Genomic DNA, 230,686 nt, shown 5'->3' with positions numbered 1-230,686 from the left:
GATGAAGATTGCCAATGATATCCGGTTCCTTGCTTCTGGGCCGCGTTCCGGGCTTGGAGAGCTTACTCTGCCCGCCAACGAGCCAGGTTCCTCAATTATGCCTGGCAAGGTGAACCCGACTCAATGTGAAGCGGTGACAATGGTGTGCGCTCAGGTGATGGGCAATCAGACGGCTATCAGTGTGGCGGGCGCAACCGGACACTTTGAACTGAACGTGTTTAAGCCGGTTATAGCCAATAGCCTGCTGCAATCTATTGAGCTTCTGGCGGATTGTATGGTGAGTTTTGCAGATCGCTGCGTTGTTGGCATTGAGCCGAACACGGATCGTATTGAAGACTTGATGGAGCGCTCGTTGATGCTGGTGACTGCACTTGCGCCAACCATTGGGTATGACAAGGCGACTGAAATTGCGAAGGCAGCTCATAAGAACGGAACGACCTTGAAAGAAGAGGCGTTGCGGCTTGGCTATGTGACGCTTGAGGAGTTTGACAAGGCCGTTCGCCCCGAAAATATGGTCAGGCCGGGCTAGGGCATGTGCGTGTAGCCTGACATTTATTGCCTATGTCCGGCATGTCGCCGCTTGAATGCTTTTGCTGCTCGAACACAGTGTGAGTTGTGTAGCTTACCGACTGCGCGTGGTTAATTATGCGCCAATCAAGAGCACGTTGACATTTTGTGCGTTGTGCTTTTATTGTTTCAAATGGTCGGCAGTTCCCAAGGCGTTGCTGCCCCGAAAGGGGAGCTAAACCTGCCACTTCACTTCAGAAGCAATCGACATTCATGCCCGATGCCGCTTCGTAAGCCAGCAACCACGAAATTTGATGCGGCCAAAAGGATTTTTCAATGTCGAGAGTCCCGGTTCCTTTTAGTTCGCCTGATATTTCTCAGTTTGCGCGCAGTATTGCCCGCCAGATGAAATCCCACGGCGCAGCTCCATCTCATCTGGAGCTGATGAACATGCTTGCCAAATCTTCAGGATTTAAGAATTTCCAACATTTAAAGGCGGCTCATGTTGCTTATCCTCGAGTTGATAACCCGGCTATTGAAGAGAAGATTGATCATCGTCTTTTAGAGAGAGCACTCAACCAATTTGATGAGGTTGGGCAACTGGTGAAATGGCCTGGCCGAAGGCAAGTGCAAGTTCTTTGCCTATGGCAGATGTGGTCTGTGATCCCAGCGGGAACATCGCTCAGTGAAAAGGAAGTCAACGCCCTGCTGAACGGAGCTCATTGTTTTGGAGATCCTGCGCTGTTGCGAAGGGAGTTGTTTGGTCTAGGAATGTTGCAGCGTAATCGAGACGGTTCCGATTATAGGCGGCAGGAGCAGCGGCCTCCGCTGGAAGCGCTTGATTTGATCGGGCGCTTGAAGGCCCGGCGTCTGGCGAGCAATCCTACTCGCGCTGCTCTTTCCTTCATTGTACGGCCTGACACTTAATCTGGAGCACCATGACGCTAGAAAGAAGGCATCCCGATTTGTTGATCGGGATGCTTGTGTCATGTTGAGTGGCTTATGGCCACTTTACCACTGGTGGCATGGAAGACAGGATAGAAGAGACGTTGCCACCTGTTTTCAGGCCAAAGATGGTTCCGCGATCATAGAGCAGGTTGAACTCTACATAGCGGCCACGGCGCACGAGTTGTTCTTCGCGTTGTTCCACTGTCCAAGGCGTCAAAAAGTTTTTCCGCACCAGTTTCGGGTAGATGTCGAGGAAGGCGTTGCCGACGGACTTGGTTAAATCCAGGTCCGCATTCCAGTCACCGGTGTTGTGACGGTCATAAAAGATGCCGCCAACTCCGCGGTGTTCTTTGCGATGTGGCAGATAGAAGTAGTCATCGCACCATTTTCTAAAGTGGTCGTAGTCAGCACCGGGGTGGTTTTCGCATGCTGCTTTCATCGCAGCGTGGAACTCAACGGTGTCCGGGTCTTCATGGGTGCGGCGTGCGCCCAAGACAGGGGTCAGATCTGCTCCGCCACCGAACCACTGTTTCGTTGTAACAACCATACGCGTGTTCATGTGAACAGCTGGGACGTTGGGGTTGTGCATGTGGGCAATCAAGGAGATTCCTGAGGCCCAAAACCTAGGGTCTTCGCTTGCGCCGGGGATTTGGTCTCTAAATTCAGGAGAGAATTCGCCATGCACGCTCGATACGTGGACGCCGACCTTTTCAAAAACGCGGCCATGCATCAAAGACATAACACCGCCGCCGCCATGGCCGCCGGTGTGGTCTGTGCGTTCCCAGGGGGTGCGCTCAAAGCGGCCAGCTGGCTGTTCTGAAAGTGGGCCATCCTGTTCGCCTACTTCTTCTTCCAGCTTCTCAAAAGCTGCGCAAATGTTGTCACGAAGCTGGCTGAACCACGCTGCCGCTTCTTTCTTCTTATCTTCCAGATCAGCTGGAAGTGCATTTATTTGCTCGCTCATCATCCCTCCTGAAGCGCAAAGCCATATTTGGTGCTCTATGTACTGGACGGCCTTGGAGATGTACAGTTATGCGTGCTGCTCGTTCGTCAATTCCCCGCTTTGAAAATGACGGGGTACTCTTCAGGCTTCATGTAGTTTCCATCGCAATTGGGTTTGGAGCGGAACTCGATGAGATGAGGGTAGCCGTCCGGAGTAAACCGGTGAACTTCGTAGGTGCCACAATCCCCTAGAGGATGCCCTTTTGTAAAACTTGTCAGGTCTCCGGTTTTGATGTGCCAGACCCCATTGAAAACGATTTTTGGATCACCGTTGTTTTCGCCGCTGGGGCGCTCAAACGTTAACAGCTGTGCGCTGTCCGGGTTTTTCTCATCTACACGGACGAAGAGGTGGGCGCTATTATAAGGGATGATGGTGCAAGAAAAATCCAGTACCTGCACATCTACGCCAAACTTCATTCGGTAATTGCCATAATCGTCATGGGTTGCCGTCCAATCGCAGGGGTAGGCGGCATTCAACAGCGGGAGGTAGCGGTTCAGATTCTGTCGGCCCATTTCTTTTTGAGGTTGCTTTGCGTCAGCTTGGGCTTGGGATGCAAGAAGAACGGACGACAGGCAGGCGACCAGTATGCTGCGGAATGCTGATGTATCTCTCAATACGGTTTTGAACACGGAAGCCATCCTCTTTGTAACTGCAAACTCTGATTGAGGTTACAAGAGAATAGCCTTTTGCCTCTTACGGTAGGCTGAAAGCTTTTGGTTTACAGGAAGTGATTGTTGGACTGAGAATGACAAAAGGCGGGTAAACGCTCAATCCTCTGCATAATAGATAAGCTGGTAATTGGTCGGCTCTTGGAACTTCCCATCACAGGTGCGCTTCGCGCGATATTCTTGGAGCTTTAGTTGGCCATCCGCTGTAAAGCGGTGCACCTCAAAAGACCCGCAATCGGACAGGCCACGATCAACGGTAAAGCTGGTCAGCGCATTGCGCGAAAAGTCCCAGAAACTGTTGTAGAGGATGTAAGGGCTGATGACGGGCTGACCTTTAGGTCGATGAATTAAAATTGGCTTTATGGCTTCGTCTGTGCCGTTGACCTGACGGATATAAATGCTTGCAAGGTTGTGTAGCCCTACAGTGCAGGAGAATTCCAACACCTGTATATCATTCCCGATATGGTAGAGATTATACCCGCTGCGTTTATGCGCATCATGCCAGTCGCAGGGGTATATTTCGTTGAGTTGGCTTACATATTGGTCCAACTGTGCTTCATCACGCAAATTGGGAGAGAGCACGGGTTCAAGTGGTGCTCCTGCAAGGGCTGTGTGAGGAAGCAAAAGCACGAGTGTCATGCAAAACAGATGAGTAAGATTCTTCAGATGACACTCGAACATTGCAAAATAAACCTAAACTGTGCGAGGCACCGTATTTAACAATGCGCCTAGCCTAGGTTGTACTTGTGTCAAAAGCAATCTGTTTGACGTAGGGCCTCACCCAGAACCATGCCCGTAGATACCGCCATGTTTAAAGAACGCATGCCGTTCTTCATTGGGATCAGTAATCGTGCATCTGCAACTTGATGAACGTCCTCTGGCACCCCTGAGCTTTCTCGCCCCATCAAGATTAGATCGTCTTTTTTGAACGCGAATTGAGTATAGCTCCGCGCTCCTTTTGTGGTCATGAGGATAAGTCTGCGCTTTTCTGCTAGCTGCCAAGCACGAAAGCTCTCCCAGTCAAGATGGCGCTGAAGCTTCGCGCGCTCGATGTAGTCCATACCTGCCCGCTTGAGTGCATGATCTGAAAGAGGAAAGCCTGCAGGCTCGATCAAGTGGACCGTTACATCCATACATGCAGCCAACCTTAGCAGCGTCCCTGTGTTCTGCGGGATGTCGGGTTGGTAAAGAGCGATATCTGGCATATCTGAGGGTGCTCGCTGCTGGTCGTGTTCAGGTTCGTTTATGGAAGCATCACTCGGGCATCTAGAGGAACCCGGTGAAAATCGCCAGAAAAAATGCATAGTTTCTTGAAATATGAGGGGGCGTTATGGGCGAAACCTATTTGGAAACAAGAGGCATGCGTAAACTAGGTGATATATGTTGCGAAAAAGATACACTGCAATCCAAAGTCATTTTCTGGAATATTAGGGGCTAGGCAGCTTTGTTCCTTTATGGGTATAAGCATCTCGCACCGGCTGAGAGCCCTATTCATCTTTGAATATAACTCTCCGAGTTGCTGATCGCCCGATCAGCTGTTTTTAACATTGGACCGAGGGAGACACGCATGAATACTGTATTTGTAGTTATGAACGAACATGTTCTCCCAACTGTTGGCGCATGCAAGACGCATCCCACCAATAGTTCTCGTTGCAATGTTTTCGCTTAAAAAGCGTTTTTCCAACACTCTCATCTAACTCGTATTTTCTCAATGTAACCCTTCAAAGACGAATTGCGTCTGTGGTTGCATGCATATGTTGTCGGAGTATTTCCAATGATTACCTCGTTTATCTGGGCGCAAGTCGCGTCCCGTGACGGCTTTGCAGCTCAAATTCCGGTCGATAACCGCAGTTATTTGCGTTCGGCCCGTCCTGAAAAAAGACTTCTCTCTCAAAGCCTGAAGCATGCTTTCTGGTTCTTGCTGATTAGTGCAGGAGTTGCATTTTTTGCAATTGTTCCAGCACTTTACGCCGAATTGGGCGCTGTAGAGCTTGTTGAATCAAATGGAGTGCGTGAAAACGGCTCTCTATTGAAGGAACGTTTTATCGATACGTTGGTTGGTGCTTTTGCTGTTGGAGTTGGGTTTGCAAGTGTCATCTGGACATTTTCAGGCCCATCGAAAGACAGCAGAGATCCTTACGAAAGAGATGAGTGGTTGCAGTAAGCAACCGCCATTGTTTCCCCGTGTTGATATCGTAGCGTATCCAGTAAAATAAACATCTTACTTAGGATTTGTCATGTTCTCTTATCTTGAGAAAATTATTGACCCATTTAAGATCGAAGAGGTTGAGACTCCACCAAGTAATTTCTGGGGTTTCGTTTGGTACTATACTAAGCCAGTCTCATTTTTGCTTTTGATTGTCGCAGTTTTTGCCGCTGCAATTGCTATTGTTGAAGTTATTATCTTCACATTCATGGGTGATCTGGTTAATTGGCTGAGTACTGAAGACCCTGAGACCTTTTTTGCCGATAACTGGGGGAGCCTCGTATGGATGGGCGTTGTTCTTCTGGTGATCGCTCCGGCTGTTAATATAATTTGGGAGCTATTCTTCCATCAGGGTCTGGTAGGCAACTACCCAATGCTAATTAGGTGGAAGGGCCACCGGCAGTTGCTACGGCAAAGCTTGTCATTTTTTAGTAATGACTTTGCAGGACGTGTCGCCAACAAGTTAATGCAGACATCTCTCGCCGTTAGGGAGGTGATTACTCGTATTGTTGACATATTTGTCTATGTGGTCGTGTATTTTCTGGCTGCACTTGTCGTGCTTGCAGGTGCCGACTGGAGGCTTGCGCTACCTATGGTCGGGTGGTTGGCCTCCTATTTCCTGGTCATGTACATCTTCGTGCCACGGCTTAAGCAAATATCGAAGAAGCAAGCGGATGCACGGTCTTTGATGACTGGTCATATTGTTGATGCTTATACGAATATCTCAACAGTGAAGCTGTTTTCTCATGCTGCGCGAGAAGAGGATTATGCCAAGGGCTCCATGAGTAAGTTCCTGGGTACAGTCCATCAGCAAATGCGCAATGTGACTAAGCTCAATGTTTGTCTGTCCTTCATTAACAACTTGCTGCTTCTGTCTCTTGGAGCAACCTCGATCTGGCTTTGGCAGGGTTCCTTGGTCACGACGGGCGATATCGCGCTGTCAATTGGCCTTGCTTTGCGTCTGCAGGGGATGTCTCAGTGGATCCTATGGGAAGTTGCAGGCCTCTTTGAGAATATTGGTACGGTTCAAGATGGGCTCGGCATGTTGTCCAAGCACACTGAAGTGGCTGATAAAGATGATGCCAAGGAGCTTGTGGTTTCCAAAGCGGAAATCTCATTTGAAGATGTGAAGTTCCATTATGGCAAGGGCAGTGGTGTGCTTGAACAGCTGACATTGTCGATCAAGTCTGGTGAGAAAATCGGGATCGTCGGCAGGTCAGGGGCTGGCAAGTCAACGCTGATGAATTTGTTGCTACGCTTTCATGATTTAGAAGGTGGTCACATCAAGATTGATGGACAGGACATTCGAGGCGTTACCCAGGAGAGCTTGCGTCAGCATATCGGCGTGGTGTCGCAAGATACCTCTTTGCTGCATCGGACCATTTTGGAAAACATTACCTATGGCAAAGATGGAGCTAGCTTTGAGCAGGCGCAGGAGGCAGCACGTCGTGCACATGCGTGGGAGTTCATCTCCGATCTGAAGGACCCAGAAGGGCGCACTGGCTTTAATACGCTGGTGGGTGAACGCGGTGTGAAGCTTTCTGGTGGTCAGCGCCAGCGTGTCGCCATTGCCCGTGTCCTCTTGAAGGATGCTCCGATCCTTGTGCTGGACGAAGCGACCTCTGCTTTGGATTCAGAAGTAGAAGCTGCCATCCAGGGAAGCCTGTTTGAATTGATGGAAGGTAAGACAGTTATTGCAATTGCCCACCGACTTTCCACAATTGCGGCAATGGATCGCCTTATTGTCATGGATCAAGGCAAAATTGTTGAAATGGGTACCCATGAGGAACTTGTTCAATCTCAGGGTATCTACGAGAACCTTTGGAACCACCAATCTGGCGGTTTTCTTGCCCAAGCTGCGGCTGAATAGTGGCCTTACTGGGGAATCAAGAGGGTAAAACTTAAGGTAGTTCGGGGCCAGTTTGCGTCTTTTGGTTCCCGAACTACCCTACTTTTGACTCATGTTTCGGGCTCCAACATGTTGTTGATCCACTGTTTTAGAGCTTATTCCCAAGTTGTCTGCGACAATAAGTCCGCAAAATTTTATGTGATCTGGACAAGTGCGACCTTTGGTGGCAGATAGCATCCATCAATATAAGTGCGTATTTAGCGCATTTTCACCTAAGGGCCTTAACGATCCGCAGATGAACGCCTGGTGTAAACCGGTTTCTGGCGCTGAGCGTGATGTCCGAATAGGTGTCTCTTTCAATAATGTTTCGAGAGGACGCGACCTTGGAACACACGGACACGGCAGAACCGACTCGCCGCGATTTTCTGTACATCGCGACCGGCGCCGTGGGCGCGGTCGGTGTGGGAGCTCTGGCTTGGCCCTTTATCCATCAGATGAATCCGGATGCATCTGCACTGGCATTGGCTTCAGTTGAAGTCGACGTTTCTGCAGTTGAAGTCGGACAATCTATCACAGTCACCTGGCGCGGTAAGCCGGTCTTTATTCGTCAACGTACGGAAAAAGAGATCGCTGAAGCCAACGCAGTGCCAATCTCTGATCTTCCAGACCAGTTTGCTCGTAACGCAAACCTGGAAGACGGTGCTGATGCAAGTGACGTAAACCGTTCTTCGACTGGCAAAGAAGCCTGGTTGGTGATGGTTGGAATTTGTACACACCTTGGCTGTGTGCCGCTTGGTGAAGCAGGTGATTTCGGCGGCTGGTTCTGCCCATGTCACGGCTCTCACTACGACACCGCAGGTCGTATCCGCAAAGGCCCGGCACCAGAAAACATGCTTGTGCCGCCTTATCAGTTTGCTGAAAACGATACGATCGTCGTCGGCTAACCAGACCCCCTCAGGAGGCAGCTATGGCTGGTCATTCTACATATGAACCGCAAAGCGCACCTGCAAAGTGGCTGGAGCGCCGTTTGCCGGTTATCTCGCTTATGCGCGGGAGTTTTGTTGATTTTCCTACCCCGAAGAACCTGAATTACTGGTGGACTTTCGGCGGGATCGCTTTCTTCGTTCTGGTTGTGCAGATCGTAACCGGCATTGTGCTGGTTATGCACTACACTCCAAACGATACTATGGCGTTTGCATCCGTTGAGCACATCATGCGTGATGTGAACTACGGCTGGTTGATGCGTTACTTGCACGCTAACGGCGCATCAATGTTCTTTATTGCGGTGTACATCCACATGTTCCGTGGCATGTACTACGGCTCCTACAAAGAGCCACGCGAAATTTCGTGGATTTTGGGCGTTCTGATCTTCCTGATCATGATGGCGACCGCATTCATGGGTTACGTTCTGCCATGGGGTCAGATGTCCTTGTGGGGCGCAACGGTTATTACTAACCTGTTCTCTGCTATTCCGCTGGTTGGTGAAAGCATCACAACCTGGCTTTGGGGTGGCTTCTCCGTTGGTAACCCAACACTGAACCGCTTCTTCTCCTTGCACTACCTGCTGCCATTTGTGTTGGTAGGTATCGTGATCTTGCACATTTGGGCTTTCCATACCACTGGCAACAACAACCCGGCTGGCGTTGATCCTAAGAGCGAAAAAGACACACTTCCTTTCCATCCGTACTACACGATGAAGGATTTGCTGGCGATCGTTGTCTTCATGATCTTCTTCTCCTGGTTTGTGTTCTACCTGCCAAACTACATGGGTCACCCAGACAACTACATCGAAGCTAACCCGATGGTTACGCCTGCACATATCGTTCCTGAATGGTACTTCCTGCCGTTCTACGCGATCCTGCGCGCTGTTCCAGACAAGCTCGGTGGCGTTATCGCAATGTTTGGTGCTATTGCAGTTCTCTTCGTGCTGCCTTGGCTCGACACATCTAAAGTTCGCTCAGCGACTTTCCGTCCAGTATTCAAAGTCTTCTTCTGGCTTTTCGCTTTCTACAGCGTGATGCTTGGTTGGCTTGGTGCAATGCCTGCAGAAGGTATCTACGTGATCCTTTCTCGCGTGTTCACTGTACTTTACTTCACGCACTTCCTGGTGATCCTGCCGGTTCTTGGCTTGATCGAAAAGACTAAGAAAGTGCCTGACTCAATCAACGATGCTGTGCTGGGTAAGACCGGCCACGCGGCTTAAGAGCGGGAGATTTTGGTATGATGAAAAATCTGATGTTCAAAAGCGCACGTGCTCTTGCAGTAGTTGCAGGGCTTGCTGTTGCCGGCCCAGCATTGGCTGCTGGTGATGGTCCTCATGTTGAAAAACAGCCTTGGTCTTTTGCTGGTCCATTCGGTCAGTTTGACAAGCCACAGGTTCAACGCGGCTTTCAGGTTTACAAGGAAGTTTGTTCTTCCTGTCATGGATTGAGCCTTGTCTCATTCCGTAACCTGGCTGAAGCCGGTGGTCCTGGCTTTTCTCCTGACGAAGTAAAAGCCCTTGCTGCTGAATACACCATTGAAGATGGTCCTGATGGCGAAGGTGAAATGTTCGAACGTGACGGTAAGCCGTTCGACAAGTTCCCGTCCCCATTCGCGAACGAACAGGCTGCTCGTGCGTCCAACAATGGCGCATACCCACCAGACCTGTCTTTGATGGCGAAGGCGCGTGCGGTAACTCGCGGTTTCCCTTGGTTCGTTCTGGACATCGCTACGATGTATCAGGAAAACGGTCCTGACTATCTGTACGGTCTTTTGACTGGTTACCACGAAGCACCTGAAGGTGTTGAGGTGCCAGAAGGCCAGTACTACAACCCGAACTTCATCTCCGGTACGACGCTTGCAATGGCGCCGCCACTGTTTGATGAGGCGGTTGAGTACACTGATGGTTCTCCAATGACTGTTGACCAGTACGCACGTGACGTTTCTGCATTCCTTATGTGGACTGCTGAGCCTCACCTTGAAGCACGTAAACAGATCGGTTTTGGCGTAATGGCGTTCCTGATCCTGTTTGCAGCTCTGCTGTACTTCACTAAGCGCAAGATCTGGAGCAAGGTGGATCACTAAGATCCAGCTGCAAAAATTTAAGAGGGGCCGCCTGATGGGTGGCCCTTTTTTTTGGGTTCAATTCATATCTGCGATATGAAAAATCAGTAATTTTGGCAGAACCTGATAGAATGTTAGAAAAGCGATCTGACGAACTGGGAGAGTACCATGAAGGCGGTTTTGGGCATTATCGGAGGCTCAGGCCTTTACAATATTCCTGGCTTTGAAAATGCGCTGTGGCAGCGTGTTGAAAGTCCATGGGGTGAGCCATCAGATGATCTTCTCATCGGAGAGATCGATGGTCTAAAAGTCGTTTTTCTTCCTCGTCATGGTCGCGGGCACGTTCATTCACCCAGTGCGATCAACTACCGTGCAAACATAGATGCGCTCAAGCGTGAGGGGGTTACCGATCTTATATCGGTCAGTGCATGCGGTTCGCTGAAAGAAGAATATAAGCCGGGAACGTTTGTGCTTGTTGATCAGTTTATTGACCGTACCATCGCGCGTGAGAAGAGCTTCTTCGGGACCGGGTGCGTTGCGCATGTGTCTATTGCCGACCCGATCTCACCCTTGCTGGTTGATGTGGTGGAAGCCTCATGTAAGGCGGCAGGTCTGGCGTATCACCGCGGCGGGACTTATCTGGCAATGGAGGGACCGCAGTTCTCCTCCAAGGCCGAAAGCCACCTCTACCGTTCTTGGGGCTGTGATGTGATCGGCATGACGAATATGCCAGAGGCAAAGCTGGCTCGTGAGGCGGAGATAAGTTATTCCACTATTGCCATGGTCACAGACTATGATAGTTGGCATGCTGATCATGGAAACGTGGACATCAATGCTATTCTCAAGGTCCTGCACGAGAATGTAGATACTGCGCAAAAGCTGGTTCTGTCTGTCGCAAAAAGCCTTCCCAGGGAGCATGAAGAGTGCCCGGTTGGTTCTAACTCTGCCCTTGAATACGCTATTCTTACGGCTGCGGATAAACGTGACCCAGAACTGCTGGCCAAGCTTGATGCCGTTGCAGGGCGTGTTTTACATAAGACCTAAATATGCCTGTGTTTTGTTGGCCTGCTGGCCGAAATCAAACGACTACGCGGAATAAAATATGACCGATACTACCAATGCGATCTCTGCTGAGCTGATCGAATCCATTCGCACCATTCCGAACTACCCAAAAGAGGGGGTTTTGTTTCGTGATATCACGACGCTATTGAGCAACCCTCGCGCTTTCCGTCGTGCAGTGGATGCGCTTGTGCAGCCATGGGCCGGATCCAAAATCGAACAGGTCGCTGGTATCGAAGCACGTGGATTTATTTTGGGCGGTGCTGTTGCTCACCAGTTGTCTGCTGGTTTCCTGCCTGTCCGCAAGAAAGGCAAGCTTCCGTTCAAGACGCTCCAGCAGGACTATCAGCTGGAATACGGAATGGATACCATTGAGATCCATTGTGATGCTGTGAAACAGGGTGAGAAAGTCATTGTGGTGGATGACCTCATCGCGACTGGCGGAACGGCCGAAGCTGCTGTCAAGTTGCTCAGAAGTGCTGGGGCAGATGTTGTTGCTGCGTGCTTCATTGTCGATTTGCCAGAACTGCAAGGACGTGCAAAACTGGAAGCACTTGATATTCCCGTCAGGACATTAGTGGAGTTTCCCGGTCATTGAATGACACATTTATTGATAGCGGCCCGCAATTTTCTGAGGCCTTTAATCACGATTTAGAACTGCTTTTGAAGTGGCGCAGAGATGTACGCCACTTCAAGCAAGACTCTATTGATCGCGAAACTTTGGATGAGCTTTTGCGGTTAACTGACCTTTCCCCCAGTGTTGGCAACAGCCAGCCTTGGCGTTTTATTGAGGTAAGCCTGCCTGAAAACAGAGAGGCAGTGTATCTCAACTTCCAAAAAGCAAACGCAGAAGCTCTTGAGGGCTACAAAGGCGCACAGGCTGAGAGCTACGCATCGCTTAAGCTGCAGGGTTTGACCGACGCCCCAGTGCAATTTGCTGTGTTTTGTGAGCTTGAACCCAAGCAGGGTTCCGGGTTGGGACGTAAGACCATGCCGGAAACACTCGCTTATTCTTGTGTGAGTGCAATTAACTGCCTCTGGCTTGCTGCCAGAGCTAAGGGCATTGGCGTTGGCTGGGTATCTATTTTGGACCCTGAGAGTATCGGCCCGCTCTTTGGGGCACCTGATAACTGGAAACTGGTTGCCTATCTTTGCGTGGGCTATCCGGTTGAAAATAACGAGCTGCCCGAACTTCACCGCACAGGTTGGCAGGCACGTACTGCCACTGAAACCAGAATGTTGAAAGATATTGATCTAGTTAGGCTTTCAGCCAAACAGGAGCCGTCTTCGTGTCAATCCAAGTAAGAACAATTGAACCAGAAGATAAAGAGCAAGTCATTGAGCTGCTCGTGAACCGGTGGACCAGCCCTGAGCAATTGCTTGATGGTGAGATGATAGATGCCTCCACGCTACCAGGCTTTTTGGCCTTAGATGATGGGCGTCTGGTTGGTATGATCACCCTGATTAAGCGGGAGCATGAATGGGAAATTCTGACGCTCGATTCACTTCAGCGCTGGGGTGGTGTTGGTACGGTGCTGCTCGACGGAGCAGTTGATGCTGCACGCCATGCTGGGATTAGCCGGATCATGGTGCGGACCTCTAATGACAATCTGGATGCCTTTCGGTTCTACCAAAGACGGGGATTTTGCCTGGAGAAGGTGGTGCAGGGCGTCATTGATGAAGAGCGTAAGCTAAAGCCTGAAATTCCAGTGACTGGCCTTCATGGTATCCCACTTCGTGATGAAGTGATTTTTGGGCGCGACATCGCAAGTCATCAACCTTAACCAATTTCCATTGGACTCCTGAGCGGTCATCGCTCTGCGGCACTGGTGCCCCGCGTTCCGCAGGCGCGACTGGTGTGGTGAAGTGCGCGTTTTTCATGACCCGATCTTGTTTTACGGTCGCCATCTATCTGCTTTATTGCATAGAGTGAGTGGAGAACCTGCGAGGGGAATAGATGAATCATTTTCATGTAAGTCAGATAAACTGTTTTGCGTATTGAACAGAGTGCAGAATTTAAATTGAAATCACTCCAGCATCGGTGTCCTTTTCACTAAATATATTATAAAATTTGAATTGAAATATAACGGAGTATCTGAAATATGCTATTTTTAGGTGATTTTTGAGGATACCTTGCTCCCAAACCTAATCCTATAGAATAGTTAAGCAATTTTAATTTTGTTTTCTCTAAAAGTGAATGCAAACTACGAGTGGAAGAGTATCTTAGATCTAGGCATTTTGGATGATTGATGACTTAATGGTGGATGTGCTGGCCAATTTGGTTAAGCGCCACAGACGTATTTCATTGACTGCCGCTTCCGATATTCTGGGTATGGACTTTGAAGAGCTCACGATCCTTGCGCATATGTTATCGGACCGCGATGAGTTTGAGCTTCTTGAAAACTCAATCTGTTTTCTCATGCCACGGGGCCAAGATGCCTATCGGGTCAGGCTGAGAAGCCACTACATCGAGAAATTCGCGATTGGCCGTTTGGCTGCGTCTTTCATTCTGCCCGGAGATCATGTTGTGACCGAAGCTGGAAGCACCATGACTATCTTTGCGCAACACCTTGCACAAATAAAGAACATCCGGGTTTCAACCAACTCGTACGCGGTTGCTTCGACGATTATCGGCGCAGAAACTGCAGCAGATATCCATGTGATCGGCGGGAACCTTTACTCCGAGGGGCAGGGTGCGCTGGGGCCTGTTGCTTTAGAAACCGTTGGGGAACTTAAGGCGGACTGGGGTGTTATATGCCCAGTGGGCGTATCGGTGACCGGTGAGCTCATGTACTACGTAGAGGAGGAAGCCAAGTTTGCACGAGCTGTGATTGCCTCATGCAAGCGGCTGATGGTTTTGTGCAACTCCAGTAAGATAGGCGTTCCCAGTCGCTTTGTAGCCGATCCTTGCGCGCGTGCAGATTTGCTTGTCGTCGATAGTGGTGTGGAGTCCAGTACTCTTAATAGCTTGGTCGCACAAGGTGTGAAAGACGTGCATGTTGCGGATGTGGAGGCCGAAGCTTCCACCGAGATTGTTTTGCTGGATCTGTAACTAGATTGCATTGTTGTGATAGCAAAAAAGGCACTCCAGAGAGTGCCTTTTTGTGATTTCACCTCTGTGCTCGGGCATGGAATTCTACGCGAGCGGAGATCTTTCTGACGATGGGCTTTTAGGTGTTGAACTTAAAGAGCAACACGTCGCCATCTTGAACAACGTATTCTTTACCTTCATCGCGTGCTTTACCTGCGTCTTTTGCAGGTCCTTCCCCACCCAGACCGATATAGTCTTCATAGGCGATGGTTTGTGCACGAATAAAGCCGCGTTCGAAGTCTGTATGGATCACGCCAGCTGCTTGTGGTGCTTTGGTGCCCTTACTGATCGTCCAGGCTCTGGTTTCTTTCGGTCCCGCTGTAAAGTAGGTAATCAGCTCAAGGAGTGAGTAGCCAGCACGGATAAGACGATCAAGACCGGGCTCATCCAGACCCATGTCGGACATATATTCACGCTGCTCTTCGTCGTCCAGTTGAGCAATTTCAGCTTCAATGGCTGCAGAGATAACAACGGCGGCAGCGCCTTGCTTTTCGGCCATTTCCTGAACCTTTGCTGACAGGCTGTTGCCTTTATCAGCAGATTCTTCTTCCACGTTACAAACATAAAGCACTGGCTTGGACGTCAAAAGGTTAAGCAGGTTCAGCTGCTTGATGTCGTCTGGGTCGGTCAGGGCAAGGGCGCGTACAGGTTTGCCATCCTGCAAAATCGCAAGAGCTTGTTCCATGATCGGAAGCGCTAGTTTTGCGTCTTTGTCGCCAGACTTTGCTTTCTTCGCCAGTGGCGCAATTCGCTTTTCGAGGCTTTCCATGTCAGAAACCATCAACTCGGTCTCGACAGTTTCAGCGTCTGCGATCGGGTCGATCTTGCCATCGACATGCGTGATGTCGTCGTCTTCGAAGCACCGCAGCACGTGTGCGATTGCATCAACCTCACGGATGTTCGCCAGGAACTGATTGCCCAGGCCTTCGCCTTTGGACGCACCGCGTACGAGGCCCGCGATGTCAACAAAGGTCAAGCGTGTTGGAATGATTTCTTTGGAGTTTGCAATCTCACGGATCTTGAGCTGACGTGGATCTGGTACTGCAACATCACCGGTGTTTGGTTCAATGGTACAGAAAGGGTAGTTTGCTGCCTGCGCTGCCGCTGTTTTTGTAAGCGCATTGAACAGGGTAGATTTGCCAACGTTAGGCAGGCCCACGATGCCGCACTGAAAACCCATTTAGTCTTGTCCTTTCGATCCAAGGAGCTGCTCAAGCGCTGCGGCGAGCGGTCCCTTTTTGTTAGCTTCTTTGTCCTGATAACCGACGGCTTTTGGCGCAGGCTTTTTTTCAGTCTCAGGTTTGGCCTTATCCTGCTGTTTCTTTGCAGCGGCCTCGCGAGAGCTGTCCTTTTTGTAAGGTTTTACCGCCCCGGACGGGCGCGTTGCCAGTGTGACTTTGTTTGCAAACTGGTTGTCGTTGTTTTGCGCCAGGAGTGGAGCGTTGTCAGCGATTGCCTCTAGAAGAGGGGACAGCCATTCCTGATCCACTTTTGCAAAATCACCCAGTACCCATTGGTGCACGCGGTCTTTGTGGCCAGGGTGGCCAATACCAAGTCGTAGACGGCGATACCCATCTGTGATGTGTGCTGTGATTGAGCGCAGGCCATTATGGCCACCATTGCCGCCGCCATTTTTCATGCGGAATTTTGCAGCAGGCAGGTCTAGCTCGTCATAGAGCACGACAACGTCTTGTGGGTCGATTTTGAAAAAACGGAGTGCTTCGCCTACTGAACGACCGGACTCGTTCACGTAAGTCATTGGCTTCATCAGCAGGACTTTTTCGCCTGCCAGATTGCCTTCAGAAACCTGAGCCTGAAAGCGTGCCCGCCACGGGCCGAAGGAGCTATGGCGGCGATGAATCTCATCCGCCGCCATGAACCCGATATTGTGACGATGTTTCTCGTATTTAGGGCCAGGATTACCGAGGCCGACTAACAGCTTCATGGGTATAGCTCCAATGCCCTAGATAATGAGAATTACTCTTCGCCTTCGCCTTCACCTTCTTCAGAAGCTTCGTCAGCTTCTTTCAGACCAGCTGGTGCAGCAATCGTAGAGATCGTGAAGTCACGGTCTGTGATTGTAGGTGCACAACCTGCTGGCAGTGTAACTGCAGAGATGTGCTGGGAAGAGCCGAGATCAGCTTCAGCCAGGTCAATCTCAAGAGCTTCTGGGATTGCGTTCGCTGGAACAGTCATTTCAACGGTGTGACGAACAACGTTGATAACGCCGCCGCGCTTCAGACCTGGGGAAGTTTCTTCGTTCAAGAACTTCACAGGAATGTCAACGGTCAGGGTAGCGTCAGCTGCAACACGAAGGAAATCGATGTGCATCAGCGTGTCTTTGACTGGGTGCAGCTGGAAATCTTTCGCGATTACAGAAGCTTTTTCGCCGTTCAGGTCGATTGTACCGACGTGAGACAGGAAACCGCCCTTATGCAGGGTCATTGTTACTTCTTTAATCGGCAGATTGATAGAAACTGCTGCTTTTTTGTCGCCGTAGATTACTGCTGGTACAAGACCTTCACGACGAGCCGCACGAGCGGCCCCCTTGCCGGCCCGTTCACGCACCGATGCTTTCAGCTCATAGCTGTTTGCCATGGTGGAATCTCCTAGTTAGATTATAAAAGTAAGGCCGTGGGAGCGACAGATTTGCACGCTCGACTACGGCCAACTTTGCACGTCTCCTCCAAGGGTGTCGACGTAACGGTGCTGCTATACCGGATGCGCATAAAAAGCGCAAGTGAAACTCAACTCTGTTGTTAGATTGTAACTCAAGAATATTACAACACTTGCGTAGATACAAAATGTGCCTTTAACGAGCTGCCTTTTTAACGTTATTTGGTCTAGTCTTCCGGTAAATTGTTTAGGTTTGGAGTGGTCATGGCCGATACAAATTATCTAGAGCTGCTCAGTTTGGCGGCAGCACTACTGGCGACTGGTGTTATTGCCGGGCTTGTCGCAGGGCTGTTGGGTGTTGGGGGCGGTATTGTTATTGTACCGGTCCTTTACTTCATGTTTGGTTTAGTGGGCGTTGCTCCTAGCGTCATTATGCATGCAGCGGTTGGTACGTCACTTGCTACAATTGTGGCCACTGGGTCATCCTCCACGTACTCACATTATAAACGCGGTGGGATTGACGTTGACTTACTGCGACAGTGGGGATTGCCCATTGTTGTGGGGGTTGTTTTAGGCTCTGTTCTGGCTGGAGTTGTCAGCGGAAAAATCCTCGTTGGCGTATTTGGGGTGATCGCGCTTTTGGTTGCCGCCAACATGTTACTTCGCAAAGAAGGGGCCGCGCTTGCTGATCATTTGCCAGGCACACCACTGCGGCAAATTATCGGTTTTCTAATCGGTGGGTTTTCGGTGATGATGGGCATTGGCGGTGGGACGTTGGGTGTGCCTACACTGACCTTTTTCAACTACCCCATACGCAAAGCGGTGGGCACGTCGGCGGCGATCGGGCTTATTATTGCTATTCCCGGAACCCTTGCAGCGATTTATTTTGGTTGGTCAGAGCCAGGGCGGCCAGCCTATTCTCTCGGGTTTGTCAATGTGATTGGGTTCTGCCTGATTATACCGGCCTCTGTATTACTGGCACCAGTTGGAGCAAAGCTTGCGCACACTATCAAACCTAAACTGCTTGATAGGCTGTTTGCATTGTTCCTGCTTATTACCGGAGTGAAAATGCTTTCAGACATTTTTGTTTGATGGAGCCATAAAAAAAGGCAGGTCCTTGCGGTCCCTGCCTTTTTTCGTGTATTTCTAATGGATCAATCGAACAGGCTGGAAACGGAGCGTTCCTGCGATGTACGGTTGATCGCTTCGCCCATGAGCGGGGCAATAGAAATAGTGCGGATGTTTGGAGCAGCCTGAACAGCAGCAGTTGGCTCGATGGAATCGGTGATTACCAGTTCCTTGAGCTTGGATGCTGAAACGCGCGCAACTGCACCACCTGAGAGAACTCCATGTGTGATGTAGGCCGTGACAGACTTAGCACCGGCAGCAAGAAGTGCATCAGCTGCGTTGCAAAGGGTTCCGCCAGAATCGACGATATCATCCACGAGGATACAATCATAGCCGCTCACATCACCGATGATGTTCATGACTTCGGATTCACCAGGCTTGTCGCGACGTTTGTCAACGATCGACAGAGGAGCTTCAATGCGCTTTGCAAGTGCACGCGCACGAACCACACCGCCAACATCTGGAGAAACAACCATAACGTTGGTTGTGTCATAGTGCTCTTTGATGTCACGAGTCATCACCGGCGCGCCGTAAAGGTTGTCGGTTGGGATGTCGAAGAAGCCCTGAATCTGCGCAGCATGCAGGTCGAGTGTAAGCACTCTGTCTGCACCAGCATTGGTGATAAGGTTGGAAACAAGTTTTGCAGAGATTGGCGTACGAGGCGCTGACTTACGGTCCTGACGGGCGTAGCCAAAGTATGGAACCACTGCGGTAATACGACGTGCTGAAGAACGGCGGAGTGCATCAATGATGATCAGCAGTTCCATGAGGTGGTCATTTGCCGGATAGCTTGTAGGCTGAATGACAAAGACGTCCTCACCGCGCACGTTCTCCTGGATTTCAACGTAGATTTCTTGGTCTGCAAAGCGGCGAACCTGGCACTTCGCCAATGGTACATCAAGATACTTTGAAATTTGCTCGGCCAGCGCGCGATTGGAGTTACCCGCGACGATTTTCATAACCCGCAAGTCCTTCTTGGGCTTTGATCTCACCTTGTGACATGTGTCGGTGGTGAGGTGGAAATTTGCGTCCCATGACGGAACCCGATTTCTTCTCGTAAGACGCCCAAACTGGTCGCCTTGGAGCGCCTTTTAGCAACCTCACCTTAAGCCGACAATAGCCAGAACGCACAGCGGCCCAGCTTTTTTGGGAAAGCTGAGCCGCGTAAATGCGTATCTACTTGATTTTACTGAGTCACTTGCTGTGTAACCATGCTTCTAAAGAAGCAATAGTTCTTGACGCAATTCTTTGCAGCGCATCGCTGGAAACGGAGTTCCATGGGTCGCCAGAGTTGCCGCCTGTTTGCTCCTGACCATCAATCCGGTGCACACGTGTTCCATTTGCATCAATAATATCAAATACATAGAAGACGGTGGTGGTGTATTGGTCACCTGCAGCAGTCAAGAATCCCTTGATACGGTAGGTCGCAGGCGCTCCAACGCGTCTGACAAGGTTAAGATTCGCTGCTGTTGCGCGATTCCCTAATTCTTCAGCCAGATCGTCGGCGATATTTCCTGGCAGTCCAGTCAGTTGTTCAAATGCAAATGTTGCTTTTGCCGGAGACACTGCAGGAGGGGCTGACTTGGTTTCAATCATATCCCCTATGCTGGAAGGAGGAATTGGGTTCGCTGCACAGCCCGCAAGAAATGCTAGGGCAGCTATGATTAATACCCGAGGTGAAAGTACGAGCTTCAGCATGTCAGTCCTTAAAGTCCAATCAAAGAATCAGTGTGGGGTGCCCCGAAAGATTCGAACATATCAATTATGCCTGTCTTTACCCTGCCTTCACAGGCAGGTCGAGAGAAAGCTGCGATAACGCTTCTGGCCCCTCTTCGTGCGTGATGTAGGTTTGGCCTAAAGTCATCGCGGTTTCGCTGTCAGAATCCATAATGATCATATGCATAAACAGCACCATGTTCTCCTGAATTTCATGTGCATTTTCTTTGAAGGCCATGTAAGGCGGTTCCATCCAGCTTGGGGTGAAACGGGCCCCTAGCGAATATCCGCAGGCATTCAGGCGATGTGGCATCAGGCCGCGATCATCCAGAACATTGGCATGAGCTGCAAAAAGGTCACCAAAAGTGTTGCCGACCTGCATGACTTTCTCGACAGCAAGCAGCGCATCTTTGGCCGCGCGGTGAAGCTCCAAATGACGCGGTGTCGGCTCACCAAGAATCACGGTTCTAATGGAAGCTGCATGATAATGGCGGTAGACGCCGGCCCATTCCAGCGTGATCTGATCTTGTGAAGAAAGAACTCTTCGACCTGATTTATAGCGACATAAAAGAGCATCTGGCCCAGAGCCAATTACAAATTCATTGGCTGGATAATCGCCACCCCCTTCAAAGATAGCGCTTTGCATCTTCGCAAGAATGCGGCCTTCGTCCGCGCCCGGGTTGATCTCGGCTATCGCTGCCTCAAAGGCATCATCGGCGAGCTTGCCTGCGATCCTTACATATTCCAGCTCAGCTGGGGACTTCACCAGACGCAGGGACTTTACGATGTCAGAGGCATCATTGACGTTGGCAAAGGAGTGAAGGGACTCGTCCAGCAAGCGCCCATTGGCTGCTGTGAGGCCATGGGTGTCGTATTCTACACCAATGTGCGTGCCGAGCAGGTCCAGATCGAACAGGAGCTCTTTGACCTGGCCGACGGGAGATTTTCCGGCCACATCCATCCAGAGGCGAATATCTTTTAGATTGGAGGTATTACGGGCCTGTCTCAAATCAGCAGATCGCGTGAGGAGGATTGGCTCTTCATAGGGGCGGTAGATCAGGCATTGGAAAAAGCAGTAGCCAAAGGTGTCAAAGCCAGTCAGCCAGTACATGCTTTCCTGTGCAAAGATGAGCAGGCAATCCAGATTGCGCTCTTTGAGCTTGGCATCCAGAGCAGCACGGCGCTCCGCAAATTCTTCCGATGAAAAGTGCAGGGCCATGTTCTTCTCCCATTTCATAGTTTGCGTCGCGATCTGAAACCGAACTTACTATTGCTCGTTTGTAAGCACAATCAGGCGGTCAACATGATAGTTGATATTTGGCGTCCGTAATCTGATTCTTTATTGTGTGTTGTTTCCAGAAGGTTGCTACGTTTGGCCTCTAGCTGCCTGCCTTTTTGAAAAAAAACTGCAACGCTCTGCCTCCACATAATGTTGGAACAAGCACTATGGCGCTGACAGAGACATGGAGGCAATCCGCTGTATTTCCGCTAATAAAAGTTTCGATAAAGGAGAAGTCAAAGTACTGTCAGGAGGCTTTTTGCTCATATTGCGCCCCTCTAACCGGGAACGGGGTTTTTCTATATATTTTCGAGCAAGCTTACCCGAAACGGCATTCATTTTTCAAAGCGGTGGTCCGGCTTCGATTTCCTGAGAACATCAAGTTTCTTTCAAAGTCAAAAATAGTCAACTTTTTTAAAGGATAATCTTGCCGCAACTACTTTGGAGTACCTTGAAGGCTGAAGGAGGCCTCTGCATGCCCCAATTTGAAATACCGTTTCTATTTATGCGGGGCGGCACTTCGCGCGGAGCGTATTTCCAGCGCAAGGACCTGCCAGAAGACGAGACCTTGTTGGAAAGCGCTCTCCTTAGCGTAATGGGAGCAGGTCACCCGCTAAACATTGATGGCATCGGGGGCGGAGCAGAGGTAACAACAAAAGTTGCAATACTCTCCCCTTCCACTGACCCTTCAACCGATGTTGACTATTTATTTGCGCAAATTGATGGCCACAAAAGGATTGTAGATTTCGGGCCCACCTGCGGCAATATACTCGCAGGCGTTGGCCCCGCCGCAATCGAAATGGGATTGGTAGAGGCACAAAACTACATAACCCACGTCAAGATTAGGGCCGTAAACACAGGGGCCCATATCACCGCAAAGGTCAAAACTCCTGATAAATGCGTTGAATACGAGGGAGCGACCCATATTGACGGGGTTCCAGGAACAGCTGCAAGTATTGTTATGGAGTTTCGGGAAGTCGCGGGATCAAGCACCGGAAAAATTTTACCGACAGGCCAACCAAGAACAATAATCGACGGATTGGAAGTAAGCTGCGTTGATGTAGCTATGCCACTGGTTCTCGTTCGCGCCAGCGATATCAATATCAGCGGATATGAAAGCGTAGATGAACTTGCCGCCAACAAAGAGTTAATGGCAAGACTTGCAAGTATACACATTAAGGCTGGCCAGCTAATGGGGTTGGGCGACACCAGCCGTCAGGTCATCCCCAAATTTGCAGCCCTTGCCATGGCACGGGAGGGAGGCGACATCACAGCACGTTATTTTACTCCATGGGCCCCTCACCCTTCCATGGCGTTAACAGGCGCCCAGTGCATTGCAACCTCTATGCTTTATGAGGGAACTATTGCAGTGGATTTTTACACTCCCCCTGTAAACCATAGTGACAATCAACCCATAGCTATTCAAATCGAGCACCCTTGCGGACACATAGACGTGGCAGTGCATTGCAAATATGATGGAGGAAAGTTTCAGCTCGTTTCGGCAAGCCTCATCAGAACTGCCCGCCTTTTGGCACGAGGTACGCTTTGCATACCCTCGAAGGTATGGAATGGATAATGACTGAGATATGATAGAATAGGTTATTACCGAAAAGCCAATTATGTACTTTCGAAGAAAACTACCTATAAATTTGGAGAATTATAGACTTTAAGTTTCTACCCAATGCATTTCACGGCTTTTGCCGTAAGAGGCATGTAGAAATCACTTAGCGAAATGGTACAGACGAGTGGATTTGAACCACCGACCTTCGGAGCCACAATCCGACGCTCTAACCAACTGAGCTACGTCTGCTCGCCAAGTTCGCGGAACATAGGTTTATTTTTTTCGTTTACAAGCACAATCAGGCGGTCAACATGATAGTTGATATTTGGCGTCCGTAATCCGATTCTTTATTATGTGTTGTTCTGCGGTAGGAAAAGAAGCTGTCCGCATCGCAGTACGTACAGCGGTTAACGTCGATGACTTGCTTGAGGCCAAAGCCATCCAATTGTGCCTTGATGAAAGCTGGCAGGTCAAACATGGCATGGTCTGCTTTGGCAGAGGGAATGAAAAAGCACTCATTTGCTGCGGAGCGATCAAGGAAGTGAGCCATAAACTCTGGTCCAACTTCATAAGCTTCTTGCGAAATCATCGGCCCCATGACGGCGGTGATGTGGGCTGGGTTTGCTCCAAGCTTTTGCATGGCTTCTATTGTGTTTGGTAAGATACCGTCGACCGCACCTTTCCACCCGGAATGCGCGGCCCCAATCACCCCGGTTGTTGGATCTGCAAAAAGGACGGGGCCACAGTCTGCCGTAAGAATGCCAATGGCCAGATCAGGTGTCTTGGTGACAAGGGCGTCGGCCCGTTTGTCGTCCTGTTCTGTGAATGGGGCAGATACACTGAGCACCTTTGCCGAGTGGACTTGATAGGGTGTAACCAGCTTTTCCGGAGTTGTGCCAAGTTTGTTGGCGACACGCCGACGGTTTTCAAGCACATGCTCGCGGTTGTCATCAGAGCCCAGACCAACATTCAAACCTTTGTAGATGCCTTCGGAGACACCGCCCTCGCGCGTGAAGAAGCCGTGCGAAATGCGCTGCATTGCTTCAAGCTCTGGCACTTTAATCATCGACGTCTCCCAGGGGTGCTTGCTTATGTTGTAAATGGAATTGTTGGTGTTGCGTGTGCAGTCAGGCAAAGAACTTTGAACAAAGTCCCCATTTGGTCATCGGCTGCGAGGCGTTCAACATCTTTGCGAATTTGCTCCTGATCGAGATTAGATCTGCCAGCGCCAAGCTGTCCTGCACGTTCCAGAAGGCCTAAGCCGAGCAGAAACTCTCCTTGTCCAAGTAGCCCGTGCGCGTGTGCACCCTCGGCTCTGGCAGCGTTGGCCAGTGCTTGAAAGTTGACGTGTGCGGTCAGGTCAGCCTCCCCACATTGTTCCAGCGTGGAGATGTATTCGTGTTTCTTGAGGGCTTGGAAGGTGTCACCAGTTGCCGTTCTTGCGTAGCCGTAATCGATCAGCAGAGCGGCCCCACCTTGTGTTTTGATGCGCTGACCGATTTGAGCTGCTATAGCGTTGGATGCTGGAGATATTTCGAGCGTATCTCCGATTTTTGCCTGAAGCTTTGCCTTGGCAATATCAGCGGGAGACAGTGTTCCCAGTCCAATCCCAAATGTGAGATTATTGTCGCTGTCCAGACCAACGCAGCGCTCACGCCAGCCAGATTCGGTCAATTGATATTGATGGATCGGCAGGGCGTCAAAGAGTTCGTTGGCCACGAAAAGGGTAGGGCCTTGCGGGACGCTGTGCAATGTGTCGTGCCATTTAATGGTATAGGCTTTGAGGCGTTTTCGCTGTTCCTTGCGCAAGGCGGGGCTGGTCTCCACCAGATGGATTTGCAGGTTTGCCAGCATTTGCGGGCGCAGGGAAATGACGCGCAGGATGTCTCTCATCAAAGTGCCACGGCCCGGACCAATTTCGACCAGGTGAACCGGTCCTTTAAGGTCCTGTGCAATCCACTGATGCAACAACCATGCGCCAATCAGCTCGCCAAACAACTGCGAGATTTCAGGTGCGGTGGTGAAATCGCCTTGTTTGCCGAAGGGTTGCTGGCACATGTAGTAACCATGCTCCGGGTCGGACAAACACATGCTCATATACTCGGCAATGGTCATGGGACCATGATCGGCAATGTGTTTTTTGATTTTTTCCTGAAGCGGCGTGGAAGCGGGACTGGTCATTTTACGTCTTTATTTTTCGGGGCGTTTCTTCGAAGGGACCAAACCACCAGAGCAGTTCCTAAAATCATCATTGGCAGGCTTAGCAGCATGCCCATGGTCAGGAAGCCGGAGAGGTAGCCGATATGCGCATCCGGGACGCGGTAGAACTCAACAAAGATACGGGCGCAGCCGTAACCAATGGCGAAACAACCGGTGAGTACTCCGGGTTTTTGCAGCAGGTGGAAGCGATGAGACAGGAGGCGCAGCAACAGGAATAGCAGCAAGCCCTCCAACGCAGCTTCATAAAGCTGGCTTGGGTGTCTTGGTTCCGGCCCGCCATTTGGGAAGATAACAGCCCATGCTACGTCTGTTGGTCGGCCCCAAAGCTCTGAGTTGATGAAGTTTGCAATACGCCCGAAGAAGAGGCCGATGGGTGCTGCAATTGCTGCCAGATCAAACATGGTCAGTGCGGACAGGCCTCTCACTCTGGAATAGAGGAAAAGCGCAACGACCATACCAAGCATGCCACCGTGAAAGGCCATGCCGCCTTCCCACACTGCGAGGATCTGCGATGGGTTATCCAGATAGTACGGCAGGTTATAGAACAGCACATACCCAAGGCGACCACCCAACACGATCCCAAGTGTTGCCCACATTACAAAGTCGTCGATGTCTGTTGTGTTTGGGTGAGGGGTTTTATTCCAAAGTGCTTTATTGCGGACACTTACGATCATATAGCGCCACGCCAGAAGGATTCCGGCGATATATGCCAAAGCATACCAACGAATGGCCAGTGGTCCGAAACTGATCAGAACCGGATCAATCGTCGGGAAAGGTATTGCTAGGAGCGGCATATGGCATCCTTCTGTTGGTAGAGCGTGCTGGCGCTCATCTGCATCCTCTCACGATGCTATAATCTTCTTCCTTGGGCGAATTCTGGCCGTATGATTTCAGCCAATCAAACGAAACGGCCCCCAGTTGCGCAAGCATTCCGATAAGTGAAGGTTTTGGTCAAGAGGTTTGTCATAGGTGTTCAACACAAGCTTTCGCCATTTTACTGACAGGTTCTTTAGGGTTGTACGTGCAAATCAGCTCTCAGAGCTTGAAACTGACGAGCCAGACCAATACTTGTTTGGTAGAGATAAATTTAATGAGGATGCTATGAGCCAGTCTCCAAATCGCATGTTTGACGAATTTGCAAAGCTGATGACCGATGCAGCCGGTGTTGCTCAAGGTGCAAAACGGGAAGTTGAAACAGCTTTCCGCGCACAGATGGAGCGTTTCATGTCGGATATGGATCTGGTGTCGCGCGATGAATTTGACGCGGTCAAAGACATGGCGATCAAAGCGCTTGATGAAGTTGATAAGTTGGAAGAGCGTCTCAGTGCTGTAGAAGAGCGCCTTGCTGCTCTGGATGAGACCGCAAAGTCTGACAGCTCAGAATAGGCCACGCAGGAAATTACATGTGTATATGCTGTGGGCGGCTTTGAGTCGTCCACACTTTTCGCGATGCTCTGTCTGTTTCCCCTATAGGGGAAAGCGCAAATCTATCGGTATATTGACAAAAAAGGGATTCGATGTCCTGCATCAATAGTTCCTCTGGGAACTTCCTTTGTAGTGCATGTTTCTATCAAAGAGCACGTAAGTGTCTGGTCCATGATCAATCAACCCGCGTCCGTTTGGTGTGGGTAGACAACCCATTCCTCAAACGGAAAGAGGACCGGAAATGAGCCTAATTGATTTCGGCACAGAGCGCCCCCTAAATCCGGTTGATACGATCGAAAACCTTGCAACCGGAAATGACTGGTCCTTTGAGCGACTTGGTGATGACGAGATTTCGATTTCGGTTACCGGATCTTGGTGCGACTACCATGTTACCTTTTCCTGGATGGAAGAGCTGGAAGCGTTGCACATGGCAAGCGCGTTTGACCTTAAAGTTCCTGCGCCCAGAAAAGATGAAATTGTCCGCCTCCTTGCGCTGATCAACGAACAGCAATGGATGGGGCACTTTGATATCTGGGGCCGTGAAGGTGTCGTTATTTTCCGCCAGTCGCTTTTGTTGGCGGGTGGTGCAGAAGCAAACTCATCTCAGATCGAAGTTCTGCTTTCCAATTCTCTGGATTCTTGTGAACGTTACTACCAGTCTTTCCAGTTTGTCGTCTGGGCTGGGAAAACCGCTCAAGAGGCGCTGGAAACTGTGATGTTTGAAACTGCTGGCGACGCATGAAATTAATGCATGTGTGCTGACTTGGTCTGGCCTGCGCTATTTCTAAGTTGCCGGGAACCGGGCGAAGTATATGGTGGTGTGACGTTGTTTGCGCCCTAAGTAGAAATTAAAATTGTAGGGAATTGAAGTAAAGCCTCGGTTACTAGCCTGAGGCTTTTTCTTTGTACCTGCGGGCTTCGTGTGTGTATGATTAGGTGTTGATGCTTAGATAGCATGTTGGTCATACAGGAGCGTGCGATGCCCACCGAGAAGACCCATCAGAAAGTCGTAGCAAGTTTTATCGAGTTACTGACAACGCACCGCATTGAAGAGATCACCTATACGGCGATTGCTGACCATGCGGGCGTGAAGATTGACGTGGTGCGGGCATGTTGCAATGGAAAACTAGAGCTTCTGGCCGCCTTTATGCGCGAAATCGACCAGAAGGTGCTTCGAGAACGCGATCCTGATTTGATGGAGGAAACGCCTCGCGACCGTCTTTTCGATGTTTTGATGTGCCGGCTTGATCTTTTGGGGCCTCATAAGGAATCCATACGTAATCTGTACAAAACTGTAGCAAAGGATCCAGCTCTTGCTCTGCATTTGCATAAGCAGGTGGCGCGTTCAATGAAATGGATGCTGGTTGCAGCTGGTATTGAAGAGTTTGGCCTGCGTAGCGTTGGTATGTCGAATGCGCTGGCTGTAGGTTTTAAGCGTGTGGTGCATGTTTGGCTGAATGATGATGCGCCGGGGCATCCTAAGGTCATGGTTGCCGTAGATGACATGTTAGCTGATGGTGAAAAGTGGATGGGGCGGGCCTGTCGTGTTGAGAAAGTGGCAGCACCTATCTTGGAAGGCTTGGGGCGTTTGTGCCGGCGGCCGAACCGATCAGGCAGCACATCTGCGTCGGATGGTACAGGCGGAGATGCTGAAGTAAGGCCGTAATTGAGATTATAGAGATAAGTATGGACCAGAGTGAAGATACGAAAACGATCACAATTGATGACTTTTTGAATGTGGACGTGCGAGTGGGGACCGTGATTGAGGCCTTTGATTTTCCTGAGGCTCGTAAACCGGCGTATAAGCTGAAGATTGACTTTGGTGATGAGATTGGCGTCAAAAAGACGTCAGCTCAGATTACAGCTCATTACACCGCGGAGGCTCTGCTTGGCCGCCAAGTGGTTGCGGTCGTGAATTTTCCGCCGCGACAGATCGGACCTTTTATGTCTGAGGTGCTGACGCTAGGGCTTTCGGACGACAATGGCGATATTGTTCTGCTGCAGCCCGATCAAAAAGTACCGAACGGCGGGCGGATGCATTAGGCGTTTGCCTCGCTTTGCGCATTGAGTAGACAGCAGGGCAGCTGCGTTTCTTGCTGAGACTTATCCTCCTGGCTGAAATCGCGTCTACACTACATCTTGTGCTCACGTATACGGGCAGCTGGCGGAGCGTCCGTCAGTGCAGCGTGGGCTGGGCGGGGCTACCGGAAGACCTAACGCATCTTTCGGCGGGTTCGTTGAAACACCCCTTGAAAGCCAACAGTGCAGAGGCCAAGCGGAAGCTGGTCAACCTGATGGGTGTCGGCACTGGCAGATGAGTGTCTTTGACGCTTATATGCTCACAATGCCTGTCGGGGATGACCTTGTTTCATACAAAAACGCCCGGGCAAGGTGAACAGCTGATGCCGAAGAAACTAATTTAACAAGTAGCGCAGGCATTGCCTGTATGCCTTGCCCACCCCCGTATCCTGGGGCTTTTCTGGAACACTGCACAGAAGACTGCGCGGTGATATTTGCACGTGTGTGCGCTGCTGTTTTAGCAGTTCTGCTTTAAATCGGAACGCGAATACGCACCCGCAAGCCACCCAAGGGGGATTGGCGCAGGAAGACTTCTCCTCCATGGCTTCTTACAATATCGCGTGCGATGGACAGACCGAGGCCAGAGCCGCCACTGTCCTGATTTCGCGCTGTATCAAGCCGGTGGAACGGACGGAAGACATTCTCACGCTCCTCGCGTGGGATGCCGGGGCCATCGTCATCAACGGTGATGATCAGCCAATCTGGTGTTCGATTGCCCTTGATGCGCAACGTGCGGCCATATCGAGCTGCATTGGAAATGACATTGAGCAGGCAGCGCCTAAATGCTCGGCCCTTGAGAATAACAAGTGGGTCGCCGTCAAAGGACGATGCCACATCCGCGCCAACAACCTCTGCCTCCACCTCCAGATCTTCAAGCATGAGCGCAATATCAACCGGAGCCGGGGGCTCATCTCCGTATCCTTTGGAAAAGGAGAGATAGTCCTCGAGCATCCGATTCATTTCGTCGACGTCCCTGCGGAGCGCATCTGACTCAGGTGATTGATCGAGCAGCGCAAGTTCCAAGCGGAAGCGCGTCAGGATGGTTCTCAGGTCGTGGCTGACACCGGCAAGCATGGTTGTTCGCTGGTCAACATGGCGCTCAATTCTTCGGCGCATGTCGATAAATGAGAGTGCAGCACGGCGGACCTCGCGGGCACCGTGGGGACGGAAATGGGAGACCTGCCTTCCCTTGCCGAATTCTTCTGCTGCATCGGCAAGTTTTTCGATAGGCCTGATCTGGTTTCTGAGGAAGAGCACGGAAATGATGATCAAAACGAGCGAGGTGGCAACCATCCAGACAATGAAAATATGGGAGTTGGAGGCATAGGTCTGGCTTCTGCGTGCGATAATGCGCAGCGTTTTGTCTTCCAGCTGGATGCGAATTTCGACGTATTTGGAGGCACCGGCCGTATCAATCCAGAACGGTCTGCCGATACGAGCTGCAATTTCGCGAGTCATGTATCGATCAACCAGATCAAACAGCGGCTTTGGCTTTGGTGCCGGCAAAGGTTCTTTAGGCAGAACAGATACGGAGAGGCCTAAAGCACTTGCACTGATGTTTTTGAGCGTTGCATAGTTGTCATCGTGCGCATAGTTCTGCGCCATGTCGACGACCGCTGCAATCTCTCTTACAACCGCTTCTGACAAACGCCGTGTGACCAGATCATAGTGACGTTCCATAAACACAAAAGCGAGCACGGACTGTAGAATCAGAAACGGGATGACGATGATGAGCAGCGAGCGGACATACAGCCCTTTGGGAAGGCGGTAATGTAGCCAGCTGGTGAACGCATAATAGGGCGCTAAAATCGTTCTGACCCATTTGGGGAGTTTGAAACGGTCTGATAAGCCCATTGTTCTCTCGCAGGCGGTCTATGTACTGCCAAATCGTATTTTCAATTAATCGGTTATAAGCCGATACCCTAATCCACGCACAGTTTGCAAGTACATTGGATTGCCAGGATCTTCCTCAATCTTTCGGCGCAAACGGTTCACCTGGACGTCGATGGTCCGCTCTCCAAGCGCCGCGTCGGTGCCCACTAGGTCGGTTCTTGCAACTGTTTTGCCTGGCCTTTCAGCGAAGGTGTTGAGAATCTGTTTTTCGCGATCGGTCAGGCGAACATATTCGTCGTTGCGTTTGAGTTCACCGCGTTCGGCATTGTATTGAAACGGGCCAAATGACAGAACTTCAAGTTTCATTTTTTGCTTGGGTCCACCACGGCGCAGGATCGCAGAAATCCTCAGTAATAATTCTCGGGGTTCAAATGGTTTGGATACATAATCATCAACCCCAGCCTCCAGACCTTCAATCCGGTCTTCAATATCAGAGCGAGCCGTGAGCATGAGAATAGGTACGGATTTCGAGCGGCGAAGATCTTTAGCAAGCTCGATCCCGCTTTCTCCCGGCATCATCACATCCAGAATAAGGAGATCAAACTCAAGGCCCGACATTCTGCGACGGGCTTCTTGCGCATCTTTTGCAACAGTAACGCGCAGACCATGTTCTCCGAGGAACCTTTGGAGAAGGTCACGGATACGGCTATCATCATCAATCAGAAGAATGTGAGGTGCATTATCTTCCAGAACAGCAGAGCGGGCCACGGTAATTCCTCAATCTGTTTGTTTGCTAATGAGGCGGGCAACTTCGCTGCGCTCGTTCTCATCAATCATAAGGTATAAAAACTGTCGGACAATCTCGTCGCTGCCATCGGGCATGAGTTCGATAGCCTTATTAATACGCTGGGACTGAAGCTTGGACAGTCGAGTACAAAAATCTGTCCCTTTTTCAGTGGTATAAAGAAGACGTTGTCGGCGGTCCAAAGCACCGGGCTCCTGACAAATGAAATCCTCGTCTACCAACTGTTTTAAAACGCGTCCCAAACTTTGCTTCGTAATTTTTAAAATCTCGAGCAGATCGGAAACTCTGATTCCCGGGTTTCGATGCACAAAATGAAGAACGCGGTGATGGGCGCGGCCAAAACCTAACTCGTCAAGAAGTACATCCGGATCGCCCGTAAAGTCGCGATACGCGAAGAAAAACAGTTCAATAAGGTCAAACCGTGGTGAAACGCTGTCTTTTTTGCTCATTTCCTGTTCCAGATAACTGCCTATTTTTTAATCTAACAAAAAATACGTCAGTCATGTTGACTTATTTGAGAATGAAAGTTACTAATTGGCCATCGTTGGAGAAAGGAAAGAACTAAACGTGACGTATTCGCGAAATAGTTGAAAACTCTTTCTTCACTCGTGTACATCGTGGATAATGGTTACGACCTACAGTTGCAATGCGGTTGTTCGTATCTCTTGTCCTTTTAAAACTCATTGATTTAGCTAGAACACACCTTGACTGGCAAGGCCTTGCTTTGCCTGCACCGTGAATTGTTCGCCATATGGAGAAGAGAAATGGCGGGTATACCCTTTGATCAACTGGAAGGCTCAATCTGGTTGGACGGAAAAATCATTCCTTGGTCAGAGGCCAAAGTGCATGTGCTGACCCACGGTTTGCACTATGGTAGCAGCGTGTTCGAGGGACAGCGTGCCTATGGCGGTGAAATCTTCAAACTGGAAGAACACACAAAGCGTTTGCATGCTTCTGCAGAAGTTTTGAACTTCACTATTCCCTGGAGCGAAGAGCAGATCAACGATGCCTGTAAGCAGATGTTGGTTGAGAACAAGTTGACGGATGCCTATCTGCGCCCCGTTGCGTGGCGTGGTAGCGAAATGATGGGCATTTCCGCTCAGAGCAATACAATTCACCTAGCGATTGCAGCATGGGAGTGGCCGAGCTACTTCTCTCCAGAAGAACGCTTAAAAGGTATTCGTCTGGATTTGGCTGAATACCGACGTCCAGACCCAGCAACTGCACCTTTTAAATCTAAGGCTGCTGGCCTGTACATGATCTGCACTATCTCTAAACACGCTGCTGAAGCGAAGGGCTATTCTGATGCACTTATGCTTGATTGGCAGGGCCGGGTTGCTGAGGCGACTGGTGCAAACGTGTTTTTTGTTAAAGACGGCGCACTCCATACACCAATCGCGGACTGTTTCCTTGATGGCCTGACACGTCGCACTGTTATTGCTCTGGCTCGTGCTCGCGGCATCGACGTGATTGAACGTCGCATTTTGCCAGAGGAAATGGAGAGCTTTGAAGAGTGCTTCCTGACCGGTTCCGCTGCTGAAGTAACACCGGTTTCCGAAATTGGGCCTTACAGGTTCACTCCTGGCGAAATCAGCAAGCTCATGATCGAAGATTATATGACAGCTGTGCAGCCAGTTAAACAAGAGTTGCTTGTTGCGAGCTAATTAAGCTTTTAGCGGACCAATTGGTTCTTTAAAGATGCTGAAGGCCAGCGCACTTGGCATGAAATAGAATTTAAATGCCCGCTACTTATCCTCAGTAGCGGGCATTGTTGTTATTATGAGGGAAGCTGCTCAGGCTCATGATGCGGTCTGAAAAGTTTACCGCTTTCGGTTATCAGCACGCAGATCAGTCCAAGGACTGAGAACAGGGCAATGCCATAGACAAGCGGCAGCTCGGTTCCGTTGTAGAGCTTGCCGATACCGGCTCCCAGAAGGGCGCCAATCAATGTTGTAACAAATCCGATCACGGCAGAGCCAGCACCTGCAACACGACCCAACGGTTCCATGGCCATAGTGTTAAAGTTTGGCCCAATAAATCCGAAAAAGAACATAGCCAGAGACTGGAGCGCAATGAATGGAACAATGGTAAGCGTTCCGCCCGTGGCAACTGCAGCTGTCAGCAATGTTGTCGCGGTGAAGCCAAGAAGGGCCATATGCGACATTTTTCTCAAGCCGTATCTCTCAACCATCTGCGAGTTGAGATAGGAGGAGAGAGCCATCGCGATAGAGATTGCTGCAAATACGATCGGAAACAGATCAGAGAGCTCGAACCGTTCCATGAAGACTTGCTGCGCGGAGTTGATAAAGGAAAACAGACAGGCAAAGATAAATGTCATTGCCATCATGTAGCCAACTGTCACACGTGTGGTGAGCGCGAGCTTATAGGCACTCAAGATGGAGCGAATTTCCAAAGGCCGTTGGTTTACAGGGGCAAGGCTTTCGGGAAGCCGCATATAGCACCAAGCCAGGAGCAGGACGCCAAAAAAAGTGAGGGCAGCAAAGACACCTTGCCATGGTGCAACCCACAAGACGATCTGGCCGAGGAAGGGCGCTATAACAGGTGCCACCTGAAAAGCGACCATAACCAAGGACATTACCTTGCCCATTTGACGCCCGCTGTACCAATCACGGATCATTGAGATGGATGCAACGCGTGGTGCGGCCGCGCCTATACCTTGCAGGACTCTCGCCGCCAGCATGTGCTCGTAGCTCAGGGCAAACGTGGAGTAGATGCCGCCAATGATGTAAAGGCTGAGGCCAATCAACAAAGTGGTGCGGCGGCCGATCGTATCTGAGAGCGGGCCGAAAAAGAGAGAAGCACAAGCGAGACCAATCATATAGGCTGTGATCACCAATTGGCGATCATTGTCAGCGACAGACAAAGCTTGGCTCATTGCAGGAAGAGCTGGAAGCATCATAGATGTCGCAACCGCGTTCAGCGCCATAAGCGCAGCAACGAGGCTGACAATTTCCAATAAGGAAAGCCCAGGATGAGGTGCTGGCTCATGCCGCAGATTAGATACTGCAGACATCAGAGACCTGTTTGTTGGGGTAAAACAAGGTAAGAGGCCGCTGTTGCGGCCAAATTAACTTAAACTATGCGCCATTTGAACTGACAAACATGGCTATGTCAAGGCAAGGGTCAGCTCGCCAATGTGCTTTGCATATTCTTGATATACAGGGTGTTACTTGCTTTTTGGCAATGTCCAGCGTGCTGCATCAGCATCGTCAAGCGCTTTGGCTTCGACCCATGTTCCATTTGAAACGTCTTTTAAATGTTCTTTTTTCCAGAAGGGAGCTTGTGTTTTCAAGAAGTCCATCAGGAAGTCAGCAGCTTCAAACGCAGCGCGCCGGTGTGCGCTGGTGGCGCTTACCAATACAATGTTCTCACCAGGAGGAATTTTGCCGTATCTATGTATGATTGTCAGACCACTTAGAGGCCAACGCTCGACTGCCTGTTGTGCAAACTTTGAAATTTGCGCTTCGGCCATTCCCGGGTAGTGCTCCAGTTCGAGTGCCTCTAGCATGCCACCCTCATCACGGCACAAACCCGTAAAAGTAACGATGGCTCCGATATCCTTGCGATCTTTGGTGAGGATATCGGTTTCGGCAGAAACTTCGAAATCTTCGGCTTGAACGCGAACTTTGAAGTCGATTGGGCTGCTAGTTGTCATGATCTTTGTAAGCTTTGCTTCCTACTGGAACTAACGTTGGCTTTTATCCGCCAGTCATTGGAGGGAAGAATGCGACTTCTTCAGTTCCAGACAAAACATAGTCAGCTTCAACGTGTTCTTGATCGACAGCGATGCGAATGGTGTCCGGTTGTTCGAACGCAAACGCATAGCCTTCATCGCGAGCGGCAAGCCAGCTCATGAGTTCGCCTGTGGTCTTTACAGTTTCCGGAAGAGCAATGGTTTCCTCGGAAGTGCCTGTGCGCTCACGCAGCCATGCAAAATAACGAATTTTCATCGGATACAGCCCCGGTATTATTGGGTTCCCTCACAGGAAACCTCGCCTTTCACAGGAATTAGTCTTCAATCAGATGACCAATTCCAGCGCGAAAGTAGTCATAGCCCGTATAGAGGGTCAAAATCGCTGCGACCCAAAGTAGCACCGTCCCAGTTAATGTCGTGTATGGGAAAATACTGTCGCCAGCTTGACCCGCCAATAGGAACCCTAATGAGACCAGCTGCACAGTGGTTTTCCATTTCGCCAACTGTGTGACGGGTACAGAAACGTTGAGCTCAGCAAGAAACTCTCTTAGTCCTGAAACCAGTATTTCTCTGCATAGGATAATGATTGCTGCAATCACCGACCATTCGCCGATGGTACCATCCCATGCCAGGAGCAACAGGCATACTGAGACAAGAAGTTTATCTGCAATCGGGTCAAGTATTCTGCCTAGTGCTGATTGTTGCTGCCAAGCTCTTGCAAGGTAGCCGTCAAAGAAATCAGTGATGGCCGCAGCAAGGAAAATACCTAGCGCAATCCAGCGTGCGGTGTTTCCTGGGAAATAGAAACATGCTGCCAACGCCGGAACAGCGGCGATGCGGCCATAAGTAAGAATATTTGGAAGCGAAAATATAAGCTTACGGGACATATGGACCTTCAAGTTTACGCGGCTAACGAGTACGGATACGCAGGGTGTGCACATCCAAGCGGGTGCTGTCAATTGTGGCACGCGTATTTGTGCAGGACTTTGGGGGAACAACTTGTATTAGGTAAACAGACCGTCACCTAATTCGTTGATGATCTGTTTTGCTTTTACAGAAGAAAACTCGATCGCCTCGCCCTCAGTCGCATGTGTATCTGCCCGGATGAACGCATGTTCTTTGGTCTCATCATCAAACTGCTTTGTGATGCGGCCTGCTGTTTGCCAAAGCCCGCCACGTGGGGTTGGCTCGGAATAAATCAGATAACCTAGGTATTCCTCTGCTTGGGCAGCAGGGGCAGGGGTATCATCCTTGTTGCCGCCAAACAGGCGTGAGAAGAGGCCCATGTTTGTTCTCCCAGACGAGATGGAGTTTCAGTCGTCTACAGGTTCGCACAGGATCTTGCTCTGTGCATCATTGTTTTCTGAGGTTGGCTCGCACAATCTGCGCATCGACCAGTGTTTTCTGCAAAGTGAGATGTAGGCTTCTTCGCCACCAATAACAACCTGATCGCCTTCTTCAACGATATCACCATTTTGGTCCAGCCGAGCGACCATTGTCGCTTTTGAACCGCACCAGCATATGGTTCTGATTTCGCGGAGGATGTCGGAAATAGCAAGCAGCGCAGCACTGCCAGGGAACATCTTGCCTTGAAAGTCTGTTCTAAGGCCATATGCCATAACTGGAACTTGCAAATGGTCAGCCACACGGGCGAGCTGCCACACCTGATCTTCAGTAAGAAACTGTGCTTCATCAATGAAGACGGCGTTGATTTTATGCTCAGCCACTTGTTGCTCGATGCAGGCGAACAGATTGAATTGAGTGTCATAGGTTAGGGCGTTTGATGTAAGGCCAATGCGGGACGAGATCTCTCCGACCTTGGTGCGGTTGTCGAGCGCAGCTGTAAATAGCAGGCTGCGCATACCGCGCTCCTCATAGTTATAGGAAGCCTGCAGTAGCGCTGTCGACTTACCAGCATTCATTGCGGAGAAATTAAAATATAGTTTTGCCATTGGCCCTTCGCGGCGCAAAGCGCCTCATCGCGTTCAATCTGAATAGATCTTCATACATGGATTCGTGAAGGAGGCCACAACCGTAGAAGGTTACTCACAAGGTTCAGTGACAAACTTTCAGCGGGAGGCGTATCCGGCTACCAAACTAGGTAATTCTCTCATGCATGCAATCGAGTGATCAGGCAAAACAGGGGAACCGTTATAATAATTAAGAGGGTTGAACCAGACTGATGTTGCTCCGACATTGTTTGCACCTGCGATGTCGTCTTCGAGCGAGTCGCCTACGTGGATCAGGTTGTCTGCGCTCAATCCAGCCATCGATAGCATCACCTTGAAGAGACGAGGGTCTGGTTTGCTGTAGGGGTATTCTTCCGCCATCACAACGAAATCGAAGAGATGAGCTATACCAGCGCTTTTTGGACAGGAGTTTCCATTTGTGATGAGAGCAGTCTTGTTTTGGCGTTTTAATGTCGCCAGTGTTTCTTTCACGAATGGGTAGAAATAAGGCTCCCCAAAGCGAACTTTCTTGAAAATCACTAATGCCTGCTCTGACAATTCCCTCGCATTGCTCAGTGGGTTGAGAGCTTGCTCGAAAGATGCCCGGCGAATTTCCAGCAAACCAATCGTTTTTGCGGGCATGTCATCAACTATGGAGTCGCGGATTTTTTGGAGGTACCTTGGAGTGATTGGCTTTTCAGAATAATGGCTCAGAAAACTGGCAGTCGTGATCAAAGCTTCTTCAAGAATACGTTCGAAGTCAAAAAGCGTTTGGTCTGCATCAAAAGATATGAGTAAATTTCTTGGCATGCCAGACGTTCCTCCAAATTATTTCTTACGAAGATATTATAGCCTTACTTTAGGGGGTTATGTGAAGTGTTGCGAAGATTGGAAAATGGCCTGAGCCAACATTTTCATCAATTATTAGGTCTTTAATGAATATTCCTCCAGAGGATGCAATGTGATCAACTTTTGATCCGAGTATTTTCGCTAGGGATGGATCTGAAAATATCGCGTTGTCTGCGGAATGAAGCTGGTGAGCGTTGTTTTTAACTGTAGATCTGAAAGTAAATCCTGGAACGTTTTGGACCAGATCGGAGTGTTCCAGTCTCCAAGGATCACGATTGGCACTTGTGTTTTTTGCGCTTTGATATGCTTTGAGAGAAAATCGAAATACTTACTTCTGCCTTCCAGACGGTTTGGTCCTCTCGGGCTGGCTGGGTGAACAGCATAAAGCTGAATGGGCGAACCATTTACGTCGACTTCAGCGCTCAGAAATTCCTTTGGTATGTGTGGTCCTTCTTTAAGGTCGGGAACAAAGATAAGTCCCGCGTTTGCTAGTGGGTATTTGCTGAAGAGTGTGATGTCTGTAGTTTGATTTTCGGGAGGTAGAACAGAGTATTGGTAGTGCTCAACCAGGAACGACTTCAGACGAGGCGTAGCGCTGGCTGTTTCCTGAAAACTGATGAGATCTGGTTGTCTCTTTTCGATCAGTTGCTGAATGCTTTTTTCTTCGAACCGCATATGCAACAGATTGAGGCTCATCACCTTAAGCTGTGGTGCATCAGTTGGAGTACCGGATATGGGGATTGATTGCGTGACTTGCTGAATGCTTGCCACCATCCAGTAGCTGGAAATACTCAGGCCGATAAAGCAGAGTAACTGGGCCCAGTGGAAAGCCCTCTCCGATGTGATCCAAAGCAGAAGCCCAGCAAAACCCGCTGCAAGTAGTTGAGGAATGAAGAAGGCGCTTGCTTCACTGAGCAAGTTTCCGGGAGTGAGAAACGTGAGTAAGAGCAAAGCAGTGATGGTGAATGATGCAACACGGGACAAACGAAGCAGAGATGAGGCATTCCGTTCTCTTTCAAAAAATGCCTTTAAAGAAACCACTTATTTTGCCTTCATATCTCGAAAGTGTAGGAAAATGGCCTTTGACGGCTTGGCTATCGGTGAAGAGAATTGGGCTTACTTAGTTACTCATGGAAATGATTATAAATCAGTTTTGCGATGCTCTCCGAGATTCCGGAAACGGCTGTTAAATCGTCAATACCCGCTTTCGATACTGCCTTCGCGGTACCAAAGTGGCGAAGCAGTGTGCGTTTTCTTGCAGGGCCAACACCTGCAATTTCATCTAATGGGTTGGCAACGATTGCTTTCTTTCGGCGGGCTCTGTGTGAGCCAATTGCAAAGCGGTGGGCTTCGTCTCGCATGCGTTGCACGAAATAAAGGACAGGATCGCGTTCTGGTAGCATGAAGCTTTGTTTGCCTGTGACGAAGAATTTCTCACGGCCTGCGTCACGGTCCGGACCCTTAGCAATGCCGACGAGCGGTATATCCGTGATGCCCATCTCCTCTAAGGTTTCGCGGACAGCGCTCAATTGGCCTTTTCCGCCGTCGATTAAAACGAGATCGGGCCATGAGGGAATATCTGAACCAGAAAGAGGTGCTTCTTGCCCTTCTTCTTCGCCAGCTTGCTTGGCGTCGGAAACCCCTGTGAAACGGGCAGCTTTCTTATAGCCCTCTGGATCTTCTTTCATGAGACGGGCAAAGCGCCGCGAAAGCACTTCGCGCATCATGCCGTAGTCATCGCCTGGTATCAAATCCTCTGATTTGATATTGAATTTTCTGTACTGGCCTTTGGCGAAACCCTCAGAACCTGCGACGATCATTCCGCCGACAGCATTTGTTCCTGATATGTGTGAGTTATCAAATACATCGATGCGGCGCGGGGTGCGATCAAGTCCAAAGGCCTCTGCAACGCCTTTTAAAAGCTTCAACTGGCTTGATGTTTCAGCAAGCCTGCGGCCAAGAGCGCCCTTGGCGTTTATGAGGGCATGTTCCACCAATTCGCGCTTCTCACCACGCTTTGGTGTCAAGACTTCAACCTTCCGATTGGCTCTTGCGGTGAGCGCCTCGGCAAGAAGCTCTTGTTCCTCCAACTCATGGGAAAGCAAGACCATGCGCGGGGGCGGCTTGTCCTCGTAGAACTGAGAGAGGAAGCTCTCAAGAACTTCAGCAGGTTCATAACTTTTATCTGCTTTAGGGAAGTAGGCCCGGTTGCCCCAGTTTTGCCCAGTACGGAAGAAGAAGACCTGCACGCATGTCTGTCCGCCTTCTTGGTATGTGGCGAACACATCTGCCTCTTCGATGCCCTGTGGGTTGATCCCTTGGTGGCTTTGCACATGGGAGAGGGCCGCTATGCGGTCGCGATAAACTGCAGCTTGTTCAAAATCGAGGTTCTCTGAGGCTTTTTCCATTGCCTCTGCCAGTTCCTTTTTGATGAGCTGGCTTTTGCCTGAAAGGAATGACTTTGCTTCTGTCACAAGGTCTTTGTAATCAGCGATGGAGATTTCGCCGGTGCACGGTGCTGCGCATCGCTTGATTTGATAGAGCAAGCAGGGCCGTGAGCGGTTGGCATAGTAACTGTTGGAGCAATTGCGAATGAGAAACGCTTTCTGCATAGCGTTGATGGTGTCGTTGACTGCACCTGCTGAAGCAAATGGCCCAAAGTAATCGCCCTTGCGAGCTCGTGCCCCCCGGTGCTTGATGAGTGCAGGAGCATCATGGTCGGCACTTATGAAGATGTATGGAAAAGACTTGTCGTCACGTAGCAGAACGTTGAAGCGTGGGCGCAATCTTTTGATCAAGTTTGCTTCCAACAACAAAGCTTCTGGCTCTGTGCGGGTTTCGACGAACTCCATGGCAACAGTAGCCATGATCATCCGCATGATCCGGTTGGATTGGCCTTGCAAGCGTGTGTAGCTGGTGACGCGTTTTTTTAGTGAGCGGGCTTTGCCCACATAGAGGACTTCGCCATCCTCATCGAACATTCGGTAAACGCCAGGGCCGAGTGGTAAGCGCTTAACAAAGTCTGCAATGACCTCAACGCCCTTTGCACCTGGATTTCTAGGGGATGCGTTGCTCTCAAAAACGATATCCGGCTTGGCTTCAGGCACATCGACATTTTCCTCTGCTTGGGCAGGCATGTCAGATGTGTCTTTTGCCATAGTGTATTTACTCGCGGTGTCGTCTGAAGTTCGATAGGAAACGCACCTTAACTGATTCAGCCGCGGGTGCGTTCACTGATCGCGTTTAAGCTGCTTAGTTTAAAGGAAATCCAGAGCAAATACGACGTAGATATAAGCGACGTAAGCCGCAGTAAGACAAATGCCCCAAACCTTACCAAGACACAGGCGCTTTGCTGCAATGATATAAAGCAGGAGGGCACAAGCGAGCATAACCCAGATATCATAGACAAGGATCTGCTCAGGAACGGGGATTGGGATTACGGTGACTGTAATGCCCATGATCGCAAGCAGGTTAAAGACATTGGACCCGATGACGTTGCCAAGCGCTACACCTGAGTGCTTACGAATTGCCGCCATAACGGTTGTCGCCAATTCCGGCAAGGATGTGCCAAGAGCAACGACTGTCAAGCCGATAACAGCATCCGAAACGCCCCAAGAGGAAGCGACATCGGTTGCGCCTGTAATTGTCAGCTGCGCACCAAGCGGTAACCCGATTAAGCCAAGGATAAGGAAGACTGCTGCAATAGCTTTATTTTCCGGAACAGATTCAACATCGAGCTCATCTTCTTCAGTTTCGTTGGCTTTACAGCCAGCCCTGTTTTCTTTTCTGTGCTTTTTTGTTGCTCTTACTGAATCTGCAAGGAAGATCAGGAGCAAGGCAAGGAGAGCAATACCAGCATAAAAGTTCAGGGTGCCCATGAAGCAGAGTGCTGTGAAAATGACTGAAACGACAAGCATGAACAGTGCATTTCGTTGAGCTCCGCTTTCGTTGCATGGAGTTGCAGCAATCAGGGCGGGCACTCCGAGCACCAAAAGGACATTTGCTATATTCGAGCCTACAACATTACCGATTGCAACGCCGCTTACACCGTCGAGGGCAGCTTTCAATGAAATGAAAAGCTCTGGTGCCGAAGTGCCGAAGGCAACGATGGTTAAGCCAATAACGAGAGTTGGAATTCCGAGTGCCTGAGCAATTGATACAGCGCCGCGCACAAGCAGGTCACCGGCAAAGATCAAAAGTGCGAGACCTCCGAGGAGGGCAGCATATGAAAAAAGCATAAGCTGAAATTCCAATTATGTAAGGTTGTTTGTCTGCATTAATGGGGCGTGCAGCTATCAGACCGGGTATATAGACAGGTTTTCGGCATTCTTGAAGTGTCTCAGATCACTTTTGATCGCAGTTCTTCGTAAAAGTTTCAGGTGATCGAATCGTTCAGGGCTTGAGTATAGTAAAATGGTCACGGAAATATTCTAAATTACCTATCGTAAACAATGACTTGCTAGGTTGCCATATTCTTTCCGTGGTTTGCCTTGAATTAATCGGAATTCATGTCAGATCCAGCCACAAAGTCAAATCATACCATTCTTCATCCAGGGGCGTTCTTATTTGATCGCCTCCCCCTAGCGGATACGTCCCAAGCGTTCCGCTCATATTTGTTGGAGAATGATAAATGCTGCGTATTGCATCTTGTACCGCCATTACTTTCGGCCTGATGGCAGGCACCTCACTTGCTGCTGACCTCCCTCAGCCAGTTCAGCCAATTCAGCCAGAAATTTCTTATGAAACACCAGCGACCTACGACTGGTCTGGTGGCTATGTTGGTGCCAATGCTGGTTGGGGTTTCCTCGGCGCTGATGGCAAAAATGGAGCGCCGGGTGCTCTTGATGAGAACCAGAACGGTGTGACTGGTGGCGTGCATGCTGGTTACAACTTCACGGTTGCTCCTAGCGTTGTGCTGGGTGCTGAAGCTGATATTCAGTACAATGACCTTGAAGAGCGTAAGGATGGTGTTGAGCTTAATTCCGACTGGAACGCATCTGTGCGCGGTCGTGCTGGTTACGCCTTCGATCGTACACTCGTGTACGGTACAGGTGGTGTTGCCTTTAAAAACCTGACTGCAAAGAGCAGTGCTGGCAAAGATGACAAGAATGTCGCTGGTTACGTCGTTGGTGCAGGTGTTGAACGTGCTGTGAGTGATACTCTGACAGCACGCGTTGAATACCTCTACCAGGACTTCGGTGACCAGAAGTTTGACTTTGCAGGAACAACCGAGAAAACTAAACTCGATGAAAACCTGATCCGTGCTGGCGTATCTATGAAGTTCTAAGTCGGCTGTTTGATTATCAAGGCGCATGCAATCAGCATGCGCCTTTTTTTTGGTCAGCTTTTTTCAAGCATCTCAGGTGCCAGCGTTTCGTTGTAGGCTGGAACTTGCTCGATAAAGGCAGCATGCCAACGCACCAGTTCTGGGTGCTGGTGTCGCCAATCTCCGTTCGCGCGTAGATCTAGATAACCTAGTGCACACGCAAGTGCGATCTGAGCGCAATCCGGAATTCCATGGGTTTGGTCTGGCGTTGGCAACGGAGTGTCGTTGAACGCCTTCAAAGTGCGATCAACTTTTCCTTGTTGGCGTTCGATCCAGACATGGTTCTGGTGCTCTTCTGGGTGGTTCCTTGCCTCTACCTGAGCCTGTACCGCAGCATCAGTGATGCCATCTGCCATTGCCTGCCGTGTTAGAACAGAAATGCGTGTTTCATCTGATGGGATGAGTTTGCCGCCGCCAGCCAGAGTGTCCAACAGCTCAATGACGACACGGCTGTCGTAAACGGTTTCGCCGTCAGCCATTAGAAGCGTCGGCACTTTCGCAAGAGGGTTTTGTTCATACAAAGAGCCTTCGCTCGCCCTTGTATCTGCCCAGTCGACTTTCACCTGATCCTGAATGCCTAGAACCGCTGCTGCAATTCGAGCTTTCCGACCATACGGTGAGGTGGTTGATGTTCGGAGTATGTTCATAACTTCGCTTAGGCCACTAGTTCAGGTTTAGTCTTGTCAAATGCAGGAATGCTTGATGCGAAATCATCGAGCCATGCGACGAGTTTTGGGTAGGACTTGCGCCAAGCACCTGCGAACCTGAGGTCTAGATAACCCAGAGCACATGCAAGAGCGATCTGCGCTGCATCGGGTGAGTTGTGCTGAACTGGCGGTAGTGGCTTGCTTTCAAACGAGGCCAGTGCGCGATCAACTTTGCTTTGCTGATACTCAACCCACTCTGAGTGTTGCTTGTTCTCCGGGCGCATGCGGCTTTCGTAGACGATTTGGATTGCAGCATCACAAATACCATCTGCGAGTGCTTGCTTGGTCAAGATTTCAAACCGTTCTGCACCTGCGGGAATGAGTTTTTCTCCGCCAGCCAGATAATCAAGATACTCTGTGATGACGCGACTGTCATAGAGAACGTTGTCATCCTCAAGGATGAGGCAAGGGATTTTTCCAAGCGGGTTTTGTTTGCGGAGTGTGTCGTTTGGATCTAGCGTCTTCGCTTCTTTAACTTCTACTTTATCCGCAAGCCCCAGAACATAAAGCGCAATTTTGATTTTTCGACCAAACGGGGACGCGCTGGAAGAGCGAAGAATTTGCATAGCAGCCACCTGTAAACCAATAGAGTATTAATTTGGCCTGCACGATATCCGCGTTTCTTCCTATTTTGCAAGTGGCTTCGTACACTGGGGCAGGCTCTGATCTATGGGCTAAGACTGATCGCGAAATCCTGAACTGCGGTCCAATTTGTAAATTCAGTCGAGCGTTTGGGGTCGGTTGGGCCGTTTGTCATTTTCATGATGAGCTGGATCATTAAACGATCCCACGGCTTATAGTTTGGGTAATTTAGAGCTCCTGCAAACACTGCGGTGTGTTTCGGTTGAAACTTTGATTTGGTGAGGAATTTCCTCAAATACTCATTGTTTTCTGGAGTATCTTTGCCTGGCTTTCTTGCCGTTAGGTTGACTGAGAAGAACGAAGTTTGGGCATGGTTCAGGTCATCAAGATTACGTCTTATGAATACTCGTGCCGGGCGCAGGTGGAAGCCGTAGCGGATGGGTGCCCCGATGACTATTCTTGCTACGCTGAGGTCACGTGGAAGGGGTTCTTCGCCTGTAACAAGGGGCAGTAAGACAACATTATGCCCCTTGTGTTCAAGAGTATTTGCAATTTTGTCAATTATCTTCTGCGTCTGGCCATCGTGGCTGGCGTAGCCGAGGTAGTGCTTCATCTGCCAAAACCTGTAGGACTGATTTTTGACGAGATATAGAACCTTCGATCAATCAGTCCAACGAGGCATGATGTAGCAAGTGCTTTTTCGCGTTGAGCAAGGGGCGTTATCGCGGAATGATTTCTTGTTCTGGACGAACTGTTCTGCACTGGCCGTCATAAACTCTGAATTTGTCGAGACCATCGATGCAGGCTTTAACACTCCAAGAAATTCCGAGGAAACCATCATACTGGACAAGAGCATAGTAGATACGATGGCGTGTGTCGTCTGTGAGTATGGCAACGCCATTGCAATAGCGTCGTGCAACTGGGCTCGGTTGTCCGATTATGAACTCTGACTCATGGATGTCTTCCATAAGCTTGATTTTCCGACCATCGTAATAGCTTGGGACAGCACGTGCAATTTGGCGGGATACCGCCCTTTGGGCTTTGCGGGAGTCGCATTCTGGCAGGTAGGTGCCTGACCATCCAAAATAGACCTTTTCATCAGGGTTGATGATATCTTCGTCATCGATCTGAGCAGTGGGCTCCTCGTAGGTTCCCATATCAGCTGCGTACGTCGACCCGGTAGCAACACCCAATGCTGCTGTAACCAATATGGTGAGGATTGACTTTGTGCGCATAAACACTCTCCACGGAAAGACTGCTGGTTCTGAGCAGTAAAAGCTATGTGCGGGAGCTTGGATGCACCAGCCCACTAAATAGGAGTTGTGAGAAGGCACTAAATGCGCATGGCTTTAGTCTGCGCATTTAGCATTCAGTGATTTGCGGTTTCTGGTCAATTGAAGGTTCTGGGGGGTTATTCAGTGATGACCTGCTCGACAGACCATTTTGCGCCCTTACCTTGCGATAGTGTTTGGCAAAGCCATGGTAAGGCAGCATTCATGTCTTTTGTCAGAGTCCAAGGTGGGTTGATGACTAGCATTCCACTGGACTTCATCGGCTGGTCGCTGCTGACCTGACCTGCGGAAAGCTCTAGTTTAATTGTGTTGCGAATTCCCGCTTCTTTAAGTGTTGCAACAAGTTGGTCGACCGTGCGGTGGCTTTTGACGGGGTACCATATAGCGAAAATGCCAGTTTGCCATCTCTTCCAGCCACGGATGATACCATCAGCCAGTCGGTCGAATTCATCTTCAACTTCAAATGCAGGGTCAATAAGTACGACGCCGCGTCGCTCTTTTGGTGGAAGGAAACTGCCTAATGCAAGCCATGCATCCAGGGCAATTACCTTGACTTTTTTGTCCCCGCCGTAATTGTTTTTCAGTTCTTCAAAATCTTCTGGATGAAGCTCCGTTAGCGTTAAGCGGTCCTGCTTTCGCGCCAGCATGCAAGCAATTTCCGGGGAGCCGGGATAAAAGTGGACGCCACCTCCAGGGTTGAGGTTCTCGACGGTTTCCAGCCAGGGAACCAAAGCGTTCTTGACTGGACCAGGAGCAGCATCAAGGTTCTCTAGCACTTTGCCAACGCCTTGCTGCCATTCGCCGGTTTTCTGAGATTTCTCGGAGGTAAGGTCATACAGGCCGATGCCGGCATGAGTGTCCAGCACTCTATAGGCGGCGTCTTTCTTCTGAAGATACTTCAGTATGTTGGCAAGCACGATATGCTTCAGTACGTCGCCGATATTGCCTGCATGATAAATGTGCCGGTAGTTCATGATATGCGCCTGTTAGTCTTTATTATGCGCAGCTTGGAGGCGAAGTCTCTTGAGGCGCTTTTTATGAATGGGTGTTACTGGACTTATAGGCTGAGGGCGTTGTTAGAAACAAGAAGCAAACGTGTCTCTTTCTCCTAAAACTAAAGGCAGCGAATTGCTGCCTTTAGTTATTCAATGAAGGGGTCAGGAGGGCTAATCCTGACCTACGCTGTCAAGATCGTTGCTCATCTCTGGTTCAGCTTGTGACTCTTCTGAGGAGGCCGTTGGGCCATCTTCCAGACGTAGCTCAACCGCTTTTGGACCTTTGCCTCGACGATCCGGCTCCGTTTCGAACGAGATGCGTTGGCCACTGTCAAGTGTTGTTAAGCCGGAGCGTTCAACTGCTGAGATATGGACGAAGACATCAGCTTCGCCTACATCCGGCGTGATGAAGCCGAAGCCTTTGTCTAATTTGAAGAATTTAACGACGCCTAACTGACGAGGGCCACGTTCGACGGGTGGGTAACTGCGTCGTCCACCTCCGCCGCCGTTTGGTCCATCGCGAAAGTTTCCTCCGCCGCCTCCGCCTTCACGATTAGCATATCCCCCGCGGTCATTGTCGCCAGAACCACTTGCTTGATAGCTGTTATTGCGGTCGCCGCCATACCCTCCCGGATTGCGGTTACCATAGGGGCTCCTGCGCTCATTTTCCCTAGAAGGAGGCGCAAAGGCATCGCGCTCGGAATCATTTGGAAAATACACTGGTGCCCCAAACTCCGGGCCGAAATTCTGCGAATCCCCAAATTCGCGTTTGCCGCCGCGCTTGCTGCGTGGCCGACGACCCGAATTCCCATTATGCATTACAATATCGCCTTTCCTGCGGACTTAACCTGCCAGTATCCGCATGTACTCGCTTTATCAAAGCCAACTGCTCCTCCGAAAACACACAAAATATCAAATCGAATGTCTTAGTGGGTCGTTTGCTCAGAGCTTCTACCTGCCATATACTGTGAACACTCCAGAGTTGCTTGACCAAATGAGACTATTGGTCAGGTCAACAGAGACAGTCTTCACAAATCGCCCCGTATAATAGGGTTCAGTTTTGTAATAGAGCAAGCTTTTCCTAGGGAAGGTAGATGTAAATCCCTGTTAAATAGGGGATCTCGACATAAAATAGATGACGAGAATTAATTTCATAAAACATATCAATCCTATTGATTTTCAATATAGAAATAATTTTTCAGTTTAGACTGACTTTGCAATTATAAGGGGTAATTGTTATTATGTATGTTTAGAGTTGTTTTTGATGGGTGAGAATTGCTTAGTTTAACTGAGCAGACGTGTAGCCCGCCTAATGCGATTACTGTATGGTGCGCAGAGTTTGGAATTTGGAGATGAAGCGCATATGAGTGATGCCAGCAATAAAGCAGATTTGTCTGGGATACAGATTACTGTTGTTCCGGTAACGGCCTTCCAGCAAAACTGTAGCATCGTTTGGAATAAGGCTACGCGTAAAGCCGTTGTTGTTGACCCTGGCGGGGATGTGGACCAAATTCTTGCGGCGCTGAAGGAACTTGATGTTAGCGTTGAACATATTCTGATCACTCATGGACACATTGACCACATTGGCGGTGCTGCTGAATTGGCTGAGACGTTACGCGTCAAGGTCATTGGACCACATGTGGATGACCGCCCTCTGATTGATCGTGTTGAAGAGCAAGCGAAGCAGTTTGGTCTGGATTCAGTGAGGAAAGTCGAGCCTGATCAGTGGCTTGAAGAAGGGGATGTGGTTACTGCCGGAGGTGCTGAGTTTCAGGTGTTGCACTGCCCAGGTCACGCACCAGGGCATGTAGTGTTCTTCAACGCGGAACTGAAACTGGCAATCTCAGGGGATGTTCTGTTTGCTGGCTCAGTTGGGCGCACTGATTTGCCGGGTGGAAACCATGAGACGCTTATTTCTTCAATCAAAGACAAGCTTATCCCGCTTGGAGATGATGTTACATTTTTACCAGGCCATGGCCCTGCATCAACAATTGGCCATGAAAAGCTGAACAACCCGTATTTGAAATAGATAGATCTGAACTTAGCTGTGAGGCGGGGAGGTCTTACTCCCCGCTGGTTTTAACGAAGGACTGCTCTTAGCTCTTCAATGCGTGCATTGATAAGCCAACCGTAATAGTTTTCACGGGGAAGGTGAGAGGGTCTTATCCTGCGTTTGTTTCTATAAGAAATCGCACGTTCCCAAGGGTTGCCGAGATTATATAGTGTTGACGTGATGCCTGGGTTTTTGGAGATATCGACATTCGCTACTTTTTTGTAGGCGTTGATTGCATCCCTCAAGACTGCTGCGGTGTAATGGATTGATTTGTTGGGGTCCATTACTGTCTTATATAGACCGGATGCATCTTTTGAATTGAGCTTCGGGAGGCCGCTGATGCTGGTCACCATGTCGTTCATCTTCAATGCAGTAAGCGGTGTAATCTGGCCTAAGCCGAAACTCTGCCCTGCAAACATTGGTCTGAAAAATGCGCGGTGAAATGGCTGGCGCGGATAACGGACGCCGCCGACTGTCCTACCCATGAATGCAGTGTTCCAGACGAGCTCGTAGCATCTCCAACGGCTGTTGCTGGTCTCTTCTCTACGACATTTATTGAACTGCGGCCGTGTAACGAAACTCCAGACTTTTTCACCATCATATTGGAAAGAAATCGGGATTTTTGCATATTGGAGTGCCTTCATGTAGTACCCCTGTGCGCTGTCCATACTGTCGTAGTTGTATGTATGTTCGCCGACGATAGCCCCCAAAATATGAACAGGATCAATTGCATAAAGGTTGGCTACCTTTTTGATTTTTCTAATGAGTCGGTTTTCACGTTTTAAAACGGAGAGAATGCGCCGGAATTTCTTATCGTATGTGCGATTGAACGCTTGCGTGCGGGTGAGGGATGCGCTGGGAATATCAGGCTGAATCTTTAAGCGATTGCCAGCGGGGACGACAAGAGGGACATTTGCCTCTGCCGGCTCCGTTAATATTGAACTTGCAGGAAGTAACAGGGCTGTAACAAAGAGGGCAGCACTTATCTTATATAGCAGTATCATAGCAACCAAACTCTTGTTCTTAATTGTATTTAGTTTTGATTGCGTAATATATAGAGAAATTCTCCTAAAACTTTATTCAGACATGTTGGTGTTCTTCTCATTATATGTATCGTGATGTTTTTTACACTCATGTCCACGTAGGTATTGCTTGAGTTCTTCTGGTACGGATATGCGTACTTCTGTCAGGCCGCTTTTTAGAAAGCCAAGTTCCGCAGCTGCTGCCTTGGATAAGTCTATCAGGCGGTTTTTTACATAAGGGCCGCGGTCATTCACTGTTACTGTAAGTGTTTTGCCATTTTGCAGGTTGGTTACATGGATGTTTGTACCAATCGGCAGGGTTAGATGCGCCGCGGTGAGGCCGGTTGCGTCCATTAAATCCCCACTGGCGGTCCGGGATGTGAGTTTGTACCAAGAGGCTATGCCGCATTGTGAACTGGCGTTTCTTTCGGTGTCGTGGAGGCGCAAGACAAAGGCGATGAAGACAATCAGCAGGGCGGATATGAATAGGAAGACCGCTGAGATGTGACTGGCGCGTTGGGCCAAACCTTGGTTGTTCCAGGACATTGCGAAGCCTTTTGGCTATTTTTCTCCTAGATTTATACAGGGTTTCCTTCGAGTTAGGGACCGTAGAGATTTTCTGTCTTGGTAAGTTGGTTTATGTCTTTTGAACATATTCATCGAGTTTGTAGGGGGTTGTTCCCGCAAGGTTCTCGGGCAGATAGGGGGAAACCGTGCCGCAAAAGACGTTGTCTGACCGACTTATTCTCGCAGATTTTGCGCGTGGGTTAGCTTTGCTGGCAATGGCGATCTACCATCTATCCTGGGACTTGTCCTGGTTTGGGATTGTGGGATGGGATGTGGCTGGTGCGCCGGAGTGGAGGCACTTTGCGCAGATGATCGCGGGCAGTTTTATGTTTCTGGTCGGGTTCAGTTTGGTGCTTGCGCATAAAAACGGTATCCGCTGGAAGGGGTTTTGGAAGCGGGAAGCTCGTGTCGTGCTTGCAGCTCTTGCGGTTTCAGTGGTCACATATTTAATCTTTAAAGATCAGTGGGTTAAGTTTGGAATCTTGCATTCGATCGCTGTGTGTAGCTTGCTTGCGCTGCCGTTTGTCAGGCTTCCGTCGTTTTTTGCGTTGCTATGTGGTGCGGCGATCATTGCTCTATACCTTTGGCTGGGGGATTACGTGCTGCCCTATCCTGAGTTCTTTTGGTTGGGTTTGAATTCCTTGCACGAGGTTTCCGTTGATTATGTGCCACTTATTCCGTGGTTGGGACCCGTTCTACTCGGGGTTGGCTGCGGGGATATCTTCCAGCGCTACGGCCTTTTGAAGTACTTGCGCGGTTCTGCGTTGCCGAGCGTTGGTTTGCGTTTGTTTGCGTGGTTTGGCCGACATTCGCTGGCAACCTACCTTCTACACCAGCCAATCTTGTTTGGAGCGGTTTGGCTTGGTGTTACAGCTGGTGCGTTTGGAGATATTCAGCTCAGAAATTTTCAGCAATCCTGTTTGGAAGTTTGTAGTCAAAGTGTGGATGTTGAACAATGCAGGCAGGCTTGTAAATGTACTGCCCTGCAGATGAAGCGCGCAGCCGTTTGGGACGACCTCAATGCCAGGCCTGATGATCCCGATTTGCGGGAGATCACTCAGCAGATCTTCCAGGTGTGTTTGCGCCCCTAGTTTTAAGGGTCATACGAACTACGTCGAGCACAGTTGATGTGAGCACAGTTGATGTGAGTGCTGCGGATTCATTTTTAAAGAGCTTTTTAGAAGCCCCGCCCTCACATGGGCGGGCTTTTTTGTTGTGGCTCAATATGTGGAATGAGAACCTCTTACCTAAGCGTAACTCTCTGTAGGTAATGAATTTTCCGTAATTGTAGGCAGATTCGGTTTTGATGATGTATAAGTCATAAATTGCATGATCAATTTGAATTTAAGCTTAAGCTAAATAATAATTTGCCTATTACTACAATTAACAGGTATTGACCTGAATTAATCTTCAGATAATATTATCAGTGGTAAATATACGCATATTATATTGATGGGACGTCGTTGTTTTGTGTTGTGACTTTGGTGTTTATGAAAATGTAAAATAATATAATGTTTTAAACATCTAAGAATTCCTTAGGGGTAAATCTAGAAGCCTTCATGACATAACTGCGCGTTCCTTCAGATTAAGGGCCCGGCTTGGGGAAGTTTCCGAGGTCCGGTAATGTTGGGGGAAGATTATGCGGTTTTTGAAGAGTGCAACCCGGGGTGCGGTTGCAGGCTGTTTTGTGATGGCCGGTTCAGGTGCTGCCTTTGCTGGGGGCTGGGATACTATGGGGGTGGGGACTCTTGATCTGCTTTTTGCGCCAGAACGGTTTGTGGTTGAGGGTGGGGCGACCTATTTGGACCGCAATACTGACTACGATGTGACAAGTGCGAGCGACCAGTTGGGCCGGCAAACAACCTCTGGATCTACGAGTGAGCGGGTGACGCCTAACATCTGGAACTATCAGTTTGGTGTTAAGGGGAGAGTGCTGGAGAATGTAGACTGTCTTGGACGGGCTTATAACCCTTATGGCATCATCGAGTCGATGGACCCGACTTGGGCGGCGCGGTATGCAGGTTATGAGACCAATGCGACAACGCTGGGCCTTGATGCGACGTGCTCCTATACATTTCAGGCTGGTGAGGGGCGGTCTATTCGTGCGATCGCGGGTATACGCGGTTTAGATCTGACCTATCAGTCTGACAGTATGTTGCCTGGCGTTTTGGTTAACCCTGCTCTTACGGATGATTATGTGTCTGGTGCCGAGCTGAAGTCTAAAGGAATGTCATGGGGGTGGCGTGCTGGTGTTGCCTATGAAATTCCAGCGTATGCGCTGCGTGCGAGCCTTGTTTACGATTCTCAGATTGCGATGGATCTGGAGGGCGAAACGTATATTCGTGATGTGCCTGACGGGTTGGGAGGAACCACAACTATTACAGGCGATGCTTATTCGTCCATAACTGCGCCTCAATCCGTCGAATTGAATATTCAGTCAGGTATCGCACCAGGTTGGCTGGCAAGCTTTGGCGTTAAGTGGGTGGATTGGTCTGGTATTGATCGGCTTGTGGTGAAAGATGAGAGTGGTGACCTAAGCACTGACCGTGCCCTTAATTTTAAAGACGGCTGGACAGTTGAAGCTGGTGTTGGGCATCAGTTGAATGAAAAGCTGACTTTGGGCGGCTCTGTTCAGTGGGATCGCGGTGTCGGCGGCAGCTACTCAGACTCCTACTCCTTCGGTCTAGGGGGATCTTATGCCTTGAATGACAAGGTTAACATGATCATTGGTGGTGCAGCGGTTTATACGGCTGCTGGTGAAGCTGATGCAACCAATCATGCGCCTTACGGTGCGACGAATGAATATACTTATGACTCAGCTTGGCATTACGCGCTGAGTACAAAGTTGCGCATCGCCTTTTAGAAGGTGAAGTGCCCTAGAGTTAATAAAGGCCGGAGACTCGTCTCCGGCTTTTATCGTTTGTGGTTTGGTGGTGCTTGAGAAGGTACCTGGGTTATGTGTGTTTTATGCAAGAATCCGCCGATATGTGCCTAAATTGACACACGCCTGTGGAGAATAAGGCAAATTCCATCAAATTTATGACAAGTCTAATACCGCCAATTACTTCCGTATAGGTAAGGTTTGCGGCAGTAGGATGGTGGGTGATCGTTTAAGTTAACTGATCATGATTTGTAATTGTTACATTAAACTACTTATAATTATTTGGGTTTTTATAAGTATTGAAAATAATTACCTTGCGAAAATAATTGGTAATTATCCCAATGTGGGGGTGATTAATTGTCTAAAGTAGTTGAGGATATACTGATATATGGATCGATTTGCTCTGCAAATTGATGGGATTGCACGAGTAGGGGGTGCCTAGGTGTTTTTAAAGTTAAGGTTGATATTTTAACTCAATTTTCGAGTTTAGCCGCAGCTTTAAACGCTCAAGCACGTGCTCCCAACTGAATGGATTTGATCTGGCTTTGTATGTGTCAGATACAGCAATGTTAAAGGGGGAGGGCGCATGCGTGTTCTCAAGAGTATGGCCCGGACCACTATTCTGGGCTGCGTAGTATCAATGGTTCCGGTGGCCGCGTTCGCTGGTGGCTGGTCGACAGAAGGTATTGCGGGTTACGATCTATTATTTGCTGAAGAACGTTTTGGCTTTGAGTTCCAGTCGACTTACGGCATCCGTAATGTTGATTTTGAGAATGCGAGCACGACGATTGATCGCGGTGATGGTTCAGGTCCCGTTTCAACTGACTTGCTTCCTTTCGATACGGATGATTCAGCTGATAATGTTGCCGCAAATCTGTGGGTCGGGGCGGGATCAGTAAAGTTTGGACTGACTGATAATTTGGACTTCTTTGCGCGTGTGAGTGAGCCGTTTGAGGTGCGAGAGCTGCCAGGCTTAGATTGGAACGGACAGTTTGCGGTTGGGGAAACAAAAGCTGATTCTGTCGCGGTTGATGGGATGCTGAGTTACAAGCACGAAGTTTCTGACGGTAGGTTCTTTCGTGTCTTTGGTGGTGTGCGCGCGCTTCAGCTGAGTTATGGGCAGGCGGCTAATCAGCTTGTTGATCATCCACTATATGGCCCTACTCCGGTAGGGACATCGATTGATGCTGATTCTGAGTTGCAATTCGGTTACCGAATTGGGGCGGCCTATGAGATGCCGGAGATCGCATTGCGGGCTTTGGTTGCCTATGAATCCGCCATTGATGTGGAATTGGATGGGGTTCTCTCCGCTAATGGAGCTTCTCAGTTTGCGACGTATTCAAGCGCAACTCTGCCACAATCGATTGAAGCGAAAATCCAAAGCGGTGTCGCGCCAGGTTGGTTGGTTTCTCTTGGTGTGAAGTGGACCGACTGGAGCGTGCTTGATTCAATCTCCGTGGATGCGCTGAATCCCGTTACTGGCGATCTGTTACTCGGTGATGCGGTCGTACGTGACCTCAGCTACTCTGATGGTTGGATTGTCGAGGCGGGCGTTGCGCATCAGCTTTCTGATAAACTGGTTATTGGTGGCGCGGTGACCTGGGACAAAGGGATTGGTGGTCCTTACTCCGACTACTATGCGTTTGGGCTAGGTGGTACCTATGATATTGGTGAGCATGTGAAACTTTCTCTGGGTGGTAGAGCTATCTACAAGACAGCAGGTGAGGGAAACTACAATATTGTGAAGATTGATCGGTCTACTGGTGACTATAACACCGTCAACACTGACTACGAGTACGACTCCTCGTGGAACTTTGCGCTCAGTACGAAGCTGCGGTTTGCGTTTTAAGAACGACAACCTCTGATAAGTTTGTGAAGGCCGGGGACGATGTCTCCGGCTTTTTTTGTGTTGGCCTCCACATGGGGTCGGCGCATGTGTGAATAGATTGTGTAATTTGCATTCAGATGTGTGTTAAATTGACCACACGTAGCGATTAATACCGTTAATTTGCCTTACTTAAAGGTCACTCATAATTTCTATAGAACATGACGTTTAGGTAAGGGTAACTATTATACCGCTTTCCTCCTCTTCTTCTTATTGTTATATTTAACTAATAAATAATTATTTTATTACTTGATTTTACTGTAAGTAATACTGGTTTATTTAAGTAATTATTTGAAATCTCTCTAAGTAAATATGCAGCAAGGCACTGGTATATCACTGTGAGTAGTGGAGAATACAAACATAACTGAATCAGTTTGCTCTGCGAATTGGTGGGGTGCACCTGAGAAAGGCACGGAGATGCTTTTTAAGGCTGGGTTGTAAAAGTAGTTCGCTTTGAGCGAGGTGCTGCAACTCAGGTTGCTTGAGCGGGTGCTCCCAACTGAATGGACCTGATCTGGTTTCATGTGCGCCAGATACAGAAATTAGGGGGAGGGGGCATGCGTGTTCTCAAGTTAATGGCTCGGACAACGGTTCTGGGCTGTGCAGTATCTATGATTCCTGCCGCAGCATTTGCTGGCGGCTGGTCAACCGAAGGCATTGCAAGCTACGACTTGTTGTTTGCTGAAGAGCGTTTCGGCTTTGAATTCCAGTCCACATACGGCTTTCGTAATGTAGACTTTAAAAATGCGAGTACTACTCAAAGCAGTATCTTTGGCTCTTACCCTTTGCCTGGGGAGGATGGTGCAGACGATATCGCGGCAGATCTTTGGATAGGCTCGGCTGCAGTAAAGATGGGGTTGACCGATAACCTGGACTTTTTTGCCCGTGTCAGCGAGCCGTTTGAAGTGCGCGAGGCGCCAGGGTTTGATTGGAATGGCCAATATGCAATTGGCGAGACTATTGGTGACACTCTTAGTGTGGAGGGCATGCTAAGCTATAGACACGAAGTTTCCGACGGAAGGTTCTTCAGAGTCTTCGGCGGGGTCCGTACCATGCAAATGGATTTTTCTCAGCAGGCTGCATTGTACGGCACCCTTGCTGCGCCAACACTTGCGACGAGTAGTGACCTTGCATTTGGGTACCGTATTGGTGCTGCTTTTGAGGTGCCTGAAATCGCGTTGCGCGCATTGGTTTCATACGAGTCAGCTGTTGATTTGGATATGGAGGGAGCTCTGACGGATCAAGGCTTCCTTTTCACAAATGCGGTAGCGGAAACGACATTGCCTCAATCATTTGAGGTGAAGGTTCAAAGCGGGGTTGCCCCGGGCTGGTTGGTTTCTCTTGGTGTGAAATGGACAGACTGGAGTGTAATGCAAGAGGCGTCGGCTAACTTGATTGGGGGAGAAGGCGCGTTAATTCCCGTTCTTGATGGCTCAACAACGCGTGATTTGAGCTATTCCGATGGTTGGATTGTGGAAGCTGGTGTGGGGCATCAGCTGACAGACAAGCTGGCCTTGGGTAGTTCTGTAATCTGGGATAAGGGAATAGGTGGCCCGTATTCTGACTACTATGCGTTTACGCTCGGTGGTGCTTATGATCTTGGTGAGCACGTGACACTTTCTCTTGGGGGTACCGCAATTTATAAGACGGCGGACGAGGGGAACTATAATGTAGCTATTGACTTAGGTGGTGGTCCTAGTGTGACCAATACCGACTACGAGTACGACTCCTCATGGAACTTTGCGCTTAGCTCTAAGTTGCGGTTTACGTTCTAGGCACTGTCACTTTTGAAGAGTTTGTGAAGGCCGGGGGCGATGTCTCCGGCTTTTTTGTTTGGAGTGGCTATGGGGTGTGTTATCCGGTGGGTGTGAATGAATTGTGCAAGATACACGGGTTTTTGTGTCAGTTGAGCAACAGTTTTGTGGAGAAATGGGCATGTTCGATTGTTTTCAATGCTAGCCCAAAACTCTTAAGTAAATTACGTATAGGTAAGTTTGACTAAGGTCTAATAACTGCGAAATTCGGATCTATTGAAAATTAATATTTAAATCTAACAATATTTATACCAGAATTACTCTGGGTTATTTTTAAGTGTAAAATGTCATCCCATAGAAATTGGCTTAGTATTTATACTATGGGAGGGGTGAATAATTTTCTCAATGCGTTATGCATGCACTCAGAACTTTATCAGTTTGCTCTGTGAATTGATGGGATTGCACTGGCGAGCAGCACTTAGATGCTCTTTGAGGTGCGGGTTGCATGTTTGTCGCCAAGTGTGAAACGCGTGCAAATTCCGCTACTTAAGCAAGTGCTCCCAACCATATATACCCAACCTGGCTTTGTATTTGCCAAAGGGGTGACATTAAAGGGGAGAGGGCATGCGTGTTCTTAAAGTATTGACCCGGACCACTGTTCTGGGATGTGCCGTATCGATGATTCCTGCCGCTGCACTTGCGGGCGGCTGGTCGACCGAAGGTATTGCAGATTACGGCCTGATGTTTGAAGAAGGGCGTTTCATCGTTGAAGGCCAGGCCACATACGGCGCCCGTAACGTCGATTTCGAAAATGCTGAGACGACAATTGGCGGGGCGCCTCTGAGTGTGTTCGGTGTTGATATCGGAAGCGACAGTGCTGATGATATGGCTCCTGATTTATTCGTTGGATCGGGTTCTGTCAAAATCGGACTGACTGACAACATTGATTTCTTTGCTCGCATTAACGAGCCGTATTTCATCAGTGAACAGCCTGGTTTTGATTGGAATGGCCGCTTTGCCATTGCTGAGACTAATGCCGATTCTCTGGGCTTTGACGCGATGCTGAGCTACAAACACGAAATCTCGAAGGGTAATTTTATCCGCGTGTTTGGTGGTCCACGGGCCCTTACAGTCAACTATGAACAGCTGTCCAGAACTCTATATCCGACAGGTATTCCTGCGCTTCCTTACCTTGAGTTGGATGCTGGTATCGACGTTGAATCTGATCTTGAATACGGATATCGCATTGGTGCTTCTTTCGAAAAGCCTGAGATAGCTCTGCGTGCTATGATTGCTTATGAGTCTGCGATTGATATCGATTTGGATGGTGATTTTGCTGTCTCTTCTAGCGGTGTAGCAGTAACGGGTGCTCCCGCATCGGCCTCTGCGACCCTGCCCCAGTCTCTTGAAGCAAAAATTCAGAGCGGCGTTGCGCCGGGATGGATGGTCTCGCTCGGTGTGAAATGGACTGACTGGAGCGTGCTGGACAAGCTCAGCGTGAACTTGGAGGGCTCTGATGTTCAAATCGTTCGCGACCTTGGCTACTCTGATGGCTGGATTGTTGAAGCTGGTGTTGGCCATCAGCTGACAGAGAAGCTTAGCGTTGGCAGTACTGTGACCTGGGATAAAGGCATTGGTGGTCCTTATTCTGATTACTACGCCTTCGGCCTCGGTGGTTCCTATGACCTGACAGACAATTTGAAGTTCTCACTGGGTGGACGTGCAATTTATAAGACTGCAAGTGAAGGTGTCTATGACATTGCTCGAATAGACAGCAGCACTGGAGCTACTACCCGTACAGTCACAAATTACGACTACGATTCCTCTTGGAACTTTGCGCTTTCTTCAAAGATCCGTCTATCGTTCTAAAGAGCCTTACATACGAAATTTACAGGGCCGGGGATCTCTTTCCTCGGCCTTTTTATTTTGTCTCAGAGGCGATCAGGTGGCATTCGTAGTGGTTGCTTTCGCTGAAACGGATTTCGACGGATGGGTGCTCTAGCTTGTCGTTGACATGGAAGGTGACAGCTTGCGCACCTAAGCTGGCCAAATGTTGCGGGAGGTCGTTGCTAAAAAACTTGTAGCCCGATTGTGTTGGGTTGCGGGTCATTTTAACGGCTTCTCCGCCAATGGCGATTTCTGCAACGGCATAGTTTGATGTACTATCAACTTCATAATCGACAAAAATAGAAGTGCCTCTGAACTCTTCAAAAATGGTTTCACAGTGCTCTGTCATCTGGGGTGAGGCGAGCCCCTTGCTGACTGCTGTGCCATAGTGGGTGATGGGGAGTATGAGTTCCTTTGAGATGAGGACGGCGTGGGCAGGTCCGCTGGCTTCTATCAGCAGAACAGGGCTCAAAACCGCAGCTGTGAGGATGGCGCGGAACGCTGACATTCGGTTGTGCTGAGCGCAGGCTTGCATCTGCCCTATTGTCTTAGTTTAAAAGCTTCAGAGCTTATGAAGCATTTTTCCGCGGGCTTTTCGCCAGCAGCGATAATGTGGATCACATCATCATCGAAGTCGTCCTCCATCGTAAAGATTAAACGCTGATACCCTTTCTCCGCCAATGCTTTAGGTATTTTATCAGAGGCGAAAGAGTAGGTGTCTGGAATGCCGAGCGGGGTAAGGGGGACTTCGGTGTCTTGCACAAACGCAGTGGCTTTGTTTTGGACCGGGCTAATTTCGTATTTGACGAAAACATCTTCGTTCATGCTGGATTTGTACTTGAGCTCACAGGCAGCTACTGTGGCTTCGTCCAATGAGCCATCCTCTTTAAGACCCGTGATATAAGTGAGCTGTACCAGAACTTCACCGCTCACTTGCTTTGGAGAATTCGCGCTTGAAGAAACTGCCAGAAGGAGAGAGGCTGAGAGTGCTGATAGGATGCCAAGTCCAATTTTCTTAGTGTGCATTCTTGTTAGTTCCGCTCGGTCTTATGGGAAGAAAATATGAGTCAGCTGTTTTAAGTTGCTTGTTTGTGCATGTGGCCTAATGAAAGGGTGGTACACCCTTTAACGGAGCGCAGATGAGGCTCGCCCGACACCTTGCGGTAATCTGTGGGCTCTCTCAACCCAATGCAGTGAGGCTGGTTAAAAGAGGGAAACGTGTTCTTTTAAAAATGTGATCTAAAATTAAGAGGATGCTCACCACTGAGTGAGGGAACGAAGTAAGAACATACTTTCTTTTCTATATGACTCACGGCATAGTGTGCCCATGAGCAAGCGACCTATAAAATCCTCCAAGTCTTCTTCTTTGACCGAACCTGACGAGACCACTTCCGGGTTTGGCGAAGCTCCGCAACCGTCTTTATCTGGCAGTCCGCTTCCCGGTTCTGTTTCGGACTGGGCAGAACACATTGCAGAGGAGGACCTGTCGAGGCTGAAGGTTGCTAAGGAAGCTGAGGCGGCTGATGGCGGCAAGGCCGAGCCTAAGAAAAAAGTTGCAGCAAAGACAGTAAGCAAAAAGCCAGCCAGCAAAGCGAAGAAAACGCCCGCAAAGTCTGCACGCGGCACATCGATGGGGGCAACAAGTGATCCGCGAGAGCGAGCCAAAGGTGGTTTGAACCCGGTTGCAGGGCTCGATATCTCACTGGAAGATGCCGAAAAGCTGCTCGACACCCATGTGAAGGACACCAAGAAGAAGCGCAAAAAGGCTAAGGAAGACCCTTTCACTGGAGCAACAGCGACTGTACAGGCGCTGGCCCGGCTGATTGAACAAGGACGGTCTGATGAGTCTGGCGAAGATGCCTGGGTTCCACATCGCCCTGAACGTCCGTCAAAGTCTGAAGGCGGTGTTCCTATTGAGCTTCAATCGGAATTCGACCCAAAGGGTGATCAGCCCACCGCGATTGCCGATTTGAAGTCTGGCCTTGAGGACGGCGATAAAACGCAGGTTCTGCTTGGGGTGACGGGTTCAGGCAAGACTTTCTCTATGGCGCAAATTATAGCTCAAACACAACGTCCGGCGCTGATCCTTGCTCCCAACAAAACGCTGGCGGCGCAGTTGTACGGGGAGTTCAAATCGTTCTTTCCAAACAATGCTGTAGAGTATTTCGTCTCCTACTATGATTACTACCAGCCCGAAGCCTATGTGCCGCGCACTGATACGTTCATTGAAAAGGAAAGCTCGGTCAACGAACAGATTGACCGTATGCGACACTCTGCAACCCGTTCTTTGCTTGAGCGTGATGATGTAATCATTGTTGCCTCCGTTTCCTGTATCTACGGTATCGGGTCGGTCGAAACCTACACGGCAATGACCTTTCAGCTGGAGGTGGGCGAGAAGATTGAGCAGCGTCAGTTGCTGGCTGATTTGGTGGCTCTGCAATACAAGCGCAACGATGTTGCGTTCCAGCGTGGTACGTTCCGTGTTCGCGGCGATACGATAGAAGTGTTTCCGGCTCACTACGAAGACCGGGCGTGGCGTATTTCGCTTTGGGGCGATGAGATTGAAAACATCACCGAGTTTGATCCACTGACTGGTAAAAAATCCGGTGAGTTGAAATTGGTGAAGATCTACGCGAACTCACACTATGTGACGCCAAAGCCGACGCTGAATCAAGCGATCAAGTCCATTAAGACGGAGTTGAAGCACCGTCTTGAGGAGCTGAACAACCATGGGCGTTTGCTGGAAGCGCAGCGGCTGGACCAACGCTGTACGTTTGACCTGGAGATGATGGAAGCCACCGGTTCGTGCGCAAGTATCGAAAACTACTCGCGTTACCTGACGGGAAGAGCACCGGGTGAACCGCCGCCAACTCTGTTTGAATACCTGCCAGATAATGCGTTGGTCTTCATTGATGAGAGCCATGTGACGGTGCCGCAGATTGGCGCGATGTACCGAGGTGATTTTCGGCGTAAGGCAACGCTGGCGGAATATGGTTTCCGGCTGCCATCTTGTATGGACAACCGTCCTTTGCGGTTTGAAGAGTGGGACGCGATGCGTCCGCAAACTGTTGCCGTCTCGGCTACGCCGGGCAGTTGGGAGATGGATGAAAGCGGCGGTGTGTTTGCTGAACAGGTTATTCGTCCAACCGGCCTGACAGACCCAGATATCGAGATCCGCCCGGCAAAGACGCAGGTTGATGACTTGCTGGGTGAAGTGCGTGAGAAGGCAGCAGCTGGGTATCGTACGCTGGTTACCACGTTGACCAAGCGCATGGCAGAGGACCTGACTGAGTACCTGCATGAAAACGGGGTCCGGGTGCGGTACATGCACTCTGATATTGATACTCTGGAGCGCATTGAGATCCTGCGTGATTTGCGCCTTGGTGCGTTTGATGTGTTGATCGGGATTAACTTGCTGCGTGAGGGACTGGACATTCCTGAATGTGCGCTGGTTGCAATTCTGGATGCGGATAAGGAGGGCTTCTTGCGCTCTGAAACCTCGCTGATCCAGACGATTGGCCGTGCAGCGCGTAATGTGGATGGCAAGGTTATCTTGTATGCGGACCGGATCACAGGCTCCATGGAGCGTGCGATTGCAGAGACCAACCGTCGCCGTGCCAAGCAGGAAGCGTATAACGAAGAGCATGGCATTACACCTGAAAGTGTGAAGCGCTCCATTGGTGATATTCTGGAGAGTGTTTACGAACAGGACCACGTTTCTGTTGATGCTGGCTTTGCAGATGAAGGGGCCACGATTGGTCATAATCTAAAAGGCCACATTGAGGACCTTGAAAAACAGATGCGCGAAGCTGCGGCAGATCTTGAGTTTGAGACGGCGGCGCGCTTGCGCGATGAGGTCAAGCGTTTGCAGGAAACTGAGCTGGCGATCTCAGCGGACCCGTTGGCGCGGCAAGCTTCCGTTGAGCAGCAGACTGGCGGTTTTGGCGGGAAGAAGAAGTATGGCTCTGCTGGCAACCTGCCCAAGGCTGAGGCAGATAAGGCCGATGCTGGCAGTAAGGTGCATAAGCCACGACTGGGTGAAATGGGGCCGGGGACCGACTTGCCGACGCCCGCTGGGGCAAGCACTGAGAAGAAGGCGCGCCGGACAACGTCAAGCCGAAGTACTGGAGGGCGTCCGGGTACACGGACTTACCGAAAGAAGAACTAGGGCAGGCTTAATTGATGCTCGTTGAACCTTGGTTCGGCGAGCATTTGTTTTATATCGCCAGTGTTGCTCCAATCTGCGCAAGATTTTAGCGTTAGAGCTAAACGTTACCTAAAGGCCATCGCTTACCTTACACTCGCCTTTCAAAAAGGCTGATGTAATTGTGAGGAAAAACACATGGCCCCAGCGTCAATTGGACTCTCAAAACAGGCACGAGAACAGACTGCCAAGCATTTGAACAATCTGCTCGCGGATGAGTTTGTGTTATTGATGAAAACGTGGAGCTGTCACTGGAATCTCAAAGGCCCCAACTTCATTAGCCTGCATGAGCTGTTGGATGAGCAGTATCATGCGCTTGTTGATTTTGTTGATGATATCGCTGAGCGTGTTCGGGCGCTTGATTGCATAGCCTTGAGATCTCTGCATGATTGCCACGAGCATACACGGCTTAAAGAATTGCCTTCCGAAGGTGCTCTTCCAGATGAAATGGGTATGATTGCCGGTTTGTTGGATGATCATGAAACCATTATTCGGGAGCTGCGAACCAGTCATGACAATGTTGAAGAATACGAGCATGATGTGGGGAGTGTTAGTTTAATGGAAGACCTCATTATCAAACACGAAAAGATGGCTTGGTTCCTTAGAGCTCACCTTGAAAAATAGTGCTTCTGGCTTCTTGGAAACGCGTGATGGTGATGCCTACAGATTGACCGGCTAAGAGGCGTGCTCTTTCGCGCTGGCCTGCTTCGGATAAATCGTATAATTCTATGCAACGGTCTGAGTGTGTGCTGATAGCAGTCTCATTTGATCCGCTATTGTCGAATTTGTAGTAGGTGATTGGTATATATGGTAAAACACATTGTTTGGGACTGGAACGGGACGCTGTTGGATGACTTTGAAATCACGGCGCAATATGGCGTAGATTACTTTGCAAAGGCAGGTTTGAGCGGTGTGAGTTTCGACGATGTCCGGCAACATCATACGCGTCCCTTTGCTAATTACATCAAGGCTTTGTTGGGCCGTGATCCGACTGATACTGAGCTAGCTGATTTTCACAGTGGGTTTGGCAAGGTCTATGAGCCAGCAATGTATGATCTGCCGCTGGCAGCGGATGCGTTAGATGCTCTTGAGGTCATAAGCGGGGCAGGAAACAGCCAGTCGATTTTATCTATGGCACCGCATCAGGAGCTGGTCTCTCTGGTTCGCCACAATGGCATTTATGAGCGCTTTACGCGTGTTGATGGCGCACAGGACCAGAAAAAACACTTTAAAATTGATGCACTCCAAACGCATTGTGATGCGCTGGGTGTTGAGCCTGCCAATGTATGTCTGATTGGAGACAGCATTGATGATTTTGATGCTGCAAATGGTCTCGGGGCTTTTTCGGTTCTGGTTTCAACTGGCATGTACGCCCACGAGCGTTTGGCTGCAACAGGTGCTCCTGTTGCCACAAACCTTGTTGGCGCGGTTGCAGAAGCGTTGAAGTAGGTCAATGACGTTCCGACAGCCTTTCCTGGGTATGGTTTTTCTTTTTACGAGCTCGCTGCGTTAAATCAATGTAGTGAGCTCTTTCACGGCGCATATTGATAATAATTCCTAATTGCAAGAAAGCCGTGTTGCCATGAAAAGAATTTTGCCAGCGCTTCTTGTGAGTGCGCTCATGATGGGGGGCGCTCTTGCTGAAGAGATGAAGGTATTTACTGTTGATCAGGTGACGGATGCCAGTGCGTCTACGCCCGCTCACATGTTCCGCTTTGAACCTGATTTGTTGCAGGTGCCGTTAGGCGCGACAGTGTTGTTTGATAATTTTGATGGAGACCACACGGCTATCTCAGTCAAAAAAATGGCTCCGGACGGTGGCCCAACATTTAATTTTGGTAAACTGGATAAAGATCGTAGCGTGACCTTTGATACCCCCGGAATTTATGGCGTAACCTGCGGTTTGCATGGTCGCTTTGGCATGGCGATGCTGATTAAAGTTGGCGATGGCCCTGCGGATCTCACTGGGGCTAGAGCCGTGGTTCCTGGAGGGCGCAAAGGCGCTAAACTCTCGCAGTTGCTGGATCAGCTTGAGGCAAACTAGTTTTTGAGCGCAGGAAAAAAGGGCAGCTTAAGAGCTGCCTTTTTTGTGTTTTCGGGGTGCTGTTTCGTTACTGGGGAACTTTTTTTCGCCATGCGTTGATAAAATGAGGCCCCACTTCCACAAGAAGGATGCTTGCGAAGATCAGCATACAGCCCAGCAGGCCTGTTCCAGAAAGCCTCTCTCCAAGGAAGAATGCAGCTGCCAGCGCAGCAAACAGCGCTTCAGAAGACAACATGATGGCGGCGTCTGACGGCGCGGTCCATTGTTGCGCGAAGGCTTGAATCGTAAAGGCGACACCTCCGGAAAGGGCGCCTGCGAAGAAGATTTCAAACCATGCATCCTGAATGGCCTGCAACGTGTAGGTTTCGTAAAAGAACGAGATGATTACGGTGGTGACACCGATAAAGGTGAACTGCATGGCTGCAATTGTTATGGGTCGGCCTGAGCTTATCGCTGCTTTGCCCATGTAAATTACCTGAAACGACCAGAAAACGGCGCAGATCAACATGAGTGCGTCGCCCATGTTGAGTGCGGTTAAACCGCCGCCAAGCATGTAGATGCCTGCCAGAGTTAGCAGGCTTGCAGGCCAGACCAGAAAGTGAGGTTGTCCCTTAAAGAAAACCCTCACCAGCATTGGCGTCAGGATAACGTAGACCGCGGTGAGAAAGCCTGCGTTGGTGACGGAGGTGATCAGGATGCCCAGTTGCTGAAGCACTGTGCCGATTGTAAAGCAAACGCACACAATCAAGATCATAGGCCAGTGGGCCTTTTGGATCTTTTTCGTTGAGTGAATGCGTCGCTCTCGCAGTGCAAAGGGGAAAACGACGATTGCGGCCAGCAAAAAGCGCAGGCCCGTAAACTGCAAGGGGCCAAGGCTCTCCATTGCAGTCGATTGCGTTACAAATGCCATGCCCCATATGAAGCCGGCCATGAGAAGTAGAATGTTTGCAGATGCCCTAGTCATCCCACTGCTGTACTTCAAGCATATGTGGTCTGCAAGCGGGCTGTCAGCGGATTCGTTGAATTTGTCTCAACGTGTTTTTGAGCTTCCAAGCAATGTCAAAAAACAAAGCTGACCATGAGCAATATGGCCGCGAAGATTGCAATGACGGTGGCTGCAACAGGCCATGGTGACTGGACATGGTCTGCGTGTTCTTTGCGGTGGTATTCGCCTGACGAAGTTCTCATTGTGTCCCCCTGTGACACCCGTCAGTTGTTTCCCTGACTAGGGGTCGAATAACGCGGATAAGATCAAGTGAAGCAGATATATATTACTGGATTTTAGTGTGGTCGAGATACCACAGGTTGTTCGTGAGCATATCACTCAATTGTAAAACTGCTAGGACCCATATTTTTTTATAGGTTCAGTGCCTCAAGCCCAGCTTCCAGGTAGTCTGGCAAAAGAGGTAATCCCAGCAGGTATGATGCAACGGGTGAGGTTGCACGTTCTCGCGCTTCGGACAAGGCTACATGAAAGTCGGCCCGTTCGAAATCTCCACGCCCGATCCATGTGATGGCAACCAGCTCTGTTGCTTCGTCCACGTTGAGGTCGTCGATGATTTCTTTGAGCTCGGCGGCGGAGAAGTCGTCATGCTCTTCTTCTGCAAGTCCATCATGTTGGTGCGCGTTTTCCAACTTGTCGGAGTCAAAAGAGAGGTCACCTTCATGGCCGTCTTCATACGTGTCTGGCAGACTTTCTGAGACGGCGCGTGATTTTTGAACAATCATGCGAACAGTTTCTGCTGATAGTGCTAATTCTACGGCCATCTTCCGTCCCCGCTTTTTGCTGTAATAGAACGTTACTCCTGATCTGATTTGTTCTGCAAGTGGAAGTTAGGGCACATCTGCCTGCATTCCTTGATGCTTCTGAGAGAGTATGGCGGACGGATGGGTTATAGGTGGTTTAAGGGCCAGAAAAGAAACGGGAAATTGGTTAAACGGCCGTTAGACGGGTATTAGAATTTTCCCTAAGTAAGGCTACTTATGGTGCCCTGTTAGTTCTTTATGGTTAAAAAAAACAGTACATACCGCAGCGGCAGGGGTTGTTTGTGCGCCGCATCTGCGAGTAGCATTTGATTCAATGGAAAACCAATAATGACTTCCTAGAGAATTTATGGTGCTGGCGGACCTGAGTGCTCGGTGCTGACAGGGAAATTGTGCTCTGTCAGCACAACTTACTTATGCCGCAGAGGCTCATGCCTTGAAGGCGTAGACTTTCGAGAGCACGAAATTGAAAATCATCGAGACCAGAGTTGCCAGGATCACTGCCAGATAGGCGGAGAAACCATCCAAAAAGCCTATGAGCGCACTGTAGGTGCTGTAGTTGATGACAGCGCCGACGCTGTTCACGGCGACAAAGCGCAGGTATTCACTGAGTCGGCTTCCCTCAGACTTGAAGGTAAAGAGCCTGTTCCAGACCCAATTGTTTGTCATCGCAACCCAGATGGACAAGACGCGCCCAATAAATGGGTCCAGACCAACAATTTGTATAAGGACGGCAAGCGCGAGCAGGTCTACGAACAGGCCAGAAACGCCGACTAATCCGAAACGGATGAACTGGTTATTCAGAAGGCGGCGAATGACGTAATTCATGATTGTGATGGGGTGCCTGAATGAAGTTGCCCAAAGGTTTTGCCTGGATTTGAGCTGATCAAAAGTTGCTTGGGTGATTAGCGGGAAACGGCGGGGAAAACAAGAGACCTTACGTCACAAGTACTCCTGTTTGCGCATCTAACATTTTTTGGGGAGTAATATTTGAAATATTCTGCAGACTCCGACGAAATATAAGCAGGCTAAAAACTGTGTTTACCCTTGCCATTCAATGGGGAGAAGCTTAGGGTCCACCCGCTAAATTTTGCGCATTCCGCAGTGTTTCCATGGAGGGCAGTATGGGCTTTATCGCAGACGCACTTTCACGTGTAAAACCTTCTGCAACAATCGCAGTGACCAACAAGGCCCGTGAACTCAAGGCAGCAGGCCGTGATGTAATTGGACTTGGGGCTGGTGAGCCGGATTTCGATACACCAGACAACATCAAAGAAGCTGCAATCGCAGCGATTAACAGTGGCAAAACCAAATATACTGCTGTTGATGGTACGCCAGAGCTGAAGCAGGCAATCAGTGCTAAGTTTCTGCGCGACAATGGTTTGAAGTATGACGTAAGCCAGATTACCGTTGGTACTGGCGGCAAACAGGTGCTGTACAATGCGCTTGTTGCGACGATCAATCCAGGTGATGAAGTCCTGATTCCAACACCTTACTGGGTTTCATACCCGGATATGGTTCTGCTGGCTGGCGGTGAGCCTGTCACGATCGATGCGGATAAGAAGACCTTCAAGATTACGCCGGAAGCGCTGGAAGCTGCGATCACGCCTAAAACGAAGTGGCTGATTTTCAACTCGCCTTCAAACCCTTCAGGTGCTGGTTACACGCGTGACGAGCTGAAGGCTTTGACTGACGTCTTGTTGAAGCATCCGCATGTGTGGATCATGTCTGACGACATGTATGAGCACCTTATCTATGATGACTTTGAGTTCACCACTCCTGCACAGATTGAGCCAGCGCTTTATGAGCGTACGCTGACTGTGAATGGTGTTTCCAAAGCTTACTCCATGACAGGCTGGCGTATTGGTTATGCTGGTGGCCCGGCTCACCTGATCAAAGCGATGGCTAAAATCCAGTCTCAGTCCACGTCCAACCCATGCTCCATTTCTCAGGCAGCAGCTGTTGAAGCCCTGAACGGGACACAGGACTTTATTCCAGTGAACAATAAGGTCTTCCAGGACCGGCGTGATCTGGTTGTTTCCATGCTCAATCAGGCCTCTGGGCTTGAGTGTCCGCTTCCAGAGGGAGCGTTTTACGTGTTCCCATCCTGTGCTGGTGCCATTGGTAAGACAGCGCCGTCGGGCAAGGTGATTGAGACAGATCTGGACTTTGCAGGCGAGCTTTTGGAAACCGAAGGTGTTGCAGTTGTGCCGGGTTCTGCGTTTGGCCTTGGTCCAAACTTCCGCGTTTCTTACGCGACTTCAAACGAGGCTCTGCTCGAGGCTTGTACCCGTATTCAGCGTTTCTGCGGAAACCTGCGATAATCAGTTTAAAGCATTGGTGTCAGGAGCTTTTCTGGCATCTTGCATTAAATGCAAAAAAGGCGCTGCATGTTGCAGCGCCTTTTTTATATGCATTCCTGCCCGAAGTTTGAAAAACTTCATGGAAGGGTCAACTGCTTAATCTGGGAGGAGGGCGTCCAGAATGTAGCTGTTGTTGACGAAAGTGCTGCGACTTTCTTCAACCAACGTTTGGGCATCAGCAAAGGAGAAGCGCACGCCTGCCATGATGGAGGCGTTTTCAAGTTTCTCTGAGCGCAAGTCTGCAAACATTGTCATGCCGTTGGCGACGTCGCTGTCAGGCTTGAACTCCATACCCATTGCATAGATATGACTGTCGCGCAGATAGCGGTAGCCCGCGTAAAAACGTGCGTTTTCACTGGCGAAGTAAGAGGCCGTTGCCCCGCCCATGACAGAACCTGTATCGTCAATCATCTGAACGCCGATCAGACCGTCAACGGACAGGTTTTCAAAGTTCATTTGTGCTTCAGCACCAAGGTAGCCAACAGAGCCCGCGCTGCCGTTGATTTGTGCTGCAGACCCTACGATACCGAAGTAGTTAAAGTCCTGCGTGCGGAAACCCATGCGGCCAGTGCCAGCATAGAAACCGTAGTCTCTGGTTCCGCCCATGGCCACATCAAATTGAGACGCAAAGCCCGGACCTTGCCCGAAAGCGGCTGTGCCGCCCAATAGCCCCAGCATCTTACCTTCGAGAGCGCCGAAAGCAGTGGTAATGCGGGTGTTAACAGAGGCTGCTTGCGTGATCGCTGGAAGAGCGGCAATGGCTACTGCACCGGTTACGCTAAACAAGAGTGTCTTATATTTGGAGCGCATCGCTGATTCTCCGTACTTATTTTTCTGAGTGGACCCTTTCGCGTTTTATTTAAAACATTGTTTTGAAATGTCCCGAAATGGGACAAATAATTAGGCTTAATATCTATGGTTAATAAAGGGTTTCTAACCTTTAGGTAAATTTTAATGGCTTTACGCCTGATGGTTGTATTGAGCTATCCATCTCAATTTAAAAGCATTTTTAAATCAAGAGTCGAATATATTAATAAAGGCTTAGGGTTAATTACTCGGTGTGAAGGGGCTGTTCGAAGTGCCTACTTGAACGGATATGGTGAAAATCTGAAATGCAATTTCCTCGGGCTACTAATCGGTAAAAATGACAAGTGAAAGAAGCCGGGTGTTCACTTTGATCCGAGCAAAGCTTTGACAGTCTGCGTGGTTTGGTCTCCCATTGCTTAAAGACATGACTGTCAGAGCATTGGAGAACAACAATGAAAACGTGCCTTGCTTTTGCAGCTGTTGCTGTACTTTGTTTCAGCAGTTCTGCCTTCAGCGCCGATACGTCTAAAGCGACGGCGACGGAAACTCAAAGTGATCGGCCAAAACTCGAAATTGGAACGCTTAGGTGTGAATTGGGGGAAGGTACAAACTTTGTTGTCGGCTCCACTCACAAACTGGGCTGTCTGTTCAAATCAACAAATGGCAAACGTGTCGAAGCTTATACGGGCACGATCAAGAGTTATGGGATTGATATTGGGCCAGTGACCTCAGGCACGTTGGTCTGGGGCGTTTTCGCTCCAGCTGTGGACTTAAAACTAGGCTCACTGTCAGGCACATATGCCGGCGTATCTGCTGGCATCGCGCTGGGTGCCGGTGTGCAGGCCAACGCGTTGATCGGGGGCCTTAACAAGTCCATTGCGTTGCAGCCATTCAGCCTTCAGGGGCAAACTGGTGTGAACCTAACGGCCGGCGTGACCGGACTAACGCTTGTGCAGCGGTGACCCTTAAATGTTAGGGGGGTCGTGAATCCTAACCCGCTGATGCTTATAAGTTGCACCGGTTCATATTGTGCGGCGGACTGTCACGTCTCAGTCCGCTCGTATTTTGGTGCTTGCATATCACAGTGGTTCCGCGCGACCATACTTATCCGGATTCAAGTATTTATCTGGAAGGCGCGTGTGATTTTGCGCCGCCCGCGGCGCAAACGCCCGTGCCTGCTTCCCAAACCCAAACAGGGAGTATGGATCATGGGAGACAAGCATGTCGGAGTTGCCGGAGGCAGGGTTAGCAGCCCTCGTTCGGTTGCCATTATTGGGCCTTTCGCAAGTGGCAAGACCACATTGCTGGAAGCTCTTTTAGCGCGAACGGGGGCTATTGGGCGACAGGGGAGTGTAGACGCCAAAAGCTCACTGGGTGATAGCAGTGACGAAGCGCGCGACCACGCAATGAGCGTTGAAGCGAATATCGCGACCTGCACCTATAAAGGCGAGAACTTTACATTTATTGACTGCCCAGGATCCGTAGAATTTCTGCATGAAGGCAACAGCGCCTTAAATGGGGTCGACATTGCTGTTGTTGTTGCAGAGCCTGATGAAAAGAAGACAGCAGCTCTTCAACTTATTCTCAAAGCTTTGGAACAGCGAAATATTCCGCATGTTCTCTTCCTCAACAAAATTGATAAGGCTACCGGTAGTGTGCGGGCGATGCTTCAGGCATTGCAGCCAGCCTCGAGCGTTCCAATGGTGCTGCGTCAGATTCCGATCTGGGAGAATGGCACTGCGACAGGTTATATCGACCTGGCGCTGGAGCGAGCCTTTGTCTATCAGGAAGGGAAACCAAGCAAAACCATCGAAGTTCCAGATGATGAGCGTGCCCGAGAGGTAGAAGCTCGCTATGCGATGATGGAAATGCTGGCTGACCATGATGATGTTTTGATGGAGCAGCTGCTTGAGGACGAGGCGCCTGAAAACGACATTATTTTCGGTGACCTGGTGCAGGAAATGCGGCGCGGCGAAATCTGCCCTGTGTTTATTGGAAGTGCGATTAAAGGAAATGGTATCCGCCGCTTGCTTAAATGCTTGCGCCACGATGCACCCGATATTGTTGATACGCGAAAACGGCTTGGTTTGAAGGAAACCGACGCAGTGGTTCAGGTGCTGAAGACCTATCAGACATCGCATGGCGGCAAGCTCTCGGTAGCCCGCTTGTTTGGTGGTTCGCTGAAGGAAGGTGCGCTGCTCTATGATAGTCAGGGGCAAGAGTACCGTCCCTCTGGACTTGCGCAGATGCAGGGCTTGCAGCCCAAGAAGGTTACTGAAGCTGTTGCCGGAGACCTTGTGGCGCTTGGTAAACTGGATGGCATTGAAACCGGCATGACATTGTGTGTCGGAGCCAAGCCACCCAAGTTATTGTTCGTGCCTTCCAGCCCGGACCCTGTTCTTTCCAAGGGGATTTCGGCAACGGAGCGTAAGGATGAGGTCCGGCTTTCTACAGCTCTTGCTAAGTTGGTAGATGAGGACCCGTCACTCACGGTTACGCAGGTGCAAAGCACTGGTGAGACCGTTCTTGATGGGCAGGGAGAAATGCACTTGCGTGTGGCTCTTGAAAGGTTGACGGGGCGTTACGGCCTTGCGGTTAACAGCTTTGAGCCTCGCATCCCTTATAAGGAAACTATTCGTGGCTCCACCGAGCTGCGTGGTCGCCACAAAAAGCAAAGTGGTGGTCATGGTCAGTTTGGTGACGTGGTGCTTTCGATTCAACCAGTGCCGCGCGGAGAGGGCCATAGCTTCAATGATACGATCACCGGTGGTGTCGTGCCCAAGCAGTACATTCCATCCGTTCGTGAAGGTGTGAAGGAAGCGCTTGAAAAGGGACCGTTGGGCTTCCCCGTGGTGGATGTGGGGGTGACGCTCAAGGACGGTTCATATCATGCTGTCGACAGCTCTGATCAGGCTTTCCGTATGGCTGGTATTCTTGCAATGAAAGATGGATTGAAGGAGTGTAAACCGGTTTTACTAGAACCAGTCGACAAGGTCGTGGTTGCTTGTCCGTCAGAAACGACAGCGCGGATCAACGCCATTGTTTCTGGTCGCCGTGGTCAAATTCTAGGATTTGATGCGCGTGCAGATTGGGATGGCTGGGATGAAGTGGAAGCGATGATCCCAGAGAGCGAGCTGAGTGACCTTATTGTGGAGCTGCGTTCTGCAACAGCTGGTGTGGCGACGTTCTCTCGAAACTTCGACCATCTCGCCGAACTTTCCGGCAAGGCCGCAGACAAGGTGATTGAGAGTGCAACCGTACTTGCCTAAACGTTCACTGTGAGACAGAAAAAGAACCCGGGGCAACGCTCCGGGTTCTTCTTTGTTGGTACAACGTTTTTGGGTAGGGACGTGTGCTGGTGTGAGGCTAGAAAAGCCCGCCGTTTCAACGGTCTTCGAATAGAGCAGGCTCAGCGAGGTTTGTTGACACGGGCAACTTCGTTTTCAATTTGAGTAACCGCAACGCCCACTCCATCTTCGTTTTTTAAGTGTTGGGCAAGCGTGTGTGCATTTTGTTTCAGCAATGGATCGGTGACAGCAACTTGAATTGAGTTTGCCAGTCGCTCAGCCGTCAATGCTTTGCGCGGCACTGGCGTCGCGCCGACGCCAAGAGCAACGCTCTTTTGAGCCCAGAAGGGTTGATCTCCGAAAAATGGACAAAGAACGCAAGGGACTCCGGCACGAAACCCCTGCGCCGTGGTTCCCATGCCTCCGTGATGGACCACTGCTGCCATTTTGGGGAACAGCCACTCATGTGGGACATCTTTAATTGTCAGGATATTGTCGGAGTCGACTGTTTGGAAACCTGCCCAACCAGCAGAGATGACCCCTCGAACCTTAGCTTTTTGCAGTGCCTGTACGACCGTGGCTTGCAACGCTTGTGGGTTGGCTACTGTCATGCTGCCAAAGCCGATGTAAACGGGCGCCGGCCCAGCCTGCAGGAAGCGGGTTAGATTTGCAGGTGGCTTATAGCTTTCGTCAGACTTCAAGCTCCAGTAACCGCTCATTATCGCAGTATTTGGCCAGTCTTTTGGCTGTGGAGTTACCCATGGGCTGATCGCGTGTAGGGTTTTTATTGGAGTTAGAGTTGGGGGAAAAAGGACCTCGCTGCGGCGCTGAATTGGGGCAAGTTTAAGCGTTTGCGTGCGAAAGTGATTGGTGGACTTACGAAAGCCCGAGTATGAGAGTTTTATGAGCTCGTATCCCAGCCTGTTGTAACCGGGGAGAGGTAAGTTCGGTAGCCCCGCTGCTGGGAATTCGCTTGTTGGCACGATCATTGGCTGCAATAGCCCCATCACTGCCGGCAGTTTGAGTGCCTCTGCGATATGAGGCGCAGCTATCATTTTGGGGTGGTAAACAATTAGGTCGGGCGTGACGGCTTGTGCTGCATGCCATGCATCAATGTTGAGCGCGCTGTTCAAAGGCCCGGACTTGCGCGCCAGCCGAGCGCCTGCTGCAATTCGCTTAAAGAATCCAGATGAGCCTTCGATCGCTGCTTTGCCGTCTGGCGTGTCGATCAAGTCAATCGTGTCGTTGGACAGAGGCTGGAATGCCAGGTTAAATTCCTTGATCCAATCACCATACTTGGCCGCGGTGCTGATTGTAACTTCATGGCCACGCGCCGCGAGCCCGCATGCCAGAGCGATGAATGGTTCGACGTCTCCGCGTGAGCCGTAGGTAAAGATGAGAATTTTTGCATATTGCGACATGCCTGCAATTATAGGTTAATCGCGCTGATGCTCCAGACCTAATTGAACTGTGCCTGTGCCTGTGCCTGTGACCTTTGCGTTGAGTTGGTGCGCACAAAATAGCGCTCGTTGCTCAATCTAGTGTCTTGATGTTGCATCCTATTGGTTGCGATGTGATCCTAGGTGTCAGCCTTTCATCCCTAATGCTGCTCCATTTTAGGGGGCAGATCACGAGATGTATCACGCGGGGTTTACTTGCAGTTTATGGATATTCTCAGTTAACTCAGGGGCAAGATCGAAGGATACACTGGGTTCTTAGCCTGCTGGGAGATGACAGAATGAACGTTATTCATAGGCCTGAATGGATTATACCGGAAAGAGAGGCGACACCTGAAGGTGTATTCTTCAACCGGCGCAGGTTTATGAAAGGGCTAGGTGCCGTTGGTCTGGGACTGGCTGCTGGTGGCCCGGCTTTGATGGGCAATGCCTTTGCGCAGGATGGGCCGGACCCAACACTTGGCCTTTATCCAGCCAAACGCAACGAGGCCTTTACTCTTAAGCGAGCAATTACGCCGGAAAGTGTGACCTCTGTTTACAACAATTTCTATGAGTTTGGATCCCACAAACGTATTTCCCGTGCTGCTCAGGCTTTGAAGATCCGCCCGTGGGCGATCACCATTGATGGGATGGTGGATAACCCCCAGACCATTGATTTTGACGATTTGATCAAGAAGATGTCGCTTCAGGAACGGTTGTACCGTCACCGCTGTGTGGAAGCTTGGGCGATGGCTGTGCCATGGACCGGATTTCCGCTTTCTGAACTGGTGAAGTATGCCGGACCGAAGAATGGTGCCAAATACGTTCGTTTTGAAACCTTTGAAGATCCTGATGTTGCCAGTGGACAGAAGCAGTTCTGGTATCCATGGCCATATGTTGAAGGCGTGAGCATGGCTGAGGCGATGAATGACCTGGCCTTCGTTGCAACAGGGATCTACGGCAAGCCATTGCTGAAGCAATACGGCGCACCCATTCGCCTTGTGCTGCCGTGGAAATATGGCTTTAAGTCCATCAAATCCATTGTGAAGATCACCTTCACGGATCAGCGCCCTGTTGGATTTTGGGAAAAGATTGGTGCAAGTGAATACGGGTTCTGGGCGAATGTGAACCCGGAGGTGCCGCATCCGCGTTGGTCTCAGGCCACCGAGCGCTTGCTTGGAACCAATGAACGCGTTCCAACACAGCTTTATAACGGTTATGGGGCGCAAGTAGCGCAGCTTTACACCAACATGGATGGTCAGAACCTATTCAGGTAACCGCTCATCTCCAGGCCTGTGAGGCCTGCTGAGGGGGCATCTTCGTGTGTACGACACGAGGGACCCCTTGGGGCCGATGCGGGCAGGGACTTGTGAAACCCTCAAGAATGCTTAGCTGAATTCAATGACTGTAGATTTAGGCAGTGTTGAACAGGCGGGATAACCTTCAATCCACTGTGGAAAACCGATCACCGACCTTTCCTCGTCAAAAGCTGAAGAGGGAAACGGCCACGCCTATTTGGCTGGAATGTGCAGCGTGATTTGCATCCCTAAATGTTCTGCATCGTCAGCTTGATTTACGGCGTGAGATATTTCGCCATAAATTGCGAAAAGTGCGCAGACAATGAGTGTGCAGATCGCTTTTCTCAGGTCATTCACATCCAATACCTCGGATATCTGACAATGTTTATGATTCGATAAGTAAACGACCGAGAGGGCTTTGTAATTTCGTTGATTGATGATGGTCAAAAATGATTATTTGAAGAATTACCCATGATATTTGTAGTTAATTTTAGTCTATTTTGCAGGAACTGCTGATTTTGGGGTTTTGGAAATACGTCAATTCTGATGGGTTTTCTCATGCCTACTGGAAACAATAGCCTGATGAATCCGCATTCTTGGAGGTGGGGTTGTCACCGTCTCAATTTGCGTTTGCTGAAAATTTGGGCTTTCCCCGTTTTATTATGTGCAGCAAGATTTCGCTGTGTTGGACCGTCCTGATGTGATGTCGTGCCAACATCTTACGAGTTGCTTCGAAGTCGTTGAATAAGCTCAAAATTCTGCGTTTCTGATAGCGTGAACGCATCGTGTTTCTTCGAAGATAAAAGCTGGTTATGTCAGGGAGACGCTGGGTCACATCAGGTGTGAGGCCAAAAAAAAACCGGACCAAGCGGTCCGGTTTAAAAGTGATGAATGATAAAGCACCTAATGGGTGCAATAACCTTCCAGAGGGGAACAGTTGACTGAGTGTTGAAGTCACTGGGAGGAGAGGTGTGACTGCAACTGATCAACAGTTACTGTATATATGCAGTGCAATGCCAAAACAGCAATCCTCATTTTTTGCATTGCAGCTATGCATTTGTGCGATAGCCGAGGCGTTTCGGAGTTTCATTGCTGGATTTGACAATTATCGGAAAGATAACTCTGCGTAAGATCTTGTCAATTTGGGGTGGGACGCGGAAAACTCGCTCTCAACGGGGTCGAGAGCGCGTGTAAAGGAGCATAAGTCTCTGATATTTTGCGGTGCAAAACTCTAAGTGTTTCGGCGCAGCAGTGTTCCGACCAAATCAGTCCTTGCTGATATTAGTGCGTCCAACGTTCAGCGTAGGAAACAAGGAAGTCCCGGAAGGCTGTTACACGGGCTGTATTCTTAAGCTCTGACGGATAGGCAAAGTAGGTGTCAAAGCTGGGCAGCTCTTCTTGTGTCACCGACATGACGCGTTTGATACCTGCACCTGATTCAACCATATAGTCTGGCAAAATGGCAATGCCGACGCCGGTCTGGACTGCTTTCTTGATGCCTGACAGGTTATTAACGCGCAATGAAACGTCGCGCCGTTCTCCATTCGGCAAACCAGCTGTGGCAAGCCAGTTCATCGCCCTTAGATAGGAAGCCATGCTTTCGCCAATGGTGATGAGGCGATGATGGTCCAGGTCATCAATAGTGCTTGGGCTTCCATAGCGCTCGATGTATTTGGGTGACGCATACACGTGGAAGTGCACTGTAAAGAGTTTGCGCTGTATCAGGTCGGGCTGTGTTGGTTGGCGCAGGCGGATTGCTACATCTGCTTCACGCATTCCAAGGTCGAGCTCATCATCCTTACAGATGATATCCAGGCGCATGTCTGGATACAGGTCTACAAATTCGTTGACGCGAGCTGTAAGCCAAGTGGAGCCAAGGCCCACAGTCGTGGTCACGCGCAACGTGCCACTCGGCTTTTCTTTCGTGTCGGTCAGACGCGACTGGACTGTTTCCAGCTTCAACAGAACTTCACGGGCGGTTCTGTAGAGAAGCTCGCCCTGTTCTGTGGGAATTAACCCGCGTGCGTGCCGATGGAAGAGGGGGACACCCAACTCTGCTTCAAGGGCGCTGACCTGCCGACTGACAGCCGACTGGCTCATGTTGAGGGCCTCACCAGCGTGGGTAAAGCTGCCTGCCTGTACTGCTGCATGGAAAATTCGCAGCTTATCCCAATCTAAAGAGCGTCCCGGCATTTGCTTTACCCCAATCTTCCCGGTTTTTATTCTGCTGCTTCAGCCGTTGTTTCATTAGCTGCCAGGTAGCGTTCTGCTTCCAGTGCAGCCATGCAGCCCATTCCTGCTGCGGTAACAGCCTGACGGTACTGCTCATCAGTTACGTCGCCTGCTGCATATACACCTTCAATAGAAGTCTGCGTTGAATCAGCTTCTGTCCAGATGTAACCGGATGGCTTCATTTTCACTTGATCTTTTACAAGGTCAACTGCTGGTGCGTGACCAATTGCAATGAACACACCGTCTGTTGCGTGTTCGGAGGTTTCACCTGTCTTCCGGTTCTTCAGACGGATGCCAGTTACAACGGCAGGACTTTCGGTGCCAAGGATTTCTTCAACCTGACTGTCCCAGATTACGTCGATCTTTTCGTTCTTGAACAGGCGTTCTTGAAGAATCTTTTCAGAGCGCAGGGTGTCGCGGCGATGAACAAGGGTTACTTTGCTTGCAAGGTTGGCAAGGTAGAGTGCTTCTTCAACAGCTGTGTTGCCGCCGCCAATGACGAACACTTCTTTGCCACGGTAGAAGAAACCGTCACACGTTGCACATGCGGAGACGCCACCGGCCTGATACTTTTCTTCGGAAGGAAGGCCAAGCCATTTTGCTTGGGCACCGGTCGCGATCACGAGCGAATCTGCGGTGTAAATTGTGCCGCTGTCGCCCTTCAGTTCGAATGGGCGCTTGGACAGGTCAGCTTCCAAAATCGTATCATAGTCGATCTTGGTTCCCACGTTTTCTGCCTGCTTGCGCATTTCTTCCACGAGCCAAGGGCCCTGAATAGGATCGGCGAAACCTGGGTAGTTCTCAACATCAGTGGTGATGGTTAGCTGGCCACCTGTCTGCACACCTGTGACCAGGAGCGGTTCTAGCATTGCACGCGCACCGTAAATAGCGGCGGTATAGCCAGCAGGGCCGGATCCTACGATCAAGAGTTTGGTGTGCTTAACAGTCATTTCTTCAGAACCTCAAAATTTCATGCGCTGTTGGATAGTACCAATGCTGTGTTAGGGAGGGGTTCTATCCGTTCATATGCTTTTGTTCAATCGCTTTGGATATGGCATTTGCAATATCCGGTGTAGCGTCAATGGGTTCATAAGTAGTCGCTGACAGCTCTGCGGGGAAGGGATGAAGTACTCCCAAATCCTGCATTTTGGATAAAAAGAAATCAAACTTCCGGTTAGTGCCAGACGGGCGGAAGCCATAGATGGGTTTGCCTGTGGCTGCCGCTTCTCCCACCATGTTGGTGGAGTCTGTTGTAACCACAATGATTTCTGCGTTTGCCAAGTACTGGATGATGGGGTTTTCACCTTGCCCACTCCAGAAGAGGTTGCCCTTCGAATTGCCCAGATCACGCAGCTTGTTTGCTAGCTCGTGCGGGGTTCTGCGTGAACACGTGATCATGAGAGAATGGGTGTGAGCCAGCTCATTAAGGGCGGTAAGAAGCGTGTTGATATTTTCGGGGGTGAATGTGTGGTGCTGTGAATTACCGCCTATCAGTACTGCCGCCCGCTGTTTTGGCAGGGCAGTAATCTGCGGAAAGGGGTTTTTGCGCGCATCTTGCAGTTTTTGAGCTGAGAAGCGGTGCGGAGAGGTCAGCGTTGTAAGGATGTTTTCGCCAGAAATGCCATCATGTTCTGGTGCCCATACGAAATCAGCAAATTTACTGTTGATTTTGGGGTCCTTCAGGAAAACAGTAAAGGTCTTGCCCTTGGAAAGTCGCTTTAGTGCGCGTAAGTAGGGCACCGCTCTGCGCCCCGAAGCTATCGCCACTGTGGGATACGGGGGGGCAAGCGGGCTTTCTGGCTTTTTTGCTGCATCTTTGGGATCGATTGGTCCCCAAGGCATTGCGTAGGCAAAAAGCTTGCGGGGGGCAACTATCCGAATTTCGTAGGGCATGCCTAAGGCGTTAGCAACACCAATGCATTGTGTTACATCTCCGATTTTGCCATCTGTTAAAACCCACAGGTTTTGCGACATTTTGTTCCCCCATCTTTCGGGAAGTGTCTGCAAAATGCTATCTGTTGATATAGTCTGTCGCAAATAAGCAATAAACTAGCATTTTGCTTAGCTTCATGTTTTAGGCAGTGTTGTAAGGCAGGTTAACTGTTAATCCAATAGGACAAGCAAAGGAGACGAGCTTGAAAGCGCGTCTTGATTCGATCGACTGGCAAATTTTGAAGGAGCTGCAGGGAGACGGCCGCATCACGAATGTGGAGCTGGCACGCCGCGTAGGGATTTCTGCACCTCCATGTTTGCGCAGGGTTCGAGCCCTCGAAGAAGCGGGACTCATTCGTGGGTATCGCACTTTACTTGATGAAAAGCAGCTGGGCTACGAAGTTACCGCCTTTGTGATGGTAGGTTTGCATAACCAGACCGAGAATGATCTCGTAGCTTTTGAAACTCAGGTAAAAGAGTGGCCATTGGTCCGTGAAAGCTACATGGTGTCAGGTGAAGTTGACTTCATTATGCGCTGTACAGCTAGGGACTTGGAAACATTCCAGAATTTTATTATCCGTGATGTTACATCTACCAAGAATGTAGACCATGTACGCACTGCGTTGACTATTCGACGTATCAAGGATGAACCGAATGTGCCAATTGATAAGCCGGAATACTTTTAGGCTTATCAGCTCGCTCCCAACTATTTAAACGGCCTTCGCGTAGGAAGGCCGTTTTTGTTTGTGTTGCAATCTGCGGAAGTGACAGTGTCAAACACCGCGGATATTGGAGAAGAATTGGGAGATTTCTTCGGACATTGCCTCGCTGTGCTGGTTGAGCGCTGTTGCAGCTGATGTTGATGTTGCAACTGCTTGCTTTGAGGATTCTGTCGTTGCCAGAATATTGTTTAGTTGCCTTGAAATCCCACTTGCATTTTGGGAGGCAGACTGAATGCTCTGTGAGATTTCGTTGGTTGCAGCAGACTGCTGGTCAACAGCTTCTGCGATGGCTGTTGCTGTGGCACTTACTTCTTCGATCCGCTGTGAAATTGTAGAGATCTCGTCAACGCAACGACGGGTTTCGCTCTGAATTGCGTTGATTTTGGAGGCGATTTCATCGGTCGCCTGACCTGTCTGGCTGGCAAGGTCTTTCACTTCACTGGCAACAACTGCAAAGCCGCGGCCTGCATCCCCTGCACGCGCTGCCTCGATGGTTGCGTTCAATGCCAGCAAGTTTGTTTGCTCGGCGATGGCGCTGATCAGCTCTGTGACGGCTCCAATCTCGTTGGTTGCATTTTGAAGACCAAGGACTGTTTTATTGGTGCGTTCAGCATCTTCAGAAACGGTGCGCGCAGCTTCTGCTGAGCGGCTGACCTGAAGGCCGATTTCAGAAACGTTAGCAGACATCTCTTCAACAGCAGCAGCGCCAGATTGCACGTCAGAAGAGGTGCTGTCGGCTGCCTCGCTGGCAGCCTCCGCTGCCATTTTGCTCTGCTGTGAGGTCTCTTGGAGTGTGCGTGCTGAGTTTTCTACCTGCGTCCCAACGTCACCTGTAAGTTCCATTCGCTTGCTGATGGTCTGCTCAAAGCGATCAATTGCAGATTCAAGCTGACCTGTGCGAGCTGCACGTTCTTCTTCATAATGGCGCTCGTAGGCCGCCACTGCCTGTCCCATATCGAACAAGACAGCTTTTTGCAGTGCGACCAAGCTGCGGGCCAGCCGCGCTGGAGAAAAGCGCATTTTGCTGGTCAGGATCTTTGTCAGCTCTTCGAGGATGAATGAATAACCGCCGATATACCAATCTGGCTGAAGGTCGGTATATACATGAGCACGACCAATTTTATCGACACGTTCCACATAGTGCTCGTCGAAGCCGCTGGTAAAAAGCATCTCCCAATGGTTCGCTTGTGCCGCTTTCAGGTTTTCAACTTTGCCTGAAACCTTTGCTTTCAGCTTCGGGTCGCTCTGCACATGTGCGTAAAAACTACTTAAGATAGCAGGCAGCTGCTTTTCTACAGTTGACCAGAGATTTGAAAGCGTTGAAACGGTCTGACTGTCGATCTTATAAAAATCGAGCTGGCTTTTGATACCTGCAATAGAATCTGTAGTCATGCAATAAAGCTCCGAAGGATATGTCGTGTGTTCTTTGCAATTAGAATAGTTAAAAGAAAGTAGATGTGGAGGCCAAAGCGTGCTGGGGTATACTAAAGATTGCGATTTGTAGGTGATATGCTACTTTAAGATGTAATTGGAACTGCGGGCCTTTTTACAAAAAGGCGCATGTATTCCTTCGATTTTCTGAGGGTTTTTCAGATGCCGAATTTATGGCGCGCGCTTATTTGGACGCAAACTATTCTTTTGGGGGAGTAGGGTGCGATTTGTGTGGGTGACATAAAAAATGCCGCTCATGGCGGCATTCTTTGTTCTTTAAATCATTGATTGACGAGTGGCTTAAACGAATTCGACTTCGACAATCTCGTAGCCACGTGCGCCACCTGGTGCCGTAACTTCCACACTGTCACCTACGGATTTGCCGATAAGGGCGCGTGCGATCGGGGAGGAGATGGAGATGCGACCAAGTTTTACGTCAGCTTCAACATCACCAACGATCATGTATCGCTTTTCTTCCTCTGTATCTTCGTCAAGGAGAGATACAGTTGCACCGAATTTAACAGTGTCGCCGCTCAACTTTGAAAGGTCGATAATGTCTGCAAGTCCGAGGAGAGCTTCAAGTTCGTTGATCCGGCCCTCGTTTAGGCTCTGCTGTTCCTTCGCTGCGTGATATTCCGCATTCTCTGAAAGATCGCCGTGAGCACGGGCTTCGGAAATGGCTGCGATAATGCGCGGGCGTTCTTCGGTTGTGCGTTGCTTCAGCTCGTTTGTGAGCATCGCATAACCTGCGGCCGTCATAGGTACCTTTTCCATGGCGCGTACACCTTTCTAACGTTGTGGTGGTGTGCCCATCACAATAAAAAAAACTGACCGGGCTGAGTATCCCCAACCCGGACATCTTAAGCTATCTTAGCAGAAGTAAGATTGTAGGGACCTTACCTCTAGCGTTTTTGCTCGGAACGCTTCAATGCCCTGAGCTGCTGCTACGGCTCCTGCAATCGTTGTGTAGTAAGGAACCTTATTCATAAGCGCAGCCTGACGAAGCGGCCGACTATCGGAGAGGGCTTGTGCGCCTTCGGTTGTATTGAAGACGAGTTGCACTCCACCATTCTTGATAGCATCAACGATATTTGGGCGCCCTTCAAGCACCTTATTGACCTTTGCGCAAGGGATACCTTGGTTTTCCAAGTATCTTTGCGTTCCGTCGGTGGAAATTATGGAAAATCCTGATGCCACAAGTTTCTTAGCTGCTTCAAGGATTTTTGGCTTGTCAGCATCCTTGAGGGAGATGAAGACGGTGCCGCTTTGTGGGATGATCGTTCCGCCGCCCAGCTGGGATTTTGCAAAAGCGAAGGAGAAGTCTGTGTCCAGACCCATGACTTCACCGGTAGAACGCATCTCTGGGCCAAGGACCGTATCGACGCCAGGGAAGCGTGCAAACGGGAACACAGCTTCTTTAACGGCAACGTGATCAAGCTTCTTAGGCTGAAGGTTGAAGGTTGCCAGCTTTTCTCCCGCCATCACGCGAGCAGCGATTTTGGCAATCGGCTCACCAATGGTTTTTGCAACGAACGGTACTGTTCTTGACGCGCGAGGGTTCACTTCAAGCACGTAGATTTCGCCCTCTTTGATGGCGAACTGTACGTTCATGAGGCCGACAACATTGAGTTCCAGAGCGAGCTTGCGTCCCTGTTCCTCTAGCTTGGCAAGGGTTTCTTCGTCCAGCGTGTAGGCAGGAAGAGAACAAGCGCTGTCGCCAGAATGGATACCAGCTTCTTCGATGTGCTCCATGATGCCACAGATAAAGACGTCTTCACCATCACACAGGGCGTCAACATCCACTTCGATCGCTCCGTCAAGGTAGCGGTCAAACAGAAGTGGGTTGGTTCCCAGCAGAGTGTTGATCTGTCCTGTCTTATCGTTCGGGTATTTGGCGCGTACGTCGTGCGGTACTAGCTCTGGCAGTGTGCCAAGAAGGTAGTTGTTAAGTGCTTCTTCGTCGCGGATGATCTGCATTGCGCGGCCACCGAGAACGTAGGAAGGGCGCACCACAAGTGGCATGCCGAGTTCATTGGCGATCAGGCGGCCCTGCTCAACGGAATAGGCAATGCCGTTTTCAGGTTGCTTCAGGTCGATCCTGTGGAGTAGGCGCTGGAAGCGGTCGCGATCTTCTGCAAGGTCGATCATGTCTGGAGAGGTGCCGAGGATCGGGATACCTTCTTCAACAAGGGTTTGTGCCAGTTTCAAAGGTGTTTGACCACCGAATTGAACAATAACCCCCTTGAGGGTACCCTTGGAGTTTTCAAGGTGGAGGATTTCCAGCACGTCTTCAGGTGTGAGCGACTCAAAGTAGAGGCGGTCTGAGGTGTCGTAATCGGTGGATACTGTTTCCGGGTTACAGTTGATCATGATGGCCTCGTAGCCAGCATCTTTCAGTGCAAACGCAGCGTGACAGCAGCAGTAATCGAACTCGATACCCTGACCGATCCGGTTTGGACCACCGCCCAAGATGACAACCTTTTGTTTCTCGCTTGGGTTTGCTTCACATGAAGGAAGACCCGGAGTTGGTGTCTCGTAAGTGGAGTACATGTAGGCGGTTGGGGAGGTGAACTCTGCTGCACAGGTATCGATGCGCTTGTAAACCGGTTTTACGTCCAGTTTTGCCCGCAAAGCAGCGACCTTATCGGGCGTTGTCTTTGCAAGAACAGCCAGGCGGCTGTCAGAGAAGCCCATGGCTTTGACCATGCGCATGGCTTGCGCGTTGTCTGGAAGGCCGTGCTCGATGACCTTTTCTTCCATCTCCACGATCTCCTGCATCTGCTCCAGGAACCACGGATCAATCTTACAGATTTCGTTGATCTCTTTTGCAGAGGTGCCAAGGCGCATAGCCTGAGCGACATTCAGCAGGCGATCTGGAGTTGGAACAGCCAGAGCTTTGCGGATAGCAGTATAATCTTCGCCGTGGCCAAGGCCTTCAATTTCGATTGGATCCAAACCTGTCAGGCCAGTTTCCAAACCGCGCAGGGCTTTCTGGAGGCTTTCCTTGAAGGTACGGCCAATTGCCATGACTTCACCAACGGACTTCATTGCTGTTGTCAGAGTTGGCTCGGAGCCCGGGAACTTTTCAAACGCGAAACGTGGGATCTTGGTGACGACGTAATCGATTGTCGGCTCAAAGGAGGCCGGGGTTGCGCCACCGGTGATGTCGTTTTCCAACTCATCAAGGGTGTAGCCGACAGCCAGCTTTGCCGCGATCTTTGCGATTGGGAAACCTGTTGCCTTGGACGCCAGTGCAGAGGAACGGGATACGCGTGGGTTCATCTCGATCACCACGAGACGGCCGTCAGCCGGGTTCACCGCGAACTGAACGTTCGATCCGCCTGTTTCAACGCCAATCTCACGCAAAACTGCGATCGAGGCGTTGCGCATGATCTGGTATTCTTTGTCCGTCAGCGTCAGAGCAGGGGCGACAGTGATGGAGTCTCCGGTATGCACGCCCATCGGGTCGATGTTTTCGATGGAGCAAATGATGATGCAGTTATCCGCCCTATCGCGGACCACTTCCATCTCGTATTCTTTCCAGCCGAGCAAACTCTCATCGACGAGCACTTGGCCGTTTGGAGAGGCATCGATACCGGAGCGTACGATTTGTTCGTATTCTTCACGGTTGTATGCCACGCCGCCGCCGGTGCCACCAAGGGTGAATGCTGGGCGAATGATGGCTGGCAGTCCGATGGTATCGATCTGGCGCATGGCTTCAGCGTAGCCTGCTGCACGGTCGTATCCAGTGATGTTGCCGGCCTCATCGAGGATCGGAGGCGAAGAGGCGATCGCAGCGCGCGGGTTTTCAAGGCCAATGGTGTCCATGGCCGCACGGAACTTTTCGCGGTCTTCTGCTTTGTCGATCACATCAGCGCGGGCGCCAATCATTTCAACATTGTGTTTTTTCAGCACGCCCAGACGATCCAGCTCCAGCGCACAGTTCAGTGCTGTCTGGCCGCCCATAGTTGGCAGCAGGGCATCGGGCTTTTCTTTCGCGATGATCTTCTCAACGGCATCAGCTGTGATTGGCTCGATGTAGGTTGCGTCAGCCAAATCCGGGTCCGTCATAATGGTCGCCGGATTAGAGTTCACCAAGATAATTCGGTAGCCCTCATCTCGCAGTGCCTTACATGCCTGAGTTCCAGAATAGTCGAACTCGCAGGCTTGACCAATCACGATGGGTCCAGCCCCAATGATCATGATAGATTGGATGTCGGTGCGTTTAGGCATGGTGACTCACATATGCTCGCGTTAAAGCACCAGCGCACCCGAATGGTGCTCTGGTGTGCCTTCTATAGGAGTATGTCGGCTGAGCGCGCGTTATAAGAAATATTGGAGTAATGATAAACCCCTATACGCGACGATTTTCGAAATAATCCGTTTTTTTTCTCAAGACTTAAGGTGAGTTTGTTCAGCTAAAGCTCAAGTTTCAGTGGTTTCTCGCCATCAAAATCGGAAATTCCCTTGCTCAGGGCATAGCATGCCAGGCGAACAGATTTGGGAATCTCTACCGGTTTACCGTCTCGATCGCCCTTCTCATAATACTGAATCATTCGTTTTTTTAGGCCGAGGCGCTCTGCGGCCTCTTTTTGTTTGTAGCCCATCGACTTGCGCCAGGCCCGAAACTGAGATGGTTCCATGATATTAACCTAATGATTCCCAGACTGAAAACTCATTGTACAGACGGATGATTGATAGTCTGTATTGGTAGTATTTCATATCACAGAAAACGAGGGCCGCACATACCGGCCACGCATCTTCTGAAGTGCAGCATGTTTACGACTCAGGAAAACTCTGCTGGCTAATTCTGACTGGGCGGATTCGATGCGAGCTGTCAGTAGTTCCTCTTTCACATGCAGCGGCCAGAAACAGGTGGATCTGAACTCGTTTGGTTCCATGAAAGGCAGCGGTGTTACGTGCTTACTGGGGATGATGAGAGGGGACTAGGCGCTGTTCAAACTGCTTGGTCTCGGGCTGCACAAGTTGAAGTGACTTCAATCAATTAGATTTCGGGGATTGAAATTGTGCATTGCGTCTTAATTGACGTTTTTTTCAGGAGTATTTTTTGCAGACACCACCTTTGAGTGTGCGCAATTATCCCTCAACCCCTGTGGACGCTAGGTGAACTAAGAGTTTTGCAGTGCGATAAATACTGATCCTGTTCAAAAAATGTGCAGAGCGTATTTTTGGTCCACAAATTTGAATTTTTATCGTGAAGATTAAAATTGGAGCTGATTTGAAGAAGCTGAGTAGTTGAAAGTCATAGTTTTCACTTTCTCTATCTCTTGGTCATGTTCATATATTATTGATAATATGCAAATGAATTTATTATAGTATAAATGCCGAGATAACGCAGGAATATCTTCGCGAAATTCACGGTGTGTGTAGAATAAATTGGAGTTTTTGAAATGCACGGAGCTGATATTTTTCGGCAATACTTTAGCAGTATAAATACTTATGGTATTAAGTCTGACATTGGATATTGTATACGTTGATTTTGAGAAGTAAAAAATGCGAATGTGGGCTATATTTTATCAATTTCCTTGTGTAGATTACCAAATGTCTGAGATGGTTTATCATGAATTCCATTGAGGACATTGCAAGTGGGGTACTCATTTATCACCGAAAGTTGCTCAGGGTAATGTTCAAATGAACATAAGGGCAGCCTCTTGGATGTAAGTGAGCTACCGAATGCTACCGCATAAACTAGTAGAACAGTGGCGGGGTGCAAAAGTTATTAGGGGAATTCATCGAGGCACCGGGTGGGGAGCCGAAATGATTAGCTTTTGTAACTCTTCTTGAGTTTAACATACAAACCACCGGGCAAATTGAAATGAACAGTATTCCTAGTAAGCTAGATGTCGCTGCAGATATTGCTGGACCAATTCGTGAGGACGATGGGGATGGTCAGCTGCTTGCAATCTCTGAGATGTCAGAGTTGTTTAGCGTTACTCTGCGTACGCTCCGCTTTTATGAGGAGAAGGGGCTTCTTAACCCAGTACGTCGTGGCGCGCGCCGGTTCTATCGAGGCCGCGATGTAAGTCGTATGCGCGTTATTTTGCAGGCTAAGAAGATCGGACTGACGCTCGCAGAAGTTCGCCGTATTATCAAACTGGTTGAAGGCTTCAGCCCTCGCTCCGAACAGCTCAAATTGCTTCAGGAGATTTGTGGTGCACAGGAGCAGCTGCTTCATGAGCAGGAGCAGGCGCTTCAAGAGCAAATCTCAGAAGTTCGCGGTGTCTCTCAGGCACTGAGCAACATGCTGGAAACAGAAGCTGCATAATCGCTTCTTATTAGCAGATGCAGAACCCGGCTCCCTTGGTGCCGGGTTTTTTGCTGTTGCCATCTTTTAACGTGCAATGTGCAACGAAAAAGCAACGTGCAATGGGTAACAAAAAAAGCGGAGCCAGAGGCCCCGCTTTTAAATTTTGCCAAGAACTTTGATCTGCGTACTTTCTTCCCAAAAGCGCGCTTCAAAAACTACCCGCCGATTAAGCTGCAGCAGATGCCTTGTGGTTCTCAATCATCTCAATGAAGCGTGCGAACAGGTAATGGCTGTCCTGCGGACCTGGAGAAGCTTCCGGGTGGTGCTGGACTGAAAAGACAGGTGCATCCTTTACCCGCAGACCACAGTTGGTGCCATCAAACAGAGAAACGTGGGTTTCTTCCACATTGTCTGGCAGTGTGCCTGCAGAAACAGCAAAGCCGTGGTTCATGCTGGTGATCTCAACCTTGTTGGTTGTGTAGTCATGTACCGGATGGTTTGCGCCGTGGTGACCCTGATGCATCTTCTTTGTTGTGCCGCCAAGAGCAAGTGCGAGCATTTGGTGGCCGAGACAAATACCGAAGACTGGCAGGCCGGAGGCGACAAGTGCACGGATTGTCGGAACTGCATATTCGCCAGTCGCTGCTGGATCACCCGGTCCGTTGGACAGGAAAACACCATCTGGCTTGTGACCAAGAATTTCTTCAGCTGAGGTGTTTGCAGGAACGACTGTTACACGGCACCCGGCGTCTGCCAGAAGACGAAGGATGTTTCTCTTTACACCGAAGTCCAATGCCACAACATGGTAGGTTGGCTTGTCTTGCTTGCCAAAGCCGTTTTCCCATGCCCAGGTGGTTTCATTCCAGTTGTATGTCTTTGGTGTTGTAATCTCTTTTGCCAGATCCATGCCTTCCAGAGCCGGAAGGGCTGCAGCTTCTGCTTTAAGAGCTTCTACATCGAACCCACCGTTTGGATCATGCGCTATGACGGCGTTTTGCATGCCTTTTTCGCGGATCAAAGCGGTGAGGGCTCGGGTATCGATACCAGAGAGACCAACAATCTTGCGCGCCTTCAGCCATTCATCGAAGTGATTGCCGGAGCGGTAGTTGGAAGGTGTGGTGATGTCTGTGCGCAAAATCGCACCGCGTACACCGGCAGTCCCGTCCATATCTACAGTTTCGATATCATCTTCGTTGGTGCCGACATTGCCAACATGGGGGAAGGTAAAAGTGATGATCTGTCCTGCATAGGAAGGGTCTGTGAGAATCTCTTCATATCCGGTCATTGCCGTATTGAAGCAGACTTCGCCGGACGCTTTTCCAAGTGCTCCAACGCCTCGTCCTTCAATGACAGTGCCATCTGCTAGTACGAGGAGGGCGGTAGGTTTTGGCGCAGACCACGCGTCTTGAGCTTTCATCACTTGCTTTCTTGATACGGTTGATGACAATATGCGTCCATCTGAAACGCGGCCTAAGGACTTGACTTTGGCGCGTCACAGTCGCATCAAGGCCGAGACCATATGAGAACGGTTCTCTCTGGTCAATATCACTCGTGTAGAAATAATACTGCGAGAATTACAGGAAATTAGCCTAAATCAGAGGAAGAGGCAGATTATCCGGTTTTTGGACAGCCTCTTTTAAAGTTTCCGCGTCAGGGTTCCTAAAGTATGTTGCGAGATAAAATTGCCAATGCGCTCAAAGCCGCGCAAGAAACCAACAGCAAGAGACGTGCAGCGACACTGCGCCTTATTTCTGCGGCCATTATGGACCGCGATATAGCAGCACGTGAGCAAGGCCGTGATGGGTTGAGCGAAAAAGAGCTCATGGACCTTTTGCACACTATGCTTATTCAGCGTGAGCAAGAGGCCACGCATTGTGAGGCTAACGGTAAAATTGAACTTGCAGCGCAAGAGCGAGACGAAGTGGATATGATCCGCGAATTCTTGCCCTCGCAGCTCAGCGAGTATGAAATGAAGCTTGTTTGTCAAACAGTTGTAGAATGCGTTGAAGCTCGTGGCCTGCGCGATATGGGGCGCTGCATGGCTGAGTTGAAAGAGCGTTACCCCGGTCAGATGGACTTTGCAAAAGCCAGCTGCATGGTGAAACAAATGTTGCGCGCTCCACAATAGCAGGTGGATTTTGGAGTGCTTCTTCGACGCCGCGTCTTGTTAGGATGCGGCTTTTCTTTTTTCTGATGCTATACCGAAGCTAATCACTAAAAAATGGCGGTATTGCTGGCAATTGCGGCAGTGCGCAGCTAAATTCACAGCTCGGAAGCTTTCCGCCCAACTTGAAATACGGACTACCATGCGTTTCGACCAGTTATTCCTTGAAGACATCCGCAACCGCGTCTCCCTTTCGGACGTGGTGGGGCGGCGTGTGACGTGGGATCGGCGCAAATCTCAACCCGGAAAAGGCGACTATTGGGCCTGCTGTCCGTTCCATTCAGAGAAGTCGCCAAGCTTTCATGTTGATGAACGCCGGAACCGTTACAAGTGCTTTGGCTGTGGGGAAAGTGGAGATCATTTCAAGTTTCTGATGGAGACTGAGGGCCTAAGTTTTCCAGAGGCTGTTGAAGAATTAGCCAGTTCAGCGGGAATCGCGTTACCTGCACCTGACCCTCAAGCCGCCCGTAAAGCAGCAAAACGTAACTCTTTAACTGATGTTTGCGAGATGGCGGTGCGCTATTTCCAGCATGTATTTCAGTCATCGGCAGGTCGGTCTGCACAAGAATATGTGCAGCGCCGTGGTCTGAGAGCTGAAACCCTCAATGAGTTTCAATTCGGATTTGCACCAGCAGGTCGGGATAATTTGAAAAAAGCTTTGATGGCGAAGGATGTCAGTGAAGCTGAGCTTATTGAAGTGGGCTTGCTCATCAAGCCGGAGGACGGACGTCCCTCTTATGATCGGTTCCGCAATCGGCTCATGATCCCTATCCATGATGACCGGGGACGTGCTGTTGCCTTTGGTGGTCGGACAATGGACCCGGACGGTCAGCCCAAATACCTGAACTCTCCAGAAACACCGGTCTTCCACAAAGGGACTATGCTGTTTAATGCCCACCGCGCTCGTAAACCTGCATTCGATGCAGGACAGGCGATTGTGGTGGAAGGGTATATGGATGCCATTGCGCTGTGGCAGGTTGGAATTAAGGGAACAGTTGCTAGTCTTGGTACTGCGTTCACCGAAGACCAGATCATGCGGCTTTGGAAGTTTTCCGATGAGCCTGTTGTCTGCTTTGATGGCGATGTTGCAGGTATTTCGGCTGCGCATCGCGCTGTAGATCGTATCCTGCCTGTTCTGACCAGTGGTAAGTCTTTCCAGTTTGCGTTTTTGCCAGATGGGCAGGACCCCGATGATGTGATTAATGCTGGCGGTGTTACCGCTATGTATGGAGAGATTGAAAAAGCACTGCCGCTTTCTGAAGTGGTTTGGCAACGTGAAAGCAGCCAGGCTCGCATCGATACACCGGAACGGAAAGCCGCCCTTGAAAAAGCTGTTGAAGATTTGGTCGGCACCATCAAGGATGAGCGTGTTCAAAAACGCTACCGGATGGATTTGCGCCTTAAGCTCTCCAACCTGTTTTACGAGGAAAGTCGTCGCAATCGCGGTCCAGCAAAAGGTGGCAGCAGTGGCGGTGGTTGGCGTAACAAAAAACCGGGGGAAGAGGTTGACCGGGCTTCGTTTGCCCGTGTTGAAGCTCCCGATACGCCTGCTTATGGCGTGGAACGTAGTTTCTGTACGATGTGCTTGATGTATCCAGAGATGTTTGATCGCCACTTTGAGCGGATCTCGCAGCTGACATATTCCAATGAACTGCACTCCATGTTCATGTCCGCACTCGTTCGCATCACAACAGATCTGGCCGAGGGCGCTGTTACGCAAATTTACAACAAGCTGGATGAGCGGTTCTACCAAATCCTGCAGGAAGCTATTGTGAGTTCGGTGGAGCAAAGCGAAGACAGTAAGGCAAGCACGTTGCGCCGCTGGGATGCGTTGACCAACCGCTTGCAGATTTTGAAAGACGATCCGCCAGAAGACTTCGTGGAGATGTTGTTCCTGAATTATGCCGATATGCTGGAACTGAGAATGCTTGAGCTTGAACTTGAGCATGAAACCAGGGCTATGGAAGAAAATCTGACCGAAGAAACCTGGAGCCGTTTTCAGGCTCTAAAGCAAGACTTAGCGCGCCGTCAGGAAGAGTGTTTGCGCGATGAGCAAGAGCTGGCGGAGCGTGCAATAAAAATGCGAGCCAGTAAATCCTCCAGGCATGCGTAGCACAAAGGCGCAAAATTTTACGCCCTAACTGATTTATCGCGTGAATGGGGTCGGACTCTCCCAGACCTTGTTGGCGGCATTTTGAGGATGGTTTGTCTGAGAAGAATGCTTGTTTTTCAAAGTTATCCAGAAAAATGGGCAATGAACTGTCCAAAATCCCCTAGAATCAGATTGACCGGGCCGAATCGCTCTTGCGAATCACGAAAGGCGGGCTACATACACTAAGTCAGACAGCCGATGCGAGCGCCCGTAGACCTTAGATGTCTTTAAAGCGGCGAAATCATAATCGGACAATCAGCGCTGTCGATGCCTGGAATGTGCCGGATACGGCCTAAAACGGTAGGGATGCCGATGCGCAGTCCTGCCCGAATGTGTTTTGGGTTTTCAATTCCGTGAAAACATTTTGATACCAGGGTTAAGTCAGGTTTAAGGGACTTTGCGTTAAACCCCAAAGTCAAATGTGATTCAAAAGCCGCCTGTGTGGTCTAAACACGGGGGCGATTGATTGCGTAACGCGATAGTTCGCTGGAGCACGACCAGCGACTTTGGAGCAGAATATGGCGACGAAGGCGACACAAGCTGAAGATACGCAGGAACCGGCAGGCGCAGAAGGACAAGATGGTCCTCTCTTGGATTTGTCGGTCGCCGCCGTCAAGAAAATGATTAAATCCGCAAAAAAACGCGGATACATCACTTATGACGAACTAAATGAAGTTCTTCCACCTGATCAGGTGAGCTCTGAGCAGATTGAAGACACCATGTCGCTTCTTTCTGAAATGGGTATCAACGTTGTTGAGTCGGAAGATGCAGAAGAAGGTAAAGAGGAAGAGGAGGCTCCTCCCGCTGTAGATGGCGGTGAGTTGGTCGTTGCTTCTTCTACTGCTGTTACCAAGACTACAACTGCCAAAGAACCTACAGACCGTACCGATGATCCGGTTCGTATGTACTTGCGCGAGATGGGCTCGGTTGAGTTGCTTTCCCGCGAAGGCGAGATTGCGATTGCAAAGCGTATTGAGGCTGGCCGTGAGGCCATGATCTCTGGCCTTTGTGAAAGCCCGCTGACGTTCCAGGCGATTATCATCTGGGGTGAGGAACTGGCCGAAGGCAAAGTTCTTCTTCGCGATATTATTGACCTTGATGCGACATACGCTGGCCCTGACGGCAAGAACGGTCCATCTGATGATGACCTGTCTGAGCAGGAACAGGCTGGTGAGGGTGAAGTTCCTGAGGCTGTACGCCTTAAGGAAAAAGAAGAAGCCCGCAAGCGCAAAGAAGAAGAAGCCCGTAAGCCTAACGGTGCTGCTGCGCCTGCTGCTGGTGCTGCGCCTGCTGCTGCGCCTGCCGCTGCGCCCGCTGCTGCCGCGCCGGGTGAAGCACCTGCTGAGGGCGGTGAGACAACTGACGACGATGACGACGAGTACGAGGCAAGCGTTTCTCTTTCCGTGATGGAAGCTGAACTGAAGCCTATGGTTGTCGAAATCTTCGACAAAATCACTGAAGACTACAAAAAGCTGCGCAAGCTTCAGGATCAGCTGGTTGAAAATAAGCTGGCCAACAAAACACTGTCTCCGTCTCAGGAGCGTCGTTACAAGAAGCTTAAAGAAGATATTATTGTTGAAGTGAAGAGCCTGCACCTCAATAACAACCGTATTGAGACACTGGTTCAGCAGCTTTACAGCATCAACAAAATGCTGATGGGTTATGAAGGCCGCCTGCTGCGTCTTGCTGACAGCAACGGTGTGAACCGCTCAGACTTTATCAAACACTACCAGGGTTCTGAACTGGACCCGAACTGGATCCGCAAGGTTGCAAACCTTTCTGGCCGTGGCTGGAAGAAGTTTGTTACCAACGACGGTGACATGATCCGCGAACTGCGCGGCGAGATTCAGACGCTTGCGACTGAGACTGGCCTTGAGATCACCGAATTCCGTACCTTGGTTTCCATGGTGCAGAAGGGTGAGCGCGAAGCACGTATCGCAAAGAAGGAAATGGTGGAAGCGAACCTTCGTCTCGTTATCTCCATTGCCAAGAAATACACCAACCGTGGCCTGCAGTTCCTGGATCTTATTCAGGAAGGTAACATTGGCCTCATGAAGGCGGTAGACAAGTTCGAATACCGCCGTGGTTACAAGTTCTCCACCTATGCGACCTGGTGGATTCGTCAGGCGATCACCCGATCCATCGCGGATCAGGCACGCACCATCCGTATTCCGGTGCACATGATCGAGACGATCAACAAGATCGTTCGTACCTCTCGTCAGATGCTTCACGAGATTGGCCGTGAGCCAACCCCGGAAGAGCTTTCTGAAAAGCTGCAGATGCCGCTTGAGAAGGTCCGCAAGGTGCTGAAGATCGCTAAGGAGCCTATCTCCCTTGAAACACCGATTGGTGATGAGGAAGACAGCCATCTTGGTGACTTCATTGAGGATAAAAACGCTATCTTGCCGATTGATGCGGCAATTCAGGCGAACCTTCGTGAGACCACGACCCGCGTTCTGGCATCGCTGACACCTCGTGAAGAGCGTGTTCTGCGTATGCGCTTTGGTATCGGCATGAACACCGACCACACTTTGGAAGAGGTTGGGCAGCAGTTCTCCGTTACACGTGAGCGTATTCGTCAGATTGAAGCGAAAGCACTGCGCAAGCTGAAGCACCCAAGCCGCTCCCGCAAACTGCGGAGCTTCCTGGACAGCTAAGCTGCTACGGATTTGAGAAGATTAAGAAGCCGGTCTCTGAAAAGGGGCCGGCTTTTTGTATTTTGACTGTTCTACTGATGCGGCACCTAGCGCGCTAAGATGGTGAGGTTGACGTGCAGTGGGGAAAAGTGGGTATGATTTTAGTGCGATAAGCACGGTTTTGTTTGTTTAGATTCCTAGCCAATAGTGAAAGCAGGTGTTGCGGGGTTTCTGGAATACTCGGCTCATGTGTTGTGATGGAGCTGGACTATGAAACCGGAAGATATTCGCCGTGAGCTGGATAGTTTGAAGGAGGCCGTGCGGCATAAGCCAAGCCGGGGCTGGGTGATTGCCACCTCCATCATTACGACACTACTGGTCTTTGTGGTTATTGTTGTGATTATGATGTTTGCGATGATGAACCGTGTGCACCATGCGGGTTGGCGCGGTCATGGCCCTGATCGGTACCTTGATCAGCCGCTCAGGCGCACGCCTCCTCCTCCACCTGGACAACCGGTCCCGCGATCGTAATGCCTGAGCTGCGGCAGGAGGCGCCAGCTGTGGTCGTTCGTTAAGACATCCTCTTCGCCTAAGGGCTTGGTTCACTACCTTTGCTCTGGAGTTGCAATGGAAACCACCGAGCGCAAAACGGTTCAGCGATACATTGATGAAACGCCGTTCTGGGCCGATGGAACGCCTCTCAGTCATGCGCCAATGACGGGTATGCAATGGCGTATCTGGGCCGTTTCAGCTGCTGGGAAGTTTTTTGAAGGTGGCATTATCTTCATGACGGGGGTTGCGCTTCCGCTCATTGTCAAAACCTATAGTTTGACCTCGGTTGAAGCGGGGCTTGTTGCTTCTACGCCTTTGCTTGGCATCCTTGTTGGTGCAACTGGGTTTGGTCGTCTTGCCGATTTGTTGGGCAGGCGCTTTGTATTTATCACTGATATGGTGGTGCTGGTTGCTTTTTTGGTGCTTATGATTGTTGCGCCGAACTTTTCTATTGTGTTGCTGGCATTGTTTGGCATCGGCATAGCTTTAGGGGGCGATTATCCTACAGCACACCTGGTGATTTCAGAGTGTATTGCGGCGAGGCACCGGGGACGCATGGTGCTTGCAGCCTTTAGTTTTCAGGCTCTTGGGGCTTTGGTGGGCACGATTGCCAGCTACCTTGTTTTATCAGGAGATGAGACGACGCAGGTGTGGCGCTTGATGTACGCGACGGTTCTTGTTCCCGCCCTCCTGATTTTGATTGGCAGGCTGTTTATTATCGAGAGCCCGTTCTGGCTGATTGCCCACCATAAAACGGTAGAGGCAGAGTTTGCGCTCTACCGTTTGATGAAACGTACCCCGCAATACCCTAGGAAAATCGCACTGAAGCCTCATATGAAGCAGCGGCATGCCCACAGTTTGGGCTTGCTGGAGCTGCTGCGTTCGCCTGAGAGACGGCGCGAATTGGCGTTCACGTCTGTGCCATGGTTTTTTCAGGATATTGCGACCTACGGCATTGGTTTGTCCATGCCCCTGTTATTTTTGGAGGTGCTAGGCGAAAGCTCTGGTCCGGCCCGCAATGTGGTGGGCCATCTTGCGCAAAACGTCATGTCGGCCCGCATCACGGCGGTGTTGGATGTGTTCTTGGTTCTTGGGGTTGTGTGTGCTGTCTTGCTGGCTGATCGCGTGCGCCGAATCCCGCTTCAGATTTGGGGGTTTGTTGGCTGTGCAGTTGGGCTTGTTATTGCCTGTGTTGGTGTGATCAGCGATGGGGTTGTGGGGTTTTCCATGCTGTTTGCGGGGCTGATGGTGTTTAATTTTATGTGCAATGTGGGGCCCAATGCGCAGACCTATCTTTTGGCGGGGGAGGTGTTTCCGACACGGCTTCGGGCTTCCGGGGCTGGTTTGGCAGCGTCCTGCGGCAAGGTTGGTGCGGTTGGCTCTGCGTTTTTATTCCCAACGGTTTTGTTGGCTTTGGGGCTGGAGTTGTTCCTGCTGCTGCTGGTGGCAACGTCGCTTCTAGGTGCGTTCTTTACGTGGGTTTGGCGTATTGAGACAACCAATCGCACGTTTCAGGAGATTGATCAGGCCGCTGATAAGGCGGAGGACTAGAAGTCAGGACTATCAATTTCCACGGTGTGGTTTGGAAGTGAATTTTGAAAGCACCGGCAGATGCATAAAGATACGGCGGATCTCGCCCTGGGTTATCTCCACATTTACGGCACATATCATTTCATCCTTGGCATTTTAAAAGCAGCGAGGGTGGCGAGGCCGGCAATGGTAGCCATGAAGAGAAACACGAGCGGACCTGTTTGAGAGGCTGTTTGTGCTGTGATCAAATCCTTCGCGCCGGGGACTGAAAAGCCACTAAGACCTGCCAGTAGACCAGCGAATGCCGCACCGATGGTGATGCCAGCTGATTGAATTGGGCCAATAAAGCCAGAGGCTCTGTCACGCTCTTCTTCCGTTTCAGCATAGATGATTGCCCTCTTCAGGAACTGGCTGCTCATGCCAAATCCGAGGCCGACAAAGGCACAGGAGAGCAGGAAGATCCAAAGTGAGAGAAAGTGCAGGGAGGCTGCGGAGAGCAAAATTCCGGTGGTGATGCTCAAAGCACCCAAACGTATCAGGTTGGCTTGAGTGCCGGGCGTTTGAACCCTTGCAACTGTCCATGCAGCAATTGTCCATGTAAAGGCGGTGATCGCCATTGCATAGGAGGCTTGCGTTACAGTAAGGCCCCACAGAACCTGCCCCATGGCGGCGCCGTAAATACCGCGGGCAGCGCTGGAAATGGACAGAAGTAATGTGACCCACATGCCAAGCCCAAGTATGCCGGAAAACTTGAAGGCGCTGCGTGGGATAAACGGTATTGCGCTCTGCTTATCCCACCTGGCAACCACAAACAGCAGAAAGAGGCCGGAGAACAATGCTCCAGCAATATGACTAAGGCTTCGCAATTCTCCCACATACGCGATGAGCAAGATCGCTATCGCTAGCAGTCCTAGGCGGGGGAACATGCTCAACTTGTCTGAGGACCGTGCTGTTGCCTCTGTGTTCCGTGTGGTGGAGGGAATGACGGTTATCGCCAATATGAGCAAGATCAGTGCCAGTGGAATATTGGCATAAAACACGGCGCGCCACGACCAGCTTTGTGTCAACACTCCAGCTGTGAGCGGGCCGATGCCTGCGGAAACAGCCCATACACCTGACAAAAGGGCAAAAACTGAGGCAACGGCGTGTTTGGGATAAAGGTCCGAGATGAGCGTGTAGCACAAAGAAACGATCATCCCCTCGCCAAGGCCTTGCAGCATTCTGCCGAGCAGGAGGTACTCCAAAGAACTGGCCGCACCGCCAATGAAAGACCCTGCAAGAAATGAAAGGGCAGCGGCGATGAAAAGAGGACGTGCGCCAATTCTGGCCTTTAAAGTGCCAGTAACAGTGCCAGCTAAAACGGAACCGACCTGAAACAGGCTGAGCACCCAGAACGCGCGTTGCTGTCCGCCCAGATCCCTGATGATGTCCGGCATAATAGCGGAGGAGAGAAAGTTGTTCATGCTGGCGGAGCCGACACCCAGAACCATAATAAGGGAAGCCAGCCAGCGCCCGTCAGTGGTGAGCGTTTTAATGGGCGATAATGAAGCGGTGTTTGTTAAGGTAGATAACGTCATAAGTATCACCTATTTAGAAATGTATATTTTTTTTATTCTGCGTAACTGAATAAGTAAAGTATCTTCTTTCTTAATTAATATCGACTGAAAATGCCATAAATCGGCCCCGCATAAATTTGCGGATTGTTCCTTTTGTTTCGAAGGCTTAGCCTTTGACTTGCACGAGGGGGTCTTTTTTTAAAGAAACACGGGTTGTTGGGATATGCTTGCGTAATGCAGACAGATTGGCGGATCTGCGGGCTAATGCATGCATGATTCTTAAGTTCGAAACAGATCAGATAGAACTTCATTAAGCAAAAGTTGCAAGCTGCAATTGGAGGGCTGCATAAAAGAAAACCCCGCTTGGGGCGGGGTTTGGGAGTTTGGTTGGAGGCTCGTGTTACTGCACCAGCTCATATGTTATTGTCACGGATGAGGTGAGCTTTTCCTGGCCTGCTGCGATTGGTGGCGCGCCATCCATTTTTGGAGCACTCATCATTCTCATTTCTGGGTACGGAGCTGGATTATAACCTGCCTCTGAAATGTGTAGGACTTTGCCAAGGCTTACACCGGCCGCTTTGGCATAGGTTTCTGCTTTTGCCCGCGCATCTTTCACGGCATCCTTACGGGCTTCATCAATGTATTTTTCAGGGTTAGATACCCCAAACTGGATTTGCCCTAAATTATTGGAGCCGTTTTGCACGAGCATATCCAATGTCGTACCAAGCTTGGCAATGTCTTTCAGGTTGATATGGATGCCATTTTGAACGCGATACCCTACAATCTCAGGGACTTTGGGTTCGCCACTTTTGGGACGATGGTTGTCATAGACCGGGGAAATATTGAAGCCAGTGGTCTGTATGTTTTTTTTGTCGATGCCGGCCTTTTCAACGTCTGCCAGAATCGTACGCATGGTCTTTGAGTTTTTCTGGAGAGCAGTTTTGGCATCGTCGCCCTGTGTGACAACACGAGAGACCAGCGTCGCCGTATCAGGTGCAACGTTTACAGAACCTGACCCTGACATTGTGATCTTGGCAGGCTTTCCGTCAGCCTTGGCATTGACGCCGCTGGATACGACAAGGGCGACGGCGACAAGTCCGGTAACTGCAAGTGCGCTTATGCTTGGAAGACGCAATTTCTTCTGTTTAGTCTGCATTTAAGTATGTCTCCAGTATCAAAGTTGTTTCTGGCTGATACGTGATCAGTGTGGCGGACGGTTGATTTGATCAGCCGAATATCAAGAAATGCAATTTAAAGTTACAATTGCGGCGTCTCTCGGGCGTGATCATGTCAATTCACGGGTTTGAATCTGGTGATCCAGGTTTATTGGCTCGCCGACGTTGCCATCTCCCGACAAAAGAATTGCGATGGGGCGGGAAGAGGGGAACTGCGCGCATATAATAATAGTGAGCACCACGAGTGGTACACACAGGACCATTCCAAGAACGCCCCATAATGCGCCCCAAAAGCTCAAGGAGATCATAATAACCAGCGGAGAAATGTTTAGTTGTGTGCCCATCAGTCGCGGTTCTACCAAGTTCCCAAGCATGAACTGAACAGCCCCCAAACCAAGCGTGATGGCGATGAACGGGGTCAGGGTGTCGAAGTAGACCAGTGACAAAAGGCTTGGGAAGATCACTGCAATAAGTGACCCGATTGTCGGGATATAGTTGAGCAGAAACGCGATGAACCCGAACAAAGCTGCATAAGGAAGACCCGCCCAGGTTGTGATGCCAAAAGTCAGGAAGCCAGTGAGAATGCTCACGCCTGTTTTGATGCCCATGTAATGACGCATGCGGCGACCAACCTCATCACGGATGGCAAATGCAAGCTGCGCGCGGTCTGTGTCTTCAAAAAGAGCGGCCAGCTTTTTGTCAAAGGTTGCCGCCTCGAAAATCATGAAGAGCACATATATGAATACCAGCGAGCTTGAACCGGCAAGGCTGGTGAGAACGGAGGCGCCTGTACTTAGTGCTGCGCTCAGCGAGAAGTTGGGTAGGATATCGGAAAGTTGGATTGGCTTATCCATCTTCAGCTGAGTTGAGAGCTTTAACAGTAACTCATCCAAACGCCCCTGATAGGTGGGTGCATCAAACGCTAATTGCTGAAGGTTGACGGAGACAATATTGAACAGGATGCCAAGCACATAAAAAATCACAAGCAGCGCTAAGAGGATTGTTAGTGGGCGCGGCAGATAAGAGCCCACCACGGGCAAATGCTGTAGGGCAGTGGACATGGAGTTGATAATGTACCAAAGCACCAAAGCGATAATAAGAGGGATAATGAGCGAGCGCCCTATGAACAAAAGCCACCCAATAATAACCAGAAGGAAGAGTGAGGCGGTGAACTTTATGAGGGGTTGGCGCATCATGCACTCCAAGGGGTGGGCTGGCGTAAGTTCCTTAGCTATTCACATAGTCTCTTAAAGTCAGGTGTTTATAAAGTACTGTGGTGTAATCAGTGCAGATCTGGCGGGGAAAAGATGCATCCCCAAGTTTCAACAGGATCTGTGGATCTACATGCTTTAAACAATTTACTCTGGCGCATGTGTTGGTGTAGAAACTATCCTCGGTAAGGGCCTGTAGCTCAACTGGTTAGAGCCGTCCGCTCATAACGGACTGGTTGGGGGTTCAAGTCCCTCCGGGCCTACCACCTTCCCTCTCGTATTCTCTTTTCAAGACCTGTGTGCTTAGTCGCTGTGCTGGGTGTTTTCGCGTTGGGCTATTTCTAGCGCGCCGCGCAGGGCGTCGTTTTTGGCGGGTACGATCAACTGCTTTATGTCGGGGGGGAGGAATGCCTCATAGACTGGCTTTAAGTCTCCCAGCAGGGCGATAGGGAGTGTGCCCTCGTCGCTGAGAAGTCTGAGAGCGGAGGCGACGTAAGCGGTGCCTTCCTCCACGATGTCCAGGGCCAGGCTGCTTTGTTGCTGTGCATAGATAAGGATGACAGGCATGAACTGGGCAAAATCTTCTGGCATTGCTGCACGGGCAAATTCAGAGAGTTTTTGCGGATTGTCTTCAAACTGGCTCAGAATGTGTTCAGTGAGCGGACCCAATGAACGCAGACCGTCATGGGCGAGCAGGGCTTCTTTGAGCGCACGTTCCCCCATCTTCGCGCCGCTACCTTGATCACCACAATGAAAGCCCCATCCGCCGAGTGGGTACTGCTTGCCGCCTTTGCGCGCCATAAAGTTGGAACCAGTACCCAAAATAGCGACCACGCCATCGTCCGACCCATGAGCGCCTTCCAAGGCAATCAGGCTGTCTGAAACGATTTGCACTTCTGCAAAGGGAAGCTTTTGGGCGATGCCTTCTGGATTGGTGTAGGCATTCGCACCTGCCAGACCCAGGACGGCGAAGGTTTGTTGCAAGGCCTCTTCGGTCAGGTTTGCGTCCTCGCAGGCCTCTTTTGCGCAATAGAGTATGGAGTTGAGACACTGGGCGGGGTCGCTGTAAATATTGGCGGGCCCGGCTTTTGCATGGCCCAGCAAACGTCCGTCTGCTGTTGCGATTGCTGCGCGGCATGTGGAGCCTCCACCATCGACACCCAGAATATAGTCCATGAGGTTCGTCTCTCCTGTTTCTATCCTGCTGTTGTGTATGGCAGCATGTGTTTAAGGCATGGTTGAGACGAGTTTGTTTTCGCTAGGAATGAGGGCGCGTACGCTGCGCTGAAGGTGTGAGTGTAATCGGATGAAAACAGTTTGCTTCCACCCGATTACATTATGCTTGGCTACAAGATCATTTGAACAAAACTTAGTGTTTTGGCGCAGAGTCGACTTATTCGTCTTCCGTGGCGAAAGTGCTGGCCTGCTCTTCACTCAAAATATCGAGCAGGACTTTGCATGGGCGGCACAGGCGAGTGCCTTTCTCGGTAGTAACGATTGGGCGGTTCATGAGAATTGGGTGCTCCTGCATGAAATCGAGCAATTGTTCGTCAGTCCATTTTTCGTTTGCAAGGTCTAGCTCATTGTACAGCTTGTCTTTGTCGCGAAGGACCTCACGAACGCTTAAACCACTGTCTTTAATCAGTTTTTCTAGCGTCTGACGCGAGGGCGGGTTCTTGAGGTATTCTATGATCTGTGGCTCTGTACCAGCTTGCTCGAGCATAGCCAGCGTGTTGCGAGAGGTGCCGCATTTGGGGTTGTGGTAGATGGTCGGTTGCATGTGGATCACTCCGATGAAGTTGGTCAACGATTGGGAATTGGATTGAGGTTTTGACACAGGGCTGGATCGCCGTTGCAGCAATCCTGTGTCAGGAAGTGAAGCAGGCTGCGCATGGTTTGCGGGGCAATGGCATAGCGCACCACACGGCCGTGACGCTGCGCTGTGAGCAGGCCTGCACGTTCCAGCGTGGCGAGATGGAAAGACATCCGTGTGGGGGCAATAGCAAGATCCTTCGCGACCTGACCAGAGGGGAGGCCATTGGGCATCGCAGTCAAGATCAAGCGAAAGGCAGCAAGCCTGTCTTTGTGGGCTAAAGCGGAGAGCGCAGCAACGGCGTCGCCCTCTTGCAGCAGCGGCGCGTCCACTGTGTTGCTCATTTGCGTGTCAGTCATGAGAAGGTACTACAAATATACTTGTAGTATTGCAATAGGAGGTTTGGGGTGAAACGACGACAAAGAGGCATCTGGGAAAGATGCCTCTTTGTTTTCATATGGACGCAAGTTTGAAAAGTAAATGTGGTTTATGTGCTCTCATTATGGACGGTCAGAGAGGTGAAACACTATGATTTCTGCGCCTTTGGCGTTGTTCAGCACTAAGCTGCCACGTCCTTCGGCCTCAATTGCATCGCCGTCTTCCAAGGTCGCACCGTTGATCTGTAGTTCGCCTCTGGCCACATGCACATACACGGCGCGGTGGTCGTTCAGCTCAAAGTTGATCTCGTCTTTGCCGTCTAGTTTGCCGGAATAGACGTCGGCAGCTGCCTCGGTACGAATGGAGCCGTCCCGTCCATCATGAGACAGAAACAACTGCAATTTACCATCGCGTGCCGTGTCATCCAGATCCAGCATTTCATAGCGCGGCGTTGTGTTTTTGCGCGCTGGAATCAACCAGATTTGCAGCAGGTGAGAGGGGGCCTCTGGTGAGGGGTTGAACTCTGAATGCTGGACACCAGTGCCGGTGCTCATGAACTGAATGCCACCTTTGCGCACGGTGCTGCCGTTGCCCATGGTGTCTTTATGCTCCAGTTCACCTTCCAGCATGTATGAGAAAATTTCGAAGTTCTCATGAGGGTGCATTGGGAAGCCGCCATCGCCTGCGATCCAGTCGTCATTGATGACGCGCAGGTTATGGAAGTGCATGTTATTGCGGTCATAATAGTTGGCGAAGCTGAAAGAATGGGCGCTCTTCAACCAGCCAGCATTGGCATGGCCGCGTGCGCTGCCGGCGCGGACTTTTATTTTTAAATCAGATGCTGTGTTCAACATTGCAGGTCTCCAAATTATTAACGCTTTCAAACTTGCTGTCCTGGACCTAAAGATATTCCTATTCTCTGCGTGAACAAGTCGTGCTTTAGTGATCTTATTGTTCAATAATGATGAACGAAGGGATTCGGAGCGCCTTTGCGGAAACTGCGAAAAACAGGCAAGAATTTCTCAAAAATTTCGTTGGGTGAAGCCGAAACTCAGATTCCTGTGCGCTACCTGTGTCAAAGCCCTCAAATCTGTGGGTAGGCGCGGCCCTATAAAGACTTCAGTGTCCACCCTATGCCTAATTTGCGGATTGGTGAATGAGTGACTTCCGGGTCATGATACGGCGGTTGTCCAAATACCGCTGTTTTAGTCTTGGAGCGTGGAACAGGTAGTATGGCGTTGAAAATCCTGCATACAGCGGACTGGCATATTGGCCAGAGCCTAAACGGCTGGTCGCGTACCTATGAGCATCAACAATTTTTCAACGAGCTTGAAGAGTTGATTGACGCGCATGAGGTGGACGCGCTGGTTGTTGCAGGAGATGTTTTTGACAATCAGAACCCATCTGCTGAAGCTTCGCAGATGCTTTATGAAGCGCTGGCTCGCTTTCATGATAAACGCCCGCATTTGGTCACTGTCCTGACTGCTGGCAACCATGACCCCGCCGGGCGCGTAGAAGCGCCAGGTGTTTTGTTGCAAAAGATTGGTGTGCAAGCGGTTGGTATGGTGCGCAGGCAGGACGGTTCTTTGGATCTGTCCCATCACCTTGTTCCACTCAAAACCAGTGATGGCGAGGTCAAAGCCTATGCTTTGGCACTGCCTTTCCCACGCACGAGTGACCTTCCTGGATTGAGCTTTTCGACAACAGTCGAAGGCTCTCCTGTGGTGCGCGCTGTTGCAGAGCTTTACGAGGCCGCTGTTTCTCAGGTGAGGGCGGCAATCGGTGACCTGCCGTTGATTGCGACAGGGCATTTGCATGTTGCTGGTGGTTTGGAATCGGAAGGGGCGGAGCGGCGCATTCTCATTGGCGGCGAACACGCCATGCCTTGGGAGCAGTTTCCGGATGATCTTGCTTATGTCGCGCTTGGGCACCTGCACAAACCGCAGAAGGTGGGCAAGGAGACCATTCGCTATTCCGGTTCCCCTTTTCCTCTTTCCGTCACAGAGCAACATTACAAGCATGGTGTGAACCTGTTGAGCTTTTCAGATGCTGGTGTGCTTTCTATCGAACGCCTTGGACTTCACCGTCCGGTTGCGTTCCACCGCCTGAAAGGGGATGGCGGGTTGCTGCTGGAAGAGCTGGTGCCGGAGTTGGAGGCGCTGGGCCTCGACAGTGCATTACCAGTGGAGCAGCAGCCGTTTGTGCATGTGGATTTAAGGCCGCAGGTTTCTGCCAGCGGGTTGAAGGCAGAGGTGGATCAGATTCTTGCACAATATCCAGTGCGTAGTGCAGGTGTTTCCGTTTTGCGGCCCCAAACCCAAGCCCCGATTAGCGCAGAGGCTGAGAGCCTTATCCGCCTTTCTGAAGTTCAGCCAGATGAGTTGTTCAAGTCCGCTTTTGAGCGGGTGCACGGCATTGAACCTGATGCCAAACATCTGGACTGTTTTTATCGCGCTATCGCAGAAGCGGAGGTCGAGTAATGCGTATTCTAGCGGTGCGTGGCGAAAACCTTGCCAGTCTGGCAGCTCCTTTTGAAGTCAACCTTGAGCAGGAGCCGCTCAAAGGGGCTGGTTTGTTTGCCATTACCGGTGAGACCGGTGCAGGCAAATCCACGCTTTTGGATGGCTTGTGTCTTGCTTTGTTTGGTCAATGCCCGCGGCTGAGTGCGGCTGGCAGCAGTGACAATGTGCCAGATGTTGCCGGCTCTGATTTGAAAGAGACCAATCCCCGCACTGTGCTGACACGTGGCGCAGTCTCTGGTTTTGCTGAGGCGGACTTTGTTGGGGCTGATGGCGAAGGGTACCGTGCGCGCTGGACTGTGCGCCGTGCGCGCAACAAGGCATCGGGCAAGCTGCAAAATGTCGAGCGTTCTTTAGTTCGTATTCAGGACAATGCTGCTCTTGAAAGCGGTATCAAGCAGGTTGATGCAGCCGTTGAAGAGCGGCTTGGCTTAACTTACGAGCAGTTTAAACGGACAGTTTTGCTGGCTCAGGGCGATTTTGATGCCTTTTTGAAAGCCAACGATAATGAGCGGGCAGCCCTGCTTGAAAAGGTAACGGGCACCCAAAAGTACCGCGATATCTCCCGAAAGGTTTTCCAAAGTGCCTCTGAAGCAAAAGAGGCCGTTGCCAAACTGGAAGAAAAATCGGAGGTAGCCGGCCTGTTGGACGAAGGCGAGCGTACAGCTTTGCAGGAGCAACAGGCAGCTTTGGATGCTCAATCCAAGGCTTTGCAAAGCGACATGGACGCCATTGCCAAGTCGTTGACCCATTTGCAAAAGCTGGATGATACCAAAAAGCGTTTGGACACTGCCCAAGACGAGTTTGTTGCGCTAAAGGCGCGCTCGGAAGCTGCACAGACCAAGCGGGATTTGAAGGAGCAGTTTGAACGCATCAGGTCCTTGGAACCGATCAACCAGAAGGTTGTTGAGGCAACGAAGTCTGCTTCAGATGCGCGCTCTGTCTCACAAGACACCCAGATTATGCTGGATGGGGCAAAGAAGGACCTTGCTGCAAAAACCGACGTGGCAACGCAGGCCTCTGCTGTTTTCAATGAACTTGAAGCGGAGCTTGAAAAGCTGGCGCCGCAATGGAGTGCGGCCGAACAGCTGGATACCAAGCTGGTTGAGCTTGAAGCTGACGGAAAGCAGTTGCGCGAACGCTCTGATAGCGCTGCAAGTGAGGCCGCGCGTGCGCAAGAGGCTGTATCTGAGCACGATAAAGCATTGGACGAGCAGAAAGCTTTGCAAGCCACTGTGAAAGAGCAGATGGCGCGGCTGAGTGCGACCAAGGTTTTGAAAGATCGCCGCGAAACCCTTGATGCAGATTTGGATGATTTTGAGCGCATACAGCTTGCGCTCTCCCAAAATGCTGAACGGCTGGTTGAAACGCGCAAACGTGATACGGAACTTTGCGAAATTCAAAGCAAGCTGACCTCGAAGCTTGAGCAGTTTGTGAGTGAGCTGGAAGGCTGCGAGGCGGCACTGACTGCTAAAAAAGCTCGTGTTGCTGAGCTGGGCGGAAATACTGCGCGCAAAGGCATGGAGCAGCTTTCAGCATTCCGTCAACGTGCTGAGAAGCTGCAGGAAAACTCACGCCACTTCCTGCGGGCAAAGCGTAACAGAGACAGCGAGAAGGCCACATGGAAAAAGCTGGAAAGCCAAATGGCAGGCTTGAAGCAGGCCAAAGAGAAAGCTGCTGTTGAGCTTAGCTTTCGAGAAGAAGCTCTCGAAAAAGCAAGGGGCCTATCTACCGTTGCTGAAGCGGCGCAAGGAAACCAGGTAAAAGCCCTGCGCGCAGAGCTGGTTGATGACGCACCGTGCCCTGTGTGTGGCTCTGACCATCACCCTATTGATACACAGGAGGGCCGGGCTGCGTTGGATTCGCTGTTCGGCGACGTGTTTCTACAGCGCAAAGAAGCGGAAGAAGCTAGAGCAGTTGCACAGCAGAGCTTAGATAGGCTTAACCGCGATTTGGCGGCCTGTGAGGCTTCGCATACCAACGCCACTGCTCAAGCGGCCAAGTATGCGCAGGACGCAGACCAATTGCACGCAGGTCTTAAAGACGGTTGGGCTTTACTTGCTGCCCCGTTTGAGGTTGAGCTGACACTTGCTGCTGTTTTGGATGATCCCGATCTGCTCAACGGTGTTGTGGAACAGGCAGAAGAGAAGCTGACTGCGTTGCGCAGTGTCCTTGAAAAGGAGGAGGCCTTGCGAAAGGATATGGAGCAGGTGGAGACCAAGCTTCGCAGCCTTCGTGATGCACACCAGAAAACAGCAAAGGAACAACAGCAGAAAGCTGAAGCTGTTTCATCAACACGTATTGAGCTTTCAAAGGTTGAAGCACGCCAGAATGAGAATACAGAGGCGCGTTCCCGGCTTGAAGAACGTGTGCGGAAAACACTTCTGGATGGAGAGCTGACAATTGGCTCCCTCGGTGATGACATCGCAGGCTTAAAGGCGCACCTGCAAGAGCGTATCTCCACATGGGAACAACTGGAGCTGCAAGAGGGGATAACGTCTTCTGCGCTGCAATCCCTAGAGAAAGAGACCGGTGGTTTAAAGGCTCAGCGCGATGGGCTTGTGAAAACATCTGGTGAGCTGATGGGCAAGCTGGAGGAGCTGCGCAAATTGCATCATGAGCGCAAAGATGCGCGCAGTAAGTTGCTTGACGGGGAACCGACCAAAGAACACCGCCAAACTTTCCAAAACAAACATAGCAACGCAAAAGAACGCTCAACCAACGCAACCAACGCACAAAACAACGCAGACAAGGAATGGGCACGCCTGGAGGCTGGATTAGCTGTTGCGAAGACGGCTGAGGAAAAAGCTGTTTTAGTGCTAACACGCTGCAATGACGAGTTAAATATAAAGCTTTCGCAGCTTGGTTTGTCTCATGATGTCTATCAGGGGCTTAACGAGCGCAGCCATGCGGAGTGGGATGGGCTTGTTGCTGAGCTGAAAGCTCTCGATGATGGCCTGGCTGCCGCTCAAACCGCAGTTGCTACCTGGGCGAAAGAGCTTGATGACGTTCGAAGGCTCAAGATGCCGGATGAAGCAGGCGAGGAGTTATCCTCCCGGCTGGAGAGTAAGCGGCTTGCTCTTTCGGAGTTGCAGGTGAGCAAAGGCGTGGGCGCGGAGAAACTACGCGTGGACGCACAAGCTCTCCAAAAAGCACAGCAGATCATGGGGTTATTGCAGGAAGCCAGAGAAAATGCGCTGGTTTGGGGTGCTCTTTCTGAGGCGATTGGGTCTGCTGATGGCTCCAAATTCCAGAAGGTGGCCCAAGGTGTTACCCTCGATCTCCTGGTGGAGCTGGCAAACAAGCAGCTGCAGCAGCTTAAGCCACGCTACCAGTTGAAACGGGCGGATTTTGGTCTCGGTTTGTTTGTCGTTGACCGGGATATGGGCGACACACCGCGTTCCACACGCTCTTTAAGTGGCGGAGAACGCTTCCTTATTTCCCTCAGCCTTGCCCTAGCTCTCTCAGGTTTGGAGGGGCGGCAATCGTTTGTTGATACGCTGTTTATTGACGAGGGCTTTGGATCATTGGATGCGGAAAGCCTCGACCTTGCGATCGATGCACTGGAGATGTTGCAGGGGCAAGGAAGAAAAGTTGGCGTGATTAGCCATGTGGAAGCATTGAAGGACAGAATACCTGTTCAAGTTCAAGTGCTTAAACATGGCGCAGGACGGAGCCGTGTGACTGTCAACGCGCCGGTAGGCTGGTAAATACCCTCGTTTTCTATTCGATGTTTTGCATGCTGCGCTTGAATTAACATTAAAGTGGAGAGGAAATACGTGAGACTCATCAACTGTGAAAGTGATCTCTTTTCTCAAGCGCGTTTAGTTCATGTTTTATGTGCAATTGATATGCATTCTACGTCACCAAGTTTGCTTGAACAGCATCAAGGTGATCTTGACAGATGCAGTGGTCCAGCTTGTTTTTATACTCAGCCATAGCAGTTATGCAGCCAACCGGTGGAGAGCGGGATAATATTCTGCCGAGCTGGAACGAAGGTAAGCTCCGTCATGGGATCATCGAGAGCATTGAGCGGATGGGGCGCGGTGGCAGTCCGGAATATGTAAAGCTGGATGAGCGCGTTGCTGTACTGGTTGGTGATGGTGCTTTGTGGAGCGAGGTACTCGCTGAGGCCGATGGAAAGGTTGCTACGCCCAAAACGCCCAATGATCTGAGCCTCTTATCTGTCTACACAGAAGATGTGAGAGCCCTTTTGTCTTTGGAGGGACCTCAAGCTGTTGGTGCACGCTACCGAGAATTTGCGTACCAGCCCTTGATTGAGCTGGTCGGCTTTTTAAAGGAACGTCAGTTTCAAATATGGGTTTTGAGCTTTGGTGATCATGAGGTCGACCGCTCGATGGCGAAGCTGAACTATGGCGTGCCGCGCAATAGGGTCATCGAGATATCCAACAAGCCCAACGCGAATCAACCAAATGATTTGGCCAAAGCAATTTGGGAGAGAATTGGTTCAGAGCCCAAAGTGTTTCTTGGGCGCACGCATGGAGATCTGGGCCTGCTTGACCTTGCAAGCCAAGAGGAGGGTACTCTCAAACTCCAGATTGTAGAGGAGGGCAGTGTAGTTGGCGTCAGTCCCGATGCAACTTCAGGTACACAGGACCAGCGTTCAAGTTCATGGAACTTTGTGATCTCCCCAAGCGTGCATTGGCAAAGGAAGTTTTCATGGCAACCACCATCTGAAACAACTCTCACTAATAACCAGTAGGAAATTACAGAGGCTTCGGTTGAATTGTTTTTGGTTATATTTGAGTGGTTCTAGTTTAAATCGATTGAAAGTCTTCTTAGTCCTGTAAGTAAAAATAATATTCGAAGTTTACCAGATAATTTTATCTGGTTTGATGAAGATCAATGAAGACTTGGTGCCCTCTGATATCTCTGTGTTCAGCTTCGGCTGGCACTCGGATGGGGGAGTGTCAACTTTCTTAAAGGCGTGTACCACTGGGTGCACGCCTCTTTTTTTGCCTACACCTCAGGCTCGCTTTATCTGCCAGCAAATCTTAGGGTTGCAGCTTATCCAAAGTTATTCTTATTTCTGGTTGTGTATTGCCGCGTAATCTACGATATTCCGGCTGTTGGGTTCTATTGAAGCTAAGCTTCTTTGATGAAAAGGGAATGCGGTAGGGATGACCAAAGATGGGCCCAAGCCGCAGCTGCCCCCGCAACTGTTACGTGGTGCGTCTATCATAAAAGCCACTGGAGAGGGTCTCTGGGAAGGCGATGGATGCAGAAGCCATGAGCCAGGAAACCTGCCCAATGTTTGATATCAATCGCTCTTTTTTTAAGAGCTCTCGCACGGTGGGTGCGAATAGGAGACGAAATTATGCATGTAGAACCGGGATATGTTTCCGCGGCTAAAGTTATTGCTGCAAATGTGGGTGCTGTGGGCACATTGCTCTGGGCAGCAAAATTGCAAGCCTCTGAGTTTTTGAAAAATCCTCTGGTACCGTTCAAGACCCTTCTGGCCGCGGCGTTCTTCTCTGTATTTATGCAGAGCTTCCATATGTCCGTTGGACCGTCTGAGCTACACTTTGTTGGCGCAATGGCCATGTATCTGACACTTGGCTTTACGCCGGTTGTTCTGGGCTTTGGCCTTGGCCTTCTTTTCCAGGGACTGGTGTTTGATCCGCAAGATCTTTACCATCTTGGCGTGAACAGCCTTTCACTGATCCTGCCTTTGATTTCCGTTCACTATCTGTCTGGCAGCAAGCTGTTTAATCAAAAACTTGCCAAACGCGTGAGCTTTGCGCAGATTTTGAAGCTGGACGCTATGTACTACACTGGTGTTACCGGTATGGTCGGCTTCTGGTTGATGATTGGTGATGTGGCTACCCCGTTCGCTGCATGGGGCCAGTTTGCTTTGTCTTACCTTGCCATTGTTGCACTTGAGCCGGTTGTGACGTTTATCGCTGTTAAAGGCCTGAAAGCGTTTGAAGGCAACGTGATTGTTAAGAATTTGACTGTTGTGCCGCAGTTGAAACTTGTATGAGCTTAAACAGCTTATAAGCTGATTTAAGTTGTTAGATTTTGAAGAAGGGTGGCTGCGTAAGGCAGTTGCCCTTTTTTGTTGGCGGAAAATATCTAGAAAAACCAACAAAAATGGGCGGAATCAATCGCGCCAGAAACGTTATTGATTGCCCCTTGGCGCAGCTTCCATTATGAGTGCCCTCAGAGATTTCTTAAGTTTACTCAGATCAGGAGATGCAGGCACCCCATGGCGCGCCAGTTCATCTATCATATGCACGGGGTCTCCAAGGCCTACGGCAATAAAAAAGTTCTCGATAATATCCATCTGTCATTCTACCCAGATGCGAAAATCGGCATTTTGGGACCTAACGGTGCAGGTAAATCCACTCTTTTGAAGATCATGGCTGGTCTGGACAAAGAGTACACCGGTGAAGCTTGGGCAGCAGAAGGCGCTAAAGTGGGCTATCTGCCACAGGAGCCGAAGCTGAACGAGGACAAAACCGTTCTTGAAAACGTCATGGAAGGCGTTGCGCACAAACAGGCTCTTGTAGACCGCTACAACGAGTTGATGATGAACTACTCTGACGAGACCGCCGATGAAGGCGCTCAGCTGCAGGACATCATTGATGCGCAGGACCTTTGGAATCTGGAAAGCCAGGTTGAGATGGCAATGGAAGCGCTTCGCTGTCCTCCATCCGACTCACCTGTAAACAACCTTTCCGGTGGTGAACGTCGTCGTATTGCACTGTGTCAGCTGCTTCTTTCTGAGCCTGACCTGATGCTGCTTGATGAGCCTACCAACCACCTTGACGCTGAAACCGTACACTGGCTGGAACGCCACCTGCGCGAGTTCAAGGGCTCAGTGTTGATCATCACCCACGATCGCTACTTCCTTGATAACGTGACTGGCTGGATCTTGGAGCTCGACCGCGGTCAGGGCATTCCTTATGAAGGCAACTACTCCACGTACCTTGGCCAGAAGACCAAGCGTATGGAGCAGGAAGGCCGTGAGAACATGGCTCGTTCGCGCGCTATTAAGCGCGAGCAGGAATGGATGGGCATGACGCCGAAGGGCCGTCAGACCAAGTCAAAAGCCCGTATCAATGCTTATGATGCTCTGTTGACTGCACAAGAAGAGCGCATGCCTTCTATCGAGCAGATCCTGATCCCTGTTGGTGAGCGTCTTGGCAACAATGTCATCGACGTTCAAGGTGTTTCTAAAGGCTTTGGTGATCGTTTGCTGATTGATGACCTGTCGTTCAAACTGCCTCGTGGTGGTATTGTTGGCATCATTGGTCCCAACGGTGCTGGTAAATCTACACTCTTTAAGATGCTGTCAGGTCAGGAAAAGCCGGACAGTGGTGATGTGGTTGTTAGTGACCGCGTTCACCTTGGTTATGTGGATCAGTCCCGCGATAAGCTAGACCCGGATAAGACCGTTTGGGAAGAAATTTCTGAAGGCGCTGAAGTGATTTATCTCGACAAGAAAGAGATCAACTCACGCGCTTACTGTTCTTCCTTCAACTTTAAGGGCCCAGGCCAGCAGGCAAAAGTGGGTAACCTTTCTGGTGGTCAGCGTAACCGCGTTCATCTGGCTAAGGTTCTTAAAACAGGTGCAAACGTTCTTCTGCTCGATGAGCCGACCAACGATCTTGACACTGAAACTCTTGCAGCTCTTGAAGATGCGCTTGAGAACTATGCAGGTTGTGCCGTGGTTATCTCGCACGATCGTATGTTCCTTGACCGTCTTGCAACACACATGTTGGCCTTTGAAGGCGACAGCCATGTTGAGTGGTTTGAAGGTAACTTTGAAGATTATGAGAAAGACAAAGTACGTCGTTTGGGTGCACACGCTGCTGACCCAAGCCGTATCAAATACAAGCCGCTTACGCGTTAAACTATGAGTTTGTATTAGTTTTTCAAACCGGCGGGGCAGCAATGCTCCGCCGTTTTTTGTTGGTAAGACTAAAATTATTCGCGTCTAGATTATGCCTGAGCTCACTTTTTATTTTGTTGGTTAAGTGCTGTAGAGATTGTCGAAATCCATTGGGTTACGACTTCTGATCCCCCTGGCGAAACCGCGTATTGCCATCCCATGACACCGCCGAACTCTTGAGAGGCGGCTCGTAAGGGCGCAATGATATAGGTAGCGACATCGCTCGCGCTGATGTAGCCGCTGCCTGAATTCTGGTCTGTCGTAGGTTTACCAATCAATAATTGCGAGGGTTTCAGGCCCTGGGTTTGCAAACCAACGATGCTGGTGGAAAAAGGAGGCGAACCGACTGTACCAGCGACATATTGAGTTTCGCTGGCCGGGTTGTTGTCATCGCCGACCCAGGCTGGGTTATTGTAGTACTGGATATTGAGGTAGTCGATATCGTCACCTGCCTGTCTCATAACATCCAGATAGGGCCCGCCGTACCATTCGGGGTCAAGGTAAGGTGGTTGCGGTGCATGGGTAATCATGTTCTGATCAGTTGGTAGTGCTTCCTTTAGTTTTTGCGTTAAGGAGACCAGAAAGTCGACGGCATTATATCCGCCCTGTCCTATGGCAGCTGCACTGTCTTCCCAATCAATGTCGATACCGTCAAAGTTGTTGCTGGTCACGAAGTCAGTTAGCGCAGTGACGAAACCATCTATGTTGGCATCGCATTGATGCCAAACGGAGGTGGAAAAGGTTTCTCCACCCACAGCAGCAAGTACCTTTAAGCCTTTCTCGCGTGCAATTTGGACTTGTGTTTTTCCGCTTGACGGTTCGGGAGCGATTGCCTGTTGCATAGGCCAATCGTAGCTGAGCGTGCAAGTGCCGTCGGAACCGAATGTTGCGCCGCTTATGAATGCCTGGATTCCGATTGTACACTCGGTTGTGGCGAGTGAGGAGAGAGTTGCATTGGTATTGTCTGTATAGATGACTATTTGCGGAGTATTCATTTTGGGCGCCCTTTGTTTTGCAGAAATAACAAGAGGAGTGACGAAAGCTGTTGTGATTTGTGAGCTGTGCTGCAAAGTGAAGTCGGGCGTTGTTGCTGTGCTTAGGATTGTCGAGCCGCGCTGCGTTTGGTCTCTTCGGTGACCAAAGCATGGCCATACCCATAGAGCGATTAGAGGTAGTGTCAGGCTTCTACGCTTTTGATAAGAATCGTTTAGGTTCAGCTTATTGTCGCTAAGTAGATGTGCTGATGTGACGCATACGCGCAGGTGGTAACTTGATGTAAGTCAAGCAAGTGTTTACCCCATTAAACAAAAACGGGCACCCCAATGAGCGATATCACTATGTCTTCAGCTGCGTCTGCAGAGGATGAAGATCCAATTTTCTTTAAGTTACTGTTTCTATTTCCAGTTTTAGGCTGGCTATTTAAAGATGCAGTGCATGGAAACAATGAAGCCAAGTATTACTTCTGTGCTAATATATTTGTTGGTTGGGGCCTTTCTATTGCGTTCTTTGGTTATCCCGCAATTATCATTCCAGCACTCTCACTCGTTTTCCTAGCATTTGTTTGGATTATTGGCGTTTGTCGATAAACTATTTGAATTATTACTCGTCGCTTTCTTGCGGAGCGGCGAGTAGCTCCTCTGCTGTTATGTTCCCTCCCCATTCTCCAATAATTGTTTCCATATCGTGGGCGACGCAATAACGTGCGGCATCACGATCCAGGCCTTCATCGAGTAAATCATCATAGTTTGTGTATTGGTGACGCACATAGCTGGTGGTTGCCAGAAGCACTGCGATGCGAACTGGTAAGTGACGCAAGTGCGGCTGGTTCGCTTTTCTGCGAATTTCGGAGGCATCTAGATAGGTGACACGGGGAATGAATGTTTCAAGTGTGTCGCTTATAGCCCGTTGTCGTTTGGTTTTGCTCACACGTGTTCTCTTTGCGCTGTCAGTTGAGCGCTAATTTACCATAGATAGCAGCTGCCGTGAGAGCCTTGTGCTGTTTAGCTTGAGTTTGGTGTTTTGAGACTTGCCTGGCACGTAGGCTTCGTAGATTTGGGAGAAATGTTGTGCTGGAGCGTAGAGTTCTCCTTGCACATATTCTGCCCTTAGTTTTCTCAGCTTATACTCAGTGCTTTTGTTTTTAATTTCAGAGAGAATGACTTCAATATCCAACGCATGGGCGAACTCGGTTGCCGCAGTGAGCAGTCGGGCTGTTTTGCTGTCTTCAAATAGCTTCTCAACCGAGCCTGCATGAAGTTTGATGTAAGCGATATTCAGCTTTTGAAAGTGCTCTATCTTCAGCCCACCAGAGTCATAGTGGTTGATGCACAATTTAACACCGGTTTTTGTCAGGTCGTTGAGCTCATCGATTAGGAAGTGGGTATTTGCCTGAAGCAGCGTGCGTGAGGGGATCTCCAGCGTGAACTTATCCGCCATGATGTTGTTTTCTCTCAAGACGGATTTGAGCGCATCGCAAAACCCTTCTTTCAGAAGTGACGGGACTGGTACCCTGAACAAGAACTCCCAATGTTTCAGTTGGGTGTTATGGCAGGCACGCATGGCGTGGACGATTGCCGTGATAAGAGTTTTTCCAAGGATGCTGCTGAAGCTTGCGCTGTCATACATTTTAGAAAGGTCGCCTCCTCGGGCAATCTCGTGAATTTGCGCGGGCCACTCTGGACGAGCTTCGAGCATTTTGATCTTGTTTGTTTGACTTGACATGATCGGCTGAAAAACGGTGCCGACTTGGTTTTCTATAAGCGCTTGCTTTGTTGTTTGCTGAAGGCTGAGTTGGCGATCCAGCCTTGTGCGCATCACCTGATTGAACAGGCTTGTGCAGTTTCGCCCGCGTTTTTTTGCGTGATACAGAGCTGTATCGGCGCATTCTTGGAGCTCTTTTGCGCTGTTTGCATGATCGGGGAAGGTCGCAGCTCCGATACTGACCTTGGGGCTGATTTCGCTATCGTCGTGATGGAATGGGTAGCTGAGCTTTGAGGGAAGCTCCTCCAGAAGAGCCCGTATCTGCTGACTTGTCGTGTCTTTCAGGAGCAGGGCGTACTCATCACCACCTATTCTAAGTGCGGTGATGGTATTGCATTCCATTTGTTTAAGTCGGTCTGCGACGGCAACAAGGGCAGCGTCGCCTGCTGCGTGCCCGTGTGCGTCATTGATTACTTTGAGGTGATCCAGATCCACATAAAACAACGCAACGCGTTGGTCTGGGCTACTCAAGTTTGCGATAGCGTCTGAAATGCGCTGCTCAAAACCCTCTCTTGTCCGCAGAGCTGTTAAAGGATCAATGTTGCGGACGGTTAAAATCTCTTTAGGATTCAGTGGGCGTTTTGTGCATGTGCGCGGCGACGTCTCGTTCGTGTGCAGCCTGTCGTTCATGTCATTGGCTGCGAGAAGACGTGTCAGACCCGGTACGAGAATCCTTGCCAGATTTCGAAAGCTTTTCAGTTTTTTCGTCAGATCGGCGTTTTCGCGTTGGTCTGAGTTTGAGGCGGTTTGTAAGTGCGCTCTTGGAAAGGTGGCGGCTGTGCTGAGTTGAGCGTGGTACATGATGCCAACCAATGCAACAACGCGCTGTTGTAAGATGAGTGGCATGAACGCGACCAGTTGTGTGGAAGGGGGATATGAACACCCGTTTGCCTCCTGATCCTCCTTCTTAAAGGAGTGGGGTAAAATCTGTACCTCATCTCCAGTGATTGGCAGTTCTGTAATGGCAGACAGGAACCTGCTCAGCTGTGTTTTGTATGGCTGGATGGTTTCGGAAACGAAGAGTTCTGTGTCCTGCTGGTTTTGGGATTGGTTGATCATGATGAAGGTGGGTAGTTCGAACATCTTTTCGTAGACGTGCAGGATCGACTGAGTAAATGGTTGAAGTGGCTTGCCTACGGTGCGAGGGAGCCTGCTGTGTTCGGGGTACTCTATGTTGTACTTTGTGCTGTCCAAGTCAGACATCAATCCCACCACTATGAAACAACAAATTTCCAAAGACCTATTGATAGGGATTATGGGCGTTTACGCAAAAAGAAACGAGGGTCTCTATGAGAAATTGGGGGCAGGATCGTTGAAATACTATGGATATCGCAAGTAAATTTTCGAAAAATGGGGATAATGGCCTGTTATTTTTCCCGGATCTATGAAAAGTCATAGCATCTATTTGTATGTTACATATATACCCGCGTGGAGTTGACTAATCGGACGTTCTGCATTGCATGTAATACTAGGTTGATCGAAAAATATGAGTGATAAATATCCTCTGTTTACCTATAGTATGGGCTGGCAGTAAATGTTTATTTGGAAAGCGAAAACTTTTCATATAATTTCAAATGTGCTATGAGATACTTATGAGTGACCGCACAAAAGATAGATTGTTGTATGCGCTAAAATCGCGTGGGCCACATACAGCAGCCGTTTTGGCTAAACATCTGGGCGTGACAGCTGTTGCTGTGCGTCAACATCTTGATGCGCTTCTAGATGCTGATCTTGTTGAGTTTGTTGACCTGAAAGGGACTGTCGGGCGTCCTCGGCGTACCTGGCAAATTTCCGAGGCGGGCAACCGGAAATTCCCGGATAATCACAGCGGTGTACTGGTTGATTTGCTAGGCAATATCAAAGAGCTTTATGGCGATGAAGGCCTACAGCACCTCATTGACGCACGTGCTGCCCAATCCCGCAAATCTTACGTGACTGCGATGAAAGAGGCCAAGAGCCTGCCAGAAAAACTGGAGTGTCTTGCAGAGCAGCGTAGTGAAGAAGGCTATATGGCCGAGGTCATTGAGGATGAGGACGGGAGCTTTCTCCTTGCAGAAAACCACTGTTCCATTTGTGCAGCAGCTCGGTCCTGTCAGCACTTTTGTCGCTCTGAGCTGGAGCTGTTCCAAGATGTACTCGGCAAAGACGTTCAGGTCGAGCGCGTTGAGCATATCTTAAATGGGGACCGACGGTGTGTTTACCGGGTTTCAGCTAACTAAGCACATTGAAGCGGTATGCTCCCATTTTTAAATGATAATTGAGAGAAGCATCGCAAGTTCCACCCGGCTACTGACATTGAGCTTTGCGTAAATGTTTTTACGGTGGGTGCGCAGCGTGTTTTTTGTAATGTCCAGATCGGCTGCAATATTCGGTTCTGTTTTCGTTCCTGAAAGCTGCTCCAACACGACAGCTTCTTTATCTGTCAGGCGGAAGAGGGCTGTTGCCTTTTGAATATCGATATGTTGCTGGGTTTCCAGATCTGTGATGAAGAGCAGAAACAGGTCTTCAAACTCGGTGTCTATCAGTCGAATGTTGATATGGATCGGGCGTAAAAAAGCTTCATCACGCCTAATGATTAACTCTTGTTGTACATCAAGGTCGATCGTCGCTGTGGCCAGGTTTTGCGCGTTCTGGAATTCGCGCTGGTGAGCGGGATCGGTAAACTCCAGCTTGTTATTGGTGATCTTGAAATGGGCCACCCTGGCAATCAGGCGTTTGGAGAACTCGTTGCACCTCAGGATGTGACCGTTTGCCTGAATCATAACAACGCCCTTTTGTAGCCGGTCAAGGCTGCTTGCAAGTTGCTCGCAAAACGTACGGTCTACAATATGGGCGATATTATTGTTCAAGCTATTGGATTCCTGTTTTATACCGATCAAATGAATCCACTTAATGGTGTAATAATGTGCATCTAGAATATGAAAAGTGCTTCATAAAAGAGTCGTTCTTCAAATTCAGATCCTATATCTTAGTAGAAAATCGATAATTCCTACCTGTTCACAATGTATATTTTTCTGTTATTCACAGCAACGGGTTAGATTAACTAGGTTCACTCGTTTGTGATGCTGTGTAAACACGCTGCAAGCGCTTTGTAATCTTGGCTTTTAGGTGAAGTTTTTCTCCATATTAAACCGATTCTACGTGATGCCTTTGGCTCAGCAAACCGCAGGAGTGTAATCCGGTCGTCGGCAATTTCGGTATCGGCGCATATCTGCGGCAACACGGTGACACCATAACCGGCCGCAACCATATGCAGGACGGTCGCGATACTGGTGGCTCCAACATTTGCTGTGCCGCTTTGTCTGGTCGATCCGCAAAAGCTCAAAGTCTGATCTCTGAGGCAGTGTCCTTCTTCAAGAAGCAGAAGGTTCTCTTTGGCCAGGTCACCTGGCCCTATTTTTGTGCGTTCATCAATCTGGCGAGCGCTTGAAACAGCGAGTAGAAAGTGATCTTCGAAGATTTCCAACTCTTCCAGACCAGCTTCATCAACGGGAAGGGCAGCGAGCACGACATCTAAATGCCCTTGCTTGAGCTCAGCTATGAGCGTTGCTGTCACGGTTTCGCGAAGGTCGAGTTGCAACTTCGGGTACTGGGTTGCCAAAACTGGCAGAAGCTTTGGAAGAATGTAGGGCGCAAGGGAGGGAATTACACCAAGGCGTATTTGCCCACTTAGCGGAGCTGCGACTTGTTCGGCGTAGTCCCTTAGATCTTGCAGTGCTCGCAGAATTTCATTTGCTCGCTCGGCAACTTCCTCACCTTCAGGTGTTAGGCGTACATGATGGGCGTTCCTCTCCATAAGAGATAGACCCAACTCTTTTTCCATATCTCGGATTTGCATGGAGAGCGCTGGTTGGGAAACGCAGACGTTTTCAGCCGCATTTCCAAAATGGCGATGCTGCTGGACGGCGACAAAATAGCGGAGCTGTTTAACGGTAAGCATGCGGAAAGAATATCCTGTTGCGAGTCGAAATCAACGTAAATTGAGGTGAGGTCAGGCAAGACAATTTTATTGTTTCGCAAGATCAAACGGAATCGTTGTGCTGGTGTTTCGAGTGAAACATATGAGGCCATTTCAGGCCGACTCGAAAGTTCATTTGTTAAGAGAATAGCAGCTTGTATGGAATTGAGAGGCCGTATCTGCGGAGCTTTTTTCCTCTGAGATCTAGAAACTTGGAAAAAGAAGAGGCGTGACAATCTGCGCAGCTGCTGGCATGAGGCGGGGCCGTGCTTGACCTCACGTTTGTTGCTAGTGTGATAACTATCTGAAATTGCATATCTATTTATTCAAATTTCTTTTAGTTAGATGAAACGTTAAGGAAAGTCGCGCTTTTTTGTGGTTGCTCTGATATATGTGAGTGCATGTTTTTTTGAAATTTACTAAAAAGCTAATAGATCGAGTCAGGTTTTGTTTAATCCTGTTTCTTAGTTTTGAGTGAGTTTGCGTATCCCATCGGTGTATTAAATGTCATCTGACTTGGCTTCTCATATCGTTGATTTTAAATCTCTTGCGCTTGAGCAGAATATTGAGCGTCGTTCAGAACTCGCGCGTCATGTGGCTCTTTTGTTTGCGCGTACTTGGGAACGATGTTCAGACGACCAAATCGACATTTACGACAATGTCATGCTTAGGCTCTCAGAAATGGTTGAGCAGCATGCGTTAAGTTATATGGCGCAGCAGCTGGCTGAGGTGCGACGTGCCCCTGAACAGACGGTCCGCAAACTTGCTTTTGACGAGATTGAAATCGCAGAGCCGCTCCTGCGACGGTCAAACGTTTTACGCGAACGGGATTTGGTGAATATTGCTCGTGACAAGGGTGATGAGCACCGGTTGGCTATCGCGCAGCGCGACATTATCTCTGAAAACATCAGTGATGTTCTGGTTAATCACGGAAATACCGAGGTGAAGCAGACTGTTGCAGCAAATGAAGGCGCAGTCCTTGGGCAGCGTACAGTCAATGTGTTGGTCAATGATGCGCATGGAGATGAAGTGCTCCAGCTGGCTCTGGGGCAGAGGGCTGATCTTGCTGACGCGCATATTGAAGCTCTTATCAACTTTGCTAGTGAGCAAGTGCGCAGGCAGCTCATTAAAGAGGGCGCCACTGACGTTGCTGGAAAGCTTCCCAAAGCGGCCCGTATTGCAGCAGGAAAGCTCTCAAATGAATTCTGGCTTGGGCGGTACGATTTTGAAACCGGCCGTGGTCGCGTCATGGAACTGGTTCGTGAAGGCAAGCTCAATGAGGGGGCTTTGCGCGTTTTTGCTGAAGAAGACCGATTTGCCGAAGCTGTTGCTGCTTTTGCAATGCTGGCAGGTATCGGGCATTCAGAGGCTCAGCACTGGACTGTTCGCAATGATACGGAGCCGTTCTTGGTTGTGTCTCGCGCATCTGGTATCGGCATGATGACGGTTCAGGCTCTTTTGAAGATCGGGCCGTGGCGCTATCGGCTTTCAAACTCTCAGCGAGAAGACGCGCTGAAGTCTTATCAAGCCTTGGACCAGCAGAAGGCATATAAGCAGTTTATAACTTGGAAAGAGCAATGGATGGCTTAGCCTGATATCCAACCACGTTGATTTTTGGGGTCGCTTTTGCGGCCCTTTTCTTTTGTCTATTTAATCCTAAAGTCGAATATCTTTCCAAAGGCCACCTTAGGCGATGCTCGTGTTTAATCCCGCCAGGTGCGTTGTAGCCAAAGCAGGATTGAGACAATTCGAAAAACTAAGAAAGTTCCCTCTGCGGCTGCGAAAGCGGACCGCTTCTTAAATTTGCTCATTTCTTTCTTGGCACTGCTTGTCCTTGTCGGGATGGCCCTCCTGTTGCGTATCAGTTTTGTTGTTGCGCAAGATACTGAATACAAAAGACCTTTCGATGTTGTTGTCGTGGGGAGCCGCAGTGCGTCAGTGAAGTCCAGCAGGCTCGCGGAAGTGACACAAAAAGAGCGCCTTGAACTGCCGTAACGGCTGTAGTTCGTTGCTCTAGAGCACGCAGCAGGGCCTTGCCCGGGTAAACGTTTCAGCTTTCGTGGGCGATAAGAGTTGAATTTTGATCACGTGTCTTTCCAGAAAACCTCAGAAAACTATTCCTCTTTTCAAGTGATAAGAGAACGCTACTGCTTGTTATTTTCATCTCATAGGTATAAAGATATCTTTATATCATATTATTTGATCAGCTAGTGGCGGTAGTAAGTTTGATAACGACAGTAAACAATGTGCCGGAGGGGAAACTCCCTATTGAGGATCTGGTGGGCTGCTTGCGCGCTTGCGGAGAGACGACGCGTATACGTCTGCTTGCTCTGCTCGCTCGTTGTGAGCTTACAGTGAAGGATCTCACGGTCATTCTGGGTCAGAGCCAACCTCGTATTTCGCGGCACTTAAAGCTGCTCAGTGAAGCTGGTGTGATTAAACGTTACCCGGAAGGTGCCTGGGTCTACTATCGGTTGACGGAAGGTGGTCCTGCTGCGCTTGCACGACAGATAGTGGCGCAGAGCCGGGATGATGACCCCACATTGGCAGCAGACCACGAACGCCTGATCGGACTGCGGCGCGCCAAAGCGGAAGAGGCAGCAGCCTTTTTTGCAGCACGCGCTAATAACTGGGACAAGGAGCGTAGTCTTCATGTTCCTGAAGTTGCAGTTGAAGAAGCAATGCGTGGTGTCGTAGGATTTAAGTCCTTCGATACACTGCTGGATCTTGGAACTGGCACGGGCCGGCTACTTGAGTTGTTCAGTGAGCAATATGTGAAGGGCATCGGGATTGATGCCAGCCAGAGCATGCTGTCTGTTGCTCGCGCCAATCTTGATAAAGCTGGGCTGCAAAAGGCACAGGTTCGTCAAGGTGATATTTATGCGCTGCCTGTTCTCCCGGATACGGCAGATCTGACAGTGGTTCACCAAGTGCTGCATTATCTGGAGGAGCCGTCGCGGGCGATTTCAGAGGCTGCTCGCACATTACGTCCTGGTGGACGTCTCCTTCTCGTGGACTTTGCTCCGCACGAGCTTGAGTTTTTGCGAGAGAAACATGCGCACCGTCGCCTTGGTTTCTCTCAGGAGCAAGTTGAACGTTGGCTTGCTGAAGCAGACCTAGACCTTGTTTCATCGAATGATCTCACCCCGGATGCGGGAGAGAAAGACAAATTAACTGTTACCCTTTGGCTAGCTCAGGATCGTCGGGTTGTTACCGACTTGCCTGTAGCTGGTTCGAACAAGGAGCTTGCATAGTTATGAGCGAACACAGCATCGATCGCCGTTTCCGGCTCAATGGAGCCTCTGATATTTCCGTTTCTTTTGAGTTTTTTCCTCCTAAGAGCGAGAAGATGGAGCAACGGCTTTGGTCCTCTATCAAACGGCTGGAACCTCTGGCCCCATCCTTTGTTTCTGTAACCTACGGTGCTGGCGGGTCTACCCGAGAGCGTACTCACGCGACTGTATCGCGCATCGTCAATGAAACTTGCCTTAAGCCTGCTGCGCATCTGACTTGTGTTGATGCCACCAAGGAAGAAGTGAACGAGGTCATTCAGGCCTATTGGGATGCGGGTGTACGGCACATTGTGGCACTGCGCGGTGATCCAGCAGCAGGTCTGGGTGAGAAGTATGCGCCTCATGAGGGAGGCTATCGGACCACAGCAGATCTGGTTGCTTCCATACGCTCTATTGGTGACTTTGAAGTCTCGGTTTCAGCATACCCTGAAAAGCATCCAGAATCTCCAAGCTGGGATGCTGAGCTGGATGTCTTAAAGGCGAAGGTGGATGCAGGGGCAACCCGTGCCATTACACAGTTCTTCTTCGATAATGACCACTACTTCAGATATGTTGATCGCGTGCGTTCTGCCGGCATCACTATCCCGATTGTACCTGGCATCGTGCCGGTGACGAGTTTCAAGGGCATTTCCGGCTTCGCCAAGAAGACTGGGGCATCTGTTCCTGGCTGGTTGGCACACCGCTTTAACGGGTTGGGTGATGATCCACGAACAAGCGAACTGGTTGCTGCTGCCGTTGCTGCTGAGCAAGTGATGAGCCTTGCTGATGATGGTGTAGAGGACTTTCATTTTTACACCATGAACAAAGCGGATCTCGTCTATGCGATCTGCCATATGCTTGGCCTCAGAGAAAACCGGAAAGTCCGCACATCTGTTGCTGCCTGAACGTAATCTACACAGACAGACATTTACCCGGGTTGCGGTCCCATCCGTAACCCGCGCGAAGTAAAGTACTAGAAAAGATCGGATCCCATGAGTTTGCAGGTGAAAAAGACCGGTTCGGATATTTTTGCAACCCTAGAAGCAGCGGCCAAGGAGCGTATCCTTGTTCTCGATGGCGCCATGGGAACTATGATCCAGAATCTTCAGTTTGATGAAGCTCAGTTTCGAGGTGAGCGCTTCAAACACTGGAACCAGGATCTCAAAGGCAATAATGACCTTTTGATCCTGACGCAGCCCGATGCCATTCGCGATATTCATCTGCAGTACCTGAAGGCAGGTGCAGATATCATTGAGACGAACACGTTCTCGTCCACTTCCATCGCGCAGGCTGATTATGCGATGGAGAGCATTGTTTATGAGCTGAACAAGGAAGGTGCCCGCCTTTGCTGCGAAGCTGTTGAGCAGATGAAGGCTATTGATCCGTCGCGCCCGCGTTTTGTTGCTGGTGGCCTTGGGCCGACAAACCGGACTGCTTCGATCTCCCCTGATGTGAACAATCCTGGGTTTCGCGCCGTTTCTTTTGATGATTTGAAAGATTCATACGCTGAGGCGACCCGTGGTTTGGTTGAGGGTGGGTGTGATCTCATTCTGGTTGAGACCGTCTTTGATACCTTGAATGCAAAAGCGGCTTTGTTTGCGATTGATCAGGTGTTTGAGGAGAAGGGCATCAAGCTGCCGGTTATGATTTCCGGTACGATTACTGACTTGTCCGGTCGTACGCTGTCTGGCCAGACACCTGAAGCTTTCTGGAATTCTGTGCGCCATGCGCAACCGTTTACGATTGGGTTAAACTGTGCGCTGGGTGCCAAAGAAATGCGGGCGCACGTGGATGAAATCTCCCGCGTTGCCAACACCCTTGTGTGTGCTTACCCAAATGCAGGCTTGCCGAACGAGTTTGGCGAGTATGATGAGAGCCCAGAGTACATGGCTGGCCTCATTAAAGAGTTTGCCGAGTCTGGTCTGGTCAACGTGGTTGGCGGGTGTTGTGGTACGACGCCCGATCACATTAAGGCCCTTGCTGATGCGATGGAGGGCTTAAAGCCGCGTACACTGCCAGACGTGCCGCGTTTGATGCGTCTGTCCGGTCTGGAGCCGTTTACGTTCACCAAGGAAGTGAACTTCGTCAACGTGGGTGAGCGTACCAACGTGACGGGGTCTGCCCGGTTCCGCAAACTGATTAAGAATGATGACTACAATGCTGCGCTGGATGTCGCCCGCTCTCAGGTGGAAAATGGGGCGCAGATCATCGACATCAACATGGATGAGGGGCTTCTTGATAGTGAAGAAGCGATGGTTACCTTCCTCAACCTGATTGCTGCTGAACCTGATATCGCCAAGGTTCCAGTAATGATTGACAGTTCTAAGTGGACTGTGATCGAGGCTGGTTTGAAGTGTGTGCAGGGTAAAGCTGTTGTGAACTCGATCTCTTTGAAAGAAGGGGAAGAGAGCTTTATAGAGCAGGCCAAACTTGTCCGCCGTTATGGTGCGGCTGTTGTGGTGATGGCGTTTGATGAAACCGGTCAGGCCGACACCTTGCAGCGAAAGATTGATATCTGTAAGCGCTCCTATGACGTGCTGGTTGATAAGGTTGGTTTTGGGCCTGAAGATATCATCTTTGACCCGAACATCTTTGCTGTTGCAACAGGCATTGAAGAGCACGATAACTACGGGGTCGACTTCCTTGAAGCGACCAAGTGGATCTCGGAGAATTTGCCATACGCGCATATTTCCGGCGGTGTCTCTAACCTGTCCTTCTCCTTCCGTGGCAATGAGCCTGTTCGCGAAGCGATGCACTCTGTGTTTTTGTATCACGCTATTCAGCTTGGTATGGACATGGGTATCGTCAATGCCGGTCAGCTAGCGGTTTATGATGACCTTCCTGCTGAACTTCGCGAGCTGTGTGAAGATGTGGTGCTTAACCGGCGCTCAGATTCCACTGACCGCTTGCTGGATGCAGCAGATAAGTTCAAAGGGGTTGGTGGCAAGAAGCGCGAGGTGGATTTGACCTGGCGCGAAGGAACTGTTGCCAAACGTCTTGAGCACTCGCTCGTTCACGGCATCACTGATTTTATCGTGGCAGACACTGAGGAAGCACGCCTGAATTTTGATCGTCCGCTACACGTGATTGAAGGTCCATTGATGGACGGGATGAACGTGGTTGGTGATCTGTTCGGTGCTGGTAAAATGTTCCTCCCGCAGGTGGTGAAATCTGCCCGTGTGATGAAGGCGGCTGTTGCCTACCTGATGCCATTTCTTGAAGAAGAAAAGCGCCGGAGTGGGCTGGATGAAAGCTCATCGAACGGCAAAATCCTGATGGCGACCGTGAAGGGCGATGTGCATGACATCGGCAAAAACATTGTTGGCGTTGTTTTGCAGTGTAACAACTTTGAAGTGATCGATCTTGGGGTGATGGTACCAACAGCCAAGATCATTGATGAAGCGCGCAAGCACAACGTTGATATCATCGGTCTGTCTGGCCTGATCACGCCTTCGCTCGACGAGATGTGTCATGTGGCTGCTGAGATGGAACGTGAAGGCCTGGGTATTCCGCTGCTGATTGGCGGCGCGACGACCTCTCGCGTTCATACAGCGGTGAAGATCCATCCTAACTACTCCAGAGGGCAGGCGATCTACGTCACTGACGCTGGGCGTGCTGTAGGTGTTGCATCTCGTCTGGTGAGTGAAGGTGGACGCGAGAAGCTCTATGAGGCGACACGTGTTGACTATGCCGATGTCGCTGAAAAGCACGCACGTTCTCGGAGTAAAAAAGTCCGTGCGTCTATTGAGCAGGCGCGCGCTAACCGCTTCAAGCCAGACTTTGAGAAACACAAGCCGGGTAAGCCAACATTTTTGGGCACTAAGACCTTTACGGATTTCCCGCTGGATGAATTGGTGGACTACATTGACTGGACTCCCTTCTTTACGACTTGGGAAATTAAAGGAACCTATCCATCAGTATTGACGGATGAACGCTACGGCGTAGCGGCTCAGGCGCTTTATAATGATGCGCGCGAGATGCTGAAGGAGGTTGTGGAGGGTAAATTACTCAAAGCGAACGCAGTTGTTGGTTTCTGGCCGTGTGCTCAGGATGGCGATGATCTGGTTCTTTACACTGATGAAAGCCGGACCACCGAGCTTAAACGCCTTCACACTATACGTCAGCAGATGAACCGGAGTTCTTCTAACCGGGGTAACGTGGCTTTGGCTGACTTTGTGGCTCCGATTGAAAGCGGTATTCCTGATTATATTGGTGGGTTTGCAGTAACCTCTGGCTTTGGTGAGGATGAGATTGCCAAACGTTACGGGGAAGCTGGTGATGATTACAACAAGATCCTCAGTCAGGCGATTGCTGACCGCCTTGCCGAAGCCTTTGCAGAACGTATGCATGCGTTGGTCCGCACTGACTTATGGGGCTATTCCTCAGAAGAGGAGTTGTCTAATGCGCAGCTGATTGCTGAAGAGTATGATGGTATTCGTCCTGCCCCAGGTTACCCAGCCCAACCAGACCACACGGAAAAGGGAATTCTTTGGGAGCTGCTGGATGCAGAAGCTGCCACTGGTATTTGTTTGACCGAAAGCTATGCAATGTGGCCGGGATCGGCTGTATCTGGCTTGTACTTCTCACACCCTGACAGCCATTACTTCGGTGTTGGCAAGATTGAGCGGGATCAGGTGCAGGACTATGCAAAGCGTAAGGGCTGGGACTTGGCAAAGGCTGAGCGTTGGCTTGCTCCGATCCTAAACTATAACCCAATGGTGCGGGAAGCGGCTGAGTAACGGGCCTTACCTACTGGATTGAGAAGAGGGCTGCGATGAATTCGCGGCCCTTTTTTATGTTCAATGGTTGAGCATTACTAAGTTGGTGCAAGGACTGTTTCCAATTAGTGATCTAATCATTTTTCGCATTTCGACTATGTATGTGTTTGATGTTGATAAGGCAGCTTCTCCCATCTGGATCTCGCAAGCTGTTCTATCCGTTTATATTTTTGTGTCTGATCTAAAGACGGATCCACTTTTGGAAAAGACGCTTGCGCTCCTCAATGGGGTATAGGAAATGACAGATGAAAAAGTCAATTTTGAACATTCAAAGTTCCGCTGCAACCGCAACCTCTATCACTCGTCAGCTTTCCGACGAACTGATCGCCAAGATTTCCGGTGATGGTGACAGCGTTGTACAGCGGGATCTAAATGAACCAATCTCTTTTGTTGATGAAAGCTGGATTGGTGCAGCCTATACACCAGAAGAGAAGCGTAGTGATGAGCAGAAGTCTGGATTGGCCCTGTCGGATGCTCTTATCGCTGAGTTGAAAGAGACTGATGTTCTGGTGATTGGTGCCCCGATCTATAACTTCTCTGTTCCTGCTGTTTTGAAGGCCTGGGTTGATCAGATCGCACGTGTCGGTGTGACCTTCAATTATACAGAGTATGGACCAGAAGGCCTGCTGACGGGCAAAAAAGCATATATCGTCGTTGCAACCGGCGGTGTGCCTGTGGACTCCCCAGCAGACTTTGCAGTGCCATACCTTAAACAGGTGCTTGCTTTTGTTGGTATTAAAAATGTGGAAGTGATCGCAGCCGAGGGCGTTTCTATGGACCGTGATGGTGCGATTGAAAAAGCGCGCAACACAATGGCTGGCGTGACGGCTGTCGCTGCTTAGGCGCTGAGTTAAATCAACGTGTGTTCTTTAACCCACCTTGGCAACAAGGTGGGTTTCTTTGTGCTTTTGGAAATAAGCCGCCTTCTATTTTTGTTTTTTTGAAGGACTTTTCAGTGTGGGGGAGGTCTACAGTAAGCCGATAACAACAGCACCAACAAATGCGAATGCAAGTGTGATTGCGATAACGTTAAAGCTTCGTGTGACAGTCATGGATACATCTCCCGTTACTCACTAGCTGCTTGAAGCTTATGTGAGGGGAGCCGAGTTAGGAAGCAAAAAAATGCCACAGTTTGTAATAGTCGTAGAATAAGACGTCTTATGAATGAAAATTTTTATAGGAAATAACATGTGTATAGCGTGAGGATACATGCTGGTTGTCTTGTGAATAAACAAGGCAATTCTTGCGTTTTCTCTGTCAAATCAATATGCAAGGTTTTTATAACTCTTGGAGTACTTCAGCGACTTGGATCTCGTTGATCTGAGGTTGAATTGTAAGTGGATAGTTTAGAACATTCACGCGATTTTGGGTGGTATTTCAGAATCGTTCAGTCGTTAAACACGTGCAGCCTCGGGGAAACGGCTGTCTAAATCGGAGATTTCGAGGTGGACTACAAGACAGGCGTTAAAGCGGTCGGGCGAGTTATGTCTGTTGCGGTGGTTGCTGGTATATGTCTTGGCATTGCAAGTGTTTATGCCGCTCCTTTTCCTAAACCCCGCCCGTATGAGGGTGATGTTGTGCTCCGGCCTCCTGTGCCGATTGGGCGGACACCGGTGAGTGCACCACGCGTAGCTATCCCTTATGGCAAGCCAATGTCTCTTGTGCCTGCTGCAACCTCGCCACAACGCCTTGTTCCAAAAATGAGCACAGCCAAAACCTGTGTATTACGTGGGTGGAGTGTGGAAATACTCGACCCTATTAAGGGGCGCGGGGGATGCGGTATTGAAAGGCCAGTCTCTTTACGTTCTGTTGTTGGAGAAGGGCAGGAGATTGGGCTGACCTTGCCTGTACAGATTGAATGCGAGCTGGCGCAAAAGCTTGATGGCTGGCTGCATGATGTGGCTTTGCCTGCAGCTCGGCGCGAGTTTGGTGCGTCCATCACGAAGATCCGTACCGCTGCTGGTTATGCGTGCCGTGGTCGGAACAACAAAAAGGGCGCTAAACTCTCAGAGCATGGCAAGGGAAATGCGATTGATATCGCAAGTTTCTACCTTTCTAACGGACGAGAAGTGACCGTCAAAGATGGTTGGGATGGTTCTTCCGCCGAAGCCCGCTTTTTGAGTGGTGTGCACAAAGGGGCCTGTTCCCGCTTTACAACGGTCCTTGGTCCAAATGCTGACAGGTATCACAGAGATCACTTGCACTTCGATCAAGCCTGTCATGGCAAGGCTTGTACATATCGCGTTTGCAAGTAAGCAGACCCAGCTGAAGAAGGCAGTGCTTCTTCAGTTCCAACTGCTTGCCTCTTCCTTTCACGCTATTACTGGCAAAAACGGTCCTTGCCTGAGTAGGTGCGGAAGGTTCCGGTATTCGGGTTGAAGCTTCTGTATTTGTTTGTGCAGTATGCAAACCAAGCTGGTGACCATGGTGCTGGCGCTGCAACAGGTGCCCGATAAACTGGTGGTGCACGGTGCGCGACAGCTGGTGGGCGATAAGCAGGTGCTGGTGGACGGTATGCTGGGGCCGGTGGATGGTAGGCTGGAGCCGGCGCTGATATCGCATTGCCGATCAAAAGTCCTGCTGCAAGACCGATAACACCAATGGCAGCTGCTTCACCGGGTTTCACGCCCTTTTTCTTTGATTTGTGCCTGTGGTGCCGTTTCACGTAGGTGTTGTTGTAGATGTTGTTCTCAATATAGGTGTTGTTTCTTGGCCCTGCCTGAGCTGCAGAAATGGCTGGCAACATCATTGCCCCTGCAAGCGCTATTGAAATTACTGCTGATGTCTTAACCATTTTTCGTCTCCGTAAACGGTAATTTGTGTCTGTTTTAAGTAAATAACCAAAGACGCCTGAACCTTGTTTGAGAGGGCTATTCATCTTAGGTTCATGTACATGAATATTTTTAAAATACGATAATTATCAATTGCTTATGAGTTATAGCTGCGCATGTTTATGTGCATTTGTGGTGTGAATTTAAGTGAAGTATCATTCTCATATTAGGTGACGAGCTGGACACTTTGGGCGAATTCGAGCAGGCTCAGATCAACAAAATGAGGTTGGTATGGAAAAGAAGATTGATCCAATTCGAGAAACCACCGATGAAGCCCGGTTGCTGGCTAAAAAGCTGATCAGAACGGCACGGTTTGCATCCCTTGCTGTTCTTGAGCCTGAGACAGGCTACCCAATTGTCAGCCGCGTCGGGGTGGCCTCAGATGTGGTGGGCGCTCCGTTTATGCTGGCCTCCAGCTTGTCCAATCACTCGCAATGCCTTGAGCAGGATCAGCGGGTTTCGTTGTTGATTGGAGAGCCGGGGAAGGGAGACCCGCTGGCGCATCCGCGTTTGACGGTTATTGGCCGCCTTGAGCGGTTGGATAAAGGGGATGCGATGTGCGATGAGCTACGCAATCGTTATCTAATGCGTCATCCCAAGGCCAAACTCTACGTGGATTTTGCAGATTTCGACTGGCATCATTTTCATGTTGAGCGTGTGAACATGAATGGTGGGTTCGGGAAGGCCTTTTTGATGAAGGTTGAAGATGTCTTATCTCCGACCGAAGAGCGGGCCCAGCTTGCTTTAACAGCTCAGCAGCTGGTTGAGCATGTGAATGAGTACAATGCGCTGGAACTTGCGACCTACGCCACAGGGGAGTTTAAAGCTAAAGCTGCGAACTGGAAGTTGGTGAGTGTTGACGGTGAGGGTGCTGACTATTTTGATGGTGAGAGCGTTTACCGGTCTTTTTGGGGGCTGAACTTACCTCGCACCGAGCTTGAGGGCGCTCTTATGCAAGCTATGAGTTGTTCTGTGTAAAGCCATGACGTAGGGTTTTACTTGTGCTGCCGCTTCGTTATGCAATTATGGATGCAGGAAGCAGATCAAGGTGGGCACAAAGATGAACAAAGAGAAACTTGACAGTGCAGCGGGCGCAGAGGTGTATTCTGATAAAACGCTGCGCATCTACGATTTGTTGGTATTGCAGTTTTCAAACACATTCCTGTGGCGTTGCTCTGCCAGAAAGGGCCTTGAGTTTTTCAACCTCAATGTCAGCGCCAACCATCTGGATGTCGGGGTTGGCAGTGGTTACTTTCTTGAGCATGGGCGTTTTCCAGAGCATACGCGCCTGATGTTGATGGACCTTAATCCAACGTGTCTGTCCTATGCTAAGGCGCGCTGTGTTGTTGAGAGTGTGAGCTGCCAGCAGGTTGATGTGCTTGAGCCAATTGCCTGGGCGGAAGACAAATTTGACAGCATCAATTTGGGCTACCTTCTGCATTGCCTGCCGGGCACCATGAAACAAAAACATCTGGTTTTTGAGAATTTGAAGCCTTTGCTTCATGACGGTGGCGTCTTGTTTGGCTCAACAATTTTGGGCGAAGGGCAAAAGCCGAACTGGCCGGCCAGGAAGCTGATGGGCTTTTATAACAGCAAGGGCATCTTTTCCAACAAACATGACAATCTTGAAGACCTGCGCTCAAACCTGGAGCGTTCTTTCAGGGATGTTACGATTGATGTGGTTGGCGAGGTTGCACAGTTTAGAGCGCGTGCGTAGCTGACGCATGTGGGAAGAGCACAAGGTCATCTTCGGGTGACCACGGCTTCCATTTGGTACCAAAAACCTCTGCGAACTCTGGCTGTTCAAGTCTGTTGTTGAGCCAGTTTTTCACGCTGAGTGGGGCTTGTTGTTCGAAGCGCTCTTTGTTGGCGTTGGCAAACTGGCGCACGAACGGAAAGAGGGCCTGATCTGCCAGGGTCGGGTGGTCGCCGAAGAGGTATGTTGATTTTTCCAGTCGTTGCGAAAGCTTGGAAAGCTCGGCGATCGCAAGGGCGTAATGCTTATCTGGGTCGGCGTCTTCGTAGCGGGTTGAGTATTTGTATCTGTCCAGATTGCGCTTGAAGTCGCCGTCCATCTCTTCGATCAAGGCTAGCATGTCACTCAGAGTTCCGGTTTGCGGTGCAAGCCAGTGCTGAGGGTCGTTTCTACGCAGCGCCCAAAGCATAATGTCCAGACTCTCATCGATGACAGTGCCATCGCTCAGCTGGAGTACCGGGACTGTTCCTTTGGGCGAAATTTCGAGCATATGCTCTGGCTTATTGCACAGCACGATCTCGCGCAGGGCCACAGTTGTCTGACTGGCTAAAACTCCCAATCTAGCGCGCATTGCATAGGGGCAGCGACGAAATGAATACAGGATTGGGAGAGACTTAGTTTCAGCCATGCTTTCTGGTATCTGCCTTGGATTGATCGTTTTCCGCAGCTGATACTTCTAGAGTGTCAACAGGCGCAAGGCCAGCAGATTTGCGTTCATAGGCCTGAATCGCCTTTTCTTCTTTCATGAACGCTTCAACATGAGGCTGGAGCGGAAGCTCTTTCACTGGTGTGCCAGTTTCCTTCAACACTGTGGTTGTTGGCACAAACGCTCTTTTCTCGCGATCATAAACGCTGATACGCACCAGACCTGTCGCAGCAACAATGCCTTTGTTCCGTCCTTTGGTGAAGATGAAACGCTGTTCCATCACCGCAGCGTCATCAGTCCAGTAGACGACTTCAGTTTCCAGCTTGAATGCTTCCCACAAAGGTAACTCGCGGCGAAAACGCAAGGTTGCGTGGTTTGTCAGCGCAGTCCATTTTTTCCGGAAGATGGTTTTGCCGAGTTTAGTACGGCTTAAATGATCGATACGGCCAAAATCCATCATAGACAGGTAGCGGCTGTTCGTAAGATGGATATTCAAATCGATGTCAGAGGGTAACACATGTAGCCGCAAAACTGATTTGCTGAAGATATCAGTTAGTTTTTCCCGAAAAGGGAATCGAAAGGTGTAAAGTATTAGTCTGAACCAGAGTTGCATTTTCTTTCCAGATGACTGCTCAAGGGCTGTCAAAAGTCCTGCGGGTTTTCCAATAGGGAATTGGGCTGTCTATTACGTCAGGTGTGTTGTGCCAGATGTTGAATGATTTTTCTAGTTATCTCTTTGTTCGTGAGATTACCTATAGCTCATCAGAGCTCGCCGCTATCGCAGGCGCATTTTTTTTTGCTGCGTTTGTGAAGGGGGTAACCGGCCTTGGCTTTTCAACCACTTGCTTGCCATTTTTGGTCTATGCGGTGGGGTTGAAAAGAGGAATTCCGCTCGTTTTACTACCCAGTATTACCAGTAATATTTTAGTTATGGTCGATGCAGGTTATTTCCGAGAAATGGTTGCACGTTTCCGCTGGATGTTGCTTTTAACGATTCCCGGCATTGTCCTGGGGCTTTGGTGGTTGAATGTGGCTCCCACTCAAGAGGCAGTCGTTGTACTGGGTTTCGTGCTTATTAGCTATGCTTTGTTTGCGACTTTTACACCGGACTTATCAATGGGGAGAGGTTTGGAAAGACTGCTTGGCCCTGTGAGTGGTTTTATTACCGGTGTGGTGAATGGTATCACAGGCTCTCAAATTATGCCGGTTCTACCGTATTTGTTGTCACTCAATCTCAACAGCTCTCAGTTTGTGCAGGCGATCAATTGCTCGTTCACGCTGTCCTCTTTCGTGATGGCGACCGGACTGTATTATTATGGCTTGCTTGACCTGAGCGCGCTTGGCGTGTCTGCCCTTGGGCTGGCCTTTGTTTATTTGGGAACCAAACTTGGGTCACGGGTGCGTCAGCACTTGTCTCCTTCCGCTTTTAGAACCGCAGTTTTGGTGCTGTTATTTGCACTTGGCGTGAGCCTGCTTGCCAAAGGTGTTTAAGGTCGGTCTCAGGCACCCAAACTTATTCCCCTTAGGTTTGCGTTTGCTAAGCTTATCTTGTGCTCACGTAAACGGGCAGCTGGCGGACCGTCCGTTAGTGCGGCGTGGGCTGGATGGGGCTACTGTGAAGGGTAACGCATTTTGCAGCAGGTCCGTGGAGGTTGCCCAAACGCCATTAGTGTTGTGGCGGGAGGATGCGCGGCCAGACCTGCGGGCGTCAACGCTAAAAGGTGTTCCGTAACAAGAATGCCTTTTCACAGCGTCTTTGGGACCCTGGCCATAGCCTCCTACAAAAACATCCGGGCAAGGCGATAGCTGATGCCGAAGAATTATATTTAATAAGTAGCGCAGGCATTGCCTGCCGCCTTGCCACTCCCGATTTCGGGAAACCTGACTCCACCACTGCATGGGATGCCATGTGGTGCTGTTGGCGTTTGTGGTCTCGTATGGCACCTTAGTTAAGTCTAGCTAAGGTGAGGTGTGATGAAAGTAAACATGCATGAAGCGAAGTCCAATCTTTCCAAACTTGGTGAAAAGGTTTGGCAGGGAGAACGCGTGGTTATTGCCAAAGCAGGTAAACCTTACCTCGATCTCGTGCCGCATAAGGCGCAATTGAAACCGCGCAAACCGGGGCGCTTTAAAGGGCAGATCAAACTTGCGGACGATTTCAATGACGAGGTGAAGGGGGGTATTTCGAGATTTGAGGGCGAAGAGTGAGGCGTATTCTCTTTCGATGCTCATGTTTTGCTTTGGTGCTTTGAAATGATGCTCAATTAGCAGCAAAAGCAAAGTTGATAATGGCGGACCCTCGCAATGAGGTTTTTGTGAGTGCCGCTAGCTGATGGGAAATCGCAATCAAGCAGAATCTCGGAAAGCTCACTGCGCCAAAAGGACCGGTGGGGATTGTTAAGGAAGAGGGGCCTAATTCTTGCCGATCTCGCAGTTTCATGAGGCGCAAGCGCGGTATTTATCAGAAGATCACAAAGACCTATCTGACAGAATGCTGAGTGCACAAGCGCAAGCGGTGGAGATTGCGACGTAGGGTGAGAAGTTTCAGGTTTATGACGTAAGGTTGCTTGAGGTGTCATCATAAGGTGTTGCTCGAAATTGGTATTCGTATTGTTAAAAACAACAACATTAGATTATTATAAATATAGTTTGATTTCTACTAGACTATATCTTGAATTTATCTTTAAGTATACTATTTGGATGGTGTGGAAAATGAAACCTATTTGAGGCGAAAATGACAAAGATTAAAGGTTTGAATGATGGCCCAGGTGGCCGAAACGAGCATTACGATATTGGTAATCGTAAAAATGTCCCACGACGAAATGCTGTAGCGGAAACTAAGCGTGGTGAACATCCCGATGCTCATGTTTATAAAGTAAATGGCCGCGAGTATGTTAGAGACAACCCAGATAACTCTAAGCGAGATAATGTTAATCGTGGGAAATAAGAATTTTACAGATCTATAGTAAGCGAGGTATTTGCCTCGCTTACTATATAAATTTTACCCCGGAGTGCCCCAGCCGCCGCTGGTTGGGGGGACGACTGTGATGGCTTCGCCGGCTTCCAGAATGGTCTGGTCGCAGCCGTTGAGCTCTTCCATCTGGCCTGAGTTGCGGCGCACATAGGTGCGGCCTTTCTGCCCGTCTTCGCCGCCCTGCATGCCTTTGGGGGCAATGGTTCTGTGGCTTGCAAGGATTGCACAGTCCATTTTTTCAAGGAAGCGGATGGTGCGCGATGTGCCTTCGCCAGCAGACCATTTGCCTTTGCCTGCGGAGTCTTTGCGAATGTGGAAGTCTTCCAGAAGCACCGGATAGCGGAACTCCAGCACTTCCGGGTCTGTCAGGCGTGAGTTGGTCATGTGGACATGAACCGCATCCGTTCCGTTGAAGCCTGGCCCTGCTGGTGAGCCGGAGCACAGGGTCTCGTAGTACTGATAGGTGTCGTTGCCGAAGGTCAGGTTGTTCATCGAGCCTTGCGAATTGGACATTGCACCCAATGCAGCAAACAACGCGTTGGTGATATGCTGTGAGGTTTCCACGTTACCTGCTACAACAGCTGCCGGATAATGCGGGCGCAGCATGGAGCCTTCTGGTACCTTGATCTTGATTGGACGCAGGCACCCGGCATTCATCGGGATGTGGCCTTCAACCATCACACGGAAGCAGTAAAGAACTGCAGCACGTGTGACAGGTTCAGGGGCGTTGAAGTTGTTGGGTTTCATCTCACTGGTGCCAGTGAAATCAACGGTGGCTTCACGCTTGTCCTTATCAACGGTGATTTTAACCTTGATGGTTGAACCCTGATCCGTTGCGTATTCGTAGGAACTGTCGACAAGTGCTTCAATGACGCGGCGCACGCTTTCCTCAGCGTTGTCCTGTACATGGCCCATGTAGGCCTGCACAGTTGCCAAAGAGAAGTGGTCTGTCATCTTGCGCAGTTCCTGCACGCCTTTTTCATTGGCGGCGATCTGGGCTTTCAGGTCAGCAACATTCTGGTGAACATTACGCACTGGGTATTTGTGGTTGGTGAGCAGCTCAATAAGCGCCTCTTCACGGAACTCGCCCTGATCAACCAGTTTGAAGTTATCGATTAAGACGCCTTCTTCATCCACCTTGGTGGCGAGCGGGGTCATGGAGCCGGGAGCCGACCCACCCACATCTGCATGGTGACCACGTGAGGCAGCCCAGAACAGGATCTGCTTGTTGTCGTCGTCAAACACAGGAGAGACAACCGTGATGTCTGGCAAGTGCGTGCCACCGTTGTACGGAGCATTGAGTGCGTAGACATCGCCGGGTTTGATCTTGCCTTTGTTGAGGGAAATGATCGCCTCAACAGAACGGTCCATGGAGCCAAGGTGCACCGGCATATGCGGGGCATTGGCAACCAGAGCACCGTTTTGGTCAAACACAGCACAGGAGAAGTCCAGGCGCTCTTTGATGTTGACCGAGTAGGCGGTGTTTTGCAGTGTTACACCCATCTGTTCTGCGATGGACATAAACAGGTTGTTGAACACTTCCAGCATCACAGGATCAGCCGTGGTGCCGAGCGCCACGTTGCGTTCCAGCGGAACATTGCGGGTGAGGATAATATGGTTTTTGGCGTTCACCTGCGCCAGCCAGCCCGGCTCCACAACGATGGTTGCATGTGGTTCCATGATGAGGGCAGGGCCTTGCAGTTTCATACCCGGTTGGAAGGCATCGCGCTTTAAGACAGCGGCATCCTGCCATTTGCCACTGGCATAAAATCTGGTTTGCTGAGCAACAGCAGGTGCTTCCTGCGAGACTGCCAGATCAGGCTCCTCAAGGCCTGCACCACCACCAACGGCTTCTACTTCGAGCGCTTCCACAACGATGGATTTGTTTTCATAGGCGAAACCAAACTGTTTGATGTGGTTGCGCGTGAAGGCTGCGATCATCGCGTCAAGATCGCTGGTGTTCAAGGTCACCGCGATTGGGGTGTCGGTGCCATCGTAACGCAGGTGTGCACGCGGTATGATTGTGAGTTCGTCTTCAGGGACGCCTTGGTTTTCAACCTCGGTTTTGGCTTCAGCGGCAAGGCGGTTTGCCAGCTCTTCCAAAGCGGAAAGATTGTCAGCATTTAGTTGGCGCACAACAGCTTGCTGGCGGGTTGCGCGAATATCAGCAAGACCCATGCCGTATGCAGAAAGAATGCCGGAGAGTGGATGTACAATAACAGTTTTCATGCCGAGGCTGTCTGCAACCATGCAGGCACTTTGCCCGCCAGCACCGCCAAAGCAGGTCAGGGCGTATTCGGTCACATCATAGCCCCGCTGCACAGAGATCTTTTTAATCGCGTTGGCCATGTTCTCGACCGCGATCTTCTGGAAGCCTTCGGCAACCTCTTCGCCGGTTCTGCCATTGCCGATCTCAGCTGCAAGCGTGTTGAAGGCTGCTTTGACCTCGTTCACCGCCAGCGGTTCATTCTGATTTGGGCCAAAGATTTTAGGGAAGAAATCCGCATTGAGTTTGGCTGTCATAACATTGGCGTCGGTGACAGTCAGCGGACCACCACGGCGGTAACATTTTGGGCCGGGGTTCGCGCCAGCAGAATCTGGCCCAACCTGAAAGCGGCCATCCTTGAAATGAAGGATAGACCCGCCACCAGCTGCAACGGTGTGGATCATCATCATCGGAGCACGCATACGTACGCCAGCGACTTCGGTTTCAAAGGCACGTTCAAACTCACCGTCGAAGTGGGAGACATCAGTTGATGTTCCGCCCATGTCGAAGCCGATGAGTTTTTCAAAACCTGCCATTTTTGAGGTTTCGACAGCACCAACTACACCGCCAGCTGGACCGGAGAGGATCGCGTCTTTGCCCTGGAAGAAGGTTGCATCCGTCAAGCCGCCTGAAGACTGCATAAACATGAGGCGACAGTCGGTGTTTTCGATGTCCAGTTCACTGGCCACCTGGCTCACATAGCGGCGCAAAATGGGGGAGAGGTAAGCATCTACAACCGTGGTATCTCCGCGGCCAACCAGCTTCATGAGAGGGGAGATTTCATGGCTGACGGAGACCTGCGGAAAACCGACTTGCCTTGCAATGTCAGCAACCTGTTGTTCATGGGATGGGTATGCGTAGGCGTGCATGAGCACGATCGCAACTGAACGAATGCCACTGGCATAGGATTTTTCGAGCTGGGTTTTGATTTGATCAAGTTCTGGAGCAGTTTCAACGGTGCCATCTGCCCGGACGCGCTCGTCTGCTTCCAGAACCTGATCATAGAGCAATTCTGGTTTGATGATTTCTTTTGCAAAGATATCAGGACGGGCCTGATATCCTATTTCTAAAGCATCGCGGAACCCTTTGGTGATGAGCAAAAGGGTGCGGTCACCTTTACGTTCCAACAATGCGTTTGTAGCAACTGTCGTGCCCATTTTAACAGTCGCTATTTGATCAGACGGGATACGAGCATCCTGCGGAACGCTCATCAAATCACGAATGCCCTGAATGGCCGCATCTTTGTAGGCTTCAGGGTTTTCGGAGAGAACTTTATGGGCGCGTATGTCACCTTGTGGTGTGCGTGCTACAATATCTGTGAAGGTGCCGCCGCGATCAATCCAGAAGTCCCATTTGCCCGTTGTCATGCTTTTGTTCCCATCTCGGTCGGATATATCAATCTGTGATACATCTACAAAATGTAGACATAGTGTCAATGTAAATATGAGGTCTTTCTATCCTGCTGAAGCAAAAAGTAACTATATATTCGTGGAATGGTCTCTCAGGAGATCTTGTTTAATCCACCTAAGTTATTGACATTGTGTTTTGTGACGCCGAGCGAATCTGTGTTTCCTGCTGGTGGTTGGGAGAGGTGAATATGAGTAACGCCATTGTGAAAAAAGGTTCTAACGGGCCTGGTGTGGGTCCTGTGGTTTCTTCCTCCCACCTTGCCTCGGGCGAGCTGCCGGCTTTGTCTGAAGTCGAGTTCGCCGTGACTATGATGGTGCATGCCTATCACCGCTGGATGGAGCGTTGCATGGCCGCGGCAGGGCAAGAGGGGCTGTCGCCATTGGAAACACTTGTTCTGCACTCGGTGAATCACCGGGAACGCTCAAAAACGCTGGCAGACCTGTGTCTGGTGCTCAATGTTGAGGATACGCATACGGTTTCATATGCACTGAAGAAACTTGAAAAGGCTGGGCTTATCCAATCTGGTAAACGCGGTAAGGAGAAAACTGCGGAAATCACAGATGCAGGACGAGAGTTATGCGCTTCATATAAGCAACTGCGTGATGCGCTGCTCGTCAAGCCAGTGAAGGACCTTGGGTTGGATGAGGCTGAGCTATCCCGGCTGGCATCGGTCCTGCGTAGTGTTTCCGGGCATTACGATCAGGCTGCGCGATCTGCTGCTGCAATGTAAAATTGCTATCGTGGGGCGCTTGCTGAGTTATGATTCAGTTTAATTCTCATTTTGAGCAAGGCTGGTGTCGCCCATCAGAAGTTTGATCCACCCTGGTACCTTCCCAGTTCTGCGAAGGGCGCCGTCTACGGAGAATTCGCCACCCCCGGTGGTGGTAAAGCTGAGGTAAGACGCAAATAAAATGAGCGGTAGCTCCCATGAAGTTGCTGTCGCAAATGACACAAAACCATGTTCTAGCGAGCCGCTGAGTGAAGCAGCAAACAAAATAAAGGCGGCGGCAAAGAAGCAAGAGAGGCGTGTGAGGAAGCCCAGACCCACGCCGATTGCAATGGCAAACTCTGCTACGCCGGAGATATCAAGGATCATGTTAGGGTCGGGATAGCCGAGCAGCGATAAAAACTCTACGTGCTCCATGTATGGAAGAGCGCCTGCGAATAGCTTATCGGTGAAGTGTGGAACCATCACAAAACCGATCAACATCCTGAAGAACGTGAGTTGCCACTGCCAAAGAGTGATGCCCCTGCCTGCCGTCTCAAAGGAATTGCGCTGGATTGTGCTTAGGAACCAGATGAGATTAACAAGGAAAGCAAAGGCCAGCGGCCAGCTGAGCAGATACGCGCCGTAAAGCGAGGTAATGCGCCACGCGATGAGCTGGCAGAGTAGAAAGCAAAGAAAGCCGAGCGTGAAGTTTTTCGGCACAACAATGACGACGAAAAAGAATGCCAGTGCCAACCAGATGAGCAGTGAATGCAACGCAGATTCTGGAATTGGAGACAGGAGTACTTCAAGCGAGATTAGTGCGGCGACACCCAGCAAAAGAGCGGTTATCAGGGACTGGAGAAGTTGGAAGAATGACAGATAATGGAAGGGCCGAGCGGTCTCTGCAAGGTCGTCTTGCTCAGCCATGCCCTCAGGATTTGCGTTGCTTTTATCTGCCATAGCTACCTCGAAGCGAATCCCATGCGCGGGTATTTGTTTCAAGGTAACGTGCAGGGGGTGAGCAGAGATATCCTGCTATTCCCGCTAGGCTAATTTGAGAGGTTACGCAGTGCTTGCGGTTTCGATCTGTATTGTCTCTTCAATACCAGAACTGCAACGGATATTTGCATGTGGGTTTGCCGGGTCAACATTCGCAGGCCTGCCAAAATAGTAGCCTTGTACGATGTCACAGCCCCCAGCACGCAGGATCTTAGCCTGTATTTCTTCTTCAACACCTTCTGCCGTGATCAACACATCCAAAGAGCGGCCCAGGCCAATGATCGCGGCAACAATTGCATCGGTATGGGCGTCCTTGCCGATATTCATAATGAAGCTGCGGTCGATCTTAATTTTGTTGAATGGAAAGCGCGAAAGGTAACTAAGTGAAGAATAGCCGGTTCCGAAGTCATCCATTGCGATCGACACGCCCATCTTGCTGATTTTTTTGAGGGACTTGACGACGCTTGTCGTGTCGGCAATCAAAAGGCTTTCGGTGATCTCAATCTCGAGGCGCTCAGGGGCAAGTCCGGATTCTTCAAGGGCCTCGGAGATCTTTTGTTCAATCTCTCCGGTCTTGAATTGGGCAGGTGAGAAATTTACAGCGACCTTCAAACTTGTGTCGGACCATAAAGCAGCATCATTGCAGGCTTTATTGAGCACATATTCGCCGAGTGCCTCAATCAGGCCTGTGTCCTCAGCAATTGGGATGAAAATTTCAGGAGAAATACGCCCTTTTTCTGGATGTACCCAGCGCAGGAGGGCTTCAAAGGCTTTCAGTTTGTTGTCTCCCAGACCAACTTGTGCCTGGTACACCACGGAGAAACCATCGAGTTTGAGTGCGCGAACCATTTCTGCTTCCAGTTCGCGGCGCAATTGAAGTTCTTCATCCATACTCGAGGCGTACCATGTGTAGATGGAGCGGCCACCGTTCTTGGAGCGATAAAGCGCCAAGTCGGCACAGTGGAGCAAACGGGAGGACCGCCAGGCAGCATCGGTCGCCTGAGCAATGCCCATTGAAAGAGAGATCTGGATCTCTTTACCATCAATGACACAATTGGAATTTGTGGTTGCCAGCGCGCGTTGAACAAGAGTGGTAATCTCGCGGCCAGTATATTCACCCTCAATCATCACCGCAAACTCATCACCGGACAGGCGAGAAACCAGGTGATCTGTAAAAACGAGCCGAAGTCGATCCGAGATTATTTGCAGGAATGTATCACCTGCTGCATGACCATAGTTATCATTGACCTCTTTGAATTTATCGACATCGATTGCAATGACATAAACGTTTGAGGCTGTGATCGATGCTTTACGCAAAGCTTTATTGAGTTCATCAGAAAAGACGGCCCGATTGGGTAGATGGGTGAGGGGATCGTTGTGGGCAAGAAACCGGATTGTTTTGGAGGTCTTCCAACGGTCATGCAGGCCTTTCCATGCAAACATTACGGATGCGATTGCAACGATCAGGACCAGCAGGAAAGCAAATGCAGAGCCAAAGGCAAGAACTTCCAGAAACACGACTGTATTCAAGGTTGGCTTTGTGGAGAAGATAAAGCCACCACGGGTATTTCCCTTTTCATCCACATAAGGAATGACAGCTCCGAACTGAGGAATTTGCCACTGAAACAAATCAAAATTGGAGTGTACTTCCAACTGTTGGGATTGGATTGATGTGTGCCACGCCTGATAGGTGGCCGGATCTGACAGGATTGCGTTGACACGAAGACGGTCCATGTCACGGGGATGGACCGCAAGTGGGCGCCCTGGAATGTTCACAATCACGAGTTCGAACTCATCAAACTGCTCGGCAAATGCGTGTTTCACTGCCTGAGCTTTGAGCGCGGGTATTTTCCAGCTTGATGTCACTGTTTGCGGTCTTTGGGAACTGCTGGAACCGCGCAGACCGAAACTTAACTGAGAAGCAATTCGTTGGGCTTCCGGGTCTTCCTGAGTAACTACCTCAAGGGGATAGTGCTTTGCTATTATACTCTTTGCAGTCTCGAACTCACTCTCTGCCTGGTCTTTAAAGAGAAAGTAAAGTGTTGCCTGATCGATTGCGTAAAAGCTGGTCGCGATGACCCCAATAATGGCAATTATAATGGTGGCATAAAATAATTTGCGATGTGGAGGTATAGTATCCACTTAAAATCCCCATGCCAAACGCCTAGGATTACGTGCGTTGGTCGTAGGCAACTCTGTCATTAGTTGCACTGTAAAGTGATTATGTATTTCGTTGGCGTGAAGGCTATCTGTAAAACATTACCCATATGTTTCAGGGAGTAATATTTTGAGATGATCCTTGAATTGAAATTGTGTAATGAGCGAATTGAGATCGCCGTGGGTAGATAAAACCCAAGGGAAACAAACTATTCGAATTGATAAATATTTTATTAGGTATAAACCTGATTTGTAGTGACTTATTCATTTCCTGCCTGTTTAGAGGAGCTTAGCAGGCAGGTCGAACAGTGAGCAGAAGCTGATGAATTTTTGGGGCAGTTTTGACAGGATCGTGGGCGCGCTGCAGGCTGGCGGTGTTCAATTGGTGGATCGGCTGCAACAGCTCATTCAATCGGTTGGTGAGGCCCGTCGCAATGTCGCTTTTACAGTCGCGATGATTGCTCTGTCTGCCAAGATGGCAAAAGCCGATGGAGTTGTGACGCAGGATGAAGTCATCGCGTTTTACGACCTTTTCGAAATGCCTGCGGGCGAAGAGCGGAACGTAGCGCGGCTTTTCCACCTGGCCCAACAGGACGTTGCTGGCTTTGAAACCTATGCTTCCAAACTCTCTGTGCTGTTTGCTGATGATGAGACAACACGTATTGATGTGATCGACGGGCTTTTTTATATAGCCAAAGCAGATGGCGTTATTCATGAGCGAGAACTCGCCTACCTAAACCGTATTGCTGAAATTTTTGGAATAGACCCTGTGGGCTTTTCGCAAATCAAAGCGCGGCATATGCGCGGTGGCGGAGACCCTTATCTGGTTTTGGGTATTGATATGAGCGCGACCAATGAAGAAGTGCGCTCCTGCTATCTGCGAGAAGTTAGAGAGACACACCCTGACCGCTTAATTGGTAGGGGCGTCCCTGAAGAATTCGTCAAAATCGCCAGTGATCGATTGGCTGCATTGAATAAAGCGTATGAGCAAGTCTGCGCGGAACGAGGAATATGAGCGTTTCATCTGAATGCGCAGTGCCTGCGCGCCTTCGCCCTTCGCCCAACCACAACGAACGTCGTGTTTCGAATGTGGACATGCTGATCCTGCATTATACCGCGATGGAAAGTGCAGAAAAGGCGATTGCTTGGCTTTGCGATCCGCGTTCGGAGGTTTCCTGTCACTATCTGGTGGACGAAATGGGCATGGTTACGCAGATGGTACCTGAAAGCCGCCGTGCCTGGCATGCTGGCGTTTCAAGCTGGAAAGGCGAGGGCGACCTGAATTCCAGAAGCATCGGGATTGAGATTTCCAATCTGGGTGATCGGGAAGGTGGAACGCAGACTTATCCTGAAGTTCAGATCGAAACTGTTATAGCGCTCGCCAAGGATATTTGTGCGCGTCACAACATTACATCAGAGCGGGTGCTTGGTCATTCCGATGTTGCGCCAATGCGAAAGCAAGATCCTGGACGACATTTCCCATGGGGGAGACTTGCTGAAGCTGGTGTCGGTCACTTTATAGAACCGCTGGACATCGAATCCGCTAGCTATTTTCAGGAGGGCGACGAGGGGCAACCGATTGAAGCCTTGCAGTCGCTTCTGGGGCTTTATGGGTATGAGCTTGGGGTCAGCGGCGTGTTTGATGAGAAGACCAGATACGTGGTTGAGGCATTCCAGCGCCATTTTCGGCCTTCAAAAGTTGATGGAATTGCAGATGCGCAGACGATTGCCACGCTGCATGGCCTGCTAAAAGGGCTAAAAACCCTATAATTGTGATAAATATCCTTGAAATTCTACTAAAATACGTAGTGATACGTACTTAGAGGATATTTTGATTACGTAGGGGAACGTCTTCCTTTTGCTTAAAAATATCCCTAAGTAAGGCTGGTATGTCCTATACCAGCCTATTTTCTGCCACAAATTAAGGTTTATGCCAGTTTTTAAACATTAAAATTGTAACTTTTCGTGATCTCTCCTGTCTGATTTTCGTCTCATCTTCTGAAGATAAAGCCCTTGCTCAAAACATGGTTGCCAGGAAATGAAGATGAACCTTACAAAAATAAAAAATACCGTAGTAATCCCCGCTCTTGCAGCAAGTGTTATGCTTGGTGGCGTTGTAAATACTAGCGTCTTTTCTGATCATGCAGAAGCTGCAACAAAGAAAAGCGGCTACGTTAAGTTGATTGAGAAAAAAGCTAAGAAGCACGGCGTGCCGCATCACATTGCGAAAGCTGTTGTTGAAGTGGAAAGTAACTTTAATGCAAAAGCTCGCGGCTCTGCCGGTGAAGTTGGGCTGATGCAGATTAAACCGTCAACAGCGCGTGGCATGGGCTACCGGGGCTCAACCAAAGCTCTCTATACTCCAGAAAACAACCTGGAGTGGGGCATGCGCTATCTTGCTGGTGCTTATAAGCGCGCTGGTGGTGATTTGTGCGGAACAATCCTACGCTATAACGCTGGGCACTATGCTAAGCGAATGAACCGGATCAGTGCTAAGTACTGCAAGCGCGTGAAAGCAATTATTGCTCGCAGCTAAATGCAACTTGCATATTTTGAATAGAACCTGTAGGTTCTCCTTCAAAGTTACCTAGAGTTTTATGAATGTCTGACCGACGGTCAGTCTGTCTGCAAGGACACAAAGGGATGGTTGACCGGGCAAAGTCAACCATCCCAATTCTTAAAATTTTAGGCTAATTCCCCGAAAATTGTGCGAACTTTCGTGCTGCTCTCACAGGTGAAGCAGGCTGCTTTACACCCTCCAGTAGTTTTCCATCGTCAATTGGTTGCCCAAGTGATGTCGTTACCGGAATAACGCCAGCCCAATAGGGAAGCGCGTAGTCTGGTGCGTCGTCGATGGGTGCACCTTGGCGGATTTTTGCTGAGGCGTGTTCGATCTCTACAGCAATAACGCCGGTTGCGGCTTGCTCTTTTTCAGTCATCGGGCGGGCTTCCTCCCACCGGCCAGGAAGTAAGTGCTCGGTGACCGCTTTAAGCGCATCCCAAGCTTCTTGCTTATCATTTACGAGGCGGGCGAAGCCGTGAATAACTGCAGTTCGGTAATTAACGGAATGATGGAAAGCAGAGCGTGCTGCGACGATGCCATCTATGTGAGTAAAGGTGAGACATACTTTGGAGTCTTTACTCAACTTCTTCACGATGCGCGCCGCCTTGGCTCCGTGAATGTAGATGGTGCGGTCGATCACTGCAAAAGCCATCGGGATGACGATTGGGCGATCTTCATCAATGAAACCCACATGCGCCACGAGAGAACTATTAAGAATAGGCAGGATTGTATCCCAGTCATACTCGGCACGAAGGCTGTTTCTGACACGTGCATACTTGGGCGGTTTGTTGCTGCAGGTGTGCGTTGTTGGAGCGATATCGTCTGTCATTTCATCTGTCATTGTCTTAACCGTTTCTGGTCCCCGGTTTTGAGCATGATCGGCAATATGGGACCAGTTGGCCCGACAAACTGTTGAAGCAAATAAGCTCCATCAGTTTGTCGGGTTTTTTCATCAGAACGCCCTGTTTCTTTGTTGTTGTGAGACAGGGCAGGTTGCGTTGACATGTATTTTTGATAAAACTGGTTCTTTATATAGATCCGCTTATTTTAAGTTTGGGGTGCCAGTTGTTTGAGTTTATTGTGATGATTGATCGTGAGCTGAGCGTCCCGCTGTCTAGTCAGATCTATCAGCAGTTTCGCGATGCGATCCTGAAACGACGAATTCCGGAAGGTGAACGGTTGCCAAGCTCAAGGCAACTGGCTGTGAGCCTTTCTGTTTCACGCAACACAATCAACACGGCCTATGACTTGTTGAGATCAGAGGGGCTGGTTGATGTCCGTTCCGGGGCGCGGCCAGAAGTTGTTGCGTTGCCACAGGTTGAGCGGGGGGCTGTTGAAGGTCTAGCTCATGACAGCGCGCCTGCGTTGTCCTCCAGAGGCAAGCGGTTTGCCCTCAAACATCGGTACTCCAGCGCATCTGGGCGTGGGAATTTGATGCAACCGGGCGAGCCTTCTAGAGAGCTGTTTCCAAAGGAACAATGGGCCCGCAGTCTGCGCCGTGCCGCCCGTTTGCTCAATGGTGATGCGCTTGGCTATGAATATACTTCTGGTATCCCGCAGTTTCAGCGTGTTCTGGCGCAGTATCTTGCGCAAGAGCGAGGGGTCGTGTGTTCGCCCGAACAAGTGTTTGCATTTCCCACAGTGCAATCTGCTCTCTCGCTTATGTCGCATTGTTTTACTGATGAGGGAGATGTGGCGCTGATTGAGGAGCCCGGTTATCTTGGGGCCCGATCCGCATTTATGTCTGCTGGCCTTAATGTGCAGCCTCTTTCAGAAATAAATCAGGTTGAACGTGCCTCTTTGATTTATGTGACCCCCTCTCACCAGTACCCAACTGGACGGCGTATGGAAATGAGTGAGCGTCTAAGGCTTCTCAAGCATGCGCAGGAAAAAGGGGCGGTCGTCTTAGAGGATGACTACGACAGTGAGTTTTTGTTTGAGGGGCGGCCAATTGCTGCGCTTCAGGGGTTGAGTGACCAGCACTCGGTGATCTTTATCGGAACTTCAGCCAAGTCACTTATGCCGGGAATCCGACTTGCCTATGCAGTGGTTCCTAAAGAGCGTGTGAAAGAGTTGGAATTGGCACAACGAGCCTTAGGTTCGCTTGCAAATGTGCATGTACAACTGGCGTTTGCTGACTTTATTGAGAGTGGGTACTTTCGTGCTCACTTGAACAAGATACGAAGTGCATACCATGAAAATGGTGTTGCCTTATGCCAGTTGCTTAGCGCGGGCTTAGGCAATCAAGTTGGGGTTTCGATGCCAACGGGCGGGTTGCAAATGTCTATGTATCTATCTGAAGAGGTTGATGATGTTGCGGTTGCTGACTACATGAACCAACAAGGCTTTGGGGTTAGCCCGCTCTCTGTTTATTATTTGGGAGCGCCTCGCAAGGGCTTGGTTGTTGGGTTTTCTGAGGCCAGTGAAAAGCAGCGTGAGCGCTTCGTGGGTGCCCTTCACAAAGCGCTGGCCTTGTCGGCAGAGCGTGTGCAACTGTAATTCTTTGCTTGACCTTTTTCCGTAGGCTCCTTAGTTCATGCGAACCAGTCGGCTGGACGGTTGCTGCTGCAAGTGCTGAAAGGCCGCAGTGGAGGAAAGTCCGGGCTCCATGGAAACACGGTGCCGGATAACGTCCGGCGAGGGTGACCTTAGGGAAAGTGCCACAGAGAGTATACCGCCAGTGCATGCATTGGTAAGGGTGAAAGGGTGGGGTAAGAGCCCACCGCGTTTTTGGCAACAAAAACGGCATGGTAAACCCCACCGGGAGCAAGACCGAATAGGGGCGGCGCGGAAGTTTACTTCCAGTCATGTTTCTAGACCTGACCGCCCGGGTTGGTCGCTAGAGGTGTTCAGTAATGGGCATCCCAGATGAATTGCCGTCGCGTATGGGTGTAACAGCCTGTGCCTTACAAAACCCGGCTTACAGGCCGACTGGTATTTATTTCTTCATCATGGACGCCTGTGTTTTTGGCACAGGTCTGCTGAACGTGATTGTTGGCACATATGTCGACAATATTACGATGTTTTTATATAGTCAGATCATGCAGGATTCTAAACCCTCCCAAGTGATCTACTTTTGCCATGGCATTCCAGGAAGTGCACATGACATTGCCTTTATTCAGGATAGCCTGCCATCTGGCGTTGAGGTTATTGCTCCCAATCTGCTTGATGTGGAAGGGGACCCCAAAGAGGCTTGTGTTCAGCAGTTTGATGAGATGACTGCTGGTCGAGATCAAGCCGCGATCCACGTTATTGGGTTTTCGATTGGAACGATGGCTGCGGCACATATTGCTGGTGCACGGGCCGATAAGGTGGCAAAGCTCACATTCGTTTCAGCTGCAGCTCCGCTTGGTCTTGGCGACTTCCTGCCCAAAACTGCCGGAGCTCCTGTGTTCAAGGTGGCGCAGTTTAAACCTCGTTTGCTGAAGTTTCTAATTGCGTTTCAAGGGCTTTTCTTTCGGATCGGGCCAGCGCTTTTGCTGAACCGACTTTTTGCAAAGTGCGGGGTGAAGGAAAAAGAACTTATAGAAAAACCTGAGGTTTCTGGAGTGCTGCGTGCAGGACTGGCAAACAGCCTTGTTAAACATCCCGATACTTATGGGGCTTACTTGAAGGCCTATGTGTCTGATTGGTCTGCTGTACTGACTGGCATCCGTTGCCCTACAGAACTCTGGCACGGGTCCGCTGATACATGGTCACCTATCGAAATGGTGTATGCAATAAAAGAAGCTTTGCCGACAGATGGACAATTACACATTGTGGAGGGGGCAGAGCATTATTCCACGCTTCAGGCGCTCCGACTTTAATTTTCGTTTACAGCGAAGTGTACTGGTTTCCCAAGTTGCTCCAGATTTGCTTCCATAGTGGTTACTCTATATCTGTGAAAGGAATTCGCCCAAAGTTTTCGCCTTTTGTTCTGAGGAAATGCCCTTACTGGACTACCTTCACTTGTATCTTAGTAAATACGATGTTCTTCGCGTTCGCTATAGCCGCCCAAAGCACATTGATAATGTGCTTTGGTTTTAGCTGATTTATCTGTGCTCTTCTGGGACCCAATCGGCAGGCGCAGAATTCCAAAATCTATTTGGATTACCCTCATCCATGCCGCGAATGTGTAATGTCCGCAAACAATTTTCCACGAAGATGACAGGTTCTTCATAGGGGTGGCTGCAATAGATTTCTTCAATTACCTGCTCTGCCAGAGCCGCGTCGTTTTCTAAGAAGAAAGACAACTCGATACATGGCACTTCGACAGCATCCGTTGTCGCTGCATTGCGACCACTTCCCAATGATCGGAACTGCTGTATTCCTGCGGCAGTTTTAAAGGTAACGCTATCATAATCGCCATATTTTAATGACGTGATCTTGCATAGATGGTCTATGATATTCTGGGCACTTGGTTCTGGAGCCTGAACAGTAATTCTTAAGCCATGTTCATGGGTAAATCTTTTGGTTTTTAGGGTTGGAAGGGGCATTTTGTTCTCCGGTTATCTCTCATTTGAGATAACTGAATTTGACTGCAAAAGGGAGAACAGACAGTTCGGTCCCGAACGAACTGTTAGGTAAGAGATATGCCTTCAAGACTGTCGTGACTGATCCCAAAATCTCGGTCAAAGGCTTCATATCCAAGAGCCGTTATTTTAAGCGCTCGGCTCGCTTTGCATCGCTCTAACCATTTCTTCTCTAAAGACCTATCCATAAGGGCTGTTGCCAGGGGGGCGGATATATGGTGACGGCGTTCGGTCCAATCGAGGCAGAGTTTTACAGCAGGTTTCTTAGTGTTGTTTATATTCAGCACATTGATATCGATTGCGTGAAAAAATGCCACTCCTTCAGGGGTAACTGAAGCCGAGTCACCTTGTAATAGCAAAGCTCCTTTTGTGATGAGCTGATCTGTAATCAATACGCCGAGCCTGCCTGCAATGTGGTTATAACAACTACGTGCGCGCAGGGCGTCAACTTCAGGTTTGTTTCTGTTCTTAGCGCGGTGTAGGTGATCTGTGGGTGACAGGCCTGCCAGAGTTTCTAAAATACTAGCAACCTCAGCACTTGAAATTCGGTGATAAACATTGCGGCCGCTGCGAAGAGATGCCGTCAATCCTGCTGCTTCCAGTTGCTTGAGATGTGCGCTCGCTGTTTGAGCTGTTACATTGGCGGCGCACGCTAGTTCTTTGTTGGTAAACGCTCGGCCATCCATCATTTCGCAAAGGATTCGGGAGCGGCTGGGGTCAGCTAGTGCAGCTCCGATTATATCAAATCTGGGTTCAGTACTCATCTTTGTACACTAACGTGAGAGTGCAGCAATCACCAGAGAATATGGTGCGTTTGAAGATGTCGCGTGGTTTGCTGGAAATTCGGCTGGAACTGCGTAGATTGTTGGGTGCAAAGAAGCGAATGAGTCTGGGCTCTACGATATGCTGGGCAATGTTTGGGAGTGGTGTTGGGATCTTTATGATCCAGCTGTTTATGGTGACTACCGCGTGTCCAACAGTGGTATTTGGGCTGATGATGAGCGCGGCTGCCTTGCCACCAGCAGGTGGCGTAGTCGTCCAGCTTTTGGTGTTAAGGATCTGGGTTTTCGTATTACGCAGTCAATAAGGTAAGGCTGTTTGTTTCGCTTGTTGAGAAGGCGAGCCTTGATCTGAGATAAATATTGAAATCGTCTTGTAAGGTTGACTGTTTCAATCCGTTCAAGTACCCAAGATTTGAATGTGTATACAACGGGATACAAAAATGGATTTTTGGGTTTGGGTTTCATTTGTACTGATTTCTGCGGCGAATATTGTCACGCCGGGGCCAGCGATCCTCAACACGGTGCGACGGGCTGCGCAGTTGGGGATGGGGCGGGTTTTCCCGACTATCCTAGGTAATACGCTGGGGCTTGCGATTGCAGGTGCATTTTGCGCGGGCGGTGTGGTGAGCTTCGTGCTTACCTCTGAGATTTTATGGAGCTTGTTCCGATGGTTGGGCGTTGGATATCTGGTGTGGCTTGGGCTGAAGTTTGTCTTCAAGCGCGAGGAGATTGATTTGTCAGGTGATGTCAGTGTTTCTGTTTCTGGACTGACACTCTTTTGGGAAGCTTTCTTGCTGGCGGTGACCAATCCCAAAGCGATCCTGTTTTTTGTTGCGCTGTTCCCGCAAGTCATGAGCTCTGAGCTGGCACTGTTGCCACAGGCGAGCATTCTGGTTGCAACATTTTGTGGGATCTCTGTCCTGTCTTTGAGTGGCTATTCTGCGTTGGCCTCGTTGTTGCGGGCGCGTTTTATCACTCAGGCGCGGTATCGCCGGTTTCGTGTTTTATCGGGTTTCGTTCTTTTTGGGTTTGCAGGGAAAATTGCGAGTGAGGTGCGGTAAAAGCGGTTTGCTTTTGTTCTTATGGCAGTGTTCCAACTTGAAAGTTGATGGGGCTTCGCGCAAATAAGAGGGAACTGCAAGGAGACCTTTTATGAGAACCGAATTCGACAGAGAGCTTGAAGAGCGTTTGGTGCGTTATGCTGCTATTGATACGCAGAGTGATGAAACGTGCCCGGATTCTCCAAGTACGCAGATCCAGCTTGATTTGCAGCATGTACTGCGTGCTGAGCTGATGGAAATTGGTGCCAGCGATGTTGTGTTGACAGAGTATGGTGTTGTGCTTGCAACCATTCCTGCAACAGTTGATGGCGACATACCAGTTGTTGGGTTGGTGGCGCATGTAGATACGGCTCCGGCGTATCATGCTGTTGGTGTGAAGCCGGTTGTTCATCGTGAGTATGATGGTGCAGTGATTTCGTTTGCTGATGCACCTGAACTTTCGTTGTCGCCTGAAGTGTCCTCGTATCTTGCAAGTAAGGTTGGCGATGACATTATCACCGCCAGTGGTGCGACGCTTCTTGGTGCTGATGATAAGGCAGGTGTTGCTATCATCATGTCTCTTGCCCGTCACTTGCTGGCAAACCCGGATATCAAGCATGGCAAGCTGCGCATTGCGTTTACGCCTGATGAAGAGATCGGGCGCGGTGTTCATGATGATTTGGCAAAAGATTTTGGTGCTGATTTTGCCTATACATTGGATGGCGGCAGAGTTGGTGAGCTGAACTACGAGAACTTCTGTGCTGATGGTGCCGTTGTTAAAATTGCTGGTGTGTCTGTGCACCCCGGGTATGCGAAAAATAAATTGGTCAATGCGTTGCACCTTGCAGGGAAGATCATCTCTACTTTGCCGCAAGCAACGATGACGCCGGAAACAACAGATGGCCGAGAAGGCTTCATCTTTGTAAGCGATATGCAGGGCACGGCTGCTGAGGCTGAATTGCACTTCGTTCTACGTGACTTTGAGTTGGAAGGCCTTGAAGCAAAAGCAGATCTTTTGGAGCAAGTCTGTGCTGCTGTACAAGCGACTGAACCGCGCGCCACAATCACCTGCGACGTCAAACAGCAATATCGCAACATGCACCACTGGTTGCGTGAGGATATGACCCCGGTTGATCTGGCAAAAGCTGCGTATGCAGATGTTGGGCTTACGGTTTCTTCCAAGCCTATTCGTGGTGGAACTGATGGCTCTGTATTAACGGCAGAAGGCATTCCTACTCCAAATATCTTTACTGGAATGCAGGAGATTCACGGGCCGCTTGAGTGGATCAGTGTTCAGGACATGGCGCTTGCAACGCAGGTCTGCCTGAAACTTGTTGAGCGGGTTGCAAAGTAAGCTGCCGTTTTTTCAGCATGTGAGACTTTAAAAGCCGCTGGCTATCTGGCCGGCGGCTTTTTCTTTGCCGGACTTCTCTTTCCTGTCGCCTTGAGTAGGCTTTGGAAGGAGGGGCATTCTAAATGAGAGGGAGCAGGACAGTCGGCGACATGATGAAGAGCATTTCGTAATGTTGTTAGTTCTTTGATGCGCTGGTCAATCTGGTCGGCCCGCGCTCGTATCTGGTCTCTAGGGAATTGTAGCTGACCGTTGTCAGTGAACATTCCCAGGATATCAGCGAGCGAAAACCCCGCAGACTTAGCAAATGCAATGAGGGAGAGCTTTGTCAGAGTTTGCGGTTCGTATTGCCTGCGAAGGCCGTGTCTTGTGACGGACTGGATTAAGCCAACTTCCTCATAATAGCGCAGGGTTGAAGGCTTTACCCCGGAGCGCTCAGTAATTTCTCCAATATCCAGCAGTTTCATACTTGACCTCAAGTTGACTTGAAGTCGTATCATGATCCCAACTGAGTAATTTTGCAAGAGGGATCCAAATGAAACAGCAAGGAATAGTGTGTGAGCAACCGGTGTGGCGCGACCCGCGCGGGATTGCTTTGCTTCTGGCTGCAACACTGACTGTGATGGCAAACGCGACCATAAGTCCGGCGTTGGCTGGATTGGAAAAAATGTTCATGCATGAGCCAAATGCAGCGCTGTTGACGCGCCTTCTGGTTTCAGCGCCGTCGTTGACGGTGGTGATTTTTGCGCCGCTCTCCGGGTTGGTTGCTGACCGGTATGGCAGGAGAAATTTGTTGCTGGCCGGCGTGTGTTTGTTCATTGTCGCTGGCAGCTCGGGCCTGTTCATGCCAAGCCTTATGTCAATGCTGATGGGCAGACTGGCGCTGGGTGTGGCCGTCGCAATGGTGATGACAGCGCAAACTGCGTTGATTGGAGATTATTTCACGGGCCATCAACGCGGCGCTCTGATGGGGCTTCAAACATCTGCGCGTAATTTTGGTGGCTTGGTGTTTATCACGGCTGCTGGGGTGATGGCCGTTACGTCACCAAGGCTGCCCTTTGCCGTTTATGGGCTGGCTCTGCTCTATCTGCCGTTTTTATGGCGATATATTGTTGAGCCTGGTCTGCAAAAGCCGAAAACGGAAAATGTGACACAAGTGCAATCTGATGGGCACCCTGCGTGGGCTTGGTTGATTGCTGCTTTGGCTGTTGTGCAGATGCTGACGAATATGATGTTCTTTCTTATGCCGACGCAGTTGCCTTTCTTTTTAGTGGCACGCGGGTTTGAAAGCGCGAGCGTCACGGGTGCTGCGCTGGGTGTATTGATGCTTAGCGGTGGCACTGCTGCGTTGCTTTACGGAAGGATAAAGTCGCAGATCGGGTACGGTGGGGCTTTTGTCCTTGGGTTTGGCTTTATGGCGCTGGGGCTGTTCGTTCTTACTGTGCAGGAAGACTATGCCGTGTTTCTCGGCGGGGCAGCGGTTGGCGCTGGCTATGCACTTGCAATGCCGAATTTCTCGGCGATTGCCCTTCTCATAGCTCCTGCTGCGCGGCGTGGCATGGCGGGTGGTGTTCTCACATCCTCGGTCTTTTTAGGACAATTCCTCTCCGTGTTCGTTAGCATACCGCTCATTGCAGCTGTTGGATTTGAGGAAACATTTCAGATTGTCTCGATCGCCCTGACGATGATGGCGATAGTTGCTTTGAGTTCACGCCTTTGGAGTGGTGTCTTTAGAATGCCTAAGGCCCTTGCTGGTTCGTAGGCTGCTCATATTCGTATGTAAGGTGGTTGTGTTTGGGGTAGGGTTTAGCCCCTGCCAAGATGTGAACTGTCTTTGGGGTTTAGAAGCTGGCGAGGTTGCCAGCTTCTTTTGTTTGTGTGGTAGGCACCCATCAGCAAAAACATTCAGGATCAGTTTTTTGGTCATGTCAGAGCGGTGGCTCTGAATTTTTGGGCAGGTGTGGGCTGCTATGGGAAAGCGCCCCACTTTTTGTCTGGTGCTGATGGGATCTCATGGTTCGGGCTGTAAATCGACGTTTTGCTCGGGGCGTGACGGGCTGAATTTCCGCAGGAAAGTTGACCCTATTTTATACGCCTTATCTCCAAAAGCAGTGGGTACTCTGGGTTGTAGGCGCAGTTCGAGCGTCGCTAACGACTAGAAGACCCTGCGTAAATCCTTATCAATACTTCGTTTACCATAATTGGTGATAACTACCAGATCTTAAGGGGTATTCTTTTCGGTTTGGGTGATTGGGTTCATTGACGACCCATGCTATCCCATGGTATCCCATAGGCTCCCGGGGAATTCCGGTGTGTACTTCAGTAATATTTTTGTTCTTGGCTGATTTTAGTGCGGGCTTTTCCTGAGATGGAGGGCCGCATGTTGTGCCGGTGTCAGATCTAAAAGATCTGGTTCCTGCAAAGAGGGGACCCATGACTGGCTTTGTTTCGCACTTCACCAACCGGGTGGATGCTAAGGGTCGTGTATCGATCCCTGCACCCTTCCGCGCGGCGTTGGCGAAAGACGGTTTTGAGGGTCTTTACTGTTTCCCATCTCCTTTTCAGGAGGCGGTTGATGCAGGAGGAAACGGCCTGACTTCAGAAATCCAAAAACGACTAGATGCGTTTTCAACGCTTTCGCTGGAGTACGATGCTCTGTCCACGGCGCTTTACGGTGCTAGTGAAACCCTGAAGATTGACCGTGATGGGCGGATTGTTTTGTCTGAGATGATCCGAAACCACACTGGTATTGACGGTGAAGTTACGTTTGTCGGGCAGGGCTTTAAATTTCAGATTTGGGAACCTGTGAGGTTCGCCAAGCACCGCGACGAGGCCATGAAGCGGGCGCTTGCAGTATTGTCTTCCGGCGGGGCGCCGGGGACAACAGCCGGAGGGGCATTATGATGACGGGCGGCGACGGAGAAAAATCCGGTATCGCTGGCGGACCAGCACGTCACATCCCAGTCCTTCTGGAACGGGTGCGGGAGGCAATGGCCCCCGCGCCGGGTGATGTGATTATTGACGGCACGTTTGGTGCCGGTGGTTACTCCAGAGAGTTTCTTGAAGCAGGGGCTAGTGTTATTGGCGTTGATCGTGATCCAGATGCGATCCGCGACGGTCGCGCTATGGAGCAGGCCTTTGACGGGCGTTTGAAGCTTGTGCATGGGCAGTTTGTCGATCTTGCCGATCATGCGCAGGCGCTTGGTTATGATGCCGTTGATGGTGTGGTGATGGACCTTGGTGTGTCATCGATGCAGCTGGATCAGGCGGAGCGGGGGTTTTCGTTCCGGTTTGATGGGCCGCTTGATATGCGTATGGAGCAGGATGGACCAAGCGCTGCGGATGTGGTCAACACCATGGAACGGCGGGACCTGACGCGTATTATTGGGATGTTGGGTGAAGAAAAGCGTGCTTCCAGTGTCTCCCATGCCATTTGTCAGGCGCGCGAAGAGAAACCTTTTGAGACGACGCTTGAGCTTGCTCGCGTTATTGAAAAGGTGGTGAAGCGGAACCCGAAGAAGGCCAGTATTCACCCTGCTACGCGGACATTTCAGGCCTTGCGCATTTATGTGAATGGTGAGCTGCATCAGGCGGCGGGCGCTCTGGCTGCGGCTGAGCGCATTTTGCGACCGGGTGGGCGCCTTGTTGTTGTGACGTTCCATAGTCTGGAAGATCGCATCGTAAAAAGGTTCCTTGCTGATCGATGCAAAACCCGCAGTGGCGGGTCGCGTCATATGCCGGAGATGGATGTACCGCCTGCTACCTTTGAGTACATCGTGAAAGGCAATCAGGATGCCAGTGCTGAGGAGATTGCTGATAATCCGCGTGCACGCTCTGCTCGTTTGAGAGCGGGCAGACGTCTTGATGCGCCAGCGCGTCCATTAGATATTCATAGTGCGGGCGTTCCGCGTCTTGCTTCATTCCACGGACTAGGGGGCTAGGCGATGCTGCGCTTCATCAATCTGTTCTTTGTTGTTGCTGTGGTTATTGGCGCTGCGCTCGTTTACGACATCAAGATGTCCAACGAGAACCTTGCCGATCAGGTGCGTCAGCTCTCCGCTGAAATCTCCAAGGAAAAGGATGAAATCCGCTATTATAAGGCGCAGTGGAGTGTATTGAACCAGCCTGGACGTCTGCAGGGCATTGTGGATCGCTATAACGATATTTTGAAGCTGGAGCCATTGCGCGCAGAGCAGATTACGACCTTGCGTGCGCTGCCTGTAAAGCCGGTGTTGATGGAACCGGTTTCTGCTGATGCGATGAGCGGTTACGCCAGTCGCGTTACGTCCGTACAATAGGAGGGGTTAGTGGCCAAAATAGCTGATAGCTCTTTTTTGAGGCGCACCAGTAGCATTAAGAAGCACGGTACAAGTGCGATCCGGCTTCGTGGTCCGGGGCGTTCTCGTATTTTCTTTGCTATGACGATTTTTGTGCTTGTGTATGGGGCAATTGCTGGTCGGCTTATTTTGCTTGGCTTGCAAGATGGTGACCCGGCAAAGCGGTTTTTGGCTGCCCAAAATACTGTTGCTCAAGCGCGCCCGGATATAGTTGATCGCAACGGAGAAATCCTTGCGACGGATATCAAGAGTGCTGCGCTGTATGCTGAGCCACGCAAAATTCCCGATAAAGATGAAGTCTTCGATGGCCTGATCTCTGTGTTGCCCGAGTTGGATAACCCGACGATTAAACGGCGCCTTGAAAGTAATGCGTTGTTTACATGGCTCAAGCGAGAGATCAGTGTTGAGCAACGCCAGGCGATCCATGCTCTGGGGCTTCCGGGCGTTGGGTTCCGTCAAAGCAATAAGCGGTTTTATCCAGGTGGGCAGACGGTCAGCCATATTCTAGGAACTGTGAATGTGGACAATCAGGGTCTGTCCGGCATGGAGAAATATGTCGATCAGGCTTGGTTGAAAGACCTTCAGGAGCTTGGCTTTACGCAGGACCGGATGATGGAGCCGGTTGAACTCTCCGTTGATCTGCGTGTTCAGCACGCGGTGCGTGATGAGCTGCGCCGCTCTATGGAGTATTACAAGGCTAAAGCGGCCATGGGAGTGGTTTTGAAGGCGGATACAGGTGAGGTCATTGCTATGATTTCACTTCCTGATTTTGATCCCAATAACCGTCAGCAAGCACTCGAAAAAGAACGTATGAACCGCGTGACTGGCGGTGTGTTTGAGATGGGGTCGATCTTTAAAGGGATCACCGTTGCTATGGCGCTTGATAGCGGGACGGTGAAGCTGGAAGATAGCTTTGATGCGACGAAGCCCATTCGCGTGGCGCGGCAAAAGATTGATGACTACCATGGTAAGCGCCGTGTTTTGTCTGTGCCTGAGGTGTTTATCTACTCCTCGAATATTGGCACTATCAAGATGATGCAGAAGGCAGGGGTTCCCGCTCAGCAGGAATTTTTGAAGAAAATTGGCCTGACGCAAAAAATGAAAACAGAGATGCCTGGTGTAGCGCGTCCGTTGTTGCCTCCAAAATGGAATGAGCTTGCCGCAATGACCATTTCGTTTGGTCACGGATTGGGTGTCACTCCGCTACAAATGGCTGTCGCAGGTGCGACCCTCGTCAATGGCGGTAAGTATATCGAGCCGACGTTCCTGCCTCGTACCAAAGAGCAAGCCGATGAGCTGGCGACGCAAGTGATTTCGCCTGAGACCAGTGAAATCCTTCGTTATTTGAATCGTGAGAATGTGCTGCGAGGTTCCGGGCGGCGGGCCGCTGTACCGGGGTATGATGTTGGCGGAAAAACGGGTACGGCGCAAAAGGTCGTCAATGGTCGTTACGTGGAGGGTTTATATCTAAACTCATTCATGTCCGCCTTCCCGATGTCAGATCCAGAATACCTGGTGTTGATTACGTTGGATGAGCCGCAAAAAGTAGAAGGGCAGCACTACGCCACTGCTGGCTGGAACGCTGTGCCCACCACTGCATCTATTATTCGAAGAATTGCGCCCATGCTGGGCGTGGTACCTGATTTTGCAGACGACGCGGAGACAATTCCGGTTTCCTATCAGAACCGGAACTAGACAGGAGAGGTGAATGAGGCAATCCACGGTCTATTTGGGGAAATTTGATGACAATTATCCTTCAATGCTACTTTGCCACATTCATGTCTCATAGGCCGGACATATCGACGCCATGTTGCTAAAAGACCTTACAAATCAAGAGATAGAATTCGCCGGTGCTGATGGCCCGGATGGGGATTCTGTTGTCGTCATTTCAGGACTTACTGCGGATAGCCGGGCAGTGAAGCCCGGTTTTGTGTTTGCTGCGGTGAGCGGGGCTAAAGTTGATGGCGCCAAGTTTATACCGCAAGCTGTAGAGGCAGGTGCTGCTGCTGTTCTGATTGATGCTGAGCGGATTACTGATGAGGTGCGTGCGCAGGCTCAGACGGTTTCTTTGATCGCTGCAATCGATGCGCGCAAAGAGCTGGCATTGATGGCTGCCAGGTTCTCGGGAGCGCAGCCTGAGAGGATGGTCGCAGTGACCGGCACGGCTGGCAAAACGTCAGTGGCTGTGTTTGTGCGGCAGATCTTTGAATACGCAGGTCATGTCTCTGCAAGTCTTGGAACAATTGGTACAGTCACCTCCACAGGCCAAAGCTATGGTGGCTTGACGACGCCTGATCCGGTATCGCTGCATGAAGACCTCAAGCAACTTGTCGAGGACGGGGTCACGCATGCGGCGATGGAAGCGTCGAGCCACGGGCTTGACCAGCATCGTCTTGATGGTGTGCGCATTGTTGCAGCTGGGTTCACCAACCTTGGCCGTGATCACATGGACTACCATGCGACCATCGAAGAATATTTAAACGCCAAACTGCGTTTGTTTAAGGAAATTCTACCTGCTGATGGTGTGATTGTTGTTGATCCGGAAACACAATTCGCCGACCGCGTTTTGGCAGTTGCAGAAGAGCGAAGCCTTAAGATCTTTACGGTTGGCTTCTTCGGAGATAATCTTAAGCTACTAAGTGTCGAGCCTGAGGGCTTTAGTCAGGTCCTTCAGCTTGAAACGAGCGAAGGTGTGTTTTCTGTAGCGCTGCCTCTGGCGGGTGATTTCCAGGTTTCCAATGCTTTGATGGCTGCGGGATTGGCAATTAGCGCAGGCGTGCCGCTGCAAATTGCTTTGGAAGCTCTTACTGTGTTGCAGGGTGCGCCGGGACGCATTGAGCATGTTGGCTCACGTGAGAACGGTGCTTTGGTGTTTGTTGACTACGCTCACAAACCAGAGGCCTTGGAAAATGTACTTGCAGCGCTGCGTCCGTTCGCTTCAGGACGACTGATCAGTGTATTTGGCTGTGGCGGCGACCGTGATACAGGAAAACGAGCGTTGATGGGAGAAATCTCGTCGCGCCTTGCTGACGTTTCTATCGTTACAGATGATAATCCGCGTACTGAAGATGCTGATAGCATTCGTGCTGAGATTGTTGCTGCTTGCCCCGGCGCACTTGAGATTGGTGATCGAGCGCTTGCTATCCGACAGGCCGTTGGCATGTTGCAAGACGGCGACGTGCTTTGCATAGCTGGCAAAGGTCATGAAACCGGACAGATTGTCGGGACTGAGGTTTTACCTTTTTCTGATCATGACGAGGCGCGCAGTGCACTTGCATTGGCGGCTGAGGAAAGTGGGCTTCCTGTGTCATCACAAGAGGGTACCCCAGAACTTTCTCTTGATTTGAGTGAGATGGACCTGCTTGCAGATGACGGGGCTGAAGATAATGCTGAGGCGCTTGATGATGAAGCGCTTGATGATGAAGCGCTTCTTGCTGCCGTCAAAGACGGTTTCAAAGAGTTCGAAGTTCCTGTTTCTGGTGAGGACATTGACCAGAAAGATGCGGATCGACTGTTATCTGAAGGTGATACGTCTAAGCGTGAGGAACTGGTCGATACTGGGCACATGCATAAAGACGGCTCTGACCATGATCTGGATGCGCAAAGCACTGCGGACGACACTCTTGTCTCCCAAGAGGCACTTGAAGACGAGATACTTAGTGAATTAGAGGCAAGCGAAGCCGGCGAAATTGTTGCGGATGACAGTGCTCAGGAGGTTGCGCAAGTTGCAATTGACGATGTATCGCAGGATTCAGAGCCAGACGTTTTTGTTGAGCCTGAAATCGTAGCTGAGCCTGACGCGCCGAGTAAGCCAGATCTTACTTTGAGCGTTCCGGCTGCAGTTGCTCCTGTAAACATTAAAAAAGCACTTGCGAAAACACTTTTACCCAAGTCCGCAATAGACAAGCCTGACTGGACTATCGTCCCTCACATCAACCTACTGGATCCAGAAGTTAAGTCGGAATATGAGCAGCAAATGATTGAACTGCCTGATATTGATCGTGGGCCACTATGGACGCTTGCTGATTTTCTTGAAGCCGTGGATGGTGATGTTCATGGTGATGTGAGTTCTGATATTACGGGCATATCCATTGACAGTCGCAGTGTTCAAAAAGGGGAAGCGTACTTCTCCATCAAAGGCGAAAACTTTGACGGGCACTCTTTTGCAATGGACGCAGTTGAGGCGGGGGCCTGTGTTGCGGTTGTCTCACGCGAAAAGCTCGGAGAACTGCCAGAGGGTGGCCGGTACGTTGCGGTTGCTGATGTGCTGAAGGCACTTGAGCGGCTAGGTATTGCTGCTCGTGCACGTACAAAAGCACGTATCATTGCAGTGACTGGCTCTGTTGGTAAGACGGGAACGAAAGAAGCCTTACGGCTTTGTTTGTCTAAGTCTGGTTTCACCCATGCTCCTGTTGCCAGTTTTAACAATCATTGGGGGGTGCCCCTCACGCTTGCGCGTATGCATGCAGATACCGAATTTGGTATTTTCGAGATTGGCATGAACCATCGCGGCGAAATCACGCCCCTTGTGAAGATGGTGCGTCCACATGTTGCGATTGTAACCACAGTTGAGCCGGTACATCTGGAAGCGTTTAACTCTGTTGAGGACATCGCCCGCGCAAAAGCCGAGATCTTTTCTGGCATTGAACGCGGTGGTGTCGCCATCTTGAACCGCGATAACAGACAATATGATTTGTTGCGTTATCTGGCCGCTGTTGCGGGTGTGAGGAACATTGTCAGCTTTGGTATGCAGCCCGGAGCGCAATCCGTTGCTAAAAAAGTGGCTGTTAATCCGGATTGCTCTTGCTTGAATGCCAGCATTTTGGGACAGGAAATCTCCTACAAAATTGGCGCTCCTGGTGTTCACCATGTCATCAACTCACTGGGCGTATTGACGGGCGTGATGGAGCTGGGTGCCAACCTTGCGTTTGCGGGCCTTGCGCTGGCGGATATGTCGGCGCCAAAAGGGCGCGGTGCGCAGAGTGTGCTGGATGTGAATGGTGGGACTGCGCTGCTGATTGACGAGAGCTACAACGCAAACCCTGCAAGCATGAAAGCAGCCATCAAGCTGGTTGCTGAGCTGCCTGTTGCCAAGAACGGACGCCGCGTTGCTGTTTTGGGCGATATGCTCGAATTAGGTGCAGATACTGATAAGTTGCACGCGGACCTTGCGCGTGAATTAGAGCTTGGCAAGATCGATATGGTTTATTGTGTGGGTACTCACATGAAGGTGCTGTGGGAACGGTTGCCTGCACACTCCAGAGGCGCCTATTCAGAGACCTCCGACAAACTGGAAAAACAGCTGCTGTCGGACGTGCGTCCCAACGATATCGTCATGATAAAGGGCTCCCTGGGTACCCGTATGGGGCCATTGGTGGATGCTTTGAAGAAACGTTTTCCTGAACCGGCTGCTGCCGGTGAGTCCTGAGGTTGTATAAATGCTATACTTGCTAGGAGAGCTGGCCCCACACTTCTCAGCTCTCAACGTATTTAAATACATTACGTTCCGTACTGGCGGCGCCATTATGACTGCGCTGCTCTTTGTGTTTTTGTTCGGCCCTCGCATTATTGCTGCGCTCCGGTTGCGTCAGGGGCATGGCCAGCCTATTCGTGAAGATGGACCTGCAAGTCATTTGTTGACCAAAAAAGGTACGCCAACCATGGGCGGCCTGATGATCCTTTCGGGAATGATCGTTGCGACGTTGCTTTGGGCAGATTTGCGTAATCCATATACGTGGATCGTACTTGGTGTGACGGTTGGTTTCGGTCTTATCGGCTTTTATGATGATTATCTTAAGGTCACCAAATCCTCCCATAAAGGCTTTGGTGGTAAGGCGCGTTTAGGACTTGAGTTTTTGATTGCCGGAATCGCAGCTTTTGCTGTGACGTTGTTGGATGCTGAGCCATTTTCTACGAGTATCGGCTTTCCGTTCTTCAAAGAGTTGACGCTGAACCTTGGTTTGTTCTTCATCCCATTCGCTGCCTTTGTGGTTGTTGGCGCGGGCAATGCGGTGAACCTGACTGATGGTTTAGATGGCTTGGCAATTGTGCCTGTGATGATTGCTGCCGCCTCTTTCGGGTTGGTGGCATACCTGACCGGTAATGCGGTGTTTTCTGAGTATCTGCAGATCCATCATGTGCGCGGAACTGGTGAGCTTGCGGTGCTGTGTGGTGCTGTGATTGGCGCTGGCCTTGGGTTCTTGTGGTTTAATGCGCCTCCTGCTGCAATCTTCATGGGGGATACCGGTTCCCTTGCTCTGGGCGGAATGCTGGGCGCGATCGCAGTTGCAACAAAACACGAGATTGTTCTGGCGATCATTGGCGGCCTGTTTGTGCTGGAAGCTGTTTCTGTGATCGTTCAGGTTGCTTCTTTCAAGCTGACGGGGAAGCGTGTGTTCCGCATGGCACCTATTCACCATCATTTTGAGCATCTGGGCTGGACTGAAAGTCAGGTGGTTATTCGCTTCTGGATTATTGCTGTTGTGCTGGCTCTGGTCGGGCTTGCCACACTGAAACTGCGCTAGGAGAGAATGATATGATCCCCATTCGGCATTTGGCTGGCAAAGAAGTTGCACTGTTTGGGCTTGGCGGGTCCGGGCTTGCAACTGCACGTGCGCTTGAGGCTGGTGGGGCTCGTGTTGATGTGTGGGACGACAGCACAGAGCGTGTTGCTGCTGCTGAAGAGCAAGGGCTGGCGATTATCGATCTGCGAGAAGCAGATATGTCGCGTTATGAAGCGCTGATTGTTGCTCCAGGTGTGCCGCTTACTCACCCGCAGCCGCATTGGGTTGTGGTTCGGGCGCAGGAGGCTGGAGTATCGGTCATTGGCGATATCGAGCTGTTTGTGAATGAGCGCGAGGCCACGTGTCCTGAAGCTGCTTTTGTCGCCATCACAGGAACCAACGGTAAGTCGACGACCACTGCATTGATTTCACATCTTTTGAGTGAGTGTGGAATGGATGTGCAGATGGGGGGCAATATTGGCCGTCCGGTTCTTGATCTTGAAAGCCTTTCTGAAGACAGTGTTTATGTGATTGAGGTTTCCTCTTACCAGATTGACCTTGCACCAAGCCTTGCACCTGATATCGGCGTTTTATTGAACCTGTCGCCAGATCATTTGGATCGCCATGGGGATATGGATCACTACGCCTCTATTAAAGAGCGCGTTGTTAAAGCGGCGCGACTGGCTGTGGTGGGCGTTGATGATGAGATGAGTGCAGCTATCGCTCAGCGCCTGATGGATCGCGACCAAGCGGTTGAATGCATCTCCTGTCAAAATGCGGTTGAGACAGGTGTTTACGCCCAAAACGGTCACGTCTACGAGGTGTTTGAAGGCGAGGGCGTTGAGGTTGTGGACTTGTCCTCATCCAACTCCCTTCGCGGCTCTCACAACGGACAAAATGCAGCCGCTGCTATTGCGGTGTGTGGTGCGCTTGGTCTTGAGCTGGAGGAAATCTCTGGCGCTTTGCTTAGTTTCCCCGGTCTTGCCCACCGGATGAAACCCGTTGCTCAGGCTGGCAATGTTTTGTTTGTGAACGACAGCAAGGCGACGAATGCAGAAGCTGCTGCTCATGCGCTGGCAGCATTTGACCGGATTTATTGGATCGCAGGTGGTCGCGCGAAAGCAGGTGGTATTTCGTCGCTTCAATCCTATTTCCCGAAGGTTGTCCGAGCGTACCTGATTGGTGAGGCAGCTGAGGAGTTTGAACAGCAGCTTGGCGGAGCTGTCGGCGCACAAAAGTTTGGAAGCCTTGAGGCTGCCGTTGAAGCTGCTGCGCGTGATGCTGGACAGGACGCGTGCGAGGAGGCGGTAGTTTTGCTGTCCCCGGGATGCGCATCTTTCGACCAGTTCCAGAATTTTGAAATTCGCGGTGATGCATTTGAGAGCGCGGCGATCGCTGCTGCCCAGGTGCTGAAGGATGAGGGGACACGCTAATGGTTTCTCGTACAGATCGCAGTGCTTTTGCTGAATGGCTTTGGACGATTGATCGTTACATGCTGATTGGCATTTTTACGCTTATGGTCTCGGGTCTGGTTCTGTCTTTGGCCGCAAGCCCTCCTGTTGCCGAGCGTATCGGGCTTGAGAGCTTTTACTTTGTGAAGAAACAGGCCATGTTCCTCGTCCCAAGTATCGCATTGATGCTGGGCATTTCTGCTCTGTCGCCAAGGTATGTGCGACGGGTCGCCTTACTGGTGTTCTGCGCAATGCTGGTTTTGCTGCTTGGTACGTTGTTCTTTGGGGCAGACATCAAAGGGGCTCGGCGCTGGGTCAGCCTGTTCGGTGTTTCAATCCAGCCCTCAGAGTTCATCAAGCCAGCACTTGTGGTCATTGTTGCGTTTTTGTTGTCAGAAGGGCGCAAAGCACAGGATATTCCGGGGCAACTGCTTTCCATTATTCTGTTTGGAATTGTGGCGGCGATGCTGATTGCCCAGCCTGATTTTGGTCAGACGATGCTGCTGACCATTGTGCTGTTTGCTTTGTTCTTCCTCAATGGGCTTTCGTGGTTTGCAATTGTTCCGCTTGGCATTTCTGGGGTTTTGGGCGTTGTAGCCGGATTTACATATCTGCCGCACGTTCGCGGGCGTATCATGCGTTTTCTGGACCCTACTTCTGGTGATACCTACCAAATTGATAAGGCGATTGACTCTTTCATCGCAGGTGGCTGGCTGGGGCGCGGCGTGGGTGAAGGTACGGTGAAGCGCATCCTGCCTGATAGTCACACGGATTTCGTCTTTGCTGTCGCTGCTGAGGAATACGGCATCATTGTTTGCGTTTTGCTGGTGACGGTGTTTGCGTTTGTGGTGCTTCGGGGCCTCCATATGTCAACGCAGGATCAGGATCCGTTTGGCCGTCTTGCCTCTTCCGGTCTGATTGTGATGTTTGGGTTGCAAAGCTGCATCAATATGGCCGTGAATCTCAACCTCATGCCATCCAAAGGGATGACGCTTCCGCTGATTTCTTCTGGGGTGTCGTCGTTGATGGCGATTTCCCTCACGATGGGTTTTGTTCTGGCGTTGACGCGCAAACGTCCTCAGCCACGCAAGAACCCGATTATTACAGTTTCCCGTTCTGCCCCTGTGCAGCACGCCTAAAGAGTTTTGCCTGTGTCGGAGAATGAAATGAAGCCTAAGATTATGCTCACAGCTGGAGGTTCAGGTGGTCACCTGTTTCCTGCACAAGCGCTAGCCAGTGAGCTGAAGCGCCGTGGGTATGGTGTTGAGCTTATCACCGACAGCCGTGCTGATAAGTACGGCAGTGGATTTCCAGCTGACAGAGTTCATCTGGTTAAGAGCGATACCATTCGTAGCAAGAACCCTATTTCTTTGATGAAAACAGCTGTGAAGTTGGGTCTGGGGACTTTGCAGGCTATGAAAGCAATTCGCGCAGCCAAGCCTGCTGCAATTGTTGGATTTGGTGGATACCCGACGTTTCCGCCAATGTTTGCAGCGCGGCTCCTTGGTGTACCTTCCATTTTGCATGAAGCTAATGCTGTGATGGGGCGGGCAAACCGGATGCTTGCTAAGGGCGCAAATGCTGTTGCAACCAGCTTTCCGCTGAAAACGCTGCCAGCAGATCTTTCAGCAAAAGCGAGCATGACGGGAAATCCGCTGCGTGACAATGTGATTGCAGTTTGTGGGCAGGCTTTCAACGCGCCAGAAGAAGGCGGAGCCTTCCATCTTCTGGTGTTTGGTGGTTCGCAAGGCGCGCGCGTGTTTTCTCAAGTTGTGCCTGAAGCGCTTAAACTGATGGATGCCAAGGACCGCGAGCGGTTGGTGATTGTCCAACAAGCGCGCCCGGAAGATGTTGCAACTGTTGAGGCTGCTTATCGGGAAATGGGGGTTGCTGCGCAAGTTGCTTCCTTCTTTACCGATCTACCCGAGCGTATCGCTGCTGCGCACCTTGTTATTAGCCGTTCTGGTGCTGGTACTGTATGTGAACTGGCCGCCATCGGACGCCCGTCCATTCTGGTTCCGCTGCCCGGCTCGTTGGATAATGATCAGGGCCGAAATGCCGAGGTGCTGGCAGACGCAGGTGGGGCATGGCCGATCGCACAAAAAGAACTGGATCCGCAACGACTGGCCCGCGAGCTGAAAGAGCTTATGGATAACCCTGGCCAGCTTTCTCAGGCAGCACAAGCAGCTTTGGCGCAGGGCGCGCCTGAAGCTGTGCAGCGCCTTGCAGATCTAACTGAAACACTTGTCGGCTCTGTTCCGGCAACCCTACAGAAAGAGACTACCTCATGAAAATGCCAGTAGACATTGGAGGTGTGCACTTCGTCGGTATCGGCGGCATTGGAATGAGCGGGATTGCAGAAGTTCTGCATAATCTTGGGTACCGGGTGCAAGGCTCAGACATGTCTGAAAACGCAAACGTTCTGCGTTTGCGTGAAAAGGGCATCAAGGTGATGGTCGGGCATAATGCCGAAAACCTTGAAGGCGCTGATATTTGCGTGATCTCCTCTGCTATCAAAGGCGGCAATGTTGAGCTGAAGGCTGCACGCGAAAAGAACATGCCAGTTGTGCGCCGCGCAGAAATGCTTGCAGAACTGATGCGCTTTAAGCAGGCAATTGCTATTGGCGGCACTCATGGCAAGACGACGACAACTTCTATGGTTGCGGCGCTGCTGGATGCTGGGGATATAGACCCTACCGTTATCAATGGTGGTATCATCAACGCTTATGGAACCAATGCTCGTATGGGCGAGGGTGACTGGATGGTGGTTGAGGCCGATGAGTCTGATGGCACCTTCGTCAAACTGCCGGCTGATATTGCTGTTGTGACCAACATCGATCCTGAGCACCTTGATCACTACGGCGATTTTGATGGGGTTCGGGCTGCGTTTGCGCAGTTTGTTGAGAATGTTCCATTCTACGGCTTTGCTGTTATGTGCTTGGATCACCCTGAGGTTCAGAGCCTTGTGGGTCAGATTGAAGACCGCCGGATCATCACATACGGCACCAACCCGCAATCTGATATTCGGTTCACGGATGTCTCGACCAAGGGTAGCAAGTCTATCTTTACTGTCACCATTCATGACAGGCGCGGCAATAAGGTTATTGAGCTGAAAGACCTCGTGCTGCCTATGCCGGGTCTACATAATGTTTCCAATGCGACGGCTGCCATCGCCCTGGCGCATACTCTGGGCATTTCGGGGGAGTGTATTCGCAACGGCCTGGCCTCATTTGGTGGTGTGAAGCGTCGCTTTACACATACCGGCACCTGGAACGGCGTTGAAATCTTCGATGATTACGGCCACCATCCTGTCGAGATTAAATCTGTGCTTCATGCAGCGCGTGAGGCAAGCGACGGTAAAGTGATCGCCGTGATGCAGCCGCATCGCTTTACACGCCTTGAAAGCTTGTTTGATGATTTTTGTGCCTGCTTTAACGATGCGGACCGGGTGATTATTGCCCCTGTGTTTGCTGCGGGCGAGCAGCCAATTGACGGTGCTAATCAGGCAGATCTGGTATCAGGTCTTAAGTCAGGCGGGCACCGGTCTGTTCACAGTATCACCGGGCCGGATGAACTGGCTGCAAAAATTGCAGATCTTGCTGAGCCGGGTGATATCGTTCTCTGCCTCGGTGCTGGTAACATTACTCAATGGGCTTACAAGCTGCCGAAGGAACTTGAAGCTCTTTCTCCTCACGGGGTGAATGTATGAGCCAGGCCGTAAACTACCCTGATCTGACACCGCTTCTGGGTGATAGCCTTGACGATATTCGTGGTCGCTTGATCCCAAATCAGCTGCTTTCTGCTGTGACGTGGTTTCGTGTTGGTGGGCCTGCGCAGCTGATGTTCCAGCCAGCTGATGAAGCTGACCTTGCCGTGTTCTTAAAAGCATTGCCTGACGATGTGCCTGTGACTGTCGTTGGGCTTGGCTCCAATCTGCTGGTACGTGATGGTGGGATTGAAGGCGTGGTTATCCGTCTGCCGATCCGTGGCTTTGGTCAGGTTGAATATCTGGGTGGGCACAAACTACTGGCAGGGGCCTGTGTACCAGATAAGAAGCTTGCTGAAGAGGCAGCCAAAAGCGGAACAGGCGGATTTGCGTTTTATACCGGTATTCCCGGTGCCGTTGGTGGAGCGCTGCGTATGAATGCAGGCGCTCACGGCAGTGAAACCAAAGACCTTGTTGTTAACGTTAACGCAGTCACACGATCTGGCGAAATAGTTACTCTTTCCAATGAGGAAATGGGTTATGCCTATCGGCACTCCTTTGCGTCGAAGGACCTTATTTTTACCAGTGCAGTGTTTGCAGGGCGTGCGCAGAAGGAAGACGAGATTCGGGCAGAAATGGCCGAGGTTGGTGCCCATCGTGAAAAGGCGCAGCCAATTCGTGAGAAGACAGGTGGTTCGACTTTCAAAAATCCTGAGGGAAGCAGCGCCTGGAGGACAGTTGATGCTGCTGGCTGTCGTGGATTGCAGGTCGGCGGCGCAAAAATGTCGGAATTGCACTGCAACTTTATGTTGAATGTTTCCGACGCTACTGCCCACGACCTGGAATGGCTTGGCGAGCAGGTTCGTTCTGAGGCTCTGGAGAAAACGGGGACACGTCTGGAATGGGAAATTAAACGTCTGGGCAAGTTTGTGCAGGGTGCAGAAATACAGCCCTTTTTGGGCAAAGTGGTTTAGCTGCTTATTCGTGTTGCTTTCGGTGTTTTAATCAAGATTGGGTTTTATGATGACCAAGCATGTTGCAGTTTTGATGGGCGGATGGGTTGCTGAGCGGCCTGTCTCTCTGTCTTCGGGCAAAGACTGTGCAGACGCGCTGGAAGCGGCTGGTTATCAGATCACGCGTGTGGATGTTGACCGCAACATTAGCGCGGTACTTCAAGAGCTGAAGCCGGACGTTGCTTTTAATGCATTGCATGGCCCATTTGGTGAAGATGGGGCTATTCAGGGTATTTTGGAAGTTCTCGATATCCCGTACACCCACTCTGGTGTGATGTCCTCTGCGCTTGCCATGCATAAGGAAAAAGCGAAGGCTGTGATGAAAGCGGCTGGTGTGCCAGTTGCCAATGCAATGGTTGTCAGCCGCGCTGATGCTGCGCGCCGCCATGTGATGGAACCACCTTATGTGATCAAGCCAATCAACGAGGGTTCGTCCTTCGGCGTGCTGATTGTGAAGGAGGGGCAAGAGTACCCTCCGCAGGAATTGACACGTGATGATTGGGATTTTGGTGAGTTGCTTATGGTCGAGCGTTACATCCCAGGACGCGAATTGACCTGTGCGGTGATGGGTGACGTTGCGTTAGGTGTGCTGGAAATTGTGCCATTGGGCCACGCCTACTACGATTATGATGCAAAATACGTCCCAGGCGGTTCACAACACATACTTCCTGCGGAAATTTTACCATCTGTTTACCAAGAAATACAAGAATCAAGTCTGAGGGCCCATCAGGCTCTGGGGTGTCGCGGCGTGACACGTGCCGACTTTCGTTTTGACGAAGGACCGGGCGGCCTTGGAGAACTGATTTGTCTTGAAGTGAACACTCAACCCGGCATGACGCCAACATCATTGCTCCCGGAAATCGCGGCACATGCCGGCCATGATTTTCAAGAGTTGGTGAGTTGGATCGTGGAGGACGCAAGTTGCGGAAGATAAAGGCAAAATTTGATGCATTGCGGGAACGCACAGGCATCTGGAGCTATCGCTTCAGAAGTCGTGGCGTGTCGCGTTTGCACCAGAGACCCGCTTGGGAGGTCACTGGATTTTTTGCAGTTATCCCGTCTTGGGCGCCAACGGCGAGTGCGATCGGCTTCCTGGTTTTGGCCGCCGGATACGGCATTGCGCTAGGTGGGCACGCCCGAGATGTGAGCGAATCAGTTACGTCTGCTGCCGGTTTTGCGGTGAATGAGATCACAATGGAAGGTTTGCAACGCGTTACGGAGTTTCAGGTGCTGGAAGCGCTTGAACTTCAGGAGCGCCCGTCATTGCTTTTGTTTGACGCTGGCGAAGCAAAAGACCGTTTGGAGGACATTGCCTGGATACGCAGTGCCTCGATCCAAAAATTCTTCCCTGGAACGCTGCGGGTTCTGATTAAAGAGCAGGAGCCTTATGTGCTCTGGCAGCGCGGGGATATTACGTCTGTTATCACCAAAAAGGGTGAAGTGATTACAGATGAAGTGGACGGCCGTTATGCCAATTTGCTTCGCGTGGTCAATCATGGGGCGCAGTTGCGTGCCAGTGAGATTATGAGCGAGTTGAACAAGTTCCCTGGTATTCGTGCGCGGGTGCGTGCTGCACAGCTGCGTTCTGAGCGCCGCTGGGATCTTGCGATGGAAAACGGAATTACCGTGCGCTTGCCTGAGTTTGATGTCGGAGATGCCTTGGCTGAGCTGAAGAAGCTAGATGAACAGGGCGCCTTGCTCTCCCGCGATATTGTGGCCGTTGATCTGCGCCTGCAAGATCGTGTGGTGGTGCGCCTTTCAGACGATGCTGCACTTCGCCGCCAAACCACCATCGAACAACGGACCAACCCTTCCAGAACAGGGAGGGACACATGAGTTCTAAGAAAAACGTGATTTTCCTCCCGCGTATGCGGCCTTTACCAAGCCGCAGATCTGTTGTGGTTTCTGTGCTGGACGTCGGCTCCACGAAAGTGTGCTGTATTATAGCGAAATTGGTGCCTGGTGATGAGGAAGACCTGATGCCGGGTCGTAGCCATGGCATTGAGGTGCTTGGATATGGCTATCAAGCCTCAGCAGGTATGAAGTCAGGCGTTGTGGTTGACATGGACCAGGCGGAGCAAGCGATCCGCCGGGCCGTTGATCAAGCTGAGCGTATGGCCGGTGTGATGGTGGAAACTTTACTGGTGACCGTCAGTTGTGGTCGTCTGCAAAGTGAAATCTTCTCTGCCACTGTACCGCTCAGGACTGAAGGGGTTACTGAAGCCGATATTCAAAGGGTGCTGGCTGCTGGCTCAACGCATACGGCAACGGAAGGCCGGGCGGTGATGCATGCGCTGCCGATTTCGTATGGGCTGGATGGTAACCGGGGCATTCGTGATCCGCGCGGTATGCTGGGACGCAAGCTGGGCGTGGATATGCAGGTGGTTTCTGCTGAGGTGCCGCCCGTGCGTAATCTGGAGCTTTGCATCGAACGGGGCCATTTGCAGGTTGAATCGCTGGTTGCAACGCCTTATGCGGCGGGCCTTTCCACGCTGGTAGAAGATGAGACCGAGTTGGGTGTGGCCTGCATCGACATGGGCGGGGGTACAACCACGATTTCGATTTTCGTTGATGGTCAGATGGTGCATTTGGATGCGCTGGCTGTTGGCGGCAATCACGTGACGATGGATGTGGCGCGGGCGCTTTCTACACGTATGGAAGCTGCCGAGCGCCTAAAGGTTTTGCATGGTTCGGCGCTGCCTAGTGTGGTTGACGACCGTGATTTTATTCAGGTGCCGCCTGTTGATACAGATGGTGATTTGCCAACGCAGATTCCACGGGCGATGCTGACGCGGGTTATTCGCCCGCGCGTTGAAGAGATATTGGAAATGGTGCGAGACCGGATTGTCGCTTCCGGTTTTGCGGGCCGAGTGGGGAAACGTGTTGTGCTGACAGGTGGGGGTAGTCAGTTGACTGGCCTTTCTGAAACAGCACGACGCATTCTTGGACGTAACGTGCGTCTTGGACGCCCGCTTGGTATTTCCGGTTTGCCAGAGGAAGCCAAAGGACCGGCTTTCTCGGCGGCTGTGGGCTTGCTGATTTATCCGCAGGTTGCGCAGATTGAACAATTCGAACCCCGGCACCAACGCCGTGGCCTTACGGGGCGCGGGAGCTATCTGGCTCGGGTTGGTCAGTGGATTAGAGAAAGTTTCTAGCGGGGAAGCGCATAACCCCCGTTATCACAAGTTTCGCCAGATGCGGCGGACGCACGAGAGGAAGAACGACATGCCCGACTTCGGGCATGTTATTAGGGTCGCGAGGTTAATATGACAATCAACCTGAAAATGCCTGATATTCAGGAATTGAAGCCCAGGATCACCGTGTTCGGTGTTGGCGGCGGCGGCGGAAACGCCGTAAATAACATGGTAACGAGCGGCCTTCAGGGCTGTGACTTTGTTGTTGCTAACACGGATGCACAAGCATTGGCACTTTGCCAGGCTGAGCGTGTGATCCAGATGGGTGTTGCAGTCACCGAAGGCTTGGGCGCTGGTTCCCAGCCTGAAGTTGGTGCTGCTGCTGCAGAAGAAGTTATTGACGAGATCAACGATCATCTGTCCGGCTCGCATATGGTGTTTATCACCGCGGGTATGGGCGGTGGTACCGGTACCGGTGCTGCGCCAGTTGTTGCTCGTGCTGCGCGTGAGCAAGGTATACTGACCGTCGGTGTGGTTACCAAACCCTTCCAGTTTGAAGGGTCCAGACGTATGCGTGTTGCCGAAGCCGGCATCGAAGAGTTACAGCGTAATGTTGACACTCTTATTGTTATTCCAAACCAGAATCTGTTCCGCATTGCCAATGCACAGACCACCTTTGCAGATGCCTTCTCCATGGCTGACCAGGTGCTGTACTCCGGTGTTGCGAACGTAACTGACCTGATGGTCAAAGAAGGTCTCATCAACCTCGACTTTGCCGATGTACGCTCCATAATGCGTGGCATGGGTAAAGCGATGATGGGTACCGGTGAAGCTTCCGGCGATCAGCGCGCAATTCAAGCAGCTGAAGCTGCGATTGCGAACCCGCTGCTTGACGAAACTTCCATGAAGGGCGCACGTGGCCTGCTTATCTCCATCACTGGCGGTAACGACCTGACCCTGTTTGAAGTTGACGAAGCTGCTACTCGTATCCGCGAGGAAGTTGACCCAGAAGCGAACATCATTCTTGGTGCGACCTTCGACGAATCTTTGGATGGTATCATCCGTGTTTCTGTTGTTGCCACCGGCATCGACAAGGAACTGCGTGAAGACATCTCTCCAGCTGAAGTTCGCATGGCTGAACTCACAGAGCGTCTGCAGAGCGCTACTACGTCTACGCCCAGTTCAGCGGTAGCTGCGCCGGTAGAAGTAGCTCCTGCACCGACCCCAGTTCGTGCGATGCGCGCGATGGGGGCAGCCGCTTTGGACACTCACATGAATGCTGCGCCAGTTGCTTCTGCAACTGACCCAGAAGTTGAGATTGCACCATACCAGGCTCGCCGTTACGAGCCTGCGCAGGAATATGACGCATTGGATGAACCAACTCAGGCTATTGAAGAACCGACTTCAATTCCTGAACCGTTCATTCCACCTGTTGCACAGCGTGCAGAGCCTCAAGCACGTATGCCACGTGTTGAAGACTTTCCGCCAATTGCACAGCGTGAAATCCGAGCACGTACACAGCCAGAAACGACTGCGGCGGCTCCTGCTCCACAGCATGCAAGCCCTGCACCGCAGCCAGCTTCTGCACCAATGGCTCAGCATGTTGAAGAACATGCCGGGGACTACCATTCGGAAGAAGAGCGTCGGCCAATGGGCCTTCTGCGCCGTTTGACTGGTGGCCTTGGTCGTCGTGAAGACGAGCACATGGAACACCATGAGCACGCACAGAATGAAGCCTTTAGTGAGGCTCCACGCCAGCCTGCAGCGCCGCATGTTTCTGAGCCTCAGAATCAGGGTGCAAGCGGAAATGTGGATCCAAATGGACGTCCTGCACCAGCACGTTCACAAATGATGGAGGATGATCAGTTGGAGATCCCGGCGTTCTTGCGCCGCCAAGCCACCTGATTATCAACAGAACTCGCGCCTCTCGAGCAGCAATTCGGATATTTCCGGATTGCTGCTTTGCGCGTTTTAAAAAAATTATCAGTAAATGTACCTAAAATTTTCAGGACGTTACAAACCGTAATAAAGCTTTATTTTATTTGGAGGGACCCTCGGGCTATGTTCCAGCCAACCCGGTGGGGGTATTCGAAAGTATTGGCTCTTGAGGTTCGGTTATGTACCAAGAGCGGAATTATAAAGGCTGGAAACATATGGGAATGCGTGTCGAAAGGCAGACTACGCTCGCAGACAGTGTAACCTTAAATGGTATTGGGGTACATTCTGGCGGACCAGCTTCCATCACCCTTCACCCAGCAGATGCCAATTCTGGTATTGTTTTTCATCGCAGCACCAAAACTGGATATGTTGAGACAAAAGCAAACTGGCAGCAGGTTTCTGCGACTTCTTTGTGCACTGTGCTTGGTGATCCTCACGAAAGCGGGATTTCAACTGTCGAACATCTGATGGCCGCGCTGCGCGGTATGGGTGTTGACAATGTTACAGCGTATATCGATGGGCCTGAGATGCCAATCATGGACGGTAGCTCCGAAGCATTCGTAGAAGCAATCGATCGTGTTGGCCTGAAATCGCTTGGTGCAAAGCGTCGTTATATTCGCATCAAAGAGAAGGTGCGTTATGTTTCCGGTGACCAGTGGTGCGAGCTGAACCCATTTGATGGGACACGTTTTGACATCACTATCGATTTTGATCACGCTAAAATCGGTCGTCAACAGCTTTCCTTTGATCTGACGCCTGATTATTTCCGTGAGAATATCTCTCGTGCCCGCACCTTTGGTAGTGTGCAGGACGTGGAGAAGCTTTGGAAGCTTGGCTTTGCCATGGGCTCCTCTCTTGAAAACTCCATTGCGTTGGATGGTGAACGGGTTTTGAACCCAGAAGGTACACGCTGGAGCGATGAGTTCGTTCGCCATAAAAGCCTTGATGCGATTGGTGATTTGAGCTTGGCTGGCTTGCCTATCTTGGGTGAGTACCGCTCATATAAAGGCGGCCACCGCATGAACCACTGCATTCTTGTCGAGCTTTTCAAGCGCCCTGAGGCATTTGAAATTGTTGAGGCTGATGCTGCTTTGGAAGAGCGTCATTCACGCGAAAAGGGTCATGCAGAGCTGATTGGCGGTCTGCAGGTTGCAGCGTTTGGGCCTGACGTTTCTTAATAAAAAGAGTTATTCAATGGTTTTTGCCTCGATTGTGACAAAAATTCGAGGCAAATGCAGTGGTACTACGTGACGTTATCCAAACATTGCGATAGAAGCGTGAACTTGGGAGGGATTTTACCCGAATCCCAACACGATAGGAGTCGGAGACATTGCTGCGTTCAGATGCTGCCGGGAATGCTTTGGGGGCCGGTCGCCTCAAAAGAATGATTAGATACACCTCTTTGGCTGTGGCGCTCGTTGTGGCGGGCTGTGCAACGAAGGACGATGTTGATGATCTTGCGCTGGATGAAACTCCTGCAGAGGTCATGTTTAACGAAGCATTGGCCCTGCGCGCTGCAGGTGATGTGGAGGATGCAGCGAATAAGTTCTCTGAACTTGATCGCGTTTATCCTTATTCCGAGTTCGCTCGTAAATCGCTCATCAACATTGCTTATCTGAACTTCAAAATGGGTAATCATTCTGAAGCGATTGCTGCTGCAGAGCGTTTCACAACACTTTACCCTGGTAACGAAGATTCAGCTTACGCTCTCTTCATTATCGGTGAGTCTTACTTCCGGCAGATCCCGGACGTGGGACGTGACCAGGCTGTGACTGGAAAAGCGTTACAGGCTATGCGTGAAGTTATTCAGCGCTACCCAGATTCTGAGTACACCAAGCAGGCTCGTCAGCGCGTTCGCGCGACGGAAGACCAGCTGGCTGGTAAGGAAATGGAAGTTGGCCGCTATTACCTGACGCGTAGAAACTACCTTGCCTCGATTAATCGTTTCAAGGTTGTTGTAACCAATTACCAGACAACCCGTCATGTTGAAGAAGCGCTCTATCGCCTGACTGAAAGCTACTATGCACTTGGTGTGGTGAATGAAGCTCAGACCGCTGCTGCGGTGCTTGGCCATAACTTCCCGCAGAGTGAATGGTATCAGGATGCATATTCTCTGTTGCAAAAAGGTGGCCTTGAGCCGCAAGAGAGCAAAGGCAGCTGGCTTAGCAGAGCATTTGGCAATATGAAACTCCTATAAGCCTTTTACGGAAACGGAGTTACCTGAACTACTATGCTGGCATCGCTTTCTATTCGGGATATTGTTCTCATTGATAAGCTGGATTTGCATTTCAGCGATGGAATGAGTGTCTTAACCGGCGAGACTGGTGCGGGTAAATCCATCCTTCTTGACAGCTTGAGCCTCGCCCTTGGTGGGCGGGGTGATGCCGGACTTGTACGGCATGGTGAAGACCGCGGTCAGGTGAGCGCGGTTTTTGACGTTCCTATGGCGCATCCTTTGCGTGCTCTTCTTCAGGAAAATGATCTGGAACACGACAGCGACATCATCTTACGCCGCGTTCAGGCGTCAGATGGCCGGACGCGTGCGTTTGTCAATGACTCGCCTGTCAGTGCTGGGCTGCTGCGTCAGATCGGGTCTATGTTGGTTGAGGTTCACGGACAGCATGATGACCGGGCTTTGATTGATCCTGAATCCCACCGCATGCTGCTGGATAGTTTTGGCGGGCTGGAAGGTGATGCGACGCGGGTGAGCAAAAGCGCTAAGGCCGTGCGTAAAGCAGAAAAAAACCTGAAAGAACACGTTGCGCGTATAGAAGAAGCACGCCGCGAAGCGGATTACTTGCGCTCCAGTGCAGAAGAGTTGAGCACGCTTGCCCCAAGAGAGGGTGAGGAAAACGAGCTTGCTCTGCGCCGTCAGGATATGATGCAGGTGGAGAAGATTGCGGGCGATCTGCGCGAGGGCTATGAGACGCTGGATGGGCCTAGTTCTCCAATTCCTGAGCTTTCCAGTTTGTTGCGCCGTTTGGAGCGGAAGGTGGAGCTGGCTCCTAACTATCTGACCAGTGTTGTTGAGGCGATCGGTAACTCGCTGGATCAGTTGGAAGATGCGCGCGGTGGTCTGGAGCAGGCGTTGCGTGATACGGATTTTGACCCTCGTGAGCTTGAGCAGACGGAAGAACGTTTGTTCGCTTTGAGGGCTGCTGCTCGTAAGTACTCGGTTCAGCCTGATGAGCTTGGCAAACTGTGTGAACAGATGGAAGGTGACCTTTCTGATCTGGATGCGGGTGAAGAGAAGTTGCAGGCTCTGGAAGGGGCTGTCAGCGTTGCTAAGCAGACCTACGATAAGCTTGCAGCTGCGCTTTCCAAGAAACGTCAGACGGCAGCTCGTGCGCTTGAGAAGGCTGTTCATACTGAGCTTCCCGCTCTTAAGCTGGAGCGTGCGCGGTTTATCATCAACATTGAGAGTGATGGCGAACAGCGTGGGTCTGCCGGTATAGATACGGTTGAGTTTTGGGCGCAAACCAACCCTGGGACACGTCCAGGCCCGGTGTTCAAAGTCGCCTCAGGTGGTGAGCTTTCTCGTTTCCTGCTGGCACTGAAGGTTTCACTTGCCGATAAAGGCTCCTCGCCAACACTGGTGTTTGACGAGATCGATACAGGTGTTGGCGGCGCTGTGGCTGAGGCGATTGGTGTCCGCCTTGCAAGGCTTGCGCAGAGCGTTCAGGTGCTCACGGTGACGCATGCCCCGCAAGTGGCGGCGCGTGCCAATGGGCACTTCCTCATTCGCAAGGATGAGGTTGCAAAGGACCGTGTTGCGACACGGGTTTGTGAGATCGCGCAGGAAGATCGTCACGAAGAGATCGCGCGGATGCTGGCTGGCTCTACCATTACTGAAGAAGCGCGTGCTGCTGCAAAACGCCTGATGGGGCAGAGCGAGGACGTCCTCCTCTAGCAACGGCTTCTTTTTCCAAACCAATCGTTTGTCATTTTGTTTGAAAGCGTAGCCGTCTAACGGGCTGCGCTTTCTTAGTATTGCGTAGTGTTATTTGGCCTGTGTCCTCACCACCAGTAATAGGGGTAGGGTGCGCGTTTGCTTGAGCGCAGGAAGATCCAGGCGACGAGGACAACGACGATCGCACCTGTGAAGGTTGGAAACAACAGGAAATCCCATGTTGGCTGTGCCAGGAAAATGATCACCGGATTGGAGCCGGCAGGTGGGTGAACGGTGCGCGTTGCCATCATCACCGAAATTGCAAGGCCCGCTGCCAGAGCAAGGGCCCACCAGTGTGGTCCGAAAAGGGTTAGAAACAGCAGGCCTACAGTTGAACTGAGCACGTGCCCGGAAATGACGTTTCTTGGTTGTGAAAAGGGCGATTCTGGAAAGCCGAAGACGAGCACGCAGGAGGCCCCAAACGAGCCCAGGAGTAAGGTTAGTTCCAAGCTGCCGTGCAGGAGTGCAAGAGCTGCAACCGTTACGACCCCGCCAATGCCTGCAAGGATGACGTGACTGGGTTGAGGCTTTGGCGGGAGAGGCATGCCAGCGGATTTCAGGAGCTGTTGGAGGTAGGGCATCCGGTTTTCCGATTGTTGGGTTGTGAAATATGAAGTAGACCGACTTGTCTACTTGTGTAAATAGACAAGTCGGTCTACTCTTGTCAACAGGAAGTCCTTTGGAGCGTCACAATGTCCGCGAAACGTCAGCAATTGATTTTGAATGCCTTTGCCCTGTTCTATGAAAAGGGTGTCCATGCTGTTGGCATTAATGAAGTACTTGCTGTGTCTGGGATCGCTAAGAAAACGCTCTATACGCATTTTGCTAGTAAGGAGGAGTTAGTCTGCGCTGTTTTGGAATACCGCAACGCGGCTTATCTGCGGTGGCTTGAACAGCGATTGGATGCGGCAAACGAGGGCGTTGCAAAGGTTGATGCCTTGTTTGATGCTTTAGACGACTGGTTTCATGATCGCGAGGAGGTTCTGTTTCCCTTCCACGGCTGTTTCTTCATGAACGTGAGCGGGGAGTATGGAGACCCGGAGTGTGCCATTCATCAGCAATGCGCAAAGCACAAAGTGGATGTTGAAGCGATTGTTCTTCGTGCGGTGAAAACGCTCGATTTATCGGAGCAGGCCTGCGCAGAGTTGGCGGCGATGTTGTGTTTGTTGAAGGATGGGGCGATCTCAAAGGCACGTGTACAGGGGGATAAAACAGCTGCAGCTAGTGCCAAAAAGGTAGCACGGCAACTGGTGTAGCTGGTTTTGGCCTAGCGCCCGTTTTGCAGCTAAAGTTCGCTTTCAGTTTCCATGTAAATGCTAAAGCGCAAAGCCAGGATGACAGAGAGTGTCTGCGTTGCGCAGATGCCAAGCATGATTGCTATTTGGTACTGGACGGCCTCGATTGGATTGAACCCACCCAATATCTGACCTGTCATCATTCCGGGGAGAGAGACCAGTCCTAGCGTTGCCATGCTGGCAATGACGGGGGAGGCTGCTGTTCCAAGGGCGGCTTTGACGAGTGTGCGGCGGGCTTCTACCTTGCTGGCGCCCATAGTGGTGAGCTGCTCGATAAGGTCTTTGTCTTCCGGTGTTCTCAGGTTAAAGCGGCGTAGTGCTATGACCAGTGACCCCAACGCGTTGCCCAGCAACATGCCTGCGATTGGTATGGTGATTTGAGCTGAGTACCAAGGTACAGGCTTGCTGAGGATGAAGACAAACATTGCGAGGACCGGCAGCATTGCAATCAACATGGCGGCGCTTAGCGGCAAGGTCGATTTAAGACGCGGCATTTTTGCACGTCCAGCCGTTGTCACGGCAGCGATCATCGCCATTGCCACCAGCCAGACGAGGTTGAGCACCAGATTGTCCAGATCAAAGACAGTTTGCAGGTAAAATCCGATGACCAGAAGCTGAACACTCATGCGCGCGATTGAGATGATCAGATCTCTGGATAGCTCCCGCAGCCCCATTGTCCAGAGCAGGGAAAGCGGGATCAATGCGATAAGGTAAAACAGCGCCAGATCGCTCCACGCGACGCTTGTGGTCATTGCGGTTGCTCCTGCTGGCCTGATTGGGGTGTTGAGGCGAGGTCTGGAAGCTCAATCACCTTATCAACCTTGCTGTGCAAATGCGGATCGTGCGTGACAAGCAGCAGCGTGCCAGCGTGCTCCAGCAGTAGCTTTGTGCAAGCGAGTGTGCGGGTTTTGTCCAGTGCAGCTGTGGGTTCATCCGCAATCCATAAGGGACGCTTTAGAAGCAGCGCGCGGGCTAGCACCAGCCGCTGACGCTCTCCACCTGAAAGGCTTTGTGTGGCCTGTGCAAGGGCGGACTTGGGCAAGCCTGCTGTGGTGAGGGCCGCTCGCATCTCGGCTTCGGTGGGTTTGAGCTTCAGGTTTGCTTGAACCTCAAAAGGAGCAACAAGTGCTGCGCGAATTGTATCTGCCAGCAAACAAACGCGTTGTGGTAACCAGTTTAGGCTTTTGTAGAGTTGTTTGCGGCCACCAGTGGTGTAGGGCATGCCGTTAAAAAACACTTGCCCGCTGTCGGGGGCATCCAGCCCTGCAAGGATACGGAGTAAAACGGTTTTGCCGCGACCTGAGGGGCCACTCAGGCACAGTTTATCGCCCTCGTATAGCTTGAAGGAATACTCTTTGAAGAGCTGGTGCCCTTGCCGGGTGACAGAGATTGAGCGGGCTTCTATGAGAGGTACACGCTTTGCGTCCTGATAGGCAGGCATACGGACTCCTGATTACGCAATCAGAGTTCCCTAGTTGCTTCAGGAAATCAAGGGAGGCGTGCTGCTAGGTGGGATTTGTGTTTGTGCGGTGAGTGGGCCGGGCGGCGTTGTCGCACAATAACCAAAGTGCCTTTGAACGCGGCCGCTGCGTTCGTTAAACAAAAACTGTTATCTGATCACGCATTGATCTTGACCCGATAGCCTGTGTGCGTTTGGTCGTAAGGGGCACGGTCCTAGCCAATGCCCCTTACTGGTATTTGCCAGTTAAGAGGTTGGGCTCTTAGCTTTGCTTATCATTGCAGCCTCAGCAGGGGTCAGCTTTCGAGTGCCTTTACCGCGCTTGAGATTAAAAGTAACAGGGTTTGGATAGTGGTCCAGCGTTGCTCCGCTCACTGCATCAACGCCGACGCCAACAATACCACCCACCAAAATGTTGCCAGCCATACCAGCAGCACCTTTGCCGCTTACGCGGGTTTCAACATCAACGACCTGGGTCTGGTAGCCAGGTGCGGATGCGGTGAGGGTGAATTCTTTTTTACGCGATACGTTAATCACACAAGGCCCGACACAAGAATGTGCGGATGTTGAGGTGATCTTCGCATGCTTTGGTTCGACGTTGATTTTGATGTCTTCAGAAGTGCCGCGTACAACTGTGCCGCAGCCTTGCAGAAACAGGCTAGACGCAACAACGCCTACCACAAAATAGGTTTTCAACTTCATATTCCCCTTATTCATTAGGGGCTAAATATGTAGATGTCACAATTTAGTCAAATTTTAATATCATTCGCCTGGGGATAAATTGAAGTTTAGGTTGCGAAATATCTTAGTTCATCTTTCGCGTAGTTTTGGCGCTGCATAAAGCAACCTTATATGTGAGGGTTTGTGCTTTCCAATTGATCTTAAACGTCGTTTCATTTCCCTAATATATTCTTAAATTACGTAGAGTATTCAAATAATTAACTTGATTACTCTTAAACTCTCCGGCAACCAAGATTAAACGGAGGCCGGTAGATGTTTGTCTCGTTCGCCCGCTTACAAATCTATTTTATTGTCGCGCTGCTGCTGGTGGCGGTGGTCTATCCGATCTACTTGTTTGGATCGGTGATGGGACTTGATGGGTTTGATCTGCGCAGGGTGGGCGGTGACTTCTATCAGTTTTTGCTGGCTTCTCGCATGGCAGTCTCCGGGCAGGCAGCGCAGCTTTATGACTTTGGCTGGTTTTACGGCGAAGTGCAGCGAAACGTGGTTGCTGGTTCTGGTTTTTATGCCTGGGTCCACCCGCCAAGCTTGCTGGTGTTTCTGGTTCCGCTTTCCGGGCTGACTTATTTGCAGGCCTATGGTCTTTGGATGGGCTCCGCTGCCGCGCTTTCCATCTTTGTTTCCTTTAGCCGCAAAGCGCCGATCCGGGCTTTCACCTTTTTTATATTTGCACCTGCAACGCTGGTGAACTTGTTTTATGGCCAGTCTGGCATGCTGGCCGGCGGGTTATTATATGGCGGATTGCGGTTGATGGATCGGCACCCGGCGTGGGCTGGTGTTTTGCTTGGGTTTGTGTCGATCAAACCTGAGCTTTTCATGCTTATTCCAATTATTTTGATTGCCTATCGTAGCATTATTGCGCTGTGCGCCTGCGTGGTGACGGTAGCGTTTCTTGTTGATGCCTCTGCTGTGTTCTTTGGGTCTGGTCTCTGGTGGATCTATTTGGAAACAGTACCCTCGTTGCTGACAACTGTCATGGATCAGGGGGAAGGTAACTTCCTGTATCTGATCCCATCTGCATTTGGTGCAGCGCGCGCGCTCGGCTTTTCTGCAACTGCCGGATATATGGTGCAACTGCCCTTCACCATTTTGGCGTTTGTGGTTACGTTCTGGTTGTTCATGCGTGAGCGTGAACCTGTTGCGCGTAATCTGGCTGTCACGCTGTGTGTGTTGTTGGCGACGCCCTTCCTGTTTCTATGGGACTATGCCGTACTTTCTCCGGCGCTTTACCTTTACGCAACCAGAACAGGCTTGTTCGATGAGGACGTGGACTCGCCCTACATGGAATCCATATTACTGTTTGCGGTTTATCTGCTCCCGATCATCAATATTGCATTGGCCGCGCATGGGTTCCCGGTGGGGCCGGTCTTTACTGCGCTGGCGCTGATTGTTGTGATTGCACGTATGGCTGGTGCTGGTGGCCTACAAACAAGTGTAGATGAGAAGACGGAGCAGGGGGATAAATCCGTTTCTGATGAACGGGAAAGTGACGAAGGGCTTGGAACCACCTAAGCTTGAGGTTGCAATTACAAAAGAACGCAGATTTAAGCTGAAAAACGCAAATCCGCGCAAAACAACGCAAAGCCCTAAAAAGACAGGTAACTAACTGAATTTATTGCGTTCTGTTAGTAGGGAGGCTGACGGACAGCACAAAGTGCTGCTAATTCCTGTCTAAATCCAATCAACCGGGTGGTTTGTTATTCCCGGTGACGATAAGAATACTCCCCCGAACCATAATGAAACAGGTGGGTAGACTGGTGAGCCTTGCTGATACTTCTTTGAAAGACGTTGGAGCGCTAACTGCTGAAGAGGCAGCGCTTGAGCTTGAGCGGCTGGCGAGGCTGATTGCTGAATATGATGAAGCCTACCATACACAGGATGCACCTGTTGTTGATGATGCGACCTATGATGCCCTGCGCCGTCGCAACGAAGCAATTGAGACAGCCTTTCCGCAGCTTGTACGCGCGGATAGCCCAAGTGCGCGTGTTGGTGCTGCTGTTGCTGACGGGTTTGGCAAGATCACTCACGCTGTGCCAATGCTTTCATTGGACAATGCGTTTTCTGATGGGGATGTACAGGACTTCATCGGCAAGGTGCGCCGCTTTTTAAAATACGATCCGTTGATGGGTGCGCTTGCTGTTACCGCTGAACCCAAGATTGACGGGCTCTCGCTTTCTTTGCGTTATGAGCGCGGTAAGCTGGTGTATGCAGCCACGCGTGGTGATGGAACCACTGGCGAAAATGTAACAGCTAACGCGCTGACAATTAGCGATATTCCGCAGCAGCTTCCAGCTGGCGTACCGGATGTTGTTGAGGTGCGCGGGGAAGTTTACATGGGCCATGCTGATTTTGCGGCACTTAATGCACGCATGGAAGGCAATGGCGGTAAGGTGTTCGCCAATCCGCGCAATGCGGCGGCGGGGTCGTTGCGTCAGCTTAACTCTGAAATTACCCGAACACGACCACTGAAGTTTTTCGCTTATGCATGGGGCGAAATGAGCGAGGTTCCTGCAAGCACTCAAATGGGCATGGTGGAACTGTTCGGGCAGTGGGGGTTTGAGGTTAATCCGCTGATGAAGCGCTGTGAGAGTGCTGAGGAATTGGTGAAAGTTTATCATGGCATCGAAGAGGACCGCTCCGGCCTTGGCTATGATATTGATGGGGTCGTCTACAAGGTGGATCGGCTGGATCTGCAGGCACGGCTGGGCTTTGTCTCCCGGTCTCCGCGCTGGGCGATCGCACACAAATTCCCGGCGGAACGCGCATTTACTACCCTTAACGCGATCGAAATACAGGTGGGCCGCACAGGCGCTCTCACCCCAGTTGCAAAGCTAGAACCCGTCACTGTTGGCGGTGTTGTTGTTTCTAATGCAACATTGCACAATGAAGATTACGTCAAAGGCATTGGGCAGGACGGTGAAACTATCCGTGATGGCAAAGACTTACGGGTTGGTGATACGGTTGTTATCCAGCGCGCCGGAGATGTTATTCCCCAAATTGTGGACGTAGACTTAGCCAAACGCTCTGTAGATGCGGTTCCATTCCAATATCCTGAAAACTGCCCTGCCTGCGGTTCTCATGCTGTTCGCGAAGTGAATCCGAACTCAGGAAAAGTCGATGCCATTCGGCGCTGCACCGGTGGGTTGATTTGTCCAGCTCAAGCTATTGAAAAGCTAAAGCATTTTGTATCCAGAAATGCGTTCGATATCGAGGGCCTGGGCGAAAAACAGGTCGAGGCATTCTACGAATATGACATGGATAAGGGTGGTATTCGCAGCCCAGCTGACATCTTCACACTTGCTGAACGCGACAAAACTTCCCTTGCAAAACTACGCAGCCGAGAAGGGTTTGGCGCGGTCTCTGCTCGCAAACTGTTCGATGCCATTGATAGTAAAAGACAAATTGAACTCAATAGGCTGATTTTCGGGTTGGGAATCCGCCATGTGGGTGAAGGAAATGCCAAGCTTTTGGCACGCGCCTACACTTCTTGGAATGGCTTTTATGATGCAATGATTTCAGCGACCGACACCACTTCGGACGCCTATCGTGAACTCAATGACATTGACGGAATTGGCGGAACAGTTGCCAACGCTTTACTTGAATTTTTTGCTGAAGCGCACAATCAGGAAGCTCTCGCCGCCCTGACTGCACAGATCTCGCCTCTTGATGTGGTTGTTGCCGATAATTCAGAGAGCCCTGTTGCTGGAAAAACACTCGTGTTTACAGGTAGCTTAGAGCGTATGAGCCGTGATGAAGCCAAGGCTCGCGCCGAAAGCTTAGGCGCGAAAGTATCAGGTTCGGTCTCAAAAAAAACAGACTTGGTGATTGCTGGTCCGAAAGCTGGTTCCAAACTCACTAAAGCGCAAAGCCTTGGAATTGAAGTGATTTCAGAGGATGACTGGTTCGAGCTTGTTGGAGACTAACGAGGCGGATTGCGAGAAAGGCACTATGGCTTTCTCGCAATCTTAAACAGTTCACGGCTTAGGCCTTGTTATTTCTGGAAAAAATAGATGGTGGACTCTCTATTTCTTGCTGAGCGTTGCTTTCAGGCGGATAGAGGCTTCTGGTCTGCCTCCGATGTAGAGAAGCATATTTTTCCCATCGGTTTGAACGCTCATTGGGATTTTGCTTTCAATTTGCTTCTTTAAGGGATCGTAAGCTGCTTCAGCCTTCTCAAGGGCGGCCAGCGCTTTTTCATATTCTTGAATCTTCTTCTTAATTGCAGGCTGGGCTTTAAGCAGTTTCTTGAGCTCTAAGGCTGTATCGCGGTAGTTTGGGTCGGTCTTCGGCTCTTTTTTCTGCGCGCGCAACTGGCTTTCTAAAAGGCGCAGCATTTTGTGTTTTGCTGAAATTTCGTCTTCTAATGTTTTCAGCCCCTGGACGAAGCGGAATGTTCTTGCCTTCTCTTTCTCCAGTGCAGCAATCCTGGCACGCGCTTTTTTCAGCTCAGGGGCATCTTCGACATGATTGTCGTAGGTTAAGCGAATTGCAGCTTTGCCTTGGAATATGAGTTTTTCGAAGCTTGCGCTGTCAGTTGCATGTATGTCCATCCGCCTCTTGATCTCGGCCCAAATGCTAGCTCGGTTCTTGTAAAAGTCGTCGTAGTTTTTGTACTTGCAAATGACTTTCGGCATTTCTCAAACTCCCTAGAGACTGTTTCGATGCGTGGACCACATCGATCATCACTTCAGGGAAGATTGGGCTAAAAAAATTAGCGGGGCTTGTTTCTTGCAGGTTTGATTTTAGGAAAGTTGAAAGGTCTGATTAGAGAGCCTCTTTTTATGCGAAGCAAGTAAAGCCATCAGCGCAACTGGGGCTCTGATGACTTTTTGAGTGGAGTTACAAGGGTTTGATTATCCCAGTTGTTTTTGAATTTCAGACAACATTGCCAAGTGGGTGTGAATGAATGGAACTAAAATAGTTGCGGTGGCAACATCAACATTCACTGGCTTTTTACCCGCTTCCGGCAATTGGACAGACAGAAGCTCTTCATGTCCAGTGATTTCGGTTGAGATATATAGGCGATCAAAATCAGCCCCTGAGGCTGCATCAAGCTTCTGATAGATATTTTCCAGAGCGGCTGGCCGTGCTGGTGGGGTTGCTCCGGTTGAGACAATTACTTGTGAGACAGCGGTTTGCTCTCCCGCCTCAAGTTTTGCAAATAGCTGCACCATCGGGTTGCTTGCCTTCTTCATTGCCAGATCGCTGATTGCGAGCGAAAAAGGGCTTATGGTCAGTGTCTTGGTCGTATACTCGCTTGCGCTATGACTATCTGCCGATGCTGCTGTGACCAGTGCTGGAGCAGCCAAGAGAGTGCCAGATAAACCAAAGAAGGCGTTTCTGCGCGTGATATGTAACTTACCAATATTCATCTTATTCTCTCAGGTTGTTACAGTTTGATTGTTTTTGGAAGAGCGGGTCGCGGTCTGAAGTTTAGTGTTAAGCGCAAGAGGCTAGGCGCATTTTCTCTTTAAATCGCTAAATCACCCTACGGTTTTTCAGGTATCTAGATCTGACAAGAGAAAACATCGCTATGTGAAGTGTGCGAGCCATGGCTCAACCGGCGAAGATATCGTGCAGCACAAAACGATGTGTATCTCTTTGCTGATCCCTCGCTTCTTCAAGGTTGTTGCTATATTGTTCTTGGTTAAGTATTGGAGATTCTCCCTCTGCTTTTAGAGGGGTATGCGTTCAAAGGATCCAACGAGCTCAATGGCAAATTCTTCTGGCCCACTTCATCGCGGAATGCCTGCAAACCCAACTGACCCAGTGGTTGCCCCTCAACCCAAGGCAGGTGGAATTGCGGCAAGGGCCATGGCTGCACGACAAACGTCGATGCCTGCCTATTTGGAAGGGTTAAATGCCGAGCAGCGTGTTGCTGTTGAGACGATCAACGGCCCTGTGCTTGTGCTTGCTGGTGCTGGAACCGGTAAAACCCGCGTTTTAACAACACGTATTGCCCATATTCTGGCAACGGGTCATGCCACTCCGGGACAAATTTTGGCGGTGACTTTTACCAATAAAGCGGCGCGCGAAATGAAAGAGCGCATTGGCACTTATATTGGCGATAACGTAGAGGGAATGGCGTGGCTTGGCACCTTTCACGCGATTTGCGTGAAAATTTTGCGACGTCACGCAGAGCTTGTCGGGTTGAAGTCCTCTTTTTCCATCTTGGATACAGATGATCAGGTTCGGTTGATCAAGCAGATCATTCGAGCTGAGGGACTGGATGACAAACGTTGGACTGCAAAGACATTTGCAGGGCTATTGGACAGTTGGAAAAACCGTGCGCTGACACCTGCGCAGATTTCAGCTGGCGAGGCCCAGAGCTTTGCAAATGGGCTGGGGCGAAAGCTTTATGAGACTTATCAGGAGCGGCTGTCTATTTTGAATGCCTGCGATTTTGGGGATCTGCTTTTGCATTGCATCACCATTTTCAAAGAGCATCCAGACGTCTTGAAGAGCTTCCAGCATCGCTTCCGGTACATGCTAGTAGATGAGTACCAAGACACCAACATTGCTCAGTACCTTTGGCTGCGATTGCTCGCTCAGGGTAACCCGAATGTGGCATGTGTTGGAGACGATGATCAGTCGATCTACGGCTGGCGCGGGGCCGAAGTCGATAACATTTTGCGGTTTGATCAAGATTTTCCGGGCGCGACAGTGGTTCGTCTTGAACGGAATTATCGCTCAACCAGTCATATCTTGTCCGCAGCCTCTCACCTGATCGCACACAACGAAGGGCGCTTGGGTAAAACGCTGTTCACAGATCAGGTCGGGTCTGAGGAAGAAGAGAAAGTACAGGTTGCTTCTGCCTGGGATTCTCAAGAGGAAGCGCGTTCCATTGGAGATGAGATTGAAGCGCTGCAGAACCACGGTCATACCCTTAACGAGATGGCTATTCTGGTTCGAGCCTCCTTCCAGATGCGTGAATTTGAAGACCGGTTTGTAACTTTGGGTCTTAACTACCGCGTGATTGGTGGTCCGCGCTTTTACGAGCGTATGGAGATCCGGGATGCGCTTGCTTATTTTCGTTGTGTGATGCAGCCATCCGATGACCTTGCATTTGAGCGTATTGTGAATACGCCGAAGCGCGGGCTTGGTGAAGCGACGTTGAAGCTTGTCCATGCTTATGCACGTGAGCGTGGAATTCCGCTTATGATTGCAGCCGCTGAGCTGGTACAGACCAACGAATTGCGCCCTAAGGCTCGCTCGGTCTTGGCGGACGTGCTTGGTATGTTTGACAACTGGCGCAATCAGGTTGAGACCATGAGCCATACTGAGCTTGCTGAAGTCATCCTTGATGAAAGCGGATACACTCAGATGTGGCGTCAGGACCGTTCTGCAGAAGCACCAGGGCGCTTGGACAACCTGAAGGAACTTATCCGTTCCATGGAAGAGTTCGAGAGCATGGCAGGCTTTCTGGAGCACATATCATTGGTGATGGATAAGGATAGCGATGCAGAAGAGGACGCGGTTTCAATTATGACCCTCCACTCTGCAAAAGGGCTTGAGTTTGACAGTGTGTTTCTGCCGGGATGGGAAGAAGGTGTTTTCCCAAACCAGCGTGCTCTGGATGAAACCGGCCAAGCAGGCTTGGAAGAAGAGCGGCGTCTTGCCTATGTGGGTGTTACCCGTGGGCGTAAGCGGGTGAAGGTCTGGTTTACGTCTAACCGGCGGATTCATGGGTCGTGGCAGTCCTGTATTCCTTCTCGTTTTCTGGATGAGTTGCCAGCCGACAGCGTAGAGGTGGTTGAAGCTTCCAGTTCTTATGGTGGCTATGGCGCGAACAGTGCAGGTGGTGGGTATGGTGCCAGCCGGTTCGATAACAGTGATCCATTCCAAAGCACGTACTCTACGCCGGGCTGGCAAAGGGCTCGGAAAGCTCAGGCATCAGGCCAAAAATATGGCCGCATGCATGGCGGTAACCAAACGCGTAGAGCCAAAAAAGCTGGCCCGATGACTATTGAAGGCGAGCTGGTTGCCAAAAGCACAACAGAGGCAAGTAGCGACTTTGCCATTGGTGAGCGTATTTTCCATATGAAGTTCGGCTATGGAATTATTGGTGACATTGAGGGCAATAAACTGACTGTTGATTTTGAGAAATCCGGTCAGAAGAAGGTGCTTGATAGCTTTGTCGATCGGACATAAGCTTCAACTTATGCGTTAATTTCCCTTGGGTCATTTTGTGTTATCTCTCTTCTCGATAGAGTTGGGAGGCGGCAATGGATGATGTTGTTATCGCACTGGCGCTGATTGGGGTGGCAGGTGTTGGGGCGCAATGGGTCGCCTGGCGGCTATCTCTTCCCGCGATTGTTCTTCTGCTTGTTGCGGGGTTTTTGATTGGGCCCGCGACAGGGGTTTTGCACCCTACTGCGTTGTTCGGTGATTTGTTGCGTCCAACGGTTGCTCTTGGTGTGGCTGTTATCCTGTTCGAGGGCGGTCTTTCCCTAAATTTTCAAAAAGTTAGTGGTGTTGAGAAGGCCGTCAGAAGACTCGTTCTTTTGGGGGCTTTAAGCGCGTTTTTGTTGGGGGCGTTAAATGCCCATTATGTTGCAGAGTTAAGCTGGCCATCGGCGCTCGTGTTTGCGGCCATCTTAATTGTTACCGGCCCAACGGTGATTATTCCTTTGCTCCGGCAAGCGCGTCTAGAGCGCCGTGTTGCTTCTTTGTTGCGCTGGGAAGCTATACTGGCGGACCCGCTTGGTGCGTTGCTCGCAGTGTTTATGTTCGAAGGGTATCTGGTCTATCATGGCGAACATGGTTTTCAGGTGCTGGCTATTCGTGCTGTTGCTGGCTTACTGCTCGGTGGGGCTGGTGGCTGGGCGCTGGCGCGGGGACTGATCTGGTTGTTTGTGGGAGGGCGGGTTCCTGAGTTTTTGAAGGTGCCGCTGATCTTTATCTGCGTGATTGGATGTTATGCGCTTTCTGATGTGGTGCTGGAAGAATCCGGCCTGCTTACGGTGACTGTCCTGGGGCTTGTTTTGGGCAACTCGCGCCTTGCAAGCCTTGAAGAGCTTCGGCGTTTTAAGGAGGCAATCACCATTGTGTTGGTGTCATCTGTCTTTATTGTCCTAACCGCTTCTGTTCAGCTCTCCAGCCTTGCTCAGTTCGGCCTGCAGGATCTGGCGTTTGTGCTCATATTGCTTTTTGTTATCCGGCCAGTGTCTGTCTGGGTGGGTACTATTGGAGCAAACCTGAGTTGGAAAGAACGGTTGCTGGTGGGGTGGATTGCGCCGCGCGGTATTGTTGCCGTTGCCGTGTCTGGTCTGTTTGCCAGCTCGCTAACTGAGCATGGTGTTGCCGATGGTCGGCGGTTGGCGGTGCTGTCCTTTGCTGTTGTGGTTGCAACTGTTTTTGCCCACGGGTTTACAATCGTTCCGTTTTCTCGCTGGTTGGGGCTCTCCAGTCATGCAGGGCCTGGCTTGTTGATTGTGGGAGCAAGCCGGTTCAGTGTTGCGCTTGCGACCAAGCTTAAAGCTCTTGGAGTTTCTACTCTTACAGTTGAACGCAACTGGGGTAAGCTCCGATTGTCTCGCAATGCGGGGCTGGACAATTATTATGGTGAGGTGCTTTCTGAAGACGTGGAGAATGCGCTTCCTCTTGAAAATTATAGTGTTTTACTCGCAGTCACCGACAATGATGATTACAATGCGCTTGTCGCGACAAACTTTGGGCCCCTTATGGGCCGCGGGGAGGTGTACCAGTTTGCTCCGCCGGAAGAGCAGAGTGAGCAAGATAGGTTTCGGCGCGTCGTGACGCTGGGTGGGCGTCCCTTCCTCACACCTGAGCACAGTTTTTACGATCTTGAGAGTAAAGTCAGGGATGGCTGGATTATAAAGGCTAGTGAGCTGACTGAAACTTATAGGTGGACCGAGTTCTCAAAGGCGCTTCCAGAAACTGCGATCCCCTTAATGTTGATTGAGCCCAATAATAAGCTTCGACCCATGAATGGAAGCGTGAGTGGCACGCCCGCTGTCGGGTCGAAAATTCTCAGTCTTGTTCCGTGTGAATATGCGGCAGAGCGCGAGAAACGCTCCTGAGTACTGGCTTTTCTATGCGTGCCATTCTATACGCCTATTCAATGATTTTTCTTTGAGTTTGGATAGCTCATCAAAACTAAAGGTTTATGCATGGACACGATCCGGGTTCGCATTCCTGCGCCTGAAGCGGAAGCTAAAGCACTATCGGACGTGATGGACGTTCGTTTTGAAGATGATGGTTTCCCGATTGCTGTATTTGAAAGCTCCGCTGATGGTAAATTCTGGACGGCCGAAGTGCTGGTTTTGAATTCCACCATTCACGACGCCACTCAATTGGTTGAAGCGCGCCTGTCTGACCAGTTTGCAGAAGGTAAAATGCCGGTCGATGCGCAGGTTGAAATTCTTCCCGATATCAACTGGGTTGCAAAGTCACTGGAAGGTCTGAAGCCGGTTCAGGCAGAGCGTATTGTTGTGCATGGAGCGCATGATCGCGATGCTGTCGGTGAAAGCCGCATCGGTATTGAGATTGAAGCTGCACAGGCCTTTGGTACAGGCCATCACGGTACGACCGAGGGCTGCTTGCTGGAGCTTCAACGTTTGTTAAAGCGCCACAAATACGCACGGATGTTGGATTTGGGCACCGGGACAGGTGTTCTTGGTATTGCGCTGGCAAAGTTGACAGGCTCTGAAGTGCTGGCAACGGACATTGACCCGATCGCCGTAGAAGCTGCTATCGATAATGCCCGTAAGAATGACGTAGGGCCATTGTTTAAGGCATTTACCGGCGCTGGTGTGGAAGACCGCAGGTTTGGTGAGTATGGTCCATTTGATCTTGTGGTGGCCAATATTCTAGCTAAGCCGTTGGTGCAGATGTCTGCCAAGCTGTGCAGTCATCTGGCGCATCGATCCACATTGGTGTTGTCTGGATTGCGGATTGAGCATGGCCCCCGGATTATTTCAGCTTATGGTCAGCAAGACCTGCGGCTTGTTCACCGCCGTGAAATTGACGGCTGGCTGACGCTTACATTTGTAAAGGGCAATTGGTCGCCCTGATCAGTTTAATTAGATGCAAGTCAGGACCCTCATTGCCTAAGCAGTGAGGGTTTTTTGATGTCTGGTGAAAGTGCAGATGACAAAAAACCTTTGCTTCCTGATCTGGCAATCTGGGAGGAAGTTGCCAGGGAAGCAAAGGTTTTTTTGTGTGCCAAGCAATTGGGAGGAATTTGCTTAGCGCGCTAGATACTGGGAGGAGGCATCTAGCTTTATGAGTGGCATTTCTAGCGCTTACGTAGCTGCTGATGGCTGCCGGCCATTTTTGTCGTGCGCATCACCTTGGGAGGAGGATGATCCGCCGGTCCGCTTTGGGAGGGAAGCAGCCCGTCGACAAGAGGAGTTATCCATTATTTTAGTTTGTAAAAAAAGACATAGTTTCGCATGACGCTTATGCATTTTTTGCATATCTGGGGATTACTATGATCTTAATCTGCATAGACATAAGGTATATCGCTTAGGGCTTATGCTGATTAAGCTCCATTGCGCTCTTTTGCCTGCCGGGAACCCTGAAAATCCATTGAGGAGCTTTGAATTGATCTGTTGAGTTGTGGTGCGATCAGCATTAGCCTCACAGCTATGTTTCAGAGCTTCGATACAGTAAATGATAAATCTCGCGGGCCGGTTCGATTGGCCGCGCTGCGAGAAGAGCTGGCCTCTCGTGGGCTTGACGGGTTTTTGGTGCCTCGCGAAGACGCGCATCAGGGAGAGTATGTGCCTGACTGTGATTGCCGGTTGGAATGGTTGACCGGATTTACGGGATCTGCTGGTGTTGTAAGCGTCTTGGCTGATCAAGCCGCGATCTTTGTCGATGGCCGCTACACCATTCAGGTTCGTGAGCAGGTGGAAGAAGATGCATTTGCTTATCGCCACCTTCATGACGAACCGCTGAGCGCATGGTTGCTTGAAAATGTCTCAGCAGGCCAGAAGATTGGCTATGATCCAATGCTTCACACTGTGCGGCAGGTTCGTAACTTGAAGGCAGTTGTTGAGAAGGCTGGTGCTGAGCTGGTGGGTCTTGAGACCAATCCAGTGGACAGTGTTTGGGCTGATCGGCCAGAAGTTCCGCTTGGCGCAGTGAATATGCATCCATTGCAGTATGCTGGTGAAAGCGCTGCAGACAAACTGAAGCGAATTGGCGACGCTATTGCTGAGAATGAAGCTGATACTGCGTTGTTGACCCAACCAGACTCTATTGCCTGGTTGCTGAATATTCGCGGAAGCGATGTCACGCACACACCGCTCCCATTGTCTTTTGCGCTGGTTCCTTCCAAAGGGAAGCCGTCTTTGTTCATTGACGGGCGTAAGCTTTCCAATGAAGTTCGCGATGAGTTGAGTGAGCTGGCAGATATTGCTGGACCAGCTGAACTGGTGCCGGCTTTGAAAGCTCTTGGGGCTGATGGAAAGCGGGTTTTGATTGATACTGGGCTTGCTGGACAGGCGCTTTTCGACGCGGTTTGTGAAAGTGGCGGCGAAGTCGTTGAAGGCCAAGAGCCAACACTGCTGCCAAAGGCTGTGAAAAATCAGGCGGAGATTGAGGGAGCTAAAGCGGCGCATCTTCGCGATGGGGTTGCTTATGCAAGGTTCCTTGCATGGTTTGAGAAAACCGCGCCTTTGGGTGGCTTAACTGAAGTTATTGTTGCGCAGAAACTTGAAGAGTTCCGGCGCGAGACTGGTGCGCTCAAGGATGTCTCTTTCGATACGATCTCTGCTGCTGGCCCTCACGGGGCGATCTGCCACTACCGGGTAAGTTATGACAGCAACCTGCAGATTGAGCTCAACAGTGTCTACTTGATTGATTCTGGAGCGCAATATGAGGATGGCACGACAGACATCACTCGTACACTCGCAGTTGGTGCTGTGACTGGCGAGCAATGCAAGCACTTCACGCTGGTCTTGAAAGGGCACATTGCCATTGCCACCGCGCGCTACCCTGTGGGTACAACCGGATCGCAATTGGATACGCTTGCTCGTATTGAGCTATGGAAACAGGGTCTCGACTTTGACCATGGGACTGGTCACGGTGTTGGTTCGTACCTGGGAGTTCATGAGGGACCGCAACGTATCTCTAAAGCGCCGAACAACATTGCTCTGAAGCCAGGTATGATCCTTTCCAATGAACCAGGATATTACCGTGCTGAGGAGTACGGCATTCGGATTGAAAACCTTGAGCTGGTAACGCCTGCTGCTGGAATCGTTGGCGGTGATCTGGAGATGCTTGGCTTTGAGCCTTTGACGCTTGCTCCAATTGATCTGCGCATGGTCGATACCAAGTTGCTTTCTGAGTTCGAACTGAATTGGCTAAATGCCTATCATGGACGCGTGCGTGAGCTGGTTGGGCCTTTGCTTGACGAAGAAACACGCGCATGGCTGGATGAAGCGACCCGTCCAGTTGCATAGTTCTTACAGCTTCTAGGACAAAGCTAAAAACCCCGCTCTGGTTGGAGCGGGGTTTTTGCTTTTAAGGCTTTGTTTGAAACGGTGAACGCTACAGACTTCCAAACACTGCCATGAGCGAGTGGCTTAAGGTGGGCTGGATGCTTCAGGGGTTAGGCTTAGCGCTTTCAAATTGCGAGAAAAGCCGTTCTTAAAACAACAACACAGACTATGCCGATTGCCATGGCGGCGAGCATCGGCAACTTAAGGGCGGCAAGGGCTGTTGCTGCGGTAGCTGTGGTCTCTGCAACGCCAGTTGCAAAGGCCATTGGGGCAACGACTGACATTAAGATCGCAGGTGGAACAGCTTGTAATGCTGCTTCAGTGCGGTCAGAGAACACAACGAATTTTGTCAGGATAAGGCCCGCAATTCGGGTTAGGTAAGTGCCTAATGCCATTGCCACAATGGTAAAGAGCACAAGGGGATCAACGGAAAAGATTTCTGAGATCATAACTGTTGCGCTCCTTCGAATTTAGAGAGGCTTTTGGGCTTTTCCTCATGCTGGATTGAGGCGGCCACGACGCCAGCTATTGCACCTGCGATTATATACCAGGCACCGGGAACGAATTTGTTGGTTAGCACTGCTGCAAGGCCACTGGCGGCTAGAATAACGCCCGTCTTTCGGCCTTGCCAAAAATTCATGACCAGACAGATGAAGAGCGCAGTAAAAGCAAAGTCTAGCCCATATTGGGAAGGATCTCCCATAACTGCCCCGACAAGACTGCCTGTAAATGTTGCGATCTGCCATGTGATGTACAGTGTTGCTCCAACCCCCATATAGAAGCTGAAGGAGGTTCTTTGTTTCATGGCCCTTCGTTCAGACAGCGCCCAAACCTCATCAGCCAGAATGAAGAAGCCGATATATTTTTGTAAGGGTGTCCAGTGCCCAAGCTTGGGGGCGAGCGAGGCACTCATGAGCACATGGCGCAGGTTCACCAAAAACGTTGAAAATGCGATTGTGAACCACAGCACTGGAGTAGACCAAAGGTCAAGTGCCACAAACTGAGAGCCTCCGGCAAAGACAAGAGAGCCCATGAGGAGGACCTCGAGGGGAGATAAGCCCTTTTGAGCTGCAAGAGCGCCAAACAGCAAGCCAATCGGAGCGACGGCAAAGATGAGGGGAAAGAAAGTTGTGACGCCGAGAATAAATTCGTTCGGGCTTGTGTTGGTCACTGACTTGTTTTGATTATTTTTCACAAAAGCCTCCATAAGCTCATACGGTTTTAGAGGAGGCAGTTGGTAGCGTCTTGAACAAAATTGCTATTTTTAATTTATTGATATCATTGGGTAATTAGATGGAGGTGACAGACCTTTGGAATGCAGCAGGTGTGGTGCCGATACGAGATTTGAATTGTCGTGTCAGGTGAGCCTGATCGGCAAAGCCGCATAGAGTTGCCGTTTCGCTTGGTGATGACCCTCTAACGAGGAGGCGCCTTGCGTTGCGGATTCTTACATCGGTCAGGTAGGCATGAGGTGTTTGGCCGGTCGCTTTTTTGAAGGAACGGATCAGGTGATATTTGGACCGCCCTGCGAGCTTTGCCAGATCGTCGAGATGGACGCTCGCCATAAAGCTCTCCTCCAAGTATTCACGTGTGAGCTGAATTGCGATTGGGTCTTTTGTGCCTATTTGGTTTTCGTCGAAGCTTGCATATTTGGCGAGCATCCTAGCGAAAATCATATAGAGCGGCTCTTCAGCTTCCAGATCAACAGCTCGATTTTGTACGGACTTATGCGCTTCAATAAACTCTTGGCATAACAAAGGATCATGGACGCGAGCCTCTGGAAAATATGGAGTTCCATTTTGAGGCTTATCTGTCAGGTCTTCTGAAATTTTCTGTAAGAGTGAGACGCTCGGATATGTCATCCGGTAGGTGTAACCATGGCCCTCGGGTATGCCATCGTGAAGCTCAAACGGGTTGACGAAGACCAGATCGCCAGGGCCTGCAAAGATCTGCTGGCCACGCTGCCAATAGTACTGACAGCCAGACAGGATCCCTCCGACAACGAACGTATCGTGCGTATGCGGCTCATAAACATGGGTTTTGAAGCTGGCGGCAAGGCATTCCAGTCCATCGAAACGGGGTGCACTCCAAAATTGTGCATTCTCTCCCGTATGTAGTGGCGTTGCTTCTAATGCAGCTTGTTGAGTTACTGTCTTCATTGACCCAAATTACCTAGCAATGACATTCGTGTCTTGAATGAAATTGCTGTCTTTATCGAAATGGGTCAAGGGAGATTATCTGTACTTTGCCTAGCGATGTTCCTCAACATTCGCCTGGATGAGTGCCGAGTTGAAATAGCGCAAAGCTTTTATGTGGCTGGCATACCCTATAATTTTAGTGGGTTCTTTCGGATCGATGACGGGCAATGTTGATTTGCCAGCATCATCAAATGTTTTGAGAGCTTTTTCGAGTGTGTCCAGTGGTGCGAGGAACGAGCCTTGAGATTGTGGATCAAATGTGGTTTCACCGTCAGCTCTTGGAGGGTCTGCGAAGTCCTCTACATGCACAATACGCACCAGCCATTTATGGGCGCCATCTTGAAGCATTACACCGCGCATTTCTAACTGCCAATGGAAGTAGGAGCGTCCGTGGATCGCCTGATTGAGACCGGTGGAGATGGAAACGGCAATCAGCAATGCAATGGAAAGCTCATAGCCACCGGTGAGTTCAAACACGATCATTGTGGTTGAAATTGGAGCGCCCAGCACTGCCGATGCAACAGCTCCCATACCCAAGATAGCATAGAGGCCGTGACTGGACGCCATCTCTGGCAAGTTGTTTGCTGCAATTATGCCAAAGGCCCCACCTGTCATCGCTCCTAGATACAGCGAGGGCGAGAATATTCCGCCACCAAATCGCGAGGCGAGAGTGATTGCAGTGGCTGCCGTTTTCGCAACAAGCAAGGATAGCATCAAGGTGAGGGGGAGTTCTGAATTGAGTGCGCCATCTGTGGCCTCATATCCCACGCCAATGACTTCAGGGTAGAAGACCGCGATCGAGCCAACCATCAAACCGCCAACAATGGGTCGCAACCAGACTGGCATTTTCACGTTGCGTGCGATCCAGTCGGACCCGATCAGCGCGAACTGGAAGGTGATGGCTACAATTGCGCAAATTATGCCAAGCAATACAAATGCTGGGAACTCCCAGTATGTATTGATTTGATATTCAGGAACAATAAAGGCCGCTACATCCCCAAAATAGAGGCGGGAGACTAATGTTCCCATCGCTGATGAAAGCACGATGGGAACAAACGCTGTCATTGCGTAGTGTCCCAAGATCACCTCATGCGCGAACAAGACCCCTGCGATGGGCGCGTTAAAACTTGCAGAAACAGCGCTTGCCACACCTGCTGCCAGTAAAATTCGCATTGTGGAGTCTGGCAGGTTTAACTTGGAAAATATTGAAGTGCCAAGCGTAGCGCCCAGATGAACCACGGGACCTTCGCGGCCAGCACTTGCACCGCTGCCAAGTGAAATGAGAGTGATGAATGCCGAGCTGATGCCGGGCCAGAACGGCAGGCCAGTGCCGCCATGTGCACGCGCTTCAATCACATCGGCCACGCCGCCAGCACGCTGCTTTTTTTGAATTGTGTAAAGGAGCAAACCAACGATTACACCGCCAATGGTGGGCGCAAGAATGATTACATACCAAGGCTGCTCGCTTGCAGCGCTGATCATGCGCTCTGATGTCGTTCCAAGCCATGTCCATTGAACGAGGCTTATCCCGATACGAAACAGAATTGCCGAACCACCTACAGTGGCGCCGATGATGAGTGCCAGAAACCACACAAGTGGCAGCCGCGATGACATGAACAGACGTATATTCGGCTCTATCCATTTATATGCTAGTTTCATTGCGGTTTTCAGCACGTTAGCTCGGTTAAGAATAGTTGCTTGATGCAACAATGAGTGACTGGCATCTTCTTTAACGAGATTCCCTAGGAAACGCCAATCAGGAGATGCTTTCAATTGCTGATTGATGCGCATTATTTTCCATAAGCACTGAGAAACACTTAAAGACCGGCTTTAGCCAATGCGGTTTTGTTGGGTGTGAGGGCTATGGTCTCGCCGAAAGCTCAATAGAAATGGTGAGGCAGGCCACTATAATTCGTTGAAATGCCGTTGGCGAACTACGCGCTCGTGCTAATATTGGGAACGATGCTTTGTACCGGGAGCGGTTGAGGCGAGAAGGGAACTGCAATGTCTTTGCCGGGTATGCAGCTTGAATTGACGCGTAATGAAGAGGGCATCAGCAAAACGATTGCTTTGTTGACTGAACGGTTTGGCGAGCGTTGTCAGACCTCGATGAGTTTGCGAGAGCAGCACGGGCATACAACCTCATGGCTTTCTAACCAGCCTCCGGATGCTGTGGTCTTTGCGCAATCAACCGAAGAAGTGTGCGAGATTGTCAAACTTTGTGCGCGCCTACGTGTTCCCCTTATTCCGTTTGGGAGCGGGTCTTCTCTGGAAGGGCATTTGAACGCGCCGTACGGCGGTATCTCGTTAGATCTTTCTCAAATGAACCAGATTGTCGCGATTCACGCGGAGGACCTGGACTGTGTTGTGCAGCCGGGTGTGACGCGAAAGCAGCTGAACGCATACCTTCGCGATACCGGCTTGTTCTTCCCAATTGATCCAGGTGCTGATGCCACGATTGGGGGGATGGCTGCGACCCGCGCTTCAGGAACCAACGCTGTCCTTTATGGCACAATGAAAGATATGGTTTTGGCGTTGAGCGTGGTTATGCCAGATGGAAGCCTTGTGAAAACCGGGAGCCGCGCGAAGAAATCCTCTGCTGGTTACGACTTGACGCGGCTGATGGTGGGCTCTGAAGGCACGCTGGGCATTATCACGGAAATTACGCTGAAGCTGAAGGGTATACCTGAAGCAATTTCAGGCGGGATTGCTTCCTTTGATAGTATTTCTGACTGCTGCAATACCGTTATTGAGGCTGTGCAATATGGTATTCCGATTGCACGCATTGAGCTGCTTGATGCTTTAACAGTCCAGTCCGTGAATGCCTATTCACAGCTGTGTCTACCAGAATCACCGTTGCTTCTTGTGGAATTTCACGGCTCGGAAGCGAGCGTGAGGGAGCAGGCTGAGCGATTTGGTGAGATTGCTGCAGAAAACTCTTTGAAAAAATTTGAATGGACGACCGACCCAGAAGAGCGCAGTCGGCTTTGGGCAGCCCGCCATGATGCGTACTGGGCAGGGCTTGGGCTTGCCCCAGAGCGTACAGGACTTTCGACAGATGTATGTGTGCCAATCTCTCGCCTTGCAGACTGTGTGACGGCCACACACGAAGACATCGAGAAAAATGGTCTTATTGGCCCGTTAGTTGGCCATGTGGGCGATGGAAATTTTCATGTCCTCGTGTTGACCGATATGAGTGATGCAGCCGACATAGCAAAGACGGAAGCGTTTGTGGAACGCTTAAACTACCGGGCAATTGAGATGGGCGGTACATGCACTGGCGAGCATGGTGTCGGGCAGGGGAAGATGAAGTATTTGCCTACAGAGCATGGAGCAGGCGTGGATGTGATGGCGGCGATTAAACGTAGTTTAGACCCGCTGAATATCATGAATCCTGGGAAAATTATTGCCTTAGATACCAAGTAAACAAGTGCCATAAGCACGCACTTGCTCTGTTCCATTCGTAAACATTGCCTTAAGTCGTTGCTGTCGCCATGCTCGTGCTGTAATTCACATAGACAAACAAGTGTTTGCATGCAGCTCAGAAGCGGACAGAACGGCAAGGCGTGACGTTTGCGTTGGGTAAAGGAGCTTAACGTTGAATTCGGTTTATATCACCGTCGGTGGGACTTTGATCTTAGCGCTGTTTATTGCGCTGGTTGGCCCTTTGGTCATCGATTGGTCAGCTTATCGGTCGATGTTTGAAAGCTATGGTGAGAAGATTCTGGGGCACGAGGTGACGATCCTTGGTGAAACAGATGTCCAGCTTTTGCCTGCTCCTTTTGTGAAGCTCTCTGATGTGCGTGTTGGTGCGGTGGAAGACCCTTTGATGACCATTAAAGGGTTTGAAGGACGTATCGAGCTGCCTTCGCTTTTACGTGGAGAAGTGCATGTTACCCAGATGAAGCTCACAGAACCAGAGCTTAACCTTTCTCTGGATGAGGAGGGGCGCCTTGATGTTCTGCAGGCAAGCTCCCGTCGCTCTGTTATTTCTGAACTGGACCCTGCTTCCCTCGTTCTTGAAGCGGTTAGTGTTGTTAATGGCTCTGTCGCGCTGACTGATGCACGAACCGGCGAAGTTCACCAGGCAAAAAATGCAAACCTTGAACTTTATGCTGGTGGCTTACAGGGGCCGTTCAAGGCTGAGGGAGCCCTGCGATATGACGGAGTGCCTTATACGCTGAAGATCGGAAGTGGCCGACTTGAACGCGGTGGTCAGATCCGTATCAAAACTCAGGTTTACCCTGCAAATGTTGCAGCTCAGTTTACGACAGATGGTTTCCTTAAACACGAAAATGGCGTGGTCTCTTATACCGGTGATGTTGAGGCTCAATCTGTGCGCAGTGAAGGCTCTGAAAAGCTTGAGTGGGCGGGCAGGAGCAAGTTCACAGTAAATGGTGAGCGGCTGGAGCTGACCGAAAGCACGTTGCGCCTGGGTTCAGAAGATCGGCCAATCACAGCTGAGGGCGGCGGAGTTTACCAGTTTGGTCCTGAACGACAATTTCAGGCGGTCGCAGAGTTTAAACAAGTGGATCTGGACCGCATGATTGGCGGTGGACCGCAGCATCCTTTGGTGCCGGCAACTGAGGTGCTGGCAAGAATTACAGGCGGATTACAGGGAATTCCATTGCTGGATGTGAAAGGTCAGATGGACCTGAACGTTCCGGTTGTTGTTGCTGGGGGCTCTGTTGTTTCGAATTTGAGTGCACTGCTTGAAGCGACAGGGACGGGCTGGAAGATTGAAGAGCTTTCAGGTGAACTGCCTGGTGGAAGCCAATTTCAAACCAGCGGCTACCTGAACCTGAGTGATTCCGCTGGGTATCAGGGGGATTGGGAGGTTGCCTCTCGGCAGCCGCATCAACTGGCGCACTGGTGGCTTGGCGAGCGTAAGGATGCATCTAAGCGTTTGACCTCCGTGTCTTTGAAGGGACGTGTCGAGGCGGGCTCTGGTGCTCTGCGTCTTCCAGATTTGCGTATCGATGCAGGAAATGTGCGCAGTGTGGGGCTGATTTCCTTTGAGCACCCATTGGATCGCAGCCCGCTCATCACGGTTGATATGGATAGCGACCGTGTAAATCTGGATGAAATCCAGCGTTATGTTGAGGCCTTTACTGGGAAGAAGATCAAGCCAAGCGCGGTTGATATGTCTGTGCGCCTTTACGCTGACGAGCTGGTTGCCAGTGGTGTGAATGCAAAGAGTATGGCTGTAAGCGCGAGTCTGAGCGAAGATGCGCTGTCTATCGAGCAGCTGAAAATACGCGATTTTGCAGGTGCTTATGTAGACATGAAGGGCCGTATTGATGACCTAAGTACGACGCCTCAGGGGAACATCAAAGGAACGTTGACAGCATCATCTTTGGGTGGTGCCGTGGCTGTGCTTGAAGAGTATGCGCCTGATAATCCACTCATTGAACGGTTGAAGGTTGCTGCGCCCGCTCTGGCACCTGCAAAGCTGCAAGCTGAACTGACTGCTTATGCTGAAAAGGGACGGACAGACATGTCACTGAACCTTTTTGGTGAGGTTGGGGTCAGTGATCTTGATTTGAACGGAACCTTTGAAGGCCGTATTGATGACTTTGCTGAAGGCGATCTTTATGCAGAAGCTACTCTTGGCGGAAAAGATGGCGTTAAAGTGCTTCGACAGCTTGGTTTCAGCGCTATTCCAATTACGCAACTTCACCCCGGCGAAGTTCGACTTTCTGTTTCTGGAAGCCCGCGCGATCAATTAGGCTTTGGGTTTTCCAGTGACCTGGTGGGTATGAAGATAACGTCAGAAGGGACAGTGCGTGTCCCGCAGCGCTCTGATGCAGTATGGAGTGCTGATGTTGCGCTACAATCTGATGATTTAGCAGCCTACGGATTAGCATTTGGCAAAGTATATCCAATTTATGCTGGTCCACTTACAGTCAACCTATCTGGCAAAGCTGCCGGAACCGGTCGTACCTTCACGCTTTCTGATTTGAAGGGTCAGTTAGCAAATATGATTTTAAAAAGCGACCTGGAGGGGACCTGGAGCAAGACTGGCCCGGTTAAAGCCTCTGGAAAGCTGGAGTTGTCTGAGCTTGATATGCGCAGCCTGAGTGAGTTGCTGCTGGGGTCTAATGTTTGGGCGGGAGTGTTGCAGCAAGATTCTGTCTGGTCGTCTCAGGCACTGGGGCAGAGCCTTATTGATGGGGTGGACCTAACGCTTGATGTGAAGAGCGACAGAGCGGTGTTTAGCGATGAGTTTCGTCTTGATGCAGCAAGTGGTCAGCTACGCCTGCGCCCGGACTTGCTTTCGGTTAGCAAAGGTGCGGGCCGGTTTGCTGGCGGCACATTTTCCGGTGCATTTGATCTACAGCGAGATCAGGGGCAGGCTACTCTCTCTGGTCGCTTCCGATTGGATGATGCTGACTTTGCCGAACTGGCCTGGACAGATGACGGGCGTGCATTAGCAACCGGGAAGCTGCAGGCAATTACCGAGTTTGAAGGCAGTGGGCGTACGATTTCAGGTTTGGTGGCAGGACTGTCAGGTGGTGGCACCTTTAATCTCACCGATGGAGAGATCCGCCGTGTTAACCCTGAGGCTTTTGATCTGGTTATCAAAGCAGCGGATGCCGGGCTTGAGCTGGATGGGACCGCTATTCAAAAAACCTTTGCCGATCACCTTGATGCTGGCTCTGTGAAATTTAATCGGGTTGATGGATCCTTAGGGATTGCCAGTGGCCGTATCCGCGCGCGTAACATCTCAGTGGATACTGCGGGGACCACATTGTTTGGTTCCGCGCTTATCGATTTAGAAAAGTGGGAACTAAATGGTGATGTTTCCATGAAAACACGCGATGAGGCTCAAAAGGTTGCTGGAGCAGAGCCGCAGGTTGCTATTTTATATTCTGGGTCACTGGAAAGCCCGAGGCGTAAACTGGATACAGGACCGTTACTTTCCTATCTAAACCTGCGGGCAATTGAGCTTAACGTACAGCGCATCGAAGAAGAGCAACTCAGAATTGCCGAGCAAGAACGCATGCTCGATGAACTGAAGCGCAAACAAGAGGAAGAAACCACACGTAAAGCCAAGGCTGTGCAAGATGCAAAAGAGAGTGCTGCGCGAGCCGAAGCTGACGAAGCAGCCCGCAAGGCCAAGGCGCTGGAGGCTCTAGAGCTTGCTGAGGACGCACAAAGGGCCAGCGAAGCAGTAACCGTAGAAAGTGAACAGAAGACATCTGTTCAGGACTTTGGGGCACGGATTCGCTCGGTTCTAGAGGGAGATGCCTCTGCAAAAAAGTCAGGTAGCCCCTCTGTTTCGATTGTGGATCCACCGAAACCGAAAGCGAAGTCTGACTTACCTGCCTTGGACGCGCCAGTGTTGATTGGGGATGTTGTTGAAACGACAGTTCCGTCTGGCGAGATAGATTTACTTGGCCCGATTATTCAGTCAGGTGCTCCGAAGAATCTCGGCATATATGATGCTGGAAATGATAATCAGATTTTAGAGGGCCCGCTGCAGGATTTACCAGCGGAGGGACGTGGCGCACCTAAGTTTATTGAATTGCCAGGTGGGCGCTTGTTGCAGGTTAATTAGTGTTTTTAATTTGAAAGTGTTTGAGTACGGCAACGCGAATACAGCTTGAAAGATTGTTATCGGGGGTTCTTTCATCATCGATCGCAGCGATGGTTGCTGTGATGTTCTTTTGCTGATGACGGGCCAAATCTTCCAGGCCTGTCCAGAACTCTGGTTCCAGCGTAATGCTGGTTCTATGTCCATGCAGTGTTATAGAGCGTTTCTTGAGGCTCACTGACGCCTCACTCTTTATCGGATTTTTGGGAAGGAGAGGCCGAAGTTAGTTTGTGGCCTTCAAAACGGATTGTCTGGAGAGCAGTCTCTGCTTCTTCCTGAGATTTTTCCGTTTTGGTCCGCCCGAACTTTCGGCGATTTTCTGCACCTGACTGTGCTTTTGTTTCTCGGGCCTTTTGTTTGCGGGCCTGGCGAAGGTTAACAACGGTCGCGCTCATTCAATCACCTAAAACATGAGGTTGACGAGCCGACCGCTCTTATCTTGATCTGTAGGATCAGCTCTTTTTGCGGAAAGCATCCAGAGAAACGACTTCAGCACTGCCTGATTCGTCTTTTGGTTTGCTTTTGTCCTGCTCCGTCGCGGGGTCCTGCTTTTCCTCTAATTCTGAAACAGAGGGTTTGTCAGGTGTTTGGTCAGTCGCGGGAGCTGGCTGTGCATCTTCAGCGGCCTCAGTGGTTTCCAAACGAGATTGGAACTCCTCCACGGCATCAAGATCACGCTCTGCGATTCTAAATTCAGCAGGCAGTTCTTCGCCTGTCTTGCCCGGCTCAAACTCAAGAGCAAACTGGACAGATGGGTCAAAGAAGCCTTTGATCGCGGAGAACGGAACATAAAGATGTTCAGGCACACCACCAAAAGAAAGCCCAACCTCGAAAGCGTGCTCAGTGATCTGCAAATCCCAAAACTGGTGTTGCAGCACGATCGTCATTTCTTTCGGATAACGCTCTTTCAAGCGGTTTGAAATCTTGACGCCAGGAGCCGTAGTTTCAAAGGCAATATAAAAATGGTGCTCACCGGGAAGTCCTGCCCGGTTGACCTCAACCAATATCTTTCGAACTGCGTTTCTCAGCGCGTCCTGAATGATGATGTCATAGCGGATCAAATCTTCAGCCATGCTCGGCACCGCTCATCCTTTGCGTTTTTATTCGGCCTAACTATAGCGTAGAGGCACCAAAAAGGCCTGCTATTTATTTCTATACCCTAAATCGGCGTAGAATAAGGAAAGCGCCCTTTAAATACTAAAGTGGAGGCTTCTGTTGCCAGGTGCCCCCGAACCCCGCCCGAAGGTGCTACCCAACAGGACTTAGCGGACTACCGGAACTGCATTACGCAGCTACAGCGTTGTCCATAGCGTAGTTGTCATTTGCAACTATCATTGTGGTCCGATATCGGTGGTACCATGCCGAGCAAAAGTAAAGCCTTTACGCCCTCGTCGATCCTATTTCGCCCCCCCGAAGACCGCTGGAGTACAACGGGCTTTGGTGGAGGCGCCGGGTACCGCCCCCGGGTCCGAATGGTTTATTGCGCTCACAATTTATTGCCGTAGCCAGCAAGCTGGCAGAGGGGAATATAGGTGCAGGCTTTCATAAATGGAAGGGCAAAAACTATTGGTATTCAATGTAAAGCTAAGAGAACCTGTTGACAAAACGGCATATTCACAACGCATTTTGTACAAGTGGGGCTCTTGAGAAATTCTATCTCTTTGTTTTTTGGGCATTTGTGCAGTGCATTGCGCATCTAATGAATTAGTGAGACCTTTTTATTGCAGGAAGGTTGGGGTATTAGCTTCGGGAGATGGCAACGGATGGGAGATTTCTCTAGGATTGCCTATACTGAGCGCATACGAATCGTAATACAGGAGATGGTCCTTCGTGCAGCAATATCTGGAGCTGATGCGCCGTATCATGGATGACGGTGTGGTCAAGGAAGACCGTACTGGTACAGGCACTAAATCTGTGTTTGGGCATCAAATGCGGTTTGATCTTGGAGCGGGTTTTCCAGTTGTCACGACCAAGAAGTTGCATTTGAAGTCGATCATTCATGAGCTGCTCTGGTTTTTGGCTGGTGATACCAATATCAAGTATCTCAAGGAGAACGGTGTTCGGATCTGGGATGAATGGGCCGATGAAGACGGTAACCTTGGCCCCGTCTACGGATACCAGTGGCGCTCCTGGCCCAAGCCAGACGGGGGCTCTGTCGATCAGATTGCAAATGTTGTTCAGCAGATTAAAACGAACCCAGACAGCCGTCGCCTGATTGTGAGCGCATGGAATCCAGCGCTTGTTGATGAAATGGCTTTGCCGCCTTGCCACTCTATGTTCCAGTTCTATGTCGCGAACGGCAAGTTGTCCTGTCAGCTTTATCAACGCTCTGCTGATGTTTTCCTGGGTGTGCCCTTCAACATCGCCTCTTACGCTTTGCTTACGATAATGATTGCGCAGGTTTGTGATCTGGAGCCGGGTGACTTTGTTCATACGCTTGGTGATGCACATTTGTACTCCAATCATATGGAGCAGGCTGAGCTGCAGCTCTCTCGAGAGCTACGTGCGTTGCCTACAATGCTCATCAATCCAGACGTTAAAGATATATTCGCGTTCCGTTTTGAAGACTTCACGTTGGAAGGTTATGACCCGCACCCTCACATCAAAGGAATGGTTGCGGTCTAGTCCTTCTCCTAATTGTTAAAGGAATTTCCATGCGGGCTCTTATCTGCGTACCTGCGCGCATCGGTTCTACCCGATTTCCGCGTAAACCATTGCATCCAATTAGCGGGCGCAGTTTGCTTGAGCGCGTTGTGCAGGTTGCCCGTGTTGCTGCAAAGCAAACCGGTTCTGATTATGTTGTTGCGGTTGATCATGAAGAAGTTGCTGAGCATTGCCGTCACATTGGCGCTCCGTTCGTAATGACCTACCCTGAGCATCCTTCCGGGACCGACAGGGCTCTTGCTGCTTCAAAAGCGCATGGGTCGCACCCTGAGTTTGTTCTCAATCTGCAAGGGGATGCGCCGTTTACGCCACCTGAACATGTTGCTGCGTTGATCAAGGCAGCAGAGGATCGGCCTGAGGCCGATGTGTTTACGCCGGTTATTCGTTTGGACTGGGACGGTTTGGACACTCTTCGCGAACATAAAAAGAAACATCCTTACTCGGGTACGACTTGCGTTCGCCGAAGCGATGGAACGGCTCTTTGGTTTTCCAAGAATATTCTTCCTGCAATTCGTAAGGAAGATAAACTGCGCGAAACCGATGCTTTATCGCCAGTGTTCCGTCATATCGGTCTTTATGGATACCGAGTGGAAGCGCTTGAGAAGTTTACCGAAAGCGGCCTTGGTTATTACGAGCAGCTTGAAGGTTTAGAGCAACTCCGTTTTTTAGAAAACGGCATGGTCGTGCATGCGGAAGAAGTGGCGCCGCCAAAGTTGTCGATGTCTGGTGTGGATACGCCAGGTGATGCTGAGCTTGCCGCTCAGTTGATCGCAAAGTTTGGTGACCCATTTGACCATCTGGAGACAGGCCTATGACGCGCATTTATATTCTCCGCCATGGCAACACCTTTGATAAAGGTGATGTGGTGACACGTGTTGGTGGGCGTACTGACTTGCCATTGAGTGTATCAGGCTTGGGTCAGGCAGAGGCGCTTTCAGAGCATTTTGCGGAGCTGGGTGTCAAGTTTGATATGGCGTTTTGCTCGCCATTACAAAGAACGAAACAAACCGCTCAAATTGCGTTGAAGACGCAGGCCGAAGAGGTTGATCTGAAGGTTTTGCCGTTCCTTGTCGAAGTTGACTACGGGCCTGATGAGAACAAGCCGGAAGATGAAGTGCTTGCGCGGATTGGAGCAGATGCGCTGAAAGCGTGGGAGGAAGAGGGTATCCCACCTAATGGCTGGCATATTGACCCTCCCGCTGTGATTGGTCGGTGGCAAGAGTTTTTTGCTTCAGCACCTAAAAAATACCCCGGCAAAACTCTTCTTGTTGTGACCAGTAATGGCATTGCCCGTTTTGCACTGAAAGCTCTTCGTGATGGCGGTGCAGGTGCTGATTTGAAGCTGAAGACAGCTGCCTATGGTGTTTTCGACGCTGAGGAAGGTGCGCAGCCGTTAATGCTTAGTTGGAATGTCCGGCCCTAGGCTGTCCTTTGTGCTTCATGGCGTGCCTGGAAATACGAGTCTGGTTTCTTAACGGGAATGCAAGCTGCACAAATGTTTTAGACGGTATGATCAGTTAAAATTGAACAGGACCGTCTTGAAAAGGTTTAATGAGCGCCTTTTTGCCTCATGGATTTGGCTGTCATATGTCTCTTACTGACTGAGGATAGGATGAAAGAAATTGCGATCATTTCAGCCGTTGCTGAAAACGGAGTGATTGGTGCGAACAATGACATGCCATGGTCGGTTTCGACAGATCTGAAGTTCTTTCGTAAGACGACAGTGGGCAAACCGGTGATTATGGGGCGTCGTACATTTGAGAGCATTTGTGCGACACTTGGAAAGCCGCTTCCGAAGCGTACAAACATCATTGTCACACGTGATCAGACGTTTACTTATGATGGCGTTGAGGTGGTAAACAGCCTTGGCGATGCATTGACGCTTGCAAATGATATTGCCGAAAATGATGGTGTCGATGAAATCATGATTGTTGGCGGCGGGCAAATCTATAACAAGGCTATGCCGAAGGCATCAACTCTCTATATCACTCGTATTCATGCGGAGCCTGATGGCGATACAAACTTTCCTGACATCCATGAGAATGACTGGGAAATGGTTGAGCGCACGCCATTTGTTCGCGGTGAAAAAGATTCTGCTGACTCCTCTTTGGAGGTTTATCGCCGGCGCGTGTGACTGGCGTTGATCAGTTGCCGCGTGCAGATTGCTTTGTAGAGACATCTGCTTTCAGTGCCAGCCGATGGGCTGTATGCGCATTTTGGGCGTTGTTGGTGCTTGGCAGGCGGCCGTGGAACCCCGTGCGATCCCATATAAGCAGAGTGTTAGCTTGTACTCTTAAGGGCAGGAGAGGGCGAAGGTCGAGCTCTTGCAGGTCAGTCAGTCGCGTGTACGGAATATCTCTGTTATCTTCGGTGTCTGAAGGATCAAGGTAACGTTGATACTCCCATGAAATGCGTTGTTCTGTCATGCGGTGTGAACCTGGAACGTAAAATAAAGCCCCATCTTCTGGCGTAATTGTTTCCATAAACAGAAGTGCTGTTGCACCTGGTGCAAGTGCATCATGCTCGATTTTAAAGGGGGGAGTGTTGTTCCCACTTGTCTTCAAACGGAAAGAAGGGGCACATTGCGCCATTGCTTCCAGATGATAGGCGGGTTTGGCTTTCCGGCCTGCGGTAAACTGAAGAGCTGGTGGAATGAGCTCATCAGTGATGACGGATTGCAGAAATGGTTGCCGGAGCAGTTGTGCGTAATTCAGGGGCAGTGTGAAGCTCTGGGAGTTATGCCAGTTTGAGAGAAGCCTTCTGTTGCGGTCGCGTTGTCCGACGAAATAGTCAAATGCCTCAAACTTTAACCTCCTGAAAAACTCCCTGGGTAGCACATTATGTTTGAGCCAAATGCCATGGGTCTGTAGCGCTTGCGCGCAGGAGACTGGTAGATTTTCGAATAAAGTGGTTTGCTTTTGCCGTTTTTGATCGTGCAGGTCAAAAAGGTCGTGATGGAACCAGGCTGGTACAATGTCCTGATCCCATTCTGATTGACTGGAAGAGAGGTGCATGAACCTGCGGTGCAAGCTGCTCATAAGATATTTTGGCTTCATAGCACGCATACAAATTCCCACCTTCATTCGTTAGCGGAAGGTTAAGGGGATCTGAGCTTGTGGTCTTTCCTTCTGTTTTTGCGTGTGAAATCTGCCTAAAGCCTCATTTTCGTTCTTAATTACCTTGCAATTTCAAAGCTCCAAACCAACATTAATGGCGGGTCTAGGCTTGTGAGGAGGTCGCGAGCTGCAGAATTTTTGAGGTCTAATGTCCCAGGTTCTTGAGCTTAGAGATTTTAATGAGTTTAGCGCTGAGCAACTCTATTGCCTGCTAAAGCTTCGTTGTGAGGTTTTTATTGTTGAGCAGGATTGCGCTTATCCTGATATCGATGGATTAGATCCGGTCGCCAAGCACGTGCTGCTGTCAGATGGCGTTGGCTCTATCTTGGGTGCCCTTCGTATTCTCATGAAAGAGGAAGGCGGTAAGGTTTACAAAATTGGCCGTGTTGTCGTTGCAAAGAATGCGCGCGGGCAAGGGATAGCTCGTAAGCTGATGAATGCGGCCATGGCTTATTGCGCTACCACTGATTCTGAGGCGCGTTTAGAGCTACAGGCCCAGGCTTATCTGCAGGACTTTTATGGACAACTTGGATTCTATGCGATCTCTGAGGTCTACCCAGAAGATGATATCCCGCATGTTGACATGCGTTTGAAGCAAGCACCAGAAAACTGAGTCTTATTTCGTTTACAGTTTATTGCTGTGGTTGGGGCTGGTTAAGGGATTGTTGAGCAAAAACCTAAGAAGTTTGACGCATATGCCTTTATTTCTTGCAAGCCTGATTTGTGACCAGCGGTTACAGCAGTAGTTGAAACACAGGAAATAGAGCTTATCTTCCTCAACAATAGCCAGTTTCTGTGGGGTTCTTGGCTTTTTTCAGCAAGTGCAGCCTATTGGTACATGTGCATTCGTTGAAAGGTGGTGGTAACTTGCCTATAACCCTAATCAAGTAATAGTTGGCTCAGTCTAACTCTCATCTATTTGTCGGAGTGTCCGGCAGCATACCTAGTAAAGGGATCTCTCTATGCCTTGGAGCAATCAAAGCGGAGGTGGCGGCAATAACGGCGGCCCTTGGGGGAACTCCGGCGGCAACAAGGGCGGCGGTGGCCCTTGGGGCGGCGGCGGTGGTCCACAGCGTGGCGGCGGTAACGGTGGTGGTAATCCGCCTGATTTTGAGGAAATTCTCAAGCGTGGTCAGGATCACCTGAAAACAGTTCTGCCGGGCGATGGCGGTGGCATCGGCTTTAAAGGCATTTTGTTCGCTATTCTCGTTGCTGTTGTTATCTGGCTTGCAACCGGTATTTACCGCGTTGAGCCAAGTGAAGTTGGCGTTGAGCTGGTTTTTGGTAAGGTCGTTGGCCAAACTGAACCAGGCTTGAACTACAACTGGCCATATCCAGTTGGTGAAGTTCGCACCCCAGAAATTCTGCGTGTTCGCGAATTGACTGTTGGTATGGAAGAGTTTGTTCGTGGCAGCTCTATCAATCAGCGCGATGTGCCAGAAGAAAGCCTGATGTTGACCGGCGATGAGAACATCGTTGATGTTGACTTTAAGGTGCAGTGGCGCATTCAAAACACGCCAACTGGCGTTCAGGAATACCTGTTCAATATTCAAAATCCTGAAGGTACTGTGAAAGCGGTAGCTGAAAGTGCGATGCGCGAAGTTGTTGGCAGCTCTCGTATTGATTCGATCCTGACAGAGAACCGGGCTCCAATTCAGCTTGCAGTTCAAAAGCTGATGCAGGAAACACTCGATAACTACAAGGCTGGTATCGAGGTAACGCAAGTTCAGATGCAAAAGGTTGATCCGCCTGCACAGGTTATTGAAGCGTTCCGTGATGTTCAGGCAGCTCGTGCTGACCAGGAGCGTATTCAGAACGAAGCACAAGCTTATGCGAACAAAATTGTTCCTGAAGCTCGTGGTAGTGCAGCGCGTGTTTCGGAAGCTGCACAGGCATATCGTGACAAGACGATTGCGAATGCAAACGGTCAAGCACAACGTTTCAGCAAAATTTATGAGGAATACGCGAAGTCTCCTGACGTTATTCGCCAGCGCCTCTACCTTGAGACCATGGAAAATGTCTTGAGTAAAAATCCGAAAATTATCATCGACGGAAATGGTCAGCAAAATGGTGTTGTGCCTTATCTGCCGCTTGACCAGCTGAACAAACGTGCTGGAGGAAACAACTAATGAAAAGCGGTCTTCTTGGCATAGTCATAGCTGCTGTCGCTCTGGTTCTTTACTGGTCGGCTTACATTCTTACCCCAACTGAGCAAGCGCTTGTTCTGCAGTTTGGTGAGGTGAAGAAAGAAGAAACTGAGCCGGGGTTGAAATTCAAGTTACCTTGGCAGAATGTTATCATTTTAGATAAGCGTATCCTTGATCTGAACATGCCTCCTTTGGAAGCAATCGTTGCAGATAAAAAACGTCTGACAGTGGATGCGTTTGCTCGTTATCGCATTGCTGAACCAGTTCGCTTTTACCAGTCAGTGAATAATGTGAACGAAGGTTCGCGTCGTCTCGCAACGTTCCTGCAATCTTCTTTGCGTTCTGAGCTAGCCAAAGCAACTTTTGTGCAGGTTGTCCGTGATGAGCGTTCTGACCTTATGGAAAAAATCCGTCAGGACGTGGATAAGAGTGCTGCTGCTATCGGTATTGATGTGATTGATGTGAAGATCCGTCGTGCTGATCTACCTGAAGCAAACTCTCAGGCAATTGTCCGCCGCATGCAGACCGAACGTCAGCGTGAAGCGACTGAGATCCGCGCACAGGGTGAAGAGCAGTCCCGTCGTATCAAGTCTCGTGCCGATCGCGATGCAACCGTGCTTATTGCGGAAGCTCAGCGTGATGCTGATATCATTCGGGGTGATGGCGACGCTGCTGCCAACCAGATTTTTGCAGGAGCTTACGGGAAAGATCCGTCATTCTTCGAATTCTATCGCTCTATGCAGGCTTACACCAAAGCTCTAGAGGACGGAGAAACCTCGTTGGTTCTTTCTCCAGACTCTGACTTCTTCCGCTTCTTCAACGACCCAAGTGGAAAAGCAGGTGCTGCTGTGAGTGGTGCCTCACAGTAATGATTGATCTTATAGTGGCTTTGGGGCTTGTCCTCGTTATTGAGGGAGTTGTTTATGCTCTTGCCCCAGGCCATTTAAAGGAATTCATGCGAAAAGCTCAGGAAATTCCTGACCAGTCTCTTCGTTTGGGCGGTGTTGCTGCGATGGCGCTGGGTGTGCTGATTGTGTGGTTGGTGCGTTCCTTAACAGGCTAGACGCATATTTTCCAATGATACAACTGCGAGAATTCAGCCTGACGAAGATGAATAAGAAATGTTAGTTTTGCCCGCGCTTTATTAACTAAAGCGCGGGCATATTTGTTTCCAGAATGAGTTCTGGTGGAGCGTATATGCGCACCTGATAATCTGAGGAGATGGCTTATGGCCGGTGTTTTCCCTCGCCTTGAGCTTGGACGATCTATCAAGGCAATTGTTTTTGCGAGCGTACTTGGATTTACCGCTGTTGCCAGCAGTTTTAGCGGTGCACAGGCGGGTGGCCCGGAGTCTTTGGCGGACCTGGCAGAAGAGCTTGGTGATGCTGTCGTCAACATTTCTACTGCGCAAAAAGTGGTAGCTAAACGGTCTCTTCAGTTGCCAGATGTCCCGGAAGGTTCGCCGTTCCAGGAGTTTTTCGAAGAATTTTTTAATGGGCAGGAGCCGCAAGGTGATAGCCCGCAGCGTGTTCAATCACTTGGTTCTGGGTTCGTAATTGATGGTGAAAAGGGCATCATTGTTACCAATAACCACGTCATTGAAGATGCTGATGAGATTACCGTCAACTTCAACGACGGGCGTAAGCTCTCCGCAAAGCTCCTTGGTTCTGACGAGAAGACTGACCTTGCAGTCTTGAAGGTAGAGCTGGGCGCTCCGCTAGAGGCGGTTAAGTTTGGTAGTTCAGAAGTGCTGCGTGTAGGTGACTGGGTGATGGCTATCGGCAATCCGTTTGGTCTTGGCGGCACTGTCACAGCTGGCATCGTTTCCGCTCGTAACCGTGACATCAACTCCGGGCCCTATGACAATTTCATTCAGACAGATGCTGCGATTAACCGGGGTAACTCCGGCGGCCCGTTGTTCAATATGGATGGTGAGGTTGTTGGCATCAACACGGTGATCTTTTCTCCTTCAGGCGGTTCGATCGGGATTGGGTTTGCTATTCCGGCAGAAACTGCAACACGGGTGATTGCGCAGCTGCGCGAGTTTGGTGAGACCAGACGCGGCTGGCTGGGTGTTCGCATTCAGCACGTAACAGAGGAGATTGCGGAAAGCCTTGGTATGAAAAGTGCCAGTGGTGCGTTGATTGCTGGCGTTTCTGATGATGGACCTGCCAAAAACGCAGGGATCATGCCAGGTGATGTTGTCCTAACGTTCGATGGTCGGGGTGTGCCGGAAATGCGGGATCTGCCGCGTATGGTTGCCACAACCACCATTGGAAGCACTGTTCCGCTTACCGTCCTTCGCCGCGGTGAAGAGATCCCGATTGAAGTTACTCTTGGCCGTCTTGATGAAGTTGCTGAAGTAGAGAAGGTTGAGGATGAGCAAGAGACAGTGAAGAACACGGCTGATGAAACCGTTGTTCTAGGGTTGTCCTTAGCGAAAATAGACGAAGCGCGCCGTGAACGGTTTGCTCTTTCCGATGAGATTGAGGGCGTCGTGATCACGCGGGTTGCGCAGGGCAGTTCAGCTGAAGGCAAACGAGTGCGTGCCGGTGATGTGATTGTTGAGGTCGCTCAGGAACCGGTGGCGACGCCGAAAGACGTGGTCAACATGGTTGAGAGGCTTGAAGCGGACAATCGCCGTTCTGCCTTGTTGCTCTTGTCAAACGGTTCTGGCGAGTTGCGCTTTGTGGCTGTTCGTATCGAAGACTAGTTACTGTCAGTGACAAGAAAAGCCGCTTCTGGGGACAGGAGCAGCTTTTTGTATTTTAACCTGTGTGACCGCATAGTGCCTTGCTTTTTAGGTGCAGCCTTACCTGAAACCCGCACCCATCTTTTTGCAGGCTACAGTGCTATGCAAACTCTTCAGAGCTGTAGCCTTGCAGATAAAGCAGGGCAGTCAGATCGCCGTAATTGATTTTCGCACGTGCCTGGCTGGCAACCTTGGGCTTGGCATGGAAGGCTACACCAAGGCCTGCTGCACAAATCATGGCGAGATCGTTTGCCCCGTCACCAACAGCAAGGACCTGTTCCAGTGGGATTTGCTTCTCTTCCGTCAGTTCAGTCAGGCGGTCCAGTTTGGCTTGCATTCCAAGAATGGGCTCTGCGACTTCTCCAGAAAGTTGACCATCGGCTTCAAGAAGAGTGTTGGCTTTGTTTTCGTCAAACCCAATGATTTGAGCGATTTTTTGGGTGAATGAGGTGAAGCCTCCTGAGACCAGTGCGGCATATCCACCATTGGCCTTCATGGTCTGGACGAGTTGTTTGCCACCAGGGGTCAATGTGATGCGGTTTTCAATCGTATGGCCAATGACTTTGGTGTCCAGGCCTTTGAGGAGGGCAACGCGCTCGCGCAATGCGGGTTCAAACTCTATTTCACCGCGCATTGCGCGTTCGGTGATAGCCGAAATCCTTTGCTTCAGTCCGAGCTCAGCGGCAAGCTCGTCAATGCACTCCTGTTGGATCATGGTTGAATCCATGTCGGCGATCAGGAGTTTCTTTCTGCGTCCATTCTGGGGTTGAATGAAAACGTCAATTGGTGCATCTGCAAGGCTTGTGCGAATAGAGCGTTCCAGCTCTCCAAGCGCTGGATGCGCATCAAAGCTAAGATCCACCGCGATGTGTGGGTTTAGCACTTTGACGGTGGATGCAGCTGGCAGAAGGGCGCTGATTTTTTCTACAAGATCTTGAGTAACAGCAGGTTTGGCTGGATTGGAAATGAGCGTGACAACAAACGACATAAGCAGCTCTCGAACTGTGCAAGTGAATGGCACTGGAAAAAGGCCTGTTGCGGTGTTGATAGCCGGACCAACGGCGAGCGGCAAGACAGCTCTGTCCATTCAGCTGGCAAAAGAGCTGGATGCGTGGGTTGTTAACGCTGATTCCATGCAAATTTACAAGGATCTGCACATATTGAGTGCACGCCCCAGCCCGGAAGAAGAATCGCAAGCCCCTCATTTTCTATTCGGTCATGTGGACAGCGAGCAGCCTTATAGCGTGATGACCTGGCTGGAAGACTTTGGTGCTGTGCTGTCGCAAGCGAAAAAAGACGGGCGTCCTTTGGTCGTTGTTGGCGGGACAGGGCTTTATTTCCAGTCTGCGTTGGAAGGGATTTCATTAGTACCAGAGATTCCAGAGGATGTGAGACAGCGTTGGAGGGACGCTTCGCAAGACGCGCCCTCTGAGGAGCTTCATAAAGCCTTGGAGGCGCGCGATCAGGTCATGGCGCAGAGATTGCGACCTTCTGATACTCAGCGCATTGTGAGGGCTTTGGAGGTTGTTGAGGGCACTGGTCTTTCCCTTTCGCTCTGGCAAGCTGAACGTAGTACGCCTTTAATCGATTTTGATGCCGCCATGCCCGTTGTGCTTTTACCGGAGCGAAAGATTTTGCATGAACGCATCGGCCGCCGGTTTGATGGCATGGTGAAACAGGGCGCTGTTGAGGAAGCCTGTTCGTTATGCGCCAAAGGCCTCGATCCGAAGTTGCAGGTGATGAAAGCTATTGGTGTCAAACTTCTTGCAGATGCAGCGCAGGGCCGCACTTCTATGGATTGGGCTGTTGAGAAAGCAAAGACCGAGACGCGGCGCTATGCAAAACGGCAGTCCACTTTCTTCAAAGGGCAGCTGACAAGCTGGCCGAAGCTTGATCCGCTGAATGAGCAGGACGTTGAGCTGTTCGTTGCCTCAGTCAAAGATGCCTTTTCGCGGAAGGCCTAGTATTTGGCCATGAGGTCATTGGCCCCGCTGAGTAGAGTGTAGATAGTTTTACGAGTAAATTTCTAAGTGACAATTTTCTTTGGTTTATTTAAAGAGAGGCCACGTTTGGCAGAGGCCGCCACACAACCCTTATTATGATTACTTAAATATGCGGCGGAGCTGAGGCTCCTTGACGTTCTGGTCGGTGTTAGAAAATTTCACCGACCAGTCCTCTTTTAAATCTAATATTATAAGCTATGCTAAGGCGGGCTTACCTAAGATCACTGCATTTTGTGCATAGGTGCGGTGTGATGGGTGTTGGCATTCCCGAGGGACTGCAATTTTGCCTTATATATGTTTTCTGCATACTTGTTTTTGAAAATTCCACTGAATTTCAAAGGATTGCATGAAGCAGGAGTTCTGACGCTTTTTAGTCATATTCAAATGCCATCAAGCACTCGCCTTTAAGTTTTGTTGGTAATTATAAGCATAGCGCATACACTAAAAAAGGTCATTTTTTGGAGAGAGTTTCTCTAGAACTTACGCGCGGTGCTGACGTTCCATTGCTGGCTTGTAATGAGCCCGATGACGTACTTTTATATAAATTTTAATGGAGGAAGCAAGCGTGACATTCCCAGTTCTGGAAACGAAAAGGCTTTTGGCACGCCCATTTACCTCTGATGACCTGACTGATCTCGTTGGCCTACATAACAACCCAAGCGTGAATCGATATCTCAACCCCAATAATGTGGCCTGGGATGTTGCAACCGTGAAAGCGCGGCTAGCAACGTATATTGAAGCTCAGGAGTTATTGGGCTTTAGCAAGTGGCATCTTTCCACGCATAGCGGTGAGTTTGTTGGGCATGCTGGCTTCTCTCTTTATGAGGAAACTGCAGAAGTTGAGATGGGCTATACCCTGCATGAACACTTCTGGAATAAAGGTCTTGGTAGCGAAATTGCTCAGGCACTGGTGGAATGGTTTTTTGAGAAAACCTATTATTCCCATTTGCTTGCTTTTGCTCATCCAGAGAACCATGCATCCAAGAAGGTTATGAAGCGGGCTGGATTTGAGTTTAGGGAAACGCGTGAGGTTGAGGGGATGCCTTGTGAATTTTATCAGGTGTTGAGCCCAAGCTGCCAGAAGCTCGCGGTTCCTGCATAACCTTTTACTTTGAGCTAGATATAAAAAAGGCGCAGTCTTTGAAGCTGCGCCTTTTCTTACTTCAATTAGCTATTAGACAGTGATCACGTCTTCAACATTTACCTGACGCTGTCTGCGGATTGTCAGCTTGTTCAGTGCAGATACGTAGGCACGCGCTGAGGCAACAAGCGTATCGGTATCAGCACCTTTACCTGTCGCGATCTTGCCGTTGTCTTCCAAACGAACAGACACTTCGGCCTGGGCATCGGTGCCTTCAGTCACTGCATGAACCTGGTAAAGAGACATGGTTGCCTCATGTGGCCAGATTGCTTTAATGGCGTTGAACGTAGCATCAACCGGGCCGTCGCCTGTGGCTTCGCGGGTTTCGTGCTTGCCGTTCACATCCATTGTCAGAATGGCTTTTTGAGGACCGCCAGTGCCCGCAATCACAGTCAGTGCGATAACTTTGACGCTTTCGCTTTCGATTGTGATCTGGTCTTCCACCAATGCTTCAATGTCTTCGTCGTAGACGTTCTTCTTGCGATCAGCTAGGTCTTTAAATCGGCGGAATGCTTCTTGCAAAGCATTGTCACCGAGTTCGTACCCCAGCTCAGCCAATTTGTCTTTGAATGCATGGCGTCCTGAGTGTTTGCCCATCACCAGCGAGGTCGCTCTTACTCCTACGTCTTCTGGACGCATAATCTCATAGGTCTCTGCATGTTTGAGCATGCCGTCCTGGTGGATGCCGCTTTCGTGAGCAAATGCATTTTTGCCTACGATCGCTTTGTTGTATTGGACGGGAAAGGAAGAAACAGCTGAAACCAGCTTGGATGCGCGGGTCAAGTAGCTTGGGTCAATGGAGCATGCATATGGCAGTACGTCGCCGCGAGTGTGCAAGGCCATGACGATTTCTTCCAAGGCAGCATTTCCGGCACGTTCGCCCAATCCGTTGATGGTGCACTCGATCTGGCGTGCGCCGCCAGCGACACCGGCCAAAGAGTTCGCAGCTGCCAAGCCCAAGTCATTGTGGCAATGTGCGGAGAAAACTGCCTTATCTGAATTCGGAGTGTTTGCAATTACCTGCTCGAACATCGTTTGGTATTCAGCTGGTGTTGCATAACCAACAGTGTCTGGCAGGTTGATTGTTGTTGCGCCCGCGTTGATTGCAGCCTCCACTGTTCGGCTCAGGTATTCAATGGAGGTGCGGGTCGCGTCCATAGCAGACCACTCAACGTCATCAATCAGGTTGCGAGCCTGTGCCACAGTTTTACTAATAATTTCAAGAACCTCTTCCTCGGTCTTGTTCATCTGGAATTGCAAATGAATTGGCGAGGTTGAGACAAATGTATGGATACGCGCTTGGTTCGCATGCTTAATTGCTTCGCCTGCACGATCGATATCGGCCGGGATTGCGCGGGCAAGGCCTGTGATAATTGCATTTTTGGAGCGCTTGGCGATTTCGCTGACTGCTTCAAAGTCCCCTTGGGATGCGATTGGAAAGCCAGCCTCAATGACATTGACGCCCATAATGTCAAGTAATTCTGCGACTTGCAGTTTTTCTTCCAGCGTCATGGAAGCACCCGGAGATTGCTCTCCATCACGCAGTGTGGTGTCGAAAATAACTACTTGGTCTTTAGCGGATGCGGTCATTGGTTATGCCTTCAACTTTACCCCATTGGCTTGATTTTCTGATTAGAGCCGGGGGATTTTCTTCATTCTTAGATGTTTAGATCGATCCCCTAAGTGTCCGCCCAGATACGGGGCCGCCGACGCCTAGGGGCATCTAAGTAGAAGGAGCGCGCGTAGAAATAGGCCACCAAGCTGGCGCATGGTGTTGTTCTTATTCAGATTGTCGCAATCGGCGATCATATCTGTGAGTTGCCTTTTCATCGCATGCCTGAAATCAAACTTGCCTAACCACTTAAGTGTTAGATACATCTTTGAAATTACAGGCCAATTCTTCTTGAAACGTTACCGAGGAACATTTGTTCCAATGAATTATGTAATTTTCCTAGCGGATTTGATAAATAAACGCAAGAATTTTACTCAAAGACAGGGTGCGATTGAACAAAAGTATACCAAACTCACGCTGAGATAATCTCAAGTAATCTTTTATTCAAGGTCTGGTTGGCTGAGTTTGAGAGGAGAGAGAAGGCTCTCCTCTTTATCAAAATATCAAATCAGCAGCTCACCGCGCGCGAGGATAACTGCTTGCCCACCAATACGGTGAACGTGAATTTTGCCAGACTGCATTTCGATTTCCAGCGAAATGAAAGAGGGACGGCCCATCTTGAACCCTTGCTCTATGACATATTTATGTGTGCCATCTAGGGGCTGGTCGAACTCTACAATGGAGCCGGCAAAGGCTGCAACGGCGGAACCGGTTGCTGGATCTTCTCTTGCTAAGCCGTTCTCTAGGTAGACCATGCGGGCATGGAAGGCACTGTTTGCGTGGTGGGTCTGGCGGCAATATGCGAAAGTGTTGTTGTGTTCAATTGAACCGAATGCCTCTTCCCAGTATTTTTCGACTAACTGGATGCGGTTGATTGCATCCATGTCTGCCACTGGAACAAAAGCAAAGGGCAATCCAGCGTCCCAAGCTTTAGGCCTGTGATTTTCAAAGCTGATTTCGTTTGGTTCCAGCGACAGCGCAGCAGCGATTACTTCCTTTTCTCCAAGCTTATGTGCTGGCTTTGGAAGCTTCGGGACGTCAAACTCAGCGGCTGTAGCCTTGCCACTTTGTAGTGAAACGGCACAGCGCAGGAGGCCGACTTTCTCTTCCAGCAGGATCAATGCGTCCATGTCGTTATCAGGAGCACCGAACCGGTTTTCTGCCAGCAGGACTGCTGTGCCGATTGTTGGGTGACCTGCAAATGGGAGTTCCATGGATGGGGTGAAGATTCGAACTGCTGCGTTATGAGCCGGATTTTGTGCAGGGAAGACGAAGACTGTCTCGGATAGATTAAATTCGCAGGCGATCTGTTGCATTAGTGAAGCTGATAGTCCTGTTGCATCCAGCACCACTGCAAGTGGATTACCTGCCAACGCCTTATCAGTGAAAACATCTAGCAGGGCATAAGATCTGGCCATCGTAAAAAGTCCAATTATCTCAGTTTGATGTTGAGCTGATCAGGGTTGTCCATCCAGCTAAACGAAGGAAATTTGTTTATGTGAGCGCCACTCAAGATTGTTTTAGCGCCAATTACAAGACTGCAATTGGATATATGCGCTAATTTAACAGGTGTGCTGTGAGCGCTCGGGCATAGGAAGGCACGTTATAGCGCTCCAAGTCGGCAACGGATTTATGATAACTGCCTCTTCTAATTCAGGTTCTTGCTGGTTTGCGTTGAAATCTGCGATTTTTGAAAGGATTGCGTTATTTGTGAGCGGGAATGTCAGAATTTGAGCGATTGCAACATGGGGGCCGTCTTCGATAACAAGCAGGCGCCCCAATTCACCTTGTTCCAATTTAAGGCCAGTTTCTTCTTCAAGCTCGCGGGCAATTGAGGCGATGATATCGACTTTGCCGTTTGGGGTGATATCACTTTGATCCAAATTGCCGCCCGGTGGGTAGACCTGTCCAGCTGCTGCGGTGTTCTCACCCATTTTTCCAAAAATGAGATCGCCTTCACGCGAGCGTATCACTGTGCAGCCGAACAGGTTCGTTGATTGTTTGTCTGGAAAACCCCAATCACGCCATGCAAGGAATGCAGAATAGTCGATATGCATGAGTTCAGCTGAGAACTTCCCCTGCTTGAAGGTGTAGCTGGATACCAAGAGTACTTTGCCATCCCAAAGAGCGGGCGTTCTGGCGATCAGCGCTTGCCAGTTTTGCGAGATGTCCTGTCTGTTTTGTGCAGCGAAACTCCACTTGGCGGTGCTGTTTAAAATGAGGTCGACTTCTCTAACTTCGTGAATCTGTGCTGTGAGCGCTTTTTCCATCAACTGGATTGCTTTTGCGCGCTTGAATGCGCTCGCTCGGCTGCCTGTTGGGTGATAGCCATGCTTTTCATAAAAGGGGGCTGCGTTCGCATCGGATTCGAGGCGTAGTTTGGTGCAATGCAGGCGTTTGGCAACTGTTTCTGCGCCGTGCAGTAGCCAGACTCCATAGCCTTTGCCGTGTGCTTGCGGCAACACGAATAGACAATCCAGCAGGGCAGTTTCAGGGCTCTCTTTTATAATACGGGCAAATCCAACTGGTCGATCTTCTTGAGAGATAACTAGTACCGGATGTTCCTCAATCATTTTTGGAGTGATCTTCCAGTGTGCCCGAAACTCTTCCAAGTCTTGCGGGTCATAATCCCAATGACCTTTAGCGGCGTGCATTATGTTCGTTAGAGCAACAGCTTGGCTTGTATGAGCTGGCGTCATCTGGACGTGCATGAATTGGGTCTCTCCAAAACGGAACATAGCTTGTTTGCTTTTGGTGGTTCCGAGAAAGTCAGGGCTAAGGATAGTCATGCCTAGGTAAAATAACCCGAAAAGAATGCCTAAAAGAGAAATTGGTTTCAAGTGACCAATACGATTTGAAGGATATCCAACCTGAAAAGATTAACGATTAACTAGTTGCATGAGGTTCGTTGGCAGAAAAGAGCTTACTGGGTCAGTAGAGTATGTTTGACCCAACCGCATAGCGCTCTTTGTGACCCGTCACGATCACAATTGAGAAGGTTCTCATGCGCATTCTGGTTTCACTCCTATGCCTACTTGCATATGTCCACGTGCTGCCCGCATACGCTTTAGGTTGGCAAGCGACGGGGAGTGAAAAGGAAGTTCTGCTGACAAAAGGTGTTGGTGGGCTTACGCTCCTTCATTTACGAGCCGGTAAGATACAGCTCTCAACTCGTAACCAGATGGCAAGAAGCGCGATTATTCATCTGCTTTCTGCTGAAGCTCTTGCTGGCGATGCACAGGCCGTTTTTGGTATGGCTGTCGCTCATGAAATGGGACACGGCATTTCGCGCAACCTGCCAGTTTCCATGGAGCTTTATGAAAAAGCGGGCAAGATGGGGCTTGCAGCTGCCTACAATAATCTGGGCGAAATTTATCGGCGAGGCAAACACGGCCCGCCTGATTTGGTGAGAGCTCGCGAGCTTTATCAAATTGCCGCGGACTGGGGAGATGCGTGGGCACAAAACAATCTGGGTTTGCTTTACCTTCATGGTTTGGGTGTGACCCAAAACCCCAAGCTGGCTTTCTACTGGGTCAAAGGCGCCGCTAAGGCGGGGCTTTTGCAAGGAATTGAAAATCTTGCAGGCTTGTACCGCGATGGTATTGGTGTTGAGCCAGATGCGAAGCGGTCCCGGTTGCTCTACAAGCAGGCGATTGCGATGGGTTCCGTTGACGCACATGTGCCTCTTGGCGAGCTTTTGGAACATGGTGATGGTGGCGGGACGGACCTTGCAGCTGCTATTGCGCATTACAGGACTGCTGCTGATGCGGGGCACTTGCTTGGCAACCACTACCTCGGGACGATTTATGAGGACGGTGTTGGTGTGCAGCAGGACCTTGAGCTGGCATTCTTCCACTATGAGAATGCAGCAAGGGGAGGATTAGCTCGGTCTCAGTTTGCTATGGGACGGTTATACTTGTTGGGACGCGGGACCAAGGTAGATCTTAAAAAGGCGATTTACCTCTACAAAGCAGCAGCCAGACAAGGCAATGCGGAAGCCCTTAATGATTTGGGTGTTCTTTACGAAAATGGTCGCGGTGTACCTCAGTCTTATGAACTGGCCATGGAGTTTTACATGGCATCGTCGGAACGTTTTCCGTTTGCTCTCACCAATGCAGGTTTGCTTTATTTGAATGGCCGGGGCGTCCGGCAGGATGTGGAACGGGCAAAACAGCTCTTTCAAAGTGCTTCTGAGCGGGGAGAGCCCGTGGGAGATCTGCTTTTGGGCAAGGTCTACCTTCAGGGCTTTAATGAGGAACCTAACCCCAGTGAAGCGTCTCGTTTGTTTTTTGTCGCCGCCTCCAAAGGTGTGCCGGAAGCGTTTTATCTGTTGGGGTATTGCCACGAGAGCGGGCTATGTATGGATCAAAATCTTGCCAAAGCCCGTGATTTTTACATGATGGCTGCTGACCAAGGATACGCTGAGGCTGCCAATGCTCTAAGAGAACTTGAGTGGAAGTTAAGAACGCAGCCTCACAATTAAAGCCGCGTTCCTCCCATCCCTATGATCCAAAAGTCGTTTGGACCGTGCTATCCGGTGTGCTCTTTTTGTGCAAAGCAAGGTTGTTTTGGGGAGTGCGTTTGAGGTGGCCCCCAAGCGAGCAGACCTGTGGCCAGTTCGCCTGGGTTATCCGGGTAGGTGGGTGCTACTTGCTTGTCGCACCTTGATTTGCTTTGTCCAGTGGGACAGGGCGGACAATGTTGAACCAGAAGTCGAAAGTATCCATCATCGCTAGAAGAGCTGTCAGTTTGGATGGGTCCCCATCAACAGTGACCTTGCCGGATTTTATCGCCTCATCAAACGTTTCTGTTGCCAGCATAATGTCGTCGAGGGTCGTTCGGTCCAGTGTGACTGTGATGTCTGCATCGTCCAGCTGATATCCTTCAATGTGGCTGAGTGCTGAGTTTTGCAGTTCCATCGCATATTTCTGGTCGGTATCACGGAAGACCCAGTTCAACTTGAGTTGTTTGTCTCCAGCTTTTGTGTGGTTCAGGCGCATTGCTGCGTAGTCAAAGAGCAAGTCGATGTCCATTGAGCGGATGATATCAGGGCTTGCCGTGTCTGGTGCAGGCAGCTCTTTCACTCCTGCGCGCAGTTCTTGTGCGCCAGACAGGTAGAAGTTACGCCATGGACCGGATTCTGCCTGATACCCGAGTTGCTCCAAAGCGTCGGCCTGTAACTGAGCTGCGTCCTTGTTATCGGGCTGCGCGAAGACGAGGTGATTGAGGACTTCAACGACCCATCGATAATCGCCTTGATCAAAAGACTGTTGTGCTTTTTGGAGCAGGATGACGGGGCCACCCATGAACTCAACGTATCTTTTGCCAGCTTCGCGCTCTGGGTATTCGTGCAAGGTGGCAGGATTGCCATTGAACCACCCCAGATAACGAACGTAGGTGGATTTTACATTGTGGTTGAGTGAGCCATAATAGCCACGCGTGCCCCAGTCGCCTTTTAGCGTATCAGGCAACTCAAGCAGCTCAGCGATTTCGGTCATATGGAAACCGTGGTTTGCAAGGCGCAACGGTTGGTCATTGATATAGCGGTACAGATCCCGCTGGTTTCTGAGGTGGGTTAAGATCTTTTTGTTGCCCGACAAGTGCCAGTGATGCGGGGCGTATAAGACTTCAATGTCCTTGCCGTATTTGTAGATGGCTTCGTTGATGTATTTGGACCACCCCAATGGGTCACGCAGTTTTGCTCCACGTAGTGAGTATGTGTTGTGCATTGTATGGGTGGCGTCTTCAGCAGTGCACAAGGCCTTGAGTTCTTTGATGTAGAAGAAGAACTCGGAGGGCGCTTCGGAGTCTTGTGCCATCCAGAAGTTAAAGGTGAGTCCATCGATTTTATGGGTTTCGTCATTTTTTGTGATGATATCTGTCGGGGGGATGAGGGTGATGGTGCCTGTTGAGGTTGTTGGCCCAAGTCCAGCGCCGACTTGCCCCTCAGGAGAGTGCGGTAAGAGATTGCCGTACATGTATGTGGCACGCCGGCTCATGGCATTGCCCGCCATCACATTTTCTGCAACCGCATGTTCCATGAAGCCTTCAGGGGCATAGATCTTAACTTTGCCGCTCTTGACGTCCTCTTCATCAACAACACCGCGCACACCGCCAAAGTGGTCGACATGGCTGTGTGTGTAAATAACCGCTTTGACGGGCTTTTTGCCGCGCTCGGCGTAGTAAAGCTCTAACGCATACCGGGCCGTTTCCTCAGAAATCAACGGGTCCACGATGATGATGCCTTCATCTCCTTCGATGAAGGTAATGTTGGAAAGGTCGGCAGCACGGACCTGATAAATCCGCTCAGATACCTTAAAGAATCCACTTAAGAGAATAAGCTGGGATTGCCGCCACAGGCTTGGGTTGACGGTTTGTGGAGCAATTGACCCTTGCATGATGAAATCAAACTTAGACAGGTCATATACAATTTCGCCCTTTGAGTTCTTGACGATACCACCATCAGGAAGCGGGGAGATGAAGCCTGCCTTTGCATCGTTAAAGTCTTCCTTATCTGCAAATGGAAGTTCTTTGATGACGGTCTCGTAGTTTTCTCCCGTGTAGGGCGTTGCTGGTTTTGTGATTGTCTCCGCAGTTGACGCGGTGATTGAGAGCGACCAAGCGACACTTAGAGCAAGGGTTGTGCCCAGGATGTGGCGAGGAAAAGTCCTATTGATATGATTTCGTGTCATTCCCGGTCTCCAGAGTAGAGTTCCCTTTCTCCTTAAAGCTCTGCAGTTAAAGGGGATGACTTGTTGTTGTTTGAAACAATATTTTTGGTTTCTGAATGACTAACCTAAGTACGCAGTCACTGGTTTCATGCGCACTCCTTTTATTTCTTATAACTTGTTGCGTCGGAAGGCGGTTTTAGGGGCTGGCTGAGAAACACGTGTTTTAACTGGCGCTCATCAGGGATGCTTTTTGTGATATTCCATCAAGTTTTGCGGGGCTTTGATTTCTGAGAAGCCGAATTGTCGGTAAAGTTCTTGTGCGTCTTCTGTTGAGAGCATCACGTGTTGCAGGTCAACCAAGCCTGGGTAAGCTTCAATTGCTTTCATGAGTTGTTTGCCCAGGCCTTTGCCACGGTAGGCAGGAAGAATAAAGACGTCACACAAGTACGCAAAAGTTGACTTATCAGTTACGATACGTGCAAAGCCAACTTGCTCTCCAGTTTGCGCATAGACACCAAAGCACATGGAGTTGTCGATGGCCTTATCAAATATATTGGGTTCAAGATCTTTGCGCCAATAAGCTTTTTCTGAGAGAAATTTGTAAATCACATCGCGCTGAAGTTTTGACTTGTCAGCTGATATTAAAAAACTTTGGGAATGTTCCATCTCAGTGTTCTTCGCTTCTCAGGTATATCGTTTTGGGGTTTAGAACCCTAAACCTTAAAACACACCATGATAAGTCAGCACGACAACTCTTGAAGCTAGTAGTTTTTGGGTGTCGTGACCCATTTTTGTAGTGCTTTACGTCGGGTTGAGGACAAAGTGAGTCTTCAAAGGGTGCTAACTATGACCTGAGCCGTGCACACGTAGAGATAAAGGTAGGAAGAAGATTGACCTCATAACACATCCCTCCAGAATGCAACATGGATTTATCTACGCTGTCCTGACTACTTTGGATTAAACCATAAAAAATTGTTTTTAATGAGGAAAAGAGCAGTAATACATTGCTTCCATTATGAAGCAGTTAGAGCTGGTTCCGGTTTTTAGGGCAGGTTGTATAAGTGGATTTTGCTTCTGAAACTGGCATGATGCCAAGGACAGGAGATCACAATGACCAGACGTCCCCGCCG

The 230,686-nt window shown here is 50.4% G+C and carries 200 protein-coding genes, 2 tRNA genes, 2 other RNA genes and 1 riboswitch (1 of these 205 cut by a window edge); of the genes, 110 read left to right on the top strand and 94 right to left on the bottom strand.

From position 1 onward, the window contains the following. A protein-coding gene (fumC, locus tag BMZ51_RS14760; protein ID WP_068006800.1) for a class II fumarate hydratase crosses the window boundary here: on the top strand, positions 1-529 show its 3' portion. It extends 878 nt beyond the left edge of the window; the window shows 529 of its 1,407 coding nt (coding positions 879-1,407); the start codon falls outside the window, past its left edge; its stop codon occupies positions 527-529. Between the two features lie 314 nt (positions 530-843). Next, a complete protein-coding gene (locus BMZ51_RS14755; RefSeq protein WP_068006806.1) occupies positions 844-1,434 on the top strand; it encodes a DUF2087 domain-containing protein in 591 nt (196 codons plus the stop codon). Between the two features lie 73 nt (positions 1,435-1,507). On the opposite strand, the gene hemF is transcribed toward BMZ51_RS14755, so the two are convergent. The 4 genes from hemF to BMZ51_RS14735 all read right to left on the bottom strand — a co-directional run bounded on the left by hemF (position 1,508) and on the right by BMZ51_RS14735 (position 4,331). After that, the gene (hemF, locus tag BMZ51_RS14750; RefSeq protein ID WP_068006812.1) at positions 1,508-2,419 is read right to left on the bottom strand and encodes an oxygen-dependent coproporphyrinogen oxidase; all 912 of its coding nucleotides are present in this window, start codon (positions 2,417-2,419) and stop codon (positions 1,508-1,510) included. Positions 2,420-2,505: 86 nt separating this feature from the next. Continuing rightward, positions 2,506-3,087 (bottom strand): DUF1176 domain-containing protein, encoded by a 582-nt coding sequence (locus BMZ51_RS14745; RefSeq protein ID WP_208979492.1) that lies wholly within the window; start codon positions 3,085-3,087, stop codon positions 2,506-2,508. A 138-nt stretch (positions 3,088-3,225) separates the two neighbouring features. Next, positions 3,226-3,765 (bottom strand): DUF1176 domain-containing protein, encoded by a 540-nt coding sequence (locus BMZ51_RS14740; protein WP_208979491.1) that lies wholly within the window; start codon positions 3,763-3,765, stop codon positions 3,226-3,228. A 110-nt stretch (positions 3,766-3,875) separates the two neighbouring features. Further along, positions 3,876-4,331, bottom strand: coding sequence for a tRNA (cytidine(34)-2'-O)-methyltransferase (locus BMZ51_RS14735; protein ID WP_068006876.1), 456 nt, complete (start codon positions 4,329-4,331; stop codon positions 3,876-3,878). Positions 4,332-4,900: 569 nt separating this feature from the next. On the opposite strand from BMZ51_RS14735, the gene BMZ51_RS14730 reads away from it, so the two are divergent. The 10 genes from BMZ51_RS14730 (at position 4,901) to BMZ51_RS14685 (ending at position 14,337) form a co-directional block, all read left to right on the top strand. Then, entirely contained in the window at positions 4,901-5,290 is a 390-nt protein-coding gene (locus BMZ51_RS14730; protein WP_068006817.1) for a hypothetical protein, read from the top strand. Between the two features lie 73 nt (positions 5,291-5,363). Next, positions 5,364-7,202 (top strand): ABC transporter ATP-binding protein, encoded by a 1,839-nt coding sequence (locus BMZ51_RS14725; RefSeq protein ID WP_068006819.1) that lies wholly within the window; start codon positions 5,364-5,366, stop codon positions 7,200-7,202. 362 nt (positions 7,203-7,564) lie between these two features. Next, the gene (gene petA / locus BMZ51_RS14720; RefSeq protein WP_068006878.1) at positions 7,565-8,125 is read left to right on the top strand and encodes a ubiquinol-cytochrome c reductase iron-sulfur subunit; all 561 of its coding nucleotides are present in this window, start codon (positions 7,565-7,567) and stop codon (positions 8,123-8,125) included. A 23-nt stretch (positions 8,126-8,148) separates the two neighbouring features. Next, positions 8,149-9,384 (top strand): cytochrome b, encoded by a 1,236-nt coding sequence (locus BMZ51_RS14715; protein WP_068006820.1) that lies wholly within the window; start codon positions 8,149-8,151, stop codon positions 9,382-9,384. Positions 9,385-9,401: 17 nt separating this feature from the next. Further along, complete coding sequence (locus BMZ51_RS14710; RefSeq protein WP_082825645.1) at positions 9,402-10,247, top strand: cytochrome c1; 846 nt, start codon at positions 9,402-9,404, stop codon at positions 10,245-10,247. A 147-nt stretch (positions 10,248-10,394) separates the two neighbouring features. Next, positions 10,395-11,270, top strand: a complete 876-nt coding sequence (locus tag BMZ51_RS14705; protein WP_068006822.1) for an S-methyl-5'-thioadenosine phosphorylase — start codon at positions 10,395-10,397, stop codon at positions 11,268-11,270. A 58-nt stretch (positions 11,271-11,328) separates the two neighbouring features. After that, positions 11,329-11,883, top strand: coding sequence for an adenine phosphoribosyltransferase (locus BMZ51_RS14700; protein WP_068006823.1), 555 nt, complete (start codon positions 11,329-11,331; stop codon positions 11,881-11,883). After that, positions 11,880-12,590, top strand: coding sequence for a 5,6-dimethylbenzimidazole synthase (gene bluB, locus BMZ51_RS14695; RefSeq protein ID WP_068006825.1), 711 nt, complete (start codon positions 11,880-11,882; stop codon positions 12,588-12,590). Before BMZ51_RS14700 ends, bluB begins: the two co-directional genes overlap by 4 nt. After that, positions 12,575-13,069 (top strand): GNAT family N-acetyltransferase, encoded by a 495-nt coding sequence (locus BMZ51_RS14690; protein WP_068006826.1) that lies wholly within the window; start codon positions 12,575-12,577, stop codon positions 13,067-13,069. The genes bluB and BMZ51_RS14690 overlap by 16 nt, the downstream gene beginning before the upstream one ends. 458 nt (positions 13,070-13,527) lie before the next feature. Further along, the gene (locus BMZ51_RS14685) at positions 13,528-14,337 is read left to right on the top strand and encodes a DeoR/GlpR family DNA-binding transcription regulator (RefSeq protein WP_208979489.1); all 810 of its coding nucleotides are present in this window, start codon (positions 13,528-13,530) and stop codon (positions 14,335-14,337) included. A 118-nt stretch (positions 14,338-14,455) separates the two neighbouring features. On the opposite strand, the gene ychF is transcribed toward BMZ51_RS14685, so the two are convergent. The 3 genes from ychF to BMZ51_RS14670 are packed head-to-tail and all read right to left on the bottom strand — an operon-like array spanning position 14,456 to position 16,974. Further along, a complete protein-coding gene (gene ychF, locus BMZ51_RS14680) occupies positions 14,456-15,556 on the bottom strand; it encodes a redox-regulated ATPase YchF (protein WP_068006827.1) in 1,101 nt (366 codons plus the stop codon). Further along, a complete protein-coding gene (gene pth / locus BMZ51_RS14675; RefSeq protein WP_068006829.1) occupies positions 15,557-16,321 on the bottom strand; it encodes an aminoacyl-tRNA hydrolase in 765 nt (254 codons plus the stop codon). A gap of 32 nt (positions 16,322-16,353) precedes the next feature. Continuing rightward, the gene (locus BMZ51_RS14670; protein WP_068006830.1) at positions 16,354-16,974 is read right to left on the bottom strand and encodes a 50S ribosomal protein L25/general stress protein Ctc; all 621 of its coding nucleotides are present in this window, start codon (positions 16,972-16,974) and stop codon (positions 16,354-16,356) included. Between the two features lie 282 nt (positions 16,975-17,256). Here BMZ51_RS14670 and BMZ51_RS14665 point away from each other — a divergent pair, with 282 nt between their 5' ends. Then, positions 17,257-18,084: a sulfite exporter TauE/SafE family protein gene (locus tag BMZ51_RS14665; RefSeq protein WP_068006832.1), complete on the top strand. Its 828-nt coding sequence runs from the start codon at positions 17,257-17,259 to the stop codon at positions 18,082-18,084. A gap of 62 nt (positions 18,085-18,146) precedes the next feature. Here the strand turns inward: BMZ51_RS14665 and BMZ51_RS14660 are convergent, their stop codons facing one another. From BMZ51_RS14660 to BMZ51_RS14650, 3 genes are all read right to left on the bottom strand, one after another. Further along, on the bottom strand, positions 18,147-19,079 hold the full coding sequence (locus BMZ51_RS14660; protein ID WP_068006833.1) for a ribose-phosphate pyrophosphokinase: 933 nt from the start codon (positions 19,077-19,079) through the stop codon (positions 18,147-18,149). Positions 19,080-19,314: 235 nt separating this feature from the next. Next, on the bottom strand, positions 19,315-19,818 hold the full coding sequence (locus tag BMZ51_RS14655; protein WP_068006835.1) for a hypothetical protein: 504 nt from the start codon (positions 19,816-19,818) through the stop codon (positions 19,315-19,317). A gap of 76 nt (positions 19,819-19,894) precedes the next feature. Continuing rightward, positions 19,895-21,055 (bottom strand): M24 family metallopeptidase, encoded by a 1,161-nt coding sequence (locus tag BMZ51_RS14650; RefSeq protein WP_068006837.1) that lies wholly within the window; start codon positions 21,053-21,055, stop codon positions 19,895-19,897. A 535-nt stretch (positions 21,056-21,590) separates the two neighbouring features. On the opposite strand from BMZ51_RS14650, the gene BMZ51_RS14640 reads away from it, so the two are divergent. Continuing rightward, positions 21,591-22,691: a 4-oxalomesaconate tautomerase gene (locus BMZ51_RS14640; protein ID WP_068006840.1), complete on the top strand. Its 1,101-nt coding sequence runs from the start codon at positions 21,591-21,593 to the stop codon at positions 22,689-22,691. A gap of 157 nt (positions 22,692-22,848) precedes the next feature. Here BMZ51_RS14640 and BMZ51_RS14635 read toward each other — a convergent pair. The 4 genes from BMZ51_RS14635 to lgt form a co-directional block, all read right to left on the bottom strand. Then, positions 22,849-22,925: transfer RNA gene (locus BMZ51_RS14635), tRNA-His, on the bottom strand. 49 nt (positions 22,926-22,974) lie between these two features. Continuing rightward, positions 22,975-23,742 carry a peptidoglycan editing factor PgeF gene (gene pgeF / locus BMZ51_RS14630; protein ID WP_068006841.1) on the bottom strand — a complete coding sequence of 256 codons (768 nt, stop codon included), beginning with the start codon at positions 23,740-23,742 and terminating at the stop codon, positions 22,975-22,977. A 23-nt stretch (positions 23,743-23,765) separates the two neighbouring features. Continuing rightward, positions 23,766-24,857, bottom strand: a complete 1,092-nt coding sequence (locus tag BMZ51_RS14625; protein ID WP_068006843.1) for a class I SAM-dependent methyltransferase — start codon at positions 24,855-24,857, stop codon at positions 23,766-23,768. Next, positions 24,854-25,690 (bottom strand): prolipoprotein diacylglyceryl transferase, encoded by an 837-nt coding sequence (lgt, locus tag BMZ51_RS14620; RefSeq protein ID WP_068006845.1) that lies wholly within the window; start codon positions 25,688-25,690, stop codon positions 24,854-24,856. Before lgt ends, BMZ51_RS14625 begins: the two co-directional genes overlap by 4 nt. Before the next feature lie 307 nt (positions 25,691-25,997). On the opposite strand from lgt, the gene BMZ51_RS14615 reads away from it, so the two are divergent. The 4 genes from BMZ51_RS14615 to BMZ51_RS14600 all read left to right on the top strand — a co-directional run bounded on the left by BMZ51_RS14615 (position 25,998) and on the right by BMZ51_RS14600 (position 28,364). Next, entirely contained in the window at positions 25,998-26,282 is a 285-nt protein-coding gene (locus BMZ51_RS14615) for an accessory factor UbiK family protein (protein WP_068006883.1), read from the top strand. A gap of 280 nt (positions 26,283-26,562) precedes the next feature. Then, positions 26,563-27,063 carry a type III secretion system chaperone family protein gene (locus tag BMZ51_RS14610; protein ID WP_068006846.1) on the top strand — a complete coding sequence of 167 codons (501 nt, stop codon included), beginning with the start codon at positions 26,563-26,565 and terminating at the stop codon, positions 27,061-27,063. A gap of 237 nt (positions 27,064-27,300) precedes the next feature. Further along, positions 27,301-27,987 (top strand): TetR family transcriptional regulator, encoded by a 687-nt coding sequence (locus BMZ51_RS14605; protein ID WP_068006850.1) that lies wholly within the window; start codon positions 27,301-27,303, stop codon positions 27,985-27,987. 20 nt (positions 27,988-28,007) lie between these two features. Then, positions 28,008-28,364 carry a tRNA-binding protein gene (locus tag BMZ51_RS14600; protein ID WP_068006853.1) on the top strand — a complete coding sequence of 119 codons (357 nt, stop codon included), beginning with the start codon at positions 28,008-28,010 and terminating at the stop codon, positions 28,362-28,364. 507 nt (positions 28,365-28,871) lie between these two features. Here BMZ51_RS14600 and BMZ51_RS14595 read toward each other — a convergent pair. Genes BMZ51_RS14595 through BMZ51_RS14585 form a run of 3 tightly spaced genes read right to left on the bottom strand, consistent with a single transcriptional unit; the run spans position 28,872 to position 31,487 of the window. Further along, positions 28,872-30,254, bottom strand: a complete 1,383-nt coding sequence (locus tag BMZ51_RS14595; protein ID WP_068002754.1) for an ATP-binding protein — start codon at positions 30,252-30,254, stop codon at positions 28,872-28,874. A gap of 45 nt (positions 30,255-30,299) precedes the next feature. Beyond that, positions 30,300-31,001, bottom strand: a complete 702-nt coding sequence (locus BMZ51_RS14590) for a response regulator (protein WP_068002750.1) — start codon at positions 30,999-31,001, stop codon at positions 30,300-30,302. 9 nt (positions 31,002-31,010) lie between these two features. Then, on the bottom strand, positions 31,011-31,487 hold the full coding sequence (locus BMZ51_RS14585) for a MarR family winged helix-turn-helix transcriptional regulator (RefSeq protein WP_068002747.1): 477 nt from the start codon (positions 31,485-31,487) through the stop codon (positions 31,011-31,013). A 315-nt stretch (positions 31,488-31,802) separates the two neighbouring features. Between BMZ51_RS14585 and BMZ51_RS14580 the strand changes: the two genes are divergently transcribed. Beyond that, positions 31,803-32,702 (top strand): branched-chain amino acid aminotransferase, encoded by a 900-nt coding sequence (locus BMZ51_RS14580; RefSeq protein ID WP_068002744.1) that lies wholly within the window; start codon positions 31,803-31,805, stop codon positions 32,700-32,702. Positions 32,703-32,815: 113 nt separating this feature from the next. Here BMZ51_RS14580 and BMZ51_RS14575 read toward each other — a convergent pair whose 3' ends face one another. From BMZ51_RS14575 to BMZ51_RS14530, 10 genes are all read right to left on the bottom strand, one after another. Next, the gene (locus BMZ51_RS14575; protein ID WP_068002742.1) at positions 32,816-34,072 is read right to left on the bottom strand and encodes a multidrug effflux MFS transporter; all 1,257 of its coding nucleotides are present in this window, start codon (positions 34,070-34,072) and stop codon (positions 32,816-32,818) included. Positions 34,073-34,225: 153 nt separating this feature from the next. Continuing rightward, positions 34,226-34,714 carry a molybdenum cofactor biosynthesis protein MoaE gene (locus BMZ51_RS14570; protein WP_068002739.1) on the bottom strand — a complete coding sequence of 163 codons (489 nt, stop codon included), beginning with the start codon at positions 34,712-34,714 and terminating at the stop codon, positions 34,226-34,228. Between the two features lie 43 nt (positions 34,715-34,757). Next, positions 34,758-35,009, bottom strand: coding sequence for a molybdopterin converting factor subunit 1 (gene moaD / locus BMZ51_RS14565; protein WP_068002736.1), 252 nt, complete (start codon positions 35,007-35,009; stop codon positions 34,758-34,760). Positions 35,010-35,067: 58 nt separating this feature from the next. Continuing rightward, positions 35,068-35,640, bottom strand: coding sequence for a CDP-diacylglycerol--glycerol-3-phosphate 3-phosphatidyltransferase (gene pgsA, locus BMZ51_RS14560; RefSeq protein ID WP_068002733.1), 573 nt, complete (start codon positions 35,638-35,640; stop codon positions 35,068-35,070). Between the two features lie 117 nt (positions 35,641-35,757). After that, complete coding sequence (locus BMZ51_RS14555) at positions 35,758-36,039, bottom strand: HlyU family transcriptional regulator (protein ID WP_068002719.1); 282 nt, start codon at positions 36,037-36,039, stop codon at positions 35,758-35,760. A gap of 27 nt (positions 36,040-36,066) precedes the next feature. Beyond that, a complete protein-coding gene (locus BMZ51_RS14550; RefSeq protein WP_068002716.1) occupies positions 36,067-36,705 on the bottom strand; it encodes a thymidine kinase in 639 nt (212 codons plus the stop codon). Positions 36,706-36,822: 117 nt separating this feature from the next. After that, a complete protein-coding gene (locus tag BMZ51_RS14545; protein ID WP_068002714.1) occupies positions 36,823-37,512 on the bottom strand; it encodes an HAD family hydrolase in 690 nt (229 codons plus the stop codon). Positions 37,513-37,692: 180 nt separating this feature from the next. After that, on the bottom strand, positions 37,693-38,592 hold the full coding sequence (locus BMZ51_RS14540; RefSeq protein ID WP_139201400.1) for an endonuclease/exonuclease/phosphatase family protein: 900 nt from the start codon (positions 38,590-38,592) through the stop codon (positions 37,693-37,695). An 83-nt stretch (positions 38,593-38,675) separates the two neighbouring features. Further along, on the bottom strand, positions 38,676-40,709 hold the full coding sequence (uvrC, locus tag BMZ51_RS14535; RefSeq protein WP_068002712.1) for an excinuclease ABC subunit UvrC: 2,034 nt from the start codon (positions 40,707-40,709) through the stop codon (positions 38,676-38,678). A 99-nt stretch (positions 40,710-40,808) separates the two neighbouring features. Further along, on the bottom strand, positions 40,809-41,789 hold the full coding sequence (locus BMZ51_RS14530) for a calcium/sodium antiporter (protein ID WP_068002709.1): 981 nt from the start codon (positions 41,787-41,789) through the stop codon (positions 40,809-40,811). Positions 41,790-42,181: 392 nt separating this feature from the next. On the opposite strand from BMZ51_RS14530, the gene BMZ51_RS14525 reads away from it, so the two are divergent. Then, on the top strand, positions 42,182-42,838 hold the full coding sequence (locus BMZ51_RS14525; RefSeq protein ID WP_068002706.1) for an outer membrane protein: 657 nt from the start codon (positions 42,182-42,184) through the stop codon (positions 42,836-42,838). 53 nt (positions 42,839-42,891) lie between these two features. Here BMZ51_RS14525 and BMZ51_RS14520 read toward each other — a convergent pair whose 3' ends face one another. The 6 genes from BMZ51_RS14520 to BMZ51_RS24630 all read right to left on the bottom strand — a co-directional run bounded on the left by BMZ51_RS14520 (position 42,892) and on the right by BMZ51_RS24630 (position 47,272). After that, positions 42,892-43,524 (bottom strand): glutathione S-transferase family protein, encoded by a 633-nt coding sequence (locus tag BMZ51_RS14520; RefSeq protein WP_068002703.1) that lies wholly within the window; start codon positions 43,522-43,524, stop codon positions 42,892-42,894. A gap of 8 nt (positions 43,525-43,532) precedes the next feature. Then, positions 43,533-44,150, bottom strand: a complete 618-nt coding sequence (locus BMZ51_RS14515; protein ID WP_068002700.1) for a glutathione S-transferase family protein — start codon at positions 44,148-44,150, stop codon at positions 43,533-43,535. 101 nt (positions 44,151-44,251) lie between these two features. Next, entirely contained in the window at positions 44,252-44,779 is a 528-nt protein-coding gene (gene hemG / locus BMZ51_RS14510; protein ID WP_068002697.1) for a menaquinone-dependent protoporphyrinogen IX dehydrogenase, read from the bottom strand. Between the two features lie 106 nt (positions 44,780-44,885). Next, complete coding sequence (locus tag BMZ51_RS24320; RefSeq protein WP_208979488.1) at positions 44,886-45,401, bottom strand: hypothetical protein; 516 nt, start codon at positions 45,399-45,401, stop codon at positions 44,886-44,888. A 176-nt stretch (positions 45,402-45,577) separates the two neighbouring features. Then, the gene (locus BMZ51_RS14500; protein ID WP_068002694.1) at positions 45,578-46,432 is read right to left on the bottom strand and encodes a 23S rRNA (adenine(2030)-N(6))-methyltransferase RlmJ; all 855 of its coding nucleotides are present in this window, start codon (positions 46,430-46,432) and stop codon (positions 45,578-45,580) included. 192 nt (positions 46,433-46,624) lie between these two features. Next, positions 46,625-47,272, bottom strand: a complete 648-nt coding sequence (locus tag BMZ51_RS24630; protein ID WP_068002691.1) for a cold-shock protein — start codon at positions 47,270-47,272, stop codon at positions 46,625-46,627. A 544-nt stretch (positions 47,273-47,816) separates the two neighbouring features. On the opposite strand from BMZ51_RS24630, the gene BMZ51_RS14490 reads away from it, so the two are divergent. After that, complete coding sequence (locus tag BMZ51_RS14490) at positions 47,817-48,482, top strand: MBL fold metallo-hydrolase (protein WP_068002893.1); 666 nt, start codon at positions 47,817-47,819, stop codon at positions 48,480-48,482. A gap of 50 nt (positions 48,483-48,532) precedes the next feature. Here the strand turns inward: BMZ51_RS14490 and BMZ51_RS14485 are convergent, their stop codons facing one another. Together BMZ51_RS14485 and BMZ51_RS24510 are read right to left on the bottom strand one after the other, a co-directional pair. Beyond that, a complete protein-coding gene (locus BMZ51_RS14485; RefSeq protein WP_068002688.1) occupies positions 48,533-49,510 on the bottom strand; it encodes a DUF1402 family protein in 978 nt (325 codons plus the stop codon). A 72-nt stretch (positions 49,511-49,582) separates the two neighbouring features. After that, complete coding sequence (locus BMZ51_RS24510) at positions 49,583-49,996, bottom strand: septal ring lytic transglycosylase RlpA family protein (protein ID WP_420848460.1); 414 nt, start codon at positions 49,994-49,996, stop codon at positions 49,583-49,585. Between the two features lie 245 nt (positions 49,997-50,241). Here BMZ51_RS24510 and BMZ51_RS14475 point away from each other — a divergent pair, with 245 nt between their 5' ends. The 5 genes from BMZ51_RS14475 (at position 50,242) to BMZ51_RS14455 (ending at position 58,484) form a co-directional block, all read left to right on the top strand. After that, positions 50,242-51,186, top strand: a complete 945-nt coding sequence (locus BMZ51_RS14475) for a heparan-alpha-glucosaminide N-acetyltransferase (protein ID WP_068002682.1) — start codon at positions 50,242-50,244, stop codon at positions 51,184-51,186. A 548-nt stretch (positions 51,187-51,734) separates the two neighbouring features. Continuing rightward, positions 51,735-52,958, top strand: a complete 1,224-nt coding sequence (locus BMZ51_RS14470; protein WP_068002679.1) for an OmpP1/FadL family transporter — start codon at positions 51,735-51,737, stop codon at positions 52,956-52,958. Positions 52,959-53,562: 604 nt separating this feature from the next. Next, positions 53,563-54,825: an OmpP1/FadL family transporter gene (locus tag BMZ51_RS14465; RefSeq protein ID WP_068002676.1), complete on the top strand. Its 1,263-nt coding sequence runs from the start codon at positions 53,563-53,565 to the stop codon at positions 54,823-54,825. Positions 54,826-55,418: 593 nt separating this feature from the next. Then, a complete protein-coding gene (locus tag BMZ51_RS14460; RefSeq protein ID WP_068002672.1) occupies positions 55,419-56,636 on the top strand; it encodes an OmpP1/FadL family transporter in 1,218 nt (405 codons plus the stop codon). A gap of 603 nt (positions 56,637-57,239) precedes the next feature. Next, positions 57,240-58,484 (top strand): OmpP1/FadL family transporter, encoded by a 1,245-nt coding sequence (locus tag BMZ51_RS14455; protein ID WP_068002670.1) that lies wholly within the window; start codon positions 57,240-57,242, stop codon positions 58,482-58,484. Positions 58,485-58,536: 52 nt separating this feature from the next. On the opposite strand, the gene BMZ51_RS14450 is transcribed toward BMZ51_RS14455, so the two are convergent. Then, complete coding sequence (locus BMZ51_RS14450) at positions 58,537-59,010, bottom strand: hypothetical protein (protein WP_068002667.1); 474 nt, start codon at positions 59,008-59,010, stop codon at positions 58,537-58,539. Positions 59,011-59,042: 32 nt separating this feature from the next. Beyond that, a complete protein-coding gene (locus BMZ51_RS14445; protein WP_068002664.1) occupies positions 59,043-59,528 on the bottom strand; it encodes a hypothetical protein in 486 nt (161 codons plus the stop codon). A 316-nt stretch (positions 59,529-59,844) separates the two neighbouring features. Between BMZ51_RS14445 and uvrB the strand changes: the two genes are divergently transcribed. The 4 genes from uvrB (at position 59,845) to BMZ51_RS14425 (ending at position 64,750) form a co-directional block, all read left to right on the top strand. Then, positions 59,845-62,670 carry an excinuclease ABC subunit UvrB gene (gene uvrB / locus BMZ51_RS14440; RefSeq protein WP_420848459.1) on the top strand — a complete coding sequence of 942 codons (2,826 nt, stop codon included), beginning with the start codon at positions 59,845-59,847 and terminating at the stop codon, positions 62,668-62,670. A gap of 174 nt (positions 62,671-62,844) precedes the next feature. Continuing rightward, positions 62,845-63,330 (top strand): Dps family protein, encoded by a 486-nt coding sequence (locus tag BMZ51_RS14435; RefSeq protein ID WP_068002658.1) that lies wholly within the window; start codon positions 62,845-62,847, stop codon positions 63,328-63,330. Between the two features lie 183 nt (positions 63,331-63,513). Then, positions 63,514-64,155, top strand: coding sequence for an HAD family hydrolase (locus tag BMZ51_RS14430; RefSeq protein ID WP_068002655.1), 642 nt, complete (start codon positions 63,514-63,516; stop codon positions 64,153-64,155). A gap of 133 nt (positions 64,156-64,288) precedes the next feature. Continuing rightward, entirely contained in the window at positions 64,289-64,750 is a 462-nt protein-coding gene (locus BMZ51_RS14425; protein WP_208979487.1) for a plastocyanin/azurin family copper-binding protein, read from the top strand. 67 nt (positions 64,751-64,817) lie between these two features. Here the strand turns inward: BMZ51_RS14425 and BMZ51_RS14420 are convergent, their stop codons facing one another. The 4 genes from BMZ51_RS14420 to BMZ51_RS14410 form a co-directional block, all read right to left on the bottom strand. Further along, complete coding sequence (locus BMZ51_RS14420) at positions 64,818-65,714, bottom strand: DMT family transporter (RefSeq protein WP_074882114.1); 897 nt, start codon at positions 65,712-65,714, stop codon at positions 64,818-64,820. Between the two features lie 95 nt (positions 65,715-65,809). Beyond that, positions 65,810-65,938, bottom strand: coding sequence for a hypothetical protein (locus tag BMZ51_RS24625; protein WP_275078198.1), 129 nt, complete (start codon positions 65,936-65,938; stop codon positions 65,810-65,812). A 168-nt stretch (positions 65,939-66,106) separates the two neighbouring features. Next, positions 66,107-66,517 carry a DUF3775 domain-containing protein gene (locus tag BMZ51_RS14415; protein ID WP_068002649.1) on the bottom strand — a complete coding sequence of 137 codons (411 nt, stop codon included), beginning with the start codon at positions 66,515-66,517 and terminating at the stop codon, positions 66,107-66,109. Positions 66,518-66,943: 426 nt separating this feature from the next. Next, positions 66,944-67,342 carry a GtrA family protein gene (locus BMZ51_RS14410; protein ID WP_068002646.1) on the bottom strand — a complete coding sequence of 133 codons (399 nt, stop codon included), beginning with the start codon at positions 67,340-67,342 and terminating at the stop codon, positions 66,944-66,946. Between the two features lie 296 nt (positions 67,343-67,638). Between BMZ51_RS14410 and BMZ51_RS14405 the strand changes: the two genes are divergently transcribed. Beyond that, a complete protein-coding gene (locus BMZ51_RS14405; protein ID WP_068002643.1) occupies positions 67,639-68,838 on the top strand; it encodes a pyridoxal phosphate-dependent aminotransferase in 1,200 nt (399 codons plus the stop codon). A 135-nt stretch (positions 68,839-68,973) separates the two neighbouring features. Here BMZ51_RS14405 and BMZ51_RS14400 read toward each other — a convergent pair whose 3' ends face one another. Continuing rightward, on the bottom strand, positions 68,974-69,687 hold the full coding sequence (locus tag BMZ51_RS14400; RefSeq protein ID WP_068002640.1) for a hypothetical protein: 714 nt from the start codon (positions 69,685-69,687) through the stop codon (positions 68,974-68,976). A gap of 449 nt (positions 69,688-70,136) precedes the next feature. Between BMZ51_RS14400 and BMZ51_RS14395 the strand changes: the two genes are divergently transcribed. Both BMZ51_RS14395 and BMZ51_RS14390 read left to right on the top strand, forming a co-directional pair. Further along, positions 70,137-70,646: a DUF992 domain-containing protein gene (locus BMZ51_RS14395; protein WP_068002637.1), complete on the top strand. Its 510-nt coding sequence runs from the start codon at positions 70,137-70,139 to the stop codon at positions 70,644-70,646. 246 nt (positions 70,647-70,892) lie between these two features. Beyond that, positions 70,893-72,953 (top strand): elongation factor G, encoded by a 2,061-nt coding sequence (locus tag BMZ51_RS14390; RefSeq protein ID WP_068002633.1) that lies wholly within the window; start codon positions 70,893-70,895, stop codon positions 72,951-72,953. 140 nt (positions 72,954-73,093) lie between these two features. On the opposite strand, the gene BMZ51_RS14385 is transcribed toward BMZ51_RS14390, so the two are convergent. Further along, the gene (locus BMZ51_RS14385) at positions 73,094-74,392 is read right to left on the bottom strand and encodes a glycosyltransferase (RefSeq protein WP_068002631.1); all 1,299 of its coding nucleotides are present in this window, start codon (positions 74,390-74,392) and stop codon (positions 73,094-73,096) included. Between the two features lie 317 nt (positions 74,393-74,709). Here BMZ51_RS14385 and msrP point away from each other — a divergent pair, with 317 nt between their 5' ends. After that, the gene (gene msrP, locus BMZ51_RS14380; RefSeq protein ID WP_068002628.1) at positions 74,710-75,684 is read left to right on the top strand and encodes a protein-methionine-sulfoxide reductase catalytic subunit MsrP; all 975 of its coding nucleotides are present in this window, start codon (positions 74,710-74,712) and stop codon (positions 75,682-75,684) included. A gap of 1,302 nt (positions 75,685-76,986) precedes the next feature. Here the strand turns inward: msrP and BMZ51_RS14375 are convergent. From BMZ51_RS14375 to BMZ51_RS14365, 3 genes are all read right to left on the bottom strand, one after another. After that, the gene (locus BMZ51_RS14375; protein ID WP_068002626.1) at positions 76,987-77,898 is read right to left on the bottom strand and encodes a LysR family transcriptional regulator; all 912 of its coding nucleotides are present in this window, start codon (positions 77,896-77,898) and stop codon (positions 76,987-76,989) included. Positions 77,899-77,924: 26 nt separating this feature from the next. After that, entirely contained in the window at positions 77,925-78,887 is a 963-nt protein-coding gene (trxB, locus tag BMZ51_RS14370; protein ID WP_068002624.1) for a thioredoxin-disulfide reductase, read from the bottom strand. A gap of 64 nt (positions 78,888-78,951) precedes the next feature. Next, positions 78,952-79,911 (bottom strand): mitochondrial fission ELM1 family protein, encoded by a 960-nt coding sequence (locus BMZ51_RS14365; protein ID WP_068002621.1) that lies wholly within the window; start codon positions 79,909-79,911, stop codon positions 78,952-78,954. 161 nt (positions 79,912-80,072) lie between these two features. Here BMZ51_RS14365 and BMZ51_RS14360 point away from each other — a divergent pair, with 161 nt between their 5' ends. Further along, a complete protein-coding gene (locus tag BMZ51_RS14360) occupies positions 80,073-80,555 on the top strand; it encodes an Lrp/AsnC family transcriptional regulator (RefSeq protein ID WP_068002618.1) in 483 nt (160 codons plus the stop codon). Positions 80,556-80,642: 87 nt separating this feature from the next. Here BMZ51_RS14360 and BMZ51_RS14355 read toward each other — a convergent pair whose 3' ends face one another. The 4 genes from BMZ51_RS14355 to BMZ51_RS14340 form a co-directional block, all read right to left on the bottom strand. Next, a complete protein-coding gene (locus tag BMZ51_RS14355) occupies positions 80,643-81,983 on the bottom strand; it encodes a globin-coupled sensor protein (RefSeq protein ID WP_068002615.1) in 1,341 nt (446 codons plus the stop codon). Positions 81,984-82,322: 339 nt separating this feature from the next. After that, positions 82,323-82,796 carry a transcription elongation factor GreA gene (gene greA, locus BMZ51_RS14350; RefSeq protein ID WP_068002612.1) on the bottom strand — a complete coding sequence of 158 codons (474 nt, stop codon included), beginning with the start codon at positions 82,794-82,796 and terminating at the stop codon, positions 82,323-82,325. Between the two features lie 96 nt (positions 82,797-82,892). Then, entirely contained in the window at positions 82,893-86,255 is a 3,363-nt protein-coding gene (gene carB, locus BMZ51_RS14345; RefSeq protein WP_068002607.1) for a carbamoyl-phosphate synthase large subunit, read from the bottom strand. A gap of 185 nt (positions 86,256-86,440) precedes the next feature. Further along, complete coding sequence (locus tag BMZ51_RS14340) at positions 86,441-86,665, bottom strand: helix-turn-helix domain-containing protein (protein ID WP_068002604.1); 225 nt, start codon at positions 86,663-86,665, stop codon at positions 86,441-86,443. Between the two features lie 1,193 nt (positions 86,666-87,858). Between BMZ51_RS14340 and BMZ51_RS14335 the strand changes: the two genes are divergently transcribed. Continuing rightward, complete coding sequence (locus BMZ51_RS14335; RefSeq protein WP_208979486.1) at positions 87,859-88,308, top strand: MerR family transcriptional regulator; 450 nt, start codon at positions 87,859-87,861, stop codon at positions 88,306-88,308. A 208-nt stretch (positions 88,309-88,516) separates the two neighbouring features. On the opposite strand, the gene carA is transcribed toward BMZ51_RS14335, so the two are convergent. After that, a complete protein-coding gene (gene carA, locus BMZ51_RS14330; protein ID WP_068002598.1) occupies positions 88,517-89,707 on the bottom strand; it encodes a glutamine-hydrolyzing carbamoyl-phosphate synthase small subunit in 1,191 nt (396 codons plus the stop codon). A gap of 249 nt (positions 89,708-89,956) precedes the next feature. On the opposite strand from carA, the gene BMZ51_RS14325 reads away from it, so the two are divergent. The 5 genes from BMZ51_RS14325 to BMZ51_RS14305 all read left to right on the top strand — a co-directional run bounded on the left by BMZ51_RS14325 (position 89,957) and on the right by BMZ51_RS14305 (position 97,345). Next, positions 89,957-90,418: a GatB/YqeY domain-containing protein gene (locus BMZ51_RS14325; protein ID WP_068002596.1), complete on the top strand. Its 462-nt coding sequence runs from the start codon at positions 89,957-89,959 to the stop codon at positions 90,416-90,418. Between the two features lie 178 nt (positions 90,419-90,596). After that, on the top strand, positions 90,597-92,567 hold the full coding sequence (dnaG, locus tag BMZ51_RS14320) for a DNA primase (protein WP_068002593.1): 1,971 nt from the start codon (positions 90,597-90,599) through the stop codon (positions 92,565-92,567). A gap of 557 nt (positions 92,568-93,124) precedes the next feature. Then, positions 93,125-95,263, top strand: a complete 2,139-nt coding sequence (gene rpoD / locus BMZ51_RS14315; protein WP_068002590.1) for an RNA polymerase sigma factor RpoD — start codon at positions 93,125-93,127, stop codon at positions 95,261-95,263. Positions 95,264-95,512: 249 nt separating this feature from the next. Beyond that, complete coding sequence (locus BMZ51_RS14310) at positions 95,513-95,773, top strand: hypothetical protein (protein ID WP_068002587.1); 261 nt, start codon at positions 95,513-95,515, stop codon at positions 95,771-95,773. Positions 95,774-95,869: 96 nt separating this feature from the next. Then, the gene (locus BMZ51_RS14305) at positions 95,870-97,345 is read left to right on the top strand and encodes an MFS transporter (RefSeq protein ID WP_068002584.1); all 1,476 of its coding nucleotides are present in this window, start codon (positions 95,870-95,872) and stop codon (positions 97,343-97,345) included. Positions 97,346-97,461: 116 nt separating this feature from the next. Here BMZ51_RS14305 and BMZ51_RS14300 read toward each other — a convergent pair whose 3' ends face one another. The 3 genes from BMZ51_RS14300 to BMZ51_RS14290 all read right to left on the bottom strand — a co-directional run bounded on the left by BMZ51_RS14300 (position 97,462) and on the right by BMZ51_RS14290 (position 101,248). Continuing rightward, entirely contained in the window at positions 97,462-98,901 is a 1,440-nt protein-coding gene (locus BMZ51_RS14300) for an MFS transporter (protein WP_068002581.1), read from the bottom strand. Between the two features lie 379 nt (positions 98,902-99,280). Further along, positions 99,281-100,036: an SIMPL domain-containing protein gene (locus tag BMZ51_RS14295; protein ID WP_068002578.1), complete on the bottom strand. Its 756-nt coding sequence runs from the start codon at positions 100,034-100,036 to the stop codon at positions 99,281-99,283. Between the two features lie 129 nt (positions 100,037-100,165). Next, positions 100,166-101,248 carry an AI-2E family transporter gene (locus BMZ51_RS14290; protein WP_068002889.1) on the bottom strand — a complete coding sequence of 361 codons (1,083 nt, stop codon included), beginning with the start codon at positions 101,246-101,248 and terminating at the stop codon, positions 100,166-100,168. A 207-nt stretch (positions 101,249-101,455) separates the two neighbouring features. On the opposite strand from BMZ51_RS14290, the gene BMZ51_RS14285 reads away from it, so the two are divergent. Next, positions 101,456-101,532, top strand: a tRNA-Ile gene (locus tag BMZ51_RS14285). 37 nt (positions 101,533-101,569) lie between these two features. Here BMZ51_RS14285 and BMZ51_RS14280 read toward each other — a convergent pair. The 4 genes from BMZ51_RS14280 to BMZ51_RS14265 form a co-directional block, all read right to left on the bottom strand. Continuing rightward, entirely contained in the window at positions 101,570-102,442 is an 873-nt protein-coding gene (locus tag BMZ51_RS14280; protein WP_068002575.1) for a glucosamine kinase nucleotide-binding domain-containing protein, read from the bottom strand. A 217-nt stretch (positions 102,443-102,659) separates the two neighbouring features. Beyond that, positions 102,660-103,046 carry an arsenate reductase (glutaredoxin) gene (arsC, locus tag BMZ51_RS14275; protein WP_068002572.1) on the bottom strand — a complete coding sequence of 129 codons (387 nt, stop codon included), beginning with the start codon at positions 103,044-103,046 and terminating at the stop codon, positions 102,660-102,662. Between the two features lie 23 nt (positions 103,047-103,069). After that, positions 103,070-103,438 carry an ArsR/SmtB family transcription factor gene (locus BMZ51_RS14270; protein ID WP_203416129.1) on the bottom strand — a complete coding sequence of 123 codons (369 nt, stop codon included), beginning with the start codon at positions 103,436-103,438 and terminating at the stop codon, positions 103,070-103,072. 141 nt (positions 103,439-103,579) lie between these two features. Next, positions 103,580-104,311 carry a pirin family protein gene (locus BMZ51_RS14265; protein ID WP_068002569.1) on the bottom strand — a complete coding sequence of 244 codons (732 nt, stop codon included), beginning with the start codon at positions 104,309-104,311 and terminating at the stop codon, positions 103,580-103,582. A 378-nt stretch (positions 104,312-104,689) separates the two neighbouring features. Between BMZ51_RS14265 and BMZ51_RS14260 the strand changes: the two genes are divergently transcribed. From BMZ51_RS14260 to ettA, 5 genes are all read left to right on the top strand, one after another. After that, positions 104,690-105,937 carry an exonuclease SbcCD subunit D gene (locus BMZ51_RS14260; RefSeq protein WP_068002566.1) on the top strand — a complete coding sequence of 416 codons (1,248 nt, stop codon included), beginning with the start codon at positions 104,690-104,692 and terminating at the stop codon, positions 105,935-105,937. Then, the gene (locus tag BMZ51_RS14255; protein ID WP_068002563.1) at positions 105,937-109,686 is read left to right on the top strand and encodes an AAA family ATPase; all 3,750 of its coding nucleotides are present in this window, start codon (positions 105,937-105,939) and stop codon (positions 109,684-109,686) included. Before BMZ51_RS14260 ends, BMZ51_RS14255 begins: the two co-directional genes overlap by 1 nt. 194 nt (positions 109,687-109,880) lie before the next feature. After that, positions 109,881-110,699, top strand: coding sequence for a hypothetical protein (locus BMZ51_RS14250; protein ID WP_208979485.1), 819 nt, complete (start codon positions 109,881-109,883; stop codon positions 110,697-110,699). Between the two features lie 352 nt (positions 110,700-111,051). After that, positions 111,052-111,262, top strand: a riboswitch (cobalamin riboswitch). Between the two features lie 52 nt (positions 111,263-111,314). Continuing rightward, positions 111,315-111,980, top strand: a complete 666-nt coding sequence (locus tag BMZ51_RS14245) for an energy-coupling factor ABC transporter permease (RefSeq protein WP_068002560.1) — start codon at positions 111,315-111,317, stop codon at positions 111,978-111,980. A gap of 225 nt (positions 111,981-112,205) precedes the next feature. Then, on the top strand, positions 112,206-113,855 hold the full coding sequence (gene ettA / locus BMZ51_RS14240) for an energy-dependent translational throttle protein EttA (RefSeq protein ID WP_068002557.1): 1,650 nt from the start codon (positions 112,206-112,208) through the stop codon (positions 113,853-113,855). A 101-nt stretch (positions 113,856-113,956) separates the two neighbouring features. Here ettA and BMZ51_RS14235 read toward each other — a convergent pair whose 3' ends face one another. Further along, positions 113,957-114,889: a glycosyl hydrolase family 18 protein gene (locus tag BMZ51_RS14235; protein ID WP_068002554.1), complete on the bottom strand. Its 933-nt coding sequence runs from the start codon at positions 114,887-114,889 to the stop codon at positions 113,957-113,959. Positions 114,890-115,216: 327 nt separating this feature from the next. Between BMZ51_RS14235 and BMZ51_RS14230 the strand changes: the two genes are divergently transcribed. Then, on the top strand, positions 115,217-115,480 hold the full coding sequence (locus tag BMZ51_RS14230) for a hypothetical protein (RefSeq protein ID WP_068002551.1): 264 nt from the start codon (positions 115,217-115,219) through the stop codon (positions 115,478-115,480). A 13-nt stretch (positions 115,481-115,493) separates the two neighbouring features. On the opposite strand, the gene BMZ51_RS14225 is transcribed toward BMZ51_RS14230, so the two are convergent. Together BMZ51_RS14225 and BMZ51_RS14220 are read right to left on the bottom strand one after the other, a co-directional pair. After that, positions 115,494-115,820 carry a DUF2293 domain-containing protein gene (locus tag BMZ51_RS14225; protein ID WP_068002548.1) on the bottom strand — a complete coding sequence of 109 codons (327 nt, stop codon included), beginning with the start codon at positions 115,818-115,820 and terminating at the stop codon, positions 115,494-115,496. 30 nt (positions 115,821-115,850) lie between these two features. Continuing rightward, complete coding sequence (locus BMZ51_RS14220; RefSeq protein ID WP_208979484.1) at positions 115,851-117,857, bottom strand: GGDEF domain-containing protein; 2,007 nt, start codon at positions 117,855-117,857, stop codon at positions 115,851-115,853. Between the two features lie 389 nt (positions 117,858-118,246). Between BMZ51_RS14220 and BMZ51_RS14215 the strand changes: the two genes are divergently transcribed. Continuing rightward, the gene (locus tag BMZ51_RS14215) at positions 118,247-118,873 is read left to right on the top strand and encodes a helix-turn-helix transcriptional regulator (RefSeq protein WP_068002545.1); all 627 of its coding nucleotides are present in this window, start codon (positions 118,247-118,249) and stop codon (positions 118,871-118,873) included. Positions 118,874-118,900: 27 nt separating this feature from the next. Here BMZ51_RS14215 and BMZ51_RS14210 read toward each other — a convergent pair whose 3' ends face one another. Both BMZ51_RS14210 and BMZ51_RS14205 read right to left on the bottom strand, forming a co-directional pair. Beyond that, entirely contained in the window at positions 118,901-119,503 is a 603-nt protein-coding gene (locus tag BMZ51_RS14210) for a helix-turn-helix transcriptional regulator (protein WP_068002542.1), read from the bottom strand. Between the two features lie 200 nt (positions 119,504-119,703). Further along, positions 119,704-120,594, bottom strand: coding sequence for a hydrogen peroxide-inducible genes activator (locus BMZ51_RS14205; RefSeq protein ID WP_068002539.1), 891 nt, complete (start codon positions 120,592-120,594; stop codon positions 119,704-119,706). Between the two features lie 522 nt (positions 120,595-121,116). On the opposite strand from BMZ51_RS14205, the gene BMZ51_RS14200 reads away from it, so the two are divergent. The 6 genes from BMZ51_RS14200 to BMZ51_RS14165 all read left to right on the top strand — a co-directional run bounded on the left by BMZ51_RS14200 (position 121,117) and on the right by BMZ51_RS14165 (position 130,917). After that, entirely contained in the window at positions 121,117-122,202 is a 1,086-nt protein-coding gene (locus BMZ51_RS14200; RefSeq protein WP_068002536.1) for a DUF2336 domain-containing protein, read from the top strand. A gap of 689 nt (positions 122,203-122,891) precedes the next feature. Continuing rightward, a complete protein-coding gene (locus BMZ51_RS14190; RefSeq protein WP_068002530.1) occupies positions 122,892-123,866 on the top strand; it encodes an ArsR/SmtB family transcription factor in 975 nt (324 codons plus the stop codon). Positions 123,867-123,868: 2 nt separating this feature from the next. Next, complete coding sequence (gene metF, locus BMZ51_RS14185) at positions 123,869-124,789, top strand: methylenetetrahydrofolate reductase [NAD(P)H] (RefSeq protein WP_068002527.1); 921 nt, start codon at positions 123,869-123,871, stop codon at positions 124,787-124,789. Between the two features lie 87 nt (positions 124,790-124,876). Next, entirely contained in the window at positions 124,877-128,623 is a 3,747-nt protein-coding gene (gene metH / locus BMZ51_RS14180) for a methionine synthase (protein WP_068002524.1), read from the top strand. Between the two features lie 284 nt (positions 128,624-128,907). Further along, positions 128,908-129,504 carry an FMN-dependent NADH-azoreductase gene (locus BMZ51_RS14170; RefSeq protein WP_068002519.1) on the top strand — a complete coding sequence of 199 codons (597 nt, stop codon included), beginning with the start codon at positions 128,908-128,910 and terminating at the stop codon, positions 129,502-129,504. A 603-nt stretch (positions 129,505-130,107) separates the two neighbouring features. After that, positions 130,108-130,917: an extensin-like domain-containing protein gene (locus BMZ51_RS14165; RefSeq protein ID WP_068002517.1), complete on the top strand. Its 810-nt coding sequence runs from the start codon at positions 130,108-130,110 to the stop codon at positions 130,915-130,917. Between the two features lie 65 nt (positions 130,918-130,982). Here BMZ51_RS14165 and BMZ51_RS14160 read toward each other — a convergent pair whose 3' ends face one another. Further along, complete coding sequence (locus BMZ51_RS14160; RefSeq protein ID WP_068002514.1) at positions 130,983-131,456, bottom strand: BA14K family protein; 474 nt, start codon at positions 131,454-131,456, stop codon at positions 130,983-130,985. A gap of 268 nt (positions 131,457-131,724) precedes the next feature. On the opposite strand from BMZ51_RS14160, the gene BMZ51_RS14155 reads away from it, so the two are divergent. Both BMZ51_RS14155 and BMZ51_RS14150 read left to right on the top strand, forming a co-directional pair. After that, on the top strand, positions 131,725-132,471 hold the full coding sequence (locus BMZ51_RS14155) for a HugZ family pyridoxamine 5'-phosphate oxidase (protein WP_068002512.1): 747 nt from the start codon (positions 131,725-131,727) through the stop codon (positions 132,469-132,471). Positions 132,472-132,553: 82 nt separating this feature from the next. Then, positions 132,554-133,210, top strand: a complete 657-nt coding sequence (locus BMZ51_RS14150) for a class I SAM-dependent methyltransferase (protein ID WP_068002509.1) — start codon at positions 132,554-132,556, stop codon at positions 133,208-133,210. On the opposite strand, the gene BMZ51_RS14145 is transcribed toward BMZ51_RS14150, so the two are convergent. Next, complete coding sequence (locus BMZ51_RS14145; RefSeq protein WP_068002506.1) at positions 133,194-133,877, bottom strand: glutathione S-transferase; 684 nt, start codon at positions 133,875-133,877, stop codon at positions 133,194-133,196. The two genes, BMZ51_RS14150 and BMZ51_RS14145, sit on opposite strands and share 17 nt — an antisense overlap. Further along, positions 133,870-134,412 carry a thioesterase family protein gene (locus BMZ51_RS14140; RefSeq protein WP_208979483.1) on the bottom strand — a complete coding sequence of 181 codons (543 nt, stop codon included), beginning with the start codon at positions 134,410-134,412 and terminating at the stop codon, positions 133,870-133,872. The genes BMZ51_RS14145 and BMZ51_RS14140 overlap by 8 nt, the downstream gene beginning before the upstream one ends. A gap of 191 nt (positions 134,413-134,603) precedes the next feature. Between BMZ51_RS14140 and BMZ51_RS14135 the strand changes: the two genes are divergently transcribed. The 3 genes from BMZ51_RS14135 (at position 134,604) to BMZ51_RS14125 (ending at position 136,842) form a co-directional block, all read left to right on the top strand. Then, entirely contained in the window at positions 134,604-135,386 is a 783-nt protein-coding gene (locus BMZ51_RS14135) for a sulfite exporter TauE/SafE family protein (protein ID WP_068002503.1), read from the top strand. Between the two features lie 483 nt (positions 135,387-135,869). Next, the gene (locus BMZ51_RS14130; protein ID WP_068002499.1) at positions 135,870-136,103 is read left to right on the top strand and encodes a type II toxin-antitoxin system Phd/YefM family antitoxin; all 234 of its coding nucleotides are present in this window, start codon (positions 135,870-135,872) and stop codon (positions 136,101-136,103) included. 526 nt (positions 136,104-136,629) lie between these two features. Then, positions 136,630-136,842, top strand: a complete 213-nt coding sequence (locus BMZ51_RS14125) for a DUF3892 domain-containing protein (RefSeq protein ID WP_068002496.1) — start codon at positions 136,630-136,632, stop codon at positions 136,840-136,842. Between the two features lie 54 nt (positions 136,843-136,896). On the opposite strand, the gene BMZ51_RS14120 is transcribed toward BMZ51_RS14125, so the two are convergent. After that, positions 136,897-140,502 (bottom strand): hydantoinase B/oxoprolinase family protein, encoded by a 3,606-nt coding sequence (locus tag BMZ51_RS14120; RefSeq protein ID WP_068002492.1) that lies wholly within the window; start codon positions 140,500-140,502, stop codon positions 136,897-136,899. Between the two features lie 230 nt (positions 140,503-140,732). On the opposite strand from BMZ51_RS14120, the gene BMZ51_RS14115 reads away from it, so the two are divergent. Beyond that, a complete protein-coding gene (locus tag BMZ51_RS14115; protein WP_068002489.1) occupies positions 140,733-141,275 on the top strand; it encodes a winged helix DNA-binding protein in 543 nt (180 codons plus the stop codon). A 39-nt stretch (positions 141,276-141,314) separates the two neighbouring features. Here BMZ51_RS14115 and BMZ51_RS14110 read toward each other — a convergent pair whose 3' ends face one another. Both BMZ51_RS14110 and BMZ51_RS14105 read right to left on the bottom strand, forming a co-directional pair. Next, positions 141,315-142,214, bottom strand: a complete 900-nt coding sequence (locus BMZ51_RS14110) for a DoxX family protein (protein ID WP_068002486.1) — start codon at positions 142,212-142,214, stop codon at positions 141,315-141,317. 102 nt (positions 142,215-142,316) lie between these two features. Beyond that, the gene (locus BMZ51_RS14105) at positions 142,317-144,395 is read right to left on the bottom strand and encodes a putative bifunctional diguanylate cyclase/phosphodiesterase (protein ID WP_208979481.1); all 2,079 of its coding nucleotides are present in this window, start codon (positions 144,393-144,395) and stop codon (positions 142,317-142,319) included. A gap of 337 nt (positions 144,396-144,732) precedes the next feature. Between BMZ51_RS14105 and BMZ51_RS14100 the strand changes: the two genes are divergently transcribed. From BMZ51_RS14100 to BMZ51_RS14090, 3 genes are all read left to right on the top strand, one after another. Further along, entirely contained in the window at positions 144,733-145,425 is a 693-nt protein-coding gene (locus tag BMZ51_RS14100; protein WP_068002483.1) for a J domain-containing protein, read from the top strand. Continuing rightward, positions 145,422-146,180 carry a peptidoglycan recognition protein family protein gene (locus tag BMZ51_RS14095; protein WP_068002480.1) on the top strand — a complete coding sequence of 253 codons (759 nt, stop codon included), beginning with the start codon at positions 145,422-145,424 and terminating at the stop codon, positions 146,178-146,180. Before BMZ51_RS14100 ends, BMZ51_RS14095 begins: the two co-directional genes overlap by 4 nt. A 268-nt stretch (positions 146,181-146,448) precedes the next feature. Further along, positions 146,449-146,946, top strand: a complete 498-nt coding sequence (locus tag BMZ51_RS14090; RefSeq protein ID WP_068002476.1) for a lytic transglycosylase domain-containing protein — start codon at positions 146,449-146,451, stop codon at positions 146,944-146,946. Between the two features lie 154 nt (positions 146,947-147,100). Here BMZ51_RS14090 and BMZ51_RS14085 read toward each other — a convergent pair whose 3' ends face one another. Continuing rightward, on the bottom strand, positions 147,101-147,814 hold the full coding sequence (locus BMZ51_RS14085) for a pyridoxamine 5'-phosphate oxidase family protein (RefSeq protein WP_068002473.1): 714 nt from the start codon (positions 147,812-147,814) through the stop codon (positions 147,101-147,103). Positions 147,815-148,038: 224 nt separating this feature from the next. Here BMZ51_RS14085 and pdxR point away from each other — a divergent pair, with 224 nt between their 5' ends. From pdxR to BMZ51_RS14070, 3 genes are all read left to right on the top strand, one after another. After that, positions 148,039-149,472, top strand: a complete 1,434-nt coding sequence (pdxR, locus tag BMZ51_RS14080; protein ID WP_208979480.1) for a MocR-like pyridoxine biosynthesis transcription factor PdxR — start codon at positions 148,039-148,041, stop codon at positions 149,470-149,472. A 44-nt stretch (positions 149,473-149,516) separates the two neighbouring features. Further along, positions 149,517-149,912: RNase P RNA component class A (rnpB, locus tag BMZ51_RS14075), an RNA gene on the top strand. A 102-nt stretch (positions 149,913-150,014) separates the two neighbouring features. Beyond that, positions 150,015-150,779 (top strand): alpha/beta fold hydrolase, encoded by a 765-nt coding sequence (locus BMZ51_RS14070; RefSeq protein WP_082825555.1) that lies wholly within the window; start codon positions 150,015-150,017, stop codon positions 150,777-150,779. 225 nt (positions 150,780-151,004) lie between these two features. Here the strand turns inward: BMZ51_RS14070 and BMZ51_RS14065 are convergent, their stop codons facing one another. Both BMZ51_RS14065 and BMZ51_RS14060 read right to left on the bottom strand, forming a co-directional pair. Beyond that, positions 151,005-151,448 (bottom strand): YqfO family protein, encoded by a 444-nt coding sequence (locus BMZ51_RS14065; protein WP_068002471.1) that lies wholly within the window; start codon positions 151,446-151,448, stop codon positions 151,005-151,007. Positions 151,449-151,531: 83 nt separating this feature from the next. After that, on the bottom strand, positions 151,532-152,248 hold the full coding sequence (locus BMZ51_RS14060) for an ArsR/SmtB family transcription factor (protein ID WP_074882112.1): 717 nt from the start codon (positions 152,246-152,248) through the stop codon (positions 151,532-151,534). A gap of 139 nt (positions 152,249-152,387) precedes the next feature. Between BMZ51_RS14060 and BMZ51_RS24315 the strand changes: the two genes are divergently transcribed. From BMZ51_RS24315 to pepT, 3 genes are all read left to right on the top strand, one after another. Continuing rightward, complete coding sequence (locus BMZ51_RS24315; RefSeq protein WP_074882110.1) at positions 152,388-152,576, top strand: SUMF1/EgtB/PvdO family nonheme iron enzyme; 189 nt, start codon at positions 152,388-152,390, stop codon at positions 152,574-152,576. Between the two features lie 130 nt (positions 152,577-152,706). Beyond that, positions 152,707-153,327, top strand: a complete 621-nt coding sequence (locus tag BMZ51_RS14050; RefSeq protein WP_068002464.1) for a LysE family translocator — start codon at positions 152,707-152,709, stop codon at positions 153,325-153,327. Between the two features lie 91 nt (positions 153,328-153,418). Then, on the top strand, positions 153,419-154,660 hold the full coding sequence (gene pepT / locus BMZ51_RS14045; protein ID WP_068002461.1) for a peptidase T: 1,242 nt from the start codon (positions 153,419-153,421) through the stop codon (positions 154,658-154,660). Between the two features lie 41 nt (positions 154,661-154,701). Here the strand turns inward: pepT and BMZ51_RS14040 are convergent, their stop codons facing one another. Then, positions 154,702-155,124, bottom strand: coding sequence for a helix-turn-helix domain-containing protein (locus tag BMZ51_RS14040; protein WP_068002457.1), 423 nt, complete (start codon positions 155,122-155,124; stop codon positions 154,702-154,704). A gap of 68 nt (positions 155,125-155,192) precedes the next feature. On the opposite strand from BMZ51_RS14040, the gene BMZ51_RS14035 reads away from it, so the two are divergent. From BMZ51_RS14035 to recN, 19 genes are all read left to right on the top strand, one after another. Beyond that, positions 155,193-156,419 (top strand): MFS transporter, encoded by a 1,227-nt coding sequence (locus BMZ51_RS14035; RefSeq protein WP_068002454.1) that lies wholly within the window; start codon positions 155,193-155,195, stop codon positions 156,417-156,419. A gap of 671 nt (positions 156,420-157,090) precedes the next feature. Continuing rightward, positions 157,091-157,561, top strand: coding sequence for a division/cell wall cluster transcriptional repressor MraZ (locus BMZ51_RS14030; protein ID WP_068002451.1), 471 nt, complete (start codon positions 157,091-157,093; stop codon positions 157,559-157,561). Further along, a complete protein-coding gene (rsmH, locus tag BMZ51_RS14025) occupies positions 157,561-158,598 on the top strand; it encodes a 16S rRNA (cytosine(1402)-N(4))-methyltransferase RsmH (RefSeq protein WP_175485034.1) in 1,038 nt (345 codons plus the stop codon). The genes BMZ51_RS14030 and rsmH overlap by 1 nt, the downstream gene beginning before the upstream one ends. Before the next feature lie 3 nt (positions 158,599-158,601). Next, positions 158,602-158,955 (top strand): cell division protein FtsL, encoded by a 354-nt coding sequence (ftsL, locus tag BMZ51_RS14020; protein ID WP_068002445.1) that lies wholly within the window; start codon positions 158,602-158,604, stop codon positions 158,953-158,955. A 9-nt stretch (positions 158,956-158,964) separates the two neighbouring features. After that, the gene (locus BMZ51_RS14015; protein WP_068002442.1) at positions 158,965-160,689 is read left to right on the top strand and encodes a peptidoglycan D,D-transpeptidase FtsI family protein; all 1,725 of its coding nucleotides are present in this window, start codon (positions 158,965-158,967) and stop codon (positions 160,687-160,689) included. Positions 160,690-160,801: 112 nt separating this feature from the next. Beyond that, positions 160,802-164,422, top strand: coding sequence for a UDP-N-acetylmuramoylalanyl-D-glutamyl-2,6-diaminopimelate--D-alanyl-D-alanine ligase (locus BMZ51_RS14010; protein WP_068002439.1), 3,621 nt, complete (start codon positions 160,802-160,804; stop codon positions 164,420-164,422). A 10-nt stretch (positions 164,423-164,432) separates the two neighbouring features. Further along, complete coding sequence (mraY, locus tag BMZ51_RS14005) at positions 164,433-165,518, top strand: phospho-N-acetylmuramoyl-pentapeptide-transferase (RefSeq protein WP_068002435.1); 1,086 nt, start codon at positions 164,433-164,435, stop codon at positions 165,516-165,518. Positions 165,519-165,529: 11 nt separating this feature from the next. Beyond that, the gene (gene murD / locus BMZ51_RS14000) at positions 165,530-166,930 is read left to right on the top strand and encodes a UDP-N-acetylmuramoyl-L-alanine--D-glutamate ligase (RefSeq protein ID WP_068002432.1); all 1,401 of its coding nucleotides are present in this window, start codon (positions 165,530-165,532) and stop codon (positions 166,928-166,930) included. After that, on the top strand, positions 166,930-168,087 hold the full coding sequence (locus BMZ51_RS13995) for an FtsW/RodA/SpoVE family cell cycle protein (protein WP_068002428.1): 1,158 nt from the start codon (positions 166,930-166,932) through the stop codon (positions 168,085-168,087). Before murD ends, BMZ51_RS13995 begins: the two co-directional genes overlap by 1 nt. 27 nt (positions 168,088-168,114) lie before the next feature. Then, positions 168,115-169,239, top strand: coding sequence for an undecaprenyldiphospho-muramoylpentapeptide beta-N-acetylglucosaminyltransferase (gene murG / locus BMZ51_RS13990; protein ID WP_068002425.1), 1,125 nt, complete (start codon positions 168,115-168,117; stop codon positions 169,237-169,239). After that, the gene (gene murC, locus BMZ51_RS13985) at positions 169,236-170,657 is read left to right on the top strand and encodes a UDP-N-acetylmuramate--L-alanine ligase (RefSeq protein WP_068002422.1); all 1,422 of its coding nucleotides are present in this window, start codon (positions 169,236-169,238) and stop codon (positions 170,655-170,657) included. The genes murG and murC overlap by 4 nt, the downstream gene beginning before the upstream one ends. Further along, a complete protein-coding gene (gene murB, locus BMZ51_RS13980; RefSeq protein WP_068002418.1) occupies positions 170,654-171,628 on the top strand; it encodes a UDP-N-acetylmuramate dehydrogenase in 975 nt (324 codons plus the stop codon). Before murC ends, murB begins: the two co-directional genes overlap by 4 nt. 46 nt (positions 171,629-171,674) lie before the next feature. Beyond that, positions 171,675-172,601, top strand: a complete 927-nt coding sequence (locus tag BMZ51_RS13975; RefSeq protein ID WP_068002416.1) for a D-alanine--D-alanine ligase — start codon at positions 171,675-171,677, stop codon at positions 172,599-172,601. Next, entirely contained in the window at positions 172,589-173,503 is a 915-nt protein-coding gene (locus tag BMZ51_RS13970) for a cell division protein FtsQ/DivIB (RefSeq protein WP_208979479.1), read from the top strand. Before BMZ51_RS13975 ends, BMZ51_RS13970 begins: the two co-directional genes overlap by 13 nt. Continuing rightward, the gene (gene ftsA, locus BMZ51_RS13965) at positions 173,500-174,822 is read left to right on the top strand and encodes a cell division protein FtsA (protein ID WP_068002413.1); all 1,323 of its coding nucleotides are present in this window, start codon (positions 173,500-173,502) and stop codon (positions 174,820-174,822) included. Before BMZ51_RS13970 ends, ftsA begins: the two co-directional genes overlap by 4 nt. 111 nt (positions 174,823-174,933) lie before the next feature. Beyond that, complete coding sequence (ftsZ, locus tag BMZ51_RS13960; protein ID WP_068002410.1) at positions 174,934-176,706, top strand: cell division protein FtsZ; 1,773 nt, start codon at positions 174,934-174,936, stop codon at positions 176,704-176,706. A gap of 248 nt (positions 176,707-176,954) precedes the next feature. Next, positions 176,955-177,917, top strand: a complete 963-nt coding sequence (gene lpxC, locus BMZ51_RS13955) for a UDP-3-O-acyl-N-acetylglucosamine deacetylase (RefSeq protein ID WP_082825553.1) — start codon at positions 176,955-176,957, stop codon at positions 177,915-177,917. A 152-nt stretch (positions 177,918-178,069) separates the two neighbouring features. After that, complete coding sequence (locus tag BMZ51_RS13950) at positions 178,070-178,936, top strand: outer membrane protein assembly factor BamD (RefSeq protein ID WP_068002407.1); 867 nt, start codon at positions 178,070-178,072, stop codon at positions 178,934-178,936. A gap of 33 nt (positions 178,937-178,969) precedes the next feature. Further along, the gene (gene recN / locus BMZ51_RS13945) at positions 178,970-180,649 is read left to right on the top strand and encodes a DNA repair protein RecN (protein WP_068002404.1); all 1,680 of its coding nucleotides are present in this window, start codon (positions 178,970-178,972) and stop codon (positions 180,647-180,649) included. 107 nt (positions 180,650-180,756) lie between these two features. Here the strand turns inward: recN and BMZ51_RS13940 are convergent, their stop codons facing one another. Beyond that, the gene (locus tag BMZ51_RS13940) at positions 180,757-181,269 is read right to left on the bottom strand and encodes an HPP family protein (RefSeq protein ID WP_068002401.1); all 513 of its coding nucleotides are present in this window, start codon (positions 181,267-181,269) and stop codon (positions 180,757-180,759) included. Positions 181,270-181,380: 111 nt separating this feature from the next. On the opposite strand from BMZ51_RS13940, the gene BMZ51_RS13935 reads away from it, so the two are divergent. After that, positions 181,381-181,944 (top strand): TetR/AcrR family transcriptional regulator, encoded by a 564-nt coding sequence (locus tag BMZ51_RS13935; RefSeq protein ID WP_068002398.1) that lies wholly within the window; start codon positions 181,381-181,383, stop codon positions 181,942-181,944. Positions 181,945-181,973: 29 nt separating this feature from the next. On the opposite strand, the gene BMZ51_RS13930 is transcribed toward BMZ51_RS13935, so the two are convergent. The 3 genes from BMZ51_RS13930 to BMZ51_RS13920 all read right to left on the bottom strand — a co-directional run bounded on the left by BMZ51_RS13930 (position 181,974) and on the right by BMZ51_RS13920 (position 184,144). Further along, the gene (locus tag BMZ51_RS13930; RefSeq protein WP_068002395.1) at positions 181,974-182,735 is read right to left on the bottom strand and encodes an ABC transporter permease; all 762 of its coding nucleotides are present in this window, start codon (positions 182,733-182,735) and stop codon (positions 181,974-181,976) included. After that, complete coding sequence (locus BMZ51_RS13925) at positions 182,732-183,424, bottom strand: ABC transporter ATP-binding protein (protein ID WP_068002392.1); 693 nt, start codon at positions 183,422-183,424, stop codon at positions 182,732-182,734. Before BMZ51_RS13925 ends, BMZ51_RS13930 begins: the two co-directional genes overlap by 4 nt. Positions 183,425-183,688: 264 nt before the next feature. Beyond that, on the bottom strand, positions 183,689-184,144 hold the full coding sequence (locus BMZ51_RS13920) for a translation initiation factor 2 (protein ID WP_068002389.1): 456 nt from the start codon (positions 184,142-184,144) through the stop codon (positions 183,689-183,691). A gap of 291 nt (positions 184,145-184,435) precedes the next feature. On the opposite strand from BMZ51_RS13920, the gene BMZ51_RS13915 reads away from it, so the two are divergent. Further along, the gene (locus BMZ51_RS13915; RefSeq protein ID WP_068002387.1) at positions 184,436-185,695 is read left to right on the top strand and encodes a glycosyltransferase family 87 protein; all 1,260 of its coding nucleotides are present in this window, start codon (positions 184,436-184,438) and stop codon (positions 185,693-185,695) included. A 266-nt stretch (positions 185,696-185,961) separates the two neighbouring features. Beyond that, a complete protein-coding gene (gene ligA / locus BMZ51_RS13910; protein ID WP_420848458.1) occupies positions 185,962-188,106 on the top strand; it encodes an NAD-dependent DNA ligase LigA in 2,145 nt (714 codons plus the stop codon). Between the two features lie 99 nt (positions 188,107-188,205). Here the strand turns inward: ligA and BMZ51_RS13905 are convergent, their stop codons facing one another. Then, the gene (locus BMZ51_RS13905) at positions 188,206-188,817 is read right to left on the bottom strand and encodes a hypothetical protein (RefSeq protein ID WP_068002384.1); all 612 of its coding nucleotides are present in this window, start codon (positions 188,815-188,817) and stop codon (positions 188,206-188,208) included. 219 nt (positions 188,818-189,036) lie between these two features. Further along, positions 189,037-189,555: a DUF4142 domain-containing protein gene (locus BMZ51_RS13900; RefSeq protein WP_068002381.1), complete on the bottom strand. Its 519-nt coding sequence runs from the start codon at positions 189,553-189,555 to the stop codon at positions 189,037-189,039. Between the two features lie 373 nt (positions 189,556-189,928). Here BMZ51_RS13900 and BMZ51_RS13895 point away from each other — a divergent pair, with 373 nt between their 5' ends. From BMZ51_RS13895 to BMZ51_RS13880, 4 genes are all read left to right on the top strand, one after another. Continuing rightward, positions 189,929-192,334 (top strand): ATP-dependent helicase, encoded by a 2,406-nt coding sequence (locus BMZ51_RS13895; protein WP_068002857.1) that lies wholly within the window; start codon positions 189,929-189,931, stop codon positions 192,332-192,334. A 74-nt stretch (positions 192,335-192,408) separates the two neighbouring features. Then, on the top strand, positions 192,409-194,226 hold the full coding sequence (locus tag BMZ51_RS13890; RefSeq protein WP_068002378.1) for a cation:proton antiporter: 1,818 nt from the start codon (positions 192,409-192,411) through the stop codon (positions 194,224-194,226). A gap of 90 nt (positions 194,227-194,316) precedes the next feature. Further along, the gene (locus BMZ51_RS13885) at positions 194,317-195,219 is read left to right on the top strand and encodes a 50S ribosomal protein L11 methyltransferase (RefSeq protein ID WP_068002374.1); all 903 of its coding nucleotides are present in this window, start codon (positions 194,317-194,319) and stop codon (positions 195,217-195,219) included. Between the two features lie 576 nt (positions 195,220-195,795). Then, positions 195,796-197,616: an aminopeptidase P family protein gene (locus BMZ51_RS13880; protein WP_068002371.1), complete on the top strand. Its 1,821-nt coding sequence runs from the start codon at positions 195,796-195,798 to the stop codon at positions 197,614-197,616. A 164-nt stretch (positions 197,617-197,780) separates the two neighbouring features. On the opposite strand, the gene BMZ51_RS13875 is transcribed toward BMZ51_RS13880, so the two are convergent. The 4 genes from BMZ51_RS13875 to BMZ51_RS13860 all read right to left on the bottom strand — a co-directional run bounded on the left by BMZ51_RS13875 (position 197,781) and on the right by BMZ51_RS13860 (position 201,512). After that, positions 197,781-198,104, bottom strand: coding sequence for an AzlD family protein (locus BMZ51_RS13875; RefSeq protein ID WP_068002368.1), 324 nt, complete (start codon positions 198,102-198,104; stop codon positions 197,781-197,783). Further along, a complete protein-coding gene (locus BMZ51_RS13870) occupies positions 198,101-198,850 on the bottom strand; it encodes an AzlC family ABC transporter permease (RefSeq protein WP_068002852.1) in 750 nt (249 codons plus the stop codon). The genes BMZ51_RS13875 and BMZ51_RS13870 overlap by 4 nt, the downstream gene beginning before the upstream one ends. Positions 198,851-198,944: 94 nt before the next feature. After that, entirely contained in the window at positions 198,945-199,814 is an 870-nt protein-coding gene (locus tag BMZ51_RS13865) for an AraC family transcriptional regulator (RefSeq protein WP_068002365.1), read from the bottom strand. Positions 199,815-199,904: 90 nt separating this feature from the next. Beyond that, positions 199,905-201,512, bottom strand: a complete 1,608-nt coding sequence (locus BMZ51_RS13860; protein WP_068002848.1) for a chloride channel protein — start codon at positions 201,510-201,512, stop codon at positions 199,905-199,907. A 345-nt stretch (positions 201,513-201,857) separates the two neighbouring features. On the opposite strand from BMZ51_RS13860, the gene BMZ51_RS13855 reads away from it, so the two are divergent. Continuing rightward, on the top strand, positions 201,858-203,279 hold the full coding sequence (locus BMZ51_RS13855) for an FAD-binding oxidoreductase (RefSeq protein WP_068002362.1): 1,422 nt from the start codon (positions 201,858-201,860) through the stop codon (positions 203,277-203,279). A gap of 172 nt (positions 203,280-203,451) precedes the next feature. Further along, positions 203,452-207,414: an AsmA family protein gene (locus BMZ51_RS13850; protein WP_068002359.1), complete on the top strand. Its 3,963-nt coding sequence runs from the start codon at positions 203,452-203,454 to the stop codon at positions 207,412-207,414. Here BMZ51_RS13850 and BMZ51_RS13845 read toward each other — a convergent pair. From BMZ51_RS13845 to ssrA, 4 genes are all read right to left on the bottom strand, one after another. After that, positions 207,407-207,628, bottom strand: a complete 222-nt coding sequence (locus tag BMZ51_RS13845) for a ribbon-helix-helix domain-containing protein (RefSeq protein WP_068002355.1) — start codon at positions 207,626-207,628, stop codon at positions 207,407-207,409. The two genes, BMZ51_RS13850 and BMZ51_RS13845, sit on opposite strands and share 8 nt — an antisense overlap. 7 nt (positions 207,629-207,635) lie before the next feature. Then, on the bottom strand, positions 207,636-207,845 hold the full coding sequence (locus BMZ51_RS13840) for a DUF4169 family protein (protein WP_068002352.1): 210 nt from the start codon (positions 207,843-207,845) through the stop codon (positions 207,636-207,638). Positions 207,846-207,902: 57 nt separating this feature from the next. Then, the gene (locus tag BMZ51_RS13835; protein ID WP_068002350.1) at positions 207,903-208,523 is read right to left on the bottom strand and encodes an SspB family protein; all 621 of its coding nucleotides are present in this window, start codon (positions 208,521-208,523) and stop codon (positions 207,903-207,905) included. A gap of 128 nt (positions 208,524-208,651) precedes the next feature. Then, positions 208,652-209,008, bottom strand: a transfer-messenger RNA (tmRNA) gene (ssrA, locus tag BMZ51_RS13830). 272 nt (positions 209,009-209,280) lie between these two features. Here ssrA and BMZ51_RS13825 point away from each other — a divergent pair. The 4 genes from BMZ51_RS13825 to BMZ51_RS13810 all read left to right on the top strand — a co-directional run bounded on the left by BMZ51_RS13825 (position 209,281) and on the right by BMZ51_RS13810 (position 212,248). Further along, complete coding sequence (locus BMZ51_RS13825) at positions 209,281-210,075, top strand: thymidylate synthase (RefSeq protein WP_068002348.1); 795 nt, start codon at positions 209,281-209,283, stop codon at positions 210,073-210,075. Between the two features lie 29 nt (positions 210,076-210,104). After that, positions 210,105-210,929, top strand: a complete 825-nt coding sequence (locus BMZ51_RS13820; RefSeq protein WP_068002343.1) for a 3-deoxy-manno-octulosonate cytidylyltransferase — start codon at positions 210,105-210,107, stop codon at positions 210,927-210,929. Continuing rightward, positions 210,926-211,537 (top strand): histidine phosphatase family protein, encoded by a 612-nt coding sequence (locus BMZ51_RS13815; RefSeq protein WP_068002341.1) that lies wholly within the window; start codon positions 210,926-210,928, stop codon positions 211,535-211,537. The genes BMZ51_RS13820 and BMZ51_RS13815 overlap by 4 nt, the downstream gene beginning before the upstream one ends. Before the next feature lie 189 nt (positions 211,538-211,726). Beyond that, complete coding sequence (locus BMZ51_RS13810) at positions 211,727-212,248, top strand: dihydrofolate reductase (RefSeq protein ID WP_068002335.1); 522 nt, start codon at positions 211,727-211,729, stop codon at positions 212,246-212,248. A gap of 10 nt (positions 212,249-212,258) precedes the next feature. On the opposite strand, the gene BMZ51_RS13805 is transcribed toward BMZ51_RS13810, so the two are convergent. After that, the gene (locus BMZ51_RS13805; RefSeq protein WP_208979477.1) at positions 212,259-213,179 is read right to left on the bottom strand and encodes a phytanoyl-CoA dioxygenase family protein; all 921 of its coding nucleotides are present in this window, start codon (positions 213,177-213,179) and stop codon (positions 212,259-212,261) included. Positions 213,180-213,378: 199 nt separating this feature from the next. Between BMZ51_RS13805 and BMZ51_RS13800 the strand changes: the two genes are divergently transcribed. The 5 genes from BMZ51_RS13800 to BMZ51_RS13780 all read left to right on the top strand — a co-directional run bounded on the left by BMZ51_RS13800 (position 213,379) and on the right by BMZ51_RS13780 (position 218,090). After that, positions 213,379-213,843 carry a GNAT family N-acetyltransferase gene (locus BMZ51_RS13800; RefSeq protein WP_068002332.1) on the top strand — a complete coding sequence of 155 codons (465 nt, stop codon included), beginning with the start codon at positions 213,379-213,381 and terminating at the stop codon, positions 213,841-213,843. Positions 213,844-214,192: 349 nt separating this feature from the next. Further along, on the top strand, positions 214,193-215,359 hold the full coding sequence (gene hflK, locus BMZ51_RS13795; RefSeq protein WP_068002329.1) for an FtsH protease activity modulator HflK: 1,167 nt from the start codon (positions 214,193-214,195) through the stop codon (positions 215,357-215,359). Further along, positions 215,359-216,246 carry a protease modulator HflC gene (gene hflC / locus BMZ51_RS13790; protein WP_068002326.1) on the top strand — a complete coding sequence of 296 codons (888 nt, stop codon included), beginning with the start codon at positions 215,359-215,361 and terminating at the stop codon, positions 216,244-216,246. Before hflK ends, hflC begins: the two co-directional genes overlap by 1 nt. After that, positions 216,246-216,440, top strand: a complete 195-nt coding sequence (locus BMZ51_RS13785; RefSeq protein ID WP_068002325.1) for a DUF2065 domain-containing protein — start codon at positions 216,246-216,248, stop codon at positions 216,438-216,440. The genes hflC and BMZ51_RS13785 overlap by 1 nt, the downstream gene beginning before the upstream one ends. Before the next feature lie 165 nt (positions 216,441-216,605). After that, positions 216,606-218,090, top strand: a complete 1,485-nt coding sequence (locus BMZ51_RS13780) for a Do family serine endopeptidase (protein ID WP_068002322.1) — start codon at positions 216,606-216,608, stop codon at positions 218,088-218,090. Between the two features lie 139 nt (positions 218,091-218,229). Here the strand turns inward: BMZ51_RS13780 and serB are convergent, their stop codons facing one another. Further along, positions 218,230-219,117 carry a phosphoserine phosphatase SerB gene (gene serB / locus BMZ51_RS13775; protein ID WP_068002319.1) on the bottom strand — a complete coding sequence of 296 codons (888 nt, stop codon included), beginning with the start codon at positions 219,115-219,117 and terminating at the stop codon, positions 218,230-218,232. On the opposite strand from serB, the gene miaA reads away from it, so the two are divergent. Together miaA and BMZ51_RS13765 are read left to right on the top strand one after the other, a co-directional pair. Next, positions 219,095-220,093 carry a tRNA (adenosine(37)-N6)-dimethylallyltransferase MiaA gene (gene miaA, locus BMZ51_RS13770; RefSeq protein WP_139201397.1) on the top strand — a complete coding sequence of 333 codons (999 nt, stop codon included), beginning with the start codon at positions 219,095-219,097 and terminating at the stop codon, positions 220,091-220,093. The genes serB and miaA overlap by 23 nt on opposite strands. Positions 220,094-220,697: 604 nt before the next feature. Then, the gene (locus tag BMZ51_RS13765; protein WP_208979476.1) at positions 220,698-221,234 is read left to right on the top strand and encodes a GNAT family N-acetyltransferase; all 537 of its coding nucleotides are present in this window, start codon (positions 220,698-220,700) and stop codon (positions 221,232-221,234) included. Between the two features lie 72 nt (positions 221,235-221,306). Here the strand turns inward: BMZ51_RS13765 and BMZ51_RS13760 are convergent, their stop codons facing one another. From BMZ51_RS13760 to BMZ51_RS13750, 3 genes are all read right to left on the bottom strand, one after another. Next, positions 221,307-222,863 carry a 2-isopropylmalate synthase gene (locus tag BMZ51_RS13760; RefSeq protein ID WP_068002312.1) on the bottom strand — a complete coding sequence of 519 codons (1,557 nt, stop codon included), beginning with the start codon at positions 222,861-222,863 and terminating at the stop codon, positions 221,307-221,309. 525 nt (positions 222,864-223,388) lie between these two features. Continuing rightward, a complete protein-coding gene (locus BMZ51_RS13755; RefSeq protein WP_068002309.1) occupies positions 223,389-224,303 on the bottom strand; it encodes a PhzF family phenazine biosynthesis protein in 915 nt (304 codons plus the stop codon). Positions 224,304-224,447: 144 nt separating this feature from the next. Next, positions 224,448-225,674, bottom strand: coding sequence for a GNAT family N-acetyltransferase (locus tag BMZ51_RS13750; RefSeq protein WP_208979475.1), 1,227 nt, complete (start codon positions 225,672-225,674; stop codon positions 224,448-224,450). 215 nt (positions 225,675-225,889) lie between these two features. Between BMZ51_RS13750 and BMZ51_RS13745 the strand changes: the two genes are divergently transcribed. After that, positions 225,890-227,368: a tetratricopeptide repeat protein gene (locus BMZ51_RS13745; protein WP_068002306.1), complete on the top strand. Its 1,479-nt coding sequence runs from the start codon at positions 225,890-225,892 to the stop codon at positions 227,366-227,368. A gap of 163 nt (positions 227,369-227,531) precedes the next feature. On the opposite strand, the gene BMZ51_RS13740 is transcribed toward BMZ51_RS13745, so the two are convergent. Further along, positions 227,532-229,577: an alkyl/aryl-sulfatase gene (locus BMZ51_RS13740; RefSeq protein WP_068002303.1), complete on the bottom strand. Its 2,046-nt coding sequence runs from the start codon at positions 229,575-229,577 to the stop codon at positions 227,532-227,534. Positions 229,578-229,793: 216 nt separating this feature from the next. Further along, positions 229,794-230,222, bottom strand: coding sequence for a GNAT family N-acetyltransferase (locus BMZ51_RS13735; protein WP_068002300.1), 429 nt, complete (start codon positions 230,220-230,222; stop codon positions 229,794-229,796). Positions 230,223-230,686: the final 464 nt, after the last annotated feature.

This window comes from Pseudovibrio axinellae (assembly GCF_900110875.1).
In the GTDB taxonomy this organism is placed as follows: domain Bacteria; phylum Pseudomonadota; class Alphaproteobacteria; order Rhizobiales; family Stappiaceae; genus Pseudovibrio; species Pseudovibrio axinellae.
This window is presented reverse-complemented; position numbering and strand designations above follow the sequence as displayed.

Coding starts and splice junctions, on each gene's coding strand:
- BMZ51_RS14600 (WP_068006853.1), top strand. CDS start 28,008: ATGGACCAGAGTGAAGATACGAAAACGATCACAATTGATGACTTTTTG.
- trxB (WP_068002624.1), bottom strand. CDS start 78,887: ATGACTGTTAAGCACACCAAACTCTTGATCGTAGGATCCGGCCCTGCT.
- BMZ51_RS14420 (WP_074882114.1), bottom strand. CDS start 65,714: ATGACTAGGGCATCTGCAAACATTCTACTTCTCATGGCCGGCTTCATA.
- BMZ51_RS14220 (WP_208979484.1), bottom strand. CDS start 117,857: ATGTCTGACTTGGACAGCACAAAGTACAACATAGAGTACCCCGAACAC.
- BMZ51_RS14160 (WP_068002514.1), bottom strand. CDS start 131,456: ATGGTTAAGACATCAGCAGTAATTTCAATAGCGCTTGCAGGGGCAATG.
- BMZ51_RS14735 (WP_068006876.1), bottom strand. CDS start 4,331: ATGCCAGATATCGCTCTTTACCAACCCGACATCCCGCAGAACACAGGG.
- BMZ51_RS13890 (WP_068002378.1), top strand. CDS start 192,409: ATGGATGATGTTGTTATCGCACTGGCGCTGATTGGGGTGGCAGGTGTT.
- BMZ51_RS14405 (WP_068002643.1), top strand. CDS start 67,639: ATGGGCTTTATCGCAGACGCACTTTCACGTGTAAAACCTTCTGCAACA.
- BMZ51_RS14665 (WP_068006832.1), top strand. CDS start 17,257: ATGGCCGATACAAATTATCTAGAGCTGCTCAGTTTGGCGGCAGCACTA.
- BMZ51_RS14525 (WP_068002706.1), top strand. CDS start 42,182: ATGCTGCGTATTGCATCTTGTACCGCCATTACTTTCGGCCTGATGGCA.
- ftsL (WP_068002445.1), top strand. CDS start 158,602: ATGCTGCGCTTCATCAATCTGTTCTTTGTTGTTGCTGTGGTTATTGGC.
- hemG (WP_068002697.1), bottom strand. CDS start 44,779: ATGAAGCACTACCTCGGCTACGCCAGCCACGATGGCCAGACGCAGAAG.
- BMZ51_RS13740 (WP_068002303.1), bottom strand. CDS start 229,577: ATGACACGAAATCATATCAATAGGACTTTTCCTCGCCACATCCTGGGC.
- BMZ51_RS14125 (WP_068002496.1), top strand. CDS start 136,630: ATGACAAAGATTAAAGGTTTGAATGATGGCCCAGGTGGCCGAAACGAG.
- BMZ51_RS14245 (WP_068002560.1), top strand. CDS start 111,315: ATGCATGTAGAACCGGGATATGTTTCCGCGGCTAAAGTTATTGCTGCA.
- BMZ51_RS14595 (WP_068002754.1), bottom strand. CDS start 30,254: ATGGGCTTATCAGACCGTTTCAAACTCCCCAAATGGGTCAGAACGATT.
- ftsZ (WP_068002410.1), top strand. CDS start 174,934: ATGACAATCAACCTGAAAATGCCTGATATTCAGGAATTGAAGCCCAGG.
- BMZ51_RS13815 (WP_068002341.1), top strand. CDS start 210,926: ATGACGCGCATTTATATTCTCCGCCATGGCAACACCTTTGATAAAGGT.
- BMZ51_RS14415 (WP_068002649.1), bottom strand. CDS start 66,517: ATGGCCGTAGAATTAGCACTATCAGCAGAAACTGTTCGCATGATTGTT.
- serB (WP_068002319.1), bottom strand. CDS start 219,117: ATGTCGTTTGTTGTCACGCTCATTTCCAATCCAGCCAAACCTGCTGTT.
- BMZ51_RS14650 (WP_068006837.1), bottom strand. CDS start 21,055: ATGGCCCTGCACTTTTCATCGGAAGAATTTGCGGAGCGCCGTGCTGCT.
- BMZ51_RS14215 (WP_068002545.1), top strand. CDS start 118,247: ATGAGTGACCGCACAAAAGATAGATTGTTGTATGCGCTAAAATCGCGT.
- BMZ51_RS13855 (WP_068002362.1), top strand. CDS start 201,858: ATGTCTTTGCCGGGTATGCAGCTTGAATTGACGCGTAATGAAGAGGGC.
- BMZ51_RS14030 (WP_068002451.1), top strand. CDS start 157,091: ATGACTGGCTTTGTTTCGCACTTCACCAACCGGGTGGATGCTAAGGGT.
- BMZ51_RS14580 (WP_068002744.1), top strand. CDS start 31,803: ATGGCGGGTATACCCTTTGATCAACTGGAAGGCTCAATCTGGTTGGAC.
- BMZ51_RS13925 (WP_068002392.1), bottom strand. CDS start 183,424: ATGCCTGCCTATCAGGACGCAAAGCGTGTACCTCTCATAGAAGCCCGC.
- BMZ51_RS14755 (WP_068006806.1), top strand. CDS start 844: ATGTCGAGAGTCCCGGTTCCTTTTAGTTCGCCTGATATTTCTCAGTTT.
- BMZ51_RS14430 (WP_068002655.1), top strand. CDS start 63,514: ATGGTAAAACACATTGTTTGGGACTGGAACGGGACGCTGTTGGATGAC.
- BMZ51_RS14710 (WP_082825645.1), top strand. CDS start 9,402: ATGATGAAAAATCTGATGTTCAAAAGCGCACGTGCTCTTGCAGTAGTT.
- BMZ51_RS14485 (WP_068002688.1), bottom strand. CDS start 49,510: ATGATACTGCTATATAAGATAAGTGCTGCCCTCTTTGTTACAGCCCTG.
- BMZ51_RS13905 (WP_068002384.1), bottom strand. CDS start 188,817: ATGCCGAAAGTCATTTGCAAGTACAAAAACTACGACGACTTTTACAAG.
- BMZ51_RS14390 (WP_068002633.1), top strand. CDS start 70,893: ATGGGAGACAAGCATGTCGGAGTTGCCGGAGGCAGGGTTAGCAGCCCT.
- BMZ51_RS14450 (WP_068002667.1), bottom strand. CDS start 59,010: ATGTCAGCGTTCCGCGCCATCCTCACAGCTGCGGTTTTGAGCCCTGTT.
- BMZ51_RS14260 (WP_068002566.1), top strand. CDS start 104,690: ATGGCGTTGAAAATCCTGCATACAGCGGACTGGCATATTGGCCAGAGC.
- BMZ51_RS14355 (WP_068002615.1), bottom strand. CDS start 81,983: ATGACTACAGATTCTATTGCAGGTATCAAAAGCCAGCTCGATTTTTAT.
- BMZ51_RS14200 (WP_068002536.1), top strand. CDS start 121,117: ATGTCATCTGACTTGGCTTCTCATATCGTTGATTTTAAATCTCTTGCG.
- murC (WP_068002422.1), top strand. CDS start 169,236: ATGAAAATGCCAGTAGACATTGGAGGTGTGCACTTCGTCGGTATCGGC.
- pepT (WP_068002461.1), top strand. CDS start 153,419: ATGAGAACCGAATTCGACAGAGAGCTTGAAGAGCGTTTGGTGCGTTAT.
- greA (WP_068002612.1), bottom strand. CDS start 82,796: ATGGAAAAGGTACCTATGACGGCCGCAGGTTATGCGATGCTCACAAAC.
- BMZ51_RS14095 (WP_068002480.1), top strand. CDS start 145,422: ATGAGCGTTTCATCTGAATGCGCAGTGCCTGCGCGCCTTCGCCCTTCG.
- BMZ51_RS14120 (WP_068002492.1), bottom strand. CDS start 140,502: ATGACAACGGGCAAATGGGACTTCTGGATTGATCGCGGCGGCACCTTC.
- BMZ51_RS14455 (WP_068002670.1), top strand. CDS start 57,240: ATGCGTGTTCTTAAAGTATTGACCCGGACCACTGTTCTGGGATGTGCC.
- BMZ51_RS14550 (WP_068002716.1), bottom strand. CDS start 36,705: ATGGCAAAACTATATTTTAATTTCTCCGCAATGAATGCTGGTAAGTCG.
- BMZ51_RS14385 (WP_068002631.1), bottom strand. CDS start 74,392: ATGTCGCAATATGCAAAAATTCTCATCTTTACCTACGGCTCACGCGGA.
- pth (WP_068006829.1), bottom strand. CDS start 16,321: ATGAAGCTGTTAGTCGGCCTCGGTAATCCTGGCCCTAAATACGAGAAA.
- murD (WP_068002432.1), top strand. CDS start 165,530: ATGATCCCCATTCGGCATTTGGCTGGCAAAGAAGTTGCACTGTTTGGG.
- BMZ51_RS13800 (WP_068002332.1), top strand. CDS start 213,379: ATGTCCCAGGTTCTTGAGCTTAGAGATTTTAATGAGTTTAGCGCTGAG.
- msrP (WP_068002628.1), top strand. CDS start 74,710: ATGAACGTTATTCATAGGCCTGAATGGATTATACCGGAAAGAGAGGCG.
- BMZ51_RS14625 (WP_068006843.1), bottom strand. CDS start 24,857: ATGACCAGTCCCGCTTCCACGCCGCTTCAGGAAAAAATCAAAAAACAC.
- BMZ51_RS14290 (WP_068002889.1), bottom strand. CDS start 101,248: ATGCGCCAACCCCTCATAAAGTTCACCGCCTCACTCTTCCTTCTGGTT.
- BMZ51_RS14265 (WP_068002569.1), bottom strand. CDS start 104,311: ATGTTGAACACAGCATCTGATTTAAAAATAAAAGTCCGCGCCGGCAGC.
- BMZ51_RS14605 (WP_068006850.1), top strand. CDS start 27,301: ATGCCCACCGAGAAGACCCATCAGAAAGTCGTAGCAAGTTTTATCGAG.
- BMZ51_RS13840 (WP_068002352.1), bottom strand. CDS start 207,845: ATGAGCGCGACCGTTGTTAACCTTCGCCAGGCCCGCAAACAAAAGGCC.
- BMZ51_RS14155 (WP_068002512.1), top strand. CDS start 131,725: ATGGAAAAGAAGATTGATCCAATTCGAGAAACCACCGATGAAGCCCGG.
- BMZ51_RS14555 (WP_068002719.1), bottom strand. CDS start 36,039: ATGGGCCTCTTCTCACGCCTGTTTGGCGGCAACAAGGATGATACCCCT.
- BMZ51_RS14230 (WP_068002551.1), top strand. CDS start 115,217: ATGAGCGATATCACTATGTCTTCAGCTGCGTCTGCAGAGGATGAAGAT.
- pgsA (WP_068002733.1), bottom strand. CDS start 35,640: ATGTCCCGTAAGCTTATATTTTCGCTTCCAAATATTCTTACTTATGGC.
- hflC (WP_068002326.1), top strand. CDS start 215,359: ATGAAAAGCGGTCTTCTTGGCATAGTCATAGCTGCTGTCGCTCTGGTT.
- BMZ51_RS13865 (WP_068002365.1), bottom strand. CDS start 199,814: ATGAAGACAGTAACTCAACAAGCTGCATTAGAAGCAACGCCACTACAT.
- BMZ51_RS14570 (WP_068002739.1), bottom strand. CDS start 34,714: ATGACAACTAGCAGCCCAATCGACTTCAAAGTTCGCGTTCAAGCCGAA.
- BMZ51_RS14530 (WP_068002709.1), bottom strand. CDS start 41,789: ATGCTTTTTTCATATGCTGCCCTCCTCGGAGGTCTCGCACTTTTGATC.
- murB (WP_068002418.1), top strand. CDS start 170,654: ATGAGCCAGGCCGTAAACTACCCTGATCTGACACCGCTTCTGGGTGAT.
- BMZ51_RS14050 (WP_068002464.1), top strand. CDS start 152,707: ATGGATTTTTGGGTTTGGGTTTCATTTGTACTGATTTCTGCGGCGAAT.
- BMZ51_RS14325 (WP_068002596.1), top strand. CDS start 89,957: ATGTTGCGAGATAAAATTGCCAATGCGCTCAAAGCCGCGCAAGAAACC.
- BMZ51_RS14130 (WP_068002499.1), top strand. CDS start 135,870: ATGAAAGTAAACATGCATGAAGCGAAGTCCAATCTTTCCAAACTTGGT.
- BMZ51_RS14150 (WP_068002509.1), top strand. CDS start 132,554: ATGAACAAAGAGAAACTTGACAGTGCAGCGGGCGCAGAGGTGTATTCT.
- BMZ51_RS14400 (WP_068002640.1), bottom strand. CDS start 69,687: ATGCGCTCCAAATATAAGACACTCTTGTTTAGCGTAACCGGTGCAGTA.
- BMZ51_RS14575 (WP_068002742.1), bottom strand. CDS start 34,072: ATGTCTGCAGTATCTAATCTGCGGCATGAGCCAGCACCTCATCCTGGG.
- ychF (WP_068006827.1), bottom strand. CDS start 15,556: ATGGGTTTTCAGTGCGGCATCGTGGGCCTGCCTAACGTTGGCAAATCT.
- BMZ51_RS14310 (WP_068002587.1), top strand. CDS start 95,513: ATGAAACCGGAAGATATTCGCCGTGAGCTGGATAGTTTGAAGGAGGCC.
- BMZ51_RS14545 (WP_068002714.1), bottom strand. CDS start 37,512: ATGCCAAGAAATTTACTCATATCTTTTGATGCAGACCAAACGCTTTTT.
- uvrC (WP_068002712.1), bottom strand. CDS start 40,709: ATGGCAAAAGACACATCTGACATGCCTGCCCAAGCAGAGGAAAATGTC.
- murG (WP_068002425.1), top strand. CDS start 168,115: ATGAAGCCTAAGATTATGCTCACAGCTGGAGGTTCAGGTGGTCACCTG.
- BMZ51_RS14610 (WP_068006846.1), top strand. CDS start 26,563: ATGAGCCTAATTGATTTCGGCACAGAGCGCCCCCTAAATCCGGTTGAT.
- hemF (WP_068006812.1), bottom strand. CDS start 2,419: ATGAGCGAGCAAATAAATGCACTTCCAGCTGATCTGGAAGATAAGAAG.
- BMZ51_RS13930 (WP_068002395.1), bottom strand. CDS start 182,735: ATGACCACAAGCGTCGCGTGGAGCGATCTGGCGCTGTTTTACCTTATC.
- arsC (WP_068002572.1), bottom strand. CDS start 103,046: ATGCAACCGACCATCTACCACAACCCCAAATGCGGCACCTCTCGCAAC.
- hflK (WP_068002329.1), top strand. CDS start 214,193: ATGCCTTGGAGCAATCAAAGCGGAGGTGGCGGCAATAACGGCGGCCCT.
- BMZ51_RS13745 (WP_068002306.1), top strand. CDS start 225,890: ATGCGCATTCTGGTTTCACTCCTATGCCTACTTGCATATGTCCACGTG.
- BMZ51_RS14305 (WP_068002584.1), top strand. CDS start 95,870: ATGGAAACCACCGAGCGCAAAACGGTTCAGCGATACATTGATGAAACG.
- BMZ51_RS14705 (WP_068006822.1), top strand. CDS start 10,395: ATGAAGGCGGTTTTGGGCATTATCGGAGGCTCAGGCCTTTACAATATT.
- BMZ51_RS14520 (WP_068002703.1), bottom strand. CDS start 43,524: ATGAACATACTCCGAACATCAACCACCTCACCGTATGGTCGGAAAGCT.
- BMZ51_RS13915 (WP_068002387.1), top strand. CDS start 184,436: ATGTTTGTCTCGTTCGCCCGCTTACAAATCTATTTTATTGTCGCGCTG.
- pgeF (WP_068006841.1), bottom strand. CDS start 23,742: ATGATTAAAGTGCCAGAGCTTGAAGCAATGCAGCGCATTTCGCACGGC.
- dnaG (WP_068002593.1), top strand. CDS start 90,597: ATGCGTTTCGACCAGTTATTCCTTGAAGACATCCGCAACCGCGTCTCC.
- BMZ51_RS14070 (WP_082825555.1), top strand. CDS start 150,015: ATGCAGGATTCTAAACCCTCCCAAGTGATCTACTTTTGCCATGGCATT.
- BMZ51_RS13900 (WP_068002381.1), bottom strand. CDS start 189,555: ATGAATATTGGTAAGTTACATATCACGCGCAGAAACGCCTTCTTTGGT.
- BMZ51_RS13785 (WP_068002325.1), top strand. CDS start 216,246: ATGATTGATCTTATAGTGGCTTTGGGGCTTGTCCTCGTTATTGAGGGA.
- BMZ51_RS14060 (WP_074882112.1), bottom strand. CDS start 152,248: ATGAGTACTGAACCCAGATTTGATATAATCGGAGCTGCACTAGCTGAC.
- BMZ51_RS14090 (WP_068002476.1), top strand. CDS start 146,449: ATGAAGATGAACCTTACAAAAATAAAAAATACCGTAGTAATCCCCGCT.
- BMZ51_RS14300 (WP_068002581.1), bottom strand. CDS start 98,901: ATGACGTTATCTACCTTAACAAACACCGCTTCATTATCGCCCATTAAA.
- BMZ51_RS13875 (WP_068002368.1), bottom strand. CDS start 198,104: ATGATCTCAGAAATCTTTTCCGTTGATCCCCTTGTGCTCTTTACCATT.
- BMZ51_RS14270 (WP_203416129.1), bottom strand. CDS start 103,438: ATGACTGACACGCAAATGAGCAACACAGTGGACGCGCCGCTGCTGCAA.
- BMZ51_RS14655 (WP_068006835.1), bottom strand. CDS start 19,818: ATGCTGAAGCTCGTACTTTCACCTCGGGTATTAATCATAGCTGCCCTA.
- rpoD (WP_068002590.1), top strand. CDS start 93,125: ATGGCGACGAAGGCGACACAAGCTGAAGATACGCAGGAACCGGCAGGC.
- carB (WP_068002607.1), bottom strand. CDS start 86,255: ATGCCTAAACGCACCGACATCCAATCTATCATGATCATTGGGGCTGGA.
- BMZ51_RS14115 (WP_068002489.1), top strand. CDS start 140,733: ATGAGTAACGCCATTGTGAAAAAAGGTTCTAACGGGCCTGGTGTGGGT.
- BMZ51_RS13975 (WP_068002416.1), top strand. CDS start 171,675: ATGATGACCAAGCATGTTGCAGTTTTGATGGGCGGATGGGTTGCTGAG.
- BMZ51_RS14065 (WP_068002471.1), bottom strand. CDS start 151,448: ATGCCCCTTCCAACCCTAAAAACCAAAAGATTTACCCATGAACATGGC.
- BMZ51_RS13940 (WP_068002401.1), bottom strand. CDS start 181,269: ATGCCCTACCTCCAACAGCTCCTGAAATCCGCTGGCATGCCTCTCCCG.
- carA (WP_068002598.1), bottom strand. CDS start 89,707: ATGAAAGCTCAAGACGCGTGGTCTGCGCCAAAACCTACCGCCCTCCTC.
- BMZ51_RS14205 (WP_068002539.1), bottom strand. CDS start 120,594: ATGCTTACCGTTAAACAGCTCCGCTATTTTGTCGCCGTCCAGCAGCAT.
- BMZ51_RS14100 (WP_068002483.1), top strand. CDS start 144,733: ATGAATTTTTGGGGCAGTTTTGACAGGATCGTGGGCGCGCTGCAGGCT.
- BMZ51_RS14040 (WP_068002457.1), bottom strand. CDS start 155,124: ATGAAACTGCTGGATATTGGAGAAATTACTGAGCGCTCCGGGGTAAAG.
- ftsA (WP_068002413.1), top strand. CDS start 173,500: ATGAGTTCTAAGAAAAACGTGATTTTCCTCCCGCGTATGCGGCCTTTA.
- BMZ51_RS14725 (WP_068006819.1), top strand. CDS start 5,364: ATGTTCTCTTATCTTGAGAAAATTATTGACCCATTTAAGATCGAAGAG.
- BMZ51_RS13895 (WP_068002857.1), top strand. CDS start 189,929: ATGCCTGCAAACCCAACTGACCCAGTGGTTGCCCCTCAACCCAAGGCA.
- BMZ51_RS13760 (WP_068002312.1), bottom strand. CDS start 222,863: ATGACCGCATCCGCTAAAGACCAAGTAGTTATTTTCGACACCACACTG.
- BMZ51_RS13805 (WP_208979477.1), bottom strand. CDS start 213,179: ATGCGTGCTATGAAGCCAAAATATCTTATGAGCAGCTTGCACCGCAGG.
- BMZ51_RS14670 (WP_068006830.1), bottom strand. CDS start 16,974: ATGGCAAACAGCTATGAGCTGAAAGCATCGGTGCGTGAACGGGCCGGC.
- BMZ51_RS13810 (WP_068002335.1), top strand. CDS start 211,727: ATGAAAGAAATTGCGATCATTTCAGCCGTTGCTGAAAACGGAGTGATT.
- BMZ51_RS13995 (WP_068002428.1), top strand. CDS start 166,930: ATGGTTTCTCGTACAGATCGCAGTGCTTTTGCTGAATGGCTTTGGACG.
- BMZ51_RS13750 (WP_208979475.1), bottom strand. CDS start 225,674: ATGACTATCCTTAGCCCTGACTTTCTCGGAACCACCAAAAGCAAACAA.
- BMZ51_RS14395 (WP_068002637.1), top strand. CDS start 70,137: ATGAAAACGTGCCTTGCTTTTGCAGCTGTTGCTGTACTTTGTTTCAGC.
- BMZ51_RS13880 (WP_068002371.1), top strand. CDS start 195,796: ATGTTTCAGAGCTTCGATACAGTAAATGATAAATCTCGCGGGCCGGTT.
- lpxC (WP_082825553.1), top strand. CDS start 176,955: ATGGGAATGCGTGTCGAAAGGCAGACTACGCTCGCAGACAGTGTAACC.
- moaD (WP_068002736.1), bottom strand. CDS start 35,009: ATGAAAATTCGTTATTTTGCATGGCTGCGTGAGCGCACAGGCACTTCC.
- BMZ51_RS14500 (WP_068002694.1), bottom strand. CDS start 46,432: ATGAACTACCGGCACATTTATCATGCAGGCAATATCGGCGACGTACTG.
- mraY (WP_068002435.1), top strand. CDS start 164,433: ATGCTATACTTGCTAGGAGAGCTGGCCCCACACTTCTCAGCTCTCAAC.
- BMZ51_RS14010 (WP_068002439.1), top strand. CDS start 160,802: ATGTTGCTAAAAGACCTTACAAATCAAGAGATAGAATTCGCCGGTGCT.
- BMZ51_RS14445 (WP_068002664.1), bottom strand. CDS start 59,528: ATGCACACTAAGAAAATTGGACTTGGCATCCTATCAGCACTCTCAGCC.
- BMZ51_RS14460 (WP_068002672.1), top strand. CDS start 55,419: ATGCGTGTTCTCAAGTTAATGGCTCGGACAACGGTTCTGGGCTGTGCA.
- BMZ51_RS14435 (WP_068002658.1), top strand. CDS start 62,845: ATGGCCCCAGCGTCAATTGGACTCTCAAAACAGGCACGAGAACAGACT.
- ettA (WP_068002557.1), top strand. CDS start 112,206: ATGGCGCGCCAGTTCATCTATCATATGCACGGGGTCTCCAAGGCCTAC.
- BMZ51_RS14515 (WP_068002700.1), bottom strand. CDS start 44,150: ATGCAAATTCTTCGCTCTTCCAGCGCGTCCCCGTTTGGTCGAAAAATC.
- BMZ51_RS13920 (WP_068002389.1), bottom strand. CDS start 184,144: ATGAAGTTGAAAACCTATTTTGTGGTAGGCGTTGTTGCGTCTAGCCTG.
- BMZ51_RS14235 (WP_068002554.1), bottom strand. CDS start 114,889: ATGAATACTCCGCAAATAGTCATCTATACAGACAATACCAATGCAACT.
- miaA (WP_139201397.1), top strand. CDS start 219,095: ATGAGCGTGACAACAAACGACATAAGCAGCTCTCGAACTGTGCAAGTG.
- BMZ51_RS13755 (WP_068002309.1), bottom strand. CDS start 224,303: ATGGCCAGATCTTATGCCCTGCTAGATGTTTTCACTGATAAGGCGTTG.
- BMZ51_RS14685 (WP_208979489.1), top strand. CDS start 13,528: ATGATTGATGACTTAATGGTGGATGTGCTGGCCAATTTGGTTAAGCGC.
- rsmH (WP_175485034.1), top strand. CDS start 157,561: ATGACGGGCGGCGACGGAGAAAAATCCGGTATCGCTGGCGGACCAGCA.
- BMZ51_RS14250 (WP_208979485.1), top strand. CDS start 109,881: ATGCAGTGGTCCAGCTTGTTTTTATACTCAGCCATAGCAGTTATGCAG.
- BMZ51_RS14585 (WP_068002747.1), bottom strand. CDS start 31,487: ATGAGCAAAAAAGACAGCGTTTCACCACGGTTTGACCTTATTGAACTG.
- BMZ51_RS14085 (WP_068002473.1), bottom strand. CDS start 147,814: ATGACAGATGAAATGACAGACGATATCGCTCCAACAACGCACACCTGC.
- BMZ51_RS14615 (WP_068006883.1), top strand. CDS start 25,998: ATGAGCCAGTCTCCAAATCGCATGTTTGACGAATTTGCAAAGCTGATG.
- metH (WP_068002524.1), top strand. CDS start 124,877: ATGAGTTTGCAGGTGAAAAAGACCGGTTCGGATATTTTTGCAACCCTA.
- BMZ51_RS14465 (WP_068002676.1), top strand. CDS start 53,563: ATGCGTGTTCTCAAGAGTATGGCCCGGACCACTATTCTGGGCTGCGTA.
- BMZ51_RS14425 (WP_208979487.1), top strand. CDS start 64,289: ATGAAAAGAATTTTGCCAGCGCTTCTTGTGAGTGCGCTCATGATGGGG.
- BMZ51_RS13860 (WP_068002848.1), bottom strand. CDS start 201,512: ATGAAACTAGCATATAAATGGATAGAGCCGAATATACGTCTGTTCATG.
- BMZ51_RS14470 (WP_068002679.1), top strand. CDS start 51,735: ATGCGGTTTTTGAAGAGTGCAACCCGGGGTGCGGTTGCAGGCTGTTTT.
- BMZ51_RS24315 (WP_074882110.1), top strand. CDS start 152,388: ATGCTGGGCAATGTTTGGGAGTGGTGTTGGGATCTTTATGATCCAGCT.
- metF (WP_068002527.1), top strand. CDS start 123,869: ATGAGCGAACACAGCATCGATCGCCGTTTCCGGCTCAATGGAGCCTCT.
- BMZ51_RS14110 (WP_068002486.1), bottom strand. CDS start 142,214: ATGGCAGATAAAAGCAACGCAAATCCTGAGGGCATGGCTGAGCAAGAC.
- BMZ51_RS14280 (WP_068002575.1), bottom strand. CDS start 102,442: ATGGACTATATTCTGGGTGTCGATGGTGGAGGCTCCACATGCCGCGCA.
- BMZ51_RS14335 (WP_208979486.1), top strand. CDS start 87,859: ATGAACAGTATTCCTAGTAAGCTAGATGTCGCTGCAGATATTGCTGGA.
- BMZ51_RS14730 (WP_068006817.1), top strand. CDS start 4,901: ATGATTACCTCGTTTATCTGGGCGCAAGTCGCGTCCCGTGACGGCTTT.
- BMZ51_RS13885 (WP_068002374.1), top strand. CDS start 194,317: ATGGACACGATCCGGGTTCGCATTCCTGCGCCTGAAGCGGAAGCTAAA.
- BMZ51_RS24320 (WP_208979488.1), bottom strand. CDS start 45,401: ATGCGCACAAAGTCAATCCTCACCATATTGGTTACAGCAGCATTGGGT.
- BMZ51_RS14295 (WP_068002578.1), bottom strand. CDS start 100,036: ATGCAGACTAAACAGAAGAAATTGCGTCTTCCAAGCATAAGCGCACTT.
- BMZ51_RS14700 (WP_068006823.1), top strand. CDS start 11,329: ATGACCGATACTACCAATGCGATCTCTGCTGAGCTGATCGAATCCATT.
- BMZ51_RS13780 (WP_068002322.1), top strand. CDS start 216,606: ATGGCCGGTGTTTTCCCTCGCCTTGAGCTTGGACGATCTATCAAGGCA.
- BMZ51_RS14640 (WP_068006840.1), top strand. CDS start 21,591: ATGCCCCAATTTGAAATACCGTTTCTATTTATGCGGGGCGGCACTTCG.
- BMZ51_RS14660 (WP_068006833.1), bottom strand. CDS start 19,079: ATGAAAATCGTCGCGGGTAACTCCAATCGCGCGCTGGCCGAGCAAATT.
- recN (WP_068002404.1), top strand. CDS start 178,970: ATGCTGGCATCGCTTTCTATTCGGGATATTGTTCTCATTGATAAGCTG.
- BMZ51_RS14035 (WP_068002454.1), top strand. CDS start 155,193: ATGAAACAGCAAGGAATAGTGTGTGAGCAACCGGTGTGGCGCGACCCG.
- BMZ51_RS14490 (WP_068002893.1), top strand. CDS start 47,817: ATGAGTGATGCCAGCAATAAAGCAGATTTGTCTGGGATACAGATTACT.
- BMZ51_RS13835 (WP_068002350.1), bottom strand. CDS start 208,523: ATGGCTGAAGATTTGATCCGCTATGACATCATCATTCAGGACGCGCTG.
- BMZ51_RS14340 (WP_068002604.1), bottom strand. CDS start 86,665: ATGGAACCATCTCAGTTTCGGGCCTGGCGCAAGTCGATGGGCTACAAA.
- BMZ51_RS14740 (WP_208979491.1), bottom strand. CDS start 3,765: ATGACACTCGTGCTTTTGCTTCCTCACACAGCCCTTGCAGGAGCACCA.
- BMZ51_RS24630 (WP_068002691.1), bottom strand. CDS start 47,272: ATGCATAATGGGAATTCGGGTCGTCGGCCACGCAGCAAGCGCGGCGGC.
- BMZ51_RS14170 (WP_068002519.1), top strand. CDS start 128,908: ATGAAAAAGTCAATTTTGAACATTCAAAGTTCCGCTGCAACCGCAACC.
- BMZ51_RS14135 (WP_068002503.1), top strand. CDS start 134,604: ATGTTGAATGATTTTTCTAGTTATCTCTTTGTTCGTGAGATTACCTAT.
- BMZ51_RS14410 (WP_068002646.1), bottom strand. CDS start 67,342: ATGAATTACGTCATTCGCCGCCTTCTGAATAACCAGTTCATCCGTTTC.
- BMZ51_RS14375 (WP_068002626.1), bottom strand. CDS start 77,898: ATGCCGGGACGCTCTTTAGATTGGGATAAGCTGCGAATTTTCCATGCA.
- BMZ51_RS13735 (WP_068002300.1), bottom strand. CDS start 230,222: ATGGAACATTCCCAAAGTTTTTTAATATCAGCTGACAAGTCAAAACTT.
- BMZ51_RS14145 (WP_068002506.1), bottom strand. CDS start 133,877: ATGGCTGAAACTAAGTCTCTCCCAATCCTGTATTCATTTCGTCGCTGC.
- BMZ51_RS13935 (WP_068002398.1), top strand. CDS start 181,381: ATGTCCGCGAAACGTCAGCAATTGATTTTGAATGCCTTTGCCCTGTTC.
- BMZ51_RS14365 (WP_068002621.1), bottom strand. CDS start 79,911: ATGTCGCAAAACCTGTGGGTTTTAACAGATGGCAAAATCGGAGATGTA.
- BMZ51_RS24625 (WP_275078198.1), bottom strand. CDS start 65,938: ATGAGAACTTCGTCAGGCGAATACCACCGCAAAGAACACGCAGACCAT.
- BMZ51_RS13820 (WP_068002343.1), top strand. CDS start 210,105: ATGCGGGCTCTTATCTGCGTACCTGCGCGCATCGGTTCTACCCGATTT.
- lgt (WP_068006845.1), bottom strand. CDS start 25,690: ATGCCGCTCCTAGCAATACCTTTCCCGACGATTGATCCGGTTCTGATC.
- BMZ51_RS14255 (WP_068002563.1), top strand. CDS start 105,937: ATGCGTATTCTAGCGGTGCGTGGCGAAAACCTTGCCAGTCTGGCAGCT.
- BMZ51_RS14715 (WP_068006820.1), top strand. CDS start 8,149: ATGGCTGGTCATTCTACATATGAACCGCAAAGCGCACCTGCAAAGTGG.